The 186,940-nt window shown below is 60.0% G+C and carries 193 protein-coding genes, 4 tRNA genes, 2 rRNA genes and 2 pseudogenes (2 of these 201 running past the window's edge); 133 read left to right on the top strand and 68 right to left on the bottom strand.

Features of this window, described 5'->3' with window-relative positions:
* The 51 genes from CLM72_RS25410 to bfr all read left to right on the top strand — a co-directional run.
* Positions 1–1,800 (top strand): 23S ribosomal RNA (locus CLM72_RS25410); it begins 1,092 nt to the left of the window's first position.
* A 151-nt stretch (positions 1,801–1,951) separates the two neighbouring features.
* Positions 1,952–2,067, top strand: a 5S ribosomal RNA gene (gene rrf / locus CLM72_RS25405).
* Positions 2,068–2,222: 155 nt separating this feature from the next.
* Positions 2,223–3,182 carry a bifunctional biotin--[acetyl-CoA-carboxylase] ligase/biotin operon repressor BirA gene (gene birA / locus CLM72_RS25400; RefSeq protein ID WP_105228729.1) on the top strand — a complete coding sequence of 320 codons (960 nt, stop codon included), beginning with the start codon at positions 2,223–2,225 and terminating at the stop codon, positions 3,180–3,182.
* Positions 3,172–3,921 carry a pantothenate kinase gene (locus CLM72_RS25395; RefSeq protein ID WP_105228728.1) on the top strand — a complete coding sequence of 250 codons (750 nt, stop codon included), beginning with the start codon at positions 3,172–3,174 and terminating at the stop codon, positions 3,919–3,921. Before birA ends, CLM72_RS25395 begins: the two co-directional genes overlap by 11 nt.
* Before the next feature lie 7 nt (positions 3,922–3,928).
* Positions 3,929–4,375 (top strand): hypothetical protein, encoded by a 447-nt coding sequence (locus tag CLM72_RS25390; RefSeq protein WP_105228727.1) that lies wholly within the window; start codon positions 3,929–3,931, stop codon positions 4,373–4,375.
* A gap of 142 nt (positions 4,376–4,517) precedes the next feature.
* Positions 4,518–4,602, top strand: a tRNA-Tyr gene (locus tag CLM72_RS25385).
* 24 nt (positions 4,603–4,626) lie between these two features.
* Positions 4,627–4,700, top strand: a tRNA-Gly gene (locus CLM72_RS25380).
* A 26-nt stretch (positions 4,701–4,726) separates the two neighbouring features.
* Positions 4,727–4,802, top strand: a tRNA-Thr gene (locus CLM72_RS25375).
* Between the two features lie 143 nt (positions 4,803–4,945).
* A tRNA-Trp gene (locus tag CLM72_RS25370) sits at positions 4,946–5,021 on the top strand.
* Between the two features lie 45 nt (positions 5,022–5,066).
* A complete protein-coding gene (secE, locus tag CLM72_RS25365; RefSeq protein WP_003194658.1) occupies positions 5,067–5,435 on the top strand; it encodes a preprotein translocase subunit SecE in 369 nt (122 codons plus the stop codon).
* A 9-nt stretch (positions 5,436–5,444) separates the two neighbouring features.
* Positions 5,445–5,978 (top strand): transcription termination/antitermination protein NusG, encoded by a 534-nt coding sequence (nusG, locus tag CLM72_RS25360; RefSeq protein WP_003176436.1) that lies wholly within the window; start codon positions 5,445–5,447, stop codon positions 5,976–5,978.
* 116 nt (positions 5,979–6,094) lie between these two features.
* Positions 6,095–6,526: a 50S ribosomal protein L11 gene (gene rplK, locus CLM72_RS25355; protein ID WP_003176435.1), complete on the top strand. Its 432-nt coding sequence runs from the start codon at positions 6,095–6,097 to the stop codon at positions 6,524–6,526.
* Entirely contained in the window at positions 6,526–7,221 is a 696-nt protein-coding gene (rplA, locus tag CLM72_RS25350) for a 50S ribosomal protein L1 (protein WP_003176434.1), read from the top strand. Before rplK ends, rplA begins: the two co-directional genes overlap by 1 nt.
* Before the next feature lie 199 nt (positions 7,222–7,420).
* Complete coding sequence (gene rplJ / locus CLM72_RS25345; protein WP_003232405.1) at positions 7,421–7,921, top strand: 50S ribosomal protein L10; 501 nt, start codon at positions 7,421–7,423, stop codon at positions 7,919–7,921.
* Between the two features lie 78 nt (positions 7,922–7,999).
* Positions 8,000–8,365 (top strand): 50S ribosomal protein L7/L12, encoded by a 366-nt coding sequence (rplL, locus tag CLM72_RS25340; RefSeq protein WP_020302454.1) that lies wholly within the window; start codon positions 8,000–8,002, stop codon positions 8,363–8,365.
* 219 nt (positions 8,366–8,584) lie between these two features.
* Positions 8,585–12,658, top strand: a complete 4,074-nt coding sequence (gene rpoB, locus CLM72_RS25335; RefSeq protein ID WP_010206926.1) for a DNA-directed RNA polymerase subunit beta — start codon at positions 8,585–8,587, stop codon at positions 12,656–12,658.
* Positions 12,659–12,722: 64 nt separating this feature from the next.
* Positions 12,723–16,922: a DNA-directed RNA polymerase subunit beta' gene (gene rpoC / locus CLM72_RS25330; RefSeq protein WP_005791982.1), complete on the top strand. Its 4,200-nt coding sequence runs from the start codon at positions 12,723–12,725 to the stop codon at positions 16,920–16,922.
* Positions 16,923–17,138: 216 nt separating this feature from the next.
* Positions 17,139–17,510, top strand: a complete 372-nt coding sequence (rpsL, locus tag CLM72_RS25325; RefSeq protein ID WP_002555494.1) for a 30S ribosomal protein S12 — start codon at positions 17,139–17,141, stop codon at positions 17,508–17,510.
* A 118-nt stretch (positions 17,511–17,628) separates the two neighbouring features.
* Complete coding sequence (rpsG, locus tag CLM72_RS25320; protein ID WP_002555493.1) at positions 17,629–18,099, top strand: 30S ribosomal protein S7; 471 nt, start codon at positions 17,629–17,631, stop codon at positions 18,097–18,099.
* A 30-nt stretch (positions 18,100–18,129) separates the two neighbouring features.
* Positions 18,130–20,235: an elongation factor G gene (gene fusA, locus CLM72_RS25315; protein WP_003194651.1), complete on the top strand. Its 2,106-nt coding sequence runs from the start codon at positions 18,130–18,132 to the stop codon at positions 20,233–20,235.
* Between the two features lie 30 nt (positions 20,236–20,265).
* Entirely contained in the window at positions 20,266–21,459 is a 1,194-nt protein-coding gene (tuf, locus tag CLM72_RS25310; protein ID WP_005791980.1) for an elongation factor Tu, read from the top strand.
* 158 nt (positions 21,460–21,617) lie between these two features.
* Positions 21,618–21,929, top strand: a complete 312-nt coding sequence (rpsJ, locus tag CLM72_RS25305; RefSeq protein ID WP_003186070.1) for a 30S ribosomal protein S10 — start codon at positions 21,618–21,620, stop codon at positions 21,927–21,929.
* An 81-nt stretch (positions 21,930–22,010) separates the two neighbouring features.
* Complete coding sequence (gene rplC / locus CLM72_RS25300) at positions 22,011–22,646, top strand: 50S ribosomal protein L3 (protein WP_003194649.1); 636 nt, start codon at positions 22,011–22,013, stop codon at positions 22,644–22,646.
* 12 nt (positions 22,647–22,658) lie between these two features.
* Positions 22,659–23,261 carry a 50S ribosomal protein L4 gene (gene rplD / locus CLM72_RS25295; RefSeq protein ID WP_003176424.1) on the top strand — a complete coding sequence of 201 codons (603 nt, stop codon included), beginning with the start codon at positions 22,659–22,661 and terminating at the stop codon, positions 23,259–23,261.
* The gene (gene rplW, locus CLM72_RS25290) at positions 23,258–23,557 is read left to right on the top strand and encodes a 50S ribosomal protein L23 (protein ID WP_002555488.1); all 300 of its coding nucleotides are present in this window, start codon (positions 23,258–23,260) and stop codon (positions 23,555–23,557) included. The genes rplD and rplW overlap by 4 nt, the downstream gene beginning before the upstream one ends.
* A 14-nt stretch (positions 23,558–23,571) precedes the next feature.
* A complete protein-coding gene (gene rplB, locus CLM72_RS25285) occupies positions 23,572–24,396 on the top strand; it encodes a 50S ribosomal protein L2 (RefSeq protein WP_003186055.1) in 825 nt (274 codons plus the stop codon).
* A 16-nt stretch (positions 24,397–24,412) separates the two neighbouring features.
* Positions 24,413–24,688, top strand: coding sequence for a 30S ribosomal protein S19 (rpsS, locus tag CLM72_RS25280; RefSeq protein WP_002555486.1), 276 nt, complete (start codon positions 24,413–24,415; stop codon positions 24,686–24,688).
* Between the two features lie 11 nt (positions 24,689–24,699).
* Entirely contained in the window at positions 24,700–25,032 is a 333-nt protein-coding gene (gene rplV / locus CLM72_RS25275; RefSeq protein WP_003103908.1) for a 50S ribosomal protein L22, read from the top strand.
* 13 nt (positions 25,033–25,045) lie between these two features.
* Complete coding sequence (rpsC, locus tag CLM72_RS25270; protein WP_003176422.1) at positions 25,046–25,732, top strand: 30S ribosomal protein S3; 687 nt, start codon at positions 25,046–25,048, stop codon at positions 25,730–25,732.
* Positions 25,733–25,744: 12 nt separating this feature from the next.
* Entirely contained in the window at positions 25,745–26,158 is a 414-nt protein-coding gene (rplP, locus tag CLM72_RS25265; protein ID WP_003176421.1) for a 50S ribosomal protein L16, read from the top strand.
* Positions 26,158–26,349, top strand: coding sequence for a 50S ribosomal protein L29 (rpmC, locus tag CLM72_RS25260; RefSeq protein WP_002555481.1), 192 nt, complete (start codon positions 26,158–26,160; stop codon positions 26,347–26,349). Before rplP ends, rpmC begins: the two co-directional genes overlap by 1 nt.
* Positions 26,350–26,351: 2 nt before the next feature.
* Complete coding sequence (gene rpsQ, locus CLM72_RS25255; RefSeq protein WP_003194644.1) at positions 26,352–26,618, top strand: 30S ribosomal protein S17; 267 nt, start codon at positions 26,352–26,354, stop codon at positions 26,616–26,618.
* Between the two features lie 23 nt (positions 26,619–26,641).
* On the top strand, positions 26,642–27,010 hold the full coding sequence (gene rplN / locus CLM72_RS25250; RefSeq protein WP_002555479.1) for a 50S ribosomal protein L14: 369 nt from the start codon (positions 26,642–26,644) through the stop codon (positions 27,008–27,010).
* Positions 27,011–27,021: 11 nt separating this feature from the next.
* Positions 27,022–27,336: a 50S ribosomal protein L24 gene (gene rplX / locus CLM72_RS25245; RefSeq protein WP_003176416.1), complete on the top strand. Its 315-nt coding sequence runs from the start codon at positions 27,022–27,024 to the stop codon at positions 27,334–27,336.
* A gap of 22 nt (positions 27,337–27,358) precedes the next feature.
* Positions 27,359–27,898 carry a 50S ribosomal protein L5 gene (gene rplE, locus CLM72_RS25240; protein ID WP_003194642.1) on the top strand — a complete coding sequence of 180 codons (540 nt, stop codon included), beginning with the start codon at positions 27,359–27,361 and terminating at the stop codon, positions 27,896–27,898.
* A gap of 13 nt (positions 27,899–27,911) precedes the next feature.
* Positions 27,912–28,217 (top strand): 30S ribosomal protein S14, encoded by a 306-nt coding sequence (gene rpsN, locus CLM72_RS25235; protein ID WP_003176414.1) that lies wholly within the window; start codon positions 27,912–27,914, stop codon positions 28,215–28,217.
* 208 nt (positions 28,218–28,425) lie between these two features.
* Entirely contained in the window at positions 28,426–28,818 is a 393-nt protein-coding gene (gene rpsH, locus CLM72_RS25230) for a 30S ribosomal protein S8 (RefSeq protein ID WP_003176413.1), read from the top strand.
* Positions 28,819–28,830: 12 nt separating this feature from the next.
* Entirely contained in the window at positions 28,831–29,364 is a 534-nt protein-coding gene (gene rplF, locus CLM72_RS25225; RefSeq protein WP_003194640.1) for a 50S ribosomal protein L6, read from the top strand.
* 10 nt (positions 29,365–29,374) lie between these two features.
* Positions 29,375–29,725, top strand: a complete 351-nt coding sequence (gene rplR / locus CLM72_RS25220; protein ID WP_003186037.1) for a 50S ribosomal protein L18 — start codon at positions 29,375–29,377, stop codon at positions 29,723–29,725.
* A gap of 3 nt (positions 29,726–29,728) precedes the next feature.
* The gene (gene rpsE / locus CLM72_RS25215) at positions 29,729–30,229 is read left to right on the top strand and encodes a 30S ribosomal protein S5 (protein ID WP_003176409.1); all 501 of its coding nucleotides are present in this window, start codon (positions 29,729–29,731) and stop codon (positions 30,227–30,229) included.
* A 2-nt stretch (positions 30,230–30,231) separates the two neighbouring features.
* Positions 30,232–30,408 carry a 50S ribosomal protein L30 gene (gene rpmD / locus CLM72_RS25210; protein ID WP_003176408.1) on the top strand — a complete coding sequence of 59 codons (177 nt, stop codon included), beginning with the start codon at positions 30,232–30,234 and terminating at the stop codon, positions 30,406–30,408.
* Between the two features lie 3 nt (positions 30,409–30,411).
* A complete protein-coding gene (gene rplO, locus CLM72_RS25205; protein ID WP_003176407.1) occupies positions 30,412–30,849 on the top strand; it encodes a 50S ribosomal protein L15 in 438 nt (145 codons plus the stop codon).
* Positions 30,850–32,178, top strand: coding sequence for a preprotein translocase subunit SecY (gene secY / locus CLM72_RS25200; protein WP_003194637.1), 1,329 nt, complete (start codon positions 30,850–30,852; stop codon positions 32,176–32,178).
* A 28-nt stretch (positions 32,179–32,206) separates the two neighbouring features.
* Positions 32,207–32,323 (top strand): 50S ribosomal protein L36, encoded by a 117-nt coding sequence (rpmJ, locus tag CLM72_RS25195; RefSeq protein ID WP_002555468.1) that lies wholly within the window; start codon positions 32,207–32,209, stop codon positions 32,321–32,323.
* A gap of 129 nt (positions 32,324–32,452) precedes the next feature.
* A complete protein-coding gene (gene rpsM, locus CLM72_RS25190) occupies positions 32,453–32,809 on the top strand; it encodes a 30S ribosomal protein S13 (RefSeq protein ID WP_003194635.1) in 357 nt (118 codons plus the stop codon).
* A 30-nt stretch (positions 32,810–32,839) separates the two neighbouring features.
* Positions 32,840–33,229, top strand: a complete 390-nt coding sequence (gene rpsK, locus CLM72_RS25185) for a 30S ribosomal protein S11 (protein WP_002555466.1) — start codon at positions 32,840–32,842, stop codon at positions 33,227–33,229.
* An 18-nt stretch (positions 33,230–33,247) separates the two neighbouring features.
* Positions 33,248–33,868, top strand: coding sequence for a 30S ribosomal protein S4 (rpsD, locus tag CLM72_RS25180; RefSeq protein ID WP_003176404.1), 621 nt, complete (start codon positions 33,248–33,250; stop codon positions 33,866–33,868).
* A gap of 22 nt (positions 33,869–33,890) precedes the next feature.
* Entirely contained in the window at positions 33,891–34,892 is a 1,002-nt protein-coding gene (rpoA, locus tag CLM72_RS25175; protein ID WP_003176403.1) for a DNA-directed RNA polymerase subunit alpha, read from the top strand.
* 41 nt (positions 34,893–34,933) lie between these two features.
* Entirely contained in the window at positions 34,934–35,320 is a 387-nt protein-coding gene (rplQ, locus tag CLM72_RS25170) for a 50S ribosomal protein L17 (protein ID WP_003176402.1), read from the top strand.
* A gap of 237 nt (positions 35,321–35,557) precedes the next feature.
* Positions 35,558–37,006, top strand: coding sequence for a catalase (locus CLM72_RS25165; RefSeq protein ID WP_044269390.1), 1,449 nt, complete (start codon positions 35,558–35,560; stop codon positions 37,004–37,006).
* Positions 37,007–37,161: 155 nt separating this feature from the next.
* Positions 37,162–37,626, top strand: a complete 465-nt coding sequence (bfr, locus tag CLM72_RS25160; RefSeq protein ID WP_003176400.1) for a bacterioferritin — start codon at positions 37,162–37,164, stop codon at positions 37,624–37,626.
* Between the two features lie 67 nt (positions 37,627–37,693).
* On the opposite strand, the gene uvrA is transcribed toward bfr, so the two are convergent.
* Positions 37,694–40,528 carry an excinuclease ABC subunit UvrA gene (gene uvrA / locus CLM72_RS25155; protein WP_056785288.1) on the bottom strand — a complete coding sequence of 945 codons (2,835 nt, stop codon included), beginning with the start codon at positions 40,526–40,528 and terminating at the stop codon, positions 37,694–37,696.
* 178 nt (positions 40,529–40,706) lie between these two features.
* On the opposite strand from uvrA, the gene CLM72_RS25150 reads away from it, so the two are divergent.
* From CLM72_RS25150 to tam, 3 genes are all read left to right on the top strand, one after another.
* Complete coding sequence (locus CLM72_RS25150) at positions 40,707–42,101, top strand: MFS transporter (protein ID WP_014720149.1); 1,395 nt, start codon at positions 40,707–40,709, stop codon at positions 42,099–42,101.
* A gap of 9 nt (positions 42,102–42,110) precedes the next feature.
* The gene (locus CLM72_RS25145; protein ID WP_105228726.1) at positions 42,111–42,626 is read left to right on the top strand and encodes a single-stranded DNA-binding protein; all 516 of its coding nucleotides are present in this window, start codon (positions 42,111–42,113) and stop codon (positions 42,624–42,626) included.
* Between the two features lie 189 nt (positions 42,627–42,815).
* On the top strand, positions 42,816–43,577 hold the full coding sequence (tam, locus tag CLM72_RS25140) for a trans-aconitate 2-methyltransferase (protein ID WP_105228725.1): 762 nt from the start codon (positions 42,816–42,818) through the stop codon (positions 43,575–43,577).
* Positions 43,578–43,598: 21 nt separating this feature from the next.
* Here tam and CLM72_RS25135 read toward each other — a convergent pair whose 3' ends face one another.
* The gene (locus CLM72_RS25135) at positions 43,599–44,162 is read right to left on the bottom strand and encodes a cysteine hydrolase family protein (RefSeq protein ID WP_105228724.1); all 564 of its coding nucleotides are present in this window, start codon (positions 44,160–44,162) and stop codon (positions 43,599–43,601) included.
* A 96-nt stretch (positions 44,163–44,258) separates the two neighbouring features.
* Here CLM72_RS25135 and CLM72_RS25130 point away from each other — a divergent pair, with 96 nt between their 5' ends.
* From CLM72_RS25130 to CLM72_RS25120, 3 genes are all read left to right on the top strand, one after another.
* Positions 44,259–45,230: a GlxA family transcriptional regulator gene (locus CLM72_RS25130; protein ID WP_105228723.1), complete on the top strand. Its 972-nt coding sequence runs from the start codon at positions 44,259–44,261 to the stop codon at positions 45,228–45,230.
* 169 nt (positions 45,231–45,399) lie between these two features.
* Positions 45,400–46,509 carry a DUF3182 family protein gene (locus CLM72_RS25125; protein ID WP_105228722.1) on the top strand — a complete coding sequence of 370 codons (1,110 nt, stop codon included), beginning with the start codon at positions 45,400–45,402 and terminating at the stop codon, positions 46,507–46,509.
* Positions 46,499–47,254 carry a S9 family peptidase gene (locus CLM72_RS25120; RefSeq protein WP_105228721.1) on the top strand — a complete coding sequence of 252 codons (756 nt, stop codon included), beginning with the start codon at positions 46,499–46,501 and terminating at the stop codon, positions 47,252–47,254. Before CLM72_RS25125 ends, CLM72_RS25120 begins: the two co-directional genes overlap by 11 nt.
* A gap of 113 nt (positions 47,255–47,367) precedes the next feature.
* Here the strand turns inward: CLM72_RS25120 and CLM72_RS25115 are convergent, their stop codons facing one another.
* From CLM72_RS25115 to CLM72_RS25100, 4 genes are read right to left on the bottom strand one after another with little or no spacing between them, the layout of a single operon-like run.
* The gene (locus tag CLM72_RS25115; protein ID WP_105228720.1) at positions 47,368–48,351 is read right to left on the bottom strand and encodes a lysylphosphatidylglycerol synthase domain-containing protein; all 984 of its coding nucleotides are present in this window, start codon (positions 48,349–48,351) and stop codon (positions 47,368–47,370) included.
* The gene (gene clsB / locus CLM72_RS25110) at positions 48,341–49,603 is read right to left on the bottom strand and encodes a cardiolipin synthase ClsB (protein WP_105228719.1); all 1,263 of its coding nucleotides are present in this window, start codon (positions 49,601–49,603) and stop codon (positions 48,341–48,343) included. Before clsB ends, CLM72_RS25115 begins: the two co-directional genes overlap by 11 nt.
* Entirely contained in the window at positions 49,600–50,376 is a 777-nt protein-coding gene (locus tag CLM72_RS25105; protein ID WP_032895083.1) for an endonuclease/exonuclease/phosphatase family protein, read from the bottom strand. Before CLM72_RS25105 ends, clsB begins: the two co-directional genes overlap by 4 nt.
* Complete coding sequence (locus tag CLM72_RS25100; RefSeq protein WP_105228718.1) at positions 50,373–51,299, bottom strand: DUF72 domain-containing protein; 927 nt, start codon at positions 51,297–51,299, stop codon at positions 50,373–50,375. The genes CLM72_RS25105 and CLM72_RS25100 overlap by 4 nt, the downstream gene beginning before the upstream one ends.
* Before the next feature lie 188 nt (positions 51,300–51,487).
* Between CLM72_RS25100 and CLM72_RS25095 the strand changes: the two genes are divergently transcribed.
* Entirely contained in the window at positions 51,488–53,572 is a 2,085-nt protein-coding gene (locus tag CLM72_RS25095) for a mechanosensitive ion channel family protein (RefSeq protein WP_105228717.1), read from the top strand.
* A 112-nt stretch (positions 53,573–53,684) separates the two neighbouring features.
* The gene (locus tag CLM72_RS25090; RefSeq protein ID WP_105228716.1) at positions 53,685–54,569 is read left to right on the top strand and encodes a sugar nucleotide-binding protein; all 885 of its coding nucleotides are present in this window, start codon (positions 53,685–53,687) and stop codon (positions 54,567–54,569) included.
* 166 nt (positions 54,570–54,735) lie between these two features.
* Here CLM72_RS25090 and CLM72_RS25085 read toward each other — a convergent pair whose 3' ends face one another.
* The 5 genes from CLM72_RS25085 to CLM72_RS25065 all read right to left on the bottom strand — a co-directional run bounded on the left by CLM72_RS25085 (position 54,736) and on the right by CLM72_RS25065 (position 58,832).
* Positions 54,736–55,434: an OmpW family protein gene (locus CLM72_RS25085; RefSeq protein WP_014720136.1), complete on the bottom strand. Its 699-nt coding sequence runs from the start codon at positions 55,432–55,434 to the stop codon at positions 54,736–54,738.
* 139 nt (positions 55,435–55,573) lie between these two features.
* Positions 55,574–56,095: a DUF3299 domain-containing protein gene (locus CLM72_RS25080; RefSeq protein ID WP_105228715.1), complete on the bottom strand. Its 522-nt coding sequence runs from the start codon at positions 56,093–56,095 to the stop codon at positions 55,574–55,576.
* An 11-nt stretch (positions 56,096–56,106) separates the two neighbouring features.
* Complete coding sequence (locus CLM72_RS25075; RefSeq protein ID WP_105228714.1) at positions 56,107–57,372, bottom strand: ABC transporter permease; 1,266 nt, start codon at positions 57,370–57,372, stop codon at positions 56,107–56,109.
* Between the two features lies 1 nt (position 57,373).
* Positions 57,374–58,084: an ABC transporter ATP-binding protein gene (locus tag CLM72_RS25070; protein ID WP_054896940.1), complete on the bottom strand. Its 711-nt coding sequence runs from the start codon at positions 58,082–58,084 to the stop codon at positions 57,374–57,376.
* Between the two features lie 148 nt (positions 58,085–58,232).
* Positions 58,233–58,832 carry a DUF2796 domain-containing protein gene (locus tag CLM72_RS25065; RefSeq protein WP_054896939.1) on the bottom strand — a complete coding sequence of 200 codons (600 nt, stop codon included), beginning with the start codon at positions 58,830–58,832 and terminating at the stop codon, positions 58,233–58,235.
* Positions 58,833–58,961: 129 nt separating this feature from the next.
* On the opposite strand from CLM72_RS25065, the gene CLM72_RS25060 reads away from it, so the two are divergent.
* Positions 58,962–59,303, top strand: a complete 342-nt coding sequence (locus CLM72_RS25060) for a hypothetical protein (protein ID WP_105228713.1) — start codon at positions 58,962–58,964, stop codon at positions 59,301–59,303.
* On the opposite strand, the gene trxA is transcribed toward CLM72_RS25060, so the two are convergent.
* The 3 genes from trxA to CLM72_RS25045 all read right to left on the bottom strand — a co-directional run bounded on the left by trxA (position 59,300) and on the right by CLM72_RS25045 (position 61,406).
* Complete coding sequence (trxA, locus tag CLM72_RS25055; RefSeq protein ID WP_019818859.1) at positions 59,300–60,172, bottom strand: thioredoxin; 873 nt, start codon at positions 60,170–60,172, stop codon at positions 59,300–59,302. The two genes, CLM72_RS25060 and trxA, sit on opposite strands and share 4 nt — an antisense overlap.
* A gap of 125 nt (positions 60,173–60,297) precedes the next feature.
* Entirely contained in the window at positions 60,298–60,954 is a 657-nt protein-coding gene (locus CLM72_RS25050) for a methyltransferase (protein ID WP_105228712.1), read from the bottom strand.
* Entirely contained in the window at positions 60,951–61,406 is a 456-nt protein-coding gene (locus CLM72_RS25045; RefSeq protein WP_003194586.1) for a YbaY family lipoprotein, read from the bottom strand. Before CLM72_RS25045 ends, CLM72_RS25050 begins: the two co-directional genes overlap by 4 nt.
* A 140-nt stretch (positions 61,407–61,546) precedes the next feature.
* Here CLM72_RS25045 and nrdR point away from each other — a divergent pair, with 140 nt between their 5' ends.
* From nrdR to CLM72_RS24990, 11 genes are all read left to right on the top strand, one after another.
* Positions 61,547–62,011, top strand: a complete 465-nt coding sequence (gene nrdR / locus CLM72_RS25040) for a transcriptional regulator NrdR (protein WP_019818855.1) — start codon at positions 61,547–61,549, stop codon at positions 62,009–62,011.
* The gene (gene ribD / locus CLM72_RS25035; RefSeq protein WP_105228711.1) at positions 62,008–63,135 is read left to right on the top strand and encodes a bifunctional diaminohydroxyphosphoribosylaminopyrimidine deaminase/5-amino-6-(5-phosphoribosylamino)uracil reductase RibD; all 1,128 of its coding nucleotides are present in this window, start codon (positions 62,008–62,010) and stop codon (positions 63,133–63,135) included. The genes nrdR and ribD overlap by 4 nt, the downstream gene beginning before the upstream one ends.
* A 49-nt stretch (positions 63,136–63,184) precedes the next feature.
* Positions 63,185–63,847, top strand: coding sequence for a riboflavin synthase (locus tag CLM72_RS25030; protein ID WP_014720128.1), 663 nt, complete (start codon positions 63,185–63,187; stop codon positions 63,845–63,847).
* Positions 63,848–63,862: 15 nt separating this feature from the next.
* Positions 63,863–64,954 carry a bifunctional 3,4-dihydroxy-2-butanone-4-phosphate synthase/GTP cyclohydrolase II gene (gene ribBA / locus CLM72_RS25025; RefSeq protein ID WP_003194579.1) on the top strand — a complete coding sequence of 364 codons (1,092 nt, stop codon included), beginning with the start codon at positions 63,863–63,865 and terminating at the stop codon, positions 64,952–64,954.
* Positions 64,955–65,042: 88 nt separating this feature from the next.
* Positions 65,043–65,519, top strand: coding sequence for a 6,7-dimethyl-8-ribityllumazine synthase (ribE, locus tag CLM72_RS25020; protein ID WP_003194576.1), 477 nt, complete (start codon positions 65,043–65,045; stop codon positions 65,517–65,519).
* Positions 65,516–66,016, top strand: coding sequence for a transcription antitermination factor NusB (gene nusB, locus CLM72_RS25015; protein WP_105228710.1), 501 nt, complete (start codon positions 65,516–65,518; stop codon positions 66,014–66,016). Before ribE ends, nusB begins: the two co-directional genes overlap by 4 nt.
* Positions 66,017–66,034: 18 nt before the next feature.
* Positions 66,035–67,000, top strand: coding sequence for a thiamine-phosphate kinase (thiL, locus tag CLM72_RS25010; protein ID WP_105228709.1), 966 nt, complete (start codon positions 66,035–66,037; stop codon positions 66,998–67,000).
* Between the two features lie 54 nt (positions 67,001–67,054).
* Positions 67,055–67,777, top strand: a complete 723-nt coding sequence (locus tag CLM72_RS25005) for an ABC transporter substrate-binding protein (protein WP_105228708.1) — start codon at positions 67,055–67,057, stop codon at positions 67,775–67,777.
* A gap of 129 nt (positions 67,778–67,906) precedes the next feature.
* The gene (gene ribA, locus CLM72_RS25000) at positions 67,907–68,524 is read left to right on the top strand and encodes a GTP cyclohydrolase II (protein WP_057724861.1); all 618 of its coding nucleotides are present in this window, start codon (positions 67,907–67,909) and stop codon (positions 68,522–68,524) included.
* Complete coding sequence (locus tag CLM72_RS24995) at positions 68,521–68,940, top strand: hypothetical protein (RefSeq protein WP_034126857.1); 420 nt, start codon at positions 68,521–68,523, stop codon at positions 68,938–68,940. Before ribA ends, CLM72_RS24995 begins: the two co-directional genes overlap by 4 nt.
* On the top strand, positions 68,937–69,722 hold the full coding sequence (locus tag CLM72_RS24990; RefSeq protein ID WP_105228707.1) for a cobalamin-binding protein: 786 nt from the start codon (positions 68,937–68,939) through the stop codon (positions 69,720–69,722). Before CLM72_RS24995 ends, CLM72_RS24990 begins: the two co-directional genes overlap by 4 nt.
* 90 nt (positions 69,723–69,812) lie before the next feature.
* On the opposite strand, the gene CLM72_RS24985 is transcribed toward CLM72_RS24990, so the two are convergent.
* The 6 genes from CLM72_RS24985 to CLM72_RS24960 all read right to left on the bottom strand — a co-directional run bounded on the left by CLM72_RS24985 (position 69,813) and on the right by CLM72_RS24960 (position 76,077).
* Positions 69,813–71,687: a TonB-dependent receptor domain-containing protein gene (locus tag CLM72_RS24985; RefSeq protein WP_105228706.1), complete on the bottom strand. Its 1,875-nt coding sequence runs from the start codon at positions 71,685–71,687 to the stop codon at positions 69,813–69,815.
* Between the two features lie 137 nt (positions 71,688–71,824).
* Positions 71,825–73,723, bottom strand: a complete 1,899-nt coding sequence (gene dxs, locus CLM72_RS24980; protein ID WP_105228705.1) for a 1-deoxy-D-xylulose-5-phosphate synthase — start codon at positions 73,721–73,723, stop codon at positions 71,825–71,827.
* Between the two features lie 110 nt (positions 73,724–73,833).
* Complete coding sequence (ispA, locus tag CLM72_RS24975) at positions 73,834–74,721, bottom strand: (2E,6E)-farnesyl diphosphate synthase (protein ID WP_034126861.1); 888 nt, start codon at positions 74,719–74,721, stop codon at positions 73,834–73,836.
* Entirely contained in the window at positions 74,718–74,960 is a 243-nt protein-coding gene (locus CLM72_RS24970) for an exodeoxyribonuclease VII small subunit (protein ID WP_003194556.1), read from the bottom strand. The genes ispA and CLM72_RS24970 overlap by 4 nt, the downstream gene beginning before the upstream one ends.
* 156 nt (positions 74,961–75,116) lie before the next feature.
* Positions 75,117–75,494 carry a MerR family transcriptional regulator gene (locus tag CLM72_RS24965; protein WP_105228703.1) on the bottom strand — a complete coding sequence of 126 codons (378 nt, stop codon included), beginning with the start codon at positions 75,492–75,494 and terminating at the stop codon, positions 75,117–75,119.
* On the bottom strand, positions 75,433–76,077 hold the full coding sequence (locus CLM72_RS24960; RefSeq protein ID WP_105228701.1) for an NAD(P)H-dependent oxidoreductase: 645 nt from the start codon (positions 76,075–76,077) through the stop codon (positions 75,433–75,435). The genes CLM72_RS24965 and CLM72_RS24960 overlap by 62 nt, the downstream gene beginning before the upstream one ends.
* A 174-nt stretch (positions 76,078–76,251) precedes the next feature.
* Here CLM72_RS24960 and CLM72_RS24955 point away from each other — a divergent pair, with 174 nt between their 5' ends.
* The 9 genes from CLM72_RS24955 to CLM72_RS24915 all read left to right on the top strand — a co-directional run bounded on the left by CLM72_RS24955 (position 76,252) and on the right by CLM72_RS24915 (position 83,576).
* Positions 76,252–77,283, top strand: coding sequence for a YhcG family protein (locus tag CLM72_RS24955; RefSeq protein WP_105228699.1), 1,032 nt, complete (start codon positions 76,252–76,254; stop codon positions 77,281–77,283).
* A 228-nt stretch (positions 77,284–77,511) separates the two neighbouring features.
* The gene (locus tag CLM72_RS24950) at positions 77,512–78,093 is read left to right on the top strand and encodes a YjfI family protein (RefSeq protein ID WP_105228697.1); all 582 of its coding nucleotides are present in this window, start codon (positions 77,512–77,514) and stop codon (positions 78,091–78,093) included.
* Positions 78,094–78,110: 17 nt separating this feature from the next.
* A complete protein-coding gene (locus CLM72_RS24945) occupies positions 78,111–78,809 on the top strand; it encodes a PspA/IM30 family protein (RefSeq protein WP_057975573.1) in 699 nt (232 codons plus the stop codon).
* Positions 78,810–78,905: 96 nt separating this feature from the next.
* Positions 78,906–79,466: a rhomboid family intramembrane serine protease gene (locus CLM72_RS24940; protein WP_105228695.1), complete on the top strand. Its 561-nt coding sequence runs from the start codon at positions 78,906–78,908 to the stop codon at positions 79,464–79,466.
* 72 nt (positions 79,467–79,538) lie between these two features.
* Complete coding sequence (locus tag CLM72_RS24935) at positions 79,539–80,573, top strand: ion channel (RefSeq protein WP_105228693.1); 1,035 nt, start codon at positions 79,539–79,541, stop codon at positions 80,571–80,573.
* Positions 80,560–81,234 carry a DUF2491 family protein gene (locus CLM72_RS24930; protein WP_054918144.1) on the top strand — a complete coding sequence of 225 codons (675 nt, stop codon included), beginning with the start codon at positions 80,560–80,562 and terminating at the stop codon, positions 81,232–81,234. The genes CLM72_RS24935 and CLM72_RS24930 overlap by 14 nt, the downstream gene beginning before the upstream one ends.
* Before the next feature lie 15 nt (positions 81,235–81,249).
* Positions 81,250–81,678, top strand: coding sequence for a DUF350 domain-containing protein (locus CLM72_RS24925; protein ID WP_003194539.1), 429 nt, complete (start codon positions 81,250–81,252; stop codon positions 81,676–81,678).
* Between the two features lie 18 nt (positions 81,679–81,696).
* Positions 81,697–82,407, top strand: a complete 711-nt coding sequence (locus CLM72_RS24920; RefSeq protein WP_034126869.1) for a DUF1190 domain-containing protein — start codon at positions 81,697–81,699, stop codon at positions 82,405–82,407.
* An 11-nt stretch (positions 82,408–82,418) separates the two neighbouring features.
* Positions 82,419–83,576: a glutathionylspermidine synthase family protein gene (locus CLM72_RS24915; protein ID WP_105228691.1), complete on the top strand. Its 1,158-nt coding sequence runs from the start codon at positions 82,419–82,421 to the stop codon at positions 83,574–83,576.
* Between the two features lie 131 nt (positions 83,577–83,707).
* Here the strand turns inward: CLM72_RS24915 and ycaC are convergent, their stop codons facing one another.
* The 10 genes from ycaC to CLM72_RS24860 all read right to left on the bottom strand — a co-directional run bounded on the left by ycaC (position 83,708) and on the right by CLM72_RS24860 (position 94,160).
* Positions 83,708–84,340, bottom strand: coding sequence for an isochorismate family cysteine hydrolase YcaC (gene ycaC / locus CLM72_RS24910; RefSeq protein WP_105228689.1), 633 nt, complete (start codon positions 84,338–84,340; stop codon positions 83,708–83,710).
* A 450-nt stretch (positions 84,341–84,790) separates the two neighbouring features.
* A complete protein-coding gene (locus CLM72_RS24900; protein ID WP_034126892.1) occupies positions 84,791–85,561 on the bottom strand; it encodes a S24 family peptidase in 771 nt (256 codons plus the stop codon).
* Between the two features lie 211 nt (positions 85,562–85,772).
* Positions 85,773–86,300 carry an inorganic diphosphatase gene (gene ppa, locus CLM72_RS24895; RefSeq protein WP_003176323.1) on the bottom strand — a complete coding sequence of 176 codons (528 nt, stop codon included), beginning with the start codon at positions 86,298–86,300 and terminating at the stop codon, positions 85,773–85,775.
* Between the two features lie 109 nt (positions 86,301–86,409).
* On the bottom strand, positions 86,410–87,225 hold the full coding sequence (locus tag CLM72_RS24890) for a zinc-dependent peptidase (protein WP_105228687.1): 816 nt from the start codon (positions 87,223–87,225) through the stop codon (positions 86,410–86,412).
* Positions 87,226–87,231: 6 nt separating this feature from the next.
* A complete protein-coding gene (locus tag CLM72_RS24885) occupies positions 87,232–87,888 on the bottom strand; it encodes a DedA family protein (protein WP_105228685.1) in 657 nt (218 codons plus the stop codon).
* Positions 87,889–88,210: 322 nt separating this feature from the next.
* Positions 88,211–88,669, bottom strand: a complete 459-nt coding sequence (locus tag CLM72_RS24880) for an N-acetyltransferase (RefSeq protein ID WP_105228683.1) — start codon at positions 88,667–88,669, stop codon at positions 88,211–88,213.
* Between the two features lie 89 nt (positions 88,670–88,758).
* Entirely contained in the window at positions 88,759–89,595 is an 837-nt protein-coding gene (gene eutC / locus CLM72_RS24875) for an ethanolamine ammonia-lyase subunit EutC (RefSeq protein ID WP_105228681.1), read from the bottom strand.
* On the bottom strand, positions 89,592–90,986 hold the full coding sequence (locus CLM72_RS24870) for an ethanolamine ammonia-lyase subunit EutB (protein WP_105228679.1): 1,395 nt from the start codon (positions 90,984–90,986) through the stop codon (positions 89,592–89,594). Before CLM72_RS24870 ends, eutC begins: the two co-directional genes overlap by 4 nt.
* 63 nt (positions 90,987–91,049) lie before the next feature.
* On the bottom strand, positions 91,050–92,483 hold the full coding sequence (gene eat / locus CLM72_RS24865) for an ethanolamine permease (protein WP_054896913.1): 1,434 nt from the start codon (positions 92,481–92,483) through the stop codon (positions 91,050–91,052).
* A gap of 156 nt (positions 92,484–92,639) precedes the next feature.
* Entirely contained in the window at positions 92,640–94,160 is a 1,521-nt protein-coding gene (locus CLM72_RS24860; RefSeq protein WP_005791797.1) for an aldehyde dehydrogenase family protein, read from the bottom strand.
* Positions 94,161–94,432: 272 nt separating this feature from the next.
* Between CLM72_RS24860 and CLM72_RS24855 the strand changes: the two genes are divergently transcribed.
* The 4 genes from CLM72_RS24855 (at position 94,433) to CLM72_RS24840 (ending at position 98,804) form a co-directional block, all read left to right on the top strand.
* The gene (locus tag CLM72_RS24855) at positions 94,433–96,343 is read left to right on the top strand and encodes a sigma-54-dependent Fis family transcriptional regulator (protein WP_105228677.1); all 1,911 of its coding nucleotides are present in this window, start codon (positions 94,433–94,435) and stop codon (positions 96,341–96,343) included.
* Between the two features lie 208 nt (positions 96,344–96,551).
* Positions 96,552–97,901 (top strand): UDP-N-acetylmuramate:L-alanyl-gamma-D-glutamyl-meso-diaminopimelate ligase, encoded by a 1,350-nt coding sequence (gene mpl, locus CLM72_RS24850; protein WP_096144078.1) that lies wholly within the window; start codon positions 96,552–96,554, stop codon positions 97,899–97,901.
* Positions 97,898–98,527, top strand: a complete 630-nt coding sequence (gene ubiX / locus CLM72_RS24845; protein WP_032895136.1) for a flavin prenyltransferase UbiX — start codon at positions 97,898–97,900, stop codon at positions 98,525–98,527. The genes mpl and ubiX overlap by 4 nt, the downstream gene beginning before the upstream one ends.
* On the top strand, positions 98,520–98,804 hold the full coding sequence (locus tag CLM72_RS24840) for a YceK/YidQ family lipoprotein (protein WP_003194502.1): 285 nt from the start codon (positions 98,520–98,522) through the stop codon (positions 98,802–98,804). The genes ubiX and CLM72_RS24840 overlap by 8 nt, the downstream gene beginning before the upstream one ends.
* Positions 98,805–99,482: 678 nt before the next feature.
* Here CLM72_RS24840 and CLM72_RS24830 read toward each other — a convergent pair.
* The 4 genes from CLM72_RS24830 to CLM72_RS24815 all read right to left on the bottom strand — a co-directional run bounded on the left by CLM72_RS24830 (position 99,483) and on the right by CLM72_RS24815 (position 103,963).
* Positions 99,483–100,124, bottom strand: coding sequence for an oxidoreductase (locus tag CLM72_RS24830; RefSeq protein WP_105228673.1), 642 nt, complete (start codon positions 100,122–100,124; stop codon positions 99,483–99,485).
* 29 nt (positions 100,125–100,153) lie between these two features.
* Positions 100,154–101,872, bottom strand: a complete 1,719-nt coding sequence (locus CLM72_RS24825) for a C13 family peptidase (RefSeq protein ID WP_054896193.1) — start codon at positions 101,870–101,872, stop codon at positions 100,154–100,156.
* Between the two features lie 433 nt (positions 101,873–102,305).
* Positions 102,306–103,406, bottom strand: a complete 1,101-nt coding sequence (locus CLM72_RS24820) for an IS110 family transposase (protein WP_105229078.1) — start codon at positions 103,404–103,406, stop codon at positions 102,306–102,308.
* Positions 103,407–103,507: 101 nt separating this feature from the next.
* Complete coding sequence (locus tag CLM72_RS24815; protein ID WP_003194496.1) at positions 103,508–103,963, bottom strand: MaoC family dehydratase; 456 nt, start codon at positions 103,961–103,963, stop codon at positions 103,508–103,510.
* 183 nt (positions 103,964–104,146) lie between these two features.
* On the opposite strand from CLM72_RS24815, the gene CLM72_RS24810 reads away from it, so the two are divergent.
* The 4 genes from CLM72_RS24810 (at position 104,147) to CLM72_RS24795 (ending at position 106,142) form a co-directional block, all read left to right on the top strand.
* Positions 104,147–104,500, top strand: coding sequence for a CidA/LrgA family protein (locus tag CLM72_RS24810; protein ID WP_003194494.1), 354 nt, complete (start codon positions 104,147–104,149; stop codon positions 104,498–104,500).
* Positions 104,497–105,213: an LrgB family protein gene (locus CLM72_RS24805; RefSeq protein ID WP_105228671.1), complete on the top strand. Its 717-nt coding sequence runs from the start codon at positions 104,497–104,499 to the stop codon at positions 105,211–105,213. Before CLM72_RS24810 ends, CLM72_RS24805 begins: the two co-directional genes overlap by 4 nt.
* 22 nt (positions 105,214–105,235) lie before the next feature.
* Entirely contained in the window at positions 105,236–105,826 is a 591-nt protein-coding gene (locus CLM72_RS24800) for an LON peptidase substrate-binding domain-containing protein (RefSeq protein WP_034126900.1), read from the top strand.
* 100 nt (positions 105,827–105,926) lie between these two features.
* Positions 105,927–106,142 carry a hypothetical protein gene (locus tag CLM72_RS24795; protein ID WP_105228669.1) on the top strand — a complete coding sequence of 72 codons (216 nt, stop codon included), beginning with the start codon at positions 105,927–105,929 and terminating at the stop codon, positions 106,140–106,142.
* Here CLM72_RS24795 and CLM72_RS24790 read toward each other — a convergent pair.
* A complete protein-coding gene (locus tag CLM72_RS24790) occupies positions 106,136–107,452 on the bottom strand; it encodes a bifunctional DedA family/phosphatase PAP2 family protein (RefSeq protein ID WP_105228668.1) in 1,317 nt (438 codons plus the stop codon). The genes CLM72_RS24795 and CLM72_RS24790 overlap by 7 nt on opposite strands.
* 167 nt (positions 107,453–107,619) lie before the next feature.
* Positions 107,620–108,303, bottom strand: coding sequence for a DNA-3-methyladenine glycosylase (locus CLM72_RS24785; protein WP_105228666.1), 684 nt, complete (start codon positions 108,301–108,303; stop codon positions 107,620–107,622).
* 175 nt (positions 108,304–108,478) lie between these two features.
* Between CLM72_RS24785 and CLM72_RS24780 the strand changes: the two genes are divergently transcribed.
* From CLM72_RS24780 to CLM72_RS24715, 13 genes are all read left to right on the top strand, one after another.
* Positions 108,479–109,744, top strand: coding sequence for a glutamate-5-semialdehyde dehydrogenase (locus tag CLM72_RS24780; protein ID WP_105228664.1), 1,266 nt, complete (start codon positions 108,479–108,481; stop codon positions 109,742–109,744).
* Positions 109,744–110,388 (top strand): nicotinate-nucleotide adenylyltransferase, encoded by a 645-nt coding sequence (gene nadD / locus CLM72_RS24775; protein ID WP_003194480.1) that lies wholly within the window; start codon positions 109,744–109,746, stop codon positions 110,386–110,388. Before CLM72_RS24780 ends, nadD begins: the two co-directional genes overlap by 1 nt.
* Positions 110,389–110,454: 66 nt before the next feature.
* Positions 110,455–110,949, top strand: coding sequence for a ribosome silencing factor (gene rsfS / locus CLM72_RS24770; RefSeq protein ID WP_003176298.1), 495 nt, complete (start codon positions 110,455–110,457; stop codon positions 110,947–110,949).
* Between the two features lie 9 nt (positions 110,950–110,958).
* Positions 110,959–111,426 (top strand): 23S rRNA (pseudouridine(1915)-N(3))-methyltransferase RlmH, encoded by a 468-nt coding sequence (rlmH, locus tag CLM72_RS24765; protein WP_003176297.1) that lies wholly within the window; start codon positions 110,959–110,961, stop codon positions 111,424–111,426.
* Between the two features lie 15 nt (positions 111,427–111,441).
* Positions 111,442–113,340 (top strand): penicillin-binding protein 2, encoded by a 1,899-nt coding sequence (gene mrdA / locus CLM72_RS24760; RefSeq protein WP_105228663.1) that lies wholly within the window; start codon positions 111,442–111,444, stop codon positions 113,338–113,340.
* A gap of 31 nt (positions 113,341–113,371) precedes the next feature.
* The gene (gene rodA / locus CLM72_RS24755; protein WP_044268991.1) at positions 113,372–114,475 is read left to right on the top strand and encodes a rod shape-determining protein RodA; all 1,104 of its coding nucleotides are present in this window, start codon (positions 113,372–113,374) and stop codon (positions 114,473–114,475) included.
* A 17-nt stretch (positions 114,476–114,492) separates the two neighbouring features.
* Entirely contained in the window at positions 114,493–115,503 is a 1,011-nt protein-coding gene (mltB, locus tag CLM72_RS24750; protein WP_054896188.1) for a lytic murein transglycosylase B, read from the top strand.
* Complete coding sequence (locus CLM72_RS24745; RefSeq protein WP_105228661.1) at positions 115,503–116,507, top strand: septal ring lytic transglycosylase RlpA family protein; 1,005 nt, start codon at positions 115,503–115,505, stop codon at positions 116,505–116,507. The genes mltB and CLM72_RS24745 overlap by 1 nt, the downstream gene beginning before the upstream one ends.
* A 183-nt stretch (positions 116,508–116,690) precedes the next feature.
* Entirely contained in the window at positions 116,691–117,848 is a 1,158-nt protein-coding gene (locus CLM72_RS24740) for a D-alanyl-D-alanine carboxypeptidase family protein (RefSeq protein WP_105228659.1), read from the top strand.
* An 85-nt stretch (positions 117,849–117,933) separates the two neighbouring features.
* Positions 117,934–118,215 (top strand): DUF493 domain-containing protein, encoded by a 282-nt coding sequence (locus tag CLM72_RS24735; RefSeq protein WP_005791752.1) that lies wholly within the window; start codon positions 117,934–117,936, stop codon positions 118,213–118,215.
* Entirely contained in the window at positions 118,215–118,862 is a 648-nt protein-coding gene (gene lipB / locus CLM72_RS24730; protein ID WP_034126907.1) for a lipoyl(octanoyl) transferase LipB, read from the top strand. Before CLM72_RS24735 ends, lipB begins: the two co-directional genes overlap by 1 nt.
* A 25-nt stretch (positions 118,863–118,887) precedes the next feature.
* On the top strand, positions 118,888–119,889 hold the full coding sequence (gene lipA, locus CLM72_RS24725) for a lipoyl synthase (RefSeq protein ID WP_161794304.1): 1,002 nt from the start codon (positions 118,888–118,890) through the stop codon (positions 119,887–119,889).
* A 152-nt stretch (positions 119,890–120,041) separates the two neighbouring features.
* On the top strand, positions 120,042–120,962 hold the full coding sequence (locus tag CLM72_RS24715; protein WP_105228655.1) for an LD-carboxypeptidase: 921 nt from the start codon (positions 120,042–120,044) through the stop codon (positions 120,960–120,962).
* 106 nt (positions 120,963–121,068) lie between these two features.
* Here the strand turns inward: CLM72_RS24715 and CLM72_RS24710 are convergent, their stop codons facing one another.
* The 5 genes from CLM72_RS24710 to leuS all read right to left on the bottom strand — a co-directional run bounded on the left by CLM72_RS24710 (position 121,069) and on the right by leuS (position 127,661).
* The gene (locus tag CLM72_RS24710; protein WP_105228653.1) at positions 121,069–122,394 is read right to left on the bottom strand and encodes a lytic murein transglycosylase; all 1,326 of its coding nucleotides are present in this window, start codon (positions 122,392–122,394) and stop codon (positions 121,069–121,071) included.
* Positions 122,395–122,456: 62 nt separating this feature from the next.
* A complete protein-coding gene (arfA, locus tag CLM72_RS24705; protein WP_003176285.1) occupies positions 122,457–122,621 on the bottom strand; it encodes an alternative ribosome rescue factor ArfA in 165 nt (54 codons plus the stop codon).
* 663 nt (positions 122,622–123,284) lie between these two features.
* Positions 123,285–124,322, bottom strand: a complete 1,038-nt coding sequence (gene holA, locus CLM72_RS24695; protein ID WP_105228651.1) for a DNA polymerase III subunit delta — start codon at positions 124,320–124,322, stop codon at positions 123,285–123,287.
* Positions 124,323–124,361: 39 nt separating this feature from the next.
* Positions 124,362–124,967: an LPS assembly lipoprotein LptE gene (lptE, locus tag CLM72_RS24690; protein ID WP_014720078.1), complete on the bottom strand. Its 606-nt coding sequence runs from the start codon at positions 124,965–124,967 to the stop codon at positions 124,362–124,364.
* Between the two features lie 87 nt (positions 124,968–125,054).
* Positions 125,055–127,661 carry a leucine--tRNA ligase gene (gene leuS, locus CLM72_RS24685; protein ID WP_003194453.1) on the bottom strand — a complete coding sequence of 869 codons (2,607 nt, stop codon included), beginning with the start codon at positions 127,659–127,661 and terminating at the stop codon, positions 125,055–125,057.
* 261 nt (positions 127,662–127,922) lie between these two features.
* Here leuS and CLM72_RS24680 point away from each other — a divergent pair, with 261 nt between their 5' ends.
* Together CLM72_RS24680 and CLM72_RS24675 are read left to right on the top strand one after the other, a co-directional pair.
* A complete protein-coding gene (locus tag CLM72_RS24680; protein ID WP_105228649.1) occupies positions 127,923–128,228 on the top strand; it encodes a hypothetical protein in 306 nt (101 codons plus the stop codon).
* 97 nt (positions 128,229–128,325) lie between these two features.
* Positions 128,326–129,087, top strand: coding sequence for a YdcF family protein (locus CLM72_RS24675; RefSeq protein WP_105228647.1), 762 nt, complete (start codon positions 128,326–128,328; stop codon positions 129,085–129,087).
* Between the two features lie 50 nt (positions 129,088–129,137).
* Here the strand turns inward: CLM72_RS24675 and lnt are convergent, their stop codons facing one another.
* The 5 genes from lnt to miaB all read right to left on the bottom strand — a co-directional run bounded on the left by lnt (position 129,138) and on the right by miaB (position 134,566).
* Entirely contained in the window at positions 129,138–130,661 is a 1,524-nt protein-coding gene (gene lnt / locus CLM72_RS24670; RefSeq protein ID WP_105228645.1) for an apolipoprotein N-acyltransferase, read from the bottom strand.
* 8 nt (positions 130,662–130,669) lie between these two features.
* Positions 130,670–131,509 carry an HlyC/CorC family transporter gene (locus CLM72_RS24665; RefSeq protein WP_003194444.1) on the bottom strand — a complete coding sequence of 280 codons (840 nt, stop codon included), beginning with the start codon at positions 131,507–131,509 and terminating at the stop codon, positions 130,670–130,672.
* A gap of 42 nt (positions 131,510–131,551) precedes the next feature.
* A complete protein-coding gene (gene ybeY / locus CLM72_RS24660; RefSeq protein ID WP_105228643.1) occupies positions 131,552–132,010 on the bottom strand; it encodes an rRNA maturation RNase YbeY in 459 nt (152 codons plus the stop codon).
* Positions 132,003–133,007 (bottom strand): PhoH family protein, encoded by a 1,005-nt coding sequence (locus CLM72_RS24655; protein ID WP_019818064.1) that lies wholly within the window; start codon positions 133,005–133,007, stop codon positions 132,003–132,005. The genes ybeY and CLM72_RS24655 overlap by 8 nt, the downstream gene beginning before the upstream one ends.
* Positions 133,008–133,237: 230 nt before the next feature.
* Positions 133,238–134,566, bottom strand: coding sequence for a tRNA (N6-isopentenyl adenosine(37)-C2)-methylthiotransferase MiaB (gene miaB, locus CLM72_RS24650; RefSeq protein WP_014720071.1), 1,329 nt, complete (start codon positions 134,564–134,566; stop codon positions 133,238–133,240).
* A 130-nt stretch (positions 134,567–134,696) separates the two neighbouring features.
* Between miaB and CLM72_RS24645 the strand changes: the two genes are divergently transcribed.
* Positions 134,697–135,023, top strand: a complete 327-nt coding sequence (locus CLM72_RS24645; protein ID WP_003215457.1) for a DUF1820 family protein — start codon at positions 134,697–134,699, stop codon at positions 135,021–135,023.
* Positions 135,024–135,150: 127 nt separating this feature from the next.
* On the opposite strand, the gene CLM72_RS24640 is transcribed toward CLM72_RS24645, so the two are convergent.
* The 4 genes from CLM72_RS24640 to CLM72_RS24625 all read right to left on the bottom strand — a co-directional run bounded on the left by CLM72_RS24640 (position 135,151) and on the right by CLM72_RS24625 (position 138,684).
* Entirely contained in the window at positions 135,151–135,705 is a 555-nt protein-coding gene (locus tag CLM72_RS24640; protein WP_105228641.1) for a tetratricopeptide repeat protein, read from the bottom strand.
* 226 nt (positions 135,706–135,931) lie between these two features.
* Positions 135,932–137,215, bottom strand: a complete 1,284-nt coding sequence (gene hemL, locus CLM72_RS24635; RefSeq protein WP_105228639.1) for a glutamate-1-semialdehyde 2,1-aminomutase — start codon at positions 137,213–137,215, stop codon at positions 135,932–135,934.
* An 11-nt stretch (positions 137,216–137,226) separates the two neighbouring features.
* Positions 137,227–137,856: a thiamine phosphate synthase gene (thiE, locus tag CLM72_RS24630; protein WP_014720063.1), complete on the bottom strand. Its 630-nt coding sequence runs from the start codon at positions 137,854–137,856 to the stop codon at positions 137,227–137,229.
* Between the two features lie 30 nt (positions 137,857–137,886).
* On the bottom strand, positions 137,887–138,684 hold the full coding sequence (locus tag CLM72_RS24625; protein WP_060764047.1) for a hydroxymethylpyrimidine/phosphomethylpyrimidine kinase: 798 nt from the start codon (positions 138,682–138,684) through the stop codon (positions 137,887–137,889).
* A gap of 275 nt (positions 138,685–138,959) precedes the next feature.
* On the opposite strand from CLM72_RS24625, the gene CLM72_RS24620 reads away from it, so the two are divergent.
* The 4 genes from CLM72_RS24620 to CLM72_RS24605 all read left to right on the top strand — a co-directional run bounded on the left by CLM72_RS24620 (position 138,960) and on the right by CLM72_RS24605 (position 145,442).
* Positions 138,960–141,359 carry a hybrid sensor histidine kinase/response regulator gene (locus tag CLM72_RS24620; RefSeq protein ID WP_105228637.1) on the top strand — a complete coding sequence of 800 codons (2,400 nt, stop codon included), beginning with the start codon at positions 138,960–138,962 and terminating at the stop codon, positions 141,357–141,359.
* A 68-nt stretch (positions 141,360–141,427) separates the two neighbouring features.
* Positions 141,428–143,080, top strand: a complete 1,653-nt coding sequence (locus CLM72_RS24615) for an acyl-CoA dehydrogenase family protein (protein ID WP_105228635.1) — start codon at positions 141,428–141,430, stop codon at positions 143,078–143,080.
* Between the two features lie 182 nt (positions 143,081–143,262).
* A complete protein-coding gene (gene amn, locus CLM72_RS24610; protein ID WP_168220185.1) occupies positions 143,263–144,735 on the top strand; it encodes an AMP nucleosidase in 1,473 nt (490 codons plus the stop codon).
* Positions 144,736–144,806: 71 nt separating this feature from the next.
* A complete protein-coding gene (locus CLM72_RS24605) occupies positions 144,807–145,442 on the top strand; it encodes a pseudouridine synthase (RefSeq protein ID WP_105228631.1) in 636 nt (211 codons plus the stop codon).
* Here the strand turns inward: CLM72_RS24605 and CLM72_RS24600 are convergent.
* Both CLM72_RS24600 and CLM72_RS24595 read right to left on the bottom strand, forming a co-directional pair.
* On the bottom strand, positions 145,437–145,646 hold the full coding sequence (locus tag CLM72_RS24600; RefSeq protein ID WP_025999909.1) for a DUF2788 domain-containing protein: 210 nt from the start codon (positions 145,644–145,646) through the stop codon (positions 145,437–145,439). The genes CLM72_RS24605 and CLM72_RS24600 overlap by 6 nt on opposite strands.
* Before the next feature lie 196 nt (positions 145,647–145,842).
* Positions 145,843–146,322 (bottom strand): Lrp/AsnC family transcriptional regulator, encoded by a 480-nt coding sequence (locus CLM72_RS24595; RefSeq protein WP_003194418.1) that lies wholly within the window; start codon positions 146,320–146,322, stop codon positions 145,843–145,845.
* A gap of 427 nt (positions 146,323–146,749) precedes the next feature.
* Between CLM72_RS24595 and CLM72_RS24590 the strand changes: the two genes are divergently transcribed.
* Positions 146,750–147,712, top strand: a complete 963-nt coding sequence (locus CLM72_RS24590; protein WP_105228629.1) for a DUF6515 family protein — start codon at positions 146,750–146,752, stop codon at positions 147,710–147,712.
* On the opposite strand, the gene CLM72_RS24585 is transcribed toward CLM72_RS24590, so the two are convergent.
* Together CLM72_RS24585 and CLM72_RS24580 are read right to left on the bottom strand one after the other, a co-directional pair.
* On the bottom strand, positions 147,709–148,602 hold the full coding sequence (locus CLM72_RS24585; RefSeq protein ID WP_105228627.1) for a cation diffusion facilitator family transporter: 894 nt from the start codon (positions 148,600–148,602) through the stop codon (positions 147,709–147,711). The genes CLM72_RS24590 and CLM72_RS24585 overlap by 4 nt on opposite strands.
* A 9-nt stretch (positions 148,603–148,611) precedes the next feature.
* Complete coding sequence (locus tag CLM72_RS24580) at positions 148,612–149,031, bottom strand: hypothetical protein (protein WP_003194410.1); 420 nt, start codon at positions 149,029–149,031, stop codon at positions 148,612–148,614.
* Between the two features lie 253 nt (positions 149,032–149,284).
* On the opposite strand from CLM72_RS24580, the gene hrpB reads away from it, so the two are divergent.
* Positions 149,285–151,795: an ATP-dependent helicase HrpB gene (gene hrpB / locus CLM72_RS24575; RefSeq protein ID WP_105228625.1), complete on the top strand. Its 2,511-nt coding sequence runs from the start codon at positions 149,285–149,287 to the stop codon at positions 151,793–151,795.
* A 128-nt stretch (positions 151,796–151,923) separates the two neighbouring features.
* Positions 151,924–152,679 carry a hydroxypyruvate isomerase family protein gene (locus CLM72_RS24570; RefSeq protein ID WP_105228623.1) on the top strand — a complete coding sequence of 252 codons (756 nt, stop codon included), beginning with the start codon at positions 151,924–151,926 and terminating at the stop codon, positions 152,677–152,679.
* Positions 152,680–152,682: 3 nt separating this feature from the next.
* Here the strand turns inward: CLM72_RS24570 and CLM72_RS24565 are convergent, their stop codons facing one another.
* Together CLM72_RS24565 and CLM72_RS24560 are read right to left on the bottom strand one after the other, a co-directional pair.
* Positions 152,683–153,771: an endonuclease/exonuclease/phosphatase family protein gene (locus CLM72_RS24565; RefSeq protein WP_105228621.1), complete on the bottom strand. Its 1,089-nt coding sequence runs from the start codon at positions 153,769–153,771 to the stop codon at positions 152,683–152,685.
* A 41-nt stretch (positions 153,772–153,812) separates the two neighbouring features.
* On the bottom strand, positions 153,813–154,472 hold the full coding sequence (locus CLM72_RS24560) for a YciC family protein (protein WP_105229189.1): 660 nt from the start codon (positions 154,470–154,472) through the stop codon (positions 153,813–153,815).
* Between the two features lie 180 nt (positions 154,473–154,652).
* Between CLM72_RS24560 and CLM72_RS24555 the strand changes: the two genes are divergently transcribed.
* The 5 genes from CLM72_RS24555 to CLM72_RS24530 all read left to right on the top strand — a co-directional run bounded on the left by CLM72_RS24555 (position 154,653) and on the right by CLM72_RS24530 (position 158,307).
* Positions 154,653–155,378 (top strand): DUF2076 domain-containing protein, encoded by a 726-nt coding sequence (locus CLM72_RS24555; RefSeq protein WP_105228619.1) that lies wholly within the window; start codon positions 154,653–154,655, stop codon positions 155,376–155,378.
* Positions 155,379–155,497: 119 nt separating this feature from the next.
* On the top strand, positions 155,498–155,974 hold the full coding sequence (locus CLM72_RS24550) for an NYN domain-containing protein (RefSeq protein ID WP_003194396.1): 477 nt from the start codon (positions 155,498–155,500) through the stop codon (positions 155,972–155,974).
* A 25-nt stretch (positions 155,975–155,999) separates the two neighbouring features.
* Positions 156,000–156,611 carry a PolC-type DNA polymerase III gene (locus CLM72_RS24545; RefSeq protein ID WP_032895195.1) on the top strand — a complete coding sequence of 204 codons (612 nt, stop codon included), beginning with the start codon at positions 156,000–156,002 and terminating at the stop codon, positions 156,609–156,611.
* Positions 156,612–157,487: 876 nt separating this feature from the next.
* Positions 157,488–158,054, top strand: a complete 567-nt coding sequence (locus tag CLM72_RS24535) for a hypothetical protein (RefSeq protein ID WP_105228617.1) — start codon at positions 157,488–157,490, stop codon at positions 158,052–158,054.
* The gene (locus tag CLM72_RS24530; RefSeq protein WP_105228615.1) at positions 158,044–158,307 is read left to right on the top strand and encodes an acyl carrier protein; all 264 of its coding nucleotides are present in this window, start codon (positions 158,044–158,046) and stop codon (positions 158,305–158,307) included. Before CLM72_RS24535 ends, CLM72_RS24530 begins: the two co-directional genes overlap by 11 nt.
* An 85-nt stretch (positions 158,308–158,392) precedes the next feature.
* Here CLM72_RS24530 and CLM72_RS24525 read toward each other — a convergent pair whose 3' ends face one another.
* On the bottom strand, positions 158,393–158,854 hold the full coding sequence (locus CLM72_RS24525; RefSeq protein ID WP_054918076.1) for an Lrp/AsnC family transcriptional regulator: 462 nt from the start codon (positions 158,852–158,854) through the stop codon (positions 158,393–158,395).
* 160 nt (positions 158,855–159,014) lie between these two features.
* Between CLM72_RS24525 and yedA the strand changes: the two genes are divergently transcribed.
* Positions 159,015–159,911, top strand: coding sequence for a drug/metabolite exporter YedA (gene yedA / locus CLM72_RS24520; RefSeq protein WP_034126930.1), 897 nt, complete (start codon positions 159,015–159,017; stop codon positions 159,909–159,911).
* Between the two features lie 48 nt (positions 159,912–159,959).
* The gene (locus tag CLM72_RS24515) at positions 159,960–161,294 is read left to right on the top strand and encodes a DEAD/DEAH box helicase (RefSeq protein ID WP_105228613.1); all 1,335 of its coding nucleotides are present in this window, start codon (positions 159,960–159,962) and stop codon (positions 161,292–161,294) included.
* A 119-nt stretch (positions 161,295–161,413) separates the two neighbouring features.
* On the opposite strand, the gene CLM72_RS24510 is transcribed toward CLM72_RS24515, so the two are convergent.
* Together CLM72_RS24510 and CLM72_RS24505 are read right to left on the bottom strand one after the other, a co-directional pair.
* Positions 161,414–162,640, bottom strand: a complete 1,227-nt coding sequence (locus tag CLM72_RS24510) for a TIGR03862 family flavoprotein (RefSeq protein ID WP_105228611.1) — start codon at positions 162,638–162,640, stop codon at positions 161,414–161,416.
* Positions 162,641–162,811: 171 nt separating this feature from the next.
* Positions 162,812–163,732, bottom strand: coding sequence for a histone deacetylase (locus CLM72_RS24505; RefSeq protein ID WP_060767991.1), 921 nt, complete (start codon positions 163,730–163,732; stop codon positions 162,812–162,814).
* Positions 163,733–163,809: 77 nt separating this feature from the next.
* On the opposite strand from CLM72_RS24505, the gene CLM72_RS24500 reads away from it, so the two are divergent.
* Genes CLM72_RS24500 through CLM72_RS24490 form a run of 3 tightly spaced genes read left to right on the top strand, consistent with a single transcriptional unit; the run spans position 163,810 to position 165,871 of the window.
* Positions 163,810–164,379 carry a GNAT family N-acetyltransferase gene (locus tag CLM72_RS24500; RefSeq protein WP_054896171.1) on the top strand — a complete coding sequence of 190 codons (570 nt, stop codon included), beginning with the start codon at positions 163,810–163,812 and terminating at the stop codon, positions 164,377–164,379.
* A 38-nt stretch (positions 164,380–164,417) separates the two neighbouring features.
* Positions 164,418–165,287, top strand: a complete 870-nt coding sequence (gene tesB, locus CLM72_RS24495) for an acyl-CoA thioesterase II (protein ID WP_014720043.1) — start codon at positions 164,418–164,420, stop codon at positions 165,285–165,287.
* The gene (locus CLM72_RS24490; RefSeq protein ID WP_089042497.1) at positions 165,284–165,871 is read left to right on the top strand and encodes an HAD family hydrolase; all 588 of its coding nucleotides are present in this window, start codon (positions 165,284–165,286) and stop codon (positions 165,869–165,871) included. The genes tesB and CLM72_RS24490 overlap by 4 nt, the downstream gene beginning before the upstream one ends.
* Before the next feature lie 133 nt (positions 165,872–166,004).
* Here CLM72_RS24490 and CLM72_RS24485 read toward each other — a convergent pair whose 3' ends face one another.
* The 3 genes from CLM72_RS24485 to CLM72_RS24475 are packed head-to-tail and all read right to left on the bottom strand — an operon-like array spanning position 166,005 to position 168,326.
* Positions 166,005–166,979: an alpha/beta hydrolase gene (locus CLM72_RS24485; RefSeq protein ID WP_105228609.1), complete on the bottom strand. Its 975-nt coding sequence runs from the start codon at positions 166,977–166,979 to the stop codon at positions 166,005–166,007.
* The gene (locus tag CLM72_RS24480; protein ID WP_014720040.1) at positions 166,980–167,867 is read right to left on the bottom strand and encodes a neutral zinc metallopeptidase; all 888 of its coding nucleotides are present in this window, start codon (positions 167,865–167,867) and stop codon (positions 166,980–166,982) included.
* A gap of 45 nt (positions 167,868–167,912) precedes the next feature.
* Positions 167,913–168,326 (bottom strand): lipoprotein, encoded by a 414-nt coding sequence (locus CLM72_RS24475; protein WP_034126935.1) that lies wholly within the window; start codon positions 168,324–168,326, stop codon positions 167,913–167,915.
* A gap of 199 nt (positions 168,327–168,525) precedes the next feature.
* Here CLM72_RS24475 and CLM72_RS24470 point away from each other — a divergent pair, with 199 nt between their 5' ends.
* Positions 168,526–169,404, top strand: coding sequence for a DMT family transporter (locus CLM72_RS24470; protein ID WP_003194370.1), 879 nt, complete (start codon positions 168,526–168,528; stop codon positions 169,402–169,404).
* Here the strand turns inward: CLM72_RS24470 and CLM72_RS24465 are convergent, their stop codons facing one another.
* Positions 169,405–170,739, bottom strand: a complete 1,335-nt coding sequence (locus CLM72_RS24465) for an MFS transporter (protein WP_014720038.1) — start codon at positions 170,737–170,739, stop codon at positions 169,405–169,407.
* A gap of 226 nt (positions 170,740–170,965) precedes the next feature.
* Here CLM72_RS24465 and quiC point away from each other — a divergent pair, with 226 nt between their 5' ends.
* Positions 170,966–172,867, top strand: coding sequence for a 3-dehydroshikimate dehydratase QuiC (quiC, locus tag CLM72_RS24460; RefSeq protein ID WP_073523627.1), 1,902 nt, complete (start codon positions 170,966–170,968; stop codon positions 172,865–172,867).
* Between the two features lie 77 nt (positions 172,868–172,944).
* Positions 172,945–173,610 (top strand): TetR/AcrR family transcriptional regulator, encoded by a 666-nt coding sequence (locus CLM72_RS24455; RefSeq protein WP_054896166.1) that lies wholly within the window; start codon positions 172,945–172,947, stop codon positions 173,608–173,610.
* A gap of 141 nt (positions 173,611–173,751) precedes the next feature.
* On the opposite strand, the gene CLM72_RS24450 is transcribed toward CLM72_RS24455, so the two are convergent.
* On the bottom strand, positions 173,752–174,600 hold the full coding sequence (locus CLM72_RS24450; RefSeq protein WP_105228607.1) for a shikimate dehydrogenase: 849 nt from the start codon (positions 174,598–174,600) through the stop codon (positions 173,752–173,754).
* The gene (gene aroQ, locus CLM72_RS24445; RefSeq protein WP_019818037.1) at positions 174,600–175,046 is read right to left on the bottom strand and encodes a type II 3-dehydroquinate dehydratase; all 447 of its coding nucleotides are present in this window, start codon (positions 175,044–175,046) and stop codon (positions 174,600–174,602) included. Before aroQ ends, CLM72_RS24450 begins: the two co-directional genes overlap by 1 nt.
* Before the next feature lie 39 nt (positions 175,047–175,085).
* Between aroQ and CLM72_RS28865 the strand changes: the two genes are divergently transcribed.
* From CLM72_RS28865 to CLM72_RS24435, 3 genes and pseudogenes are all read left to right on the top strand, one after another.
* The gene (locus tag CLM72_RS28865; protein WP_146120446.1) at positions 175,086–175,313 is read left to right on the top strand and encodes a hypothetical protein; all 228 of its coding nucleotides are present in this window, start codon (positions 175,086–175,088) and stop codon (positions 175,311–175,313) included.
* 84 nt (positions 175,314–175,397) lie between these two features.
* Positions 175,398–175,633, top strand: a pseudogene (locus CLM72_RS24440) (DUF4160 domain-containing protein).
* Positions 175,630–176,093: pseudogene (locus CLM72_RS24435) on the top strand (DUF2442 domain-containing protein). Before CLM72_RS24440 ends, CLM72_RS24435 begins: the two co-directional pseudogenes overlap by 4 nt.
* Positions 176,094–176,207: 114 nt before the next feature.
* Here CLM72_RS24435 and trmA read toward each other — a convergent pair.
* Together trmA and CLM72_RS24425 are read right to left on the bottom strand one after the other, a co-directional pair.
* On the bottom strand, positions 176,208–177,287 hold the full coding sequence (gene trmA / locus CLM72_RS24430) for a tRNA (uridine(54)-C5)-methyltransferase TrmA (protein ID WP_105228603.1): 1,080 nt from the start codon (positions 177,285–177,287) through the stop codon (positions 176,208–176,210).
* Positions 177,284–178,579 (bottom strand): NCS2 family permease, encoded by a 1,296-nt coding sequence (locus tag CLM72_RS24425; RefSeq protein ID WP_105228601.1) that lies wholly within the window; start codon positions 178,577–178,579, stop codon positions 177,284–177,286. The genes trmA and CLM72_RS24425 overlap by 4 nt, the downstream gene beginning before the upstream one ends.
* A gap of 188 nt (positions 178,580–178,767) precedes the next feature.
* Here CLM72_RS24425 and CLM72_RS24420 point away from each other — a divergent pair, with 188 nt between their 5' ends.
* The 4 genes from CLM72_RS24420 to CLM72_RS24405 all read left to right on the top strand — a co-directional run bounded on the left by CLM72_RS24420 (position 178,768) and on the right by CLM72_RS24405 (position 183,001).
* Entirely contained in the window at positions 178,768–179,214 is a 447-nt protein-coding gene (locus CLM72_RS24420; protein ID WP_105229188.1) for a DUF4879 domain-containing protein, read from the top strand.
* A gap of 96 nt (positions 179,215–179,310) precedes the next feature.
* Positions 179,311–179,835, top strand: a complete 525-nt coding sequence (locus CLM72_RS24415) for a (2Fe-2S)-binding protein (RefSeq protein ID WP_034126942.1) — start codon at positions 179,311–179,313, stop codon at positions 179,833–179,835.
* Positions 179,832–180,821, top strand: a complete 990-nt coding sequence (locus CLM72_RS24410; protein ID WP_105228599.1) for a xanthine dehydrogenase family protein subunit M — start codon at positions 179,832–179,834, stop codon at positions 180,819–180,821. Before CLM72_RS24415 ends, CLM72_RS24410 begins: the two co-directional genes overlap by 4 nt.
* Positions 180,818–183,001: a xanthine dehydrogenase family protein molybdopterin-binding subunit gene (locus CLM72_RS24405; protein WP_105228597.1), complete on the top strand. Its 2,184-nt coding sequence runs from the start codon at positions 180,818–180,820 to the stop codon at positions 182,999–183,001. Before CLM72_RS24410 ends, CLM72_RS24405 begins: the two co-directional genes overlap by 4 nt.
* A gap of 136 nt (positions 183,002–183,137) precedes the next feature.
* Here CLM72_RS24405 and CLM72_RS24400 read toward each other — a convergent pair whose 3' ends face one another.
* Complete coding sequence (locus tag CLM72_RS24400; RefSeq protein ID WP_105228595.1) at positions 183,138–184,376, bottom strand: MFS transporter; 1,239 nt, start codon at positions 184,374–184,376, stop codon at positions 183,138–183,140.
* 316 nt (positions 184,377–184,692) lie between these two features.
* Here CLM72_RS24400 and CLM72_RS24395 point away from each other — a divergent pair, with 316 nt between their 5' ends.
* Positions 184,693–186,132, top strand: coding sequence for a cytochrome ubiquinol oxidase subunit I (locus CLM72_RS24395; RefSeq protein ID WP_003194330.1), 1,440 nt, complete (start codon positions 184,693–184,695; stop codon positions 186,130–186,132).
* Between the two features lies 1 nt (position 186,133).
* Positions 186,134–186,940: the 5' portion of a cytochrome d ubiquinol oxidase subunit II gene (gene cydB, locus CLM72_RS24390; protein ID WP_014720024.1), read on the top strand. Its footprint extends 201 nt past the window's final position; only the first 807 of its 1,008 coding nucleotides appear in the window; it begins with the start codon at positions 186,134–186,136; its stop codon lies off the right edge, out of view.

Raw genomic sequence — 186,940 nt, 5'->3', positions numbered from 1 at the left:
CACTAGTCGAGTCGGCCTGCGCGGAAGATGTAACGGGGCTCAAACCATACACCGAAGCTACGGGTATCACGTAAGTGATGCGGTAGAGGAGCGTTCTGTAAGCCTGTGAAGGTGAGTTGAGAAGCTTGCTGGAGGTATCAGAAGTGCGAATGCTGACATGAGTAACGATAATGGGTGTGAAAAACACCCACGCCGAAAGACCAAGGTTTCCTGCGCAACGTTAATCGACGCAGGGTTAGTCGGTCCCTAAGGCGAGGCTGAAAAGCGTAGTCGATGGAAAACAGGTTAATATTCCTGTACTTCTGGTTATTGCGATGGAGGGACGGAGAAGGCTAGGCCAGCTTGGCGTTGGTTGTCCAAGTTTAAGGTGGTAGGCTGGAATCTTAGGTAAATCCGGGATTTCAAGGCCGAGAGCTGATGACGAGTTATCTTTTAGATAACGAAGTGGTTGATGCCATGCTTCCAAGAAAAGCTTCTAAGCTTCAGGTAACCAGGAACCGTACCCCAAACCGACACAGGTGGTTGGGTAGAGAATACCAAGGCGCTTGAGAGAACTCGGGTGAAGGAACTAGGCAAAATGGCACCGTAACTTCGGGAGAAGGTGCGCCGGTGAGGGTGAAGGACTTGCTCCGTAAGCTCATGCCGGTCGAAGATACCAGGCCGCTGCGACTGTTTATTAAAAACACAGCACTCTGCAAACACGAAAGTGGACGTATAGGGTGTGACGCCTGCCCGGTGCCGGAAGGTTAATTGATGGGGTTAGCTAACGCGAAGCTCTTGATCGAAGCCCCGGTAAACGGCGGCCGTAACTATAACGGTCCTAAGGTAGCGAAATTCCTTGTCGGGTAAGTTCCGACCTGCACGAATGGCGTAACGATGGCGGCGCTGTCTCCACCCGAGACTCAGTGAAATTGAAATCGCTGTGAAGATGCAGTGTATCCGCGGCTAGACGGAAAGACCCCGTGAACCTTTACTATAGCTTTGCACTGGACTTTGAATTTGCTTGTGTAGGATAGGTGGGAGGCTTTGAAGCGTGGACGCCAGTCTGCGTGGAGCCATCCTTGAAATACCACCCTGGCAACTTTGAGGTTCTAACTCAGGTCCGTTATCCGGATCGAGGACAGTGTATGGTGGGTAGTTTGACTGGGGCGGTCTCCTCCTAAAGAGTAACGGAGGAGTACGAAGGTGCGCTCAGACCGGTCGGAAATCGGTCGTAGAGTATAAAGGCAAAAGCGCGCTTGACTGCGAGACAGACACGTCGAGCAGGTACGAAAGTAGGTCTTAGTGATCCGGTGGTTCTGTATGGAAGGGCCATCGCTCAACGGATAAAAGGTACTCCGGGGATAACAGGCTGATACCGCCCAAGAGTTCATATCGACGGCGGTGTTTGGCACCTCGATGTCGGCTCATCACATCCTGGGGCTGAAGCCGGTCCCAAGGGTATGGCTGTTCGCCATTTAAAGTGGTACGCGAGCTGGGTTTAGAACGTCGTGAGACAGTTCGGTCCCTATCTGCCGTGGACGTTTGAGATTTGAGAGGGGCTGCTCCTAGTACGAGAGGACCGGAGTGGACGAACCTCTGGTGTTCCGGTTGTCACGCCAGTGGCATTGCCGGGTAGCTATGTTCGGAATAGATAACCGCTGAAAGCATCTAAGCGGGAAACTAGCCTCAAGATGAGATCTCACTGGAACCTTGAGTTCCCTGAAGGGCCGTCGAAGACTACGACGTTGATAGGTTGGGTGTGTAAGCGCTGTGAGGCGTTGAGCTAACCAATACTAATTGCCCGTGAGGCTTGACCATATAACACCCAAGCAATTTGAGTCGAAAGGCCAGATTGCGGTGTGTGAAGACGCAATGAACCGAAAGTTCGACGCTCACAAAACACCACGATCTATCACATACCCAATTTGCTGAAGCGAGGCCAACTGGCCACGACTCAGTACCCGAATTTCTTGACGACCATAGAGCATTGGAACCACCTGATCCCATCCCGAACTCAGCAGTGAAACGATGCATCGCCGATGGTAGTGTGGGGTTTCCCCATGTGAGAGTAGGTCATCGTCAAGATTAAATTCCAAAACCCCAATTGCGAAAGCAGTTGGGGTTTTGTTTTGGGCGCTCGAAAATCTGGTGGGGCGTCGATCATGACTGATATCCAGCCTTTCTATGCAATGACCCTGCGCATGGCTATCATGCGTGCCTCATTCTGAGGCGATATGTGCATGCTGACGTTGTTGAAACTTCTGAAAGATGGTCGCTTTCATTCTGGAGAAGCGCTTGGTGCCGCCCTAGGCGTCAGTCGCAGTGCCGTGTGGAAGCAGCTTCAGCATCTTGAGGCAGAATTGAATCTCCCCATTCATAAGGTCCGGGGGCGCGGATATAAATTGGCTGCGCCATTGATGTTTTTGAATGCGCAGGAAATTTCTCAGAGGGCGGCTTCCTTGGCTTGGCCCGTTCACATTTTCGACTCCATTGACTCCACTAATGCTGAGGCTTTACGTCTTGTCGATGCGGGCAGTGCGGCTCCTTTTATTGTGCTAGCGGAGCAGCAGACGGCTGGTAGGGGGCGACGAGGCCGCAAATGGGTCAGCCCATTTGCGCAAAACGTTTACTACAGCCTTGTATTGCGTGTTGAGGGCGGCCTGCGGCAACTGGAAGGGCTGAGTCTGGTGGTGGGGCTGGCAGTCCTGCAGGCTCTGCGTGAGTCGGGCGTGGAGGGCGCAGCTTTGAAGTGGCCAAACGACGTCCTGGTTGGGCACAAGAAAATCTCAGGCATCTTGCTTGAGTTGGTGGGAGATCCCGCAGATATCTGTCACGTTGTGCTAGGGATAGGTATCAATGTGAATATGCAGAAGGCTGTAGAGGTTGATCAGCAGTGGACCTCGATGCAGCTCGAGACGGGCTCTTCTGTTGATCGCAATCACCTGGTGGCGCGACTGGGCTTGCAGCTACAAGCCTACCTAGACCGACACAAGGCTGCGGGTTTTGCTGGGCTGCAAGCAGAGTGGGAGCAGCATCACGCGTGGCAAGGGAAGTGTGTGTCGCTTATCGCGGGCGTCAATCAGATTGATGGGGTTGTGCTCGGTGTAGATTGTCAGGGCGCGTTGCGTTTGGATGTCGGTGGCGTTGAGAAAATATACAGCGGTGGTGAGCTAAGCCTGAGGTTGCGTGATGATTCTTGAGCTCGACTGTGGAAATAGCTTTATCAAGTGGCGTGTTCTTGAGTCGAGTGATGCAAGTGTCCGCGCCGAAGGCATCGCAGGTTCGGATATTGCGCTGATCGACAGTTTGGTGGCTTTGCCTGGTCTATTGCTCACGCGTTGTCGGTTGGTGAGTGTTCGCACGCTTGAGGAGACCGATAAGTTGATAGCAGCGTTGGTAGGGGCATTTGGCGTTGCTGTTTCCTGTGCCACCCCTGCTCGAGAAATGAGCGGAGTGCGCAACGGCTACGAAGACTTCCAGCGCCTAGGAATGGATCGATGGCTGGCCATGCTAGGCGCGTTCAAGTTGGCGTCAGGTGCATGTCTGGTACTCGATTTTGGTACGGCGGCGACCGCAGATTTTATCGGTCCGGACGGTGAGCACCTGGGGGGGTTTATTTGCCCGGGTATGCCGCTTATGCGTAATCAACTGCGAACCCATACTCGCAAGATACGTTATGACGACGCGGCCGCTGAGCGGGCGCTGGAGCGTCTCTCTCCAGGTCGCACGACCGTAGAGGCCGTCGAGCGTGGTTGTACGCTCATGCTTAGAGGTTTCGTGCTGACTCAGCTCGAGTTGGCGCGAGGCTATTGGGGGGAGGATTTCACGGTCTTCCTCACTGGAGGCGATGCCGACCTGGTCAGGGATGCTGCGCCTCAGGCTCGGCTGGTCCCGGACCTGGTGTTTGTTGGTTTGGCGATGGCGTGTCCTTTGTCTTGAGGTGATTATGCGCTGGCTGTTTTTACTTTTACTGGTTCTCAATGTTTTTTATTACGTCTGGCATCAGCAAGAGGCGCCATTGCGGGCCAAGGATGTCACGCCCTTGAGTCTCCATCGAGGAGCGCAGCAAGATATTCGCCTCTTGAGTGAGTCGGCAGATGCGGTGGCTCGGCGTGATCGAGCGAGGTCGGTGGAGGCGCAGAATACCTGCTTGTACATCGGTGGTTTCTCGGATCGACGCCAAGCCTCCTCTCTCGAGCAGAGGCTCACGAGCCTGGATATAAAGGTCACGGTCCAGTTGCTGAATGCACAGAGCGCCTCGGGTTATTGGTTGCGTGTGGCCCCTGAGAGCCGTCGCCTGGCTGACGATCTGCCCTTTGAAAGCCTTGCTAATGAATTCAATGAGTTAAAACATAAAATAATGCTGTGCGAAGGCATTGCAACTCTCGAATAGTTTGCATAGAATGGCGCCCGCTTCGCAGTGAAGACCTTTAAGGGCTACAGTGCAAAGCTACCGTCAATGCAGCTAACCTCATAATTTAAATGAGAAAATGCTTGACAGAAGGCCGGCGTGATGTAAAATGCCGGCTCGCTTAGGAGGGGTTCCCGAGCGGCCAAAGGGATCAGACTGTAAATCTGACGTCTACGACTTCGAAGGTTCGAATCCTTCCCCCTCCACCATTTTTAGCGTGAGCTGCAAGCTCCGCGGGTATAGTTTAGTGGTAGAACCTCAGCCTTCCAAGCTGATGATGCGGGTTCGATTCCCGCTACCCGCTCCAAGTTTGCAGGTTGTGCAAGGTGTTTCGCTCTTGTAGCTCAGTTGGTAGAGCACACCCTTGGTAAGGGTGAGGTCAGCGGTTCAAATCCGCTCAAGAGCTCCATATGACAAGGCAGATATGAAAATATCTGCCTTTGTTTTAACAGCTGCCTCGGCTTGAATGTTGTTCGATGTTTCAGGTCTTGTGGGGTTGGTTGTTGTAAAGTCTTTTTCAGGCCTGCATAATGGTCGGCCTGATTTTGTTTTAGGTCAGTAGCTCAATTGGCAGAGCGACGGTCTCCAAAACCGTAGGTTGGGGGTTCGATTCCCTCCTGACCTGCCAGATTCACGTGGTGTGTCTGGCTTTCTTTTCACAGGATCTTCATAGATGACTCCTAAGGCTGAAGCTCAAAGCTCTCGTTTCGATCTGGTAAAGTGGCTCGCTGTAGTCGCCTTGGTGGTCGTAGGCGTTGTTGGCAATCAGTACTATTCTGCTTCGCCGATCCTGTACCGTGTACTCGCTTTGCTTGCCCTCGCTGCTGTAGCTGCCTTTGTAGGCCTGCAGACTGCCAAAGGCAAGTCCTTCGCGGTACTGGTTAAGGAAGCTCGCACCGAAATCCGTAAAGTCGTTTGGCCGACTCGCCAAGAAACCACTCAGACCACATTGATTGTCGTGGCTGTTGTTCTGGTTATGGCGTTGCTGTTGTGGGGGCTTGACTCCCTGCTCGGCTGGCTTGTTTCCTTGATTGTTGGCTAAGGGTGTCCCGTGGCTAAGCGTTGGTACGTTGTGCATGCTTACTCGGGTTACGAGAAGCATGTTATGCGCTCTTTGCTGGAGCGCGTAAAGCTGGCAGGCATGGAAGATGGCTTCGGCGAAATTCTGGTTCCCACTGAAGAAGTGGTTGAAATGCGGAATGGGCAGAAGCGCAAAAGCGAACGCAAGTTCTTCCCTGGCTACGTGCTGGTACAGATGGACATGAACGAAGGTACTTGGCACTTGGTCAAGGATACCCCTCGCGTCATGGGCTTCATTGGCGGTACTGCCGATAAGCCTGCTCCGATCACCGACAAAGAGGCGGAAGCAATTCTGCGTCGTGTTGCTGATGGTAGCGACAAGCCGAAGCCGAAGACGTTGTTCGAGCCTGGTGAGGTTGTTCGCGTTACAGACGGTCCGTTCGCTGATTTCAACGGTACGGTCGAAGAAGTTAACTACGAAAAGAGCCGGATCCAAGTGGCGGTGCTCATTTTCGGTCGCTCTACCCCGGTAGAGTTGGAGTTCAGCCAGGTCGAAAAGGTCTAGCAGGACAAGCATCCCAACCCCGCAGCCTAGGCTGTGGGGTTTTGTCGTCACTGGGATAAACGCGCAAGTAACCGGGGAGCCTTTCGAGGCGTTTGAACCCGTAATTGGAGTGCCTCATGGCCAAGAAGATTACCGCTTACATCAAGCTGCAAGTGAAGGCCGCTCAGGCCAACCCTAGCCCACCCGTCGGTCCAGCTCTGGGTCAGCACGGCGTGAACATCATGGAATTCTGCAAGGCCTTCAACGCCCGTACTCAGGGTCTTGAGCCAGGTCTGCCGACTCCAGTGATCATCACTGTATACAGCGACCGTAGCTTCACCTTCGAAACCAAGTCGACCCCGGCTTCGGTTTTGCTGAAGAAAGCTGCCGGTCTGACCAGCGGTTCCGCTCGTCCTAACACCGTTAAGGTTGGCACTGTAACCCGTGCTCAGCTGGAAGAAATCGCGAAAACCAAAAACGCGGATCTGACTGCAGCTGATATGGATGCAGCCGTGCGTACCATCGCCGGTTCTGCTCGTAGCATGGGCCTTAACGTGGAGGGTGTGTAATGGCTAAGCTGACCAAGCGCCAAAAGGCTATCGCCGGCAAAATCGAAGCGGGCAAGTCCTACAACTTCGTAGACGCTGCTGCCCTGCTGACCGAGCTGTCGACTGTCAAGTTCAGCGAGTCTGTTGACGTTGCTGTGAACCTGGGCGTTGACCCACGTAAATCCGACCAGGTCGTTCGTAGCGCTACTGTGCTGCCACACGGTACTGGCAAGACTGTACGTGTTGCCGTCTTCACCCAAGGCCCAGCTGCTGAAGCTGCTCTGGCCGCTGGTGCTGATCGCGTTGGCATGGATGACCTGGCTGCCGAAATGAAAGGCGGCGACCTGAACTATGACGTCGTAATTGCTTCCCCGGATGCAATGCGCGTTGTAGGTCAGTTGGGTCAGATCCTCGGTCCACGTGGCCTGATGCCTAACCCTAAAGTCGGCACCGTAACTCCAGACGTAGCTACCGCGGTTAAAAACGCCAAGGCTGGTCAGGTTCGTTATCGCACCGACAAAAACGGCATCATTCACACCTCCGTTGGCAAAGTCGGCTTCGATGCCGTCAAGCTGAAGGAAAACGTTGAAGCCCTGATCGCTGATCTGAAGCGTATCAAGCCTGCTTCCTCGAAAGGTATCTACGTCAAGCGCGTTACCCTGAGCACCACTATGGGCCCAGGTCTGGTCATCGACCAAGGCTCGCTGGACGTATAAGACATAAATTGGCGCGAGCAATTGCGCCAATTGAAAGATTGGGGTCCCTGCCTGGCGGGGGCTATCCAAGACCGTAGGCGACGCAAGTCTTAAACCAACAAGCCTACGCAGATGGTGCTCCCGGTTCCTTACCGAATCAGACACCAAAACGACATCAGGCCTAGGCCAGATGAAACGGTAACAAGCAGGAGTTAAACCCGTGGCAATTAATCTCGAAGACAAGAAGGCCATCGTCGCTGAAGTCAACGAGGCTGCCAAAGCTGCTCTGTCCGCTGTCGTGGCTGATGCCCGTGGTGTGACAGTAGGCGCTATGACCGGACTCCGTAAAGAGGCTCGTGAAGCTGGTGTATACGTACGTGTTGTACGAAACACCCTGCTCAAGCGCGCCGTTGCTGACACTGAATACAGTGTTCTCAACGACGTGTTCACTGGCCCGACTCTGATCGCGTTCTCTAAAGATCATCCAGGCGCTGCTGCCCGTTTGTTCAAGGAATTCGCCAAGAGTCAGGATAAGTTCGAGATCAAGGCAGCTGCGTTCGAGGGCAAGTTCCTCGCAGCTAACCAAATCGACGTACTGGCAACACTGCCGACCCGCGACGAAGCCATTTCGCAGCTGATGAGCGTGATTCAAGGCGCTACCAGCAAGCTGGCTCGTACTCTGGCTGCAGTTCGCGAGCAAAAAGAAGCTGCCGCAGCCTAAGGCTGAGCAACCTCTCTCGCGTATTTTTGTTTATTTCGATGGCCGCGTAGGCCGTCCCCCAATTCAGGAAATACAGCAATGTCTATCTCCCAAGACGATATCCTCAACGCCGTAGCTGAAATGTCGGTTCTGCAGGTTGTTGAGCTGATCAAAGCTTTCGAAGAAAAATTCGGCGTTTCCGCTGCCGCTGCTTCCGCCGGTCCAGCTGCTGCTGCCGCCGTTGTTGAAGAGCAAACCGAATTCAACGTCATGCTGACCGAAGCTGGCGAGAAGAAAGTAAACGTGATCAAGGCAGTACGTGAACTGACCGGTCTGGGCCTGAAAGAAGCCAAGGCTGTAGTTGACGGCGCTCCTGCCATGGTTCTGGAAGCTGTTACTAAAGACGCAGCTGACAAAGCCAAAGCTACTCTGGAAGAAGCAGGCGCTAAAGTCGAGCTGAAGTAAGCATCGACCTTGCGTCTCCAGCCCAAGCGTTAAGCTGAAGGCTGATGGCTGGTGGCTCTTGCCACCGGCCTTTTTCCGTTCTTGGCTGTCGACTCGGTCGCCGCCATTAACGCGCTGTAGCCACCCGAAGCGGTGGTGCAAACCATGGGGTTTGCAAGATTTTCTGGCTGCTCCCGTCGGAGGGGCCAAACAAGCAGGTGACCAAGCTGGGGAACGCTGATGGCTTACTCATATACTGAGAAAAAACGTATCCGCAAGGACTTTAGCAAGTTGCCGGACGTCATGGATGTCCCGTACCTTCTGGCTATCCAGCTGGATTCGTATCGTGAATTCTTGCAGGCGGGAGCGACCAAAGATCAGTTCCGCGACGTGGGCCTGCATGCGGCCTTCAAATCCGTTTTCCCGATCATCAGCTACTCCGGCAATGCTGCGCTGGAGTACGTCGGTTATCGCCTGGGCGAACCGGCATTTGATGTCAAAGAATGCGTGTTGCGTGGCGTTACGTACGCCGTACCTTTGCGGGTAAAAGTCCGTTTGATCATTTTCGACAAAGAATCGTCGAACAAAGCGATCAAGGACATCAAAGAGCAAGAAGTCTACATGGGCGAAATCCCATTGATGACTGAGAACGGTACCTTCGTAATCAACGGTACCGAGCGTGTAATCGTTTCCCAGCTGCACCGTTCCCCGGGCGTGTTCTTCGACCACGACCGCGGCAAGACGCACAGCTCCGGCAAACTCCTGTACTCCGCGCGGATCATTCCGTACCGCGGTTCGTGGTTGGACTTCGAGTTCGACCCGAAAGACTGCGTGTTCGTGCGTATCGACCGTCGTCGCAAGCTGCCGGCCTCGGTATTGCTGCGTGCGCTCGGTTACACCACTGAGCAGGTGCTGGACGCTTTCTACACCACCAACGTATTCAGCCTGAAGGATGAAACCCTCAAGCTGGAGCTGATCGCTTCGCGTCTGCGTGGTGAAATTGCTGTCCTGGACATCCAGGATGAAAAAGGCAAGGTCATCGTTGAGGCTGGCCGTCGTATCACTGCGCGCCACATCAACCAGATCGAAAAAGCCGGTATCAAAGAGCTGGAAGTGCCTCTGGACTACGTTCTGGGTCGCACTACCGCCAAGGTCATCGTTCACCCGGCTACAGGCGAAATCCTGGCTGAGTGCAACACCGAGCTGAACACCGAGATCCTGGCCAAAATCGCCAAGGCCCAGGTTGTTCGTATCGAGACCCTGTACACCAACGATATCGACTGCGGTCCGTTCATCTCCGACACACTGAAGATCGACTCCACCAGCAACCAATTGGAAGCGCTGGTCGAGATCTATCGCATGATGCGTCCTGGTGAGCCACCAACCAAAGACGCTGCCGAAACCCTGTTCAACAACCTGTTCTTCAGCCCTGAGCGTTATGACCTGTCTGCGGTCGGCCGGATGAAGTTCAACCGTCGTATCGGTCGTACCGAGATCGAAGGTTCGGGCGTGCTGTGCAAGGAAGACATCGTCGCGGTATTGAAGACCCTGGTCGACATCCGTAACGGCAAAGGCATCGTCGATGACATCGACCACCTGGGTAACCGTCGTGTTCGCTGCGTAGGCGAAATGGCCGAGAACCAGTTCCGCGTTGGCCTGGTACGTGTTGAGCGTGCGGTCAAAGAGCGTCTGTCGATGGCTGAAAGCGAAGGCCTGATGCCGCAAGACCTGATCAACGCCAAGCCAGTGGCTGCGGCGGTGAAAGAGTTCTTCGGTTCCAGCCAGCTTTCGCAGTTCATGGACCAGAACAACCCGCTCTCCGAGATCACCCACAAGCGCCGTGTTTCTGCACTGGGCCCGGGCGGTCTGACCCGTGAGCGTGCTGGCTTTGAAGTCCGTGACGTACACCCGACGCATTACGGTCGTGTATGCCCGATCGAAACGCCGGAAGGTCCGAACATCGGTCTGATCAACTCTCTGGCTGCCTATGCGCGCACCAACCAGTACGGCTTCCTCGAAAGCCCATACCGTGTGGTGAAAGACGCCCTGGTCACCGACGAGATCGTATTCCTGTCCGCCATCGAAGAAGCTGATCACGTGATCGCTCAGGCTTCGGCCACGATGAACGACAAGAAAGTCCTGGTCGACGAGCTGGTAGCTGTTCGTCACTTGAACGAGTTCACCGTCAAGGCGCCGGAAGACGTCACCTTGATGGACGTTTCTCCGAAGCAGGTAGTTTCGGTTGCAGCGTCGCTGATCCCGTTCCTGGAACACGATGACGCCAACCGTGCGTTGATGGGTTCCAACATGCAGCGTCAAGCTGTACCGACCCTGCGTGCTGACAAGCCGCTGGTAGGTACCGGCATGGAGCGCAACGTAGCACGTGACTCCGGCGTTTGCGTCGTGGCTCGTCGTGGCGGCGTGATCGACTCCGTTGATGCCAGCCGTATCGTGGTTCGTGTTGCCGATGACGAAGTAGAAACTGGCGAAGCCGGTGTCGACATCTACAACCTGACCAAATACACCCGCTCGAACCAGAACACCTGCATCAACCAGCGTCCGCTGGTGAGCAAGGGTGATCGCGTTCAGCGTAGCGACATCATGGCCGACGGCCCGTCCACCGACATGGGTGAACTGGCTCTGGGTCAGAACATGCGCATCGCGTTCATGGCATGGAACGGCTTCAACTTCGAAGACTCCATCTGCCTGTCCGAGCGTGTGGTTCAAGAAGACCGCTTCACCACGATCCACATTCAGGAACTGACCTGTGTGGCGCGTGATACCAAGCTTGGGCCTGAGGAAATCACTGCAGACATCCCGAACGTGGGTGAAGCTGCACTGAACAAGCTGGACGAAGCCGGTATCGTTTATGTAGGTGCTGAAGTTGGCGCTGGCGACATCCTGGTCGGTAAAGTCACTCCGAAAGGCGAGACCCAACTGACGCCGGAAGAGAAGCTGCTGCGTGCCATCTTCGGTGAAAAAGCCAGCGACGTTAAAGACACCTCCCTGCGTGTACCTACCGGTACCAAGGGTACGGTCATCGACGTACAGGTCTTCACCCGTGACGGCGTTGAGCGTGATGCTCGTGCACTGTCCATCGAGAAGACCCAGCTCGACGAGATCCGCAAGGACCTGAACGAAGAGTTCCGTATCGTTGAAGGCGCGACCTTCGAACGTTTGCGCTCCGCTCTGGTAGGCCACAAGGCTGAAGGCGGCGCAGGTCTGAAGAAAGGTCAGGACATCACCGACGAAATCCTCGACGGTCTTGAGCACGGCCAGTGGTTCAAACTGCGCATGGCTGAAGATGCTCTGAACGAGCAGCTCGAGAAGGCCCAGGCCTATATCGTTGATCGTCGCCGTCTGCTGGACGACAAGTTCGAAGACAAGAAGCGCAAACTGCAGCAGGGCGATGACCTGGCTCCAGGCGTGCTGAAAATCGTCAAGGTTTACCTGGCAATCCGTCGCCGCATCCAACCGGGCGACAAGATGGCCGGTCGTCACGGTAACAAAGGTGTGGTCTCTGTGATCATGCCGGTTGAAGACATGCCGCACGATGCCAATGGCACCCCGGTCGACGTCGTCCTCAACCCGTTGGGCGTACCTTCGCGTATGAACGTTGGTCAGATCCTTGAAACCCACCTGGGCCTCGCGGCCAAAGGTCTGGGCGAGAAGATCAACCGCATGATCGAAGAGCAGCGCAAAGTCGCAGACCTGCGTAAGTTCCTGCACGAGATCTACAACGAGATCGGCGGTCGCAACGAAGAGCTGGACACCTTCTCCGACCAGGAAATCCTGGATCTGGCGAAGAACCTGCGCGGCGGCGTTCCAATGGCTACCCCGGTGTTCGACGGTGCCAAGGAAAGCGAAATCAAGGCCATGCTGAAACTGGCAGACCTGCCAGAAAGCGGCCAGATGCAGCTGTTCGACGGCCGTACCGGCAACAAGTTCGAGCGCCCGGTTACTGTTGGCTACATGTACATGCTGAAGCTGAACCACTTGGTAGACGATAAGATGCACGCTCGTTCTACCGGTTCGTACAGCCTGGTTACCCAGCAGCCGCTGGGTGGTAAGGCTCAGTTCGGTGGTCAGCGTTTCGGGGAGATGGAGGTCTGGGCACTGGAAGCATACGGTGCTGCATACACTCTGCAAGAAATGCTCACAGTGAAGTCGGACGATGTGAACGGTCGTACCAAGATGTACAAAAACATCGTGGACGGCGATCACCGTATGGAGCCGGGCATGCCCGAGTCCTTCAACGTGTTGATCAAAGAAATTCGTTCCCTCGGCATCGATATCGATCTGGAAACCGAATAACACGTGACGCGAATCGAGAGCGGGGCTGTTTAGCCCGCTCTCTGCTCCGCCAGGAGGAAAGGCCTTGAAAGACCTACTGAATTTGCTGAAAAACCAGGGTCAAGTCGAAGAGTTCGACGCCATCCGTATTGGGTTGGCATCGCCTGAGATGATCCGTTCGTGGTCGTTCGGTGAAGTTAAAAAGCCGGAAACCATCAACTACCGTACGTTCAAACCTGAGCGTGACGGCCTGTTCTGCGCCAAGATCTTTGGCCCGGTAAAGGATTACGAGTGCCTGTGCGGTAAGTACAAGCGCTTGAAGCACCGTGGTGTGATCTGCGAGAAGTGTGGCGTTGAAGTCGCACTGGCCAAAGTTCGTCGTGAGCGCATGGCGCACATCGAACTGGCTTCGCCGGTTGCCCACATCTGGTTCCTGAAATCGCTGCCGTCCCGTATCGGCTTGCTGATGGACATGACCCTGCGTGATATCGAACGTGTTCTCTACTTCGAGAGCTATGTCGTTATCGACCCAGGCATGACCACCCTTGAAAAAGGTCAGCTGCTGAACGACGAGCAGTACTTCGAAGCGCTGGAAGAGTTCGGCGACGATTTCGATGCCCGCATGGGTGCCGAAGCTGTCCGCGAACTGCTGCACGCTATCGACCTGGAGCACGAGATTGGTCGTCTGCGCGAAGAGATTCCGCAAACCAACTCCGAAACCAAGATCAAGAAACTGTCCAAGCGTCTGAAGTTGATGGAAGCCTTCCAGGGTTCCGGCAACTTGCCAGAGTGGATGGTGCTGACCGTTCTGCCGGTTCTGCCGCCAGACCTGCGTCCGCTGGTACCGTTGGACGGTGGTCGTTTCGCGACGTCCGACCTCAACGACCTGTACCGCCGCGTGATCAACCGTAACAACCGCTTGAAGCGCCTGCTTGATCTGTCCGCTCCGGACATCATCGTGCGCAACGAAAAGCGTATGTTGCAAGAAGCGGTCGATGCCCTGCTCGACAACGGTCGTCGTGGCCGCGCTATCACCGGTTCGAACAAGCGTCCTCTGAAATCCTTGGCTGACATGATCAAGGGTAAGCAGGGTCGTTTCCGTCAGAACTTGCTCGGTAAGCGTGTTGACTACTCCGGTCGTTCGGTAATTACCGTAGGCCCGACCCTGCGTCTGCACCAGTGCGGTCTGCCTAAGAAGATGGCACTCGAGCTGTTCAAACCGTTCATCTTCGGCAAGCTGGAAATGCGCGGTCTTGCGACCACCATCAAAGCGGCCAAGAAAATGGTCGAGCGCGAACTGCCAGAGGTTTGGGACGTTCTCGCTGAAGTGATCCGCGAACACCCGGTTCTCCTCAACCGTGCACCGACCCTTCACCGTCTGGGTATCCAGGCGTTTGAACCTGTACTGATCGAAGGTAAGGCTATCCAGCTGCACCCTCTGGTCTGTGCTGCGTACAACGCCGACTTCGACGGCGACCAAATGGCCGTGCACGTACCGCTGACACTGGAAGCCCAGTTGGAAGCACGTGCGTTGATGATGTCGACCAACAACATTCTGTCGCCAGCCAACGGTGAGCCAATCATCGTTCCGTCGCAGGACGTTGTATTGGGTCTGTACTACATGACTCGTGAAGCGATCAACGCCAAAGGCGAGGGTCGTGTGTTCGCTGACCTGCAAGAAGTTGACCGTGTGTTCCGTGCTGGCGAAGCCGCACTGCACGCCAAGGTCAAGGTGCGGATAAACGAAACCGTCAACGACCGTGACGGCGGCAGCGTGAGCAACACCCGTATCGTCGACACCACTGTCGGCCGTGCGCTGTTGTATCAGGTTGTGCCAAAAGGTCTGTCGTACGACGTCGTCAACCTGCCGATGAAGAAAAAGGCGATCTCCAAGCTGATCAACCAGTGCTACCGCGTGGTTGGTTTGAAAGAGACCGTTATCTTCGCTGACCAGTTGATGTACACAGGTTTCGCTTACTCGACCATCTCCGGCGTTTCCATCGGTGTTAACGACTTCGTTATCCCGGATGAAAAAGCTCGCATCATCAGTGCTGCTACTGACGAAGTGAAAGAGATCGAGAGCCAGTACGCCTCCGGCCTGGTAACTCAGGGCGAGAAGTACAACAAGGTGATCGACCTTTGGTCCAAGGCGAACGACGAAGTTTCCAAGGCGATGATGGCCAACCTCTCGAAAGAGAAAGTCATCGACCGTCACGGCGACGAAGTTGACCAGGAATCCTTCAACTCGATGTACATGATGGCCGACTCGGGCGCACGGGGTTCTGCTGCGCAGATCCGTCAGCTCGCCGGTATGCGTGGCCTGATGGCCAAGCCGGACGGTTCCATTATCGAAACGCCGATCACTGCGAACTTCCGTGAAGGTTTGAGCGTACTTCAGTACTTCATCTCCACTCACGGTGCTCGTAAGGGTCTTGCGGATACCGCGTTGAAAACCGCTAACTCCGGTTACCTGACTCGTCGTCTGGTAGACGTTGCACAAGATCTGGTTGTAACCGAGATCGATTGCGGCACCGAGCACGGCCTGCTGATGACTCCGCACATTGAAGGCGGTGACGTTGTAGAGCCGCTGGGTGAGCGCGTATTGGGTCGTGTTATTGCCCGTGACGTATTCAAGCCAGGCACCGAGGAAGTTATCGTTCCTGCCGGTACCCTGGTGGATGAGAAGTGGGTCGAGTTCATCGAACTCAACAGCATCGACGAAGTGATCGTTCGCTCGCCGATCAGCTGCGAAACCCGCTACGGCATCTGCGCCAAGTGCTACGGCCGTGACTTGGCTCGTGGTCACCAGGTGAACATCGGTGAAGCGGTCGGCGTTATCGCTGCCCAGTCCATCGGTGAGCCGGGTACCCAGCTGACCATGCGTACGTTCCACATCGGTGGTGCGGCAAGCCGGACCTCCGCGGCCGACAGTGTTCAGGTTAAGAATGGCGGTACCGTCCGTCTGCACAACCTCAAGCACGTTGAGCGAGTGGATGGCCACCTGGTTGCTGTGTCCCGTTCCGGTGAGCTGGCAATCGCTGATGACTACGGTCGTGAGCGCGAGCGTTACAAGCTGCCGTACGGTGCTGTGATTTCGGTTAAAGAAGGTGACAAGGTCGACGCTGGCGCAATCGTGGCCAAGTGGGATCCGCACACTCACCCAATCGTTACCGAAATGAAAGGTACCGTGACCTACGTGGGCATGGAAGAAGGCATCACGATCAAGCGTCAGACTGACGAATTGACCGGTATGACCAACATTGAAGTACTCGACGCCAAAGATCGTCCAGCTGCCGGCAAAGACATCCGTCCTGCCGTGAAGATGGTCGACGACAACGGCAAGGACCTGTTGCTGCCAGGCACTGACGTAATCGCTCAGTACTTCCTGCCAGCCAACGCCCTGGTCGGTGTAGCGGATGGTGCGAAGATCGCGATCGGTGATGTTATCGCACGTATCCCGCAAGAAACTTCGAAGACCCGTGACATCACCGGTGGTCTGCCGCGTGTTGCTGACTTGTTCGAAGCTCGTCGTCCGAAAGAAGCGTCGATTCTGGCTGAAGTCAGCGGCACCATCGCGTTCGGTAAAGAGACCAAGGGCAAGCGCCGTCTGGTCATTACCCCGAACGACGGTAGCGATCCGTATGAAGAGCTGATTCCGAAGTGGCGTCACCTGAACGTGTTCGAAGGCGAACAGGTAAACCGCGGCGAAGTTATCTCCGACGGCCCGAGCGATCCACACGACATCCTGCGTCTGCTGGGTGTGAGTGCGCTGGCCAAGTACATCGTTAACGAGATCCAGGACGTTTACCGTCTGCAGGGCGTGAAGATCAACGACAAGCACATCGAGACCATCCTGCGTCAGATGCTGCGTAAAGTTGAAATCGCTGAATCCGGCGATTCCAGTTTCATCAAGGGCGACCAGATGGAACTGACTCACGTACTGGTAGAAAACGAGCGCCTGGCGAACGAAGAGAAATTTGTCTCCAAGTTCACTCGCGTGTTGCTGGGTATCACCAAGGCGTCGTTGTCCACTGAGTCGTTCATCTCGGCGGCCTCCTTCCAGGAGACCACTCGCGTACTGACCGAAGCAGCGGTAACCGGCAAGCGCGATTACCTGCGCGGCCTGAAAGAAAACGTAGTCGTGGGTCGTCTGATCCCGGCGGGTACCGGCTTGGCTTACCACAGCGAACGTAAGCGTCGCCGTGATGCTGACAAGCCGCTGCGCGTAAGCGCCAGTGAAGTGGAAGCTGCACTGACCGAAGCGCTGAACTCAAGCGGTAACTGAGTTCCGCGATAGATGAGTCTGGGCCCTGGCACTCCCATTCGTCGGATCGAGGCATTTTTGCCCCGGTTCGGCGCGAGGGGAGGTCGGGGCCTTGCCTTGACTGGGGACAAGATCCTCTTTAGACTCTTGTACCCCTAAATTTGGCGGGAATTCGTTCCTGCCATTTTGCTTTTCTTGCAAGACAATAGCGTCGCAAGACAACAGTGGAGCTAGTAGATGGCAACTATCAACCAGCTGGTACGTCAGCCGCGTAAGCGTATCGTCGAGAAATCCGACGTACCTGCGCTGCAGAACTGCCCGCAACGTCGTGGCGTATGCACCCGTGTGTATACCACCACGCCGAAAAAACCTAACTCGGCACTGCGTAAAGTATGCCGTGTGCGTCTGACAAACGGTTTCGAGGTTTCCTCGTACATCGGCGGTGAAGGCCACAACCTGCAAGAGCACAGCGTGGTACTGATCCGCGGCGGTCGTGTAAAAGACTTGCCAGGTGTTCGTTATCACACCGTACGCGGTTCCTTGGATACTTCCGGCGTTAAAGGTCGTAACCAGGGTCGTTCGAAGTACGGTACCAAGAAGCCTAAGTAGTAGCGGCTTTTTGTAAACCTGAATCATCTTATTTTCTGAGTCGATAAGAGTAAGGTCGGAGGCGTCCCGAAAGGGCACCGATTCCGAGCGAACCTGAAGACCGTTTGAGGGCTTATCCATGCCAAGAAGACGCGTAGCAGCCAAGCGCGAAGTGCTTGACGATCCAAAATACGGAAGCCAAATTCTGGCCAAGTTCATGAACCACGTAATGGAAAGCGGCAAGAAAGCCGTTGCCGAGCGTATCGTTTATGGCGCGCTGGAAAAGGTTAAAGAACGCAAGAACAGCGACCCCCTGGAAATCTTCGAGAAAGCTCTCGACGCCATCGCTCCGCTGGTCGAAGTGAAGTCGCGCCGTGTAGGCGGTGCTACTTACCAGGTTCCGGTTGAAGTTCGCCCGTCCCGTCGTAACGCTCTGGCAATGCGCTGGTTGGTAGACTTCGCCCGTAAGCGCGGCGAGAAGTCTATGGCTCTGCGTTTGGCCGGCGAACTGTTGGACGCTGCTGAAGGTAAAGGTGCTGCTGTTAAGAAGCGTGAAGACGTGCACCGTATGGCTGAAGCCAACAAAGCTTTCTCGCACTACCGCTTCTAATTTTAGCTTCACTAATTTTGCGAGGGCTTTATGGCTCGTACTACTCCGATTAGCCGCTACCGTAACATCGGTATCGTCGCTCACGTGGATGCTGGTAAAACCACCACCACCGAGCGCGTACTGTTTTACACCGGCAAAAGTCACAAAATGGGCGAGGTGCATGACGGCGCCGCGACCACAGACTGGATGGTTCAGGAGCAGGAGCGTGGTATTACCATTACTTCTGCTGCTATTACCGCCTTCTGGAAAGGTTCCGAGAAGCAGTACAAAGACGAGCATCGCTTCAACGTAATCGATACCCCGGGTCACGTAGACTTCACCATTGAAGTTGAACGTTCCCTGCGCGTACTCGACGGCGCTGTCGTTGTGTTCTGCGGCACCTCGGGTGTTGAACCTCAGTCGGAAACCGTATGGCGTCAAGCCAACAAGTACGGCGTTCCACGTCTTGTTTATGTAAACAAGATGGACCGTGCTGGTGCCAACTTCCTGCGCGTGATCGGTCAGATCAAGCAGCGTCTGGGTCACACTCCGGTGCCAATCCAGTTGGCTATCGGTTCCGAAGACAACTTCCAGGGTCAGATCGATCTGATCAACATGGAAGCTGTTTACTGGAATGATTCCGACAAAGGTATGGTTCCTGTTCGCAAGCCTATCCCTGAAGAGCTTCAGGAGCTGGCTGACGAGTGGCGCAACAACATGGTTGAGGCTGCGGCCGAAGCCAGCGAAGAGCTGATGAACAAGTACCTCGAAGGTGAAGAACTCACCAACGTGGAAATCAAGGCCGCCCTGCGTCAGCGTACCATCGCTGGCGAGATCGTCTTGGCTGTTTGCGGTTCTTCCTTCAAGAACAAGGGTGTTCCCCTGGTTCTCGACGCCGTTATCGACTACCTGCCTGCTCCAACCGACATTCCTGCTATCAAGGGTTCCAACCCTGATAACGAGGAAGAAGAGATGGAGCGTCATGCAGACGACAACGAGCCCTTCTCGGCTCTGGCGTTCAAGATCGCTACCGACCCATTCGTGGGTACTTTGACCTTCGTCCGCGTTTACTCGGGCGTGTTGGCCTCCGGCGACGGCGTGATCAACTCGGTTAAAGGCAAGAAAGAGCGCGTGGGTCGTATGGTGCAAATGCACGCAAACGCCCGTGAAGAGATCAAGGAAGTACGCGCTGGTGACATCGCGGCCCTGATCGGCATGAAGGACGTCACCACTGGTGAGACTTTGTGCGACGCTGCCAAGCCAATCATCCTGGTTCGCATGGACTTCCCGGAGCCGGTTATTTCGGTTGCCGTAGAGCCTAAGACCAAGGATGACCAGGAAAAAATGGGTATCGCTCTGGGCAAGCTTGCTCAGGAAGATCCATCTTTCCGCGTCAAGACTGATGAAGAGACTGGTCAAACGATCATCTCCGGCATGGGCGAGCTGCACCTGGACATCCTGGTTGACCGGATGCGCCGTGAGTTCAACGTCGAAGCCAACATCGGTAAGCCTCAGGTTTCCTATCGTGAGCGCATCACGAAGAACTGTGAAATCGAAGGCAAGTTCGTTCGTCAGTCCGGCGGTCGTGGTCAGTTCGGTCACTGCTGGATCCGTTTTGCTCCTGCTGACGAAGGTCAGGAAGGTCTGCAATTCGTGAACGAAGTAGTAGGTGGTGTTGTTCCTAAGGAATACATCCCTGCTATCCAGAAGGGTATCGAAGAGCAGATGAAGAACGGTGTTGTTGCCGGCTATCCGCTGATCGGCCTGAAAGCAACCGTTTTTGACGGTTCTTACCACGACGTCGACTCCAACGAGATGGCGTTTAAGGTGGCTGCTTCCATGGCAACCAAGCAACTGGCCCAGAAGGGCGGTGGTGAGTTGCTTGAGCCAATCATGGCGGTAGAAGTTGTTACACCTGAAGACTATATGGGTGATGTCATGGGCGACCTTAACCGTCGTCGCGGCATGATCTTGGGTATGGAAGACACGGTTTCCGGCAAAGTGATTCGCGCCGAGGTTCCGTTGGGCGAGATGTTCGGTTATGCGACCGACGTTCGTTCCATGTCCCAGGGTCGCGCAAGCTACTCTATGGAATTCAAAAAATACAACACAGCTCCGGCGCACATCGCTGAAACTGTATCCAAAAAACAAGGCTGATTCAGTCCTTTAGGCAAGGAGTTAATTGTCGTGGCTAAAGAAAAATTTGATCGTTCCCTACCGCACGTAAACGTTGGCACCATCGGCCACGTTGACCACGGTAAAACCACTCTGACCGCTGCTCTGACTCGCGTCTGCTCCGAAGTTTTCGGTTCGGCTCGTGTTGACTTCGACAAGATCGACAGCGCACCAGAAGAAAAAGCTCGTGGTATCACCATCAACACCGCGCACGTTGAGTACAACTCGACTATTCGTCACTACGCTCACGTTGACTGCCCAGGTCACGCTGACTACGTGAAGAACATGATCACTGGTGCTGCCCAGATGGACGGCGCTATCCTGGTTTGCTCGGCCGCTGATGGTCCGATGCCACAAACCCGTGAGCACATCCTGCTGTCCCGCCAGGTTGGCGTTCCGTACATCGTGGTTTTCCTGAACAAGGCTGACCTGGTAGACGACGCTGAGCTGCTGGAACTGGTTGAGATGGAAGTGCGCGATCTGCTGAGCACTTACGACTTCCCAGGCGACGACACTCCGATCATCATCGGTTCTGCTCGTATGGCTCTGGAAGGCAACGACGAAAACGAAATGGGCACCACTGCCGTTCGTAAACTGGTTGAAACTCTGGACAGCTACATCCCAGAACCAGTTCGTCTGACCGACAAGCCGTTCCTGATGCCAATCGAAGACGTATTCTCGATCTCCGGTCGCGGTACTGTTGTGACTGGTCGTATCGAGCGCGGTATCGTTCGCGTTCAGGATCCACTGGAAATCGTTGGTCTGCGTGACACTACTGTTACCACCTGCACCGGTGTTGAAATGTTCCGCAAACTGCTCGACGAAGGTCGTGCTGGCGAGAACTGCGGCGTTCTGCTGCGTGGTACCAAGCGTGACGACGTTGAGCGTGGCCAGGTTCTGGTTAAGCCAGGTTCGGTCAAGCCGCACACCAAGTTCACCGCAGAAGTTTACGTTCTGAGCAAAGAAGAAGGCGGCCGTCATACTCCGTTCTTCAAAGGCTACCGTCCACAGTTCTACTTCCGTACTACTGACGTGACCGGTAACTGCGAATTGCCAGAAGGCGTTGAAATGGTAATGCCAGGTGATAACATTCAAATGACTGTTACCCTGATCAAAACCATCGCAATGGAAGACGGTCTGCGCTTCGCTATCCGTGAAGGCGGCCGCACCGTTGGTGCTGGCGTTGTAGCTAAAATCATCGAGTAATCTCTCTTTTGAGTGAGCTCTGATGTTTTGAGAAGGCCCCCGCTTAGCGGGGGCCTTTTTTATTGGGTTGACACATATCTAGGGCGTCTATAGAATTGCGCCTCCTTTTAACGGGCGTATTGCGCCCGGTGGGAATAGCAGCCGGAGTCTGAAATCCAATGCAAAATCAGCAAATTCGTATCAGGTTGAAGGCTTTTGACCATCGCCTGATCGACCAATCCACCCAGGAAATCGTGGAAACCGCGAAACGTACTGGTGCTCAAGTGCGTGGTCCAATTCCACTGCCTACCCGTAAAGAGCGGTTCACCGTTCTGGTCTCCCCGCACGTCAACAAAGACGCGCGTGACCAGTACGAGATCCGTACTCATAAGCGCGTACTGGACATCGTCCAGCCAACGGATAAAACCGTTGATGCACTTATGAAGCTCGATCTGGCGGCCGGTGTGGAAGTACAGATCAGCCTCGGCTAAGACTTGGGTCTTAGTCGTGTAACGCTCTGAAATGGGCGGCCATAGCGGGTGAAAGCCCCGTACACTCATGAGGTTTACAACATGACTATTGGTGTAGTCGGTCGTAAATGCGGTATGACCCGTATTTTCACCGAAGAAGGTGTCTCCATTCCGGTCACGGTCATTGAGATCGAACCGAATCGCGTCACCCAGTTCAAAACTGAAGAAACCGATGGCTATCGTGCAGTGCAAGTCACTGTCGGCGAGCGTCGTGCTTCGCGCGTGACTGCTGCTCAAGCAGGTCACTTCGCTAAAGCAAACGTTGCAGCTGGTCGTACTGTCATGGAGTTCCGTCTTGAAGACGGCGACTACCAGGCTGGCGATCTGATCAACGCTGAAATCTTCGCCGCTGGTCAACTGGTTGACGTAACCGGTCAGTCCAAGGGTAAAGGCTTCCAGGGTACGATCAAGCGTTGGAATTTCCGTGGTCAAGACAACACTCACGGTAACTCCGTTTCCCACCGCGTCCCGGGCTCTATTGGCCAGTGCCAGACTCCTGGTCGTGTATTCAAGGGCAAAAAAATGTCCGGTCATATGGGCGCTGAGCGCGTGACCGTGCAGTCCCTCGAAGTAGTGCGCGTCGACGCTGAACGCAATCTGTTGTTGGTCAAGGGTGCTGTTCCTGGCGCTACTGGCGGCAACCTGGTTGTACGTCCAGCGGCCAAGGCTCGCGGTTAAGGGGAAGCTGACATGCAATTAAATGTAAATGACGCTCAAGCGATCGAAGTTTCCGAACTGACATTTGGCGGCGAATTCAACGAGACGCTCGTTCACCAAGCAGTCGTGGCCTACATGGCCGGCGGCCGTCAAGGTAGCAAGCAGCAAAAGACCCGTTCCGACGTACGTGGTGGCGGTAAGCGCCCTTGGCGTCAGAAAGGCACTGGCCGTGCTCGTGCCGGTACTATCCGTAGCCCAATCTGGCGTGGCGGCGGTACCACTTTCGCAGCTCGTCCACAGGATCACTCTCAGAAGCTCAACAAGAAGATGTACCGCGCAGCACTGCGCTCCATCCTTGCTGAGCTCGTGCGTACTGATCGTCTGGTCGTGGTTCAGGACTTCGCTGTTGAAAGTCCAAAAACCAAAGATCTGCTGGGCAAACTGAACAACATGAGCCTGACCGACGTTTTGATCGTGTCCGAAGCTGTTGATCAGAACCTGTACCTGGCTGCTCGCAACCTGCCACACGTTGATGTACGTGACGTGCAAGGTTCCGATCCAGTTAGTCTGATCGCATACGACAAGGTGTTGATCACCGTGTCGGCCGTGAAGAAATTCGAGGAGCTGCTGGGATGAACCAGGAACGCGTATTTAAAGTTCTGCTTGGCCCGCACGTTTCCGAAAAGGCTACGGTTCTGGCTGACAAGAAAGGCCAGTTCGTTTTCAAGGTTGCAACTGACGCAACCAAGCTGGAAATCAAGAAGGCCGTCGAAAGCCTGTTCAGCGTGAAAGTAGAGCGTGTTACTACCCTGAATGTTCTGGGTAAGAGCAAGCGCACTGCTCGCGGTCTGGGCAAGCGTAATGACTGGAAGAAGGCGGTTATCTCCCTTCAGCCAGGCCAAGATCTCGATTTCAGCAGCAGTGCTGAGTAAGGAAGGGGTGCATCATGGCAATCGTTAAATGCAAACCGACTTCCCCTGGCCGCCGTTTTGTGGTCAAGGTGGTCAACCAGGAGCTGCATAAAGGCGCTCCTCACGCACCGCTGCTCGAGAAAAAATCGAAGTCTGGTGGTCGTAACAACAATGGTCGTATTACCACTCGTCACATCGGTGGTGGCCATAAGCAGCATTATCGTCTGGTCGACTTCCGTCGCAACGACAAAGATGGCATCGCTGCCACTGTCGAGCGTATCGAATACGATCCAAACCGTACTGCTCACATCGCTCTGCTGCTGTACGCAGATGGCGAGCGTCGCTACATCATCGCCCCTAAAGGCGTGAGTGCTGGCGACCAGCTGATCGCAGGTGCTCTGGCACCGATCAAGCCGGGCAACGCTCTGCAACTGCGTAACATTCCAGTTGGTAGCACCGTACACGGCATCGAATTGAAGCCAGGTAAAGGCGCACAGATCGCTCGTTCCGCTGGTGCTTCGGCTCAGTTGATCGCTCGTGAAGGCGTCTACGTGACCCTGCGTCTGCGTTCTGGTGAGATGCGTAAAGTACTGGCTGAATGCCGTGCGACCCTGGGCGAAGTCTCGAACTCCGAGCACAGCCTGCGTTCGTTGGGTAAAGCTGGTGCCAAACGCTGGCGTGGCGTTCGCCCAACCGTTCGTGGTGTTGCCATGAACCCGGTTGACCACCCACACGGTGGTGGTGAAGGTCGTACCTCTGGTGGTCGTCATCCGGTATCGCCATGGGGCTTCCCGACTAAGGGCGCGAAGACTCGTGGTAATAAGCGTACCGACAAAATGATCGTCCGTCGTCGCAAGTAAATAGAGGGATACGACAGTGCCACGTTCTCTGAAAAAAGGTCCTTTTATTGATCTTCACCTACTGAAGAAGATCGAAGTGGCGGCGGAAAAGAACGATCGCAAACCAGTTAAGACCTGGTCGCGTCGTTCGATGATCCTGCCACAAATGGTCGGTCTGACCATCGCAGTACACAACGGTCGTCAACACGTCCCAGTTCTCGTTAACGAAGACATGGTCGGCCACAAACTGGGCGAGTTTGCCGGTACCCGCACTTATCGTGGGCACGTGGCAGACAAGAAAGCCAAGCGTTAAGGGGTTAGGAAATGGAAGTAGCCGCTAAGTTGTCGGGCGCTCGAATCTCCGCCCAGAAAGCCCGCTTGGTCGCCGACCAGATCCGCGGGAAGAAGGTGGGCGAAGCGCTCAACCTGTTGGCTTTCAGCAGTAAGAAAGCCGCCGAGATCATGAAGAAAGTGCTGGAGTCGGCCGTAGCCAACGCCGAGCATAACGAAGGCGCAGACGTTGATGACCTGAAGGTCAGCACCGTTTTCGTCAACGAAGGGCGTTCGCTGAAGCGCATCATGCCACGTGCCAAAGGCCGTGCTGATCGCATCGTCAAGCGGTCTTGCCATATCACTGTCAAGGTTGCTGACAAGTAACGGAGTCGAAGAGATGGGTCAGAAAGTACATCCCATTGGCATTCGCCTGGGAATCGTCAAGGAGCACACCTCCGTCTGGTACGCAGACGGTCGGACTTATGCGGACTACTTGTTCGCTGATCTGAAGGTGCGTGAGTATCTCCAAGACAAACTAAAAAGCGCGTCCGTAAGCCGTATCGATATCCATCGTCCGGCGCAAACTGCACGTATCACCATCCACACCGCTCGTCCAGGTATCGTTATCGGGAAGAAAGGTGAAGATGTTGAGAAACTGCGTCAGGACCTGACCAAGCAAATGGGTGTGCCTGTGCACATCAATATCGAAGAGATCCGCAAGCCGGAGCTCGACGGTATGCTGGTTGCGCAGAGCGTAGCTCAGCAGCTGGAGCGTCGCGTAATGTTCCGTCGCGCTATGAAGCGCGCCGTACAGAACGCCATGCGCATTGGTGCCAAAGGCATCAAAATCCAAGTGAGCGGTCGTCTCGGCGGTGCTGAAATCGCACGTACTGAATGGTATCGCGAAGGTCGTGTGCCACTGCACACCCTGCGTGCCGACATCGACTATGCCAACTACGAAGCTCACACCACTTACGGTGTGATCGGTGTAAAGGTTTGGATCTTCAAAGGCGAAGTAATTGGTGGTCGCCAAGAAGAACTGAAACCACAAGCACCAGCGCCTCGTAAAAAAGCTGCTAAGTAAGGGGTACGCCAAATGTTGCAACCTAAGCGTACGAAGTTCCGCAAGCAGATGACAGGCCACAACCGTGGTCTGGCTCAGCGCGGTAGCAAAGTCAGCTTCGGCGAGTTCGCGCTGAAGTCTGTAGCTCGTGGTCGTCTCACCGCTCGTCAGATCGAGTCAGCGCGTCGTGCTCTGACCCGTCACGTAAAACGTGGCGGCAAGATCTGGATCCGTGTATTCCCGGACAAGCCGATCTCCAAAAAACCTCTCGAGGTTCGGATGGGTAAAGGTAAGGGTAACGTGGAATACTGGGTAGCCCAGATTCAGCCAGGCAAAGTCCTGTATGAAATCGAGGGTGTTTCTGAAGAGCTGGCGCGTGAGGCTTTCGCCCTGGCTGCTGCAAAGCTGCCGCTCGCCACCTCCTTTGTTAAACGGACGGTGATGTGATGAAAGCGAATGAACTTCGTGAAAAATCCGCACAGCAGCTGAACGAGCAACTGCTCGGCCTGCTGCGCGACCAGTTCAATCTGCGTATGCAGAAAGCAACTGGCCAGTTGGGGCAGTCTCATCTGCTCTCGCAAGTTAAGCGTGACATCGCTCGCGTGAAGACTGTGCTCAACCAGCAGGCAGGTAAGTGATCATGGCTGAAGCCGAAAAGACTGTCCGTACGCTGACTGGCCGTGTTGTCAGCGACAAGATGGACAAAACCATCACCGTTTTGATCGAGCGTCGCGTTAAGCACCCGATCTACGGTAAATATGTTAAGCGTTCGACTAAGCTGCACGCGCACGACGAAACCAATCAGTGCCACATCGGCGACAAAGTCACTATTCGTGAAACTCGTCCGATGGCCAAGACCAAGTCTTGGGCACTGGTTGATGTTCTCGAACGCGCTGTGGAAGTCTAAGGACTAGGGGTCGGAGAAATTATATGATTCAGACTCAATCCATGCTCGATGTGGCCGATAACAGCGGCGCTCGCCGTGTTATGTGCATCAAGGTGCTGGGTGGCTCCCATCGTCGTTACGCTGGTATCGGTGACATCATCAAAGTTACCGTGAAGGAAGCAATTCCTCGCGGTAAGGTGAAAAAAGGCCAAGTGATGACTGCTGTTGTAGTCCGCACTCGTCACGGCGTACGTCGTGCTGATGGCTCCATTATCCGCTTTGATGGCAACGCTGCTGTTCTTCTGAACAACAAGCAAGAGCCGATCGGCACCCGTATCTTTGGGCCAGTGACCCGTGAACTTCGTACTGAGAAGTTCATGAAGATCGTCTCGCTCGCCCCAGAAGTGCTGTAAGGAGATCCGACATGCAAAAGATTCGTCGTGACGACGAGATCATCGTGATCGCCGGCAAAGACAAAGGTAAGCGCGGTAAGGTGCTTAAGGTTCTCGCTAATAACCGTCTGGTTATCGGTGGTCTGAACCTGGTCAAGCGTCATACCAAGCCTAACCCGATGTCGGGCGTGCAGGGCGGTATCGTCGAGAAAGAAGCTCCGCTGGATGCTTCTAACGTCGCCATCTTCAACGGCGAAACCAACAAGGCTGACCGCGTTGGTTTCAAAGTAGAAGACGGTAAGAAAATTCGTGTCTTCAAGTCGACCCAAAAAGCGGTTGATGCTTGAACACTGCTAGGTAGATTAGACCATGGCACGACTACAAGAGATTTACCGGAAGGAAATCGCCCCTAAGCTTAAGGAAGAACTTAAGCTCGGGAACGTGATGGAAGTTCCGCGCGTCACCAAAATCACCCTGAACATGGGTCTGGGCGAAGCGATCGGCGACAAAAAAGTCATCGAGCACGCTGTTGCTGACCTGGAAAAGATCACCGGTCAAAAAGTCGTTGTGACTTACGCTCGGAAATCCATCGCTGGCTTTAAAGTCCGTGAAGGTTGGCCGATCGGCGTCAAAGTGACTCTGCGCCGTGAGCGTATGTACGAATTCCTGGATCGTCTGCTGTCGATCTCCCTGCCTCGGGTCCGCGACTTCCGCGGCCTGAATGCCAAGTCCTTCGATGGTCGTGGTAACTACAGTATGGGCGTGAAAGAGCAGATCATCTTCCCGGAAATCGACTACGACAAGATCGATGCTCTCCGCGGTCTGGACATCACCCTGACCACCACTGCCAAGAACGATGATGAAGGCCGCGCTCTGCTGCGTGCGTTCAAATTCCCGTTCCGCAACTGATTGGAGTAGGACCATGGCCAAGATGAGCATGAAAAACCGCGAGCTGAAGCGTCAGCTCACGGTTGCCAAGTACGCCAAGAAGCGTGCAGCACTGAAAGCAATCATCGTTGATCTGAACGCAAGTCCAGAAGCGCGTTGGGAAGCTACAGTTGCTCTGCAGAAGCAGCCACGTGACGCAAGCGCTTCGCGCATGCGTAACCGCTGCCGCCTGACCGGTCGTCCACACGGCGTTTACCGCAAGTTCGGCCTCGGCCGTAACAAACTGCGTGAAGCGGCAATGCGTGGTGACGTACCAGGTCTGGTTAAAGCCAGCTGGTAAGTACTTTCAACGTCCAGGTGGTCGGAATCGCAAGATACTGACCGCCGGTGACCTTGAATCTGGATCAAGCCCCTTTTGGGGCTTGTTTCATTTCTGGAGTATGTCTAAAATACGCGGCTCGCCTGAGCCCGTGTTTTTTGTGCTCGGAGATTCTCGGCGACATATGTAGCCGCAAGGCTAATTTTTTTGTATTAGGAGCGTCTAGCCCATGAGTATGCAGGACCCGTTAGCGGACATGCTAACTCGTATCCGTAATGCCCAGATGGCTGAAAAGTCCGTCGTAAGCATGCCATCTTCCAAGTTGAAGGTAGCTGTTGCCAAAGTCCTGAAAGACGAAGGCTACATTGCGGGTTATCAGATCAGCAGCGAAATCAAACCACTGCTGTCCATCGAGCTGAAGTACTTCGAAGGCCGTTCGGTCATCGAGGAAGTGAAGCGCGTTAGCCGTCCAGGCCTGCGTCAGTACAAGTCCGCTGAAGATCTGCCGAAAGTTCGTGGCGGTCTGGGCGTGTCTATCGTCTCCACCAACAAAGGTGTGATGACGGATCGTGCTGCGCGCGCTGCCGGTGTCGGCGGCGAAGTTCTTTGCACTGTGTTCTAAGGGGGGATAAGCATGTCTCGCGTCGCTAAGAACCCCGTTAAGCTGCCAGCCGGTGTCGAAGTCAAATTCGCAGGCCAACAGCTTTCGGTGAAGGGTGCCAAGGGTACTCTTGAACTGAACATCCATTCGTCCGTTGAGATCGTTGAAGAAGCTGGTGAGCTGCGTTTCGCTGCTCGCAATGGCGATCAACAAACTCGCGCAATGGCCGGTACCACGCGTGCGTTGGTAAACAACATGGTCCAGGGCGTAAGCCAAGGCTTCGAGCGCAAGCTCCAGCTGGTCGGTGTTGGTTACAAAGCGCAAGCAAAAGGCACGGTTTTGAACCTTGCCCTTGGCTTCTCGCACCCAGTGGATTACGAACTGCCAGCGGGCATCACTGCTGAGACTCCTAGCCAGACCGATATCCTGATCAAGGGCATCGACAAGCAGCTGGTAGGTCAAGTGGCCGCTGAGATCCGCGACTTCCGTCCACCAGAGCCGTACAAAGGCAAAGGTGTGCGCTACGCGGACGAAGTCGTCCGTCGTAAAGAAGCCAAGAAGAAGTAGGGCATAGCAAATGACCGACAAAAAAGTTACTCGACTGCGTCGCGCTCGCAAAGCACGCCTGAAAATGCACGAACTCGAAGTCGTGCGTCTCTGCGTGTTCCGCTCGTCGCAGCACATCTACGCCCAGGTCATCTCGGCCGACGGCAACAAAGTCCTGGCAAGCGCCTCGACTTTGGATAAAGAACTGCGTGATGGTGCCACTGGCAACATCGACGCGGCCACAAAGGTTGGCCAGCTGGTCGCTACGCGTGCTAAGGCCGCTGGCGTCTCGCAAGTGGCTTTCGACCGCTCTGGCTTCAAGTACCATGGCCGCGTGAAAGCGCTGGCTGATGCTGCTCGTGAAGCTGGGCTGGAGTTCTAAGTTATGTCAAATAACGACCAAAAGCGCGACGAAGGCTACATTGAGAAGCTGGTTCAAGTTAACCGCGTAGCCAAAACCGTTAAAGGCGGCCGTATCTTCACTTTCACCGCGTTGACCGTGGTGGGTGATGGTAAAGGGCGTGTTGGCTTCGGCCGTGGCAAGTCACGTGAAGTGCCTGCCGCGATCCAGAAGGCAATGGAAGCTGCTCGTCGCAACATGATCCAAGTTGATCTGAACGGCACCACTCTGCAGTACGCAATGAAGTCCGCTCACGGCGCTTCGAAGGTGTACATGCAGCCTGCTTCTGAAGGTACCGGTATCATCGCTGGCGGCGCTATGCGTGCTGTCCTCGAAGTTGCTGGCGTTCAGAACGTTCTGGCCAAGTGCTACGGCTCGACTAACCCGGTAAACGTGGTTCACGCCACTTTCAAGGGTCTGAAGGCTATGCAATCTCCTGAGTCCATCGCTGCCAAGCGTGGCCTGACTGTCAAGGAGATCTTCTGATCATGGCTACCGTTAAAGTAACGCTGATCAAAAGCATGACCGGCCGCATCCCTAACCACAAATTGTGCGTTAAAGGTTTGGGTCTGCGTCGCATCGGTCACACTGTAGAAGTCCAGGATACTCCCGAGAATCGCGGGATGATCAACAAGGCTTACTACATGCTGCGTGTAGAGGGTTAATCGATGAAACTCAATGATCTGAGTCCAGCGCCGGGTTCCCGTCGCGAAAAGCATCGTCCGGGCCGTGGTATCGGTAGTGGTTTGGGTAAGACCGGTGGCCGTGGCCACAAGGGTCAAACCTCCCGCTCCGGTGGCACCATTGCTCCAGGCTTTGAAGGCGGTCAACAGCCGCTGCATCGTCGCCTGCCTAAGTTCGGTTTCGTGTCCCTGAAAGCCATGGATCGCGCAGAAGTGCGTCTGTCCGAGCTGGCTAAAGTGGAAGGCGACATCGTTACTGTGCAGACCCTGAAAGATGCCAACGTGATCAACGTCAACGTACAGCGTGTGAAAATCATGCTGTCCGGTGAAGTGACTCGCGCTGTCACTATCGGCAAGGGAATCGGCGCCACCAAAGGTGCGCGTTCGGCTATCGAAGCAGCTGGCGGCAAGTTCGAGGAATAAATGGCTAAGCAAGGTGCTCTCTCAGCGCTCGGCAAAGGCGGTATGTCTGAACTTTGGGCTCGTCTGCGTTTTCTGTTCCTGGCGATTATCGTCTACCGAATAGGCGCACACATCCCGGTTCCAGGTATCAACCCGGACCGACTCGCAGACCTGTTTCGACAGAATGAGGGGACCATTCTTAGCTTGTTCAACATGTTTTCCGGCGGCGCGCTGGAGCGGATGAGCATCTTTGCACTGGGGATCATGCCGTATATCTCGGCATCGATCATCATGCAACTGATGACAGCCGTCAGCCCGCAGCTGGAGCAGTTGAAGAAGGAAGGTGAAGCTGGCCGTCGCAAGATTAGCCAGTACACCCGCTACGGCACTGTCGTCCTCGCCCTGGTTCAAGCTATCGGCATGTCCGTTGGCCTGGCAGGGCAGGGCGTTGCGTTCACTGGTGACTTTGGCTTCCATTTCGTCGCGGTATCCACGTTTGTGGCTGGTGCGATGTTCATGATGTGGCTGGGTGAGCAGATTACTGAGCGTGGTGTTGGCAACGGTATCTCGATGTTGATTTTCGCAGGTATCGTCGCCGGTCTTCCGAGAGCAATCGGGCAGTCTTTCGAGTCTGCGCGTCAGGGTGATATCAATATCTTCGCCTTGGTTGCCATCGGTTTGCTGGCAGTAGCGATTATCGGTTTTGTGGTGTTCATTGAGCGTGGCCAGCGTCGTATTGCTGTTCACTACGCCAAGCGTCAGCAGGGCCGTAAGGTCTTTGCTGCGCAGACCAGCCACTTGCCGCTGAAAGTGAATATGGCCGGTGTTATTCCGGCAATTTTCGCGAGCAGCATCTTGCTGTTTCCGGCTTCGTTGGGTACCTGGTTTGGTCAGTCTGAAAATATGGGCTGGCTGCAGGACCTCTCTCAGTCGATCGCTCCTGGTCAGCCGTTGAATATTCTGCTGTTTAGTGCAGGGATTATTTTCTTCTGCTTCTTCTATACGGCGTTGATGTTCAATCCGAAAGACGTAGCGGAAAACCTGAAGAAGTCCGGTGCCTTTATTCCGGGCATCCGTCCAGGTGAGCAGTCGGCACGCTACATTGATGGCGTTCTGACCCGTTTGACCCTGTTCGGTGCTCTATATATGACGGCCGTATGCTTGTTGCCCCAGTTCCTGGTGGTTGCAGCAAACGTTCCGTTCTACCTTGGCGGGACCTCGTTGCTGATCGTGGTCGTGGTTGTGATGGACTTCATGTCCCAAGTACAATCGCACCTCGTTTCGCACCAGTACGAATCCCTGATGAAGAAAGCCAACCTGAAGGGCTACGGCAGCGGCATGTTGCGCTGAGTACCCCATAAGGTTCGAGGAGTTGGTGATGAAAGTTCGTGCATCGGTGAAAAAGCTGTGCCGTAACTGCAAGATTATTCGCCGCGAAGGTGTTGTTCGAGTAATTTGCAGCGCGGAACCGCGTCACAAACAGCGCCAAGGCTGAGTGTGATCCGCTTGAAGCCCGGCAGCTAGTGCGCTGCCGGGTTGATTATTTGTTATTACAGCGATATTATCTCGCGCCCTATTTCTTGGCTTCCGGGGCGTAGGTAGCTGTCAATTGGAGTCCCACTGAATGGCCCGTATTGCAGGCGTTAACATTCCAGATAACAAGCACACTGTTATCTCGCTGACCTACATCTATGGTGTTGGTCGCACTACTGCGCAGAAAATTTGCGCGGTTGCTGGGGTAAACCCAGCCGCTAAGATCAAGGATCTGAGCGACGAGCAGATTGAACAGCTGCGTGGCGAAGTGGCGAAGTTCACCACTGAAGGTGACCTGCGTCGCGAAATCAACATGAAAATCAAGCGTTTGATGGACCTCGGTTGCTATCGCGGTCTGCGTCATCGTCGTGGTCTTCCAGTACGCGGTCAGCGTACCAAGACTAACGCGCGTACCCGTAAAGGTCCGCGTAAGCCGATCCGCAAGTAATCGCCCCAGCGAATCGACAGGAAAATTATCATGGCAAAACCTGCTGCTCGTCCTCGTAAAAAAGTTAAAAAGACAGTGGTTGATGGCATCGCCCACATCCATGCATCTTTTAACAACACCATCGTGACCATCACCGACCGTCAAGGTAACGCGCTTTCTTGGGCTACCTCCGGTGGTTCGGGTTTCCGCGGTTCCCGCAAGTCCACCCCGTTTGCTGCTCAAGTAGCTGCTGAACGTGCTGGTCAAGCTGCGCTGGAATATGGCCTGAAAAACCTCGACGTTAACGTCAAAGGTCCAGGTCCAGGTCGTGAGTCTGCTGTCCGTGCTTTGAACGGCTGTGGCTATAAGATCGCCAGCATCACCGACGTGACGCCAATCCCGCACAACGGGTGCCGTCCGCCGAAGAAGCGCCGCGTGTAATCCAGGAGATTGTAAAGAATGGCTCGTTACATTGGTCCAAAATGCAAACTCGCTCGTCGCGAAGGCACCGATCTCTTCCTGAAGAGCGGCGTGCGCGCGATCGAATCGAAGTGCAACATTGAAGCAGCACCTGGTATCCACGGCCAACGCCGCGGTCGCCAGTCCGACTACGGCACCCAACTGCGTGAAAAGCAGAAGGTCCGTCGTATCTACGGCGTTCTCGAGCGTCAGTTCAGCGGCTACTACAAAGAAGCTGCTGGCAAGAAAGGTGCAACCGGTGAAAACCTGCTGCAACTGCTCGAATGCCGTCTGGACAACGTTGTATACCGTATGGGCTTTGGTTCGACTCGTGCCGAATCCCGTCAGCTGGTATCGCACAAGTCGATCAGCGTTAACGGTCAGACCGTAAACGTTCCGTCCTACCAGGTTCGTGCTGGTGACGTGGTCGCAGTTCGCGAGAAAGCAAAAAACCAACTTCGCATTGTCCAAGCTCTCGATCTGTGTGCCCAACGTGGCCGCGTAGAATGGGTAGAAGTAGACACTGAGAAGAAGTCGGGCGTTTTCAAGAACGTTCCTGCTCGCAGTGATCTGTCCGCCGACATCAACGAAAGCCTGATTGTCGAGCTCTACTCCAAGTAAGGGCTAGAAAATAGGTGCATCCATGCAGATTTCGGTAAATGAGTTCCTGACACCCCGCCACATTGATGTGCAGGTTGTCAGTCCAACCCGCGCCAAAATTACTCTCGAGCCTCTCGAGCGTGGTTTTGGCCACACCCTGGGCAACGCGCTGCGCCGCATCCTGTTGTCCTCAATGCCCGGCTGTGCAGTAGTCGAGGCCGAGATTGACGGTGTGCTCCACGAGTACAGCGCCATCGAAGGTGTACAGGAAGACGTAATTGAAATCCTGTTGAACCTTAAAGGTCTGGCTATCAAGCTGCACGGCCGTGACGAAGTTACGCTGACCTTGTCGAAGAAGGGTTCGGGGGTGGTTACCGCTGCCGATATTCAGCTGGATCATGATGTCGAGATCGTTAACCCCGATCACGTAATCGCTAACCTGGCGTCTAACGGCGCCCTGAACATGAAGCTCACTGTAGCTCGTGGTCGTGGTTATGAACCGGCCGACTCGCGTCAGAGCGATGAAGACGAAAGCCGCAGCATTGGTCGCTTGCAGCTTGACTCTTCGTTCAGCCCGGTTCGCCGTATCGCATACGTGGTGGAAAACGCCCGTGTCGAGCAGCGTACTAACCTGGACAAGCTGGTTATTGATCTGGAAACCAACGGTACCCTGGATCCTGAAGAGGCTATCCGCCGCGCTGCAACCATTCTGCAACAGCAGTTGGCTGCGTTCGTCGACCTCAAAGGTGACAGCGAACCAGTGGTAATCGAGCAGGAAGACGAGATCGATCCGATCCTGCTTCGCCCGGTTGACGATCTGGAACTGACTGTACGTTCGGCTAACTGCCTTAAGGCGGAAAACATTTACTACATCGGTGACCTGATCCAGCGCACCGAAGTAGAACTGTTGAAGACTCCGAACCTGGGCAAGAAATCCTTGACTGAAATCAAGGACGTTCTGGCCTCCCGCGGTCTGTCCCTCGGCATGCGCCTCGACAACTGGCCGCCTGCAAGTCTTAAGAAGGACGACAAGGCGACTGCCTGATCGTCGTAATCACCGAACGTGAGTTTGGTAAGGAATGAACCATGCGTCATCGTAAAAGTGGTCGTCACCTGAGCCGTACCAGCTCGCACCGCAAGGCCATGTTCCAAAACATGGCGGTGTCGCTGTTCGAGCACGAGCTGATCAAAACTACACTGCCGAAAGCTAAAGAACTGCGTCGCGTTGCTGAGCCGCTGATCACTTTGGCCAAGACAGACAGCCTGGCTAACCGCCGTCTGGCTTTCGACCGTACTCGTTCGAAAGCTATCGTTGGTAAGCTCTTCAACGACCTGGGCAAGCGTTACGCTACCCGTGAGGGCGGCTACCTGCGCATCCTCAAGTGCGGTTTCCGCGCTGGCGACAACGCGCCTATGGCGTACGTCGAGTTGGTTGATCGTGCTACTGCTGGCGAAGCTGTAAGCGCCGAGTAATACGACAAGCTGCAACGAAGAACCGGGCCTAGTGCCCGGTTTTTTGTGCGCGTAACAAAAGCGCGTTGCGTACAAGAATCTTCAGGCGACACGCTTCACTATGAGCATCGGGCATGTTGGTAGTTATTTTCTATTGAAGCCTACAATTTAATGAATTTGTAGGTGTCATGTGAATGGTCAATACTCCCTCCAAGCCGATTAGCCGGCAGTTTCAAGCCCGACCTGAGGAAGATGCGCATGAGCCAGAATAAAGTCCTTACCACCGCCAGCGGCGCGCCCGTTGCGGACAATCAGAACTCACGTTCCGCCGGCCCTCGTGGCCCCTTGCTGCTCGACGATTTTCACCTGATCGAGAAGCTCGCTCACTTCAACCGTGAAAACATCCCTGAGCGTCGCGTGCACGCCAAAGGTTCGGGTGCCTTCGGTACCTTCACGGTGACAAAAGACATTACCCAATACACCAGCGCCAAATTGTTCGAGTCTGTTGGCAAGCAGACGCCTACGTTCCTGCGTTTCTCCACGGTAGGTGGGGAGCGCGGTTCGGCCGACACTGAGCGCGATCCACGTGGCTTCGCCTTGAAGTTCTACACCGAGGAAGGCAACTGGGACATCGTCGGTAACAACACCCCTGTGTTTTTTATCCGTGATCCGCTGAAGTTCCCGGATTTTATCCACACCCAGAAGCGTTTGCCCCAAAGCAACCTGAAAAGCGCGCAGATGATGTGGGATTTTTGGTCGCACTCCCCTGAGGCATTGCACCAGGTCACCATCCTGTTTTCGGACCGCGGGATTCCAGACGGCTACCGTCACATGCACGGTTTCGGCAGCCACACTTACAGTCTGATCAATGCCCAGGGCGAGCGTCATTGGGTGAAGTGGCACTACAAGACCAAGCAAGGCATCAAGAACCTGGCTCCGGCCGAGGCTGCCCGCTTGGCGGGTACCGATCCTGACTACGCCCAACGCGATCTGTTTGGTGCAATCGAGCGCGGTGACTTCCCCAAGTGGCGCGTGTGCATCCAGATCATGACCGAGGCGCAGGCGAATGCCCATTACGAAAACCCGTTTGATGTGACCAAGACCTGGTCGCAAAAAGAGTTCCCGTTGATTGAAGTGGGTGAGCTGGAGCTCAACCGTAATCCGCAGAACTACTTCGCGGAAGTTGAGCAGGCTGCATTTGGCCCAAGCAACATGGTCCCAGGCGTTGGCCTGTCCCCAGACCGTATGCTCCAAGGTCGGGTGTTCGCCTACGCCGATGCTCACCGCTATCGTGTGGGTACCAACCACCAGCAACTGCCGGTGAACGCGCCACGTAGCCCGGTTAACAGCTACCAGCGTGACGGTTCCATGGCTTTCGGCAGCAACGGTGGGGCGGCTCCGAACTACGAGCCAAACAGCTATGCCGACGCACCGAAACAAGCCCCGCAATATGCAGAGCCAGCACTGGCCCTGAGCGGCGCTGCCGATCGTTACGATCACCGCGAAGATACGGACTACTACAGCCACGCCGGTGCGTTGTTCCGTCTGATGAATGATGAGCAGAAAGCGTTGCTCACCAATAACATCGCGGGCGCAATGGCTGGGGTTTCCAGCGATGTGGTCCAGCGTCAACTGCAGCACTTCTATAAGGCTGACCCGGCTTATGGAGAAGCAATTGCAAAGGCACTGGGTGTATCGCTTAACTGACTCTAAACGATAAGCAGAACCGCCCTCATTTGGGCGGTTTTTGCGTTATTTCAGCTACTTTTCTCCGGAAATCTTCACTTTTCTGCCGTTTGTCCCGTGACCTTCAAGTCAGCATGGTTCAAACTACAGTCTTTCAAGCAGGGAGATGTAGGGCGATGCAAGGTCACCCCGACGTAATCGATTACCTCAACACGTTGCTGACGGGCGAACTGGCAGCTCGTGACCAATATTTCATCCATTCGCGTATGTACGAAGACTGGGGCTTTACCGAGCTCTATGAGCGTATCAACCACGAAATGGAAGAAGAGGCACAGCACGCTGACGCCCTGATGCGCCGCATTCTGATGCTCGAAGGCACGCCGCGTATGCGTCCTGATGATCTGGACGTGGGTACCACAGTGCCTGATATGCTCGCTGCCGATCTTCGCCTTGAGTACAAGGTCCGTGCCGCACTCTGCAAGGGCATTGAGCTTTGCGAACAGCACAACGACTATGTCACCCGCGAAATATTGCGGGTGCAGTTGAATGACACCGAAGAAGATCACACCTACTGGCTGGAAAAGCAGTTGGGCCTGATCAAGTTGATCGGCCTGGAGAATTACCTGCAATCGCAGTTCTGATTCCCGGTTACAAAAAAGCCCCTGTCACCGCAAAGTGGCAGGGGCTTTTTATTGGGCGATGAAAAAATCAGGCCCTGTCGCGTTCCAGCAACGGTTTCAAGTAGTAACCGGTGTGCGATTGAGGCATTTCGGAAACCTGCTCCGGAGTGCCCACTGCGATGATCTGGCCACCCTTAGAACCACCTTCTGGCCCCAGGTCTACCAGCCAGTCGGCAGTCTTGATCACATCAAGGTTGTGCTCGATCACCACCACGGTATTGCCGTGGTCCCGCAAGCGGTGCAGTACGTCCAGCAACTGCTGGATATCCGCGAAGTGCAGGCCAGTGGTCGGCTCATCGAGGATGTACAAGGTTTTGCCGGTATCACGCTTGGACAGCTCGCGAGATAGCTTGACCCGCTGCGCCTCGCCACCCGACAGCGTGGTCGCTGACTGCCCCAGCTTGATGTACGACAGGCCCACATCCATCAGCGTCTGCAGCTTGCGCGCCAGCGCCGGCACTGCGTCGAAGAACTCGCGAGCTTCCTCGATCGTCATCTCCAGGGTTTCATGGATGCTCTTGCCCTTGTACTTGATCTCCAGGGTCTCGCGGTTGTAGCGCTTGCTCTTGCACACATCGCACGGCACGTAGATGTCCGGCAGGAAGTGCATTTCCACCTTGATCAGGCCATCGCCCTGGCACGCTTCACAGCGGCCACCCTTGACGTTGAACGAGAAGCGGCCCGGCCCATAACCCCGTGAGCGCGACTCTGGCACGCCAGCGAACAACTCACGGATAGGGGTAAACAGCCCGGTGTAGGTGGCTGGGTTGGAGCGAGGCGTACGCCCAATCGGGCTCTGGTCGATGTCGACCACCTTGTCCAGATGCTCCAGGCCCTTGATGCTGTCGTGAGCCGCCGCTTCCAGGGTGGTCGCGCCATTCAGGGCGGTGGCACTCAGTGGGAACAGGGTGTTGTTGATCAGCGTCGACTTGCCCGAACCGGAAACACCGGTCACGCAGGTCAGCAGGCCCAGCGGAATCTCCAGGTCGACATTGCGCAGGTTGTTCCCGCGCGCGCCCTTGAGATGCAGCGCCATCTTCTTGTTACGCGGCGTTCGCTTGGCGGGTACTTCAATCTTCACACGGCCGGACAAGTATTTGCCGGTCAGTGAGTCAGGATGTGCCATCACCTCGGCAGGCGTGCCTTCAGCAACGATATGGCCGCCATGCACGCCCGCGCCGGGGCCGATATCGACCACGTAGTCCGCCAGGCGGATAGCGTCTTCATCATGCTCGACCACGATCACGGTATTGCCGATATCGCGAAGGTGTTTCAGCGTGCCCAGCAGGCGGTCGTTATCCCGTTGGTGCAAGCCAATCGACGGCTCGTCGAGGATATACAGCACGCCCACGAGGCCGGCGCCGATCTGGCTGGCCAGGCGAATGCGCTGTGCCTCACCGCCAGACAGGGTATCGGCACTGCGGTCCAGCGACAGATAGTCCAGGCCCACGTTGACCAGGAACTGCAATCGCTCGCGAATCTCCTTGAGGATCTTGTCGGCAATCTCTCCACGACGACCGGTCAGCTTCAGCACGCCAAAGTATTCACAGGCATCGCCGATCGGCAGGTTGGTTACTGCCGGCAGGGTCTTCTCGCCCACCCATACATGCCGGGCTTCACGGCGCAGGCGCGTGCCACGGCAATCCGGGCATGGCTGTGTGCTGAGGAACTTCGCCAGCTCCTCGCGCACGCTCGCCGATTCGGTTTCGCGGTAACGGCGTTCCAGGTTCGGCACGATGCCTTCGAACGGGTGCGAGCGCTTGACGATATCGCCGCGATCGTTCAGGTATTTGAAGTCGACATTCTGCGAACCACTGCCATGCAGAATGACCTTCTGCTGGTCTGCCGGGAGTTGGTTGAACGGTACTTCCAGGCTGAACTTGTAGTGGGAGGCCAACGACCCAAGCATCTGGAAGTAGTAGACGTTACGTCTGTCCCATCCGCGTATCGCACCCTCGGCCAAGGTCAGCTCGCCATTGACCAGGCGCTTGATGTCAAAAAACTGCTTCACACCCAGGCCGTCGCAAGTCGGGCAGGCGCCGGCCGGGTTGTTGAAGGAAAACAGTTTGGGTTCCAGCTCGCTGATGGCATGGCCACAGATCGGGCAGGCGAAGCGTGCGGAGAAGATGATCTCTTCGCCCGGCTCGTCATCCATCGGCGCTACCAGAGCAATGCCATCGGCCAGCTTCAGCGCGGTTTCGAACGATTCCGCCAAACGCTGCTGCAAGTCGGCGCGCACCTTGAATCGGTCGACCACCACATCAATGGAGTGCTTTTTCTGCTTGTCCAGCTTCGGCGCTTCGTCCAGCTCATAGAGCTTGCCGTTGATGCGCGCACGTACAAAACCCTGGGCACGCAGCTCTTCGAAGACCGACAGGTGTTCGCCCTTGCGCTCGCGAATGACAGGCGCCAGCAGCATCAGCTTGGCGCCTTCGGGCTGGGCCAGCACCAGGTCGACCATCTGGCTGACGGTCTGGGCTTCCAGGGGGATATCGTGGTCCGGGCAGCGCGGAATGCCCACGCGCGCATACAGCAGGCGCAGGTAGTCGTAGATCTCGGTAATGGTACCCACGGTGGAGCGCGGGTTGTGGGACGTGGATTTCTGCTCGATGGAAATAGCCGGCGACAGGCCTTCAATGGTGTCGACATCGGGCTTTTCCATCATCGACAGGAACTGCCTGGCGTAGGCCGACAGCGATTCCACATAGCGACGCTGACCTTCGGCATACAGCGTGTCGAACGCCAGGGACGATTTGCCGGAGCCGGACAAGCCGGTGATGACGATCAGTTTGTCCCGGGGCAGGGTCAGGTCGATGTTCTTCAGGTTGTGGGTTCTAGCCCCACGAATCAGGATCTTGTCCAAGATGGCCTCGCACGGCGGGCGTAAATGATGCCGGAGTATACGGCTAAAGACTGGATGAATATACACTGTCAAAACGCCGCCTGCAGCCTTACATGAAAGCTGCGCGGCAAAGCGCCGCATATACCCTCTCAATCGATGGGACTGGTAGAATCGCCGCCGGTTCACACGAGGTTTTTCCATGCACGATCCCCACAGCGAACGCATGAGTAGCGGCGAGACCCGAGCGGCAAGCGGTCTGGCCCTGGTGTTCGCCTTCCGTATGCTGGGCATGTTTATGGTGTTGCCAGTGCTGGCCACCTATGGGATGGATCTCGCAGGTGCGACCCCCGCCTTGATCGGCCTGGCGATTGGTGCCTATGGCCTGACCCAGGCGATTTTCCAGATCCCGTTCGGGATTATTTCCGACCGCATTGGCCGTCGCCCGGTGATCTATCTCGGGCTGATCGTATTCGCCCTTGGCAGTGTGCTAGCGGCCCAATCCGATTCGATCTGGGGCGTGATCGCCGGCCGCATCCTGCAGGGCGCCGGTGCGATTTCCGCCGCCGTGATGGCGCTGCTGTCGGACCTGACCCGCGAACAACACCGCACCAAGGCCATGGCGATGATCGGCATGACCATCGGCCTGTCGTTTGCCGTGGCCATGGTGGTCGGGCCCTTGCTCACGCGCGCGTTCGGCTTGCATGGGCTGTTCCTGGCCACAGGCGGCATGGCGTTGTTTGGCATCCTGATCGTTGCCTTTATGGTGCCGCGCTCCACAGGTACCCTGCAGCATCGTGAATCGGGCGTCGCACGCAAGGCGTTGCTTCCGACGCTCAAACACCCGGACCTGCTGCGCCTGGATTTAGGTATCTTCGTATTACACGCCATGCTGATGTGCAGCTTCGTCGCCTTACCCCTGGCCCTGGTGGAAAAAGCTGGCCTGCCCAAGGAGCAGCACTGGTGGGTCTACCTCACTGCGCTGTTGATTTCGTTCTTCGCCATGATCCCGTTCATCATCTATGGCGAGAAGAAACGCAAAATGAAACGAGTTTTACTCGGCGCCGTCGCGACATTGATGCTCACTGAACTATTCTTCTGGCAGTTCGGCGATAGCCTGCGAGCGCTGGTGATCGGTACGGTGGTGTTTTTCACCGCCTTCAACCTGCTCGAAGCGTCGTTGCCGTCACTGATCAGTAAAGTTTCACCGGCAGGCGGCAAGGGCACGGCCATGGGGGTGTATTCCACCAGCCAGTTCCTGGGTTCCGCGTTGGGCGGCATCATGGGCGGCTGGATGTTCCAGCATGGCGGTTTGTCGGTTGTGTTCCTCGGATGCGCCGGGCTGGCTGCACTTTGGCTGGTCTTTGCTGTTACCATGCGCGAACCTCCCTACGTCACCAGTCTGCGTTTGCCGCTATCGCCCGAGGCAATCCGCGAAGCCGGCCTGGTAGAGCGCCTGAAGGCTGTCGTAGGGGTAACGGATGCAGTCGTGGTCGCTGAAGAGGCGGCCATTTACATCAAATTGGACACCGAATTATTGGATCGCGCGACGCTCGAGCAACTGGTCAACCCAGTGCCGACAGCGCGCCCAGCCTAGGAGAACGTTATGGCCCGTGGGGTTAACAAAGTCATATTGGTCGGTACTTGCGGCCAGGATCCCGAAGTTCGCTACTTGCCTAACGGTAATGCTGTGACCAACCTGAGTCTGGCGACCAGCGAGCAATGGACCGATAAGCAGACCAACGAGCGCAAAGAGAAAACCGAGTGGCACCGCGTGTCGATGTTCGGCAAGGTCGCAGAGATCGCCGGTGAATACCTGCGCAAAGGTTCGCAGGTGTACATCGAAGGCAAACTGCAAACCCGCGAGTGGGAAAAAGACGGCATCAAGCGTTACACCACCGAAATCGTGGTCGACATGCAAGGCACCATGCAACTGCTGGGCGGCCGTCCACAGGGCGACCAACAGGGCCAGGGCGGCATGTCCAACTCGGCACCGCGCCCACAGCAGTCGCGTCCGCAGCCAAGCCAACAGCCACAGCGTGAGTCGCGCCCAGCACCACAACAGGCTGCCCCGCAACCGGCTCCGGATTTCGACAGCTTTGATGACGATATCCCGTTCTAAGGTCCAAGACCGACCCTGAACAAACAAAACCCCCGATAGCGAAAGCATCGGGGGTTTTTTATGGTCGACGTGCAGGCGTCGAGCGCGGGATGCCTTAGTACATACAGGCAGCACACCAACCCCAGCATTTGTTCTCATGGCTCACAAGATTTAGGCTGTCGCCACCTCTAAGAAAGAAGGAAGGCTGTGATGACCTGGTCCGCCAAGCAGTACACGATGTTCGAACAGCAGCGCACTCGCCCCGTCCGTGACCTGGTTGCGGCAATTCCCAACACCGACGTGGGCACCGCAGTCGACCTGGGGTGCGGGCCGGGAAACTCCACCCAAGTGCTGGCCGAGCGTTTCCCCCAAGCGCACGTCACTGGCATGGACAGCTCCGATGACATGTTGGCAGACGCCCGCAAGCGCCTGCCCAGGTTGAACTTCGAGCTGGCAGATATCGGCGCCTGGCATCCTGCGCAACGCTTGGATGTGATTCTGGCCAATGCCTCGCTGCAATGGCTGCCCGACCACGCCACGCTCTACCCGCATTTGGTCCACCAACTGAACCCAGGCGGTACGCTGGCGGTGCAAACCCCGGACAACCTTGACGAGCCCGCCCATCGTCTTGCCCGAGAAGTCGCGGCCGATGGCCCATGGTCGGCAAAGATAGGGGCGGTCAAACACAATGAACGGCACACCGCCAGTTATTACTACGAACTGCTGAGCAAGCATTGCAGTACCGTGGATGTGTGGCGCACCACCTATCAACACCCCTTGGCGGACCACGCGGCGGTGGTGGAGTGGTTCAAGGCTTCGGCATTGCGGCCTTTTCTTGCGCCGTTGACGGACGATGAAAAAGCCGCCTTCCTGCAGCAATACCAGGCGCGAATTACCCAGGCTTATCCAGCCCTGGCCGATGGCACGGTGTTGTTGCCCTTTCCGCGGCTGTTCATCATTGCCACACGCTAAAGCGATCAGCCCAGGTGGCGGTCACGCAGCCGCTGCTTGGGCTTTCAGATATTCCTCTGCCGACACTACAACCGCATAGCCAAATGCCAGGGAGGCCATGTACGCCCCGTGCACCTGTGCCGCCGGAATCACCTGGCCGTTGAATTCCTGGTCGCGGGTCGCGCAGGCGTCATGGATCACCGTAACCTTGTAGCCCAGGTCCGCTGCCGCCCGCACCACGGCGTCAACGCACATATGGCTCATGCTGCCCACTACCACCACATCGGTGATGCTGCGCTGTTCCAGCAGTTCGCGCAGGTTGGTTTGGCGAAACGCATTCACGAAGTGTTTGAGCACCACCGGTTCATCGCCCTCGTTGAGCACCTTGGCATGCAAATGCGCGCCTTCGGAGCCCGGTGTGAAGAACGGTGCGTCGTCGCCAGCGAACTCATGCCGTACATGAATCACCGCATCGCCTGCTTGTCGAAACGCCTGGAGCACCTGCGCCGCCTTGTCCGCTGCGGCTTCCACGCCGTCGAGCGGCCACTTGCCCTGGGGGAAGTAGTCGTTCTGGATATCGATTAGGATGAGCGCCTGCTTGGCCATGTGTGTTGCCTCGTGATGGGTTGATGGGCCTAGTATCTTAGCTGGCGATCACACCGAGAATTGGCTGCACCGACAATAACAGGGGGAAAACTGACAATGGCCGCGCAACGCAGCACTGTCGAGCTGGGTGTGTTGATCTACCAGGGCGCGCAACTCGCCGCAGTCCACGGGCTGACCGACCTGTTCGGGGTCGCTAACCGCATCGCCGCCGAGCATGAATCTGCGCAATTACCGCTGCTGCGGGTCAGCCACTGGCAGGTAGATGCCCACGGCACGCCCGCGCGCACGTTCGACAGCCACCCAGGCCCCGAGCAACCGATGATGGCCGTGTTGGTGCCGCCCTCGATTGCAGAGTTCACCGAAGACCAGGCGCCGCTTGCGCTGCTGGAATGGCTGCGCCTGCAACATGCGGGCGGCACCGTGCTGGGCGGCGTGTGCATCGGCTCGATCATGCTGGCGCGCAGCGGCCTGTTGGATGGCCGCAGTGCCACCACCCACTGGTCCTCCGCGAAATCTTTTGCGGCCTGTTACCCGGCGGTGCGACTGGAAGCGGATAAACCTATTGTCGATGACGGCGACCTGATCACCTCCGCTGGGCTGATGGCCTGGTCGGAGCTGGGCCTGCGCCTGGTCGATCGGCTTATGGGTCCGAGCATTGCAGCTGACACTGCGCGCTTTCTGGTGATCGAGCACAGCGCCAGTGCCAGCCAGTGCGGTAGCAACTTTGCGCCGATTCTCAGGCATGGTGATGGTGCGGTTCTCAAGGTCCAGCATTGGCTGCAGGCCAGTGGCGCGGTGGATGTGTCCGTGGCGGCGATGGCGCAGGAGGCGAACTTGGAGGCGCGCACGTTCTTGCGCCGCTTTCGCAACGCCACCGGGCTGAAACCCACCGAGTACTGTCAGCATCTGCGAGTCGGCAAGGCGCGGCAGATGCTGGAGTTCACTAACGGCACGATCGATCACATTGCCTGGACCGTCGGCTATCAGGACCCCAGCGCCTTTCGCGCCATCTTCAAGAAAATCACCGGCCTGTCCCCCAGTGATTACCGCAACCGCTTCGGGGTTTGAATCGTGCAGAACGCCGCAGGGTTCGCCCCGGGTCGTGCAAAATAAAACAGGCTAACGGCCATCACTTTTTGCGCAACTGATTGATTTAACAGCTCTCGCCTCAATCCCCGCGTTGGCCTGATCCATGCAACCTCACTGCTACACAAAGGTTGATGGAAAAGGGGACCGCATGACCCCCATAAGTCGCAAGAAGTTGGTGGTCGCCCACTCCATGCGAGAGGGGGCGCCCCTGCATGAAATCGAAACCAACCGAGCCCTCGCACGCTGGCTCGCGCAGATCCTGGGGCTCAAGTTCGGGGGCAGTTACGACCCGGCCCTGCATGCGGGTCGGGAATTGTATCTGCTGCCCACGCAAACCCTGGTCGGGCCCGCCCAAGCGCGCCAGCTCAATATCAAGGGGCCGGGCGATCTGTGGGGCGGCTATGTCGATCACGCGTTCATCTGCACCAAAGCCATCAGTCACGGCCTGCTGAGTCCCGAGGCAAAGGCGCCCGAAGGCTGGTCGCCGTCATTCTGCGAGCGTGTGCGTGACGTGGTGTTGGACGGTGTGAGTGTGTTCGCCCTTGAGGATGCACGGTCTGCCGCGACCCGCTTGCTCTACAGCGGCCCGATTCGTCTGAAACCCGTAAATGCCTGTGCAGGGCGGGGGCAGGAAGTTATCCACAGCCTGGATGAGTTCGACGCGATAGTGGCGCGCCCGGAAGCGGCCCGAATGTTCAATGAAGGTATGGTGCTGGAACAAGACCTGCACGAGGTGGTCACCCACAGTGTGGGCCAGAGTTTTATCGGCGATCACCTCTTCAGCTACTGCGGCGAGCAGCACCTGACGCAAGACGGGCAGGGGGAAGAGGTCTACGGCGGTTCCGATCTGCTGGTCGTCCCCGGTGATTACGCAGCCCTGCTCAAACTGGATCTGCCTGAAGACGTGCGTGAGGCCATCGAACAGGCGCTGGTTTTTGACCGTGCTGCGAATGAGGCCTACCCAGGCTTCTTCGCCTCGCGCCGCAACTACGACATCGCCCAAGGCCTGGACAGCACAGGCCAGCGCCGCAGTGGTGTGCTCGAACAATCCTGGCGCATGGGCGGGGCCAGCAGCGCGGAAGTCGCGGCGTTGCAGAGTTTTATCAACCATCCGGGCCTTAAGGCCATCCGTGTGTCCTCGGTAGAAACCTATGTAGACCAGGCGCTGCCGGCGCATGCCATCGAGGTATACCGAGGCCCGGCCGAAAACAGCGACTTTCTACTCAAGTATGTGACGGTCAAGACTTATGACGGCTAGAAGCGAGAGCATCACCATCGGTATAGACGACGAACAGATGAGCGGGACATTCCTCAGTCCCAAGTCCAAAGTGCCCGGCGTGTTGTTCGTGCACGGCTGGGGCGGCAGCCAGGAGCGCGACCTGGAGCGGGCCAAAGGCATCGCAGGCCTTGGATGTGTATGCCTGACCTTCGACCTGCGTGGCCATGCTGGCACCGGCATCCCCTTGTCCCGCGTCACCCGCGAAGACAACCTGCGCGACCTGCTGGCCGCCTACGACCGCCTGCTGTCCCACCCGGCTATCGACACCTCGGCGGTGGCAGTGGTGGGCACCAGCTATGGCGGGTACCTCGCGGCGATCCTCACCTCGTTGCGCCCGGTACGTTGGCTGGCGCTGCGAGTGCCGGCGCTGTACCGCGACCAGGAATGGCTCAAGCCCAAGCGCGACTTGGATAAAGCCGACCTGATGGATTACCGTGGCACCCTCGTGCACGCCGAAACCAACCGCGCCCTGCATGCCTGCGCGCAATTTACCGGCGATGTGCTGATTGTCGAATCGGAAACCGACGACCATGTGCCCCACGCCACCATCATGAGTTACCGCGCGGCGTGCCAGCAGACCCATTCGCTGACCCACCGCATCATCGACGGCGCCGACCATTCCCTGAGCGACCCGGTGTCGCAGCAGGCGTACACCTCGATCCTGGTGGACTGGATTACCGAGATGGTGGTGGGGGAGCGGTTGAGCATCATTCAGTCCCGATAGGTGTTGCCTTGGTGATCGCTATCGCGGGCAAGCCCGGCTCCCACCTTGGAATGCATTCCCCTGTGGGAGCCGGGCTTGCCCGCGATAGCGATTCAACAGTCACCACCGCCTCATCAGGCTGTCTTCTTCACTCGCAACGCCTTGGCCTTGGCCTCCACCCCCAAATACATCACCAGTGCAATCAACAACGGGCAGATAAAGTAAATCGCCCGATACGCGATCAGCCCCGCCAGCAAACTCCCCCGCGACGCCTCATGTTGCAACAGTGCAATGAACACCGCCTCCAACACCCCCAACCCGGCGGGGATATGGGTGACCACTCCGGCAATCGCGCTGATCAACAGCACGCCCAGCACCAGTGGGTAATCCAGTTTGGCCGGCAGCAAGGTAAAGATCACCGCGGCCATCAATGACCAGTTCAACGCACCCAGGGCCAACTGCAAACAGGCCATGCGCAACGACGGCAAGTTGATCTCGATGCCGCGAATCGACCACGCGCGCTTTTTCGAAAACCGGCACGCCGCCAGGTAGCCCAGGCTCGCGATCACCAATAACACCCCGACGCCTTGCAAGGCGCCGCTGCTGAGCTTCCAGCCTGGCGGCAGGGTCACCAACCCGCTGCTGAACACCAACCCGCTGCTGAACACCACCCCGGCCAACGCCATATAGCCGAACCAATTGGTGGCCAGGCTCAGGCCGAGGATCTTGGCGATATTGCTGGTGCTGACGCCCAGGCGCGAATACAGCCGATACCGCATGGCGATGCCACCGACCCAGGCGCTGAGGTTGAGGTTGAACGCGTAGCTGATGAAACCCACCGGCAATATCTGCTTCCAACGCAACGGCTGGCGAATGTAGGTGCGGCCGATCAAGTCGAAGCAGGCATAGACGATAAAACTGCACAGCGTCAGCGCGCCGGCGATGAACAATGTGCGTAGCTTGAACTCGCTCAGGGTCTGGAACACTTCGCTCCAGTCGATGCGCCGGGCCAGCAGGGTAAACAACACAATCAGCAGCACGAAGAACGCGATCGTCAGCGGTTTCTTCCAGCGCTTGAACCCAGAGGCTTGCGCTTGGGGGCGGGCTTCAGACGTCATGGGGCGTGGCCTCAAAAGGTTTCAAGCGCGGTTTGTGGGCCGGCAACCAACTGGCCAGTACCGGGAAATGGCGCATCACATGAAACACCAGGAAGCCCACGGTCAAGCGCCAGAGCCACAGGCGTGGCTTGCGCTTTTCCGGCATGGTCTGGCAATGATTGTGGGCGAGGGCTTCCAGGCGTTCGTAGAGCTGCTGATTGAAAGCCCGGTCGCGAATCAGCACATTGGCCTCCAGGTTCAATGCCAGGCTCAGTGGGTCCAGGTTGCTCGAACCGACGGTGCTCCATTCGTCATCCACCAGCGCCACCTTTCCGTGCAGTGGGCGTTGGCAGTATTCGTGAATCACCACGCCATCCTTGAGCAGATAGTCATAGAGCATGCGCGCGGCCAGTTTCGCCAACAGCACGTCGGGCTGGCCCTGCATGATCAATTGCACCTGCACGCCACGGCGCGCCGCGTTACGTATCTCGCGAAGCAGGCGATAGCCGGGGAAGAAGTACGCGTTAGCGATCACCACCCGCTGCCGGGCCTGGCTCAAGGCGTGGATATACGCGTCTTCGATGTCGTCACGATGCTGGATATTGTCGCGGTAAATCAGGCGTACCAGGCCGTCGCCTGGCTCGTTCGTCCAGGGTGAAGGCCGCTGTTGGCGCCGCCGCCAACCGCGACGGCTGCGCACCTGGCGGCCACTTTGGGCAAGGGCGAAATGGTGCAGGTCGGCCACGGCCGGGCCGATCACCTGCACGGCGTAATCCTGCTTGGCTTCGGGGCCGAAATCCGCCAAGTGGTCAGCAGAAAAATTGATCCCGCCGATAAACGCCACGCGGGCATCCACCACTACAATCTTGCGGTGCAGGCGGCGAAACCAGTTAGTGCGTATGCCGAAGGTCTTGGGCGCCGGGTCGAACATCTGCACCATCACCCCGGCTTCGGCCAACTCCCGCAGGAAGCCCGGGCTCAGCTCGCCGCAACCAAAACCGTCGAGGCTGACCACCACCTTTACCCCACGCTTGGCCGCCTCGATGAGGATGCTGTGCAGCTCAAAGCCGACCTTGTCTTCAAAAAGGATGAAGGTCTCCAGCAGGATCTCGCGCTCGGCGCTGCGCAATGCCTCGAACACGGCAGGAAAGTACGCCTCGCCGTTCTCCAGCAACGCCACCTGGTTGCCGCTCTGCCAGCCGTAATCCAGATATCGCGCCTTGCTGTCATCTGGCGGTTGGTCTGTGGCGATATGGTCTACCGCAACGTTCATAGCTCAACCTCCACCGACAGCGGTACATGGTCTGATAAATGGGACCAGGGGCGAGTGGTGAGCACGCGAGGGTTGTGCACCGTCAGGTTGCGCACATAAATGCGGTCCAGCGGCAGCAACGGCAGGCGTGCCGGGAAGGTGCGCGCCGGTTTGCCGAGGGTGTGCATAAACACTTCCTGCAGACCGCTTTGGCTCAGGTCGGCTTTTTGCCGCCAGTCATTGAAATCGCCAGCGACCACCAACGGCGCATCGGCGGGAATCTCGCTGATGCGTTGTTCAAGCAACCGCAATTGCTGTTGGCGATGCACCTCGCGCAAGCCCAGATGGATGCAGATCGCGTGCACCTGCTGACCGCTGCCCGGCAGGCGCAGCACGCAATGCAGCAGGCCGCGGTTTTCATGGCCGCTTTGCGAGATGTCGAGGTTGTCGTAGCGGATGATCTGGAATTTCGACAGCAGTGCATTGCCATGGTCGCCATGGGGGTACACGGCATTGCGCCCATAGGCAAACTGCGGCCAGATGCTGTCGGCCAGGAACTCATACTGCGGCATTTTTGGCCAGTCGCTGTAGCGCTGGGGATGGCGTTCGTGAGTGCCATGGATCTCCTGCAAGAACACCATGTCTGCGCCCACGCTGCGCACCGCTTCACGCAGCTCGGGCAAGATGAAGCGGCGATTCAGTGCGGTGAAACCCTTGTGGATATTAACCGTCAGCACCGTGAAACGGGTGATGGCGGTGGTCGGCGGGGTGGGGATCAGCTCTGGATGCGTCATGGCAATACTCCTGGTTCCGGCAGCCGGCCAGGTTCGGTGAGCAGGTGTTGGTCCAGCCCGAAACGTTGCAGCAATTGGCGTGCATCGAAGGGGGCACGAACTTTGATGTCGTTGTCGAAAAAGCAGAACACATCGCGCTGTTTACGCCTGCGGGGTGTGTGGTGAGGGTCGATTAGGTGTGCATCGGCAGGCTGCTTGCCCTGGGCCCAGCGATTGATGCGGTCACCCCAGCGCTGGAGCGCTTCGGCGCTATAACCGCTGGCGTATAACTGCTTGTCGCCGTGCAAGCGCAGGTACATGAAGTTGGCGGTCACGTCTTCCACGTACGGCCACTTGCCGGCAGTGTCCGCAACCACCAGCGCCACACCGTGCTTATCCAGCATCTTGATGAACTCGGGCACGGCAAAACTCATATGGCGAATCTCCACGGCATGGCGCAACGGCTTCTTGGCATAGGCCTTCATGCTCGCCTTGCCGTTCAGGCGTGGCTCATGCTGGCGGGCGAGGGCGGCGGCCTGTTGCGTGTTGGTGGGTAACTCGGCCAGGAAGGTTTCGAACAGCGTGGCGTCGAATTTGAAGCTGGGCGGAAACTGCCAGAGGATGGGGCCGAGTTTTTCTTTGAGTTCCAGCACCCCGGAAGCGAAGAAATTTGCCATCGGCTTGTGCACGTCGCGCAGGCGCAGGATATGCGTGATGAAACGGGGCGCCTTGACACTGAACAGGAAACCTTCGGGCGTATCGGCATACCACTCGGCGTAGCGCTTGGGGGTTTGCAGCGCGTAGAACGAGCCGTTGATTTCGATGCTGTTGACGGCGCGTGACGCAAACTGCAACTCGCGTTTCTGGGTCAGCCCTTCGGGGTAAAAGTCCCCGCGCCAGGGCGTGTAGCGCCAGCCGGAAATGCCGATGTGAATCGCCGCCATGTGTGCTCCCGTGGATGGTGGGTGAGGTGACCTCCGTTATGGGATGACTGCGCTATTTGGCTGAAAGTTTCCACATTCCTACAGGCGGTACAGGGTATGAAAATAGGGGAGGGCATAGCCCATGCGGGGAACGATCAAGGCCCAAACCCGTCAGTTCCTTACAGACCCTGCTGAAGGAGCTTGCTGTTTTGCTGAATCTAAAGACTGCATTACTGCTCGGCGTGCTGCTGCTTTGCGGCAACGGCGCATTGCAAGCCGCAGCAACGCCACCCGCTGCCGAGACGCCGGCCAAGCCGGAATTGCTGGTGCAAGGCGGGCTGCTGGGGGCCATCAGTTCCAGTATTGATGACGTGCAAGACAAGCTCGACCTCAACCAGAACCTCATTGACGCCTGGCGCCTGCGTGCCGACCGCGCTGCAGATGAAGTAGGGCGCCTGGTAGACCAGACAGCCGCACGCTCGCCCTGGAGCGTGGCGGGCGATTTTCTGCTGTTGTCCGGGGTGTGGGTCGGTGCCTTTGCGGTGTTGACGATGCTTGGGCGCTTGATTGTGCGACGGTCGAGCCTGCGCCCATTCCTCGCGCGGCGCCGGCGCCTGCAAGGCCTGCTGAGCTATGTGGTGCCCTACACGATTCCAGCGCTGATCTGCCTGCCGCTGACCCTTTATGTCAGTCACTTTTTACCTGCGTCTGTCGGCCGAGCCCTGGCACTGTGTTTTGCCTACGCCACCAGCAGTGGCATCTTTTCCACCTCGCTGTTGCTGTGCGTCATTGTCATGTTCAATGTCGGGCACAAGCGGCCTGCCGTGCGGATCATTCGTGACTATTGCCCCAAGCCTCTATTCCTGATCGGCTTTCTCGCGGCCCTCAGCGATGCACTGACCAGCCCGCAAATCGCTCGGCAACTGGGCGGCAATATCACCAGCAGCATCGCCGTGTTTACCGGCCTGTTTGCAGCGGTCATCTTTGGCGTGCTGGTGGTACGCCTGCGTCGGCCGGTGGCCCATTTGATCCGCAACCGGCCATTGGCCCAGCGCCTCAAACATCCGGCATTACAACAGTCGCTGCGGGTGTTTTCCGGGCTCTGGTACTGGCCGATTCTGTTGATGGTGCTGGTGTCGGCGGTCAACCTGATCGGTGCCGGTGACGACAACCAAGAGGCCCTGCGCTGCGCGCTGCTCACCACCTTGTTACTGATCGGCACGGTGTTTCTCAGCACCGTGCTGCAACACCTGTTCAAGTCCCGCAGCCAGGTATCGATCCAGCGCAGCAGTGCCTACAAGGAACGCTTCCTGAGTTTGCTGCACGCGATTTTGCGTATCGTCATGGCAATCGCGTTTATCGAGATACTCGGGCGTATCTGGGGCGTTTCGCTGTTCGAATTCGCCCAGCGCAACTCGGTGGGCAGGGCCATCAGTGATTCCCTCAGCAGTATCGGCCTGATCCTGTTGGTGACCTGGCTGTTCTGGGTGGTGCTCGACACCGCGATCCAGGAAGCCCTCAAACCGCCGGTGAATAAACGCTCCAGTCGCCAGCCCAGTACCCGGGTCAAAACCATCCTGCCGCTGCTGCGCAATGCGGTGAAGATCATCCTGGTGGTGATCTGCGCGATCACCACCATGGCCAACCTGGGCATCAATGTCGCGCCGTTGCTGGCGGGCGCCGGGGTGGTGGGACTGGCGATCGGTTTCGGTTCCCAGCAATTGGTGCAGGACGTGATCACCGGCCTGTTCATCATTATCGAAGACACCCTGTCCATCGGCGATTGGGTGGTGCTCGACTCCGGCCACGCCGGCACCGTGGAGGGCCTGACCATCCGCACCCTGCGCCTGCGTGACGGCAAGGGGTTTGTGCATTCGGTGCCGTTCGGGCAGATCAAGGCGGTCACTAACCAGTCCCGTCAATTTGCCTATGCGTTCTTCTCGGTGCAATTCACCTACGACACCGATGTGGACAGGGCCGTGGAGCTGATCCGCGAAGCGGGCCAATCGATTCGCGACGACGTGTTCCTCAAGTACAACCTGCAAGGGCCGCTTGAAGTATTTGGCGTGGACAAGATGGACCTCAATGGCGTGGTGCTCACGGCGCAGTTCCGTACGGTGTCGGGTGGCCAATACGCGGTCAGCCGCGCGTTCAACCAGCGTTTGAAAAAGCTTGTGGATAATTGCGAGTCGGTGCATTTCGCCCAGACTTATCCACAGCAGGTGCTGCTTGCACCCCCTACGGCGCTGAAACAGGAGGCCGCCGAACCCGACGTCAAGACACTTAATCCGTGACGGTTGCGCTACAAGCCCGCAAAATGCAACGATTCTGGCAATGACCTACGACAGGGCACACGCGCCTGTCGATAATAACCATCGTTCCAAACAGACCGGGCCTGCTCAATCTATGCGAATGCGCCTTATGTTACTGGGCGGCGGGAATGCCCTCGGGCAGGCGCTGATTCGCCTCGGTGCGGAGGAAGACATCGGTTTCCTCGCCCCCAAACCGCCCCAAGACGGCTGGGATGCCGCAAGCCTCACCCAATTGCTCGACGACACCCGTCCCGATGCCTTGATCAACCTCGCCTACTATTTCGACTGGTTCCAGGCCGAAGCCGTGAGCGAAACCCGCTTGGCCGCCCAGGAGTTCGCCATCGAACGCCTGGCCGAGCTGTGCCAGCATCACAGCATCACCCTGCTGCAACCGTCCAGCTACCGCGTATTCGATGGCTCCCGCGCCACCGCCTACAGCGAGAAAGACGAGCCGGTGCCCCTGGGCCTGCGCGGCCAGGCGTTGTGGCGTATCGAACAAAGCGTGCGCGCTACGTGCCCGCAGCATGTGCTGCTGCGGTTTGGCTGGTTGCTCGATGACAGCGTCGACGGCACGCTCGGGCGCTTCCTGGCCCGGGCCGAGAGCGCCGACGAGCTACTGATGGCCGACGACCGCCGGGGCAACCCGACGCCGGTGGACGATGCGGCGCGGGTGATCATCTCGGTGCTCAAGCAACTCGATTGCGCTGCGCCGCTGTGGGGCACCTACCACTACGCCGGCCACGAGGCGACTACCCCGTTGGCGCTGGGGCAGGCGATTCTGACTGAAGCGCGCAACTTCCATCCGCTGGCCATCGAGTCCCCCACCGCCCAGGCTCACGCAGCGCGGCCGGATGCGGCGGATGAACCGCAGCATGCGGTGTTGGCCTGCAAGAAAATCCTCCACACCTTTGGCATCAAACCACGGGCATGGCGGGCAGGTTTGCCGGCGCTACTGGATCGCTTCTACCGCCATAGCTGACACCCTCAAAACCAAAATGTGGGAGGGGGCTTATGTGGAAGCTGGCTTGCCTGCGATAGCATCACCTGGGTATCACTGATACACCGTGGTGTCTGCATCGCGGGCAAGCCCGGCTCCCACATAAGCCCCCTCCCACATGGGTTATGCGGTGTGGCTTAAACCGAACTCAGAATTTGTAACCGATACCCACCATGTAAACCATCGGGTCTACATCCACATTGACCTTGGCCCGAGTGCCCTGGCCCAGCGCGTTGTTATCCACAGTCGCTTTGGTGCTGATGTCGATGTAGCGCGCTTGGGCGTTGATCATCCACTTGTCGTTGATCATGTAGTCGGCGCCGATCTGTGCAGCCCAGCCCCAAGAGTTCTCGGCCTTGAAGTTGCTGAAACCAGCCTGTTCGGCGCGGCTGCCCACGTGCTCGTCGTAGATCCAGGTGTAGTTGATACCGGCGCCCACATACGGTTGGAACGCGGATTTGTGGTCCAGCGGGTAGTACACGACGCTCAAGGTCGGCGGCAGGTGTTTCAGCGTGCCGAGCTTGCCATTGGCGGCGCCCAGGGCGGTGTTCTTGATCTTCACGTCATGCTCGAACGGCGTGGCCGCGAGCAATTCGATGCCGACGTGGTCGGTGATCATGTAGGCGAAGTTCAAGCCCAGTTGGGTGTCGCTGCTCATGGTCGCCTTGCCGCCCAGATTGGTGCCGGCCAATGGGCCCTGGTCAACCTTGACGCTGCTGCTGTCGGCCTTCGGGTTCACGGTAATTGCACCGGCGCGAACCAGAATATCGCCCGCCTGGTGAGCGTGAGCGACAGGGGCGACGAGGGCGAGCGCGAAGAGGGACGCGCCGAGCAGAGACTTGTTCATGGGAGCTCCAAAGGACGTTTAAAAGTTGTACGTCCAATGGTAAAGATCGTTCCGTTCGGTCTTTTGACTCAGCTCAATGAAAGGGTGATCAGTCACTTTCGCCACTGATCTAAACCTGTGGGAGCTGCGGTGTGTGGGGTTATTCCTCGAGCTCGTACATGTAAATCTTCTGGGCATCCATCTGGTAACCCGCGTCCGCCAATTCGCTGGACGATGGCTTGACCTGCATCGCGCCCTCGATCCAGTACGGTTGATACAGCTCATCGAGCTTCACCCCCACCTCGCTTTTCACATGCACGATCTGGTTCGACGGCGGTGGCGGCACATGGATACAGGCGCCGAAATACGGCACCAGCAGAAACTCCGTGGTGCGGCCTTCTTCGCTGACTTCCAGGGGCACGATATACCCCGGCAGGCGAATGTACTGGCCGTCCAGGCTCTGTACCACTGGCGCGTTAGGCATGTCCTGCTTGGCCGCCGGCGCGGCTTCGACAGACAAGGCATCGGCCATGTTCGACAGGTCGTGCAGCGGCTTCATATTGGGCACTTCCGGTGGCGCATCCGGCGGGATCATCTCCTGCCAGGACAGATCCTTGGGCTGTTCCTGCGCCCAGGCAGGCACGGCCATCAACAACAACAGGGCAAACAGGGCACGACGCATCGAAGCCTTCCTCATAAACGGATGGACAGGCCATCGGCCAAAGATTGGCGGTAGGCGCGCCACGCGGGCACGCTGCCCATCAACAGGGCGGCTGCCAGGATACCGGCGAGCAACGTCCATTCATATTCGCTCGGCCACGACATCGGCAGGTCCAGACCGTAGTTTGCCTGCAAATAACCCCGCGAGGCCGCGATGCACAGGTACAGCAACCCCAGGCCCGCCATTACGCCGGACAAGGCCAGAGCGAAGGCTTCGAAGATCAGCAGCGTTGCGATGTGCCAAGGCCGCGCGCCCACCGACCGCAGGATCGCCATCTCGCGGCGGCGCTCGTTAAGGCTGGTGAGGATCGCCGTGAGCATGCCGATCAAACCGGTCAGTACTACGAACAGCGAGATCACAAACAAGGCTTTTTCGGCAGTGCCCATCATGCTCCAGAGTTCTTGCAGCGCGACACCGGGCAGGATCGCCAGCATTGGCTCGCCACGGAATTCGTTGATCTCTCGTTGCAAGGCAAAGGTGGAAATCTTGTTGTTCAGGCCGAGCATGAACGCGGTAATGGCCTGCGGCGTCAGGTCCATATTGCGCGCCTGGTCAGCACTGATGCGGCCTTTGCCCTGGGCCGGCACACCGTTGTGCCAGTCGATATGGATCGCTTCCATGCCGCCGAGGCTGATATGCAGCGTGCGGTCCACCGGGGTGCCGGTGCGCTTGAGAATGCCCACCACCGTGAACGGCTTGTCGTCATGCTTGACCAGGCTGACCACCGCCACGCCGTGGGCCAGCACCAGCTTGTCGCCGAGTTTGTAATGCAGCGCGTCGGCCACTTCGGCGCCGAGCACCACCTCGAACGGGTCGGTGGCGAAGGCGCGGCCGCTGGCCAGCTCGAGGTTTTGCTTGCGCCCGTACTGGTAGTGCTCGAAGTAGGATTCGTTGGTGCCCATCACCCGGTAGCCGCGATGGGAGTCGCCGAGGGAGATCGGGATCGCCCATTTCACTTGAGGGTTGGCGGCGAAGTGCTCGTAGCTGTCCCAACGGATGTTGTTGGTGGCGTTGCCAATGCGGAACACCGAATACAGCAGCAGGTTGACCGAGCCGGAACGGGCGCCGACGATCAGGTCGGTGCCGCTGATGGTGCTGGCGAAACTGTTGCGCGCCTCGACGCGCACACGCTCCACCGCGAGCAGCAAGCAGACGGAAAGCGCGATGGCAAACGCGGTGAGGATCGCGGTAAAGCGGCGGTTAGCCAGGCTGGCCATGGCTAGACGGAACAGATACATCTCAAACCTCTGCGGGCATGGCGGCGCGATTGAGTTCGGCCAGCGACAGGTTGCGGTCGAACAGCGAGGCCAGGCTCTGGTCATGGCTGACAAACAACAGGCTGGCGCCCGCTTCGCGGCATTCTGCGAACAGCAACTGCAGGAAGGCTTCGCGGGCGTCGTAGTCCAGGGCCGAGGTGGGTTCGTCGGCAATCACCAGTTCCGGTTGTCCGATCAGCGCTCGGGCAGCGGCCACCCGTTGTTGCTGGCCGATGGACAGCGAATCGGCACGGCGTTCCAGCAGGCTCTGGTCCTTCAAACCCAAGTGTGCGAGCAAGGTCGCAGCGGCCTGGTCGACACTGCCGTGGCGCTGTTTGGCCCGTTGCGCGCGCAGCTTGGAAAAGTGGCAAGGCAGCTCGACGTTCTCGCGCACCGACAGAAACGGCAGCAGGTTGAACTGCTGGAAGATATAGCCGGTGTGGTCCACACGGAAACGGTCACGAGCACCGGCCGAGAGTTCGGTCAACTCCTGGCCGAGCAGGCGGATGCTGCCCTGGCTGGGCTTCTGCACGCCTCCCAACAGCCCGAGCAGAGTGGTCTTGCCACTGCCGCTCGGGCCCTTGAGGAACAGGGTTTCCCCGGGTTCCAGGCGGAACGCGGGAATGTCCAGCAACTGCGGGTGTCCGGGCCAGTTGAAGCCCAGGTCGGACAGTTCGATTAACGCTTGAGTCATGGGAAGTCAGTGTCGCCTGGTAGTCGAAAATGGCGCCGATCCACTGTGGGAGCTGGCTTGCCTGCGATGGCATCGCTACGGTGTGCCTGTTGCACCGCATCGCCTGTATCGCAGGCAAGCCAGCCCCCACAGGGACTGTGCTTTCAAGTCAGAACTTCAGGGTGGCGGCGGTGGCCGTCGCTTCAACACCTTGCTGACCGCTCGGGCCGATCAGTTGTACCTGAATTTTCTGCGTGGCGGGGAAGGTCTTGAACACTTGGCTCAAGTCCAGGTTGCCCAGGGCCGCCGGCGTGGCGCAGGTGAACTGGTAATGGGCGTGAATTTCACTGTGGTCGTGATCATGCTTGTGGGCGGCTGCGCCTTTGCCGTCGGTGGCGTGGTCATCGTCGTCATGCTCAGCTTCTGGTTTGTCACCGAACAACGGGCTGTTGAGTTCCTGGCTGCTGACCACGCAACCTGCGGCCTTGGGCAGGTTGAACAGTGCCGATGGATTTTCCAGCTGCTTGCGCACGGCGGCGACCTTGGCTTTGTCGGCGGCGCTGGTGGCGGCATGTTCGAAACCCACCAGGTTCATGGCCGGGCTGTCCAGTTCCAGCTCCAAGGCCTGGCCGTCCAATACGGCATTCAGGCGCCCGACGCCATGTTCATGGGCGCCGAGGCTGCCGTGCTCGTGGTCGTGGTCTTCGTGAGCATGAGCGACAGCCAGTGGCAGCAGGGCAAACGGCAAAGCAAGCAGCAAACGGCGCATGAGAGGGCTCCAGGATGAAAGTTTTGTTATGTGATCTTATAACAATTGATCCGAGAGTTTGACCGCCCGCTTGGTGTTGCGCAAGCTGCATGGGAGCATGCCCGTCAGAAAAATGCAGGAGTAAGGACGATGTTGCGAATTCGTGGAACCATCGGTGAGTTGCCGGTGGACTTGACCTTGGAGCTTGACGACGGCGATTGGGCGCGATTGGGCGCCCAACTGCAGGCCGCCCCAACCCCCAGCGCACCGGCTGCGGCGCCGGTCAAACAGAACGAAGACCTGTGGCAGAACGCCCAGGATTTGCTACGCAAGGCCGGGCGACTCAATGGCCTGGAATTGCTCGACCAACTCGAAGGCTTGGCTGGCGATGCCGGGGCAGGCAAGCGCCTGTTGGTGCGCCTGCGCCACAGCGCCAAGGTGAAGGTAAGCAGCGGCGGGGATACGCCGCTGTACAGTTGGATCGGTGATTAATACAACGCGGCAAACAACTTGCGGCGGTACACCGTGACCAGCGGGTGATCATTGCCCAGCAATTCGAACACCTGCAGCAAGGTCTTGTGGGGCAGGCCTTCGCTGTAGCTGCGGTTGCGGATAAACAACTTGAGCAAACCTTCCAGTGCCGCGTCGTATTGCTGGCGCGCCAGTTGCTGGATCGCCAACTGATAGGCCGCTTCGTCATCCTGCGGGTTTTGCGCCAGGCGGCTTTTCAGCTCGGCAGCGTCCGGCAAATCCGCAGCCTGGCGCAGGAAGGTGATTTGCGCCTTGGCCCCGGCCAGGGCGGCCTTATGGTCGTCGCTCTTGACCGCGTCGAGCACGGCCTGGGCTTCACCCAATTCACCGCGTTCGGCCAGGCAGCGTGCATACAGGATCAGAGCGGCGGCGTTGGTATTGTCCTCGCCCAATAATTGCACCAGCAACGCTTCGGCCTCGCTGATACGGCCTTCGCTGAACAGCGCCTGAGCCTGCTCCAACGGGTCCGCCGCAGCCGGCGGTGGCATTTGCACATGGGGCTCCAGCATCGCCCGCACTGCCGACTCCGGCTGTGCACCGGCAAAACCGTCCACCGGTTGACCATCCTTGAACAGCACCACCGTCGGCAGGCTTTGAATGCCAAAACGCGCCACGATGTCCTGTTCGGCTTCGCAGTCGATCTTGGCCAGCAGCAACTCACCCTGATAACTCTCGGCAATCTTCGCCAGCATTGGCATCAGTGCTTTGCAGGGTGCGCACCACTCGGCCCAGAAATCGACCAATACGGGCTTTTCGAAGGAGTTCTGGATAACGGCCTGGTCGAAGTTGGCGGTGGTGACGTCGAAGATGTACGGCGTGGGCTCACTCATGGGGCGTCTCGAATAAAGCAGGAATGGGGGCAACTATAAGGGCTGGCGAGGTTGGCTGAAAGCATCCTGGTAGCTCCCACCTTGAAATGCATTCCCCTGTGGGAGCGGGCTTGCCCGCGATGGCCTCAAGCGCGCCGCGAATGGTACAGGCTCACCTTGCGAAACTCCCAGGGCTCGGCCAGGTCCGGCAGGGTCAAGGCCTCGAGGATCTCCAACCGCTGGTAATCCGGATGCTGGAAGTCCCGTACCCGTGAATCCGCCACCAGCGCTTCGCGGCCGCGGGTCAGGAATTGATCCAGCAACGGCAGGTTGGCGCGGTCGTAGAGCACGTCGGCCACCAGGATCAGGTCGAAGCGGTCGGCTTCGGCAAAAAAGTCTGCCGAATAACTCAGTGATACCTGGTTGAGCTCGGCATTCGCACGGCAAGCGGCCAAGGCCAGTGGGTCCAGGTCGCAGGCCACCACCTCCAGGGCCCCAGCCTTGACGGCGGCGATCCCGGCTACTCCCGAACCTGCGCCGAAATCCAGCACGCGTTTGCCGGCGACCCACTCGGGATGCGCTGCCAGGTAACGCGCCAATGCCAGGCCGCTGGCCCAGCAAAAGCTCCAGTAGGGCGGCTCATGCAGGATGCGCCGGGTTTCTTCCTGGCTGAAGGCGCGGTCCATGTTGTCGGCGTCGAGCAGCCACAGCGACAATGCGGTGCCCGGCAGTGGGCAGGGCACTAATTGCGCGTCGCCGATCAGTTCGCTCAAGGCACGCTGCAGGTGCCGCGGTGGTGTCATGGTGCCTTGACGAGTTGCAAGGGGCCGGTGCTCTGGGTGATCGCCTGGGTGACGCGCACGGCAGGCAGATGCAGGATCAACTGGCCGGACTGGCTGGCGCGACCGCGCAATTCAACGCGGGCACCGGCCGGGAAGGCTTCAGGGTTGAAGCGCAGGCGGAAGGCCAAGGGCTTGCCGTTGCCGCTCAGTACGCTGCTGGCGAGCAGTTGCTGCGGGCGCGAACGGTCGTCGATCACCAAGAGCGCCATCTCGACTTCGGCACCGGCTGGCACGTTGGTCAGGCTGCCGCTGATTTCGCGCTGATAGGCGGGCAGGGGGCCGAGGTCTTCAATGCCCGGGACTTTCTTCTCTTGCGCGGGTGTCGGTTGAGGCGCGGCCGGCTTGGGGGCTTCGCTGCTGCAGGCGACCAGAAAACTGAACAGGCTGAGTAGAACGAGTGGTCGTAACTGCATGTACGGCTCCAGAAAGGACAAAATCCGTGACTTAAACAATATCAAACATATAAGCCTGCCTATATACCGTAAAGGCTATGGCTTGTCTTGCCACAGGGATGCGCTACCATGGCCCTCCCATTTTTTGTTGCCTGCCAACCATGCACTGTCCCTTCTGCGGTGCCAACGACACCAAGGTCATCGACTCGCGTCTGGTCGCCGAGGGCGACCAAGTGCGTCGCCGGCGCGAATGCCTGGCCTGTGGTGAACGTTTCACCACCTTCGAAACCGCCGAACTGGTGTTGCCGCGTCTGATCAAGTCCGACGGCAGCCGCCAGCCTTTCGACGAAGAAAAACTGCGCGCCGGTATGCAGCGCGCCCTGGAAAAACGCCCGGTGAGTGTCGAGCGCCTGGAAGCGGCGCTGGTGCATATCAAGCACAAGCTGCGGGCGACCGGCGAGCGCGAGGTCAAGAGCCTGGTGGTCGGCGAGTTGGTGATGGGCGAGCTGCAAAAGCTCGACGAAGTCGCCTATATCCGTTTTGCCTCGGTGTATCGACGCTTCCAGGACCTCAATGAGTTCCGCGAAGAGATCGACCGCCTGGCCCGTGAGCCCTCCAAACAATGACATCTGAACAGGCTGTGCTCGACGCCCACTACATGGCCCGCGCCCTCGAATTGGCGCGCAAGGGCCTGTACACCACCCACCCCAACCCGCGGGTTGGCTGCGTGATAGTGCGTGACGGGCAGATTGTCGGCGAAGGCTGGCATGAGCGCACCGGCGAGCCCCATGCCGAGCCCAATGCCCTGCGCGCCGCTGGCGACAAGGCCCGTGGCGCGACGGTGTACGTGACCCTTGAACCGTGCAGCCATCATGGCCGTACGCCGCCCTGTGCCGATGCGCTGGTGACCGCCGGCGTCGCCCGGGTGGTGGCCGGCATGCAGGACCCGAACCCCGAAGTGGCTGGCCGAGGTATGCAGCGCCTGGCCCAGGCGGGTATCGAGGTGCGCAGCGGTGTGCTGGAAACCGAAGCGCGGGCGCTTAACCCCGGCTTCCTCAAGCGCATGGAGCACGGTCTGCCGTTTGTGCGGGTCAAGCTGGCGATGAGCCTGGACGGCCGCACGGCGATGGCCAACGGCGAAAGCCAATGGATCACCGGCCCCGCCGCCCGTGCTGCGGTGCAACGCTTGCGTGCCGAGGCCAGCGTGGTGCTGACCGGTGCCGACACGGTACTGGCCGACGGTGCCCGCTTGACCGTACGCGCCGCCGAACTGGGCCTGGACGACGCAACCACCGCCCTGGCCATGTCGCGCCCGCCGTTGCGTGTGCTGATCGATGGCCGCCTGCGGGTGCCGCTCAACGCACCGTTCTTCAAGGCCGGCCCGGCATTGGTCATCACCTGCGTGACTCCGGAAAACCAGTTCCCCCGCGGCCCTGAGTGCCTTGTGGTTCCAGGTGTGGAGGGTCAGGTTGACCTGCGCTCGGCATTGGTCGCCCTGGCTGCCCGTGGCGTCAACGATGTGTTGGTGGAAGCCGGCCCAAGCCTGGCCGGCGCGTTTGCCCAACAAGGCCTGGTGGATGAATACGTGATATTCATCGCCGGCAAGTTCCTCGGCTCCGCTGCCCGCCCGTTGCTGGACTGGCCGCTTGATAAGTTGGCCGATGCTCCCCAACTCAAGATCACCGAAATGCGCGCTGTGGGCGACGACTGGCGAGTCACTGCCATCCCCGTCCCAGCAGTGAGCGTATAATTCCCGGCTTGCGCTTGAGCGTCAGCCCCCTCGTTTTCAGGAGAACGAAATGTTCACCGGCATTATCGAATCCATCGGCAGCATCCGTGCAATGACCCCCAAAGGCGGGGATGTCCGCCTGCTGGTTGAAACCGGCAAGCTGGACCTCGGCGACGTCAAGCTGGGCGACAGCATCGCCGTCAGCGGCGTGTGCCTGACCGTCATCGAGCTGCCGGGCAACGGCTTTGCTGCCGATGTCAGCCGGGAAACCCTGGACTGCACCGCGATGAACGATCTTGCGGCCGGCAGCCCGGTCAACCTGGAAAAAGCCCTGACGCCCACCACGCGCCTGGGCGGTCACCTGGTCAGCGGCCACGTCGACGGTGTCGGCGAAGTGGTGGCCCGCAGCGAAAACGCCCGCGCCGTGGAATTCCGTATCCGCGCGCCAAAAGAGCTGGCCAAGTACATCGCGCACAAAGGCTCGATCACCGTCGATGGCACCAGCCTGACCGTGAACGCCGTGAATGGCGCTGAATTTGAACTGACCATCATTCCCCACACCCTCAGCGAAACCATCATGGCCTCGTACCAGCCGGGTCGCCGGGTGAACCTGGAAGTGGACTTGCTTGCCCGTTACCTGGAGCGCCTGTTGTTGGGCGAAAAGGCCGCAGAGCCTGCATCAGGCAACATCACCGAAAGTTTTCTGGCCGCTAACGGCTACCTGAAATCCTGACCAAGGGGGTGCCGCGTGGCGCTCAATAGCATCGAAGAACTGGTTGAAGACATCCGCCAAGGCAAGATGGTCATCCTCATGGATGACGAAGATCGCGAGAACGAAGGCGATATCATCATGGCTGCCGAAGCGTGCAAGCCCGAGCACATCAACTTCATGGCCAAGCACGCCCGTGGGCTGATCTGCATGCCCATGAGCCGCGAACGCTGCGAATTGCTCAAGCTGCCCTTGATGGCGCCGCGCAATGGCTCGGGTTTCGGCACCAAGTTCACCGTATCGATTGAAGCCACCACGGGCGTCACTACTGGCATTTCCGCCGCTGACCGCGCCCGCACCGTGCAAGCTGCGGCGGCGAAAGACGCCAAGGCTGAAGACATCGTCAGCCCCGGCCACATCTTCCCGCTGATGGCCCAACCGGGCGGTACCCTGGCCCGTGCCGGCCACACCGAAGCCGCCTGCGACCTGGCGCGCATGGCCGGTTTCGAGCCAAGCGGGGTGATCTGCGAAGTGATGAACGACGATGGCACCATGGCCCGTCGTACTGAGCTCGAAGCCTTTGCCGCAGAGCACAACCTCAAGATCGGCACCATCGCCGACCTGATTCACTACCGGATGATCCACGAACGTACCGTTCAGCGGATTGCCGAGCAGCCACTGGACAGCGAACTGGGCCAATTCAATTTGGTGACCTACCGTGATTCAGTGGAAGGCGACGTGCACATGGCCCTGACCCTGGGCAACATTTGCGCCGAAGAACCGACCCTGGTACGCGTGCACAACATGGATCCACTGCGTGACCTGTTGATGGTCAAGCAGCCGGGCCGCTGGAGCCTGCGCGCCGCCATGGCTGCGGTTTCCGAGGCCGGCAGCGGTGTGGTGCTGTTGCTCGGTCACCCGCTGGATGGTGACGTGTTGCTGGCGCACATCCGCGAAACCGCCGACGCCGTGCCGGTGAAAAAACCGACCACCTACAGCATCGTCGGTGCCGGTTCGCAGATCCTGCGCGACCTGGGCGTGCGCAAAATGCGCCTGATGAGCGCACCGATGAAATTTAATGCGATATCCGGATTCGACCTGGAAGTTGTAGAATACGTGCCCTCCGAATAAAGGCCGGCGATTTTTGCCCCTTGTTCGCGGTTAAATCATCACTGAGGGACGCACTTTTCGCGTCCCGGCTCTTTAAGAGATTTGTCGAATGACCCTGAAGACCATCGAAGGTACCTTCATCGCCCCCAAAGGCCGCTATGCCCTGGTGGTTGGCCGCTTCAACAGCTTCGTGGTTGAAAGCCTGGTAAGCGGTGCGGTTGACGCCCTGGTTCGCCACGGTGTGAGCGAAAGCGATATCACCCTTATCCGTGCCCCTGGCGCCTTCGAAATTCCACTGGTTGCGCAAAAAGTTGCTCAGCAGGGTGAATACGCGGCGATCATCGCCCTGGGCGCGGTCATTCGTGGCGGCACCCCGCACTTCGAATACGTGGCCGGCGAATGCACCAAGGGCCTGGCTCAGGTGTCCATGGAGTTCGGCGTGCCAGTCGCTTTCGGCGTACTGACCGTGGATTCTATCGAGCAAGCCATCGAGCGTTCCGGTACCAAAGCCGGTAACAAAGGCGCTGAAGCTGCCTTGTCCGCCCTGGAAATGGTCAGCCTGCTGTCGCAGTTGGAGGCCAAGTGATTTCCGACGAAAGCGATCGTTTCAACCCGCGTGACGAGCGTCCAGCCGATGCCGGCAAGCCTTCGAAAAGCGAAAAGCGCCGTGCGGCCCGTCAGCTCGCCACCCAGGCGCTGTACCAGCGTCATATGGCTGGCACTTCGCTGAACGAGATCGAAGCGCAATTTCGCGTCGATAACGACTTCACCTTTGCTGACCAGAGCTACTTCCACGACATCCTGCACGGTGTTCCGGCCAACATGACCGAGATCGACACAGCCCTGGCGCCATGCCTGGACCTGACCATCGAAGAGCTCGACCCGGTTGAGCTGTGCGTGATGCGCCTGTCCACCTGGGAGCTGCTCAAGCGCGTCGACGTGCCGTACCGCGTCGTGATCAACGAAGGCATCGAACTGGCGAAAGTCTACGGTTCGACCGATGGCCACAAGTTCGTCAACGGCGTGCTCGACAAGCTGGCCCCGCGCCTGCGTGAAGCCGAAGTGAAGGAACACAAGCGCTAATCTGCGCTTGATTCCTCAATGGGTGAGTTTGAGCTGATCCGCACATACTTCGCCGCCGCGCCTTGTGCGCAAGGCGGCGAAGGCATTGCCCTGGGGATCGGCGACGACTGCGCGTTGCTGGCGCTTCCCGCCGGGGAGCAATTGGCAGTCTCTACCGATACGCTGGTGGCTGGCGTGCATTTTGCCGACCCCTGTGACCCGTTCCTGCTCGGCCAGCGCTCGCTGGCCGTGGCGGTGAGCGACCTGGCCGCCATGGGCGCCCACCCCCTCGCCTTTACCCTTGCCCTGACCACGCCGAGCGTCGAAGCCGATTGGCTGCAACGCTATGCCCAAGGCTTGAACGCCATGGCGCAAAGCTGCGGCGTAGGCTTGGTGGGCGGCGATACCACCCGTGGGCCGTTGAGCCTGACCCTGACCGTATTCGGCCGTGTGCCGGCTGGCCAGGCCTTGACGCGCAGCGGTGCACAGCCCGGCGACCTGCTTTGTGTGGGTGGCGAGTTAGGCAATGCCGCTGGCGCCTTGCCGCTGGTATTGGGGCAACGCACGGCTGACGCAGCAATCGCCGAGCCGCTGCTGGCGCATTACTGGTCGCCGCAACCGCAGCTGGCCCTGGGGCTGGCGCTGCGGGGCAAGGCGACAGCGGCCATGGATATCTCCGATGGGCTGTTGGCTGACTGTGGGCATATCGCCAAGGCGTCAGCGGTGCGCCTGGTGGTTGAGCGCCAGCGGTTGCCGTTGTCCGAGGCCTTGCTGGCGTTTGTCGGTGAAGACCAGGCTCAAGTGGCGGCGTTGAGCGGGGGCGACGACTATGTGTTGGCGTTCACCTTGCCACCGTCCGAGTTGGCGCCGTTGCAGGCCGATGGCTGGCCGGTGCATGTGGTCGGTCGGGTCGAAACGGGGCAGGGCGTGACGCTGCTCGACGTCGACGGCCAGGACATCACCCCGGCTGTGCGCGGCTACCAGCATTTTCGCCAGACGCCCTGAGCCGGCGGTCTGCGCTACCCTTTAGACGATTATCCCGAGTAAGAGGCCGTGACTATGGCTGCATGCCGCTGGCTGCTGATCGTGCTGTGTTCCTTCGTTTCCCTGGCCCAGGCGGACACTCCCGTGCCCGGTAAAATCGTGCTGGCCAGTGAGGAGTGGAACGACTACACCAACAAAGATGGCAGCGGTCTGGCCTGGGACCTGTTGCGCCACGTCTTCGAGCCAGCAGGCATTACCTTGCAAACCCGCAGCGTGCCCTACACCCGATCGGTCGGCCTGGCCCAGCGTGGTGAGGTAGATGGTTGTGTCGGCACCTATCGCGATGAGGCCAGCGCAGTGCTGTACCCGCACTGGAACTTCGACGCCGATCATGTCTACGCTCTCGGGCTGGCAACTTTACCCACGCCGACATTGGCGACCCTGGGCAACTACCGCCTGGCCTGGGTGCGCGGCTATAAATACGAGGGGTATCTGCCCAACGTGCAGCGCTTCAACCAGATCGAGCGGCGCAGCGGCATTCTGCCGATGCTGCAACACGGCCGTGCCGATTTTTATATCGACGCCCTCACCGAAGCCAAATACGTGCTCAGCCAGGCGCAGGACCCGGCGCTGTTCAAACTCACCCATATCGCTGAACTGCCGCTCTACATAGGCTTTGCCGACACCGAGCGCGGCAGGGCATTGATGGCCGTGTATGACCAGCGTTTGGGCATCCTGGTCCAGACCGGTGAGTTGAAAGCAATTTTCGATCGCTGGAAACAGCCGTATCCGTTCTGACGCCCATAGAACTGACTCAAAGGCCAATCGAACCTATTGATCTTTATCAGCGATAATTCAGCTTAAGCGTCTGTAGGAACGTGCTGTTACAATGCCCGCCTCTGTGAAATCTGAAATCAGGAGCACACGGTGCCCGTCGTTTTCGTCGCCGCTTCCAAGCTGCCTACCCCTTTTGCCACGTTCACCATGCACGGCTTTCTTGAAGAAGCCACCGGGCGCGAGCACGTTGTGCTCAGCCTCGGCGACATCGCCGATGGCGCGCCGGTGCTGGGGCGTGTGCATTCCGAGTGCCTGACCGGCGATGCGCTGTTCAGCCAGCGCTGTGACTGCGGCTCGCAACTGGAGGCCGCACTGCAAGCCATCGCCCGTGAAGGGCGTGGCGTGTTGCTGTACTTGCGCCAGGAAGGCCGGGGCATTGGTCTGTTGAACAAGATTCGTGCCTACGAGCTGCAAGACGGCGGCGCCGACACCGTCGAGGCCAACGAGCGCCTGGGCTTTGCTGCCGACCAGCGCGACTACGCCATCTGCCTGCCGATGCTCGAGCACCTGGGGGTCAAATCCCTGCGCCTGATGACCAACAACCCCCGCAAGGTCAAAGCCTTGACCGAGATGGGCATCACCGTGGCCGAGCGCGTACCACTGCACACCGGGCATAACCCGCACAACAAACTCTACCTGGCCACCAAAGCCAGCAAGCTCGACCACATGATGGGCAACGAGCACCAGGGCGAGGTCGACCGCGCGTGACCCGTGGCCAGGTGAAACGGCGACTGTCCTTCAACTGGTGGCAGTACCTGGCCCTGGCGTTGCTGCCCTTGTTCGTGATCAACCTGCTGTTTGGCCGTGCTGAATCCTTGTTGCCCGTATTGGCCATGCCGTTCTTCATCGCCGGCGTGGCATCGATGTTTCTCAGCCTGCGTTATTTTCATGCCTACAAGCACGCGCTGATCGCCACCTCCAAAGCCCTTGATACTGCTGACGAACCCGCGGCCTGGATCACCCTGGCGGCGCGTCGGCGCACGGCCTTGCTGGTTGCAGCGTTACCGGCCTGGATCGGTGCGCTGGCGGTATTCGTCGGCCTGGAGGCGGTGCCGCTGTTTCTGTTGGCGCTGTCGACGCTGGTGCTGTTCTACCTCTATCGCATACCGCGCCAGTTAGGATGAAGCGCTATTGGCTGGCGCTGCTGCTGGTATTCAGTGCCCAGGCGTTGGCGGTCGAACGCGTCGTCAGCCTGGCGCCGTCACTGTCTGAAATCGTGCTTGAACTGGGTGCCGAGGACTTGCTGGTCGGCGTGCTTGATGGTGGTGAGCGCCCGGCGGCGTTGGCGAAGGTGCCCTCGGTCGGGCACTACGGCCAGTTGGACATGGAGCGCCTGCTCAGCCTCAAGCCCGACTTGATCCTGCTGTGGCCTGGCAGCGTCGGCCCGGCCCAGCGCGAGCAGCTCCAGCGGTTGAATATCCCGGTGTACGTCGCCGAACCCCACAGCCTTGAACAACTGACCGCCCAGGTGCAGGCCATTGCCGAGCAATTGGGCCGCGCTGAGGCAGGGCGCCAGTTCGCGGTACAACTGCGCCAGCGCTTGGCCGAGTTGCGCCAGCGCTACCAGCGGGCCGAGCCGCTGCGGGTGTTTTACCAAGTGTGGAACCAGCCGCTGTACACCGTGGGCGGTGGGCAGATCATCAGCGATGCCCTCAGCGTGTGCGGGGCGCGCAATGTGTTTGATGACCTGAAGTTGCCGGCGCCGCAGGTGAATATCGAGTCGGTGTTGGCGCGAGACCCCGAGGTGATCCTGGTGGGGGATCAGGCTCAGAAGGAGGCCTGGAAGGCATGGCTAGCGATGGCGGCTCGGGTACGGTTAGTGCCGGACAAGGGCCTGGAACGGCCCAGCGGGCAGATGCTGGAGGCGGTGGGGCGGTTGTGCCAGGTTTTATCACCTAACCTTTGAAACCGCTATCGCAGGCAAGCCAGCTCCCACAGGGGAATGCATTTCAATTGTGGGAGCTGGCTTGCCTGCGATGACATCGGTGCAGGCCCCTCAGAACTCAGGTGTCCATGTCACCCCAACCACCCACACCCGACCTTCTTCACGATAATTCTGGCTTTCCCCGAGGTAGCTGTACTTCGCCCGTGCGTAAGACTTGTCCAGCACATTATCCACCTTCAACGACAACGACACCTCCCGGTTCAACGCCCAACTACTGCGCAGCCCCAACAAGGCATAACCGCCCAGACGGTTGCGGTTGGCTTCATCGTCGTAGCTGTTGCTGATCGCTTGCCAGCTGGCGCCGAGACCGAGTTGATCAAATTGCCGGTCCAGATCCAGGTTCACCGTTCGCCGGGCGCGACGTGCCAGGGTGTGGCCGCTGTCACGGTCACGCGGGTCGATAAGCGAAAGGCCCAGGTTGCCCTGCCAGCCAAACAGTTCCTGCTTGAGCGCCGCTTCAAAGCCGTTGATCCGCGCCGACGCTACGTTTTGCGGCTTGCCAGCGTCAAGGATAATCGCGTCGCTCAGGTCGGTGCGATACAGCGAGGCTTCCAGGCGCGTGCTGTCGCTCAGTTGGCTGCGCCATTGCAGCTCGTAGCTCTTTGATGTCTCGGGCTGCAGGTTGGGGTTGCTGTACTGGGTGTCGGGGTAATAGAGGTCGTTGAAGGTCGGCGCGCGAAAGCCTTCGCTGTAGCTCAAGAGCAGGTCATTGTCAGGGTTGACCGGTAAGGTCAGGGTGCCGCTCCAACTGTTCTGGCCGCCGAACTGCTGGTTCTGGTCGCGGCGCAGGCCCAGCTCGGTGGAAAACCACTGGCTATGGAAGCGATGCTGCACGAAAGCTGCCCGGTTCCAGCGGCTGTTCTCGGTAAAGGTGGTAGAACCGTGGAAACGGTCTTCGTACCAGTCGCCGCCCACGATCAGGCTGTTTTGCTCATCCAGGGTCAGGTCGTTCTGCCAATTGACCGAGTCGCGGTAGGTGTTGAATGCACTGTAATCATCGCTGAGGGTATCGCGCTTGGTGTCGCGGTTTTCACTGTGGCCCAGCTCCAGGCGCGACTGCCAGCTGTCATTGAGCTTGGCATCGACATAGCCGCTGGCGCTGCTCACGGTGTAGTCGGTGTAGGGTTTCTGGCCCAGGCTCTGCCCGGTGGCGCCGTCGTAGCGGCCATAACTGTTGTCGTACTCCGACTTGCCACGGTTATCCAACAGGTTGAAGCCCGCCTCCAGCTCATCGCTGAACGAATGGCTGAGGTTCAGGCTGATGGACTGGTTGCGGTAGGCATCATGGTCGCCGTCACTGGGAAACGACGTGTGGCTCGCGTTGATACCGGCGGTTTCATCCAGGCTCGCTCCCAGGTTGAAGCGCGTGTGTTCATCGCCGCCCGACAGGCCCAGGCTGCGCTCCCAGGTCTGGTTGCTGCCAAAGCCCAGTTTCAAGCGCGGCTGCAAGCCTTGCTCGGCATTGCGCCGGGTAAACACCTGAATCACCCCGCCAATCGCATCGCTGCCGTAAATCACCGAACGTGAACCGCGCAGCACTTCCACCCGTTCAATCTGATCGACGTTGAGGTATTGCAAGCCGCTGTCGCCGGAGGTGGTGTTGGCGATGCGTTGGCCGTCCACCAGCACCAGGCTCTGCGCCGACTTGGTGCCGCGAATGAAAATCCCCGGCAAACTGCCACGCCCACCGGTTGGCGCAACTTGCACGCCCGGCACGCGGCTGAGCAGGTCGGTGACGCTGGTGGGCTGAAGGCGGTCGATGTCGGCGCGGGTGAATACGGTGTTGGCGGCGCTGCTGTCATTACGCGCCTGGACTTGGCGGTTGGCGCTGATGACCACGTCGGAGAGCTTCAGGGCCTGGTCGCGGGTGTCGGCGAGCAGGTCAGCGCAGGGTAGCAGCAGCAGGGCAAGGCACAGGCGTTTCATGGGCTGTCCATCGCATTCGAAGGTCATGCAAAACCACTGTGGGAGCTGGCTTGCCTGCGATAGCGGTGTATCTGACACATTGTTAGCGAATGTGCCGCCGTCATCGCAGGCAAGCCAGCTCCCACATTTGGGGCAGATTACAGATTCAGTAGCGCCAGGCGCTCGCGAACGGACGCCTCGATACCCGCCTCATCCAACCCGCATTCAGCCAGCATCTGCGCCGGCTTGGCGTGCTCGACGTATACATCCGGCAAGCCCAGGTGCAGCACCGACTTGAGGATATTCTCCCGCGCCAGGAACTCGCTGACCGCCGCACCGGCGCCGCCCATGATGGCGTTCTCTTCGATGGTCACCAGCAGCTCATGGCCAGCGGCGATCTCGCGCACCAACGCGTCATCCAGTGGTTTGACGAACCGCATGTCGACCACGGTGGCGTCGATCTTCTCAGCGACTTTCAAGGCTTCGGCCAGTTGTACGCCAAACACCAGGAATGCAGTTTTGCTGCCTTGGCGACGCACGATGCCTTTACCGATTTCGATCGGCTCCAGGTCTTTTTCGATCACGGCGTTCGGTCCGGTGCCGCGCGGGTACCGCACAGCGGCCGGGCCGTTGTACAGGTGGCCGGTGCTGAGCATCTTGCGCAGTTCGTTCTCGTCGCTCGGAGTCATCACCAGCATGCCGGGGATGCAGCGCAGGTACGAGAGGTCGAAACTGCCGGCATGGGTCGGGCCGTCTTCGCCTACCAGGCCGGCGCGATCGATGGCGAACAGCACATCGAGGTTCTGCACCGCCACATCGTGAACCAGCTGGTCATAACCGCGTTGCAGGAAGGTGGAATAGATCGCCACCACTGGCTTGGCGCCTTCGCAGGCCATGCCGGCCGCGAAGGTCACGGCGTGTTGTTCGGCAATCGCCACGTCGAAGTAACGTAGCGGGAAACGCTCGCTGAACGCCACCAGATCGGAGCCTTCCTTCATCGCCGGGGTAACACCCACCAAGCGCGGGTCGGCGGCGGCCATGTCGCACAGCCATTCGCCAAACACCCCGGAATACTTCGGCCCGCTGGCTTTTTTCGGCGCGGCGGCGGGGGCATCGAGGGGTTCGAGCTTGGTGATCGCGTGGTAACCAATCGGATCGACTTCCGCCGGAGCGAAACCTTTGCCTTTTTTGGTGACAATATGCAGGAACTGCGGGCCCTTGAGGTCGCGCATGTTGCGCAACGTGGCGATCAGGGTGGGCAGGTCGTGGCCGTCGATAGGGCCGATATAGTTCCAGCCCAGCTCTTCGAACAGGGTGCCGGGTACCAGCATGCCCTTGGCATATTCTTCGGTGCGACGCGCGATTTCCCACGCGCCAGGCAGGCGCGACAGCACTTTCTTGCTGCCTTCGCGCATGCTGGCGTAGGTACGGCTGGAGAGGATCTTCGCCAGGTAATTGGACAGGCCACCCACGTTGCGCGAAATCGACATGTCGTTGTCGTTGAGGATCACCAACATGTTGGCGTCCACTTCCGGCGCATGGTTCAGCGCTTCGAAGGCCATGCCGGCGGTCAGCGCGCCATCACCAATCACCGCAATCGCCTTGCGCTCACTGCCTTGCAGGCGGGCGGCAATCGCCATGCCCAGCGCTGCACTGATGGACGTGCTGGAGTGGCCGACGCCAAAAGTGTCGTACTCGCTCTCGGCACGGCGCGGGAAGGCGGCCAGGCCGTCCTTCTGACGCAGGCTGGCCATGCGCTCGCGACGGCCGGTGAGGATTTTATGCGGATACGCCTGGTGGCCCACGTCCCACACCAGCCGGTCGTCCGGGGTGTCGAACACGTAATGCAAGGCGATGGTCAGCTCGATCACGCCCAGCCCGGCGCCAAAATGCCCACCGGTCTGTCCGACCGTGTAGAGCAATTCCAGGCGCAGCTCATCGGCCAGGGTTTCCAGCTCGGCTTCACCCAGTCGACGCAGGCCGTCCGGCGTGGCAGCACGGTCGAGCAGGGGCGTAGACGGGCGTTTGCGGGGAATCTCTTGAAACGTCGTGGGCATCAGGCGAATCGTTATAGGTATAGAAGAGGCGGCAGTTTACCTCAAGCCGTGCAAACTGCCCACGCAGAGGGCCTAACTTGGCCGATATGCGGCGCAAATGGCCGCGGCTGTCAGTGGCGACGTTCGACGATATACCGCGCCAGGTCACGCAGTGGCTCGGCCGCCGCGTCGAAAGGTCGCAGGGCATCCAGGGCCTGGTCGCGCAGCTCGACGGCATACGCCTTGGCGGCTTGCAGCCCCAGCAAGGCAGGATAAGTCGGCTTGTCCCGTGCGATATCGGCGCCTTGGCGTTTGCCGAGGGTGGCGGTATCACTTTCCACGTCGAGAATATCGTCCTGCACCTGGAAGGCCAGGCCGATAGCGCGTGAGTAGGTCTGCAGGGCCGCCAATTGCTCGGCGCCGGCGCGGCCACTGGCCAGGGCGCCCAACTGCACGGCCGCCTCAATCAGCGCGCCGGTCTTGTGGCGATGCATATGTTCCAGGGCTTTTTGATCCAGCTTGAGGCTGACCGATCCCATGTCGATGGCTTGCCCGCCGACCATGCCAGCCGGGCCTGCGGCGTGGGCCAGGGCGGTGACCATGCGCAGGCGTATCTCGGCGTTGACGCTGCTCAAGCGCGGGTCCAGCAATGCGCTGAACGCCAGGCTCTGCAAGCCGTCACCGGCCAGGATCGCATAGGCTTCATCAAAGGCTTTATGGGTGGTGGGCTGGCCGCGACGCAAATCGTCATCGTCCATTGCTGGCAAATCGTCATGCACCAGGGAATAGGCGTGGATCAACTCGACCGCACAGGCCGCACCATTCGCCTCGGCTGCCGGCGCCCCGAGAGCTTCGCAGGCGGCATAGGCCAGCAACGGGCGCACACGCTTGCCGCCATTCATCACGCTGTAGCGCATGGCTTCATAGAGGCGCGTCATTTCCGGGCTTGGCGCAACAAACAGAGGCTCCAGCGCGGCATTCACCCGGGCTTGGCTACTGGCCTGATATGCGCTGATCATTCCGGCTGTTCCGCATCGAAAGGTTCTTCGGCCAACTCCCCGTCACGCTCCAGCAACACCTGGACCTTCTGCTCCGCCTGCGCCAACGCGCTCTGACAGTCGCGGGTCAGGCCGATGCCTTGCTCAAACGCTGTCAACGAGTCTTCCAGCGACAACTCGCCGTTCTCCAGACGCTCGACCAGGGCTTGCAGGTCGGCGAGGGATTGTTCGAAATCGAGTGCAACTTTTTTGCGGGCCATGGCGGCAATTCCGGTAGACGGTAAACCGGCGCGACACTAGCAGACATGGGGGATTGGGGCAAATGAGTGGCGCACACACGAGGATGTGAGCCGATTGATGGGTTTATTCGGCTCACCCAATGAGCCGATTAGCGACCTTATTCGGCTCACCGAGTCTCAGCTTGCCTTCGTGGCGACCGGGCACTCCCCCTGCGCCGCTTTCAATTGGGCCTCGAAGACCAATAAACCCCGATGCATATTCTGCAATGCCACAATTTGCATGGCTAACGCTTGCTTCTTATTGGCGATGGCTTGATCAGCCTTGTCCCAAGGAAGCGCATCACCCTCGTACCCCTGCAAAATCTCCTGTAATTCCTTGAGTTTGAACCCCAGCTGTTGCGCGCACTTTATAAACATCAGCCGCTCGACACTCTGCGCGGTATAAACGCGATAACCGCCCTGACGCGCAGGTGCTGGCATCAGCCCGATCGCCTCATAGTGACGAATCGCCTTGATGGTCGTGCCGGACAACTGCGCGGCTTTGCCGATGTACATGAAAACTCCCTTTTTCAAGTAGTGCGCCGGCCTGTTTCAGCCACTTGGCCCGCTGCGTCAGCGAAGAGCCCAGCACCGGCCCCAACAGCAGCGTCTTGCCGGTCGTGATACCGCAAAGCGCCAGCGTGGTACGACGCATCTGGTGGATGGCCGGCATGCGATAAACCCAGCGGTAATACCACGGCGGCGTGTCGAGGGTCACTAACAAGTGCGCGGTTCGGCCCTTTAATAACTTGTCTGGGAATGCCTTGCCTGCGCGGTATTTGAAGGCAAAGCCGGGTAGGAAAACGCGGTCGATAAAGCCCTTCATCAGGGCCGGGACACCGCCCCACCAGACAGGGAAAACCCAGGCCAGGTGCTCGGCCCAAAGGATGTCGGACTGGGCGCTGAGCAAGTCAGGTTCCAGCACTTGAACCTGGGTGTAAGCATGATGAAGGATTGGGTCGAAGCTGAGATCACCCAGGCGCAGGACGCGGACTTCGTGGCCGGCCGTTTTCGCAGCGTGGATATAGGTGTGTGCGAGGGCGGAACAAAAGCTATCGGAGGACGGGTGGCCGAGAATGACCAGAATGCGCTGACTCATGGTGATAAGTTCTGAGAAAAGGGCATTCAGGGTAGGGGGTGCCGTATAGGGGAGAGTCAAGTGCCAGCAGGACCTTTCTGTGAGGTACGCGGGACCCTTCCTGAACTGTTCTCGAATGCTTGTGACGGTACTGTCGGCTGGCTAGCCTGCCGAAAACACCAGAGTAAAAAAGGCATGAGCGAAACTTCTATCGGGTTGATCGCGCCTCCTGAGGGCTACGGCGATTGGCTGACAGACCTCAAAGGCCGTATCCATCAGGCGCAACAGCGTGCGTCAATAGCAGTTAATCGTGAGCTGGTGCTGCTCTACTGGCAGTTGGGACACGATATTTTGACGCGTCAGCACGCTCAAGGCTGGGGTAGCAAGGTGATCGACCGCCTTGCGCAAGATCTGCGGGCGGCCTTTCCTGACATCAAGGGTTTTTCGCCGCGCAATCTGAAGTACATGCGTGCTTTTGCCGAGGCGTGGCCGGATTCGGAATTTGTGCAAGAGGTGCTTGCACAATTGCCTTGGTACCATCAAATCGCACTTCTGGACAAACTTCCCGGCCCTGAAACGCGACGTTGGTACGCCATCCAAACGATCAAGCATAGTTGGTCGCGCAACACCTTGGTGATGCACATTGAAAACCGCCTGTTGGAACGCAGTGGCAAGGCAGTGAGCAACTTCGAAAGCCATCTTCCCAAAGCGCAATCCGACCTGGCGCGCGAGTCTCTTAAGGACCCTTATCGTTTTGATTTCCTCAGCCTGGGCCAGAATGCACAAGAGCGCGAAATCGAAAACGCCCTGATCAAGCATGTCACTGACTTCTTGTTGGAGTTGGGCGCAGGTTTTGCCTTCGTTGGCCGGCAAGTGCTGCTGAATGTAGGCGGCGATGAGTTCTTCATCGACCTGTTGTTCTATCACCTGAAGCTGCGTTGCTATGTGGTGATCGAACTCAAGGCAGGCAAGTTCAAGCCCGAGCATCTGGGCAAATTGAGCTTCTATCTTGCGGCGGTGGATGCCGAGATAAAGCACCCACAGGACGGCCCGACTATCGGCCTCTTGTTGTGCAAGGGTAAAAATGAAGTGGTGGCTGAATATGCACTGCGCGATAACAACCGACCTATTGGTGTGGCGGAATATCAACTGATGGAGTCTTTGCCAGCCGAACTGCAATCGAGCTTGCCTAGCATCGAGCAAATCGAGCGAGAGTTGGCGGGGTAGGCAGGGTCTTTTCGGTGGTTGAAAAATGTAAGGAAAAATCTCACGCGTGAGCTATTGAGTACCTTGCGGATTGCCTGTAGATTTTCTCACGCGTGAGTTTTTCACAGCGAGGTCAGTACCATGAACAGCAGCTCTCCATCGAGCCCATCAACTGGGCCCGATACCGATTCAGCAAGCCTCAAGGGAGAGCGCTTGAAGCCGTCCGCAAAAAAGCCGTCGAGCTTTTACATGAAGCAGATGCGTGCGGGGCTGGCGGCGGCCGGTTATGTGAAACACGAGACTTGGGTGCTTCCCGAAAACCGAAGCCTGCTCAAGCAAATGGAGAAACAGCTACGCCAACCGATCCTGGCTGGCTCATTCATGTCGGAGAATTTCATGAGCGCAGGTACCAACTGGAATATCGATCGCCTCTTCAGTGCTTTTCAGGCGCTGGATGACGTGACGTCCAATGACATTACGCTTTCTCTCGTCCAAGGCTCCGAGTCCAGCATCAAGCTGGAGATGAACGACTTTGGTGGCTTGCCGATTTACATCGCGGTGGTGGGCGAACAAATCATCGTGGATACCGTCCTGGTCGACGCCGAGTCCATCAACGATGTCGCGAAATTCAACGACGCCGTGCTGCGCAGCCGGGAGATGTTCCCGTTGTCGTCCATCGGTATCGAGTCCATGCCGAACGGGCAGGTGGTTTACAACATGTTCGGTGCGCTCAGCTCCGACTCCAGCCTGACCAACATCGTGACCGAGGTGAAAACCCTGGTTGATAACGTGCAGCGCGCCAGCGAAGCCTTCGAACGTTTCTTCATTTAATTATTCGGGAAAATCCAATGACTCAGTCCATCTGGAGCAAATTGTTCACCGCGTTGCGTGGCGGTGCCAGCGAAGTCGGCGAATCGATCGTCGACCAACAGGCCCTGCGCATCCTCGACCAGGAAATTCGCGATGCCGACAGCGCCTTGGCCAACGCCAAGCGTGAATTGGTAAGCATCATGGCCAAGCACAAACTGGCGGCTGATCGCGTTGGCGAGTACGACGCCAAGATCAAAGACCTGGAATCCAAGGCGATGGCCGCTATCCAGGCCAACCGTGAAGACCTCGCCCTGGAAGTGGCCGAAGCCATTTCGACCCTGACCAACGAGCGGGACGTGGAGCAAAAGCAGACGACCGAGTTCGGTGGGTACGCTGAAAGCATGCGCAAAGACATCACCAAAGCCGAGAGCCGCATCAAAAGCCTGCGCCAGCAAGTGGACATGGCCAAGGCTCGCGACAGCGTGCAAAAGGCCCAGGTCAGTGCCTCCATTGCCAGCGGTGGTGCCAACGGCAAGCTGGAAACCGCCGTCGGTACGCTCAATCGCTTGCAGGCCAAGCAGCAGCAACGTGCCGCTGAGCTGCAAGCCCAGGATGAGCTGGCTGATGCGTCAACGGGCACGGACCTGGAACGCAAACTGCGCGATGCCGGCATCACGCCGAACGAAGGCAGTGCCAATGCGATTCTGGAGCGTCTGAAGCAAAAGTCGGCTGAGTAATCAACGCAGGTCAGTTAAGCCTGCAACTCTGTGGCGAGGGAGCAAGCTCCCTCGCCACAGAGTTGCAGTGCCCTTCTTTTGTATGTTGAGGTCAGGATGAACGCCTTGAAGGGTTTCAAGACAATCGCAGGCCTGGCCCTCTTCATGGTCGCGCTGCAACTGCTCAATGTGGCGACCGGTTACAGCCTCATGGCATTCGGGCTAATCCCGAGAACGATGCAGGGTCTGTTCGGCATCCTCGCATCACCGTTTTTGCACGCCTCCTTCGCCCACCTGAGCGCCAACCTGATTGCCTTTGTGATCCTGGGTTCTCTGGTCATCATCGAAGGGGTCAACCGGTTCATCGCCGTCAGCGCCATCATCATTCTGCTGGGCGGCTTGTTGGTCTGGCTGTTTGGTTTTTCAGGCGTACACGTCGGCGCCAGCGGCTGGGTGTTCGGGCTATGGGCCTATCTGCTGTCTCGCGCCTGGTTCCACAGAAGCTGGGGCAACCTGCTAACAGCCGCTGTTGTGGCTTTGCTGTATGGCGGACTGGTCGTGGGCTTCCTTCCGCGGCAGGGCGTTTCCTTCGAAGGGCATCTGTTTGGTGCGCTCGCCGGATTTATTGCAGCCAAGGTACTTCTATCCACGCCGCGCAGCGGGTTTAATGCCGGGTGAACGCACTTGAGCATCCAGACGCCGAGGCGATGCTGTCGTCAGGATTCAAGTACCCAGGGAGCCAGGGGCCAAATGTCGATTTTCCTACTGTTACGCATGTACGCCTCGTCCCTCTTTCACCGCTTCGGTTGGGCAGGACTGATCGTTGCCTTGGGTGTCCACCTGAGCGCGGCTTACCTGGGCCTGGTGTTGCTGGGCGAACAACACCTCACTGCTCCCGCCACGTTTATCTACTTCTATCTCACCACCACACTCACCGTCGGCTATGGCGACCTCGCGCCGCAGACCTCGGCGGGACGAATTTTCGTGGCGGCCTGGGTCATGCTCGGGGGCATTGCGCTGCTCACGGCCGCCATCGGCAAAACCACCAGCAGTGTTATCGATGCATGGAGAAAAGGCATGAAGGGCAAAGGTGATTTCACCGGCAAGGTCGGCCATACCGTGCTGATCGGCTGGGAGGGCGCGTCCAGCGAGCGGGTGATTGAGTTGTTGCTGCAAGACGAAACCTCGAACGACAACCTGATCGTGATCTGCGATTGCAGCCTTGAAGAAAACCCGATGCCGGGCAAAGCAGCGTTCATCCGCGGCGAAAGCCTGTCTTCCACCGCACTGTTGCTGCGTGCCGGTGTGCCCGGTGCCGAGCGTGTGCTGGTGCGAACCCCGTCTGATGACCTGACGCTGGCCACCGTGCTGGCGGTGAATCAACTGAGCCCCGTCGGGCATGTGGTCGCCCACTTCAACGAAAGTGAAATCGCTGCACTGGCCAGCTCCTACGCCCCGCGCCTGGAATGCACGTCCAGCATGGCGATCGAAATGCTGGTGCGCGCCTCCCAGGATCCGGGGTCGTCGGTGGTCATCAATGAGTTGCTGTGCGTGGGGCAGGGCGCCACCCAGTACCTGATGAAATTGCCCGATGCCTTTGAGGCAACGTTCGGCGAGCTGTACACGCAGATGAAGGAGCGCCACAACGCCACCCTCATCGGCTATCGCGCCAAAGGCGTTCAGCAGCCGTCGATCAACCCGCCCAGTGCCACACAGGTCAAAGGCGGCGAACTCTTCTACATCGCTTCCACTCGCCTTAAGGAAATCTCCCATGGGATGGCTTAAACAGTTGATGGGGCTTGAGGCCCCCAAAGCCACTACCGACTCGAGCCGAACCGCCAGCCCAAGCCTGCCTGCTACCGGTCCTTTGGGCCTGGCGCCGGGCAAGGGCGTGATGTTCGACACCACCCTGAAATTGCTGCTCGATGAAAAAACCAACGTGGTGATCCCCGGCTCCCAGGAAATCTGGAGCAATGGCACCATCGATCTTGGCCAGTCCACCTGGCTGTCGCGTTATTACATGAACGACGAAGATTATTGGTTGCAGGTGCACACCACCGGCCAGATAGCGGGCCAGGTCGAGTCAGTGATTCTGTTCAACTACCTCAGCTACGTCACCATCAGCAGCGAAGCGGAACTGCGCAGGCTGGCGGGCCCACAGAGCCTGATCGGGCTGCCGACCTACACCCACGACGGCGTCGAGTACTTCCGGGAGTGGGGCAGCGAGGACGGCCAGACCGAATTGGTGGCGATGAGCGAACAGGTCACCAGCCCAGAAGCCACCTACAGCGTCGAGCACCGTTCGATGCTATACGCCCGCGACACCGGCCTGACCGACCGTCGAGAGTTCCTGCTGTTCTCCGTCGAAGAAGATGCCGAAGGCACCATCAGCCTGAGCACATCCCTGGGCATTTCGCTGTACACCACCGACCTGACTACGCTCTAAAAAAGGAAGCCGTCCATGCTAGAAGCACTCTCCATCTCCCTCAACAAAGCTGCGGTGCTCGGCTTTGTCCTCTACATCCTGGGGGCTGCGGTACTGTTCGCGCTGTTCCAGTTCATCTACACCCGCATCACCCCGCACAAGGAGTTCGAACTGATCCGTGCGGGCAACACCTCCGCAGCGGTCGCCCTGGGCGGTGCCATCGTCGGTTTCGCCATTCCGGCCAGCAACGTGATTGCCTACTCGATCAACGTTCTCGACTTCATCGTCTGGGCCGTGATCGCCGCCGTCGTCCAGCTGCTGGCGTTCCTGCTGACCAGCCTGGTGCTCAAAGGCACGTCCGAGCGCATCAAGAAGGGCGAACTGGCAGCCGGTATCTACGTGGCCGCGGTGGCCATCAGCGTCGGCATGCTGAATGCCGCGTGCATGACGCCCACCTCGAACTGATTGCGCACGGAGCTCCCGATGAAACGAAGCAAGTACGTCCAGCTGTCGCTGGCTGCGTCGGTCGCCATGGCGATATCCGGCTGCGGCCCAACGGAAAAAACCTACGACCTGCAAAAGAAGTACAACTTCCAGTCGGTACAGCAATGCGCCGATGAAAAGCTTCCGGTGGACGTCTGCTCGGACGCCTACATGACGGCCATGGCCGAGCATCGCCGCATTGCGCCGGTGTATGACAGCCAGGCCGATTGCGACGCTGACTTTGTCGCTGATTGGTGCCAGCAAGACTCCACCGGCAAATTCATCCCGCGCTTGGGCGGTTTCGAACTGACCGCCGAAGGCCAGGTGACCCAATCCCAGGTCGACGCTGCCAATGCGCAAGCGGCCAACGCTCAGGCCAGCGGCGGCGGCTCAGGCTTCTCCACCAGCAGCCTGCTGACCGGCTTGCTGATCGGCAACATGCTGAGCAACAACCGCAACAGCTACCGTTCGGAACCGGTGTACCGCTATCGCGATGATCGTGGCAACTATGGCAACTCGACGCTCAACCAACGCGTCTCCAATGGCGCGACCTTTGGCCGCTCCAACCAGGCCCGGTACGGCAGCAGCAATTACACCAACACGCTGCGCTCTTCACCTAAGTCGAGCTCGGTTTCATCGGCCACCTCCCGCGGCGGCTTCGGCAGCAAAGCCAGCGCACGCAGCGGCTGGGGCGGCGGGTCGAGCAGCTAAGGACACCGGCCATGAAGAAGATCCAATGCGCAGAGCGTCATGACTGGAAACACACAGCCGAGAGTCTTGGCTTCCTGTTCCATACCATCGACGACGAACCTTACTGGGACGAAAGCGCGTACTACCAGTTCACGCTCAAGCAAATCGAGCGCGACCTCGAAGACCCGACCACCGAGCTCCATGACATGTGCATGGACCTCGTCGCCCGCGTGGTCCACAGCGAAGAACTGCTTGAACGCCTGAGCATCCCCGCGCCTTTCTACGACATGATCCGAACCTCATGGCTCGAAGGTCACCCGCACCTGTACGGGCGCATGGACTTCTCCTACAACGGCAGCGGGCCCGCCAAGTTGCTGGAGCTCAACTACGACACCCCCACCAGCCTCTACGAAGCAGCCGCGTTTCAGTGGGGCTGGCTGGAACAATGCATCGAACGCGGCCTGCTGCCCAAGCACGCCGACCAGTTCAATAGCATCGACACCAAACTGCACCAGGCCTTCGCCCAACTGCAGGTCAGCCAGCCGTTCTACTTCGCCTCGATGAAAGACTCCATCGAAGACAAAGGCACCACCGACTACCTGCGTCTGGTTGCCGAAAAAGTCGGCATCGAATCGCGCCACATCGACGTCGAAGACATCGGCCTGACCAGCGAAGGCCGCTTCGTCGACCTTGAAGATCGCTGGATCCCCCACCTGTTCAAACTGCACGCCTGGGAGTTCATCTTCCACGAGCCCTTTGGTGCCGCGATTGCCCAGAGCGACACGCAGTTCTTCGAACCCGCGTGGAAATCCGTCCTCTCCAACAAAGGCATCCTGCCGCTGCTGTGGGAATTCAACCAAGGCCACCCCAACCTGCTCGCGTCCCACCTGGACACCGACCCAGGCAAGGCCGTGCCAAAAGGCTGGGTGCGCAAGCCGTTCTTCTCCCGGGAAGGCGCCAACATCGAACTACAAACCGCCGACGGCCTGATCGTAAAAGAAGACGGCCCCTACACGGATGCGCCATTCATCCTTCAGGAGTTCGCACCGCTGCCAAAATTTGGGGACAGCTACACGCTGATCGGCTCTTGGGTAATTGGCGACCAGGCGGCGGGGATTGGGGTGCGAGAGGACAATAGCTTGATCACCAAGGACTCAAGCCGGTTTCTGCCGCACTTGATCCTGGATTAAGGAAGTTGATCGTTCCCACGCTCCGCGTGGTAATGCATCCAGTGACGCTCCGCGTCACCCACGCGCATCTCAATCTACGCCCATAAAAAAGCCTGCCTTTTCAGGCAGGCTCAATACGGAGCATGGCAGTCTTAGCTCTGGCGAGCAGACAGGGCCGAGTAGCTGTTCATCAAATTGCGATAGTTAGGAATCCGCTGGGACAACAAATTCCCCAGCCCTTCGATATCGTTGCGCCAGTCGCGGTGCAGCTCACACGCCACCGAGAACCAGTTCATCAACTGCGCACCGGCCTGCGTCATCCGGCTCCACGCGGCCTGCTGCACCGTGGTGTTGAACGTGCCCGACGCATCCGTCACCACAAACACCTCAAACCCTTCCGCCAGCGCCGACAACGTCGGGAACGCCACACACACATCCGTCACCACACCGGCAATGATGATCTGCTTACGCCCGGTGGCCTTGATCGCCTTGACGAAATCCTCGTTGTCCCAGGCGTTGATCTGACCAGGGCGAGCGATATACGGCGCGTCCGGGAAGATCTCCTTCAACTCCGGCACCAGCGGGCCGTTAGGGCCTTGCTCGAAACTGGTAGTGAGGATGGTCGGCAAGTTGAAGAACTTGGCCAGGTCAGCCAGGGCCAGCACGTTGTTCTTGAACTCGTTGGGCGAGAAGTCCTGCACCAGGGAGATCAGGCCGGTCTGATGGTCGACCAGCAGAACAATGGCGTCGTCTTTGTTCAAGCGGTTGTAGGTTGCAGTGCTCATGGTTGAATCCTTTTTTTGTTTAGGTTGGTTGGGCGTTGCGTTCAACATGGGCACAGATTAATGGGTGGGTGACGGGGGATAAATCGGGTGGGAGGAGTCTTACTGTCAACTTAAGGTGGACAATGGTTAAGGCGCGATTTCAGGCCTCAGGTCGCTGCGCAGAACAGGAATGAATTGTCTGCCTCAATGACATTGATTGAAGGGTGGGCCAGCAGCTGTTGGGTAATTGGAACTGTGTTTTACGGGCATTAAAAAGCCGGCTTGTGGCCGGCTTCTCGGGGACTGCCTCAGCTTGTTTTTGACAAACCTCACCAGCCTTCAAATCGCTCAGCCCACATTGCGTCAGGCTGAATAGTAGGGGCATCCGCGGGAACTCCTCCGCTTCGCCAGCAGGGTGTCAGCTAGAAGCGACCCCTGCCAAATGTGCGGCGCATGATACCCACATTCACCTCAGTTGCCCACCTCCGGTTCCGATTTAGAGCCTTCCCAGCCCAGCAGGTGTTCATCCAGCGGCACCGGTGGGCGGCGGTTGTTTAGGGTGGACCACCAGAATACCCAGCCGACGATCTTGAAGCTTTGTTCGAAGCGCTCCTCATGGTTGAGGTATTCGTCCGGGTGTTCGCTGGCGTTGTGGCTGCGCATGCGCAGGCCGCCGCCAGGACGGTTGTAGAGGTATTTGATGCGCAGCATGCCGTCGTGTTCGACGGCGTAGATTTCACCGTCGATGATTTGGGTGCGGCCTCGGTCGATGGCGAGGGTGGCGCCTTGTTGGATGATGTCGATCATGCTGTTGTCGACCATGTAGGCGCCTATCGCGCGGTCGGGGTTGACGTTGAGGGTTTCCAGATTGTGCAGGGAGACGCGGATGCGTTCGGTTGAGGTGAAGGTGGGGTGGAGAGGAATCTCCACGTCGGTTTTTTCCGGGCGGCAGGCGGGGCCTGTGAGGTATTTGCCTGTGTCTTCGCGGGTAGTTGCAATCCTTGCGATGGGGCCTTCCAACAGGTAGTTGGCAGGCGGGTGCTTGGGGCCTTTACCGTCGCTTAACCAGCGACTAGAGACGCACAGCAATTCTGCGATCTCGTTGAGTCGGCCCATGGGGACGCCGCGTTTGAACCAGTTGTTCACGTGCTGAGGCGTGACGCCGCGGTTCTTGGCGAAGTCGGAGGCGGAAAGATGAACTTCCCGTAGTAGTGCTTTTAAACGATCACCTGATGTATTCATAAACGCAGAGTTTACTGGCCGGAAAGTCCCATCAAATAAACCATGCGTTGATTTGCAGTTGTAGGATCTAGCTTAGTTATGGCTCGATCTTTCATATGTGCAACTTGGTTAAACGCTGCAACTAAACATTGAACTTAATGTTTAGTCTCGCCCATAAAAAAGCCCCGAATTAACGGGGCTTTTTATTTGCCGTGGCAATGAGGCGCGGGTATCAGCCTTTGTAGGCGGCAACCGACTTCATGATCTCGGCGCGGGCGGCGTCTGCGTTGCCCCAACCGTCGATCTTCACCCATTTGCCTTTTTCGAGGTCTTTGTAGTTCTCGAAGAAGTGCTTGATCTGTTCCAGCAGCAGTGGCGGCAGGTCGGTGTATTCCTTCACGTCCACATACAGCTGGGACAGCTTGTCGTGTGGCACTGCGATGACTTTGGCATCGCCGCCGCCGTCGTCGGTCATGTTCAGGATGCCGACTGGACGGGCGCGGATAACCGAGCCTGGGGTGACCGGGTAAGGGGTCACGACCAGCACGTCGAGGGGGTCACCGTCGTCAGCCAGGGTGTTGGGGATGAAACCGTAGTTGGCCGGGTAGAACATCGGGGTGGCCATGAAACGGTCAACGAACAGGCAGTCGCTGTCTTTGTCGATTTCGTATTTGATCGGCGCGTGGTTGGCCGGAATTTCGATGGCGACGTAGATGTCGTTCGGCAGGTCTTTGCCAGCCGGAATCTTGCTGTAGCTCATTGGGCGTTGCCCCCGTTAGTTGGCCATATGACATGGCCGGATTGGCCTAAAAGTGGCGGCGATTATAGGCATATTCTGACGCCGATGCCATGCGCCAAGCGTCGTACGGTCATTCGCCCTGTGGCGAGTAGCGCGGGTCGCTGGCTTGCAGTTGAATCAGGCGGGCCAGGGGATCCTGGCGATAAAAGCGGCTGAGTTGGGCGTACACCTCTGGATAACTATTGACCAGTAAATCCGGGGCGCTGAAGAAATATTCACTGGTGACGGCAAAGAATTCCGCCGGGTTTTCCGCAGCGTAAGGGTCTATCTCGGTCTCGGCGTCTGGGTTGGCGTCCAACTGGCGGTTGAGGTCATCGAAGGCGCCTTGCATGACGCAGGCCCAGTCCTGCACGCGCATGTCATGGTGCAGAGGTGGCAGGCCGTTGGCGTCGCCGTTGAGCATGTCCAGCTTGTGCGCCAGTTCGTGGATGACCAGGTTGTAGCCTTCCCATTGGCCGCTGGCGAGCACACCAGGCCAGGCGAGGATCACCGGGCCTTGTTGCCAGGCTTCGCCGCTGTGTTCGCCGTCCCATTCGTGCTCCACGCCACTGGCATCGCGATGGCGTTGCGGGCTGAGGAAGTCGTCGGGGTACAGCACGATCTCATGGAAGCCCTGGTACCAGTCGAGGTCGCCCAGGTTCATCAGCGGCAATTGCGCCTGCGCGGCGAGCAGCAGGCGTTGTTCCTGGTGCAGTTCGACGCCGGGCAGGGCGGTGAGGTGTTTTTCGCTGAGGAACACCACGCAGGCTTCGCGCAGCCACTGGTCTTGCTCCGGCGTGATGCCGTCGAGGAAGGTCAGGTGGTGGCGCACCCGTTGCCAGGTGTCATCGGCAATCGGGTGCTTGGCCAGCAGGCGCCGGCGACGCCAGGCGCTGAGGGACCACACGGGGGGTCAGTGCGGGTTGGCTTCGGAGGACGTGCGGCCAAAGCGGCTGCGCACTACGCCAATAATCATCGGCACCAGGGACAGCAGGATGATGAACACCACCAGCAGCGACAGGTTCTTCTTGATAAAAGGCACGTTGCCGAAGAAGTAACCCAAGGTCACCAGGCCACCGACCCACAGGATGGTGCCCAGTACGCTGAAGCCGAAGAAGCGCGGATACGGCATCTTGGCCACGCCCGCGACGAACGGCGCGAAGGTACGCAGGATCGGCAGGAAGCGCGCCAGGGTCACGGTCTTGCCGCCGTGCTTGTCGTAGAAGTCGTGGGTTTTTTGCAGGTAGTCGCGGCGGAAGATCTTGGAGTTCGGGTTGCTGAACAAGCGCTCGCCCGCCGTTCGTCCGATCACGTAGTTGGTGCTATCGCCGAGGATGGCCGCCAGCATCAGCAGGCCGGCCAGCAGGACTGGGTCCATACCGCCGCCAGCCGCTACAGCACCGGCGATGAACAGCAAGGAGTCGCCCGGCAGGAAGGGCATGACCACCAGGCCGGTTTCGCAAAAAATCACCAGGAACAGAATGGCGTAGATCCACGGACCGTAATTGGATACCAGCATGTCGAGGTAGACATCGAGATGCAGGATAAGGTCGAGCGGGTTGAAATCCATGGATGGCACCTGTGTGAATAGCCCGACTCAGCGGGCTTGTGCGGAAGCTCAGGCAATAAGGCTACAAGTAATTGTCGCGGTTCTTACAACCCTGAAAGGTCGGCATTATACGGATTGAGAGGTGAAAAGCGTGCGGCTTTTGTAGCGGGGAGTGTCGCGAAATTGTGAAGGGGTTGGGCTTCAAGCCAGTCGCCGGATCCAATGTGGGAGCTGGCTTGCCTGCGATAGCGGTGGGTCAGTATGAGAAATGCTCGCTGACACTCCGCCCATCGCAGGCAAGCCAGCTCCTACAAGGATATTGCGGTGTCTGGCTGACTGGTTTTCAGTCTTCGTTGATCGGCAACACGTAGTTTTTGAATTCGGTGTCTTCGCGAAACCCAATCGATTCATAGGTCTTCTGCGCCACGTCGTTATCGCTGCTGGTCGATACCCGCAGCCGCACCGCGTGGGTGTCCTTGGCCATTTTCCTGGCCGTGCGCATCAGGTTGTCGGCCACCAGTTGCCGGCGTGCGTCCTCGGCCACATAGATGTCGTTGAGGATCCACACCCGCTTGAGCGACAGCGAAGAAAAACTCGGATACAGCTGGCAAAACCCCAGCAGCCGCTTGTCGTCATCGTCGGCCAGGGCCAGGTAGATCACCGACTCCTTGCGCCGCAGGCGCTTTTCCAGGAAGGCCCGTGACGAGTCCGGGAACGGCAAGGCCCCGTAGAACTCGCGGTATTTGACGAACAACGGGGTCAACAGGTCCAGGTGTTCCAGGGTCGCTTGAGTAATCCGCATGCCAGGCCTCAACTTCCAAATGGGGTATGACCACACGAGCGGCCGTGACTCGATGCTGCCTAATGACGCCAAAAAGCGCAATCGTGCCGCTAGCGGTCATCCGCCGGGCTGAGCAGGAAATTGCCCTTCATCAGGTCCGGGTCGTCGGATTCGAGGGTCTGAACCTGCGCCTCATCCTTGAGATTGACCCCCGACAACTGCCGGCGACACGCCTCTCGCATCAAGTACAGCAGGCGATGGGCCGCCATGCCATAACTCAAGCCCTCCAACCGCACATTGGAGATGCAGTTGCGATAGGCATCGGTGAGGCCGACCTTGGGGTTGTAGGTGAAATACAGGCCCAGGCTGTCCGGCGAGCTGAGCCCCGGCCGTTCGCCGATCAGGATCACCACCATCTTGGCGCCCAGTAGCTGCCCGATTTCATCGGCCACTGCCACGCGGCCTTGCTCCACCAGGATCACCGGTGACAAGGACCAGCCTTCGGCGTGGGTCTGTTCTTCCAGGCGCGCCAGAAACGGCGCTGTATGTTTATGCACGGCCAGTGCCGACAGGCCATCGGCCACCACGATGGCTAAGTCCACACCACCGGGCTGGGCCAGGGCGTAGTCGCGCAGCGTTTGCGCCGACTCATCGCTCAGGCGTCGCCCAAGGTCCGGGCGTTGCAGGTAGATGTGCCGGTCCCTGGCGGCGCTGTGCAACAACAGGCTGTCTCGGCCACGTTCGGCCAGTTGGTGGCTGAGCCCGGCGTGATCGAAGGGCAGGTGCACCGCGTCCCGCGCCTGGGCATGGGCAAACTGGAAGTCCAGTTGGGCGCTGGTGGGAAGGCTGGTGCCGGTGCGGCCCAGGGCAATACGCGCCGGGGTCAGGCGGCGCAGTTCCAGCCACGGGTTGTCAGGCAATTCTGGTTGCACGGTCGGCTCCTTCATCCCAATTGCGCCAAGGCGTGGCGAAAGGCCGGTGGCAGGCTGTTGCCAAAGTGCACCTTGCCATCACCCTGCGTGAAGATGCCCATTTTCGCCAGCCACTGCTCGAACTCCGGCGCCGGTTTTAAACCCAATGTTTGCCGCGCGTACAGAGCGTCGTGGAACGAGGTGGTCTGGTAGTTGAGCATGATGTCGTCGGAGCCGGGAATGCCCATGATGAAGTTGATGCCGGCCACGCCGAGCAGGGTCAGCAGGGTGTCCATGTCGTCCTGGTCGGCTTCGGCGTGGTTGGTGTAGCAGATATCGCAACCCATGGGCACGCCGAGCAGTTTGCCGCAGAAGTGGTCTTCCAGGCCGGCGCGGATAATCTGCTTGCCGTTGTACAGGTACTCCGGGCCGATAAAACCGACCACGGTGTTCACCAGAAACGGCTTGAAGTGCCGCGCCACGGCGTAGGCACGGGTTTCACAGGTTTGCTGGTCGACGCCAAAGTGCGCATTGGCCGACAAGGCGCTGCCCTGGCCGGTTTCGAAGTACATCAGGTTCTGGCCCAGGGTGCCGCGCTTGAGGCTCAAGCCCGCGTCGTAACCTTCCTGCAGCACGTTCAGGTTGATCCCGAAACTGGCATTGGCCGCTTCGGTACCGGCAATCGACTGAAACACCAGGTCCAGCGGTACGCCGCGGTTGATCGCTTCGATGGAGGTGGTGACGTGGGTGAGCACGCAGGCCTGGGTGGGGATTTCGTAGCGCTGGATGATCGCGTCCAGCATCTCCAGCATGGCGCAGATCGAGGCGATGCTGTCGGTGGCCGGGTTGATGCCGATCATGGCGTCGCCGTTGCCGTACAGCAGGCCGTCGAGAATGCTCGCGGCGATGCCGGCCGGTTCGTCGGTGGGGTGGTTGGGCTGCAAGCGAGTGGACAAGCGCCCGCGCAGGCCCAGGGTGCCGCGAAACTGGGTGACCACGCGGATCTTCTGCGCCACCAGCACCAAGTCTTGCACGCGCATGATCTTGGACACGGCCGCGGCCATTTCCGGTGTCAGCCCTGGCGCCAATGCGCGTAGGGCCTGTTCATCAGCCGCATCACTGAGCAGCCAGTCGCGCAGGCCGCCGACGGTGAGGTGGCTGACCGCTGCAAACGCCTGTTTATCGTGGGTGTCGATGATCAGCCGGGTGACTTCATCGCTTTCATAAGGAATCAGTGCTTCTTGCAGGAAGTGCTTGAGCGGGATATTCGCCAGCGCCATCTGCGCCGCCACACGTTCGCCGTCATTCTGGGCGGCGACACCGGCGAGGAAGTCCCCGGAGCGTGCGGGGCTGGCCTTGGCCATTACGTCCTTGAGGCTGTCGAAGCGGTAGGTTTGAGCGCCCACCGCGTGGGAAAAGCTTGCCATACAGTGTCTCCTTGATGACGCGGGCCTGCTGTGGGCAAGACGCCGCGTCGAGGTTTTCGGCAGTTAGTGCAGGGCGGCCTCTGCGGCCTGGATCGCCGCGAATTCCTCTTCCGGCGTGCCTGCTACCAAGTGATGCCGGCTGTAGAAAGCAAAGTAAGCAATTAATACTCCATAGATGATCGCCGCGCCAATCACCACGCGCGGGTCCACCAGAAAGCCCGCCACTACCGCCACGCAAGCCAGCACCAGCGCCACGCCTGAGGTGAAGATGCCACCCGGCGTGCGGTATGGCCGCTCCATTTTAGGGCGACGAATGCGCAGGGTGATGTGGGCGGCCATCATCAATACGTAGGAAATGGTGGCGCCAAACACCGCCACCAGGATCAGCAAGTCACCCTGGCCGGTCAGCGACAGGCCAAAGCCGATAATCCCTGGGATTACCAGTGCCAATACTGGCGCCTTGCTCTTGTTGGTCTCGGACAATTTGCGCGGCAGGTAACCGGCACGGGACAAGGCAAAGATCTGCCGCGAATAGGCGTAGATAATCGAGAAAAAGCTCGCGATCAAACCGGCCAGGCCGACCAGGTTGACGAAGCTGCCCATCCAGGTGGAACCGCCGTAGGACAACGCCAAGGCTTCAACCAGCGGGTTGCCGGACTTGATCAGCGCGTAAGTCCCCGCACCGCCTGGCGCGATCACCAGGATCAACAGGGCAAAACTGGTCAGCACCACAATCGCGCCGATCAGCCCGCGCGGCAGGTCGCGCTTGGGGTTCTTGGTTTCTTCAGCGGCCAGCGGCACGCCTTCTACCGCCAGGAAAAACCAGATGGCATAAGGGATCGCGGCCCACACGCCGACGTAGCCGAACGGCAGGAAGCTGCTGGCGCCCTTGGCCTCGGTCACGGGTATATCCAGCAGGTTGGCGACGTTGAAGTGCGGCACCATCGACACCAGGAACACGCCCAGGGCAATCGCGGCGATAGCGGTGATCACGAACATCAGCTTCAAGGCTTCGCCCACACCAAAGATGTGGATGCCGATAAAGATGATGTAGAACGCCAGGTAGATCATCCAGCCGCCAATGCCGAACAACGACTCGCAATAGGCGCCGATAAACACCGCGATGGCGGCGGGGGCGATGGCGTATTCGATAAGGATGGCAGTACCGGTGAGGAACCCGCCCCAAGGGCCGAAGGCGCTGCGGGCAAAACCGTAGCCACCGCCAGCAGTGGGGATCATGGACGACAACTCGGCCAGGGAAAAGCACATGCACAGGTACATGGTGGCCATCAGCAAGGTGGCGAGGAACATGCCACCCCAGCCGCCCTGGGCCAGGCCGAAGTTCCAGCCGGCGTAATCGCCGGAAATAACATAAGCGACGCCAAGGCCAACCAGTAGTACCCAGCCGGCGGCGCCTTTTTTCAGTTCGCGTTGTTGAAAATAATCGGTGCCGACTTTTTCGAAGTCGACAGAAGAACCAGTGGGTTCGCTAGGCATGGGAAGTACCTTTGATTGTTATTGTTTTTAACTCGGCATCTGTGTGCCGAACGAGGTAGCAATTACTGGCGAAGTTCAAGTGTAGGAGCGGGCAAGCCAGCTCCCACACTTGATTGCATTTCAAGTTGGGAGCGGGTTGCTTGTTAAGAGGCTAAGTTAGAAAAAGCCCAACGGATTAATGTCGTAGCTCACCAGCAAGTTCTTGGTCTGCTGGTAGTGATCCAACATCATCTTGTGGGTTTCACGGCCCACGCCAGACTTCTTGTAACCACCAAACGCGGCATGCGCCGGGTACAGGTGGTAGCAGTTGGTCCACACGCGGCCGGCTTTGATCGCCCGGCCCATGCGGTAGGCGCGGTTGATGTCGCGGGTCCACAGGCCGGCGCCCAGGCCGAACTCGGTGTCGTTGGCAATCGCCAGGGCTTCGGCTTCATCCTTGAAAGTGGTGATGCTTACCACCGGGCCGAAGATTTCTTCCTGGAACACACGCATGTCGTTGGTGCCCTTGAGCAGGGTCGGCTGGATGTAATAACCGGTGGCCAGGTCGCCCGTGAGCTTCTCGACCTTGCCGCCGGTGAGCAATTGCGCGCCTTCGCCCTTGGCGATTTCCAGGTAGGACAGGATCTTGTCGAACTGTTGCTCGGACGCTTGGGCGCCGACCATGGTGTCGGTGTCCAGCGGGTCACCACGCTTGATCGACTCGACCTTCTTCATCACCACTTTCATGAAGTCGTCGTAGATCGACTCTTCCACCAGAGCGCGGGAAGGGCAGGTGCACACTTCGCCCTGGTTGAAGAACGCCAGCACCAGGCCTTCGGCGGCTTTTTCGATAAATGCAGGTTCCGCTTTCATGATGTCGGCGAAGAAGATGTTCGGCGACTTGCCGCCCAGCTCGACCGTGGACGGAATGATGTTCTCGGCCGCGGCATGCATGATGTGCGAGCCCACAGGCGTTGAACCGGTAAAAGCGATCTTGGCGATGCGCTTGCTGGTGGCAAGGGCTTCGCCAGCTTCCTTGCCGAAACCGTGCACCACGTTCAGCACGCCCGGTGGCAGCAGGTCGCCGATCAGCTCCATCAGCACGCTGATGCCCAGCGGCGTTTGCTCGGCTGGCTTGAGCACCACGCAGTTACCGGCGGCCAAGGCCGGTGCGAGTTTCCACGCGGCCATCAGCAGTGGGAAGTTCCACGGGATGATCTGACCAACCACACCCAGCGGTTCGTGGAAGTGGTAGGCGGCGGTGAGTTCGTTGATTTCCGCGCTGCTGCCTTCCTGGGCGCGGATGCAGCCGGCGAAGTAGCGGAAGTGGTCGGCGGCCAGAGGGATGTCGGCGTTGAGGGTTTCGCGCACGGCTTTGCCGTTGTCCCAGGTTTCGGTGATGGCCAGCAGTTCGAGGTTTTGCTCGATGCGGTCGGCGATTTTCAGCAGTACCAGCGAGCGGTCCTGGGCGCTGGTTTTGCCCCAGGCGTCCGCGGCGGCGTGGGCGGCGTCCAGCGCCTTGTCGATGTCTTTGGCGGTGGAGCGCGGGAAGTCGGCAATCGGCTTGCCGTTGACTGGCGAGGTGTTGGAGAAGTAGTTGCCATCGACCGGCGCCACGAACTCGCCGCCGATGTAGTTGCCGTACTTGGCCTTGAACGAAACGATGGCGCCTTCAGTACCGGGGTGTGCATAACGCATGGTGGGCATCTCCTGCTTTTATGTTTATTGGAGTACAGCGCTGCGAGCGCGTTATAAAGCGTAGAGCAAAGGTCGGGCCATCGCCGTGCGGGCCAGCAGAATCAAGAGGTTGGGCTTTGTTGCAAGGCTTTGCCGTGACGGGAGTGATACAGGCAGGGTGACAGTTTGTGCCACAAACGATACAGCCTGTGACCGGTGGGTCGGGCCGGGATTGCAATGGCCGGATGGCTGGGGGATGCTGGGCGTTCTCACGCAGGGAGAATAATAAGAACATGCATAACGATCATTTCAGTCGCCATGCCCAGCAAGTCTTGACCGTCACCCGTGGCCAAGAGCTTTCCCAAGGGCCTGGCAGCGACCCGTCCATCGCACGCTCCTGGCTGCGCTGCGTGGAGGATTACCACCTCGACCCGGCGCTGACCATCGCGCCCACCGTGCTCGAGCACGGGCGCTTGCTGGAAAGTCGCGAGCGCCTGCGCCAAGTGCTGCACATCGCCGGCAGCGAAATGAACAGCCTGCACCAACAACTCTCCGGCGCCGGTCATGCGGTGCTGCTCACCGATGCGCGTGGGGTGATCCTCAACTGTGTCACCGCGCCGTCCGAGCGCAAGATCTTCGAGCGCGCCGGCTTATGGCTGGGCGCTGACTGGAGCGAAGCCTGCGAAGGCACCAACGGCATCGGCACCTGCCTGGTGGAGCGGCAGTCGTTGACGATCCACCGTGACGAGCATTTTCGCGGCCGTCATACCGGGCTGACCTGTTCGGCCAGCCCGGTGTTCGACCCTCATGGTGAATTGCTGGCGGTGCTGGATGTGTCCTCGGCCCGCGAAGCCGTGTCGCGCCAGAGCCAGTTCCACACCATGGCGCTGGTGAACCTGTCGGCCAAGATGATCGAAAGTTGCTACTTCCTGCGCCACTTCGAACACCACTGGCTGCTGCGTTTTCACCTGCAGGCCGAGTCGGTCGGGTTATTCAGCGAAGGCTTGCTGGCGTTCGATGGTGAAGGGCGCATTTGTGCGGTCAACCAGAGCGCTCTGAACCTGTTGGGGCAGCTACGCGGCGGCTTGGTGGGCCAGCCGGTGGAAGCATTTTTCGACTGCTCCCTGGATCAGTTGCTGGGCCGGGCCAGCGCGAATGCCACGGCCAGTTGGCCGCTGCGCACCCGCGATGGTCGGCCTTTGTTTGCAGCGCTGCGAGGCCAGCCGCGCAGTGTGCCGGTACCCCTCATCAAGCCGCAGGCGCCACGGCCTTTGGGTATCTGCGTGGGCGACCCGGCGTTGCAAAATGAGCTACGCAAGGCCTCGCGAGTGTTCGAGCGCGACGTGCCCTTGCTGATCAACGGCGAAACCGGCTGCGGTAAAGAAGCTTTCGCCAAGGCCGTGCATCAGGGTAGCCAGCGGGGCGATAAGGCCTTTGTTGCGCTGAACTGTGCGGCGATTCCAGAAAACCTGATCGAGAGCGAATTGTTTGGCTATCGCGCCGGCAGTTTCACCGGCGCCCTTAAAGAAGGCATGCGCGGCAAACTGCAACAGGCCGACGGCGGCACGCTGTTTCTCGACGAAATCGGCGACATGCCCCTGGCGTTGCAAACCCGCCTGTTACGGGTGCTGGAGGATCGCCTGGTGGTGCCTATCGGCGGCGAGCCTCAAGCGGTGAACGTGCGCATCATCAGCGCCACGCACCGAAATTTGCTGGAGCGCGTGGCCGATGGCAGCTTTCGCGAAGACCTGTATTACCGCTTGAACGGCTTGGAAGTGGCCCTGCCGCCGTTGCGCGAACGCAGTGACAAGCCGCAACTGTTGGACTTCCTCCTGGCCCAGGAAGCGGGCACCGAGCAGGTGATGCTGGACGAACCTGCGCGCCAGGCCTTGTTAGCATTCCAATGGCCCGGCAACCTGCGGCAGTTGCGTACGGTGTTGCGCACGGTAGTGGCGCTCTGTGAGGGCGGGCGAGTCGGTCTTGAAGACTTGCCGGCCCTGATTCGCCAAGCGCAGCCGCAAGGGGCGAGGGTGGATGCGCCATGCGTGTCGCCGCTGGAGAACGCCGAGCGCCAGGCATTGCTCAACGCGTTGGCGCAGCAGCGCTGGCATATGAGCCATGTGGCTGAACAGTTGGGGGTCAGTCGCAATACGCTGTACCGCAAGTTACGCAAACATGGCATTTCACGGGACGCCATGCAGTAAGGGGCGCTGTCGGAGTAACCTGATTATTGCGAACTGCTCGTTTTTTGTCTCACGCGCTACCTTGAAAGACGCTGAGCTTAAAAACGCCGGCAGCGCGGTTTAAGACCTCCCTTGTGCCGGATCCTACCGGCGAGCGTTTCGTGCTCAGCTAAAGCGTGCGAACTTTCCCACCCTACGCTAACCTGCCTCGATGTTTACGAGGTCAACTATGCACATTCATATTCTGGGTATCTGCGGTACGTTCATGGGTTCGATGGCGGTTCTGGCCAAAGAGCTGGGCCATCACGTAACAGGCTCCGATGCCAATGTTTATCCACCCATGAGCACGCAGCTACAGGCGCAAGGGATTGAGCTGACCCAAGGTTACGACCCTTCGCAATTCGACCCTGTGCCGGACCTGGTCGTCATCGGCAACGCCATGTCTCGCGGTAACCCGGCGGTGGAATACGTACTGAACAAAGGCTTGCCTTACGTCTCCGGCCCCCAGTGGCTGGCGGACCATGTGCTGCAGGGCCGTTGGGTCCTGGCAGTGGCCGGCACTCACGGCAAGACCACCACCAGCAGCATGCTCGCCTGGGTGCTGGAGCATGCGGGCATGAGCCCGGGTTTCCTGATTGGCGGTGTGCCGCAGAACTTCTCGGTGTCGGCGCGCCTTGGGGAGACGCCGTTTTTTGTGATCGAGGCCGATGAATACGACAGCGCCTTTTTCGACAAGCGCTCCAAGTTCGTCCATTACCGCCCACGCACGGCGATCCTGAACAACCTTGAGTTCGATCACGCGGATATCTTTCCCGATCTGCCGGCGATTGAGCGCCAGTTCCACCACTTGGTGCGCACTATTCCAAGTGAGGGCCTTGTCATTCATCCCACCACCGAGCCTGCGTTGCAGCGTGTGATCGACATGGGCTGCTGGACCCCGGTGCAAACCACCGGCGCGGACGGGCAGTGGCAGGCGAGGTTGCTCAGCGAAGACGGTTCGCGGTTTGAAGTGCTGTTCGAAGGCCAGCCCCAAGGCATCGTCGATTGGGGCATGACCGGCCAACACAACGTGGCCAACGCTTTGGTGAGCCTGGCTGCCGCTCGGCATGTTGGCGTGGTGCCAGCCATGGGCATTGCCGCCTTGAGCGCGTTCAAGAGTGTGAAGCGGCGCATGGAGAAAGTCGCTGAAGTAAATGGAATTACCATCTACGACGACTTTGCCCACCACCCGACCGCAATTGCCACCACCCTGGATGGCCTGCGCAAGCGCGTCGGCGATGCGCAGATCATTGCCATCGTCGAGCCGCGCTCCAACTCCATGAAGCTGGGCGCGCACCGTGATGGCCTGCCCGAGAGCGTCAACGATGCCGACCAGGTGGTGTGGTATGCGCCGGCCAACCTCGGCTGGGATTTGCCCGCGATTGCTGCGCTATGCACCGTGCCCTCCACAGTCTGCGATTCGTTGGAAGGCATCATTGAGCATGTGAAATCCTTGGCCCAGCCCGGCACCCACGTGGTGGTCATGAGCAACGGCGGCTTTGGCGGCCTGCACGGCAAGCTGGCCGAGGCACTGAAATGAGCGGGCCGGAACGCATCACCCTGGCGATGACCGGCGCATCCGGTGCGCCCTACGGCTTGCGCCTGCTCGACTGCCTGGTGCGTGAAGACCGTGAGGTGCATTTTCTGATCTCCAAGGCGGCGCAATTGGTGCTGGCGACTGAGACCGATGTCGCGCTGCCTTCCAAGGTGCAGATGATGCAGGCATTCCTCACCGAGTACACCGGCGCAGCGGCGGGGCAGATCAAGGTCTACGGCAAAGAGGACTGGATGTCGCCGGTAGCCTCAGGCTCCGGTGCGCCAGCGGCGATGGTGGTGGTGCCGTGTTCCACCGGCACCTTGTCGGCGATTGCCACGGGCGCCTGCAACAACCTGATCGAACGGGCGGCGGATGTGACCTTGAAGGAGCGCCGCCAGTTGATTCTGGTGCCGCGCGAAGCGCCGTATTCGAGCATTCACCTGGAGCACATGCTCAAGTTGTCGAACATGGGCGTGACCATCCTGCCCGCATCGCCTGGTTTCTATCACCAGCCACAGACCATCGATGACCTGGTGGACTTTGTGGTGGCGCGCATTCTCAACCTGTTGAACATTCCCCAGGACATGTTGCCGCGTTGGGGCGAGCACCATCTGGGCGGCGATGAATAAAGCACTGCTGCTGTTGATGGCGCTGCAACTCACCGGCTGTGCCACCGCGCGTACTCTGGATGCCGCGCAACCGGGCGCCCCGGTGGTGTATGCCGGCACACGCCTGGATCTGTACGCGATCAATGGCGGCTGCTGCGCCAAGGACCGCTTTGGTGCCGAGGCCCCGAGCTACCCCCATCTCGACCTGCCGGCCAGCGCGTTGCTCGATACCTTATTGTTGCCACTGTCGGTGTTGACGGTGCTGGGTGTGGGCTTCAACGCCACGGGCGGGCTGTAAGTTATTGGCTGCCTGGGCCGGCCCATCGCGGCATAGGTATCTACACAACTTCGGCACGACGCTAAATCTGTGGCGAGGGAGCTTGCTCCCGTGACGGCCTGGCAGCCGACACAGATATAACTGATGCCCTGCGATCCAATGTGGGAGCTGGCTTGCCTGCGAAGACGGCCTGACAGTCAACACAGTTGGACCGTGTACATATCCATTCCTGCGGTAACGGCCACTTAGGGTTCCGCCCTGACGGCGGCTCACTTTCGAAAAGCGCGAAAGTAAGCAAAGCGCTCTTGCCCCACCACTCGGCACCTCGCTTAGGCTCGGTGTGCCCGTAATCCGCCAGTGATTTGGGGGGCCACCGCCACGCGCCATCCATGGCGCGGGGCGGCTAAACCGGCATCCCTGCCGGTTTACCCCCCAAATCCCTGTCGAATTCCGGCCAGCGTGGTTTAACGGGGCGCCTAAGATCAAAAGCAGATCAAGATCAAGAGCAGCTCGCTTCGCATCGTGGTTACCGTTGAGCTAACAGAGTTATGTAGATACCTATGCCCATCGCGGGCAAGCCCGGCTCCCACAGGGGATCGAATTCCAGATAGGAGGGCTGCAGATCATTCTTACTGGGGAATGCATTTCAAGTGTGGGAGCAGGCTTGCCTGCGATGAGGCCAGTACAAGCGCTGCATCATTACTTGCCGAGCTTGCGCAACTCGTCCGATTCCACCACCCGCACGCCATCCTGTTCCTCCAGCGCCAGGCGCCACATGGCGCGGGCCAGTTCGCAGACTTCAATACCGTGGTACTTACCGGGAATCAGCCGTGACAGTGGCCCGGCCAACTGCTCGGCCAGGCGCGGTTCCAACCGCTCCCCCAGCAGCAGCGATGGACGTACGATGGTCAACTGCGGCCAGTCTTGCGCTCTCAGCGCCAGTTCCATTTCCCCCTTGACCCGGTTGTAGAACACCGAGGATTTCGGGTCGGCGCCAATCGCACTGATCACGATCAGATGCCGCGCGCCCAGTTCCCGTGCGCGCTTGGCGAAGGCCACCACCATGTCCAGGTCGACCGCACGGAACGCCGCTTCCGAGCCGGCCTTTTTGATCGTGCTGCCCAGGCAGCAGAAGGCAATATCCACGCGGCCGCTCAGTTGCGGCAGGAACACCGCCGGGTCGCCCACCGGGTTTTCCAGGCGTGGATGTTCAGCCAATGGTTTGCGGCTGGGTGCCAGCACGCGGGTCACGGTGGGTTCGTTGAGCAGGCGGTCGAGCAGGTGTTCGCCAGTGAGGCCGGAAGCTCCGGCCAGCAAGATATGCTGCGGTGTCAGGTACATGGTGTTTCCCCCTTGTTACACGTTACAGCTTAGTTGCCTTTGGCTTCCTTGCTATTCATTGAGACGCTTTCGAGCGCCTTTCGTGCCTGCTGTTTACGTAATAATTGCCAATGGGCGATCACGCCTTTAGGGGCCCAGATCTGCGGTTCGGAGGCTTCGAAGTTGTCCGCCTGTTCGCGTTCGGCCACGTGCAGTTGCGCCAGTTTGAAGGCGTGTTGCAAATCATCCGTCTGGTTGAAAGCTTGTGCGAAAAGGGCATCACCGAAGTAGGTGAAGTCTGCTTCTTCCGAGCAGCCGAATGACACGCGGTCTGCACGGGAGGCGGTCATGATCAGGGTGCGCTCATCTTTGAGCGCCGGTATGAAACCGCCGGAGTAACACGCGGAGATCACGATGACCTTGTCGCGGTTTTTCAGCGGTGCGAGCACGGCGGCCAGCTCGTCGGCGGGCAGGTCGGCCAGTTCCATGCGCGGTTGGTCGAGCACCAGCTCATGCTCATGGGTGCCATGGCTGGTCATGTAAATGAACACCAGGTCTTCCGGCCCGGTCCGTTCGGCCAGGGTTTGCACCGAGCGGCGCAGGCTTTCACGGGTGGCCAGGGGGCGGTCGGCGATATGGTCGCGGTGGTTGACCAGGCGCACCTGCCCGCGCGCGCCGAAGCGGGTGGCGAGCAGGTTGCTGACGTAGTCGGCCTCGCGCAGGAATACGCTTTGCTTGCCGTCGCCGGCCAGCACCAGGGTGTATAGCTCCACGGCCGGAGTGGACGCGGGCACTGTCGCCAGGGCGTCATCTAGCAAGCGGCCTTGAGCCAGTATGCCGGTCTCCAGAGGGTCGGGCAGCAGCTTGCCCTCGGCGTCGCGCACGCGCAGGCCGTTGACCCAGGTGCCGGACTGCACGGTGCCGTCGGTGAGTACCAGGGTGCCACGGCCTTGATAGTTGTCGCTGTCGAAGCCACCGATATAGAAACTGCCATCGGTGAGGTTCAGGCGCCCTTCGCCGGTAAAGCGCCAGTCACTGAACTGGCCGACATAGTGGCTGCCATCGACCCCGATCAATTCGCCTTTGCCGGTCAGCGCGCCTTCCTTGAACTGGCCGATCCACACATCGCCGTCGGCGTTCTCGTAGCGACCTTTGCCATTGAGCTGGTTCTGTTTGAACTGGCCGACATAGATATCGCCTTCGGCGCTATTGAAAGTGCCATTGCCTTCCAGTTGGCCATCGACAAAGCGGCCGCTGAACTGGTTGCCGCTGTCGTCATTGCGCTGGCCTTCGCCATTGGGCTTACCGTGGGCGAACTGGCCCTGGTACTGGCTGCCGTCGGCCAGTTCCAGGCGGCCGAGGCCAGAGTACTGGTCGTCCTGGAATTCGCCGCGATAAGTCATCTGCCCCTCTTTGAGGGTGCCTTCGCCGTTGCGTCGGCCGTTCTTGAAACCGCCCACGTAGCTGCTGCCCGAGGTGGTCAGGCTACCCTGGCCATCAAACAGGCCCTGCTTGAATTCGCCTTTATAGACTTCGCCATTGCTGCCATGCCATTCGCCCTGGCCGTGCCACTGGCCTTTGTCGAACTGGCCGGCGTACCAACTGCCATTGGGGTAGTCCACCCGGCCTTGGCCTTGCAGCAAACCGTTGACCACATCGCCACGGTAGCGGCCGCCATCGGGCAAGCGCGCATCGGGCGGCAACAGCGATTCGCCGTCTCCGCAAGCGGTGAGCAACAGGGCAAGGGCAAGAGGAGCGAGTGGGCGCATAGCGGGATCCGGATAATTGAGCGCCGAGTATGCCGTAGCCGGGGTGCCGAACCTAGTGGTCTATGCGCAGGATCTACCACCTGTAGGAGCGGGCTTGCCCGCGAAAAACTCACAGGCGCCGCATTTGTTCAGCAAGCACGCGTTATCGCTGACGACCTTCGCGAGCAAGCTCGCTCCTATGTATGGACTCGCCCTCCACTGTCAACCCGCTTTTCAAACATTGGTACCCGGTTGCATCTATGTATCAGGCCTATCCGAGGAAGCTCCAAACAGCTTCTGGCCAACATTGGATCAGCTCGCGATCTGCCCATTACAAAAAGGCCTCAAGGGCCGGTAGGAGCGCAGGCATCAATTCGCGACGGTCTGACCAGGGGTCAATGTTCGTTAGCACGGGTTGGAGCGGCTAAACGCCCCGGTGGCAGAACTCTGTAAATCAGTGGCTCATCGCAGCCTCCTGACTATTGCCTGGCTGACGTCGATACGTCTGGTCGTTTTGCAAGAGCCGCCAGAGGATACGCAGGTTACGGTTGGCCAAACGCACCGCCGCCTCCTTGCGCCCTAGGCGAGATACCCAACGCTGTAGCCGCTGGTCGTCTGGCTGTTCTGAATCCGGTCGCACCTGTCTTAACACGGCGTGGGCACCCTGGACCGCCAGGCTGCGCAAATACGCATCACCCTTCTTGCTCATCTTGCCGAGCCGGATTTTTTCTCCGCTGCTGTGCTGGCTGGGCACCAGCCCGAAGTAGGCGGCGAACTGTCGGGCATTTGCGAAGCGTTCAGGCTCAGTCTGCTTGGCCAACAGTGCTGTGGCTATGATCGGGCCAACTCCGCGCACCGTCATCAATCGCTTGGCTGTCTCATCGTTCTTCGCCGCTGTTTCGAGCCGACCGGTCAACACGTTGACGCGTTCGCCCAAATGAACCCATTCAACTAGCAGTTCGGCGATTAGTTCGCGCAGCAAATCGGGCAATGGCTGGGTGGCGTCTTCCAGTATTCGCGGGATACGTTGGCTGATGGCCATTTCGCCTTGGGGCATGGATACTCCCTGCTCCAGCAGTAAGCCGCGCATCTGATTACCGACTGCCGTACGTCGCCGTATATATCCCTGTCGGGCCCGATGCAGCGCTTGCATTGCGAGCGCCGCCGCACTTTTGACCGGTACGGCAGATATCCTGCAGTCGCGTCCAGCACGCAGGATCGCCAATGCATCGTTGCGATCATTTTTCGGGCCGCTGCGATGAGTGGCCACATGCTGAGCCGGTAGGATGCGCACTGAATTGCCCTGTGTTTGCAGCAATCGCGCCCATGCCTGAGCACCTGGCCCGGTTTCCACCAGTACCGTCACGCTTGCTGGAAGCTTAAGAAGAAAGGCTTGAAAGGCCTCGCGTGACTTAATCCGATCCTCGAATATCACCTGGCCAAGCGCATTCTCGCCGGCAACCTGGAAGACCTTTTTGGCAAGGTCTACCGCAACGTTTACGCAAGTAGATACATCGGCTGACAAAGACTGATTGATCGTCGTATGCTTTTTCATGGGCTCGCCCTCGCTGTCGTTGGCTTCTATAAGAATGCCACCGTGGCGCATAGACGCCTCGGCTTGGGCGAGTCCATCTAATTACAGTGGGGCTGTGGCGATCATACGAAGCAGAGTGACAGCGACTCGGCAATGTAGGCCGGCTTCTCCTGGCCTTCGATTTCCAGGGTGGCGGTGGCCTTGAACAGCCATTGGCCCGGTTTTTTCTCGGTGACGTCAGTGAGGGTGACGTTCAGCCGCACCTTGGAGTTCACTTTCACCGGCTGGATAAAGCGCACGCTGTCCAGGCCGTAGTTGACGGCCATCTTCAAGCCTTCGGGCATGATCAGGATGTCTTCCATCAGCTTGGGCATCAGCGACAGCGACAGGAACCCGTGGGCGATGGTGCTGCCGAACGGGGTCTGCGCCGCCTTGACCGGGTCGACGTGGATGAACTGATGATCGCCCGTGGCTTCCGCGAACAGGTTGATACGCGCCTGGTCGATGGTGAGCCATTCGGAACGTCCCAGTTCCTTGCCGACGTAATCTTTGAGCTGCGCTACGGGTACATAGGGCATTGCGTCTCTCCTTGGTTCATCACTTATGTGCCCGTTGATAAGGGGCGTTTTTATGGGTTACAGAGAACCAATGTAGATCATCATGGGCAATCAGCCTGGTCAACCCAACATGCTTTTGGCGAATGCCGGAGCATAGGGCGGGCATGCTTATAATGCGCGCGAGTTTTTAGGGGGGAGAGCGGGATGCTGTTACGTGGCCTGACCTGGCTGGTGCTGTTTCAACTGATCGGCACCGCGATCAATCATTTGCTGGTGCCGGTACTCCCGGGGCCGATCATCGGCTTGTTGCTGATGCTGGGCTTTCTGGTCTGGCGCGGTGAAGTCGGCGAGCCCCTGAGCCTGGCGGCCGGCAGCCTGTTGCGTTACCTGCCGCTGCTGCTGGTGCCGCCGGCCGTGGGAGTGATGGTGTATGCCAAGGACATCGTGGCGGATTTCTGGGCCATCGTCGGGGCGCTGGTGTTGTCGCTGGTGATCGCCATGGGTTTTGTCGGTGTGCTGATGCAGCAGATGGTCAAGCGCAAGGAGAAGGACCAATGATCCTCGACTGGCAGGGCGCCTGGACGGCGGTCATTCATCACCCGCTGTTCGGTATCGGTATCACTCTGGGCGCCTATCAGCTGGTGCTGGCGGGGTTTGAGAAAACCCGCTGGATCTTCCTGCAGCCGGTGTTGGTGTCGATGTTGCTGGTGATCGGCGTGCTGCTCTCCTGCGGGCTGAGCTACGCCGAATACCGCAAGAGTACCGAGATCATGGGCATCCTGCTTGGGCCTGCGACCGTGGCCCTGGCGGTGCCGCTTTATCTGAACCTGCGACGGATTCGCCAATTGTTCTGGCCGATATTTACTACGCTGGTGGTAGGCGGGGTATTGGCCACCGGCCTTTGTGTGGCGTTGGGATGGTGGTTCGGGGCCGAGCACAGGGTGCTGATGACCATGGCGCCCAAGTCGGTCACCTCGCCGATTGCCATGCTGGTGGCCGAACAGATCGGCGGCGTGGCGGCCTTGGCGGCGGTGTTTGTATTGATCACTGGGGTGGTCGGCGCGATGATCGGTCCAGCGCTCTTGTCGCGCCTGGGTGTACGCAGCCCCGAAGCGCGGGGCATGGCCCTGGGCATGACCGCCCACGCTGTCGGCACTTCGGTAGCCCTGCAGGAAAGCGAAGAATGCGGCGCCTTCGCGGCGCTGGCCATGAGTTTGATGGGCGTGGCCACGGCGGTGTTCCTGCCGTTGGCGGTGTCGGTCATTGTTTAACCCAGGTTTTAAGGAAACCGTTATGAGTCTGGCGCTATTCCCCCTCAACACTGTGCTGTTCCCGGGCTGCACCCTCGACTTGCAGATATTTGAGGCGCGCTACCTGGACATGATCGGCCGTTGCATGAAAAAGGGCGAAGGCTTTGGTGTGGTGTGCATCCTGGATGGCTCAGAGGTAGGCACGGCCCCGGACGGTTATGCGCTTGTCGGTTGTGAAGCGCTGATTCGTGACTTCAAACAGCAGGACAACGGCCTGCTGGGCATTCGCGTCGAAGGTGGTCGTCGTTTCCGCGTGCGTGAGGCCGGCGTGCAGAAAGACCAGTTGCTGGTGGCTGATGTGCAATGGCTGCAAGAATTGCCGGACCAGCCGCTGGGCGAAGAGGACGCCGACTTGCTGGCGTTGCTTGAGGCCCTGGCCGAACACCCGATGGTGGCCTCGCTGGACATGGGCGGCCAGGCCGAAGGCCAGCAAGCCCTGAGCAATCAGTTGGCCTATCTGCTTCCATTTAGCGAGGCCGACAAGATCGACTTGCTGCAACTGGACGACCCAGGGCAACGCCTGGATGCGATCCAGCTGTTGCTCGATGAATTGCAGGGCGAGCTGTTCACCTGATGTTCGGATTTGCCTGACAGGACTTTCAGACTTTGCTCGGTCGCCTCCACTGCGCCGCCTGCACTATTTTCCGATCGCACAACAATGATCGGAGATAACCATGATTCGGCTGACCCCCTCGGAACAAGTCGCGTGGGACGCTTATTTTGTCAGCGTGACCACGCAATTACTCCAGCAGGAAGCCACGCAGGGCGCGGAGTACATCGCCGAGCGCGCCGCCGAAATGGCCGATGAGATGCTGCTGGAGCGCCGCGAGCGTTGCGCTGAACGGCGCAGCGCCTCCGTGGGCTGGATCGGCCCGGCCAAGGGTCAATAGGCGTACCTGAGCAGTGCGTGGGGCGTACCGGTAAAGGCGATGAAACCGAGCACGGCCACCACGGCGGGCAGCACCAGCCACCAGGCTTTTTGCGACATGGCTGGCAATGGGTTGCGGTGCTCGATCGCCGTCAGGCTGAACGCACACACGGTCATTGCCAGCAAGGTGCCGGCCAGGATGTCCGTGGGCCAATGGGCGCCCAGGTACACCCGCGACAAGGCAATGAACGCTGCGGGAATGCAGCCCAGCAGCATCCAGGTCAGGCGCAGCCGCGTGGGTTGGCCGCGACCGGCCAATACCGCGAGCGCCAGGAAGAAGGCAAAGGCCCCGGAGGCATGGCCGCTGGGCATGCTGAAGCTGGTCAGCGGGTCCGTCAGGATTTCCGGGCGGCCACGGGCGAAAAACAGCTTGGTGCCGGTGTTGATCACTGCCGCGCCAGCGAGGGTGGCGCCGACAAATACGGCGTGGCGCCACTGCCGTGCCAACAGCAACAGCCCAGTGAACACGGCGCTGGCGAAAAACATCTTCTTGAACTCACCCAGTTGGGTGACCCGCACCATCACCTCGTCCAGCCACGGGCTGCGATGCTCCTGCACCAGTGCGCTCAGGCCCTGGTCGAAGTCATTGAGATGGGGGTAGCCGATAAACAGCGCGATTAACAACACCAGGCTGGCGCAACCAATCCACAAAGTGGTGCGCCGATGCCCGCGCCAACTGCTGTTCAAACTCATCCCCAGCAGTACCGCCAGGCACGCCGCGATAATCGCCGCTTCCGGCCAGAAGCCTTCCGGCAACGGCAGGCGGAACGCGGCGCCGGCAGCCCAGCCCGGCAGCAGATAGGCCACGGTCCAACCCGCTGCGGCAATGATGCTCACAGCGGCAAAGCGCGGGAAGGGCATGTCGCACATGCCGGCGACCATGGGCAGCATGGGACGCAATGGGCCGATGAAGCGCCCGACCAACAAGCTGGCGATTCCGTACTTGTGGAAGTAGGTTTCTGCGCCGTTCATCCATTCAGGATGCTGGCGCAGGCCGGGCAGGCGCCGGATGTTCTGATGGAAATGGCGGCCCAGGTAATAGGAAACGCCGTCGCCCAATAAGCCGCCGAGGAAGCCCAGCAGCAGGGTTTCACTCAGCGACAGCGCACCGCTGCCAGCCAACGCGGCGATTGCAAACAGCAATACCGTGCCTGGCACGATCAACCCGGCAATCGCCAGGCATTCCACGCACGCGACGATAAACACTGCCGCTGCCAGCCATTGTGGGTTGAGGGTCAACCAGCCGGTGATGCTATCGAGCCATTGGCCCATACAATCCACTCCATGCATACAAAACAGAATTTGAGACGGTGAAATTCAACTGTGGGAGCTGGCTTGCCTGCGATGGCTGCGGTATGGCCAGCATTGAAGTTGCCTGACACACCGCTATCGCAGGCAAGCCAGCTCCCACATGGGATGTGTTGCTTGGTTCTGCCCGGTCAAATCAAAAAATAATCCCGGCCTTCGACCTGCCCCCGACGCAGCGGGTTCCGCGTGCAATAAGGCGCATAGCCAGCATCGACGAAACGGTACATCAAGTGCTCATCGCGCCCAGTGGGAATGCCCAGGCGCGTGGTCTGGATAATCTGCGTGGGCACCTGGCCCACGTCTTCGACATACAGCAGTTCCTGGTCGAAGCGCTTGGCATCCCACATCGGCACTTTCAGGCCCAGTGCCTTGCACAGTAGCGTCTGGCCTGCACACAGCTTCTGCGAGGGGCGTGGGCTGCCATCGGGGTTGGGGTTGTTCAACAGCATCTGCGCCAGGCTCGCCGCACCGGAAATTTCGTCGACCCAGGGATAGGCCGATTTGATCAGCACGGCATTGCCCGGGCCGTGGGCGCTGAAGTTCAACGAATCACCGCCACGGGCGTAGTACATGTAGATATGGCCACCATCCAGAAACAAAGCCTTACGCTTTTCTGTGTAGCCGAGTGAGGCGTGGCTGCCTTTTTCGGCCACGTAATAGGCTTCGGTTTCAATAATTCGCGCCGAAAGCCAGAGATCGCCCACACGATGACGAATGACTTTTCCGAGTAATTCACGCGCAAGCAGTTGCGCATCGCGGTCGAAGAAGCTATCGGGCAGCGGGCTGGCGGGGAGCAGGGGGGGAAAGTCGGGCATGGCGGTCAAGGGTTGATACGGCTAAATGTGACCGAATCATAACAACTCTCACCTTAATTACGGCTGAACCCGGGGTTTTTACAGTTCATTTCGACCATCCGCCCCTCACCGCTGTCAGTCGGGCGGCGTCACAGCTATAATCTGCCGCTTTCCTCTTTGCCAAGACTCCCTGACCATGACTGAGTCCGTTCTTGACTACATGACCCGCCTGGGTCGCGCTGCCCGGCAGGCCTCGCGGTTGATCGCCCGTGCGAGCACCGCGCAGAAGAACCGTGCGCTGCTGGCGGCTGCCGATGCTCTGGATGCTTCGCGCTCCGAGCTGACCGCCGCCAACGAGCTGGACCTGGCCAATGGGCGCGCTAATGGCCTGGAGCCAGCCCTGCTGGACCGCCTGGCGCTGACCCCGGCACGTGTCGACGACATGATCGAAGGCCTGCGTCAGGTAGCCAAGCTGCCTGACCCCATCGGTGAAATTCGCGACATGCGCTACCTGCCGTCCGGCATCCAGGTGGGCAAGATGCGCGTGCCCCTGGGCGTGATCGGTATCATCTATGAGTCGCGCCCGAACGTGACCATCGACGCCGCGAGCCTGTGCCTGAAGTCAGGCAACGCCACCATCCTGCGTGGCGGTTCCGAAGCGATCAATTCCAACCGCGCCATCGCCGCCTGCATCCAGCAGGGCCTGGCCGTGGCCGAGTTACCGGCTGAAGTGGTGCAAGTGGTGGAAACCACCGACCGTGCTGCCGTGGGCGCGCTGATAACCATGCCGGAATTCGTCGACGTGATCGTGCCGCGGGGTGGCAAGAGCCTGATCGAGCGCGTCAGCCGCGATGCCAAGGTGCCAGTTATCAAGCACCTGGACGGCGTCTGCCATGTGTTCATCGACATCGCCGCCGACCTCGACAAGGCGATCCGCATTGCCGACAACGCCAAGACCCACCGCTACGCGCCGTGCAACACCATGGAAACCCTGCTGGTGCACGCTGGCATTGCCGAGCGCGTGCTGCCGCCGCTGGCTGCCATCTACCGTGACAAGTCGGTAGAACTGCGCGGTTGCGAGCGCACCCGGGCGTTGCTGGGCGCGGACGTCATCGAGGCGACTGAGCAGGACTGGTACACCGAGTACACGGCCCCGATCCTGTCGATCCGCATCGTCGACGACCTGGACCAGGCCATCGAACACATCAATACCTATGGCTCCAAACACACCGACGCCATCGTTTCCGAGCATTTCAGCGATGCCCGGCGTTTCCTCAACGAAGTGGATTCCGCTTCGGTGATGGTCAACGCCTCGACGCGTTTTGCCGACGGCTTCGAGTACGGCCTGGGGGCTGAGATCGGTATTTCCACCGACAAGCTCCACGCACGCGGCCCGGTGGGCCTCGAAGGGCTGACCAGTGAGAAGTACGTGGTGTTTGGCGACGGTCATGTGCGCACTTGATGACTAAACGCATCGGGCTGCTCGGCGGTACTTTCGACCCCGTGCACATTGGCCATTTGCGCAGTGCCCTCGAAGTTGCGGATGCCCTTGCGCTGGATGAGCTGCGCCTGCTGCCCAATTTCCGGCCGCCCCATCGCGACACGCCGCAGGTGGCCGCCGAGCAACGCCTGGAAATGGTGCGTGTTGCCGTAGAAGGTATATCGCCGCTGGTGGTGGACGATCGCGAACTCAAGCGCGATAAACCGTCCTACACTATCGACACCCTGGAGCTGATGCGCGCCGAATTGGCCGCGGATGACCCACTGTTTCTGCTTTTGGGCTGGGACGCATTTTGCGGCCTGCCCTCTTGGCACCGCTGGGAGGAACTCCTCCAGCATTGCCACATCCTGGTTTTGCAACGCCCGGATGCCGACAGCGAACCGCCGGATGCCTTGCGCAACCTGCTGGCCGCGCGGTCGGTAAGTGACCCCTTGGCCCTGACCGGGCCGAACGGGAATATTGCATTCGTCTGGCAGACCCCGCTTGCGGTGTCCGCCACCCAGATCCGTCAACTGCTGGCCAGCGGGAAGTCGGTACGTTTCCTGGTGCCTGACGCGGTCCTGGCCTACATCGATGCGCACGGGCTTTACCGTGCGTCGAACTGAAAAGGCGCGCTTGAACGCACGAACCGTGCAGCAAGCGCCCGAACATACGAGCAAAACGAGTTTTATATGACGAACAAAGACGTAAGCAAAGTTAAGCGCAAAGGCACCTTCAAAAGCGCGCCGCTGCCGGTTGAAGCCCATGTCGGCCCGGAATTGGCTGGCGAAGAGCTGGTGAAAGTCGCCGTGGCTGCCCTGGAAGACGTTAAAGCCCAGGACATCCAGGTGCTGGACGTGCGCGACAAGCAGAGCATCACCGACTTCATGATCATCGCCACCGGTACCTCCAACCGCCAGATCGGCGCGATGCTGGACAAGGTTCGCGAAGCCGTCAAAGCCCAGGGCGTCAAGCCACTGGGTGAAGAAGGCAAGGGCGACAGCGACTGGGTGCTGCTGGACATGGACGATGTGATCGTTCACATGATGACCTCCAACGCTCGCCAGTTCTACGACCTGGAACGTCTGTGGAAAGGCGCCGAGCAGAGCCGTGCCGCCGATGGCAAGCACCACAGCCCGGAAGTGGGCCACGCGCACTTCGACAAGCTCAACAAAGACCAGGAATAAGGAACGGCTGTGCGCCTGCGTCTGATCGCTGTCGGTTCACGCATGCCCAAGTGGGTGGAAGAAGGCTGGCACGAATATGCCAAGCGTCTGCCCGCTGAGCTGTCGCTTGAGCTGGTGGAAATACCGCTCAATACCCGGGGCAAGAACGCCGACGTGGCGCGCTTTATCCGTCAGGAAGGCGAAGCCATGCTGGCCAAGGTCGGCCCCAATGAGCGCATCGTCACCCTTGAAGTGCACGGCAAGCCCTGGAGCACCGAGCAACTGGCGGTGGAACTGGATCGCTGGCGCCTGGATTCGCGCACGGTCAATTTCATGGTCGGCGGCCCGGAAGGGCTGGCGCCGGAAGTCTGTGCGCGGGCCGATCAGCGCTGGTCGCTGTCGGCGCTGACGTTGCCGCACCCGTTGGTAAGGATTCTGATCGGTGAACAGCTGTATCGCGCCTGGACAGTCCTGTCCGGGCACCCTTACCACAAATAGTCTGCGCCGCCCCCGATGACCCAGCCGATCCGCATCAAGGACCACGAGAAAGACGCACGTCTGGTACGCGCGCGGGTGGTGTTCGGTGCTGTCTTGGTGGTGGTGCTGATGTGCGTGCTGATTGCGCGGCTGTATTTCCTCCAGGTGATCCAGTACGACTATCACTCCACGCTGTCGGAAAACAACCGGGTGCATGTGCAGCCGATTCCCCCGACCCGTGGGCTGATCTTCGACCGCAATGGCGTAGTGGTTGCCGATAACCGGCCCAGCTTCAGCCTGAGCATGACCCGTGAACGCTCCGGCGATTGGAAGCAGGTCCTCGATGTCATCGTCGAGGTGCTGCAACTGACGCCGGAAGACCGGGCCGTCTTCGAGAAGCGCATGCGGCAGGGGCGCCGGCCGTTCGAGCCGGTGCCGATCCTGTTCGAGCTGACCGAAGAGCAGATCGCCCGGATTGCGGTGAACCAGTTCCGCCTGCCGGGTGTGGAAGTGGTGGCGCAGTTGGTGCGGCATTACCCGCAAGGGCCGCACTTTGCCCACTCCGTTGGTTACATGGGGCGGATCAACGAGAAAGAGCTGAAAACCCTCGACCCGATCAACTACAGCGGCACCCATCATATCGGCAAAACCGGCATCGAGCGTTTCTACGAGGCCGAGTTGCATGGCCAGGTAGGTAACGAGGAAGTCGAGACCAATGCGCGTGGCCGCGTATTGCGCGTGCTCAAGCGCACCGACCCGGTGCCGGGCAAGGACATTGTCCTTAGCCTGGACATCAAGTTGCAGGAAGCTGCCGAGATGGCCCTGGGCGGTCGGCGGGGTGCCGTAGTGGCGCTGGACCCGAAGACTGGCGAAGTGCTGGCGATGGTCAGCCAGCCCAGCTTCGACCCCAACCCCTTTGTGACTGGCATCAGCTTCAAGGCCTACGCCGAGCTGCGTGATTCCATCGACCGGCCACTGTTCAACCGTGTGTTGCGCGGCCTGTACCCACCGGGCTCGACCATCAAACCGGCGGTGGCGATTGCCGGCCTGGATGCTGGCGTGGTCACGGCCTCAAGCCGGGTGTACGACCCTGGCTACTACATGCTGCCCAACTACGACCACAAGTACCGTAACTGGAACCGCTCCGGTGACGGCTATGTCGACCTGGACACCGCGATCATGCGCTCCAACGACACCTATTTTTACGACCTGGCCCATAAACTGGGAATTGATCGGCTGTCTGCCTACATGGGCAAGTTCGGCCTCGGTCAGAAAGTCTCCCTGGACATGTTCGAAGAATCCCCCGGCCTGATGCCGTCGCGGGAGTGGAAGCGTGCGACCCGCCGCCAGGCGTGGTTCCCCGGCGAAACCCTGATCCTGGGTATCGGCCAGGGCTATATGCAGGCCACTCCGCTGCAACTGGCCCAGGCCACGGCGCTGGTGGCGAACAAAGGCGTGTGGAACCGACCGCACCTGGCCAGAACCATCGAAGGCGAAAAGCCGGTGGACGACAATCCGATTCCTGACATCGTGCTGCGTGACCCGTCCGACTGGGCCAAGGTCAACCACGGCATGCAGCAGGTGATGCACGGCGCTCGCGGCACTGCGCGCAAGGCGGCGGTCGGCGCGCAGTACCGCATTGCCGGCAAGAGTGGTACGGCCCAGGTGGTCGCGATCAAACAGGGCGAAAAGTATGACCGCTCCAAGGTCCAGGAACGCCACCGCGACCACGCCTTGTTTGTCGGCTTTGCCCCGGCGGAAGACCCGAAAATCGTGGTGGCAGTGATGGTCGAGAACGGCGAGTCCGGCTCCGGCGTCGCGGCCCCAGTGGTACGCCAGGTGATGGACGCCTGGCTGCTGGCCGACGATGGCCGGCTCAAGCCCGAGTATGGCGGCCCCCCTTCAAGCCCCGAGGTTACGGCCCGTGAAGAGTAATTTTGACCGCATCCTCTCCAGCGAAGATGTGATGCGTCGCCGTGCGACGTTGCTGCAACGCATGCACATTGATGGCCCCCTGCTGATCCTGCTGCTGACCCTGGCAGCCGGCAGCCTGTTCGTGCTGTATTCGGCCAGCGGCAAGAACTGGGACCTGCTGATCAAGCAGGCGTCCTCGTTTGGCCTGGGCCTGCTGTCGATGGTGGTCATCGCCCAACTGGAGCCGCGTTTCATGGCGCGCTGGGTGCCTTTGGGGTATGTCGCCGGCGTGTTGTTGCTGGTGGTGGTGGACGTCATGGGCCACAACGCCATGGGCGCCACACGCTGGATCAACATCCCCGGGGTGATTCGCTTCCAACCGTCGGAATTCATGAAGATCCTGATGCCCGCCACCATTGCCTGGTACCTGTCCAAGCGCACCTTGCCGCCGCAGCTCAAGCACGTGGCGATCAGCCTGATCCTGATCGGCGTGCCCTTTGTGTTGATCGTGCGCCAGCCGGACCTTGGCACCTCGTTGCTGATCCTCGCCGGTGGCGCGTTCGTATTGTTCATGGGTGGCCTGCGCTGGCGCTGGATCCTCAGCGTGCTGGCAGCCGCCGTGCCCGTGGCCGTGGCCATGTGGTTCTTCTTCATGCACGACTACCAGAAGCAACGGATCCTGACGTTCCTCGACCCGGAGAGCGACCCGCTGGGTACTGGCTGGAACATCATCCAATCCAAGGCGGCCATCGGTTCCGGCGGGGTATTTGGCAAGGGATGGTTGCTGGGCACCCAGTCTCACCTGGACTTCTTGCCCGAGAGCCACACCGACTTCATCATCGCGGTGATGGGCGAAGAGTTCGGCCTGGTGGGCATTTGCGCGTTGTTGCTGATTTATCTGCTGTTGATTGGTCGCGGCCTGGTGATCACTGCCCAGGCGCAAACGCTGTTCGGCAAATTACTCGCCGGCAGCCTGACCATGACTTTTTTTGTTTACGTTTTCGTCAACATCGGTATGGTCAGTGGCCTGCTGCCGGTGGTTGGGGTGCCGTTGCCATTCATTAGCTACGGCGGAACTTCGCTGGTGACATTGCTGTCAGCGTTTGGGGTTTTGATGTCGATTCATACGCATCGCAAGTGGATCGCACAGGTTTGAATAAGGTGAAGATGTCAATGCAAGTAATGCGCGGCTGGGCGACTCGGCATGCGACCTGGATGGGCCTGATCGGGCTGCTGGGTGCAACGCAAGAGGCGCAGGCCGGTGACTACGATGGCTCTCCCCAGGTTGCCGAATTTGTCGGTGAGCTGACCCGCGACTACGGTTTTGCCGGCGAGCAACTGATGGGCGTGTTCCGCGAAGCCCAGAAAAAGCAGGCGATCCTCGACGCCATTTCCCGGCCCGCCGAACGTGTGAAGCAGTGGAAGGACTATCGCCCGATGTTCCTCACTGATGCGCGCATCGCCCGTGGTGTGGATTTCTGGCGCCAGCACGAGGCGGTACTGGCCCGCGCCGAGCAGGAGTACGGCGTGCCGGCGCAGGTGATCGTCTCAATCATCGGCATCGAAACCTTCTATGGGCGCAACACTGGCAGCTACCGGGTGATCGACGCCTTGTCGACACTGGGCTTCGATTACCCGCCCCGCGCCGAGTTCTTCCGCAAGGAACTGCGCGAATTCCTGTTGCTGGCCCGCGAAGAGCAGGTCGACCCGCTGAGCCTCAAGGGCTCCTACGCCGGGGCGATGGGCTTGCCGCAGTTCATGCCGAGCAGCTTTCGCGCCTATGCGGTGGATTTCGACGGTGACGGGCACATCAATATCTGGAGCAACCCCGACGATGCCATCGGCAGCGTGGCCAGCTACTTCAAGCGCCACGGTTGGGTCGCCGGCGAGCCGGTGGTTATCCGCGCCGATGTCACGGGCGAGCGCGCCGACGAGGGCCTGACCCAAGGTATCGAACCGGTCAAGACCGTCGGGGAGTTGCGAGCGCTGGGCTGGTCGAGTCAGAATGCGCCACGCGACGACATGCCGGTGACGGCATTCCGCCTGGAAGGCGCAAATGGCCCTGAATACTGGATGGGCCTGAAGAATTTCTACGCAATCACGCGTTATAACCGCAGTGTGATGTACGCCATGGCCGTGCATCAGCTGTCAGATGAGCTGGTTCAAGCACGGGGCAACAAGTAATGCGGGTATCGCCGTTCAAAAAACCGCTCAAGCTGGTGGCGTTCGCCGCGTTGTCCTTGTTGGTAGCCAGTTGTTCCACCACCCCTAACCGTGCGCCGGCCAAGAAGGCGGGCGGTGCGGTGGTGCGCGCCCAGCCGGGCCTGGACATCAACCGTGCGCACAAAGATGGCGCGCCGTGGTGGGATGTGGATGTGTCGAAGATCCCGGACGCCACGCCGACGCTGCACACCGGCCCGTACAAGGCCAACCCCTATACCGTGCTGGGCAAGAATTACTTCCCGCTGCAGGAATCCAAGACTTACGTGCAGTCGGGCACCGCGTCCTGGTACGGCACCAAGTTCCATGGCCAGAACACCGCCAACGGCGAAGTGTATGACCTGTATGGCATGAGCGCGGCCCACAAGACCCTGCCGCTGCCCAGCTATGTGCGCGTGACCAACCTGGACAACAATCGCACCGTGATCCTGCGGGTCAATGATCGTGGGCCGTTCTATTCGGACCGGATCATCGACTTGTCCTACGCGGCCGCCAAGAAACTCGGTTATGCCGAAACCGGCACCGCACGGGTCAAGGTCGAAGGCATCGATCCGGCGCAGTATTGGGCCCAGCGTGGCAAACCCGCGCCATTGATGCTCAACGAACCGCCAACCCCGCAACCGCAAGTGACGGCCTCCACCGGCAAGATCGAGCAATGGACCCCGCCACCTGCGCAGCATGCGCCTGATACCGTGGTGGTGCCTCACGCGGCAGCGGGCGCCTCCATGGCCGGTGGGCAATACCTGCAGGTCGGCGCTTTCGCCAACCCGGATGCGGCAGAACTGTTAAGGTCCAAGCTCAGCGGCATGGTCAACGCGCCGGTCTTCATCAGTTCCATCGTGCGTAACCAGCAAACCTTGCACCGTGTACGCATGGGCCCTATCGGCTCGCCGAGCGAGGTGGCGCAAGTGCAGAACAGTGTGCGCCTGGCCAACCTGGGGCAACCCAGCGTGGTCACCGCAGAATAAGCAGTAACGGATTGATGGCTCAGACGCGCATGCGCGCTTGAACCCTGGTTGTTGGCTCGTTGAACAATAAAAACCCAGGGGCAAGGGGTGAGCGGGCAACCGAACACGTGACAGTCTGGAAGCGGGCTGTCTGAATAGTTTTGCCCGCGAGGGCAAGTTTCCATAAGCAATTTCGAGAGACGGATGAACATCACCACCTTAGCCAAACGTACGTGCCTGCTTATCTCGCTGATCATCACCCCAGCCGCCTGGGCGGTTGAAATGGTGCCGGCCTCCCCGCAACTGGCCGCCAAGTCGTGGGTCCTCATGGACGCCGCCAGTGGCAACGTGCTGGTCGAAAGCGGCGGTGATGTACGCCTGCCGCCTGCCAGCCTGACCAAGCTGATGACCGCCTACATCGCGACCCTGGAAATCCGTCGCGGCCAGATCGGCGAAAACGACCCGGTTACCGTCAGCGAAAACGCCTGGCGTACCGGTGGTTCGCGGATGTTCATCAAGGTGGGTTCGCAAGTCACCGTGAGCGACCTGCTGCACGGCATCATCATCCAGTCCGGTAACGACGCCAGCGTCGCCCTGGCCGAGCACATCGCCGGCAGCGAAGACGCCTTCGCCGACATGATGAACAAAACCGCCGGCGAGTTGGGCATGACCAACAGCCACTTCATGAACCCGACTGGCCTGCCGAACCCAGAGCACTATTCGTCGGCTCACGACATGGCGATCCTGGCGCGCGCCATCATCCGCGTTGACCCGGTGCACTACGCGATCTACTCCCAGAAGGAATTCTTCTGGAACAACATCAAGCAGCCTAACCGCAACCTGTTGCTGTGGCGCGACAAGACCGTCGATGGCCTGAAGACCGGCCACACCGACGAAGCCGGCTACTGCATGGTGTCGTCCGCCGTACGTGATGGCCAGCGCCTGATCGCCGTAGTATTCGGTACCAACAGCGAGCAGGCCCGTGCGGCCGAGACGCAAAAACTGCTGACTTACGGCTTCCGCTTCTTCGAAACCCAGACCTTCTACCAGAAGGGTGCTGAGCTGGCGACTGCACCGGTTTGGAAGGGCGCAACCTCGCAAGTCAAGGCCGGCCTGGCCGACGACCTGACCCTGACCATGCCTAAAGGCCAGCTCAAAAAGCTCGCCGCCAGCATGACCCTGAACCCGCAATTGGTTGCGCCAATCGCCAAGGGTGATGTGATCGGCAAGGTCGAAGTGAAGCTGGACGACAAGGTGGTGCACAGCGCCGACCTGATCGCGCTGGACGCTGTCGAGGAAGGTGGTATCTTCCGCCGCGTATGGGATAGCATCCGTCTATTCTTCTACGGCTTGTTCAACTGATTGTGTGCACCTGCAAAGCCCCGCGTTGATCCAGCGCGGGGCTTTGCCCGTCGCCACGGCTTAGCGCTTACGAGGCTGTTCTGCCATGACCGATAAAGACGTAGAAGTAAAGGCGCCAAAGATCGAATTCCCTGTTACGGATTATCCCGTCAAGGTGATCAGCGATACCGGTGTCGGCCGCAAGGACAAGATTCTCGAGATCGTCAGGAAGCACGCGACGATCAACGACAACCGCGTGGACGAGCGCCAAAGCTCCACCGGCAAGTACACCACGATCCAGTTGCACATCGTTGCGACCGATCAAGACCAGCTCTACAACATCAACAGCGAACTGCGAGCCACCGGCTTCGTGCATATGGTGCTGTGATGTCGCAAGTCCTGGGCTTTCGCGAGCTCGGCCGGATGGCATACGAGCCGGTCTGGCATGCCATGCAGCGCTTTACCAATGAGCGCGGCACTTCGGCCCCGGATGAAATCTGGCTGGTGGAACACCCGCCGGTATTCACCCAGGGCCAGGCCGGCAAGGCCGAGCACTTGCTGCTGCCGGGTGATATTCCGGTGGTGCAGGTCGACCGAGGGGGTCAAGTGACTTACCATGGGCCCGGTCAACTGGTGGCCTACCTGCTGCTGGACGTGCGCAAGCTGGGGTTTGGCGTGCGCGACCTGGTCAGCCGCATGGAGACGTGCCTGATCGAGCTGTTGGCCAGTTACGGCGTGACCGCCGTGGCCAAGCCCGATGCACCGGGTGTATACGTGGATGGCGCGAAAATCGCCTCCTTGGGGCTGCGCATTCGCCACGGTTGTTCCTTTCATGGCCTGGCCTTGAATGTGGACATGGACCTGGCGCCGTTCCGGCGAATCAACCCGTGCGGTTACGCCGGGCTTGCGATGACCCAGTTGAGTGACCATGCAACATCCATAGAATTTGCCGAGGTAAGTGCCCGGCTGCGCGCGCAGCTCGTCAAACACCTCGACTATGCAGAGCAGACGACCCTGACGGGCGGAATCGATTGATATGACTACTGATGTTGTGCAAACCATGATCCCGACGCTGGACATCACTGAGCGTCCAGCCCCGGCCCCGCGTGCCAAGGTGGAAGCCGGCGTCAAGCTGCGCGGCGCCGAGAAGGTTGCACGCATCCCGGTCAAGATCATCCCGACCACCGAACTGCCGAAGAAACCCGACTGGATTCGCGTGCGCATCCCGGTTTCGCCGGAAGTCGACCGTATCAAGTCGCTGCTGCGCAAACACAAGTTGCACAGCGTATGCGAAGAAGCCTCCTGCCCGAACCTGGGCGAGTGCTTCTCTGGCGGCACCGCCACGTTCATGATCATGGGTGACATCTGCACCCGTCGCTGCCCGTTCTGCGACGTCGGCCACGGCCGTCCGAAGCCGTTGGACGTCAATGAGCCAGAAAGCCTGGCCATCGCCATCGCCGACCTGAAGCTCAAGTATGTGGTGATCACCTCCGTGGACCGCGACGACCTGCGTGACGGCGGTGCCCAGCACTTTGCCGACTGCATCCGCGAGATCCGCAAGCTGTCGCCCAACGTGATGCTCGAAACCCTGGTGCCGGACTACCGTGGCCGTATGGACGTCGCCCTGGAAATCACCGCTGCCGAGCCGCCGGATGTGTTCAACCATAACCTGGAAACCGTGCCGCGCCTGTACAAGGCGGCGCGCCCGGGTTCGGACTACCAGTGGTCGCTGACCCTGCTGCAGAAATTCAAGCAGATGATGCCGCACATCCCGACCAAGTCCGGCTTGATGCTGGGCCTGGGTGAAACCGACGAAGAAGTCATCGAAGTCATGAAGCGCATGCGCGAACACGACATCGACATGCTGACCCTGGGTCAGTACCTGCAACCGTCCCGCAGCCACTTGCCGGTGCAGCGCTTCGTGCACCCGGACACCTTCGCCTGGTTCGCCGAGGAAGGCTACAAGATGGGCTTCAAGAACGTGGCCTCGGGCCCGTTGGTGCGGTCTTCGTACCACGCCGATGAGCAGGCCAAGCTGGTCAAGGCGAGCCTGGTTTCGTAAGCCGCTCCAGGATCAATGTGAAATGCGGGCTTGTGTGGGAGCTGGCTTGCCTGCGATAGCATCACCTCGGTGTCACTGATGCACCGAGGCGCTTGCATCGCAGGCAAGCCAGCTCCCACATTTCGTTCTGCGTCATATAGGGAGAACCATGGATGACCGCCGCCGTACCTGCACTGCGTCCCGAAGGCACCCTCGGCCTGATCGCCCCCGCCGGCCCCGCCGCGCTGGATGTTGAAAAAGCCCGGCAATGGATGCGTGCCCGTGGCTACGACCTGCACATTTTCCCTGGTGTACACGAGCGCGACGGCTACCTGGCCGGTAGCGATGAAGTGCGCCTGCGCGATTTGCATGCCGCCTTCGCCAACCCCGACATCGATGCCATCCTCTGCCTGCGTGGCGGCTATGGCACGCCCCGTTTGCTGGATGCCGTGGACTTCGACCTGCTACGCGCCAATCCCAAGCCGTTCGTGGGCTACAGCGATATCACCGCCTTGCACCTGGCGATCAATCGTTATGCCGGCTTCGTGACCTTTCACGGCCCAATGCTCAACGCCGACCTGCTCGGCGGCAAACAGCCACCCACCGAGTCCTCCTTGTTCAGCCTGCTGCGTGGCCAACGGGGCGCCGGCAGTGTGCTGCCGCACCCGATGGCCTACCCGCTGACCACAATCGAGCCGGGTGTGGCTTGTGGGCGCTTGCTGGGCGGTAACTTGTCGATGATCGCCGCGGTCATGGGCACGCCGTACGAAATAGACGCTGACGGCATCATCCTGTTTATCGAAGACGTCAACGAACCGCTCTATCGCATCGACCGATTGCTGACTCACCTGCGCTTGGCTGGCAAGCTGGCTCAGGTCGCCGGTGTGCTGGTAGGGGATGTGGCCGGTGTGGATAGCGCGGCGTTGGCGCATCTGCTGAAGCAGACCTTTGAGCCGCTGTGCATTCCAGTGCTGGCAGGCTGGCGCAGTGGGCATTGCGACCCGAACCTGACATTGCCGATGGGCGCCTTGGTGCGCCTGGATGCGGGGGAGCAGCGGGTGGTGTTGGAGCAGGATGTAGTGTTCAAGGCTTGAGATAGTTATCGCTTATCAGGGCCTATCGGGAGCAAGCCCCCTCCCACATTTTGAAATGCATTCCAAGTGTGGGAGCTGGCTTGCCTGCGATGGCGGTGGTCGCGGTTTACTGACCCTGCAGCGATTCCAGCAACTTCACCGTCGGATACCCATCCGCCGGCCAGCCCAGCGCCTGCTGTGCAGCCCGAATCGCCTTGCGCGTGTTGGCGCCAATAATCCCGTCGGCATTGCCCGCGTCATACCCTTTGGCGCTGAGCGCCGTCTGCAGGTCAATGCGTTGCGAACGGCTCAGTGGCAGCTCATCTTTTGGCCAACTGCCCCGAATCACACCGCCGCCGCCAAATCGCTCCGACAGCAAGCCAACCGCCAGTGCATAGGACGACGAATTGTTGTACTTGAGGATCGCGCGGAAGTTATCCAATACCAGGAATGCCGGGCCACGGTAGCCGGCCGGTAACAGCAGGGCGGCGGACAACTGGTCGACATTGGCCGGCAGGCTCACGCCAGGGGGGAGTTGGATGCCCAGCTGCAACCATTGCGCCACGGTCTTGCGCACGCCGCCATCGGCCAGGCTGTAGTCGAAGCCCGACGGTAGCGGCTGCACTTCAACGCCCCATGGCTGGCCTTTCTGCCACCCCGAGCTTTGCAGGTAATGCGCGGTGGAGGCGAGGGCGTCGGACGGGCTGTTCCAGATATCGCGGCGACCGTCACCGTCGAAGTCCACGGCATGGGTGTTGTAGGTGGTCGGGATGAACTGGGTCTGGCCCATCGCCCCGGCCCAGGAACCTTTCATCTGGTCGGCCTGAATATCGCCATGCTGGATGATCTGCAGCGCTGCCAGCAACTGCGCTTGCGCAAAGGCCGGACGACGTCCTTCATAGGCCAGGGTGGCCAGGGAGCGGATCACCGAGTTATTGCCCTGGAAAGCGCCGAAGTTGCTCTCCATGCCCCACACCGAGACCAGCGCCTGGCGGTCGACGCCATAGCGTTGCTCGATGCTTTGCAGAATATCGGCGTACTTGACCAGCAGTGCCTGGCCATTGCGCACGCGCACCGGCGACAGTGCACCGTCGAGGTATTCCCACACCGGGCGGGAGAATTCCGGTTGGCTGCGGTCGGCGCGAATCACCGCCATATCAGGGGTGACGCCGGCAAAAGCGTTATCGAACACGGCCGCAGTGATCCCGGCTTGCAGCGCTTGAGCACGGAAGCCAGCTTGCCATTCGGCAAAGGTCTGGGTCGGCTGGATATCGAGATTGTCCACCGCCAACGGGGCCACCACGGCAGGCGCGATAGCCGGGGCCGTCTGGAGCTTGGGCAGGGGTTGAGCGTCCGCAGCGGTAGGTTTTTCGGCGCAGGCGACGAGCAGAATGAGGCTGGAGGCAGCGATCAATTGGCGTAGGTGCCAATGACGAGAAAGACGAGAGGGCATGCACAGGTCCAGGGGGTTACAAATCAGGTACAGACCTTATCATGCCAGAGGGGCGCTTGCCTTCAGGCAGCCAGAAAGTAAGAAGCCTCCCAGCTATTAGACTGGAAGGCTTCGCGGCGGTAGCTGCCTTTGCCCTTGCCGGCGCGTTCCTGACGGCTGCGGAACAGTGGCTGGGCGATGATGGATTTGGCTTTGTTGGGGCCATGCTTGGATGGCTTTTTGCTCATGATGGATTCTCTCGCTTGGGGGTGGAATGCAGCGGTGCAAATCATCTGCCGAAGTGGGCCGGCTGTAAAGCCCGTCGATAGGTGGGAAATGTCGCAAATAAGCAATGGGCAGAGTCAATGTGGGAGCTGGCTCCCGCGACGGCCTGACAGCCGGCGCCTATCTCCCTGGCGCCCCAGGATCCAAATGTGGGAGCTGGCTTGCCTGCGATGGCGGCCTGAAAGTCAACACAGTTGGATGGTGTACATATCCATTGCTGCGGTAACGGCCACCTAGGGTTCCGCTCTGACAGCGGGTTACTTTTGGAAGGACCCAAAAGTAACCAAAAGGTCCTCGCCCCACCACTCGGCACCTCGCTTGGGCTCGGTGTGCCCGAACGCAGGCTTGAATCCGTGGGCCGCCGCCACGCGCCATCCATGGCGCGGGGCGGCTAACCCGGCGTCCTGCCGGGTTACCCACGAATTCAAGCCTGCGTTCGGCCAGCGTGGTTTAACGGGGCGCTTAAGATCAAAAGCAGAGCAAGAGCAAGAGCAAGATCAAGAGCGGCTCGCTTCGCATCGTGGTTACCGTTGAGCGCTACAGAGCTGTATCAGGAGCAACTGGCCCCATCGCCATCGCAGGCAAGCCAGCTCCCACAGGGTTTTGTGGTGTTGTGCAGAGGGAGATTATTCGGCAGGCAACGCCAGGCGCTGGCCGGCCATCAACAGCGACAGACGGCTCAGGCTCATCCACGGCGAGCCGGCCGCCTGGCCTTTGATCTGTGCATCGATGCGCTGCGCTTCCAGCAACAGTTGCGCCCAGCGTTGCGCCGAGTGCCGTTGCAGGGCTTTGCTCATCAGGGGTTTGCGCTTGTCCCACACCGGTGGCCGGGCCTGGCTGAAGCATTTGTCCAGCGGTGTGCCCTGGCTATATTGCAGGGCAATGTTCGCCAACACGCGCAGCTCACGGGCCAGGGCCCAGAGAATCACCGGTGGTTCCACCCCTTCGCCGCGCAGGCCTTCGAGCATGCGCAGGGCGTGGGCGGGTTCGCCGTTGAGGATGGCGTCCACCAGGCCGAACACATCAAAGCGCGCGCTATCGGCCACTGCGCCTTGCACGGTTTCGACGGTGATCTGCCCGTCTTCAGCCATCAGCTTGAGCTTTTCGATCTCCTGGGCGGCGGCAAGCAGGTTGCCCTCGACCCGAGCGGCGATCAGCTCCACGGCATCCTGTGTCGCTGCGAGCCCTGATTGCGACAGGCGCTGACGAATCCACTGCGGCAACTGGTTGCTGTCCACCGGCCAGATCTGGATGAACTGAGTCTGTGGACCTTCAATCAGGGCCTTGCCCCACTTGGTTTTCTGCGCGCTGCCGTCGAGCTTGGGCAGGCTGACCAGCAACACGGTGTCTTCGGCGGGGCGCGAGCAGTACTCCATCAAGGCCGCCGCGCCTTTATCGCCCGGCTTGCCCGAGGGCAGGCGCAGTTCCAGCAGGCGTTTCTCGGCAAACAGCGACATGCTCGCGCCAGCTTGCAGCAGCGTGCCCCAGTCGAAACTGGCGTCGGCGCTGAAGACCTGGCGTTCATCGAAGCCTTGTTGGCGTGCGGCGGTGCGAATAGCGTCGGCCGCTTCCTGGCACAGCAGCGGGTCATCACCGCTGACGATATAGACAGGCGCAAGGCCACCTTGCAGGTGCTTGGCGAGTTGGGCGGGGGCAAGTTTCATAGGCGGGGCGAACGGGGCGCCAGGGGCGCCCCGTCTGGCTTACTCGACAGGGACTTCAACAGGCGACTGTTTCGGTGTGTTGTCTTCATATTCCTGCGCAGCTTTCAGGGCGTCGGCGTCAGCCTTGGCCTTGTTATCGGCCACTTGCTGCAGCTCAGCCAGTTTTTCCGGGGTGAGCATTTGCAGGCGAGTCATCATGCGCTGGATCAGCTCACGACGCATTTCCTTGCGCACCTGGATGGTCTCGGAGTCCGAACCCACCAGGTTGTTGCCATCGTGGCTCACCACTTTCTGCACCTGAATCTTGTCACCCATCAACGGCAACTGATCACGGCCTTGTATTTCGAACATCAGCGCTGTGTTCAGCTCGACGTCGGACGCACGGCCAGCACTGGCGTAGCTGATATTGCGCTGGGTTTCTCGCTCATCCGTCAGGATCAGTTTGTAGGTTGCGCCGTTGTACACGTGCACACCGCTGTTTTCCAGGGTCTGGCGCAGCTGGGTGACGGTTTCGCCGTAGGCGTTGCGGGCGCTGACGTCGAGTTCCTTGAGCGACAGCTCATTGGTGCCGGTGCCGCGCAGCTGGAAGCCGCAAGCGCTCAACAGCACGGCAAGGCCCATAACCAGCAGATTGCGTTTGATCATTTTGTTGCTCCCCTTGAAACCAGGTGGGCCTTATCGGGCCCTAAAGGTTTAGTTCGGCGCGGGGCCAAGCCCCGCGCCCGATCCGATTTAGCTGGCGACGATATTGACCAGTTTGCCGGGCACCACGATCACCTTGCGGATGGTCAGACCTTCGGTAAAGCGCAGCACGTTCTCATTGATACGTGCAGCTGCTTCAACCTCTTCACGGCTGGCGCTGGCCGGCATGTCGATCTGGCCACGCAGTTTACCGTTAACCTGGATGACCAGTTGCAGCGTGTCTTGTACCAGGGCGCTGTCATCCTGCACCGGCCAGGCGGCATCGATGACGGCACCGCTGTGGCCCAGACGGCTCCACAGTTCATGGCTGATGTGCGGCGTGATCGGCGCGAGCAACAGGGTAACTGTTTCCAGGCCTTCCTGGATCAGCGCACGATCTTGTTCGGTCGCCTGCGAGGCTTTTTCCAACACGTTCATCAGCGTCATCACCTGGGCGATGGCGGTGTTGAATTTGTGGTTCTGCCCAACGTCCTGGCTGGCCTGGCGGATAGCCAGGTGGATGCTGCGGCGAACGGCTTTCTGCTCGTCGTTCAACGCGCCGATATCCAGCTTGCCCGGCAGGCCCTGGCTGACATGAGCGTGGGCCAGGCGCCAGACACGCTTGAGGAAACGGTGCGAGCCTTCGACGCCCGAGTCGGACCATTCGGCGCTCATGTCAGGCGGCGAGGCGAACATCATGAACAGGCGGCAGGTGTCGGCGCCGAACTGATCGATCATCGACTGTGGGTCGACGCCGTTGTTCTTGGATTTGGCCATCTTCTCGGTGCCACCGATTTCCACCGGCAGGCCGTCGGCTTTCAACTTGGCGCTGATGACCTTGGCCTTGCTGTCACGCTCAAGCTCGACATCCGCCGGGTTGAACCAGGTGTAGGCGCCGTTGGCTTCGCGGCGATAGTAAGTGTCGGCGATCACCATGCCCTGGGTCAGCAGGTTCTTGAATGGCTCATCGGAGCTCACCAGGCCTTCGTCACGCATCAGCTTGTGGAAGAAACGCGCGTACAGCAGGTGGAGGATGGCGTGTTCGATGCCACCGATGTACTGATCCACTGGCAACCAATGGTCGGCTGCGGATTTCTCCACCAGGCCGCCTTCATAGTGCGGTGAGGCATAACGAGCGTAATACCACGAGGACTCGACGAAGGTGTCCATGGTGTCGGTTTCACGCTTGGCCGGCGCGCCGCATTTAGGGCAGCTGCACTCGTAGAACTCGGGCATGCGCGCCAACGGCGAGCCAGCACCATCCGGCACCACGTCTTCTGGCAGCACGACCGGCAGTTGGTCTTCCGGTACCGGCACGTCGCCGCAGGTTTGGCAGTGGATGATCGGGATCGGGCAACCCCAGTAGCGCTGGCGGCTGATGCCCCAGTCACGCAGACGGAACTGGGTGCGCGAGGCACCGAGGTTTTTCTTGATCAGCGCGACTTCCATGGCGTCGAACGCGCCCTGGAAGTCCAGGCCGTCGAATTCGCCGGAGTTGATCAGCGTGCCGTGCTCGCCGTAGGCGTCTTGCCACGGAGCGGGGTTGGTATCACCCGAGCTGGTGCGCACGACCGACTTGATAGGCAGGCTGTACTTGGTGGCGAATTCGAAATCGCGCTCGTCGTGGGCCGGCACGGCCATGACGGCGCCATCGCCGTAGTGCATCAATACGTAGTTGGCGACCCAAACCGGCAGTTTCTCGCCGGTCAACGGGTGCTCGACGAACAGGCCGGTTGGCAGGCCTTTTTTCTCCTGGGTGGCGACGTCGGCTTCGGCCACGCTGCCGCCTTTGCATTCAGCGATGAACGCCTGCAGCTCAGGGTTGTTCTGTGCGGCCTGGGTGGCCAGCGGGTGTTCGGCGGCCACGGCGACGTAGGTCGCGCCCATCAGGGTGTCGGGGCGGGTGGTGAACACCTTGAGTGCGCCGGCTTCGCCGATGGAGTCGACGTTGTACGGGAACTGCACTTCCATGCCCTTGGATTTGCCGATCCAGTTGCGCTGCATGGTCTTGACCTGTTCAGGCCAGCCCGGCAGATCGTCAAGGCTCGACAACAGTTCATCCGCGTAGGCGGTGATCTTGAAGTAGTACATCGGGATTTCGCGCTTCTCGATCAGCGCGCCGGAACGCCAGCCGCGACCGTCGATGACCTGTTCGTTGGCCAGTACGGTCTGGTCGATCGGGTCCCAGTTCACGGTGCCGCTTTTTTTGTAGATCACACCTTTTTCGAACAGGCGCGTGAACAGCCATTGTTCCCAGCGGTAGTAATCCGGCTTGCAGGTGGTGACCTCGCGGGACCAGTCCACCGCCAGGCCCAGGCTGCGCAGCTGGGTCTTCATGTAGGCGATGTTTTCGTAGGTCCACTTGGCGGGCGCCACGTTGTTTTTCATCGCGGCGTTTTCTGCCGGCATGCCGAAGGCGTCCCAACCCATGGGTTGCAACACGTTCTTGCCGAGCATGCGCTGGTAGCGCGAAATCACGTCGCCGATGGTGTAGTTGCGCACGTGCCCCATGTGTAGCTTGCCGCTGGGGTAAGGGAACATCGATAGGCAGTAGTAAGTCTCCTTGCCTGGCTGTTCACTGACTTCAAAGGACTTTTGCTCGTCCCAGAAGGTTTGGGCGGCATTTTCTATTTCACGGGGCTGATATTGTTCGTGCATGGCTACTTTTGAACTGGATAGGGGTGGCCTAATCCTCTTCGGTGCACTGTCCGGGTTGTTCGACACCAAGAAGCGGCGCGTCCGTGCCCAAACCCTGCGGGAAGTGGAGTTACAGGAAGCGCCGTAGCATACATGACCCCACTCTATCGAGGGAAACCCTGATTGCGCGCCAAGGGCCGTCTGTCGCGGCACCGGGCAGGCGCAGCAACGGGGGCTACGCTGTTTAGTGGGGAGCAAGTATTTCTTCAATGAGGTGAGGGGATGGTTGAATCGCAGCGAACTTTAACGAAACCGCAGTTGTATGAAGGATTGATCGACCGTTTGGGTCGGGCATTGGATGCCGCAAGAACCGCAGGCCGATTGCGTGATGAACGGCCTCTGGAGCTGGAGTTGCGAGGCTTGAGCCAGGCGGAGCTTGAATTGATCAAGAACTATCTGGCGTTGAATCACAACCGCGCCCCCCATGGGCAGGCTTCCCCGCCTGCTCATTCGGCCAAGGTCATCTGGCTCAAAGACCTGGCGACCGGCCGCGGGCCAGAGAACTTCCGGTCCGTGCGGTGCAAGTGAGCCCCGCGTTATCCGTTAGCATTATCAAAATGTTGTCGGTAAGGATTGTTGCAAAACCCCGATGCATCTAGGCTTCGGGCATCTTTGGAGATGCCCGATGCCTTTTCGTTACTTCATTAAACAACTGTTGTTGCCTCCCGGTATTTTTCTGCTGTTGTTGGCGTGTGCCTGGTGGTTTCGCCGCAGCCGTCCGCGCCTGGCGGGCTTGTGCTTTGCCCTCGGGCTGGGCGGGATGTGGTTGATCAGCCTGCCAGTGATGGTGCAATGGGGTGCCCGTGCGCTGGAGACAGAGCCGCCTTTGGCCCGGGAAGACTGGGCCACCCTGGCCCAGCGTGCCGATGCGATTGTGGTGCTGGGCTCGGGGCGCGAGCGTGGAGATATCGCGTGGGGCAGCGACCAGCCCACCGGTATTGGCCTGGAACGTGAGCGTTTTGCCGCGCGGCTGGCCAAGGCATCCGGTTTGCCAGTGCTGACCAGCGGCGGCTTGCACTACGGCACGCCGCCCAGTGAGGCCGAGCTGATGGTCGTGTCGATGCAGGATGACTTCGGTGTCACCGTGCGCTGGAAAGAAGAGCGCAGCCGCACTACCTGGGAAAACGCCCAGATGAGCGCCGAGATTTTGTTGCCGCAAGGCTTCAAGCGTGTAGTGGTAGTGACCCAGGCCTGGCACATGCCGCGTTCGGTGTGGAGTTTTGAAAAGGCCGGCTTCACCGTGGTGCCGGGGCCGGTGGGTTTTTTGGGTGTCGACCATGGCCGACCGCTGGGTGGCTGGATGCCGGAGGTCAAGGCGGTGTGGCAAAGCGGGCAGTTGATCAATGAAGCGGTGGGGCAGGTGGGGTATCGGTTGTTCTACCGATAGGTGTAACACAGGAGATCAATTGTGGGAGCAGGCAAGCCAGCTCCCACAGGTCAGACCGTTTTGGCCATCCGAGCCGCCAACAGCGCCCAGCCAAAGAGCAGCACACACACAATGATCAACGGCCACGAACGCCATTGCAGGTACGGCGTAAGGTTATGCATCGGCACCACCTCTCCATAGAGAATGCCACGCTCGAACTGCGGGATCTGCGCGGTGATCTGCCCAAACGGATTGATCAGCCCGGTCACGCCGTTGTTGGTGGCGCGGATCATCCAGCGGCCAGCTTCCAGGGCACGCATCTGCGCCATTTGCAGGTGCTGCAGCGGGCCGATGGAGCGGCCAAACCAGGTGTCGTTGCTGATGGTCAGCAGCAGGTCGCTCTGGGCCGACAGGCCGGCGGCGAATTCGGGGTACACCACTTCATAGCAAATGAACGGCGCAATCTGATAACCCTTGGCCTGCAGCATGGCCTGGTCAGAAGGGCCGCGGGCGAAGTCCGACATGGGCAGGTCGAAGAAGGCAATCAGCCCGCGCAGCATGTCCTGCAGCGGCACGTACTCGCCAAACGGCACCAGTTTTTGCTTGAGGTAGGTGCCGTCGCCTTCGCCGACCACGGTGATGCCGTTGAAGTAGCGCTTCTGGTGGTGCACTTCCTGGCGAATCGGTACCCCGGTGATCAACGCGCTGTCCCGGTCGGCGGCAAACTTGCCCATCATGCCCAGGTAGCCCTCCACGGACTCCTTGAGCACCGGCACGGCAGTTTCCGGCCAGACCAGCAGGTCGACGCGCTTGGAACTCAGGCTCATGTCGCGGTACAGCGCCAACTGTGCATTGAGCTGGTCCGGGTCCCACTTCATGCTTTGCTCGACGTTGCCCTGAATCGCAGCCACGCTCAGGGGCGCACCAGACGGTGATGTCCAGGCGTGATGCTTGAGTGCCAGGCCAATCGCCCAGGGCGCAACCAGCAATAACAGGCCCGCGCCGATGAAGGCATTGCGCTTGCTGGCCAGCAGGCGCGGCAGGTTGCACAGCAATGCGGCAGTGAGCGCGAGGGCGAAGGAAATCAGCCACATCCCACCCAATGGCGCGAGGCCGGTCAACGGCCCATCGAGTTGACTGTAACCGGAGTACAACCACGGGAAGCCGGTAAGGAACCAGCCACGAAAGGCTTCCTGGCCGACCCACAACGCGGCGAACGTCAATGCATCCGCCAGTGGTGCTTCGTTACGGCGCAACCAGCCCGCCCATAGCCAGGCGGGCAGGGCAAAGAACCAGGCGATGGCGGCGGTGAACAGCAGCATCAGAAACCCCGCCAGCAGCACCGAAGCGCCGCCGAAGTGGTGGATGCTGTAGTAGATCCAGCTGGTGCCGGCACCAAACAGGCCGAAGCCGAAACACCAGCCACGGCCCAGGGCCTGGCGGGGTGTCAGCTCCCGCAGGCCGATATAGAACAGGCCGACCGCTACCAGCGCCAACGGCCAGATATCGAACGGCGCCAGCGCCAGGGTTGTGATGGCGCCGGCCACCACGGCCAGCAAGTTACCGGGCCAGCCGGGTGAGGTGAGACGGCGCATGTCAGTCCTTAGCGGGCGATGGGTGTCAAACGGATCAGATGGATACGACGGCTATCAGCATTGAGGATGCGGAAGCGATAGGCGCCGATCTCGGTGGTTTCATTACGCTTGGGCAGGTGCCCGAACGCACTCATCACCAGGCCGCCGACGGTGTCGAACTCATCGTCCGAAAACTCGCTGTCGAAGAACTCGTTGAAGTTCTCAATGGGCGTCAGCGCCTTGATCAGGAAGTCACCGCTGGGCAGCGGCTTGATGTAGCTGTCTTCTTCGACGTCGTGCTCGTCTTCGATGTCGCCGACGATCTGCTCCAGCACGTCCTCGATGGTGACCAGGCCGGCCACGCCGCCGTATTCGTCAATCACAATGGCCATGTGATTGTGGTTGGCGCGGAACTCGCGCAGCAGCACATTCAGGCGCTTGGACTCGGGCACGAAGGTGGCCGGGCGCAGCAGGTCCTTGATGTTGAAGCTGTCGCCATTCTCCTTGAGGATCAACGGCAGCAGGTCCTTGGCCAGCAGGACACCCATGACGTCGTCATGGCTTTCACCGATCACCGGGTAGCGCGAATGCGCCGAGTCGATCACGGCCGGGAGGAATTCCCGTGGGGTCTGGGTCGCCTTGATGCTGATCATCTGCGAGCGCGGGACCATGATGTCACGTACTTGCAGGTCAGCCACCTGGATGGCGCCCTCGACGATGGCCAGCGCTTCGCTGTCCAGCAACTTGTTCTGGTGTGCATCGCGCAGCAGCTCCAAGAGCTCCTGGCGGTTTTTCGGCTCGTGGGCAAAAGCCTGGGTCAGTTTACCCAGCCATGACTTCTGCCCGTTGCTCGATCGGTCTTCGCTCATAGCGATTACTCTAAATCCTTTGATATGACAGTTGAGTGTTGATCAGCTTTCGTCGTCTGCATATGGGTCGCGGTGACCCAGTTCTGCAAGCAACGTTCGTTCCAGTGCTTCCATTTCCTCGGCTTCGTCATCGTCTATATGGTCGTAACCCAAGAGATGCAAGCAGCCGTGGATGACTAGATGGGCCCAATGGGCCTCAAGTTCCTTGCCTTGTTCCGCCGCTTCTCGCTCGACTACCGCGACGCAGATCACCAGGTCGCCCAGCAGCGGGATATCCAGCAATTCGTCGGGCACGTCGGCGGGGAAGGACAGCACGTTGGTCGCATAGTCTTTCTGGCGCCAGGTGTGGTTCAGCTCACGGCCTTCGGCCTCGTCCACCAGACGAATGGTCAGCTCCGAGTCAGCGGTGCGCTGGCGCAAAGCCAGTTCACACCATTGGCGGAACTGGGCTTCGCTGGGGGCGGGCGCTTCGGTGGCCAGCTGCAGGTCTAGCTCAAGCATCGTGGCGAGCGTCCTTGGCGGGCGCGTCGTCGCGGTGTTCGAAACGCTCATAGGCTTCGACAATGCGCTGCACCAGCGGGTGGCGCACCACGTCCTTGGGCATGAAGTGCGTGAAGCTGATACCCGGCACGTCCTTGAGCACCTCGATCACCTGGCCCAGGCCCGACTTGGTGCCCTTGGGCAGGTCGACCTGGGTGATGTCGCCCGTGATCACGGCAGTGGAGCCGAAACCGATACGGGTGAGGAACATCTTCATCTGCTCGACGGTGGTGTTCTGGCTTTCGTCGAGAATGATGAAGCTGTTGTTGAGCGTACGGCCACGCATGTAGGCCAGCGGGGCGATCTCGATCACCTGGCGCTCGATCAGCTTGGCCACGTATTCAAAACCGAGCATCTCGTACAGCGCGTCGTAGAGCGGGCGCAGGTACGGGTCGATCTTCTGGGCCAGGTCGCCGGGCAGGAAACCGAGCTTTTCGCCGGCCTCGACCGCTGGGCGCACCAGCAGGATGCGCCGCACTTGCTCGCGCTCCAGGGCGTCGACGGCGCAGGCCACTGCGAGGTAGGTCTTGCCGGTACCGGCCGGGCCGATGCCGAAGTTGATGTCGTTGCCCAGGATTTCCTTGACGTACTTCTGCTGATTCAAGCCGCGTGGGCGAATCATGCCTTTTTTGGTACGCAAGGCCACGCTGGCTTCGGCCACCGGGTTATTGGCCAGGTCTTCCACAGCCGACTCCTGCAGGTACAGGTGCACGGTCTCCGGCGACAGCTCGCTACCCTTGGTTTCGCGGTAGAGACGGCGCAGCAGGTTTTCTGCAGACGTGGTGTGTTGGGGTTCACCAATGAGCTCGAACTGATTGCCGCGGTTGCGGATCTCGATGCTCAGGCGTTGTTCGATCAGGCGCAGGTGCTCGTCGAACTGTCCGCACAGGTTGGCGAAACGGCGAGCCTCAAAAGGTTCGAGGATAAAACGATGGGGTTCTGCTATGGGTGCGTTCAAGGTTGCTTTTAGCCGCCCTTTGGCTGATGAGGTGAGAGAGAGAATAACGCCAGGCGCTGGTGTGCGAAAGCACTTAAATAGCCTGGCCCCACTCTCGATAACCCTGAAGAACCCCTGTGGGAGCTGGCTTGCCTGCGATAGCGGTGGGTCAGTTGGCACATTGGGCACTGATACATCGCTATCGCAGGCAAGCCCGCTCCCACATTTTGATCTTCATCCGGTCAGCGAGATCAGTTGATCAACGAGCCGCGCAACGAGTGTGGCTGCGCCGCATCAATGTGCACATCGGCAAACTGGCCGATCAGCGTGGGATTGTCGCAGCGGAAGTTGACGATTCGGTTGTTCTCGGTACGACCCTGCAGTTCACCCGGGTCTTTCTTCGAATAATCGGTCACCAGAATGCGCTGGATCGAACCGACCATTTGTCGGCTGATTTCGAAGCCCTGCTGATTGAGGCGATGTTGCAGCGCGTTCAAACGCTCTTTTTTCAACGCCTCCGGGGTTTCATCCAGCAGGTCGGCAGCCGGGGTGCCTGGGCGCTGGCTGTAGACGAACGAGTAGGAGAAGTCGAAACCCACGTCTTCGATCAGCTTCATGGTCTGCTGGAAGTCTTTCTCGGTTTCGCCCGGGAAGCCGACGATAAAGTCCGAACTGATGCAGATGCCCGGCACGGCGGCGCGCAGTTTGCGCAGTTTGGATTTGTATTCCAGTGCGGTGTGGTTGCGCTTCATCGCCGAGAGAATGCGGTCCGAACCCGATTGCACCGGCAAGTGCAGGTGCTTGACCAGCTCTGGTACTTCGGCGTGGGCCTGGATCAGGCTGTCGGAAAACTCCAGCGGGTGCGAGGTGGTGTAGCGGATGCGCTCGATGCCATCGACGGCGGCGACCACGCGGATTAGTTCCGCCAGGTCGGCCAGGCGGCCGTCATCGGTCTGGCCACGGTAGCCGTTGACGTTCTGGCCCAGCAGGGTGACTTCGCGCACGCCGTTTTCAGCCAGGTGGATGATTTCCGACAGCACATCGTCAAACGGCCGGCTGACTTCTTCGCCACGGGTGTAAGGCACTACGCAGAAGGTGCAGTACTTGCTGCAGCCCTCCATCACCGACACATAGGCGCTCGGCCCATCGATACGCGGTTCGGGCAGATGGTCGAATTTTTCGATTTCGGGGAACGACACGTCGACTTGCGGCAGCTTGGTGATGCGTGCGGCGTCGATCATCTCTGGCAGACGGTGCAGGGTTTGCGGGCCGAACACCACATCGACATAGGGCGCGCGGTCGCGGATCGCGGCGCCTTCCTGGCTGGCCACGCAACCGCCGACGGCGATCACCATGTCCGGGTTGGCCAGTTTCAATTCGCGCCAGCGGCCCAACTGCGAATACACACGGTCCTGGGCCCGCTCGCGGATCGAGCAGGTATTGAGCAGGATCACGTCGGCATCTTCGGCGCGGGCAGTGACTTCCAGGGCCTGGTGTTCGCCCAGCAAGTCGACCATGCGCGAGCTGTCGTACTCGTTCATCTGGCAACCGTGGGTTTCGATGTAAAGCTTCTTGGCCATGGGAATCGTCAACTGGTGGTAAAGAACCGCGCATTATAGGGGGCATGCCCATTGGTTCCTAGCGCTGTGCATCGGGTGCCATGCTATAGTTCGCGCCCTCTTTTATATCCCCATGTGTTGTTCGCCCACCATGACCAAACGTGAAGCTCCAATCTATAAGGTGATTTTCCTCAACCAGGGCCAGGTGTTCGAAATGTACGCCAAGCAGATCTATCAAAGTGATCTGTGGGGCTTCCTGGAGGTGGAAGAGTTCGTCTTTGGCGAGCGCACCCAGTTGGTGGTCGATCCGGGCGAAGAAAAGCTCAAGGCCCAGTTCGAAGGTGTGGTACGCAGCTTTGTGCCGATGCATTCGATTGTGCGCATCGATGAAGTCGAGCGCCTGGGGACGCCGAAGATCAGTGAGGCTCGGGGCATGAGCAATGTGATGCCGTTTCCGATGCCGATGCCTGAGAAGTAGGGCTTTAGACCGAGGTGTGCCTATCGCAGGCAAGCCAGCTCCCACACTCGACCGCGTTTCAATGCTGGAATGCAGTCAACTGTGGGAGCTGGCTTGCCTGCGATAGCGATGTAAGGTCTACAAAAAATCAGGGAAGGGGTGAGAAAGGCGAACGCCCATCAGCACTCTGCAATTCTTGCAGGTAGTTGCGGAAAATCTGCCCCAGCACCTGGGTTGCCACTTCCAGTTCATCGCGCTGCATGTGCTCGGCGACTTCGTCGGCAGTGTCCAGTGCGTCTTCGGCGCCGTTGACCGCGGCCATTTTCAGCACGATGTACGCCTGGACGTTGTTGGCCGGCACGCCTTCGCCTTTGAAGAACATGTTGCCCAACTGGTATTGCGCCTGGGCGTGGCCCTGCAACGAGGCTTTCTCGAAGTAGCTCAACGCTTTGTTGAGATCAACGGCCGGGTTCTTGCTGTCGTGGTAGTACTCGCCCAACTCGTATTGCGCTTGCGCATCCCCTTCCTCGGCCTGTTTCTGGCACGTGCTCAGGGCTTCGGCCTGGCTCTCTGGCTGGGTATTGAGGGTGCAACGACCCATCGCTGGGATTAACAACGAGTTGCCGCCGGCCTGGGCATGTGCCAGTAGCGGTTGAAGGAGCAACAGGCAGCCCAGAACCAGGGTGCGGCCGGTGCGTTTCATGGGAATCGACTTACCTCTGACGGGGCGCGCGGACCCTCGAGGGAGTCCAATAAGCGCGCATTATGAAATAAGCAGGCCTCTGCTTACAAAGTCTTTACTCGTTTTTCTGCTGCTTGGGCAAGTTATCTGCCGGATTGCAGGGCAATTCTCGAAAAAACCAGGAATTCTCTGTAAGCAAAGTAGCAAATCTGACGCTGCCAGGGGCAACGCCAGAGGTTGCCGTCACTTATTTCAGGGCCGCGAACGCGCGCTCGGCAGCATCCAGGGTCAATTTCAGTTCGGCTTCGCCATGGGCGATCGAAGTGAAGCCGGCTTCAAAGGCGCTCGGTGCCAGGTACACGCCGCCTTCGAGCATCAGGTGGAAGAAGCGCTTGAACAGCTCGGCATCGCTGCCCATCACGTCATCGAAGGTGACGATATCGTCGGCGCCGCTGAAGTACAGGCCGAACATGCCACCGGCCTGGGTGGTCACAAACGGGATGCCGGCGGCATCGGCGCGCTGTTGCAGGCCGTCGAGCAGGCGGGTGGTGTAGTCGGTCAGCTCGGCGTGGAAGCCCGGGCGGCTGATCAGGCGCAGGGTGGTCAGGCCGGCGGCCATTGCCAGCGGGTTACCCGACAAGGTGCCTGCCTGGTATACCGGGCCGAGCGGGGCGATGTGTTGCATGATCTCGCGCTTGCCGCCGAAGCAGCCTACCGGCATACCGCCGCCGATGATCTTGCCGAAGGTGCTCAGGTCTGGCGTGATGCCGTAGTAAGCCTGGGCGCCACCGAGGGCGACCCGGAAACCGGTCATCACTTCGTCAAAAATCAGCACCACGCCATGCTTGTCGCACTGCTCGCGCAGGCCCTCAAGGAAACCCGGGGCCGGTGGAACGCAGTTCATGTTGCCGGCGACTGGCTCGACGATGATGCAGGCAACGTCCTGGCCGACTTCGCTGAGCATCTGCTCGACGGCCGCGATGTCGTTGAACGGCAAGGTCAGGGTGTGCTTGGCGAACGCCGCAGGTACGCCAGCGGAATTGGGTACGCCTTGGGTCAGCGCGCCGGAGCCGGCTTTTACCAGCAGGCTGTCGGAGTGGCCGTGGTAGCAACCTTCGAACTTGATGATGTTGTCGCGGCCGGTGTAACCACGGGCCAGGCGGATCGCGCTCATGGTGGCTTCGGTGCCGGAGCTGACCATGCGCACCATTTCCATCGACGGCACGATCGAGCAGACCAGGTCGGCCATCTCGGTTTCCATCGCGGTCGGGGCGCCGTAGGACAAGCCGTGCTGCAGTTGCTGGCGCACCGCGTCCAGCACGTCTGGATGGCTGTGGCCGAGGATCATCGGGCCCCAGGAGCCGACATAGTCGACATAGCGCTTGTCGTCTTCATCGGTGACGTAGGCGCCTTCGGCATGCTTGAAGAACAACGGCGTGCCGCCCACGCTCTTGAACGCACGCACGGGGGAGTTCACACCGCCGGGGATGTGCTTCTGGGCGTTGGCAAACAGGGTTTCGGAACGGGACATGATCGGGCTCTCTAAACTGAAGATTTAAGTAGGTCGTTGAACGCACGGGCGCGGCGAGTGACTTCCTGGGTGCTGTCGGCACCGAACAGGCCATGGACCACGGCGAGCAGGTCGGCCCCGTGGGCCACCAGCGGTTCGGCGTTTTCCAGGGTGACGCCGCCGATCACGCAGATCGGCAGGTGCAGGCGCTTGCGGGCCTGGGCCAGCATGTCAACGGTGGCGGCAGGTGCGCCGGGTTTGGTCGTGGAATTAAAGAAGCGGCCGAAGGCCACGTAGCTGGCGCCTTCTTTGGCGGCCTGTTCGGCCAGTTCGATCTGGCTGTGACAGGTGGCGCCGATGATCGCCTTGGCGCCGAGCAATGCCCGGGCCGAGGTCAGCGGGCCGTCGGTCTGGCCCAGGTGCACGCCGACGCCCAGGCGCGCGGCCAGTTCGGCATCGTCGTTGATGATCAACTGGGTCTTGTAGCGCGAGCACAGTTCGTACAGCTTTTCGGCTTCACGCAGGCGCCGTGCCTCGTCGCTGCTTTTGTCGCGGTACTGCAACAGGGTGACGCCACCGTCCAGCGCCGCCTCGACGTAGGCGAGGAATTTGCCGGCCAACAGCTGGCTGTCGGTAATGGCGTAAAGGCCGCGTAGTTTCATCGGGCAAACCCCTTGCTGACGAGCGATAAGTTACGAGCAGAAATCCAGCGGCAATCGGCGCGGCACGAACTGGCCCTGGCCGAGTTGTTCGGCATCACGCAGGGTACGCCACGTGTAGTTGAGGGCCGATTGCACGGCGCTGGCCAGGCCTTCACCCTGGGCAATGCGCCCGGCCAGCGCACTGGCCAAGGTGCAACCGGAGCCGTGATAACTGCCGGGCAAGCGCTGGCAGGTAAAGGTCTGGCGCGTGCCGTCGCGGCTGTACAGGCGGTTGTGCACTTCGTGCTCATCGCCATGGCCGCCGGTGATGAGCAGGTGCTTGATGTACGGCAGCAGCTTCTCGGCGCAGTCGTCGGCGCTGCCGTCGGGCAGTTCCGCGAGGATGCGCGCTTCTGGCAGGTTGGGGGTGGCGATCAATGACAGGGGCAGCAGCCGCTCGCGCATCGCATAACCGACCTCGTCCTTGCCCAGGCTACCGCCGCCGCCGGCGCGCAGCACCGGGTCGCAGACCACCGGCAAATGCGGGTGCGCCTGCAGCAGTTCGACCACGGTGTCGACCATCGCGGTGGAGCCGAGCATGCCCAGCTTGACCGCCGCGACTTCAGAGTCGCCGAGCACGGCATTGGCCTGGGCCAGTACCCACTCACGGTCAAGCACACGGAAATCACTGACATTGACGGTGTTCTGCACGGTCAGCGCGGTGACGGCCGGGGCCGCGTGGCAACCCTGGGCGAGCAGGGCTTCGATATCTGCCTGCAGGCCGGCGCCACCACTGGGGTCGTGGCCGGAGAGACAGAGGACAACGGGGCGAGAACTGTAGATATTCATGGTGCGCGAGCTTACCACCAAACGCTTTTTGCGTGGCTGCCTGACGATGGCAGAAGTTTGCTGCTGCAGCGTCGCTTTGCGTGGCCGAACGCTGCAACGCAGTGGTCTGAAAGCATTGCGCTAGAGCTGTTCTAAAAAAAGTTCCGGCAGTGGCTAATGGCTTTTACTGGCTATGCTAAAGTGCATCCCAATAACTTACTGTATCGCCGGTGTACGTCTTCTCAAAAGGAATGGGGGGCTTTTGACACAACCGGACCAGGCTACGCTGGGGCTCTATGCGCTATTTGCTGATGTTTATATTGTGCGGGCTACCGATGCTCGCCGGCGCTGTCGAGTTCAACCAGGACACGCGCAGCCTCCCGTTGGGCCGGGTCATGCAAGTGCTCGAAGACCCAACCGATACCCTCACCATCGCCGATGTCAGTTCCCCCGCCTATACCGCCCAATTCAAGACCCACGACAAAGACACGCTCAATGCCGGCTATTCACGCTCGGTGTTCTGGCTGAAGGTCAACCTGCACTACACCGCCAAAGATCCCCGCGCACCACGCACCTGGTTTCTGGAACTGGCCTACCCGCCGCTCAATCGCCTGGACCTCTACCAGAACGACGGCACCGGCCACTACCGCCTCACCGCCCGCACCGGTAGCGCATTGCCGTTTTCCAGCCGTGAGGTGAGCCAGAGCAACTACTTGTTCAAGCTCAGCTTCTTGCCCGACCAGCAACAAACTGTCTACCTGCGCTTGCAAAGCCAAGGCTCGATCCAGGCACCGCTGACGTTGTGGGCAGGCACCGCCTACATGGAAGAGCAACCGTTGCGTTTGTACGTGCTCGGCGCCATCTACGGTGTGTTGCTGGGCATGCTGATCTACAACCTGTTCATCTACCTGAGCGTACGCGACACCAGCTACCTCTATTACATCTTCTATATCGCTTCGTTCGGCTTGTATCAGCTGTCGGTCAATGGCGTTGCGGTGGAGTACTTCTGGCCGAACAACCCCAGGTGGGCGAATGCGGCAGTTCCCTTCCTGATCGGCTCGGCGGCTTTGTTCGGCAGCCTGTTCGCGCGCAGTTTCCTGCACACCGCGCAGCACAGCCGCTGGCTCAACCGCATCCTGCTGGCGCTGGCGGCCTGTGGCGGGTTGGTGATGGCACTGGCGCTGTTGACCAGTTACGCCGTGGCCCTGCGCCTGGCCACTGCGCTGGCGCTGGTGTTTACCGTGACCATCTTCGTGGCGGCCATCAAGGCCTGGTATTGCGGGCAGCGCATGGCGCGTTATTTCATCATCGCCTGGTCGGCCTTCCTGCTCGGCGGGGTGATCAATACCCTGATGGTGCTGGGTTACCTGCCTAACGTGTTCCTGACCATGTACGCCAGCCAGCTCGGCTCAGCCATTGAAGTGGCGCTGTTGTCCCTGGCCCTGGCTGACCGCATCAACGGCATGCGCGAACAGCAGGCGCAGATTCTCCTCGATGCCAGCCAGAAGCTGGAAGCGCTCAACCAGCAGTTGGCTCGCAGCAATCGCCTTAAAGACGAATTTCTCGCCACCCTGACCCACGAATTGCGCACGCCGATGAACGGTGTGATCGGCTCTTTGGAACTGATGCAAACCGTGCCTTTGGACGATGACCTGACGCAGTACCAGCAAACCGCCGCCGGCTCGGCGCGGGACATGATGCGCATGGTCAACGGCATCCTCACCCTCACCGAGTTGCAGGCCGGTCGCCTGGTGGCCCAGCCGCAGGTGTTCAGCCTGCGCGGCGAGCTCGATACCTTGCGCCAGCAGTTCATCGGCAGCGCCCAGGCCAAGGGCCTGGCGTTCTCCATTGACGTCGCGGATGAGCTGCCAGACCGGCTCATCGGCGATGCCCAAAAGTTGCGTCAGTGCCTGGATTGCCTGCTCGACAATGCGTTCAAATTCACCCACGTCGGCGCGGTGCGTTTGCGTGTGGTGGGTGTGCCGCAAGGGGGTCACGCTTTGCACCTCAGCTTTATCGTCACCGACACCGGTATCGGCTTTGCCTTTCTCGATGAGGCCACGTTGTATCAGCGTTTCTTTCAGTTGGACGGCTCGATGACGCGTGAATACGGCGGCCTGGGCATTGGCCTGGCGATTTGCCGGCAGTTGATCGAACTGCTGGGCGGGCGCCTGACCCATCATTCGGAGCCCCGTAAAGGCAGCCGCTTCCAGTTGGAAGTGGACGTCAGCGCGGTGCCGCAGCAGGTGACGCCCGCCACGCAAACGCTGCCTGCACAGCGTGCGCCTCAGGAGTGCACGGTGCTGTTGGTGGACGACAACAGCGTGGGCCAGTTGGCGGTGCGTGGCATGTTGCTCAAGCTCGGTTACCGGGTCAAAACCGTGGACAGCGGCCCGGCGGCGCTCGCTGCATTGCAGGGGCACAGCTTCGACGCCGTGCTGCTGGATGTGCCAGAGGGTGGCTTTTCGTTGTGCTGCCAGATTCGCGCATTGCCCGGCTGCGGTGAATTGCCGGTGATCGCCCTGAGTACATCGCCCAATGGGCCGGAGCGTGAGCGCTGCCATGGTATTGGCATGACGGACCGACTGGCCAAACCGGTGCGTTTCGACGCCTTGCAGGCGGCGCTTGAGCGCAGCGTACTGTATGTGGATGAGGGGGAAAGCGCCGAGCATTCGGCGCGTATGCCACTTTTTTAAGGCCCTGTACGGTGCTTAACTGAATTGAAGGTCACTTTTCATGCGGCCTTTTTTCCAGGAGGCCCGTCATGAACCTGCATCAGTTTGCCGAAACCCACGACGTCACCAACCAGCCACCGTCCCTGGACGGCACCAACCTGTATCGCATCGACTTGCCTTTGCAGGAATGGTCACGCCGCTTTGGCGCCGGTTGGGCCCAAGCGCGAATTGATGCCTACGGCGCGCTGGCGGGTGGGCCGTTGATGGCAGCCGGGTTCCTGGCCAACCAGAACAAACCGGTGTTCAGTAGCCATGACCGTTACGGCCATCGCATCGACCTGGTGGAGTTTCACCCGGCTTATCACGAGCTGATGCGCACCGCCGTCGAGCATGGCCTGCCGTCGCTGCCCTGGGCCCATCCGCAGCCTGGCGCCCATGTGGCGCGTGCGGCGATGACCTACCTGCATAGCCAGGCCGAAGCCGGCAGCGGCTGCCCGCTGACCATGACCTTCGCCTGCGTTCCGGCCCTGCGCCTGCAACCTGCGCTGGCGGACCTCTGGCTGCCTAAAGTGCTCAATACCCACTACGACCCACGCAATGTCGGCATCGCCCACAAGGCCGGCGCCACTATCGGCATGGCCATGACCGAGAAGCAGGGCGGCACCGACGTACGCGCCAACACCACTCGCGCTTACCCCGTGGGCGCGGGTGGCCCCGGCCAAGCCTACGAACTGGTGGGGCATAAATGGTTCTGCTCGGCACCGATGTGCGATGGCTTCCTGACCCTGGCCCAGACCGACAAGGGCCTGACCTGTTTTTTGCTGCCCCGGCACCGCCCGGACGACACGCGCAACGAGTTCTACATCCAGCGCTTGAAGAACAAACTCGGCAACTGCTCCAACGCGTCCAGCGAAGTGGAGTTTCGCGGTGCCCTGGCGTGGATGGTCGGTGAAGAAGGCCGCGGCGTTCCCACCATCATCGAAATGGTCGCCATGACCCGCTTCGATTGCATGGTCGGCTCCAGCGCCTTGATGCGCCAGGCGCTGACCCAGGCCAGCCATCACTGCGCCCATCGCCAGGTGGGTGGCCGCGTGCTCAGCGAGCAGCCGCTGATGCAGAACGTGCTGGCCGACCTGGCCCTGGAAAGCGAAGCGGCCCTGGCCTTGAGCCTGCGCATGGGGCGCGCCCTGGATCAGCTTGATGATGAACATGAAGCCAAGTTCGCCCGGCTGGTCACAGCCGTGGGCAAGTATTGGATATGCAAGCGCGCGCCGGCGATGATCAACGAAGCTGCCGAATGCATGGGCGGTGCTGGCTATGTGGAGGACAGCATCCTGCCGCGCCTTTACCGTGAGGCACCGGTGAATTCGACGTGGGAAGGTTCCGGCAATGTGCAGTGCCTGGACGTATTGCGTGCACTGTCCAAAGAGCCGGGGGTACTGGAGGCGCTGTTTGTCGAGCTGGGCGATGGCCACGGCCACAAGCAGGTGGCGCGGCATATCGAGCAACTGAAGTCGGCGTTTATGGATACCCAGGACATCCAGTACCGCGCGCGGCAACTGACCGAGGACATTGCCCTGGCGTTGCAGGCCAAGTTGTTGCTGGAGGCGGGCAATGCGGCGGTGAGCGACGGGTTTATCGCCAGTCGGTTGGGTGAGTCGTCGGGGCGGGTATATGGCGCCTTGCCGCGCGGGGTGGATGTGCAAGCTATTGTCGCCCGCTCAACCCCACAATCCCTCTGAATAAACACAATCAAGTGTGGGAGCTGGCTTGCCTGCGATAGCGGTGGTCCAGCCAGCAATTATGTGGCTGATAGACCGCTATCGCAGGCAAGCCAGCTCCCACCTATCAACGCATTCCACTTCTGGTGTTTCGGTGAGGCCTGGATACAGGCAAGATAAAGGCCTGCAAGTCAGAACACAGGATGCTTACCGTGACCGAAGCTTTTGTTGTCGTTAAAACCGCCGAAGAAGCCGTGGACCGGCTGGCGGCGCTGCATGAGCGTGCGACTGGCGCGCTCAACCAAGCGCTCAAGCAATACCTCAAGGACCGCGTCGAACCCGACGCCGCTCAACGCGCACTGTTTCGCTACCCGGAACTGCGCCTGACCTACCACTGCCACGGCGAAGTCCCACAGACCACTCGGGCGTATGCCAAGGTGCAACTGCCGGGTACCTACAGCGTCACCGTGACCCACCCGGCCGCGTTCCGTAAGTACCTGCTGGAGCAACTGGTGCCGCTGATGCACGACTTCACCGTGACCGTGGAAGTGGGCGTCAGCCAGCAGAACATCCCGTACCCCTATGTGGTGGAGCAGGGTGATGAACTGGCCGGCTCCGGCGTCACCGCCGCGACCCTGGCTCGTGTATTCCCCAGTACCGACCTGTCCGCCGCCACCGACGGCATTGCCGATGGCCTGTACGACTGGGAAAACACCGACCCGCTGCCCCTGGCCCTGTTTGATGCCGCCCGCGTGGACTTTTCCCTGCGTCGCCTTGTGCATTACACCGGCAGCGACTGGCGCCATGTGCAGCCGTGGATCTTGCTGACCAACTACCACCGCTACGTGGACCAGTTCATCCTGCATGGCCTGGAGCAACTGCGCAGCGACCCGCGGTTTATCCGTATGGTGCTGCCCGGCAACGTGGTGATCGACAAGAGCATGGACCACGGCGAAGCCTCGGCCATTGCCGCCGGCGTGGTCTGGCACCGCTACCAGATGCCGGCGTATCACCTGCAAGCCAGTGACGGCCACGGCGTGACCCTAGTGAACATCGGCGTGGGCCCGTCCAACGCCAAGAACATCACCGACCACTTGGCTGTATTGCGCCCGCATTGCTGGCTGATGATCGGCCACTGCGGCGGCCTGCGCCAATCCCAGACCATCGGCGACTACGTACTGGCCCACGCCTATATGCGCCGCGACGGAATTCTCGACCGTGTAGTACCGCCGAACATCCCTATTCCGGCCCTGGCCGAAGTGCAGTTGGCGCTTCAGCAGGCGGCGGCCAAGGTCACTGGCGAAAAAGGCGAAGAGCTGAAAAAACGCCTGCGCACCGGCACCGTGCTGACCTATGACGACCGGAACTGGGAACTGCGCTGGGCCCAGGAGCGGCCGCTGATCAACCTGTCCCGTGCCGTGGCCGTGGACATGGAAAGCGGCACCATCGCCGCCCAAGGTTACCGTTTGCGCGTGCCTTACGGCACCTTGTTGTGCGTATCGGACAAACCCTTGCACAGCGAGATCAAGCTGCCGGGTTCGGCCAACGCGTTCTATGAGCGCGCGGTCAGCCAGCACTTGAAGATCGGCATCGAGGCGGTCGACCTGTTGCGCACCGAACTCAACTCCCTGCACTCGCGCAAACTGCGCAGCTTCGACGAGCCGCCGTTCCGCTAAGCGGTTGGGATGGTCATTTAGCGGTCAGGCCACTAGCATTGTCGGTCCTGACCGTTAGATGTTCCTTTGCCATGTCCCGTCCCAGCCGTCCCGATTCACGCCGCCCTGGCGTGAAACCACCGCACTCTGCCGCTCGCCGCGTTGCCAAGGCGCCACCGGCCGAGCCCAAGTTGATCCTGTTCAATAAACCCTTCGATGTGCTGACCCAGTTCAGCGACGAAGGTGGGCGCGCGACCCTCAAGGACTTTATTGATATCCCCGGCATTTACCCGGCGGGGCGCCTGGACCGTGACAGCGAGGGCCTGCTGCTGTTGACCAACGATGGTCAGCTACAAGCGCGCATCGCCGACCCCAAGCACAAACTGGCGAAAACCTACTGGGTGCAGGTAGAAGGTGAACCCACCGAAGAGCAGCTGCAACGCCTGCGCGAAGGCGTGGAGCTCAACGACGGCATGACCCTGCCGGCCGAGGCGCGGCAACTGGATGAGCCGGCATTATGGCCGCGCAACCCGCCGGTACGTTTTCGTAAAAGCGTGCCCACCCACTGGCTGGAATTGGTGATTCGCGAAGGGCGTAACCGCCAGGTACGGCGCATGACCGCGGCGGTAGGCTTGCCGACACTGCGCCTGGTGCGCGTGCGTATTGGTGAGTGGTCGATCGACGGCTTGGATCAAGGCCAGTGGAAGGCAGTGCCGGCGCGCCTATAAAGCGCCGGATTCAATCAGGCCGATCACCACGCTCTTGATGATAAACGCCGCCACGCCCAGGCCCAGCACGAAAAACAGGATGAACGAACCAAAGCGCCCGGCCTTGGATTTCTTCGCCAGGTCCCAGACGATGAAACCCATGAAAATGATGAGGATAGTGACCAGGCCGGTCATCATCCATTCTTCAAACAGGGCGGGGTCGATGTTGTTCATGGGGCTCTTCCGACAAGACAAGCGAGCAGTATACGGCAGCGTCACAGACGCAACATTGACCTGAGTCGTACGCGGTCAAACTGTGGGAGCTGGCTTGCCTGCGATAGCGGTCTGTCAGTGATCGTGAAGCAAACTGGCCCGCCGCCATCGCAGGCAAGCCAGCTCCCACCGTTGAGCATCGTTGTTCTCAGGTGCGCAGGTGGGTTAGGGGCAGTTCGGTGCTGTTCAATACCTGATTCAGCACAAAGCTGGACCGCACGCTGGTCACCCCTTCGATCCGGGTCAGATGCCCCAGCAGCAATTTCTGATAGTGATCCATGTCCGGCACTACCACCTTCAACTGGTAGTCCGCATCCATCCCGGTCACCAAACTGCACTCCAGCACTTGCGGCAGGGTGCGGATGGCGGCTTCGAAATTCTCGAAGCGTTCCGGCGTGTGACGGTCCATGCCGATCAGCACGTAGGCCGTAAGGCTCAGGCCGAGCATCTTGCGGTCGAGCAGGGCGACCTGGCGGGCGATGTAGCCGTCGTCTTCCAATTGCTTGACCCGGCGTGAGCAGGGCGAAGGCGACAGGCCGATGCGTTCGGCCAGCTCCTGGTTGGAGATCCTCGCGTCGCGCTGCAATTCCGCCAGAATACTCAGGTCGTATCGGTCAAGCTTGCTCATTGGGTTGGCCTTTGTCGTAACTATTGCGGTGAATTATCCATGAAGGGTTAAAAATTGCGCAAGCACTGTTTATTGACGCAATCTTCGCAATCCTCTGCCCGCCCGGCACGCCTATGATTACCAACAGAATCACCGCCTGGACAACAGTCCACAGCAGCGCGCCCAATCAGGCCCGTTGCGGCCGCCGCCCCAGCAGGGTTGAGCCGGCCTCCAGGCTGCACACTGTCCACAAGACGGCGTGAGGTGAGCCAACGTCAAAAGCGTTGAGCACGGACGAAATTCTCAAGGGGTGGCCGACGGGTCACCCCTTTTTCTTTGTGCGCGTTTTGCCTTCAGAAAATAGTTCTCGTGACTGATAACCTGTCTCAGAACCGGGCGAGGCTTTTCCAGTCTCATGATCAAGCCCCAATCCGCAGTGAGGAAAAGCATGAAGCGCATCTGGCGTATGGCAGGTGTTGGTTTGCTGGTGGTCAGCGTCAGCTCCCAGGCGATAGCCGACGAACGCGATAACTCTCCGGGCCAGGGGCAACGGCCTGAGCACAATCAGCCACGCCCACAAAACCCGCAGGGTGATCGTGGCGGCCAGCACGAGGGCGGCCCATGGCAAGGCCGGCCTCAAGGTCATGAGCCGGGGCGACCGGCACCGCAACCGCAACCCTCCAATAACCTGCCGATCCAGGGCCGACCCGATACCGTGCGCCAGACCCAGGAGCCGCGCCAGGGTTATTACCGTGATATTCCCCGACGCAACGATGACAACAGGCATTGGGAGGCCGGTGGCCCTGGGCCGCGTGCGGGCAATGACCATCCCAACGATAACCGTTGGCCCGGTCGTCCCGACGGGCATGGCAATGGCTGGGGCCCAGGCCCGCAGCATCGCCCTGGATATGTCATCGACCGTTTCCCCGATCGCAATTACCGCGTGCCCTACCGTGGCCAGGATTACTTCTTTTCGGGTGGCTACTGGTACCGACCCCAAGGCCCACGCTACGTAGTGGTGACGCCGCCCTATGGCATTCGCGTGCATTACCTGCCGGACTACGCACGTGAAGTGTGGGTAGGCGGCTCGCTGTTGTTCCTCGCCGCAGGCGCCTATTACGCCTACGAGCAAAGCACCCAGCAATACGTGGTGGTACAACCACCGACGCAGGTGCCATCACCTGCGCCGACGCCTCAAGGCAACGGTTATGACGTGGTGGCTTACCCGGCCAACGGCCAATCGCCAGCCCAGGTACAGCAGGACGGCTACGACTGTTATCGCTGGGCGGTGCAGCAAAGTGGCTTCGACCCGCGCACCGTTACCTATGCCCCGGACCCTGCGGTAGTACAAACCTATCGCCAGGCCCAGGGCAACTGCCTGGGCAGCCGTGGGTATCAGGTGCAGTACTAGGTTTTATTGCCGGTGACCACTTCCCGCGGGTCGGCGTGCACCAGCACTTCGGCCTTCGGATATTCCCGGTGGATGGCATCGGCGGCCTGGTCGCTGATGCCGTGGGCCACCGACAGCGTCAACTCCCCCGGCAATTCCAGATGCAACTGCACAAACCAGTGGTTGCCGGAAACCCGCGTGCGCAAGTCGTGGGCCCCCAGCACGCCGGGTACGCCGCGGGCCAGTTCGAGCATGTGCTGGCTGACATCCGGCGGTAGCTCTTCGTCCATCAACACCGCAAAGCTTTCCCGGGCGATCTGGATTGCGCTCCACAGAATGTAGGCGGCGATCCCCAGGCCGAACCAGGCGTCGACCTGATGAAAGCCCACCCCAGCCAACACCAGCGCAATCAGGATGCTGCCATTGAGCAGCAAGTCCGAGCGGTAATGCAGCGAGTCGGCGCGCACCGCATTGGAGCCGGTCTCGCGCACCACGCGGTGTTGCAGCACCAGCAGAGCCACGGTCAGCGCCAGGGACAAGATAATCACGCCGATACTCAACCACGGTGCGCCAACCGGCTCTGGGTGCTTGAGCCGTTCATACGCCTGGAGCGCAATCAGCACCGCACTGCCGGCGATAAACAAGGCCTGCGCCATCCCCGCCAGCGACTCCGCCTTGCCATGCCCATAACGGTGATCGTCATCGGCCGGGCGCAGGGCGTAATGCACTGCCAGCAAATTCAACAGCGAAGTGATGCCGTCGAGCAGTGAGTCGGTCAGCCCGGCGAGCATGCTCACCGAGCCGCTGAGCCACCAGGCGATGGCCTTGGTCACAATCAACACACAGGCCACGCCCACCGAGGCGCGGGTGGCCAGGCGCAAGAGCCTTGCGTGTTCGGGGCTGCTGGTCATGAGCTGTCCTTACGCGGCAGGCTGCAGGCCCAGGGCCGCCAGTTGCTGCACGCTGCCCTTGAACTGGATCAGGCGTGGGTCGTCCAGCGGCAAGGTGCGGCCGGTTTCTTTCTGGATGATGCTTTGCAGCTTGGCGTTATCAACCGTGCCGTCGGCGCCGATGGCTTCGTGCAGTTTCTCGGGGGCGACCTGGGCGGTCTTGCCCGGTTCGAAGTAAATGGCGCCCGTGGCGAAGTCGACACCGAAGGCGATCAGGCCGGGGATCACATAAAACAACAGGCCGAGGGCATCGAGTACCGCGATGGTCGGGTCGATCTTGCCGTCGATCTGGCCACGTCGGTCGGGGTAGAAAATCGACCCGCAGGCGGTGAGTTGGCTCAGCAGGGTGACGGCGAGGACACCGCCGATGACACGGGAAGCGATACGCATGAAAAAGTCTCCTGAACATATTTAAGGGTGACTATAAGCCAGATCGGCCAGGCGCCGATGAACCCATGTGGGAGCTGGCTTGCCTGCGATAGCGTCGGCTCGGGGAATACAGCGGCAACTGTCACACCGCTATCGCAGGCAAGCCAGCTCCCACCTTTGACTGCATTCCCAGTCCCAAGAGTGGCTGTTTTTGAGACCCGCATCGGCATCCGGCAGTTCGCCGTTATACTCGCCGCTCTGCTTTGGAGCCAGTATGAATTCGTTGCCGATCGATGATGTTTTACCCGCCCTGCGTGACGCCTTGGCTCATCGCCATGAAGCCGTGCTGGAAGCGCCCCCCGGCGCCGGTAAAACCACCCGCGTGCCCTTGGCTTTGTTGCATGAGCCCTGGCTCGCCGGGCAAACCATCCTGATGCTCGAACCCCGGCGCCTGGCTGCCCGTGCTGCTGCCGAGCGGCTGGCCAGTGAGCTGGGTGAAAAGGTCGGTGAGACCGTGGGTTACCGCATTCGCCTGGACAGCAAAGTCGGCCCCAACACGCGCATCGAGGTCGTCACCGAAGGCATCCTCACCCGCCGCCTGCAGGACGATCCGGCGCTGGACGGCGTGGGCTTGTTGATCTTCGACGAGTTCCACGAGCGCAGCCTCGACGCCGACCTGGCGCTGGCCCTGAGCCTTAACGGCCGCGAGCTGTTTCGCGACGAGCAGCCGCTGAAGATCCTGCTGATGTCCGCCACCCTCGAAGGCGAGCGCCTGGCCGGTCTGCTGGATGACGCGCCGATCCTGCGCAGTGAGGGGCGCATGTACCCGGTGCAGATGCGCTGGGGGCGCCCTTACCAGGCCGGGGAGTTTATCGAGCCGCGCGTGGTGCAAACTGTCCTTGAAGCCCTGCATGACGAGACCGGCAGCGTGCTGGTGTTTTTGCCGGGGCAGGCGGAGATTCGCCGGGTCAACCAGCAACTGGCCGAGGCCCTGAGTGATCGCCCTGACGTGCTGTTATGCCCTCTACATGGCGAGCTGGACCTCAATGCACAGCGCGCCGCCATCGACCCGGCGCCGGCCGGCAAGCGCAAAGTGGTGTTGGCTACCAACATCGCCGAGACCAGCCTGACCATCAACGGCGTACGCGTGGTGATCGACGCCGGGTTGGCTCGGGTGCCGCGTTTCGACCCCGGCAGCGGCATGACCCGCCTCGACACCCAGCGCATCTCCCGCGCCAGCGCCACCCAGCGCGCCGGTCGGGCAGGTCGGTTGGAGCCGGGGGTGTGTTACCGATTGTGGTCCGAAGACCAGCACGACGGTCTGGCCGCTTATGGCAGCGCGGAAATCCTCGCCGCCGACCTGGCGGGGCTGGCCTTGCAACTGGCCCGTTGGGGCGTGACCCCCAGCCAGTTGGTGTGGCTGGATGCGCCACCCACAGCCGCGTATGCCCAGGCCCAGGACCTGTTGCAACGCCTCGGTGCATTGAGCGACGAAAACCTCACCGCCCATGGCCAGAAGATGGCCGAGTTGCCCGCCCACCCGCGTATTGCCCACCTGTTATTGCGTGGCCAAGACCTGGGGCTCGCCGCCACCGCCTGTGACGTGGCAGCCCTGTTGGGCGAGCGCGATATCCTGCGCGGCGGCGGTGCCGACTTGCACAGCCGCCTGGCGCTGATGTCCGGCGAGGAGCGCGCGCGAGGTACCCAGGGTGGCGTGCAGCGCGCCAAGCAACTGGCCCGGCAATACCGTGGCTACCTGCGCGGCAAGGCGACCCAGCCGGTGGACAACCCCGACCACCCGCGCTGGCTCGGCGCCTTGCTGGCACTGGCCTACCCGGACCGCGTCGCCCAGCAACGTCGCCCCGGTGGCGCTGAATACCGCCTGGCCAATGGCCGCGCAGCGCTGTTTGCCGAAGCCGACAGCCTGATGAAACAACCCTGGCTGGTAATCGCCGACCTGGGCAGCCGCCAGGGCCAGCGCGAAGAACGCATCTACCTGGCGGCGGATTTTGATCCGGCACTGTTCGACACGGTGCTGGCCGAGCAAGTGCGCAACGTCGACCAACTCGACTGGGACGAGCGCGAAGGCGTCTTGCGTGCCGAGCGCCAACGCAAAGTCGGTGAACTGGTGCTCAGCCGCGAACACCTGACCGGCCTCGACGAATCCGCCCGCAGCCAGGCGCTGGTCAACCTGGTGCGCCGCAAAGGCCTGGAACTGCTGCCCTGGACCCCGGAACTGCGTCAGTGGCAAGCCCGTGTGATGCTGCTGCGCCAACTGGATGCCGGCAACACCAGCGAGTGGCCCGACCTCAGCGACAAGGCCCTGCTCGCCAGCCTCGAACACTGGCTGATGCCTTATCTGGGCAAGGTCTCGCGCCTCAGCCATTTCGCCAACCTGGATATCTCCAGCTACCTGCACAACCTGCTGCCCTGGCCCTTGCCCCAACGCCTGGAAGAGCTGGCGCCGCAGCATGTGAAAGTGCCGTCGGGGTCATCGGTACGCCTGGACTACAGCGAGCAGCCGCCGATCCTGGCGGTGCGCTTGCAGGAATTGTTCGGGCTGGCAGACACCCCGCGCATTGCCGGCGGGCGCCTGGCCGTGAAGTTGCACTTGCTGTCCCCGGCGCGCCGGCCGGTGCAGGTCACGCAGGACCTGGCGAACTTCTGGCGCAGTACCTATGCCGAGGTGAAGAAGGATCTCAAGGGGCGCTACCCCAAGCATTACTGGCCGGATGACCCGTTGGTGGCCGAAGCGACGGCCAGGATCAAGCCCAGAAAGCCCTGAGTGTTCAAGTCATTCCCAGCCTTTACGCAGGCTGGGCTCATTACCTGAAGGCTTGGAATCAGGGATTCGGCCGCCAACGACACCCAAGGCTGATGATTTCGTTTTTTCCCAGGATGGATATGTACCCAATGCTCAAGTTCAATGCTCACCTCGGTTTCCAATTCAACGAGTTGCCTTTTCTGCAACGCATCGAAGCCGCCGCCGCTGCCGGTTTCAGGGCAGTGGAGTTCCCGTCACCCTATGAATTCGATGCCAGCCTGCTCGCGGACCATCTGGCCCAATACAACCTGCCGTTGATTCAGTTCGCGGCGCCGGCGGGCGTGACCAAAGGCATCGCTGCCTTGCAGGGCAAGGAACAGGAATTTCGCGAGGGGCTGCGCGAGGCGGCCCGCTATGCGAAGGCGCTGAACTGCTCGGACGTGCACATCATGTCGGGCGTGACCACGCCTCAGGATGAGCGCGCGCTTGCCTACACCAATAACCTGGAATACGCGGTCAAGTACCTTGAAGATCAGGGTTTGCGAACGTTGATTGAAGTCATCAGCCCGCAGGCGATGCCTGGCTATTACCTGTCTGACTTCAGCAAGGCCCAGCAGGTGCTGGAAACCTTTACGAGTGTCGGGCTGATTCTGGACCTTTACCATGCCCAGCTGTTGACCGGCGACCCAGCCGGGGTGCTGGCGCAGTTTTACGACAGGACCGTCCATGTACAAATCGCCGACAACCCGGGGCGTCATGAGCCGGGCACCGGGACCATGGACTTTGCTGCCTTGTTCGCGGCGCTGGAGCAGCGTGGCTACCGAGGATGGATCGGCTGTGAATACCGCCCATCCGGCACCACGGTTGCCAGCCTTGAGTGGCTCAAGCCGCTCCTGAAACCCTAGGGGTTATTGCGCGGCAGGCAACAGGAAGCGGGCGATCACCGGCAGGTGATTGGAAATACGCAACGTATCTTCCTGCCGCACCTTGGCTTCCACGCGTTTGACGCGCGAGCTGTAGAACAGGTAATCCAGCGTGCGATCCGGGCCATCAAGGCCTGGGTCGTTGGGGAAGTGCGTCAGCCATTTCTCACGGTCGATGCCACTGGATTGGCTGTTGCTGGGGATCATCGGGTATTTGTCCCACAGTAGATGCAACTCACTGTCCGGCGAATACTGGCCACGCTTTTCTGCGTCCAGGCGCAGGAACTGGCCCAGTGGCAGCAGGTTGAAATCCCCGCCAATCAACCAGGGTGTGCCGCGACCTTCGAGTTTATCCAGCAGTCTTACCGTACTCGTGACTTGCTCCCGCACGGCACTGCGCCCAGGTGCACCGGCGTCCAGGCGGGTGTTGAGCACCGCCAGTTGGCCTCCGTCGCTCAAGGGCAGATACGTCAGCAGCAGGGCCGGCTTGGGTTGGAACTGACGGCTGACGAAGTTGGCGTCGGCGGTTGGCAATTGCAGGCGTTCGGCGTGTTCGATCTGGTAGCGGCTGAGCGTAGCGAGCTTGCGCCCCACGCTACCGAAGATGTGCAGGCTGGGCACAAAGTCGGCTTTCCAGTCGAAGGCGTGGGCGCTGCACGGGTAGAGGTCGACCAGACGCTCCTGCAACAGCGCAAGCTGGTCCTGATAGTGGGAAGGCTTGGCGCCTTCGTCGACTTCCTGCAACAGCAGGATGTCGGGCTGTTCGTCGCGAATCACCCGCGCCACTTCGTCGAGGCTAAAGGCCATGTCTTCGACGGTGGGGCGATCGTCCGGGCCGCTGCCGTCCGGGGTGTCGTACCAGAACACGTAGTTCTTGCCGGCCAGGTATTGCACATTCCAGGTCATGACCTTGAGCGCTTGCCCCGGCAACAGTGTCGGGGCGCGGGGTGCCACGCAGCTGACGGGCAGGGTCTCTTTGTCGGCAGGGCGCCAAGTCAGGCTGTAGATCAGCGCGGCCAGCAGGCCGGCGATGATCAACAGGCTCAACAGGGTGATGCGCAATAAACGGGTCATCGGCTCGGCTTATATGCGTGTCAGAAGAGCCACGGAGCATATCACCGCACGTCGGCGTCGCCACCGATCAGCATGAATAAACGGAACAGCACCACGCTGGTGAACAGTTGCAGGAAGCTGTGGGCGCTGTCCATCAGCAAGCCCAGCAACGGCGCGGGCTCAGGGTACGCCGCCACGCTGGCGCCCTTGAGCAGCCACAACGGCGTCATCACGCACAGCAGGCACACCAGGATGCTCCAGAAATGCCCGCGGGTCAGGCGAAAGCTTTCCTTCATCGCCTCCAGGGCCGGCATGCCGCGCAGCACCAGCAGGTATTCGGCAAACGCCAGCACCACCATCAGCCACAAGCCCGGCAGGAAATACAGCGACAGCCCCAACAGAATCAGCAAGGTGCTCATGGCTGTCAGCAGGGCAAAACGCGGCCACAGGCTCAAGGCCATGGCCCACACGTCCTTGGTGCGCGGCGACTCGCCTCGGGTGCGGGCATCGAGAAACAGGATCAGGGCACCGGTGTACAGCGGGTACACCAACAAACCTACGACCACGCTGTAGCCGGGAAACGCATCCGGGCCCAGCGTGTGGTCCAGCACCTGTTGCAGCAAGGCTTCGAGGATCACCAATGGCAGGCACAGCTGGACGATGGCGCCCAGGTTGCGCTGGGTAAAGCGGAAGGAGTCGCGCAAAACGTCTAACGGATTCATCAGGGTCATCACAGGCCTGGAAGCAGAGGGCGACACTTTAACCGATCAGGGTCCAAGGGGCGCAAACGTAAACCTTGAGTAAAGACCATTGAAACAACTCGTAACATCCCCATAACTGGAAAGCCCCGGCCTGATCACAGGCGGGACCGGAATTTTTATCGGCAATCTAACGAGGTCGCCATGAACAGCGAAGAGCAAACCCTGATCGATGGACTGTTTTCACGGTTGCAGCAAGCCGAAACGGACTCAGCCCCCCGCGACGCCCAGGCCGAAGCGCGGATCAAGGAGCATATGGCTCGCCAACCCGCGGTCGGCTACTACATGACCCAGTCGATTCTGGTACAGGAACATGCGCTGCAGAGTCTTGACGCGCAGAACAAGCAACAGGCCCAGCAGATCCAGCAATTGCAGGACGAGCTGCAACGGGCCAAGGCCACGCAACCTGCGCCGGCCAGCGGTGGTGGGTTCCTGTCGAGCATCTTTGGCGGCGGCTCCCGTGACCCACAGCCTGCGCCGAGCAACTCCGGTGGCGGCTGGCGTGAACCGGCGCGGCCATCGTTCAACCAGCCAGCGCCCCAGCAGAACTATCAGCCGGCGCAAGCACCGGCAGCCGCGCCAGCCGGCAGTGGCTTCCTCGGTGGTGCCATGAAGACCGCCGCCGGCGTGGCCGGTGGGGTGTTGCTGGCCGAAGGAATCAGCAGCCTGTTCCATCACAACCAGCAACCGCAGGTGGTGGAAGAGATCATCGAACAACCGGCACCGGCCAGTGATTCAGGTAACTGGGGCAACGATGACCAGAAGTTTGCCGGCAATGACAGCTGGGGCAGCAATAACGCCGATAGCTTCGCCGACAGCGATTATTCCGACGATTCCTCTTCCTTTGGCGACGACGATTCCTTCGTCTGACACACCAGGCCCGGGGCGCTGCGGCGCTCCGGTCTGATTTTTTCCCGGAAACGCTCCCTTGGCTGGCATACTGGCGCCCTTTCCGGGCGCTGGCGCCTGGCTGTCCATGAGGAAGTGCGGTGAAAAAAATTGCAGTGTTCGCCGATGTGCAAAACCTCTACTACACCGTGCGCCAGGCCTATGGTTGCCACTTCAACTACGCCGCCCTGTGGGCTGACATCAGCGCGCGCGGGCAGATTGTCGAGGCGTACGCCTATGCCATCGACCGCGGCGACAGCAAGCAGCAGCAGTTCCAGCAGATCCTGCGCAACCTGGGCTTTACGGTAAAACTCAAACCGTATATCCAGCGCAGCGACGGCTCGGCCAAGGGCGACTGGGACGTGGGCATCACGCTGGACATCATGGACGCCGCCGACCATGTCGACGAAGTCGTATTGGCCTCTGGTGACGGTGATTTCGACATGTTGCTCGAACGCATCATCCACAAGCATGGCGTGCGGGCCGTGGCCTACGGCGTGCCGGGGCTGACGGCCAACTCATTGATACGCGCCGCCAGCCACTACGTGCCGATCGAAGGCGCGTTGTTGCTTAAATAGATCGTAGAACGGAGTTGGAACAGGTTTGGAACGTATAGCGGTCATCGACTTTGAAACCACTGGCATCACCCCCAGCAGCCACTGCCGGGCCACGGAGATTGGCGTGGTCATCCTCGAGCGTGGGCAGATCGTGGACCGCTACCAGAGCCTGATGAACGCCGGTGTGCGCGTACCGGCCTTTATCGAACAGCTCACCGGCATCAGCAACGCCATGCTGCGCAGCGCGCCACCGGCTGAACGGGTGATGAACGAAGTCAATGAGTTCGTCGGCACCACGCCCTTGATGGCACACAACGCCGCGTTCGACCAGAAGTTCTGGGACTTTGAGCTGGGCCTGATCCGCCGCACCCGCCTGCAGAAATTCGCCTGCTCCCTGCTGCTGGCCCGCCGCCTGATGCCGGCGGCGCCCAACCACAAGCTCGGCACCCTCAACACCTACGCCAAACTGCCCCACACCGGCCAGGCTCACCGGGCGCTGGCGGATGCGGAAATGGCCGCCAACCTCACCGCACACCTGGCCCAGGAACTGCGTCAGACCCACGGCCTGCGTGAACTGTCCCATGACCTGTTGTGCACCTTGCAAAAAGTGCCTGCCGCGAAGATCAATGAGCACCTGAAGAAACATCGCGGGTTCTGATCCAGCTACTGCCTCAAGAACACTGGCGTTCCAATGTGGGAGCTGGCTTGCCTGCGATAGCCATAAGTATCTACACAACGCTGTAACGGTCGACGGTAACCACGATGCGAAGCGAGTCGCTTTTGATCTTGATCTGCTTTTGATCTTAGGCGCCCCGTTAAACCACGCTGGCGGATTACGGGTACACCGAGCCTAGGCGAGGTGCCGAGTGGTGGGGCAAGAGCCCTTTTGGTTACTTTTGGGGCTCTTTTCCAAAAGTGACCCGCTGTCAGAGCGGAACCCTAAGTGGCCGTTACCGCAGGAATGGATATGCACTCGGTATAACAGCGTAGGCTTTCCAGGCCGCCATCGCAGGCAAGCCAGCTCCCACAATTTGATCGCGGGGCGTCAGGTAGATATGCGCTGGCCGCCGGGGCCGTCACGGGAGCAAGCTCCCTCGCCACAGATTTAGCGTCGTGCCGAAGTTGTGTAGATACCTATGCTGCGATAGCGGTGTATCAGCCAGCCATTTATTGCCTGACCCTCCGCTATCGCAGGCAAGCCCGGCTCCCACAGGGGTTATGCGTCGTTTATCGAGGCTGTGCGCACTCCAACGCCTGGCCCACCACCCCCTTCGCCATCTCCACCCAACGCATCTCATCACTCCGTCCGATGCGTGGGCCAGGGCGTCGGACTTGCACGTCCGGTCACCGAGCATTCGATGACAGGGCGAGACTGGCTACCGAATCCGACGCAAACAAGGCACCTGAGCGCTGAATGGTCGGTAGGTCAAATCCGGCTATGAGTTAGGACCTTTCTGGTTTTCTTCTTTACTCATCCATCGCGTTTTACTGCGACCTACCATTCTGTGTGTCATTCACGCACAGGGACAAGAACATGCAGGAAAGCGATCTTCATACGGCGATTATGCGAAGCAAGTTGGAACTTGAATCAAATGGCATTGATCTGGGTTCCAGTTCAAGCATGGCGTTTCATGTGGGCAACACGATGACGAGCTACCCGGCTGTCATGGTGTTGCCGAGTTCGCCAGGTTGGAGTCATGGCCCTCATTACCAGTTACTCAAGCCGATTCACGCTGACTCCGCTGTGCCCGATACGACGTTTGATGAACTCTGGAAATGTACACAGCAACACTACGGCCTCACGGCAGCCACAGTGATCACTGGCGCGGCGGGCATACCCATAAGCAAAATTGCGGTGGGTGGTTGGGTTCACGTCGGCTCCAGCAAAACCACGAACCTGGCTAGCCTGATCGGCATGCGCTTTTTCCCTCGTACGTTGATCAGGCAACCCACCATGCCCAGAATGGCAAAGGCAACGTTTGGCACGGTGCGGGTATTTGGCATCATCGGGCGAGGCAGGCCCTTCGTCGCTGCCGGGCTTGCAGTCTTTGACCTGGTCAGTATTGGTAAGTGTGCCTATGAGGCGAGAAATGGACGGTAGCCTGGCCAGAGCCGACATCAGCGAAAAAGTGATCCAGCTGTTCGTCGATATCATCGGTTTTATCGACCGGCGCGAAGTGACGGAGCACACCGATTTCATCCATGACTTCGACATCATTGATGACGACGTGACCTGCTTTGTCATGCAGATCAAGTGGCAGTTCAAGCTGCAAGCGACGCAGGAGGATTGGGGTCACATCACTACGATTGAGCAGGTAGTCGATTTGATTGTTCAGCGTTCGATTCTTCGGTGAGGTCACTGGCGCCATCGCAGGCAAGCCAGCTCCCACAGTTGACCGCGTCGCTCGGGCAGTACGCGATCCCTGTGGGAACGATCGCTCAGCCAGCATTTTTCCCATTGGCTTCCAATTGCCCCAACGGCACCCGCCGCTCTATCGCGCTGGACAAAATAATCGAGGTCTTGCTGAAGCCAAACTTCGCGACCCGGTTAATCAGGCTCTCCAACTCGGGCATCGAGCCCACCGCCGCTTGCATGATCACGCATGGGTCGCCCGTGACCCGGTGGCATTCGGTCAGTTCGGGTATCTCCGCCAGGGCGTCGTACACCTTTTGGCTGCCATGGTTGGTCAGCCGCAACTCAATCACGCATTGAATCGGCAAGCCCACTTTGGATAAATCCACCTTGGCCTGGTAGCCGGTGATCACGCCGCTGGCCTCAAGCTTGGCCACGCGTTCGGCCACGGCGGGGGCGGAGAGGTTTACGGTGCGCGCCAGTTGCGCGTAGGAAGCACGGCCATCTTCAAGCAGGGCGCTGAGGAGCATGCGGTCATATTTGTCCATGATAAGGCTCCGGTTGCGCGTGGCTTTCGAAAGCATGGTTTATAGCCTTGATAACCATGGTTTGAGAAGTGTATTGGCGTTTTAAACAGGTTTTGTAACTTAAGTTTATCCGCCTTCGTTTCTAGAATAAGTCTCCCATTTCCTGCCATAGAGCCGCCCAATGCCTGGCCCACGTCGCTTTCCCTTACCGTTGATCGCCGCCTTTTTTGCGTTGTATGTGATCTGGGGTTCCACCTACCTGGTGATCCGTATCGGCGTGGAGTACTGGCCGCCGCTGTTGCTGGCGGGGATTCGGTTTTGCACGGCGGGGGTATTGATGTATGGCTTCCTCAGATGGCGCGGGGTGCCGGCGCCGACCTGGCCGCAGTGGAAGGCGGCCGGGATGATCGGCATTTTGTTGCTCACCGTGGGCAATGGGGGCGTCAGCGTGGCGGAACATATGGGCGTGTCGTCCGGCGTGGCGGCGCTGGCGGTGGCGACGGTGCCGCTGTTTACCTTGCTGTGTGGGTTTTTCTGGGGCGCGCGTAATACGCGGTTGGAATGGGCCGGGGTGCTGCTGGGGATCATCGGCATCGCCATGCTCAACATGGGCAGTACCTTGCAGTCGAGCCCACTGGGCGCGGTGTTGCTGTTGATGGCGGCGGCGTCGTGGGCCTTCGGCTCGGTGTGGAGCCGCCATTTGCCGTTGCCCCAAGGCGCCATGGCCAGCGCCGCGGAAATGCTCGTGGCTGGCGTGGCGCTGCTGATCGTCAGCGCGTTGTCTGGCGAGCACCTGCAGGCCATGCCGCCGCTGGAAGGCTGGCTGGCCCTGGCGTACCTCACGGTGTTCGGCTCGATCATCGCCTTCAACGCTTATATGTACCTGCTCAAGCACGTACGCCCGGCGGCGGCGACCAGTTATGCCTACGTGAACCCGGCCGTCGCCGTGTTGCTGGGGATTGTGTTCGTGGGTGAGAGCATCGGCCTGGAAGAAGCCCTGGCAATGCTGGTGATCATCAGCGCGGTGTTGCTGATCAGCCTGCCCCAATGGCGCAAGCCCAAACCCGAAATAAGGTAAACTGCCGCGCATTACGCCCTTGCGCTGAATTTTTCCTACGGTAACTACATGACTTTCGCCACCCTTGGCCTGATCGAACCCTTGCTGCGCGCCCTTGAGACGCTTGGCTACCAGACCCCGACGCCGGTGCAGGCGCAAGCCATTCCGGCAGTGCTGGCCGGTCGCGACCTGATGGCCGCGGCCCAGACCGGCACCGGCAAGACCGCAGGTTTCGCTTTGCCGCTGCTGCAACTGCTGACCATGGAAGGGCCGAAAGTCGCCGCCAACTCGGCGCGTGCGCTGATCCTGTGCCCCACCCGTGAACTGGCCGAGCAGGTTCATGCCAGCGTTGCCGAGTACGCCCAACACCTGCCGCTGACCACTTACGCGGTGTACGGCGGCGTGAGCATCAACCCGCAGATGATGAAGCTGCGCAAAGGCGTCGACATTCTGGTCGCCACCCCTGGCCGCCTGATCGACCTGTTCCGCCAGAACGCGCTGAAGCTCAACCAGCTGCAAACCCTGGTGCTGGATGAAGCCGACCGCATGCTCGACCTGGGCTTCTCCGAAGAGCTTGCCAACATTTATCGCATGCTGCCGAAAAAGCGCCAGACCCTGTTGTTCTCCGCGACCTTCTCCGATGACATTCGCCTGCTCGCCGGGCAGATGCTCAACGACCCGCTGAGCATCGAAGTCAGCCCACGCAACGTTGCCGCCAACACCGTCAAGCAGTGGGTGGTGCCGGTGGACAAGAAGCGTAAGCCGGAGCTGTTTGTGCACCTGATGCGCAAAGGCCGTTGGAAGCAAGTGCTGGTGTTCGCCAAGACCCGCAACGGCGTAGACGCCTTGGTGGACAAGTTGCAGGGCCTGGGGATCAACGCCGACGGCATCCATGGCGACAAACCTCAAGCCACCCGCCAACGCGCACTGGACCGCTTCAAGACCAGCGACGTGCAGATCCTGGTGGCCACCGACGTAGCGGCCCGTGGCCTGGATATCGAAGACCTGCCGCTGGTGGTCAACTTTGACCTGCCCATCGTGGCCGAGGACTACATCCACCGTATCGGCCGTACCGGGCGTGCGGGCAACACCGGTGAGGCGATTTCCCTGGTGTGCGCCGATGAGGTGAACATGCTCTCGGCCATCGAGATGCTGACCCGTCAGACCCTCACCCGCAAGATGGAACCGGATTTCGAGCCGGAGCACCGCGTGCCGGACACCGATGCCAGCGGGCAGGTTGTGAAGAAACCGAAAAAGCCGAAGAAGCCGAAGGCGTCCGGCGGTGGCGGCAAGCGCAATCTGGGCAAGTGGGTGGACAGTGGGGACGTAGCCCCGGCTGAGCCGTCGATCAAGCCGGTGCGCAAGGTGCCGGTGTTTAATACTGGGCCGCGTAAGAAGAAGTGATTTTCGCAGTGGCTGATGGCCTCATCGCAGGCAAGCCAGCTCCCACCTTTGAATTGTGAATACAGTCAAAGGTGGGAGCTGGCTTGCCTGCGATGGGGGCCTTGAATCCACCGCAGCGCTCAGCGGTTAAGCCACTCCAACATCCCCAGCCCAGCCGCCCGGCCACTGGCAAAACACCCAGTCAGCAAATACCCACCGGTCGGCGCTTCCCAATCGAGCATTTCCCCCGCACAAAACACCCCAGGCAACGGCTTGAGCATCAACCGCTCATCCAGCGCTTCAAACGGCACACCGCCTGCCGTGCTGATCGCCTCATCCATCGGCCGCGTTTTCAACAATGTCAGCGGCAACGCCTTGATATCCACTGCCAATTGCGCCGAATCGGTGAAGTGTTCAGCAGGCGTGAGCTCGCGCAACAACGCCGCTTTCACGCCATCCAACCCCAGCTGACTGTGCAAATGCTTGCTCATCGACCGCGAGCCACGGGGCTTGGCCAATGCGGCCTGCACCTTGTCCAGCGGCTTGCTGGGCAGCAAATCGATATGCACCGTGGCCGCTCCGTCGCGGTTGATCGCTTCGCGAATCGGCGCTGACAAGGCGTAAATCAAGCTGCCTTCGATACCGGTGGCAGTGATCACGCATTCGCCCAGCCGAGGTTTGTCATCCCCCAGGCCAATGGCGACGTTTTTCAACGGCGCGCCAGCGAATTTGCTGACCATCAACTCGCTCCATGCCGACACTTCAAACCCGCAATTGCTCGGTTGCAGCCGCACATAGGGCAGGCCTTTGCCTTCAAACAGGTTAAGCCACGCGCCGTCGGAGCCCAATCGCGACCAGCTGCCGCCGCCCAGGGCCAGCAGCACGGCGTCGCTGTGGACAACTTTTTCGCCGTCCGGGCTGTGGATAAGTAAATCGCCCTCGTCATTCCAACCCGTCCAACGATGCCGGGTGTGGATAACCACACCTTGCTCCCGCAGACGCTTGAGCCAGGCGCGCAACAGTGGCGCGGCTTTCATATCGGTAGGAAATACGCGGCCGGAGGTACCGACAAAGGTCTGGATACCCAGGCCATGAATCCATTCGCACAACGCCTCGGCACCAAAGCTGCGCAGCAACGGCGCCATGTGCGGCGCGCGTTCGGCGTAGCGCGACAGGAACGCCGGGTACGCCTCGGAGTGGGTGATGTTCATGCCGCCCACGCCTGCCAGCAGGAACTTGCGCCCCACCGACGGCATACCGTCGTACAGGTCCACGCGCACGCCAGCCTGGCTCAAGACTTCGGCGGCCATCAGCCCGGCGGGGCCGCCGCCGATAATGGAGACGTGGTGGGCAGAACTCTGAGGCATGGGCAGGGCTACGGTGATGTGAATAGGCCGAGCATTCTACCCGACCACGACGCCGCTGCCTGATCAAAAAACGTACACTTTCCTACAGGCCATGCGGTCAAACGCTTGTAGCCGCTTACGCTCAAGTTATCCACAGGCCGTTCCACAGGCATTGTGGGTAACGCTCACACTTCAATGACAGCCTGATGACGTCCATACCCGCTGCGCGCTGTGGTGCAGGATGCCGTGGCGGCGGGCGAGGGCGGGGCGGTCCTTGCTATAGCCGCCACCGATCACGCCCATCACTGGAATGTCGCGGCCCAGGCAGTGGCGCATCACGCTTTCATCACGGGCGGCGACGCCGGCGTCTGTCAGCTTGAGGTAACCAAGGGCGTCGTCCTTGTGCACATCCACGCCGGCGTCGTACAGCACCAGGTCCGGCTGGTAGAGCGGCAGCAGGTAGTTGAGCGCGTCATCCACCACCTTGAGGTAGTCGGCATCGCCCATACCCATGGGCAGCGGGATGTCCCAGTCGCTCTGGGCCTTGCGTGCCGGGAAGTTCTTTTCGCAGTGCAGCGACACGGTAATGGCGTCCGGTGTGTCGTGGAGGATGCGTGCGGTGCCGTCGCCCTGGTGTACGTCGCAATCGAAGATCAACACGCGATTGACCCGGCCGCTGGCCAACAAGTAATGGCTGATCACCGCCAGGTCATTAAAAATGCAGAAACCCGCCGGATAATCGTAATGGGCATGGTGGGTGCCACCGGCCAAATGGCAGGCCAGGCCATGTTCGAGGGCCTGTTCGGCGGCCAGGATCGAGCCGCCCACCGCACGCACCGTGCGCCGGGCCAGGGCTTCGCTCCACGGCAGGCCAAGGCGGCGTTGGTCCTCGCGGGACAGTTCGCCGCTCATGTAGCGTTCGATATACCCAGGTTCATGGGCCAGGGCCAAAATGTCTGCCGGGCACAGCGGCGGGCGCAGCAATTGGCTGTCTTCGGTCAGGCCGCTGTCCACCAGGTGGTCACGCAACAGGCGAAACTTGTCCATGGGGAACCGGTGGTCCGCCGGGAACTCAGGGCTGTAGTCTTCGTGGTAGATCAATGGCAAGGGCATGGGATTTTCTGACGGGAACCTGCGACGGATCTTAACAGCGCTGTACACTCACGCACATGGCAAGGCAGGGGGGCCCCATGGAGCCGATACTGGAATTGGAAAGTGCACGCTTGGTGCTGCGCCAATGGCGCGACAGCGACCTGCCGGACTTTGCGCGCATGTGCGCCGACCCGCAGGTGATGCGTTACTTCCCGGCTCAATTGAGCCACTTGGAGAGCGCAGCGTTGATCGGCCGTATTCGCGGGCATTTTGCTGAATATGGCTTTGGGTTCTGGGCTTTGCAGCGCAAGGACACCGGTGAATTTATCGGCCTGACGGGCCTTGCGAATGTCAGCTTCGAAGCCGGCTTTACCCCTGCGGTGGAAATCGGCTGGCGCCTGGCCCGCGAACATTGGGGCCTGGGTTATGCCAGTGAGGCGGCCTGGACGGCGTTGCGCTGTGGTTTTGACCGCTTGCAACTGGACGAAATCCTGGCCTTCACCACTGAAGCCAATCTGCCCTCACAAAAAGTCATGCAGGCCATCGGTATGCATTACGATCCGCAGGCAGATTTTGAACACCCGAAAGTCGCAGCCGGTGACCCGCTGCGCCCGCATGTTTTGTACCGCATCACCCGCGCCCAATGGTTGGACACGCTGCACGGATAAGCAGCCCGGAATGCCCTATTGATTGTAGGAGTTGCTCTATGAGCCAAGTATTGGAAGATCTGGTGGACTTGCTGACCCTGGAGCCGATCGAGGAAAACCTCTTTCGCGGCCGCAGCCAGGACCTGGGCTTTCGCCAACTGTTCGGCGGCCAAGTGCTCGGCCAGTCGCTGTCGGCGGCCAGCCAGACCGTAGAAGAAGCGCGGCATGTGCATTCCCTGCACGGTTATTTCCTGCGCCCTGGCGATGCCGCGTTGCCGGTGGTGTATTCGGTGGACCGCGTGCGCGACGGTGGCAGTTTCAGCACGCGTCGTGTCACCGCGATTCAAAAGGGCAATCCGATCTTCACCTGCACGACCTCGTTCCAGTACGACGAACAAGGCTTCGAGCACCAGACCACCATGCCGGTGGTAGTGGGCCCGGAAAACCTGCCATCGGAGCTGGAGCTGACCCAGCAACGTGCGCACCTGATCCCCGAGCACATGCGCGACAAGTTGCTGTGCCCCAAGCCCATTGAAGTGCGCCCGGTCACCGAAAAAGACCCGTTCAACCCGCAGCCGTCCGACCCAGTCAAGTACGTGTGGTTTCGTGCCGACGGTGCCTTGGCGGACACCCCGGCGCTGCATAAGTACCTGTTGGCCTACGCCTCGGACTTTGGTCTGTTGACCACCTCGTTGCTGCCCCATGGCAAGACCGTGTGGCAGAAAGACATGCAGGTCGCCAGCCTCGATCACGCGCTGTGGTTCCACGCCGACCTGCGTGCCGATGACTGGTTGCTGTACGCCATGGACAGCCCGTGGGCCGGCAACTCCCGGGGTTTCTCCCGGGGCAGCGTGTACAACCGCGCCGGGCAACTGGTGGCGTCGGTGACCCAGGAAGGTTTGATCCGCCATCGCAAGGATTGGGCATGAGCCTCTGCGACGTGAAGCACTGGGTGTTCGACATGGACGGCACCCTCACGGTGGCGGTGCATGATTTTGCGGCTATCCGCGTGGCGCTGCAGATCCCGCCTGAAGACGACATTCTCACGCACCTCGCGGCATTGCCGGCAGATGTCGCGCAGGCCAAACATGCCTGGTTGCTGGAGCATGAGCGCGAGCTGGCGCTGGGTTCCATAGCGGCCGAAGGTGCCGTTGAGCTGGTACGCGAATTGGCCGGGCGCGGTTATCGTTTGGGGATCCTGACCCGTAATGCGCGGGAACTGGCCCATATCACCCTGGAGGCGATAGGCCTGGCGGACTGCTTTGCCATTGAGGACGTGCTGGGGCGCGATGATGCGCCGCACAAGCCGGACCCCGGTGGGTTGCTGAAACTGGCGGCGGCTTGGGACGTAGCACCCCGCGAAATGGTGATGGTGGGGGATTATCGCTTTGACCTGGATTGTGGCCGGGCAGCGGGCACCAAGACGGTGTTGGTGAACTTGCCGGAGAACCCTTGGCCGGAATTGGCGGATTGGCATGCCGAGGATTGTGCGGCGCTGCGCCGAATGATCTAAGCCGGGCGACAGAGAGCAAATGTGGGAGCTGGCTTGACCTGCGATAGCGGTGGGTCAGTTGACACTCTGTCAACTGACAGTCCGTCATCGCAGGCAAGCCAGCTCCCACATTTTTATTGGGTTTCTTCAGTGATTACTGCGTGAACAGTACCTTTTCTCCCTCTGGCGAGGTAAACATCTTGTCCCCGTCATGCCCCACCCCCGGCACTTCTACCAGCCGGTGGCCCAACTGCGGATGCCGCTGCTTGAGGTAGTCAAAATAGTTGTGGCCACGAAGCAGCCGATACGCACCCTGGGTTTCGGCCTCGCAGCTTTTATCCAGTGCCGGGTGGTTGGGGTCGGTGTCCTGCTGGCCCAACAGGTAAGTGATGTCGCGTGAGACGTAGGCTTGTTCCAGTTGCTGGGCGCCTCGCTCACCCACGTAATCCGGCAGGTTTTGCATGCCGTATTTCCAGTCGTTGAAGCTTGGGCAACTGGCCGTATCGAACGGTACCGGCCGCTGCGGGCTGAAGTAGGCGTAGGACGATGGATTGGCCACCACGTACCGCAGGCTGATGCCTTCGGTTTGCAGCAACGGGTGGTCATGGCCGGTGAGGGCGAAGCGTTGGACAACCTGGCCGCCACCGGAATGCCCGGCGACCACTATTTCTTTCAGTGCCGGGAACAGTTTGCGGTTGCCCAAGTGCTTGATGATCTGGTCCAGAGCGCCATAAGAGCTGATCTGCCCTGGGCCGGTGGACGCTTCGCCGGCCATCCAGCCGTTACCCTTCCAACGCAATACCTCTTTGTCCAGATGGTTACGCTTCACGTCCGCTTGATTAAGGAACTGCGGCGCGATCACCAGCGTACTGCCGCCCACCCCGGCATGCTCGGCGGCGTCGATACCGCTTTGCAGATAGGTCTGCGCATTGCGCAGGCGGCCATGCACGATGATCAATGCGCGCGTGACCTTGGGCAGCGGCTGGCCCCAGTTTTGGCTCACGCCGAGGCTGAGGTCGCCGGCCTCCAGATGAAGGCGATCGGGGCTGACCACCTTGACGCCGTGTTCAGCCGCGAAGGTGCAACAGGACACGAGCACACCCAGCAGTAACCCCAACCGTTTGATCATTTAGAGACTCTTGGCCGCGAAGGTATCGCATTGAGTGATCTGGCCCTGGGCGAAGCCGGTCTTGAACCAGCGCACGCGCTGGGCCGATGTGCCGTGGGTGAACGAGTCGGGTACCACGCGCCCCTGGCCTTGTTGCTGCAAGCGGTCATCGCCGATGGCATTGGCTGCGTTCAGGGCCTCTTCGATATCACCGGGTTCCAGCCAGTTCAGGCGTTTTTGCGCATGGTTGGCCCACACGCCGGCAAAGCAATCGGCTTGCAGTTCCTGGCGAACCAGCAGGCCACCGTCGCCTTCCATCTGCCGACCCTGTTGGCGCGCTGCCTGGATCTTGGACGAGATGCCCAGCAACGTTTGTACGTGGTGCCCGATTTCGTGGGCGATCACGTAGGCCTGGGCGAAATCACCGGCGGCCTGGAAGCGTTGCGACATTTCCCGGAAAAAATCCAGGTCCAGGTACACCTGCTGGTCAGCCGGGCAGTAGAACGGGCCGCTGGCCGAGGTGGCGCCACCGCAGGCTGAGTTCACCCGGCCACGGAACAGGATCAGTTTCGGGTTCTTATAGGCCAGCCCATTTTCCTGGAACACTTGGCCCCAGGTGTCTTCGGTATCGCCCAGCACGGCGCGCACAAAGTCGGCTTGCTCATCGTTGGCTGGCGGCGCTTGACGCGGCTGGGTGCTGACCGACGGCGCCTGTTCCATCTGGCCGGTCAATTGGCCAAGAATCTGCATCGGGTCCTGGCCGGTCAGCCAGCCAATGCCGACGATCAGCACGATGGCTGTGAGGCTCAGGCCCTTGCCGCCGCCGAAGCGCATACCGCCACCGCCGCCGCCACTGTCGTTACGGGCATCCACCACGTTGTCGCTGCGTCGGCCTTTTTTCCATAGCATGGGAGCAATCCTCTGTGTGCTAACCGTGATTGATTATGGTCGGTATTAACGGCAATAGCCTTCGCCAGTGGCAACGATCAGGCAGTCTTTTTTATCCGCCAGCCACTTCAAACCGGTGGCGGCGCCATCGCCAGCGCGCAACAGCTGCGGGCCGTCGGGGCGGGTGAAGGCGATGCCGTCTTCAGCGGCCTCACCTTTGAAGGTGCCGGCGTCATCGGCGTCCAGGCCATATTGCATGGTGAGAAGGTAGTGGCCGCGGCCAATGCTGTCGTCCTTGGCGATGGTCAGGTGCAAGCCTTCGACGCCAACCCACTTGCCGACCCATTTATCGGTGGGCGGGGTCTCGGGCACCAGGGTCGCTTGCACGGAGGCGGGCGCGGGCTTGGGGGCTTCTTTCGGGGTTTTATCGCAGGCGGCGAGCAGGGCGAGGGCAGACAGGGCAAAGAGGATTTTTTTCATAGCGGCAAGGCCTTGGTTAAAAAGTGTGCAACGCCGGGGCGAGCGTGCAGCGTTGGACTCGGATCCATCGATTTAGTGCGCTGTTCGCCCGGTGTTTGGTTATGCTCTTGGGGCAGACTCCGGCCCGGCTGCTAGATTACCGGGTTGAGCGCGACTTGGTTCAGTGCTCAGCGTCCCGCTCGCCACACAAGAGAATTCAATGACTGTCAGTACCCCGCTCTCCGGTGTCAACCATCCGTTCAAAGGCATCCTGCTGATTGTGCTGGCGACGTTCCTGTTCTCCAGCCACGACGCCTTGTCCAAATACCTGGCCGGGTTTTACCCGATCGTGATGGTGGTGTGGGCGCGGTACATGGTCCACACCTTGCTGATGGCCGGGATCTTCCTGCCGCAATCGGGCCTGCGCGTGTTGCGCAGCAAGCGGCCGGGCATGCAGGTGGTGCGGGCGTTATGCCTGTTGGGCACCAGCCTGTTCTTCACCACGGCGCTGCATTACATCCCGTTGGCCGAAGCTACAGCGGTGAACTTCCTGGCGCCGATCCTGGTGACGGCGCTGTCGGTGCCGTTGCTCGGTGAGCACGTGACCCGTGGCCAGTGGCTGGCGGTGATCTGCGGGTTTATCGGCGTGGTGATCATCATCCACCCCGGCGGCGAGCTGTTTACCCCGGCGGTATTGCTGCCGCTGTGCTCGGCGCTGTTCTTCTGCTTCTACCAGTTGCTCACGCGCATCCTCAGCCAATACGACAGCCCGACCACCAGCAACTTCTTCGCCGGCCTGTGCAACACCTTGGTGATGAGTGCGATGGTGCCGTTCTTCTGGCAAGTGCCGACGCTGTGGCACGCGGTGATGATGCTGGCGCTGGGCACCTGCGGGATGACCGCACACCTGATGCTCACCCAGGCGTTCCGCTTCGCGGCGCCGGCCTTGCTGGCGCCGTTTGGCTATTGCCAGATCGTGTTTGCGGGGTTGTTGGGCTGGCTGGTGTTCAGCCATACCCCCGATATGACCACGGTGGTGGGTATCGGGGTGATCTGCATGAGCGGGTTGGCCGCTGCCTGGCAGCAGCGGCGGCGTTAGTTAAACGTCTACCGTGGGGATCTTGCGCGGCGCCATGAAGTACATCCACACCAGTGCGATGAAGTACATCGCCGGGATCAGGGTGAACAACACCGTGTAGTTGTTGTTGGTCACGGTGAGGATATGGCCGACGATCTGGGTCATGAACATGCCGCCGATGGCCGCGCACATACCGCCGAAGCCGAACACCGTGCTCATCATGTGCTTGGGCGTGTAGTCCATCACCAGGCTCCAGATGTTGGCGGTCCAGGCCTGGTGTGCGCCGATGGCCAGGGAGATGGCGAACACCGCGACCCACAGCTGGCTGGAGCCGGCCGCCATGATCACGCCGACGATGCAGCAGGCGAACAGCAACATCGACAACAGGCGTGCCTTGATCGAGTTCATCCCTCGGCCGATCAGGAATGACGACAGGATCCCACCGCCCACGCTGCCAAAGTCGGCGGTGAGGTAAATGATGATTAGCGGAATGCCCATCTGCGTCACGTTGATGCCCAGGTTGTATTGCTGGTTCAAGAACGGCGGCAGCCAATACAGGTAGAACCAGAACACCGGCGCAGTGAGCGAGTAGGCGAGGGCGAAGGCCCAGGTGCCACGCATGCGCAGGATGCGGCTGAACGGCACGCGGGGTTGTTCCGGCTCGACTTCCTGTTGCACGTAGTCCAGTTCGGATTGTTTAACGGTGGGGTGGTCTTCCGGGTTGTAGTACTTCAAGCCCCAGAGCACCAGCCAGATACCGCCGAGTGCCGACATGCACAGGAACGCTGCCTGCCAGCCCCACACGTGCAGGATCAACGGCAGCAGCATGGGCGTCATCATCGCGCCGACGTTGGTGCCGGCGTTGAAGATGCCGGTGGCCACTGCCCGTTCACCCGCCGGGAACCACAAGCGTGTGGTCTTGACGCAGGCCGGGTAGTTGGCGGCTTCGGTCAGCCCGAGGACAAACCGGCAGACCATAAAGCCCACCGCCGAGGTGGCCAGGCCATGGGCGCCGGTGGCCAGGCTCCACAGCAGCACGGCGCAGAAGAACACGCGCTTGACGCCGACCCGGTCGATCAAGCGGCCTTGCAGCACAAAGCCGATGGCGTAGCCGACCTGGAACCAGAAGTTGATGTTGGCGTAGTCCATCGCCGTCCAGCTCATTTCCTTGGCGAGGATCGGTTGCATCACGCCCAGGGCGGCGCGGTCGATGTAGTTCAAGGTGGTGGCAAAGAACACCAGGGCCAGCATGCCCCAGCGCGTTTTACCCACGGCCAGGGCACCGCGGATCTTGTCGCCGATGCCGGCGTGCGGGTTGCCCGGGCGCGCGGCCAGGGCTGAATTTTGCAGAGGCATGAGGTTTGTACCCGTTTTTTGAAATTCTTATGGTGTGTTCTGGGTCTTTGTTACGTGAACGAATTGCCCGGTCGATGGTGCGCAGTGGTTAAAAAGTCGTCAATTCGCCAAAGAGGCTTAGTGTTCGATAATCGCACCAAAAACTAACCGGTTCGTACATTTTAATTGCTGCCTGTAGGCTGGGGGCGAATAATTTGCCACAAACAACAATTGCCGGGAGTCTTCCATGCAACGTTCTATTGCCACTGTGTCCTTGAGCGGCACCCTGCCGGAAAAACTCGAAGCCATCGCCGCCGCCGGGTTTGATGGGGTGGAGATCTTTGAGAACGACTTGTTGTATTACGACGGCAGCCCCCGGGAAGTCCGGCAGATGTGCGCCGACCTCGGCATCGCCATCACCCTCTTCCAGCCGTTTCGCGACTTCGAAGGCTGCCGCCGTGATCGCCTGGCGCGCAACCTGGAGCGTGCCGAACGCAAATTCGATTTGATGCAGGAACTGGGCACCGATCTGGTATTGGTGTGCAGCAATGCCTCGGCCGACAGCGTGGGTGACGAACGCATTCTGCTCGATGACCTGAGCCTGCTGGCCGAACATGCGGGCAAGCGCGGCCTGCGCATCGGCTATGAAGCGCTGGCCTGGGGCAAGCATGTGAACACCTGGCAGCAGGTGTGGAACCTGGTGCGCCAGGTCGATCACCCAAGCCTCGGTGTGTTGCTCGACAGCTTCCACACCTTGTCGCTCAAGGGCGACCCGAGCGGCATCGCGCAGATCCCCGGCGACAAGATTTTCTTTGTGCAAATGGCCGACGCGCCGATCCTGGCCATGGATGTGCTGGAGTGGAGCCGGCATTTCCGCTGCTTCCCGGGGCAGGGCGAGTTTGACCTGGCGGGCTTTCTCGCGCCGATCATCCAGAGTGGCTACACCGGGCCGTTGTCCCTGGAAATTTTCAATGACGGTTTCCGCGCTGCGCCGACCCGCGCGAATGCGGCGGATGGCTTGCGGTCACTGTTGTACCTGGAAGAAAAAACCCGCCAGCGCCTGGCGCAAGAAGCCCCCGCTGCGCCCGTGGATATCCTGTTTGAAACTCCGGCGGCCAGCGAATACGACGGTATCGAGTTTCTTGAATTTGCCGTGGACGAAAGCCTCGGCGCCAAACTGACCCATTGGCTGGAGCGCCTGGGTTTCGCCAAGGCCGGTCAGCATCGCTCCAAGAATGTGAGCCTGTTGCGCCAGGGGGACATCAACCTGATCCTCAACTGCGAACCGTACTCCTTCGCCCACAACTTTTTCGAGGCCCATGGCCCGTCGCTGTGCGCCACGGCAATTCGGGTCAAGGACAGTGCCAAGGCCCTCGAGCGGGCGGTGGCCTACAAGGGCCAGCCTTATCGCGGCCTGGTCGGCCCCAACGAGCTGGAATTGGCCGCCGTGCGTGCACCGGATGGCAGCCTGATTTACCTGGTCGACCCCAGCGAAGGCGGGCTGTACGACACCGATTTCAACCTGCAAACGGCTGCACCCGCCAGTGGCGGCTTGCTGCGCATCGACCATATGGCCATGGCGCTGCCGGCCGACAGCCTCGACAGTTGGGTGTTGTTCTACAAAAGCCTGCTGGATTTCGAAGCCGATGACGAAGTGGTCCTGCCCGACCCCTACGGCCTGGTGAAAAGCCGTGCGTTGCGCAGCCGTTGCAGTTCGATTCGCCTGCCGTTGAATATCTCCGAAAACCGCAACACGGCAATTTCCCACGCGCTCTCCAGCTATCGCGGTTCGGGCGTGCACCACATTGCCTTCGATTGCGCGGATATTTTCGCCGAGGTACGCCGAGCCAAAGAGGCCGGTGTGCCGTTGCTGGATATCCCGCTCAACTATTACGACGACCTGGCGGCACGCTTCGATTTCGACGATGAGTTCCTCAGTGAGTTGGCGTATTACAACGTGCTGTACGACCGCGACGCCCAGGGCGGTGAGTTGTTTCATGTGTACACCGAGGCGTTCGAGGGGCGCTTTTTCTTCGAGATCATCCAGCGCAAGAATGGCTATGCCGGCTACGGCGCGGCCAACGTGGCGGTGCGTCTGGCGGCGATGGCCAAGTCGCGCAGTGGGGCGGTACGCCAGGCTCGGCTATAACCGCAAGGCAGGTGCTTCCTTCGGGGAGCGCCGCGGCCCATAATCAGCGCCTGCACAACAATGGCCGTGAGCGCACCATGACCTCGAGTCCCGATCTCCCCGCGGTAGCTGATGCACCGCGCAAGAGTCGCAAGAACAATCCGGAAAAGACCCGGGAGAATATTCTCCAGGAAGCCATTGTCGAGTTTGTTCAACAGGGCCTGGCCGGCGCTCGCGTAGACGCCATCGCTGAGCGCATCCATACCTCCAAGCGCATGATCTATTACTACTTCGGCAGCAAGGAGCAGCTATACGTCGAGGTGCTGGAGAAGCTGTACGGTGATATCCGCAACACTGAGACGCGTATGAACCTCACCGCCCTGGAACCTCGTGAGGCGATCCGGCGGTTGGTGGAATTTACCTTCGATCACCACGACCAGAATGTGGATTTCGTGCGCATCGTCAGCATCGAAAATATCCACAACGCCGAGTACGTCAAGCGCACCGACACCATCAAGGCGATGAACAGCAAAATCCTGGAAGGGTTGGGGGAGACCCTGCGCCGCGGGGCTGAGTTGGGGCTGTTTCGCGAAGGGCTGGAGCCGCTGGATGTGCACTTGCTGATCAACTCGTTCAGTTTCTACCGGGTGTCCAACCGGCACACGTTCAGCGAGATCTTCCAGATCGAGCTGTCGGATGAGGCGATCAAGCAGCGCCATCGGGAAATGATTTGCGAGTCGGTGTTGCGCTACCTGCAAGCCTGAGAACACCCGTTTTCAAGGCTGAACCCAATCAATGTGGGAGCCGGGCTTGCCCGCGATAGCGGTCTGTCAGTGCCCCATAGGTTGACTGGCCCACCGCTATCGCCGGCAAGCCAGCTCCCACATTTTGATGGGGTTGCATCCCTAGATATTCATGCTCTGGAAGTGCGCCAGCATCCTGTCTGCATCCGCCACTTCGCCGCTGAACAACTCAAACGCCTTCACCGCCTGAAACACCGCCATATTGCCGCCATCCAGGGTACGGCAACCCAAGGCGCGCGCGTCGCGCAGCAGTTGGGTTTCCAACGGGAAGTACACAATTTCCGCCACCCACAATTCAGCCCGTAATAACGCCGCAGGTACAGGCGTGCCGGGCAACTTGGCCATGCCCATCGGCGTGGTGTTCACCAGGCCATCGGCCTCGGCCATGGCGTTTTCCAGGTGGCTGCCGACTTGAGCGCGACCGACGCCGAACTGCTGGGCAAGGTTATCCACAAGGTCCTGGGCGCGAGTGTGGTCGACATCGAAGATGCTCAAGTACTCCACGCCTTCTGCCAACAGTGCATGGGCCACTGCCGCGCCCGCGCCACCGGCGCCCATCTGCACCACGCGTTGGCGCGGTACGTTGTGCAAGTTGCGCCGAAAACCTTCGGCGAACCCCAGGCAGTCGGTGTTATGACCGATGCGTTTGCCACCCTTGAACACTACGGTGTTGACCGCACCAATGCCCCTGGCTTCATCGGAGAGCTCATCGAGCAAAGGCAGGATCGCCTGCTTGCACGGGTAGGTAATGTTCAGCCCGGTGAAGTGCATCAGCTCGGCGGCCCGTAGTAATTCCGGCAGGGCGTTGAGGTCCAGGTGCAGCGGCTCCAGGTCGATCAGGCGATACAGGTAGCGCAAGCCCTGGGCGTCGCCTTCCTGCTCGTGCAGTGCCGGTGTGCGTGAGGCCTGGATGCCGGCGCCGATCAGGCCAGCGAGAATGCGTGGTTTCATCACGTGCGTCCCTTCAGCGTCAGGCTGAAATGTTCCAGTGCCAGGTGGTAGCCATGGCTGCCAAACCCGGCCAGCACGGCCTGGGCGATCGGTGACACAAACGAGTGATGACGAAAGGCTTCACGGGCATGCACGTTGGATAAATGCACTTCGATCACCGGCACTTCACTGGCCACCAGGGCATCGCGGATCGCGACCGAAGTGTGAGTCCAGGCCGCCGGGTTGATCACAATACCCGCGCAGCGGTTGCGGGCGCCGTGGATCCAGTCGAGCAATTCGCCCTCGTGGTTGGTCTGGCGAAACTCGATCTTCAGCCCGAGCTTGTCGGCGCTGCGACCACACAAAGCGGCAATGTCGGCCAGGGTTTCATGGCCATAAGTGGCAGGCTCGCGAGTGCCGAGCAGGTTGAGATTGGGGCCGTTGAGCACCAGCACGATGGGCGGCATAAAGGCTTCTCCACAGTTCTTATTGGTTGTGGAGTCAAAATGTACTGGTTGGTTAATTTGGTCAATGGATGGCTGCGGATCTGTTCGGTGATCGAACGTTTAATCAATGCAATTGCTGGATCACCGGCTGATGTGCGTTCGGTTGAAGTATTGCGCGAGGTTGCTGAACGAGGAGGACTTTCGAGCATTGGCCGGGTCGTTCCAGTTGTTGGCATCCCTGGTTACAACCCGGCATTCACCGGGTTTTTTGTGGTTACTAATCTGTGAAACAGCTTCGGGAATAGGAGCCGGTTGTCGGGTGACAGAGGGAAATTGTTACCTAACGGAAAATAACCTAACGGATGGGTTACGATGAGAGTAGGTGCTTACAAAGGCTATGTCATTTCGGTGTTTATCAGGGATGAGCATTGTCCGCCCCATGTGCATGTCAGGGGCAAGGGATGGGATGCGCGGTTTCGTTTCAGTTTCCTGGATTGGTCATTCAGCGTGGTGTTTACGTGATTGCACGTGCCCGACACGATGTCGTAGGGCAGAAAACAATTTTGAATCTGGTAAGAGCGCCAGATTGCGTGGGGATTAATTTATGAAAATCATAAAAGCCAAAGTCACACCTATGTACCTCTCACTGAAGCCGACGTTGACAAGGCAATCGCCCGAGGGCGCAGGTTGAAACGCCTGTACGCCAACGCCAGCAATGTGCGTTATGAACACGACTGCCTCTCCATTGGCTTCTCCGATGGCAGCCGCGTGGTGTTGCCGGTGGCTGGCCTGCCGGAGTTCGAAGGGTTTTCAGCGAAGGATTTCCAGCAGTTGGAAGTGACTTTCGGTGGCAAGGCGATTAGCTGTGAAGCGCAGGACCTGGATGTTTCGATCACAGGGTTGATCGCTACAAGCCAGCCGCTGATGGACCTGGCAACCAGCCTGGTGGCATCGCGCAATGGTCGAAAAAGCAGCGCGGCCAAGACCGCAGCGGCCCGGGCCAATGGCAAGAAGGGGGGCCGGCCACGCAAGGAAGTACCGCAGCCCCCAGAGACAACAGACACTTGAATAAACTGTAGGAGCGAGCTTGCTCGCGAAAAAACCCCAGGCAACGCGTTCATCCAGGAAGCACGCGTTATCGTTGACGTTTTTCGCGAGCAAGCTCGCTCCTACACCTGAAGGCTATCGGCGGGTCAGCAACACACCCGACTCCATGTGGTGCGTCCACGGGAACTGGTCAAACATTGCGCATTGGGTGATCCGGTGCGTGTCGTGCAGTTGCGCGATGTTCGCCGCCAGCGTCTCCGGGTTGCAGGAGATGTACAGGATGTTGTCGAAGCGCCGGGTCAGCTCGCAGGTGTCCGGGTCCATGCCAGCGCGGGGCGGGTCGACGAAGACGCTACCGAATTCGTAGCTTTTCAGGTCGATGCCGTGCAGGCGGCGGAACGGGCGCACTTCGTTCAGGGCTTGGGTGAGCTCTTCGGCGGAGAGGCGCACCAGGGTGACGTTCTCCACGCCATTTTCATCCAGGTTGCTCAGGGCCGCATTCACCGAGGTCTTGCTGATCTCGGTGGCCAGCACCTTGCGCACGCGGGTCGCCAGCGGCAGGGTGAAGTTGCCGTTGCCGCAATACAGCTCCAGCAAATCGTCCGGGCGATCGCCCAGCGCTTCGTAGGCCCAGTTGAGCATCTTCTGGTTCACCGTGCCGTTGGGCTGGGTGAACGCGCCTTCGGGTTGGCGGTAGCTGAAGGTGCGCCCACCGACGTCGAGTTTCTCCACCACGTAGTCGTGGCCGATCACATCGCGCTTGCCCTTGGAGCGGCCGATGATGCTCACATTCAGCTCAGCGGCCAATGTGTTCGCTGCGGTGTGCCAATGTTCGTCCAGCGGGCGGTGATAACACAGGGTGATCATCGCGTCGCCGGCCAGGGTGGTGAGGAACTCCACCTGGAACAGCTTGTGGCTCAGGGCGGCGCTGGCTTGCCAGGCGGCCTTGAGTTGCGGCATCAACTGGTTGATGCGCTGGCTGGCGATGGGGAACTCTTCGATGAGGATCGGCGTGCGCTTGTCCTCCTGGGAGAACATCGCGTAGTGGCGCTCGCCGCCTTCGCGCCACAGGCGGAACTCCGCACGCAGGCGGAAGTGCTGCAGCGGCGAGTCGAAGACCTGCGGCTCGGGTGCATCGAACGGTGCCAGCAGGTCACGCAGGCGCGTGACCTTGTCTTGCAGTTGAACGGTGTAGCTTGCGGCGTCGAAAGTCATGCGTTGAACCAGCCCAGCTTGATCACAAACAGGATCGACAGGATCACCAGTGCCGGGTTCAGCTCACGGTAGCGGCCCGAAAGCAGCTTGATGGCGGTCCAGGCGATGAAACCGAAGGCGATGCCGTTGGCGATGGAGTAAGTGAAGGGCATCGCCAGGGCGGTGATCACCACCGGCGCTGCCACCGTAATGTCGTCCCAGTCGATTTCGGCCAGGCCTTGGCTCATCAGCACCGCCACAAACAGCAAGGCTGGCGCGGTGGCATAGGCCGGCACGCTGGCGGCCAATGGCGAGAAGAACAGCGCCAGCAAAAACAGGATCGCGACCACGACGGCGGTCAAGCCGGTCCGGCCACCGGCGCTCACGCCTGCGGCCGATTCGATGTAGCTGGTGGTGGTCGAGGTGCCCAGCAGGGAACCGGCCATGGCGGCGGTGCTGTCGGCAATCAGCGCACGGCCCATTTTCGGCATATGGCCGTCCTTGCCCATCAGGCCGGCGCGCTTGGCGACGCCGATCAGGGTGCCGGAGTTGTCGAACAGGTCAACGAACAGGAAGGCGAAGATCACGCTGACCAGGCCGATGTCCAGCGCGCCCTTGATATCCAACTGCAGGAAGGTCGGCGCCAGGGACGGCGGTACCGAGGTCACACCGATGAAAGGCGTGAAACCCAGGACGATGGAAGCGATGGTCACCGCCAGAATGCCGATCAGCACTGCACCGCGTACGGCCAGGGCTTCCAGCGCGACGATCAGCACGAAACCCAGGGTCGCCAGGATCGGCGCCGGTTGTTTCAGGTCGCCCAGGCCAACCATGGTGGCCGGGTTGCTCACCACGATACCGGCGTTATGCAGGGCGATCAGCGCCAGGAACAGGCCGATGCCGGCGGCAATCGCCGAGCGCAGGGGCAGGGGGATGGCGTTGATGATCCACTCACGAATGCGGAAGATCGACAGCAGGAAAAACAGCACCGCCGAAATGAATACCGCGCCCAGCGCCACCTGCCAGGTGTGGCCCATGTGCAGGACCACGGTGTAGGTGAAGAAGGCGTTGAGGCCCATGCCCGGTGCCAGGGCAATCGGGTAGTTGGCGATCAGGCCCATCACGGTCGAACCGATGGCCGCGGCCAGGCAGGTGGCGACAAACACCGCGCCCTTGTCCATGCCGGTCTCGCCGAGGATGCTCGGGTTCACGAACAGGATGTAGGCCATGGCCAGGAAGGTGGTGATCCCCGCGAGAATCTCGGTGCGCACATTGGTGTTGTGGGCTTTGAGTTGAAACAGCTTTTCCAGCATGCCGGCTCCCTGTGACGCTAGTGTGCGTCGTGATTTGTTGACCTCTAAGTCAAAGCACAAACTGCGCCAAACGCTTGTGGTTTCAGAGAGGATCGGAAAAAGCGGCGCATCATACCAGCAGCCGAGGCTGTGTGGCGCATGGGCTTGAGGCATACTGCGCCGACGTTCAACAGCCGGTCATCGACAGCATGAAAAAAGCCAACCCGTGGAGTCTAGCTCTGATCGCCAGTATCAGCCTGTGGCTGGGCGCGGCACCGGCATGGGGCGCGGCTGCACCGGCCTTGAGCGAGGTACGGGTGTTCAAGGTGGAATCGGCCAACTGCAGCGAAGCGATCCCGGAGCGGGTCAACATCACCCAGATGTGCGAGCACCGCGGGCCCACCAAGGTCTCGGTGATGGAAGTCGGCCTGGGCAACAGCCCCATGGGCCGCTTCAACGGCGCAGAGTTGAATGGGCAACGCACAGCGGTGTGCCAAGTCGGCAACATCAGTGAGGCGTGCAACGGCGTGGGCACCTTGATGGGCTACATCTATGTGTTCGACCTGAACGTCCAGGCCCAGGGCTGGTTCGAATTCACCAATACCTCGATCAACCCGCCGCAAAACACCCTGAAAGCCCAGCTCAATATCCGCTGATCAATCATCTTGAACGCTCAAAACCCCGGGAAGTCGTACCCCTAAGACGGCGATTTTTTTGAACGCCGCGGACGTACACCAACCCGTGAGGTGTTTATGAGCGCGACCCCCAATGGCGCGGCGGCCCAGCCGTTCGTCGCCCACCCGATACGCCTGACACTCAACGGCCAGGATCGCCAACTGAACGTGTTGCCCTGGACCACCTTGCTGGACTTGCTGCGTGAACAGTTGGACCTGGTGGGCAGCAAAAAAGGCTGCGACCACGGCCAGTGCGGCGCCTGCACCGTGTTGCGTGACGGCAAACGCGTGAATGCCTGCCTGACCCTGGCCGTGATGTGCGACGGCGCCGAATTGACCACCATCGAAGGCCTGGCCGACGGCGACCAACTGCACCCCATGCAACAGGCCTTTATCCAGCACGACGCTTTCCAGTGCGGCTATTGCACCCCCGGCCAGATCTGTTCTGCCGTGGGCCTGGCCAATGAAGGCCGCGCCCACGACCGTGCGCAGATCCAGGAATTGATGAGCGGCAACCTGTGCCGCTGCGGCGCCTACAACAACATCCGCGATGCCATCGAAGACGCGCTGCCGGCCTGCCGCCGCCAGGGAGGTGAGTCATGAATCCCTTCCACTACAGCAGGCCGACCGATGTGCAGCAGGCCGTTCAGATGAGCAGCGCCGCCTCGCGCTTTATCGCCGGTGGCACCAACCTGCTGGACCTGATGAAGGAAAACATCAGCCATCCCGAGCACCTGATCGACATCACCGGCTTGCCGCTGCATGACATTCAAGAGACCGCCGAGGGTGGCCTGCGTATCGGTGCGCTGGTGAGCAACGCAGACCTGGCCTGGCACCCACTCATTGAGCAGCGTTACCCGTTGCTGTCCCAGGCCATCCTCGCCGGGGCGTCCCCGCAGTTACGCAACATGGCCAGTACCGGCGGCAACCTGTTGCAGCGCACCCGTTGCTATTACTTCTACGACGCCGCGGTACCGTGCAACAAGCGCCAGCCCGGCAGCGGCTGCCCGGCGCGCAACGGTTTGAACCGTATCCATGCGATCCTCGGCGCCAGTGAACAGTGCGTGGCCACCCATCCATCGGACATGTGCGTGGCCCTGGCGGCGCTTGCGGCGCGGGTGCATGTAGAGGGACGTGGCGGTGCGCGGGTGATCGAGTTCGCCGACTTCCATCGCTTGCCAGGCGATGCGCCACAACGTGACAACCAATTGGCCGACGATGAGCTGATCACGGCCATTGAGCTGCCCGCCGATCACCTGGCCCGCCACAGCCATTACCTGAAGATCCGTGACCGTGCCTCCTATGCCTTCGCCTTGGTTTCGGTGGCCGCCGCCTTGGAACTGGACGGTGATGAAATCATTGACGCCCGCCTGGCCTTGGGCGGTGTGGCGCATAAACCCTGGCGTGACCGCGCAGTGGAAGCCTTGCTGATTGGCCGCACGGTCAGCCGCGAAACCTTCAGCGCCGTCGCCGACGCCCTGCTGCAAGACGCCGAACCGTTGGAACACAACGGCTTCAAGGTCAAGCTGGCCCGGCGCGCAATCATTCGTGCCCTGAGCGACGCCGCCGTCGCAGGAGAACAGCCATGAGCGCCATCGGTAAACCCATGGACCGTGTCGACGGTCTGCTCAAGGTCACCGGCCAAGCGCGCTACGCCGGTGAATTTCCCGACGACGGCCTGCTGCATGGCAGCGTGGTGTCGAGCACTATCGCCAAAGGCCGGGTGCTGAGCATCGATGCGTCCAAGGCGTTGGCCTTGCCCGGTGTAGTGGACGTGATCCATCACCTCAACCGGCCGAAAATCGCCAGCTATGACGAGGCGTTCGCCGATGCCGATGCGGCCGATGGCTCGCCTTTTCGTCCGCTGTATAACGACCGCGTGCTCTACAGCGGCCAGCCCCTGGCCCTGGTGATTGCCGATAACCTCGAACTGGCGCGGCACGCCGGCTCGCTGGTGCAGATCGACTACGCGCCCGAAACCTTCGAAACCGACCTGCTCACCCAGCAAGCGGCGGCGCACCCGTCGCCCCAGACCCCGCCCGAACCGCGAGGCAACTTCGAAGCTGAATGGGCCGGTGCCGCAATTAGTCTGGACCTGCACTACAGCACGCCCATCAAGCATCACAACCCGATGGAGCCCCACGCCAGCACCGTGCTGTATCAGCCCGACGGCACTCTGCATATCCACGACAAGACCCAGGGCCCGCAGAACTGCCAGGCCTATGTGCAAAAAGTCTTCGGCCTGGATAAGCGCCAGGTGCGCATCTTTGCCGCTTTCGTCGGCGGTGCCTTCGGTTCGGGCCTGCGCCCGCAATACCAATTGCCGCTCGCGGTGATGGCGGCCATGGCGCTCAAACGCTCGGTGCGCGTCACCCTGACGCGCCAACAGATGTTCACCTTCGGCTATCGCCCGCGCACCTTGCAGCGTTTGCAGATGGGCGCCGCCGCCAATGGGCGCTTGCTGGCGTTGGGGCATACCGCGATTGGCCAGACGTCGCGCTTTGAGGATTTCAGCGAGCACGTGGTGGAGTGGAGCGGCATGCTCTATCACTGCGACAACGTGCAACTGACGTACAAGTTGGCGCCGTTGGATGTGTTTACCCCGCTGGACATGCGTGCCCCCGGCGCCGCACTAGGCGTGCTCGGCTTGGAGTGCGCCATGGACGAACTGGCGTGCGCCCTGGCCATCGACCCGGTGCAATTGCGCCTGATCAACTACGCCGAACGTAACCAGAACGAAGACAAACCCTGGTCGAGCAAGGCCCTGCGCGAGTGCTACAGCGAAGGCGCCGAACGCTTCGGCTGGCACCAACGCAACCCGGAACCGCGCAGCATGCGTGACGGCCGCCAGTTGATCGGCTGGGGCATGGCCGGCGGCGTGTGGGAAGCCATGCAGATGAAAGCCAGCGCCAAGGCGCGCCTCGACGCGCAGGGCAAGCTCACCGTCAGCAGCGCCACCACCGACATTGGCACTGGCACCTACACGGTGATGACCCAGATCGCCTCCCAGGCCAGCGGCGTGGCCATGGCCGACGTGCGTTTTGTGCTGGGCGATTCGTCGTTGCCCACCGCGCCGTTGCAGGGCGGCTCGTTTACCGTGTCCTCGGTGGGTACGGCGGTGCAGCAAGCCTGTGAAGCGCTGAATGCCAAGTTGTTGCAGGTCGCCCGGCAGGCCTACCCGGTGTTCAAGGACGCCGAAGCCGTGCGGTTTGAAGAGGGCCAACTGCATGCCGGTGATGTGAGTGTGTCGTTGGCGCAACTGGTCAAGGACAGCGGTGAAGAGGTGCTGCAAGCACAGGTTGACAGCGAGCCGGACGAGAAGCGCCAGGGCTATGCCTGCGCGACCCATTCGGCGGTGTTTGTCGAAGTGCGGGTTGATGAAGACCTGGGCACCATCAAGGTCAGCCGTGTGGTCAGCGCCATTGCCGCGGGGCGCGTGGTCAACCCGAAGATGGCCCGCAGCCAGATCCTTGGCGGCGTGGTGTGGGGCATTGGCATGGCCCTGCATGAAGAGACCCAGGTCGACCATGAGCTGGGGCGTTACATGAACCACAGCCTGGCCGAGTACCACATCCCGGTGAACGCCGATATTGGCGAGATTGACGTGCTGTTTGTCGAAGAGCACGACGAGATCGTCAATGCGCTCGGGTCCAAGGGCGTGGGGGAAATCGGCATTGTCGGTGTGGCGGCGGCGGTGGCGAATGCGGTTTACCACGCCACCGGCAAACGGGTCCGGGAGTTTCCGATTACCTTGGATAAGGTGCTATAGCCCAAACCGTCAGACCAATGAAGTTCCAGTGTGGGAGCTGGCTTGCCTGCGATAGCGGTGTATCAGCCACCAGAAAGTTGCCTGATACACCGCTATCGCGGGCAAGCCCGGCTCCCACAGGGTATGGCGGTGAAGCCTATGGCTTGGTTTCTTCCACCGGCACATGCATGCGATCCCGGTTGGCCAGGGTCGGGAACAGCTTGATCCACACCCCGGTCACCACCAGCGTGCCAACCCCGCCCATCACCACCGCAGGCACGGTGCCAAACCAGTGGGCGGTAATCCCGGATTCGAATTCGCCCAATTGATTGGACGCACCGATAAACAGGCCATTGACCGCACTCACTCGCCCGCGCATTTCATCTGGCGTTTCCAACTGCACGAACGATGCACGGATGACCATGCTGATCATGTCTGCCGCGCCCAGTACCACCAGCACAGCCAGTGAAAACCAGAACGAAGTCGACAGGCCGAAGGCAATGGTTGCCACCCCGAACACGCCGACGGCGGTGAACATCACGCGGCCCACCTTGCGGTCTACCGAGAACCGCGCCAGCCACAGTGACATCAGCAATGCGCCCACGGCCGGGGCCGACCGCAGCAGGCCCAGGCCCCAGGCACCGGTCAGCAGGATGTCCTTGGCGAACACCGGTAACAACGCTGTGGCGCCGCCCAGCAGCACGGCAAACAGGTCCAGGGAGATGGCGCCGAGAATGTCCGGGCGGCTGCGGATAAAACGAATACCGGCCAGCAGCGAGTCCATGGTGGCCTTGGCTTTGTTCAGCGGGATCTGGCGTGCGGGCAGGTTAAGGGTCAGCACGCAGGCGATCAGGTACAGCGCCACGGTGGGGCCGTACACCCACACACTGCCAAACGCATAAAGCAAACCGCCCACGGCCGGTGCGACGATGGTTGCCAGTTGCTGGGCCGATTGCGAGGCGGCCACAGCGCGGGGGAACAGCGCGCTGGGCACGATGCTGGGCAAGAGCGCCTGGGTGGTGGGCATTTCAAACGATCGAGCGGCGCCCAGCAGGAAGGCGAGGATAAAGATCATCTCCCGGGTCACGTTGCCGGTCAGGCCACCGATGGCCAGGGACAAGGCAATCAGTGCCTGCAAGGTCTGGCAGATGGCAGCGACCCTGCGGCGTTCATAGCGATCAGCCACGTGCCCGGTGTGCAGCATGAACAGCACGCGCGGCACGAATTCCACCAGGCCGACCAGGCCCAGGTCCAAGACGTTGCCGGTCAGTTGGTAGAGGTTCCAGCCAATCGCCACGGTGAGCATCTGGAAGCCGCTGGCGGTAAAGATCCGCGCCAGCCAGAACGCGATGAAAGGGCGGTGGTGACGTAACAGCAACGCAGGTTCACTGGGCATCGGCAATCAGGTCGGCAACGGGAGAACGGCGAGATTAGCATCAAGCTGTAACAAATAGTTGCAAGAACTGAGCTGAGGCAAGCTGTCACGCGGCAAAAGACCACACAGTCCTACAGCAAAAATGGGACTACTCTTTCAACGATGCTTGATCCAGATCAAAACCTGCCCCGGGATTGTTCTGGCGGCCGCAAGGCCAGATTCCCCACGCGATGGGTAATAAAAGAAACGAATTGAAATTCGCCACACTCCATATCCGTGGGGGCAGTGGGTGCAGGCTCCCAGCCAGCAGCCGGTATTACCTGACAGAGGAAGACTTATGTTCGGTTTGGAGGCGCTAGATCTCGCCCGAATTCAATTCGCGTTCACCATCTCATTCCACATCCTGTTCCCGGCGATCACCATCGGCCTGGCCAGTTACCTTGCGGTGCTGGAGGGCTTGTGGCTCAAGACCCACAACGACACCTACCGTGACCTCTATCATTTCTGGTCGAAGATCTTTGCCGTCAACTTCGGCATGGGTGTGGTATCAGGCCTGGTCATGGCCTACCAGTTCGGCACCAACTGGAGCCGCTTCTCAGACTTCGCCGGTGCCGTCACCGGGCCGTTGCTGACGTACGAAGTGCTCACGGCCTTCTTCCTCGAGGCCGGTTTCCTGGGGGTGATGTTGTTTGGCTGGAACAAGGTGGGGCGCAAGCTGCACTTCTTCGCCACCGTGATGGTGGCCGTGGGTACGTTGATCTCCACGTTCTGGATTCTCGCCTCCAACAGCTGGATGCAGACGCCCCAGGGCTTTGAAATCATCGATGGCCGCGTGATACCGACCGACTGGTTGGCGGTGATTTTCAACCCCTCGTTCCCCTACCGCCTGATGCACATGGCCACGGCTGCTTTCGTGGCCACGGCCTTCTTCGTCGGCTCGTCGGCGGCCTGGCATCTACTGCGCGGCAAGGACAACCCGGCGATCCGCAAAATGCTCTCGATGGCGATGTGGATGGCCTTGATCGTTGCGCCCATCCAGGCGGTGATCGGCGACTTCCACGGCCTCAATACCCTCAAGCATCAGCCGGCCAAGATCGCCGCGATTGAAGGCCACTGGGAAAATATCGGCAACGAGCCCACGCCGCTGATCCTGTTCGGCTGGCCGGACATGAAAGCCGAGAAAACCAAATACGCGGTCGAGATTCCGTACCTGGGCAGCCTGATCCTGACTCACTCCCTGGACAAGCAGGTGCCGGCGCTCAAGGAGTTCCCGCCTGAAGACCGCCCCAACTCCACCATTGTGTTCTGGTCGTTCCGGGTCATGGTCGGCCTGGGGTTCCTGATGATCTTCACCGGTCTGTTCAGCCTGTGGCTGCGCCGGGGCGACAAAATGTACACGTCCAAACCGTTCCTGTACCTGGCGTTGTGGATGGGCCCGTCTGGCCTGATTGCGATTCTTGCCGGCTGGTTCACCACCGAAATCGGTCGCCAGCCCTGGGTGGTCTACGGGTTGATGCGCACGGCGGATGCCTCCTCCGGGCATAGCCTGACGCAGATGACCATTACCCTGGTGTTGTTCGTGGTGGTGTACTTCGCGCTGTTCGGTGCGGGCCTGGGCTACATGATGCGCCTGGTGCGCAAAGGCCCCGTGACCCACGACAGTACCGAGCCAGCCCACGGTGGCCCTGGCCAGAAACGCACCCCGGCGCGTCCGTTGTCTGCTGCCGACGATGGCAGTGATAACGACCACGACCACATCCAGCACAAGGGGAATTGAGATGGGTATTGATCTTCCGCTGATCTGGGCCGTGATCATCATCTTCGGCATCATGATGTACGTGGTCATGGACGGCTTCGACCTGGGTATCGGCATTCTTTTTCCGTTTATCCCGGGCAAAGTCGACCGTGATGTGATGATGAACACCGTGGCGCCCGTATGGGACGGCAACGAAACCTGGCTGGTACTCGGGGGCGCGGCGTTGTTCGGCGCGTTCCCGCTGGCCTATTCGGTGGTGTTGTCGGCGCTGTACCTGCCGCTGATCCTGATGCTGATCGGCCTGATCTTCCGCGGCGTGGCCTTTGAGTTCCGCTTCAAGGCCAAGGACCACAAGCGTCACCTGTGGGACAAGGCGTTTATTGGCGGCTCGCTGGCGGCGACTTTCTTCCAGGGGGTGGCGTTGGGCGCCTTTATCGACGGTATTCCGGTGGTGGATCGCCAGTTCGCCGGCGGCTCACTGGACTGGCTCACACCCTTCACGATGTTCTGCGGCGTGGCGCTGATCGTGGCGTATGCCTTGCTCGGCTGCACCTGGCTGATCATGAAGACCGAAGGCAAGTTGCAGGAGCAGATGCACAACCTGGCGCGGCCATTGGCCTTCGTGGTGTTGGCGGTAATCGGCATCGTCAGCATCTGGACGCCGCTGACCCACCCGGAAATCGCGTCGCGCTGGTTCACCTTGCCGAACCTGTTCTGGTTCCTGCCGGTGCCGATCCTGGTGCTGGTCACCATGTACGGGCTGATCCGCGCTGTGGCACGTAATGCGCACTACACGCCGTTCCTGTTGACGCTGGTGCTGATTTTCCTC

The organism is Pseudomonas sp. MYb193 (assembly GCF_002966775.1).
Taxonomy (GTDB): domain Bacteria; phylum Pseudomonadota; class Gammaproteobacteria; order Pseudomonadales; family Pseudomonadaceae; genus Aquipseudomonas; species Aquipseudomonas paracarnis.
Note: the sequence above shows the minus strand (reverse complement) of the source record. Positions and strands in the feature narration are given on the sequence as shown.

What these genes read in the sequence shown, in the direction of transcription:
- birA (WP_105228729.1), top strand. Translation starts at nt 2,223, where the DNA reads ATGCTGACGTTGTTGAAACTTCTGAAAGATGGTCGCTTTCATTCTGGA.
- CLM72_RS25395 (WP_105228728.1), top strand. Translation starts at nt 3,172, where the DNA reads ATGATTCTTGAGCTCGACTGTGGAAATAGCTTTATCAAGTGGCGTGTT.
- CLM72_RS25390 (WP_105228727.1), top strand. Translation starts at nt 3,929, where the DNA reads ATGCGCTGGCTGTTTTTACTTTTACTGGTTCTCAATGTTTTTTATTAC.
- secE (WP_003194658.1), top strand. Translation starts at nt 5,067, where the DNA reads ATGACTCCTAAGGCTGAAGCTCAAAGCTCTCGTTTCGATCTGGTAAAG.
- rplK (WP_003176435.1), top strand. Translation starts at nt 6,095, where the DNA reads ATGGCCAAGAAGATTACCGCTTACATCAAGCTGCAAGTGAAGGCCGCT.
- rplA (WP_003176434.1), top strand. Translation starts at nt 6,526, where the DNA reads ATGGCTAAGCTGACCAAGCGCCAAAAGGCTATCGCCGGCAAAATCGAA.
- rplL (WP_020302454.1), top strand. Translation starts at nt 8,000, where the DNA reads ATGTCTATCTCCCAAGACGATATCCTCAACGCCGTAGCTGAAATGTCG.
- rpoB (WP_010206926.1), top strand. Translation starts at nt 8,585, where the DNA reads ATGGCTTACTCATATACTGAGAAAAAACGTATCCGCAAGGACTTTAGC.
- rpsL (WP_002555494.1), top strand. Translation starts at nt 17,139, where the DNA reads ATGGCAACTATCAACCAGCTGGTACGTCAGCCGCGTAAGCGTATCGTC.
- rpsG (WP_002555493.1), top strand. Translation starts at nt 17,629, where the DNA reads ATGCCAAGAAGACGCGTAGCAGCCAAGCGCGAAGTGCTTGACGATCCA.
- fusA (WP_003194651.1), top strand. Translation starts at nt 18,130, where the DNA reads ATGGCTCGTACTACTCCGATTAGCCGCTACCGTAACATCGGTATCGTC.
- rpsJ (WP_003186070.1), top strand. Translation starts at nt 21,618, where the DNA reads ATGCAAAATCAGCAAATTCGTATCAGGTTGAAGGCTTTTGACCATCGC.
- rplC (WP_003194649.1), top strand. Translation starts at nt 22,011, where the DNA reads ATGACTATTGGTGTAGTCGGTCGTAAATGCGGTATGACCCGTATTTTC.
- rplD (WP_003176424.1), top strand. Translation starts at nt 22,659, where the DNA reads ATGCAATTAAATGTAAATGACGCTCAAGCGATCGAAGTTTCCGAACTG.
- rplW (WP_002555488.1), top strand. Translation starts at nt 23,258, where the DNA reads ATGAACCAGGAACGCGTATTTAAAGTTCTGCTTGGCCCGCACGTTTCC.
- rplB (WP_003186055.1), top strand. Translation starts at nt 23,572, where the DNA reads ATGGCAATCGTTAAATGCAAACCGACTTCCCCTGGCCGCCGTTTTGTG.
- rplV (WP_003103908.1), top strand. Translation starts at nt 24,700, where the DNA reads ATGGAAGTAGCCGCTAAGTTGTCGGGCGCTCGAATCTCCGCCCAGAAA.
- rpsC (WP_003176422.1), top strand. Translation starts at nt 25,046, where the DNA reads ATGGGTCAGAAAGTACATCCCATTGGCATTCGCCTGGGAATCGTCAAG.
- rplP (WP_003176421.1), top strand. Translation starts at nt 25,745, where the DNA reads ATGTTGCAACCTAAGCGTACGAAGTTCCGCAAGCAGATGACAGGCCAC.
- rpmC (WP_002555481.1), top strand. Translation starts at nt 26,158, where the DNA reads ATGAAAGCGAATGAACTTCGTGAAAAATCCGCACAGCAGCTGAACGAG.
- rpsQ (WP_003194644.1), top strand. Translation starts at nt 26,352, where the DNA reads ATGGCTGAAGCCGAAAAGACTGTCCGTACGCTGACTGGCCGTGTTGTC.
- rplN (WP_002555479.1), top strand. Translation starts at nt 26,642, where the DNA reads ATGATTCAGACTCAATCCATGCTCGATGTGGCCGATAACAGCGGCGCT.
- rplX (WP_003176416.1), top strand. Translation starts at nt 27,022, where the DNA reads ATGCAAAAGATTCGTCGTGACGACGAGATCATCGTGATCGCCGGCAAA.
- rplE (WP_003194642.1), top strand. Translation starts at nt 27,359, where the DNA reads ATGGCACGACTACAAGAGATTTACCGGAAGGAAATCGCCCCTAAGCTT.
- rpsN (WP_003176414.1), top strand. Translation starts at nt 27,912, where the DNA reads ATGGCCAAGATGAGCATGAAAAACCGCGAGCTGAAGCGTCAGCTCACG.
- rpsH (WP_003176413.1), top strand. Translation starts at nt 28,426, where the DNA reads ATGAGTATGCAGGACCCGTTAGCGGACATGCTAACTCGTATCCGTAAT.
- rplF (WP_003194640.1), top strand. Translation starts at nt 28,831, where the DNA reads ATGTCTCGCGTCGCTAAGAACCCCGTTAAGCTGCCAGCCGGTGTCGAA.
- rplR (WP_003186037.1), top strand. Translation starts at nt 29,375, where the DNA reads ATGACCGACAAAAAAGTTACTCGACTGCGTCGCGCTCGCAAAGCACGC.
- rpsE (WP_003176409.1), top strand. Translation starts at nt 29,729, where the DNA reads ATGTCAAATAACGACCAAAAGCGCGACGAAGGCTACATTGAGAAGCTG.
- rpmD (WP_003176408.1), top strand. Translation starts at nt 30,232, where the DNA reads ATGGCTACCGTTAAAGTAACGCTGATCAAAAGCATGACCGGCCGCATC.
- rplO (WP_003176407.1), top strand. Translation starts at nt 30,412, where the DNA reads ATGAAACTCAATGATCTGAGTCCAGCGCCGGGTTCCCGTCGCGAAAAG.
- secY (WP_003194637.1), top strand. Translation starts at nt 30,850, where the DNA reads ATGGCTAAGCAAGGTGCTCTCTCAGCGCTCGGCAAAGGCGGTATGTCT.
- rpmJ (WP_002555468.1), top strand. Translation starts at nt 32,207, where the DNA reads ATGAAAGTTCGTGCATCGGTGAAAAAGCTGTGCCGTAACTGCAAGATT.
- rpsM (WP_003194635.1), top strand. Translation starts at nt 32,453, where the DNA reads ATGGCCCGTATTGCAGGCGTTAACATTCCAGATAACAAGCACACTGTT.
- rpsK (WP_002555466.1), top strand. Translation starts at nt 32,840, where the DNA reads ATGGCAAAACCTGCTGCTCGTCCTCGTAAAAAAGTTAAAAAGACAGTG.
- rpsD (WP_003176404.1), top strand. Translation starts at nt 33,248, where the DNA reads ATGGCTCGTTACATTGGTCCAAAATGCAAACTCGCTCGTCGCGAAGGC.
- rpoA (WP_003176403.1), top strand. Translation starts at nt 33,891, where the DNA reads ATGCAGATTTCGGTAAATGAGTTCCTGACACCCCGCCACATTGATGTG.
- rplQ (WP_003176402.1), top strand. Translation starts at nt 34,934, where the DNA reads ATGCGTCATCGTAAAAGTGGTCGTCACCTGAGCCGTACCAGCTCGCAC.
- CLM72_RS25165 (WP_044269390.1), top strand. Translation starts at nt 35,558, where the DNA reads ATGAGCCAGAATAAAGTCCTTACCACCGCCAGCGGCGCGCCCGTTGCG.
- bfr (WP_003176400.1), top strand. Translation starts at nt 37,162, where the DNA reads ATGCAAGGTCACCCCGACGTAATCGATTACCTCAACACGTTGCTGACG.
- CLM72_RS25150 (WP_014720149.1), top strand. Translation starts at nt 40,707, where the DNA reads ATGCACGATCCCCACAGCGAACGCATGAGTAGCGGCGAGACCCGAGCG.
- CLM72_RS25145 (WP_105228726.1), top strand. Translation starts at nt 42,111, where the DNA reads ATGGCCCGTGGGGTTAACAAAGTCATATTGGTCGGTACTTGCGGCCAG.
- tam (WP_105228725.1), top strand. Translation starts at nt 42,816, where the DNA reads ATGACCTGGTCCGCCAAGCAGTACACGATGTTCGAACAGCAGCGCACT.
- CLM72_RS25135 (WP_105228724.1), bottom strand. Translation starts at nt 44,162, where the DNA reads ATGGCCAAGCAGGCGCTCATCCTAATCGATATCCAGAACGACTACTTC.
- CLM72_RS25130 (WP_105228723.1), top strand. Translation starts at nt 44,259, where the DNA reads ATGGCCGCGCAACGCAGCACTGTCGAGCTGGGTGTGTTGATCTACCAG.
- CLM72_RS25125 (WP_105228722.1), top strand. Translation starts at nt 45,400, where the DNA reads ATGACCCCCATAAGTCGCAAGAAGTTGGTGGTCGCCCACTCCATGCGA.
- CLM72_RS25120 (WP_105228721.1), top strand. Translation starts at nt 46,499, where the DNA reads ATGACGGCTAGAAGCGAGAGCATCACCATCGGTATAGACGACGAACAG.
- CLM72_RS25115 (WP_105228720.1), bottom strand. Translation starts at nt 48,351, where the DNA reads ATGACGTCTGAAGCCCGCCCCCAAGCGCAAGCCTCTGGGTTCAAGCGC.
- clsB (WP_105228719.1), bottom strand. Translation starts at nt 49,603, where the DNA reads ATGAACGTTGCGGTAGACCATATCGCCACAGACCAACCGCCAGATGAC.
- CLM72_RS25105 (WP_032895083.1), bottom strand. Translation starts at nt 50,376, where the DNA reads ATGACGCATCCAGAGCTGATCCCCACCCCGCCGACCACCGCCATCACC.
- CLM72_RS25100 (WP_105228718.1), bottom strand. Translation starts at nt 51,299, where the DNA reads ATGGCGGCGATTCACATCGGCATTTCCGGCTGGCGCTACACGCCCTGG.
- CLM72_RS25090 (WP_105228716.1), top strand. Translation starts at nt 53,685, where the DNA reads ATGCGAATGCGCCTTATGTTACTGGGCGGCGGGAATGCCCTCGGGCAG.
- CLM72_RS25085 (WP_014720136.1), bottom strand. Translation starts at nt 55,434, where the DNA reads ATGAACAAGTCTCTGCTCGGCGCGTCCCTCTTCGCGCTCGCCCTCGTC.
- CLM72_RS25080 (WP_105228715.1), bottom strand. Translation starts at nt 56,095, where the DNA reads ATGCGTCGTGCCCTGTTTGCCCTGTTGTTGTTGATGGCCGTGCCTGCC.
- CLM72_RS25075 (WP_105228714.1), bottom strand. Translation starts at nt 57,372, where the DNA reads ATGTATCTGTTCCGTCTAGCCATGGCCAGCCTGGCTAACCGCCGCTTT.
- CLM72_RS25070 (WP_054896940.1), bottom strand. Translation starts at nt 58,084, where the DNA reads ATGACTCAAGCGTTAATCGAACTGTCCGACCTGGGCTTCAACTGGCCC.
- CLM72_RS25065 (WP_054896939.1), bottom strand. Translation starts at nt 58,832, where the DNA reads ATGCGCCGTTTGCTGCTTGCTTTGCCGTTTGCCCTGCTGCCACTGGCT.
- CLM72_RS25060 (WP_105228713.1), top strand. Translation starts at nt 58,962, where the DNA reads ATGTTGCGAATTCGTGGAACCATCGGTGAGTTGCCGGTGGACTTGACC.
- trxA (WP_019818859.1), bottom strand. Translation starts at nt 60,172, where the DNA reads ATGAGTGAGCCCACGCCGTACATCTTCGACGTCACCACCGCCAACTTC.
- CLM72_RS25050 (WP_105228712.1), bottom strand. Translation starts at nt 60,954, where the DNA reads ATGACACCACCGCGGCACCTGCAGCGTGCCTTGAGCGAACTGATCGGC.
- CLM72_RS25045 (WP_003194586.1), bottom strand. Translation starts at nt 61,406, where the DNA reads ATGCAGTTACGACCACTCGTTCTACTCAGCCTGTTCAGTTTTCTGGTC.
- nrdR (WP_019818855.1), top strand. Translation starts at nt 61,547, where the DNA reads ATGCACTGTCCCTTCTGCGGTGCCAACGACACCAAGGTCATCGACTCG.
- ribD (WP_105228711.1), top strand. Translation starts at nt 62,008, where the DNA reads ATGACATCTGAACAGGCTGTGCTCGACGCCCACTACATGGCCCGCGCC.
- CLM72_RS25030 (WP_014720128.1), top strand. Translation starts at nt 63,185, where the DNA reads ATGTTCACCGGCATTATCGAATCCATCGGCAGCATCCGTGCAATGACC.
- ribE (WP_003194576.1), top strand. Translation starts at nt 65,043, where the DNA reads ATGACCCTGAAGACCATCGAAGGTACCTTCATCGCCCCCAAAGGCCGC.
- thiL (WP_105228709.1), top strand. Translation starts at nt 66,035, where the DNA reads ATGGGTGAGTTTGAGCTGATCCGCACATACTTCGCCGCCGCGCCTTGT.
- CLM72_RS25005 (WP_105228708.1), top strand. Translation starts at nt 67,055, where the DNA reads ATGGCTGCATGCCGCTGGCTGCTGATCGTGCTGTGTTCCTTCGTTTCC.
- CLM72_RS24990 (WP_105228707.1), top strand. Translation starts at nt 68,937, where the DNA reads ATGAAGCGCTATTGGCTGGCGCTGCTGCTGGTATTCAGTGCCCAGGCG.
- CLM72_RS24985 (WP_105228706.1), bottom strand. Translation starts at nt 71,687, where the DNA reads ATGAAACGCCTGTGCCTTGCCCTGCTGCTGCTACCCTGCGCTGACCTG.
- dxs (WP_105228705.1), bottom strand. Translation starts at nt 73,723, where the DNA reads ATGCCCACGACGTTTCAAGAGATTCCCCGCAAACGCCCGTCTACGCCC.
- ispA (WP_034126861.1), bottom strand. Translation starts at nt 74,721, where the DNA reads ATGATCAGCGCATATCAGGCCAGTAGCCAAGCCCGGGTGAATGCCGCG.
- CLM72_RS24970 (WP_003194556.1), bottom strand. Translation starts at nt 74,960, where the DNA reads ATGGCCCGCAAAAAAGTTGCACTCGATTTCGAACAATCCCTCGCCGAC.
- CLM72_RS24965 (WP_105228703.1), bottom strand. Translation starts at nt 75,494, where the DNA reads ATGTACATCGGCAAAGCCGCGCAGTTGTCCGGCACGACCATCAAGGCG.
- CLM72_RS24960 (WP_105228701.1), bottom strand. Translation starts at nt 76,077, where the DNA reads ATGAGTCAGCGCATTCTGGTCATTCTCGGCCACCCGTCCTCCGATAGC.
- CLM72_RS24955 (WP_105228699.1), top strand. Translation starts at nt 76,252, where the DNA reads ATGAGCGAAACTTCTATCGGGTTGATCGCGCCTCCTGAGGGCTACGGC.
- CLM72_RS24950 (WP_105228697.1), top strand. Translation starts at nt 77,512, where the DNA reads ATGAAGCAGATGCGTGCGGGGCTGGCGGCGGCCGGTTATGTGAAACAC.
- CLM72_RS24945 (WP_057975573.1), top strand. Translation starts at nt 78,111, where the DNA reads ATGACTCAGTCCATCTGGAGCAAATTGTTCACCGCGTTGCGTGGCGGT.
- CLM72_RS24940 (WP_105228695.1), top strand. Translation starts at nt 78,906, where the DNA reads ATGAACGCCTTGAAGGGTTTCAAGACAATCGCAGGCCTGGCCCTCTTC.
- CLM72_RS24935 (WP_105228693.1), top strand. Translation starts at nt 79,539, where the DNA reads ATGTCGATTTTCCTACTGTTACGCATGTACGCCTCGTCCCTCTTTCAC.
- CLM72_RS24930 (WP_054918144.1), top strand. Translation starts at nt 80,560, where the DNA reads ATGGGATGGCTTAAACAGTTGATGGGGCTTGAGGCCCCCAAAGCCACT.
- CLM72_RS24925 (WP_003194539.1), top strand. Translation starts at nt 81,250, where the DNA reads ATGCTAGAAGCACTCTCCATCTCCCTCAACAAAGCTGCGGTGCTCGGC.
- CLM72_RS24920 (WP_034126869.1), top strand. Translation starts at nt 81,697, where the DNA reads ATGAAACGAAGCAAGTACGTCCAGCTGTCGCTGGCTGCGTCGGTCGCC.
- CLM72_RS24915 (WP_105228691.1), top strand. Translation starts at nt 82,419, where the DNA reads ATGAAGAAGATCCAATGCGCAGAGCGTCATGACTGGAAACACACAGCC.
- ycaC (WP_105228689.1), bottom strand. Translation starts at nt 84,340, where the DNA reads ATGAGCACTGCAACCTACAACCGCTTGAACAAAGACGACGCCATTGTT.
- CLM72_RS24900 (WP_034126892.1), bottom strand. Translation starts at nt 85,561, where the DNA reads ATGAATACATCAGGTGATCGTTTAAAAGCACTACTACGGGAAGTTCAT.
- ppa (WP_003176323.1), bottom strand. Translation starts at nt 86,300, where the DNA reads ATGAGCTACAGCAAGATTCCGGCTGGCAAAGACCTGCCGAACGACATC.
- CLM72_RS24885 (WP_105228685.1), bottom strand. Translation starts at nt 87,888, where the DNA reads ATGGATTTCAACCCGCTCGACCTTATCCTGCATCTCGATGTCTACCTC.
- CLM72_RS24880 (WP_105228683.1), bottom strand. Translation starts at nt 88,669, where the DNA reads ATGCGGATTACTCAAGCGACCCTGGAACACCTGGACCTGTTGACCCCG.
- eutC (WP_105228681.1), bottom strand. Translation starts at nt 89,595, where the DNA reads ATGAAGGAGCCGACCGTGCAACCAGAATTGCCTGACAACCCGTGGCTG.
- CLM72_RS24870 (WP_105228679.1), bottom strand. Translation starts at nt 90,986, where the DNA reads ATGGCAAGCTTTTCCCACGCGGTGGGCGCTCAAACCTACCGCTTCGAC.
- eat (WP_054896913.1), bottom strand. Translation starts at nt 92,483, where the DNA reads ATGCCTAGCGAACCCACTGGTTCTTCTGTCGACTTCGAAAAAGTCGGC.
- CLM72_RS24860 (WP_005791797.1), bottom strand. Translation starts at nt 94,160, where the DNA reads ATGCGTTATGCACACCCCGGTACTGAAGGCGCCATCGTTTCGTTCAAG.
- CLM72_RS24855 (WP_105228677.1), top strand. Translation starts at nt 94,433, where the DNA reads ATGCATAACGATCATTTCAGTCGCCATGCCCAGCAAGTCTTGACCGTC.
- mpl (WP_096144078.1), top strand. Translation starts at nt 96,552, where the DNA reads ATGCACATTCATATTCTGGGTATCTGCGGTACGTTCATGGGTTCGATG.
- ubiX (WP_032895136.1), top strand. Translation starts at nt 97,898, where the DNA reads ATGAGCGGGCCGGAACGCATCACCCTGGCGATGACCGGCGCATCCGGT.
- CLM72_RS24840 (WP_003194502.1), top strand. Translation starts at nt 98,520, where the DNA reads ATGAATAAAGCACTGCTGCTGTTGATGGCGCTGCAACTCACCGGCTGT.
- CLM72_RS24830 (WP_105228673.1), bottom strand. Translation starts at nt 100,124, where the DNA reads ATGTACCTGACACCGCAGCATATCTTGCTGGCCGGAGCTTCCGGCCTC.
- CLM72_RS24825 (WP_054896193.1), bottom strand. Translation starts at nt 101,872, where the DNA reads ATGCGCCCACTCGCTCCTCTTGCCCTTGCCCTGTTGCTCACCGCTTGC.
- CLM72_RS24820 (WP_105229078.1), bottom strand. Translation starts at nt 103,406, where the DNA reads ATGAAAAAGCATACGACGATCAATCAGTCTTTGTCAGCCGATGTATCT.
- CLM72_RS24815 (WP_003194496.1), bottom strand. Translation starts at nt 103,963, where the DNA reads ATGCCCTATGTACCCGTAGCGCAGCTCAAAGATTACGTCGGCAAGGAA.
- CLM72_RS24810 (WP_003194494.1), top strand. Translation starts at nt 104,147, where the DNA reads ATGCTGTTACGTGGCCTGACCTGGCTGGTGCTGTTTCAACTGATCGGC.
- CLM72_RS24805 (WP_105228671.1), top strand. Translation starts at nt 104,497, where the DNA reads ATGATCCTCGACTGGCAGGGCGCCTGGACGGCGGTCATTCATCACCCG.
- CLM72_RS24800 (WP_034126900.1), top strand. Translation starts at nt 105,236, where the DNA reads ATGAGTCTGGCGCTATTCCCCCTCAACACTGTGCTGTTCCCGGGCTGC.
- CLM72_RS24795 (WP_105228669.1), top strand. Translation starts at nt 105,927, where the DNA reads ATGATTCGGCTGACCCCCTCGGAACAAGTCGCGTGGGACGCTTATTTT.
- CLM72_RS24790 (WP_105228668.1), bottom strand. Translation starts at nt 107,452, where the DNA reads ATGGGCCAATGGCTCGATAGCATCACCGGCTGGTTGACCCTCAACCCA.
- CLM72_RS24785 (WP_105228666.1), bottom strand. Translation starts at nt 108,303, where the DNA reads ATGCCCGACTTTCCCCCCCTGCTCCCCGCCAGCCCGCTGCCCGATAGC.
- CLM72_RS24780 (WP_105228664.1), top strand. Translation starts at nt 108,479, where the DNA reads ATGACTGAGTCCGTTCTTGACTACATGACCCGCCTGGGTCGCGCTGCC.
- nadD (WP_003194480.1), top strand. Translation starts at nt 109,744, where the DNA reads ATGACTAAACGCATCGGGCTGCTCGGCGGTACTTTCGACCCCGTGCAC.
- rsfS (WP_003176298.1), top strand. Translation starts at nt 110,455, where the DNA reads ATGACGAACAAAGACGTAAGCAAAGTTAAGCGCAAAGGCACCTTCAAA.
- mrdA (WP_105228663.1), top strand. Translation starts at nt 111,442, where the DNA reads ATGACCCAGCCGATCCGCATCAAGGACCACGAGAAAGACGCACGTCTG.
- rodA (WP_044268991.1), top strand. Translation starts at nt 113,372, where the DNA reads ATGCGTCGCCGTGCGACGTTGCTGCAACGCATGCACATTGATGGCCCC.
- mltB (WP_054896188.1), top strand. Translation starts at nt 114,493, where the DNA reads ATGCAAGTAATGCGCGGCTGGGCGACTCGGCATGCGACCTGGATGGGC.
- CLM72_RS24745 (WP_105228661.1), top strand. Translation starts at nt 115,503, where the DNA reads ATGCGGGTATCGCCGTTCAAAAAACCGCTCAAGCTGGTGGCGTTCGCC.
- CLM72_RS24740 (WP_105228659.1), top strand. Translation starts at nt 116,691, where the DNA reads ATGAACATCACCACCTTAGCCAAACGTACGTGCCTGCTTATCTCGCTG.
- CLM72_RS24735 (WP_005791752.1), top strand. Translation starts at nt 117,934, where the DNA reads ATGACCGATAAAGACGTAGAAGTAAAGGCGCCAAAGATCGAATTCCCT.
- lipB (WP_034126907.1), top strand. Translation starts at nt 118,215, where the DNA reads ATGTCGCAAGTCCTGGGCTTTCGCGAGCTCGGCCGGATGGCATACGAG.
- lipA (WP_161794304.1), top strand. Translation starts at nt 118,888, where the DNA reads ATGATCCCGACGCTGGACATCACTGAGCGTCCAGCCCCGGCCCCGCGT.
- CLM72_RS24715 (WP_105228655.1), top strand. Translation starts at nt 120,042, where the DNA reads ATGACCGCCGCCGTACCTGCACTGCGTCCCGAAGGCACCCTCGGCCTG.
- CLM72_RS24710 (WP_105228653.1), bottom strand. Translation starts at nt 122,394, where the DNA reads ATGCCCTCTCGTCTTTCTCGTCATTGGCACCTACGCCAATTGATCGCT.
- arfA (WP_003176285.1), bottom strand. Translation starts at nt 122,621, where the DNA reads ATGAGCAAAAAGCCATCCAAGCATGGCCCCAACAAAGCCAAATCCATC.
- holA (WP_105228651.1), bottom strand. Translation starts at nt 124,322, where the DNA reads ATGAAACTTGCCCCCGCCCAACTCGCCAAGCACCTGCAAGGTGGCCTT.
- lptE (WP_014720078.1), bottom strand. Translation starts at nt 124,967, where the DNA reads ATGATCAAACGCAATCTGCTGGTTATGGGCCTTGCCGTGCTGTTGAGC.
- leuS (WP_003194453.1), bottom strand. Translation starts at nt 127,661, where the DNA reads ATGCACGAACAATATCAGCCCCGTGAAATAGAAAATGCCGCCCAAACC.
- CLM72_RS24680 (WP_105228649.1), top strand. Translation starts at nt 127,923, where the DNA reads ATGGTTGAATCGCAGCGAACTTTAACGAAACCGCAGTTGTATGAAGGA.
- CLM72_RS24675 (WP_105228647.1), top strand. Translation starts at nt 128,326, where the DNA reads ATGCCTTTTCGTTACTTCATTAAACAACTGTTGTTGCCTCCCGGTATT.
- lnt (WP_105228645.1), bottom strand. Translation starts at nt 130,661, where the DNA reads ATGCGCCGTCTCACCTCACCCGGCTGGCCCGGTAACTTGCTGGCCGTG.
- CLM72_RS24665 (WP_003194444.1), bottom strand. Translation starts at nt 131,509, where the DNA reads ATGAGCGAAGACCGATCGAGCAACGGGCAGAAGTCATGGCTGGGTAAA.
- ybeY (WP_105228643.1), bottom strand. Translation starts at nt 132,010, where the DNA reads ATGCTTGAGCTAGACCTGCAGCTGGCCACCGAAGCGCCCGCCCCCAGC.
- miaB (WP_014720071.1), bottom strand. Translation starts at nt 134,566, where the DNA reads ATGGCCAAGAAGCTTTACATCGAAACCCACGGTTGCCAGATGAACGAG.
- CLM72_RS24645 (WP_003215457.1), top strand. Translation starts at nt 134,697, where the DNA reads ATGACCAAACGTGAAGCTCCAATCTATAAGGTGATTTTCCTCAACCAG.
- CLM72_RS24640 (WP_105228641.1), bottom strand. Translation starts at nt 135,705, where the DNA reads ATGAAACGCACCGGCCGCACCCTGGTTCTGGGCTGCCTGTTGCTCCTT.
- hemL (WP_105228639.1), bottom strand. Translation starts at nt 137,215, where the DNA reads ATGTCCCGTTCCGAAACCCTGTTTGCCAACGCCCAGAAGCACATCCCC.
- thiE (WP_014720063.1), bottom strand. Translation starts at nt 137,856, where the DNA reads ATGAAACTACGCGGCCTTTACGCCATTACCGACAGCCAGCTGTTGGCC.
- CLM72_RS24625 (WP_060764047.1), bottom strand. Translation starts at nt 138,684, where the DNA reads ATGAATATCTACAGTTCTCGCCCCGTTGTCCTCTGTCTCTCCGGCCAC.
- CLM72_RS24620 (WP_105228637.1), top strand. Translation starts at nt 138,960, where the DNA reads ATGCGCTATTTGCTGATGTTTATATTGTGCGGGCTACCGATGCTCGCC.
- CLM72_RS24615 (WP_105228635.1), top strand. Translation starts at nt 141,428, where the DNA reads ATGAACCTGCATCAGTTTGCCGAAACCCACGACGTCACCAACCAGCCA.
- amn (WP_168220185.1), top strand. Translation starts at nt 143,263, where the DNA reads ATGCTTACCGTGACCGAAGCTTTTGTTGTCGTTAAAACCGCCGAAGAA.
- CLM72_RS24605 (WP_105228631.1), top strand. Translation starts at nt 144,807, where the DNA reads ATGTCCCGTCCCAGCCGTCCCGATTCACGCCGCCCTGGCGTGAAACCA.
- CLM72_RS24595 (WP_003194418.1), bottom strand. Translation starts at nt 146,322, where the DNA reads ATGAGCAAGCTTGACCGATACGACCTGAGTATTCTGGCGGAATTGCAG.
- CLM72_RS24590 (WP_105228629.1), top strand. Translation starts at nt 146,750, where the DNA reads ATGAAGCGCATCTGGCGTATGGCAGGTGTTGGTTTGCTGGTGGTCAGC.
- CLM72_RS24585 (WP_105228627.1), bottom strand. Translation starts at nt 148,602, where the DNA reads ATGACCAGCAGCCCCGAACACGCAAGGCTCTTGCGCCTGGCCACCCGC.
- CLM72_RS24580 (WP_003194410.1), bottom strand. Translation starts at nt 149,031, where the DNA reads ATGCGTATCGCTTCCCGTGTCATCGGCGGTGTCCTCGCCGTCACCCTG.
- hrpB (WP_105228625.1), top strand. Translation starts at nt 149,285, where the DNA reads ATGAATTCGTTGCCGATCGATGATGTTTTACCCGCCCTGCGTGACGCC.
- CLM72_RS24570 (WP_105228623.1), top strand. Translation starts at nt 151,924, where the DNA reads ATGCTCAAGTTCAATGCTCACCTCGGTTTCCAATTCAACGAGTTGCCT.
- CLM72_RS24565 (WP_105228621.1), bottom strand. Translation starts at nt 153,771, where the DNA reads ATGACCCGTTTATTGCGCATCACCCTGTTGAGCCTGTTGATCATCGCC.
- CLM72_RS24560 (WP_105229189.1), bottom strand. Translation starts at nt 154,472, where the DNA reads ATGAATCCGTTAGACGTTTTGCGCGACTCCTTCCGCTTTACCCAGCGC.
- CLM72_RS24555 (WP_105228619.1), top strand. Translation starts at nt 154,653, where the DNA reads ATGAACAGCGAAGAGCAAACCCTGATCGATGGACTGTTTTCACGGTTG.
- CLM72_RS24535 (WP_105228617.1), top strand. Translation starts at nt 157,488, where the DNA reads ATGCAGGAAAGCGATCTTCATACGGCGATTATGCGAAGCAAGTTGGAA.
- CLM72_RS24530 (WP_105228615.1), top strand. Translation starts at nt 158,044, where the DNA reads ATGGACGGTAGCCTGGCCAGAGCCGACATCAGCGAAAAAGTGATCCAG.
- CLM72_RS24525 (WP_054918076.1), bottom strand. Translation starts at nt 158,854, where the DNA reads ATGGACAAATATGACCGCATGCTCCTCAGCGCCCTGCTTGAAGATGGC.
- yedA (WP_034126930.1), top strand. Translation starts at nt 159,015, where the DNA reads ATGCCTGGCCCACGTCGCTTTCCCTTACCGTTGATCGCCGCCTTTTTT.
- CLM72_RS24515 (WP_105228613.1), top strand. Translation starts at nt 159,960, where the DNA reads ATGACTTTCGCCACCCTTGGCCTGATCGAACCCTTGCTGCGCGCCCTT.
- CLM72_RS24510 (WP_105228611.1), bottom strand. Translation starts at nt 162,640, where the DNA reads ATGCCTCAGAGTTCTGCCCACCACGTCTCCATTATCGGCGGCGGCCCC.
- CLM72_RS24505 (WP_060767991.1), bottom strand. Translation starts at nt 163,732, where the DNA reads ATGCCCTTGCCATTGATCTACCACGAAGACTACAGCCCTGAGTTCCCG.
- CLM72_RS24500 (WP_054896171.1), top strand. Translation starts at nt 163,810, where the DNA reads ATGGAGCCGATACTGGAATTGGAAAGTGCACGCTTGGTGCTGCGCCAA.
- tesB (WP_014720043.1), top strand. Translation starts at nt 164,418, where the DNA reads ATGAGCCAAGTATTGGAAGATCTGGTGGACTTGCTGACCCTGGAGCCG.
- CLM72_RS24490 (WP_089042497.1), top strand. Translation starts at nt 165,284, where the DNA reads ATGAGCCTCTGCGACGTGAAGCACTGGGTGTTCGACATGGACGGCACC.
- CLM72_RS24485 (WP_105228609.1), bottom strand. Translation starts at nt 166,979, where the DNA reads ATGATCAAACGGTTGGGGTTACTGCTGGGTGTGCTCGTGTCCTGTTGC.
- CLM72_RS24480 (WP_014720040.1), bottom strand. Translation starts at nt 167,867, where the DNA reads ATGCTATGGAAAAAAGGCCGACGCAGCGACAACGTGGTGGATGCCCGT.
- CLM72_RS24475 (WP_034126935.1), bottom strand. Translation starts at nt 168,326, where the DNA reads ATGAAAAAAATCCTCTTTGCCCTGTCTGCCCTCGCCCTGCTCGCCGCC.
- CLM72_RS24470 (WP_003194370.1), top strand. Translation starts at nt 168,526, where the DNA reads ATGACTGTCAGTACCCCGCTCTCCGGTGTCAACCATCCGTTCAAAGGC.
- CLM72_RS24465 (WP_014720038.1), bottom strand. Translation starts at nt 170,739, where the DNA reads ATGCCTCTGCAAAATTCAGCCCTGGCCGCGCGCCCGGGCAACCCGCAC.
- quiC (WP_073523627.1), top strand. Translation starts at nt 170,966, where the DNA reads ATGCAACGTTCTATTGCCACTGTGTCCTTGAGCGGCACCCTGCCGGAA.
- CLM72_RS24455 (WP_054896166.1), top strand. Translation starts at nt 172,945, where the DNA reads ATGACCTCGAGTCCCGATCTCCCCGCGGTAGCTGATGCACCGCGCAAG.
- CLM72_RS24450 (WP_105228607.1), bottom strand. Translation starts at nt 174,600, where the DNA reads ATGAAACCACGCATTCTCGCTGGCCTGATCGGCGCCGGCATCCAGGCC.
- aroQ (WP_019818037.1), bottom strand. Translation starts at nt 175,046, where the DNA reads ATGCCGCCCATCGTGCTGGTGCTCAACGGCCCCAATCTCAACCTGCTC.
- CLM72_RS28865 (WP_146120446.1), top strand. Translation starts at nt 175,086, where the DNA reads ATGTACTGGTTGGTTAATTTGGTCAATGGATGGCTGCGGATCTGTTCG.
- trmA (WP_105228603.1), bottom strand. Translation starts at nt 177,287, where the DNA reads ATGACTTTCGACGCCGCAAGCTACACCGTTCAACTGCAAGACAAGGTC.
- CLM72_RS24425 (WP_105228601.1), bottom strand. Translation starts at nt 178,579, where the DNA reads ATGCTGGAAAAGCTGTTTCAACTCAAAGCCCACAACACCAATGTGCGC.
- CLM72_RS24420 (WP_105229188.1), top strand. Translation starts at nt 178,768, where the DNA reads ATGAAAAAAGCCAACCCGTGGAGTCTAGCTCTGATCGCCAGTATCAGC.
- CLM72_RS24415 (WP_034126942.1), top strand. Translation starts at nt 179,311, where the DNA reads ATGAGCGCGACCCCCAATGGCGCGGCGGCCCAGCCGTTCGTCGCCCAC.
- CLM72_RS24410 (WP_105228599.1), top strand. Translation starts at nt 179,832, where the DNA reads ATGAATCCCTTCCACTACAGCAGGCCGACCGATGTGCAGCAGGCCGTT.
- CLM72_RS24405 (WP_105228597.1), top strand. Translation starts at nt 180,818, where the DNA reads ATGAGCGCCATCGGTAAACCCATGGACCGTGTCGACGGTCTGCTCAAG.
- CLM72_RS24400 (WP_105228595.1), bottom strand. Translation starts at nt 184,376, where the DNA reads ATGCCCAGTGAACCTGCGTTGCTGTTACGTCACCACCGCCCTTTCATC.
- CLM72_RS24395 (WP_003194330.1), top strand. Translation starts at nt 184,693, where the DNA reads ATGTTCGGTTTGGAGGCGCTAGATCTCGCCCGAATTCAATTCGCGTTC.